The 224,909-nt window shown below is 72.0% G+C and carries 204 protein-coding genes, 3 pseudogenes and 1 CRISPR repeat array (2 of these 208 cut by a window edge); of the genes and pseudogenes, 82 read left to right on the forward strand and 125 right to left on the reverse strand.

Annotation, left to right across the window (positions count from 1 at the left end):
- Window positions 1-1,234, forward strand: partial view of a heavy metal translocating P-type ATPase gene (locus AC0VX0_RS10775; protein WP_069941383.1) — the end only. The gene continues 1,244 nt to the left of window position 1, outside the view; only the last 1,234 of its 2,478 coding nucleotides appear in the window; its start codon lies beyond the left edge, outside the window; the stop codon is at window positions 1,232-1,234.
- Window positions 1,235-1,283: 49 nt separating this feature from the next.
- Here the strand turns inward: AC0VX0_RS10775 and AC0VX0_RS10780 are convergent, their stop codons facing one another.
- Window positions 1,284-1,697 carry a DUF4259 domain-containing protein gene (locus AC0VX0_RS10780; RefSeq protein ID WP_036384294.1) on the reverse strand — a complete coding sequence of 138 codons (414 nt, stop codon included), beginning with the start codon at window positions 1,695-1,697 and terminating at the stop codon, window positions 1,284-1,286.
- Window positions 1,698-1,807: 110 nt separating this feature from the next.
- Here AC0VX0_RS10780 and AC0VX0_RS10785 point away from each other — a divergent pair, with 110 nt between their 5' ends.
- Window positions 1,808-2,362, forward strand: coding sequence for an SRPBCC family protein (locus AC0VX0_RS10785; RefSeq protein ID WP_036339559.1), 555 nt, complete (start codon window positions 1,808-1,810; stop codon window positions 2,360-2,362).
- Window positions 2,363-2,509: 147 nt separating this feature from the next.
- On the opposite strand, the gene AC0VX0_RS10790 is transcribed toward AC0VX0_RS10785, so the two are convergent.
- Both AC0VX0_RS10790 and AC0VX0_RS10795 read right to left on the reverse strand, forming a co-directional pair.
- Complete coding sequence (locus AC0VX0_RS10790; protein ID WP_044658543.1) at window positions 2,510-2,827, reverse strand: putative quinol monooxygenase; 318 nt, start codon at window positions 2,825-2,827, stop codon at window positions 2,510-2,512.
- Complete coding sequence (locus AC0VX0_RS10795; RefSeq protein ID WP_036316750.1) at window positions 2,824-3,264, reverse strand: hotdog fold thioesterase; 441 nt, start codon at window positions 3,262-3,264, stop codon at window positions 2,824-2,826. Before AC0VX0_RS10795 ends, AC0VX0_RS10790 begins: the two co-directional genes overlap by 4 nt.
- Window positions 3,265-3,312: 48 nt before the next feature.
- Here AC0VX0_RS10795 and AC0VX0_RS10800 point away from each other — a divergent pair, with 48 nt between their 5' ends.
- Window positions 3,313-4,218 (forward strand): alpha/beta hydrolase family protein, encoded by a 906-nt coding sequence (locus AC0VX0_RS10800; protein ID WP_002856792.1) that lies wholly within the window; start codon window positions 3,313-3,315, stop codon window positions 4,216-4,218.
- A 154-nt stretch (window positions 4,219-4,372) separates the two neighbouring features.
- On the opposite strand, the gene adhP is transcribed toward AC0VX0_RS10800, so the two are convergent.
- The 4 genes from adhP to AC0VX0_RS10820 all read right to left on the reverse strand — a co-directional run bounded on the left by adhP (window position 4,373) and on the right by AC0VX0_RS10820 (window position 8,958).
- The gene (gene adhP, locus AC0VX0_RS10805; protein WP_002856791.1) at window positions 4,373-5,404 is read right to left on the reverse strand and encodes an alcohol dehydrogenase AdhP; all 1,032 of its coding nucleotides are present in this window, start codon (window positions 5,402-5,404) and stop codon (window positions 4,373-4,375) included.
- A gap of 52 nt (window positions 5,405-5,456) precedes the next feature.
- Window positions 5,457-6,980, reverse strand: coding sequence for an acetaldehyde dehydrogenase ExaC (gene exaC, locus AC0VX0_RS10810; RefSeq protein ID WP_355504765.1), 1,524 nt, complete (start codon window positions 6,978-6,980; stop codon window positions 5,457-5,459).
- A gap of 122 nt (window positions 6,981-7,102) precedes the next feature.
- Window positions 7,103-8,530 carry a helix-turn-helix domain-containing protein gene (locus AC0VX0_RS10815; protein WP_095353840.1) on the reverse strand — a complete coding sequence of 476 codons (1,428 nt, stop codon included), beginning with the start codon at window positions 8,528-8,530 and terminating at the stop codon, window positions 7,103-7,105.
- Complete coding sequence (locus AC0VX0_RS10820; RefSeq protein WP_377636543.1) at window positions 8,527-8,958, reverse strand: DUF779 domain-containing protein; 432 nt, start codon at window positions 8,956-8,958, stop codon at window positions 8,527-8,529. Before AC0VX0_RS10820 ends, AC0VX0_RS10815 begins: the two co-directional genes overlap by 4 nt.
- 267 nt (window positions 8,959-9,225) lie before the next feature.
- Between AC0VX0_RS10820 and AC0VX0_RS10825 the strand changes: the two genes are divergently transcribed.
- Window positions 9,226-9,786 (forward strand): GNAT family N-acetyltransferase, encoded by a 561-nt coding sequence (locus AC0VX0_RS10825; protein WP_100058499.1) that lies wholly within the window; start codon window positions 9,226-9,228, stop codon window positions 9,784-9,786.
- 37 nt (window positions 9,787-9,823) lie between these two features.
- Here the strand turns inward: AC0VX0_RS10825 and AC0VX0_RS10830 are convergent, their stop codons facing one another.
- Entirely contained in the window at window positions 9,824-11,479 is a 1,656-nt protein-coding gene (locus tag AC0VX0_RS10830; protein ID WP_377636541.1) for a thiamine pyrophosphate-dependent enzyme, read from the reverse strand.
- Window positions 11,480-11,646: 167 nt separating this feature from the next.
- Between AC0VX0_RS10830 and AC0VX0_RS10835 the strand changes: the two genes are divergently transcribed.
- Entirely contained in the window at window positions 11,647-12,438 is a 792-nt protein-coding gene (locus AC0VX0_RS10835) for a CGNR zinc finger domain-containing protein (protein ID WP_135039766.1), read from the forward strand.
- A gap of 96 nt (window positions 12,439-12,534) precedes the next feature.
- Window positions 12,535-13,521, forward strand: a complete 987-nt coding sequence (locus AC0VX0_RS10840; protein ID WP_135039765.1) for an L-lactate dehydrogenase — start codon at window positions 12,535-12,537, stop codon at window positions 13,519-13,521.
- 10 nt (window positions 13,522-13,531) lie between these two features.
- Here AC0VX0_RS10840 and AC0VX0_RS10845 read toward each other — a convergent pair whose 3' ends face one another.
- The 5 genes from AC0VX0_RS10845 to AC0VX0_RS10865 form a co-directional block, all read right to left on the reverse strand.
- A complete protein-coding gene (locus AC0VX0_RS10845; protein ID WP_049144854.1) occupies window positions 13,532-13,933 on the reverse strand; it encodes a hypothetical protein in 402 nt (133 codons plus the stop codon).
- A 190-nt stretch (window positions 13,934-14,123) separates the two neighbouring features.
- Window positions 14,124-14,705: a hypothetical protein gene (locus tag AC0VX0_RS10850; protein WP_010079963.1), complete on the reverse strand. Its 582-nt coding sequence runs from the start codon at window positions 14,703-14,705 to the stop codon at window positions 14,124-14,126.
- 9 nt (window positions 14,706-14,714) lie between these two features.
- Window positions 14,715-15,722: an IS481 family transposase gene (locus AC0VX0_RS10855; RefSeq protein ID WP_336637562.1), complete on the reverse strand. Its 1,008-nt coding sequence runs from the start codon at window positions 15,720-15,722 to the stop codon at window positions 14,715-14,717.
- A 164-nt stretch (window positions 15,723-15,886) separates the two neighbouring features.
- Window positions 15,887-17,299, reverse strand: a complete 1,413-nt coding sequence (locus tag AC0VX0_RS10860; RefSeq protein WP_135040410.1) for an MATE family efflux transporter — start codon at window positions 17,297-17,299, stop codon at window positions 15,887-15,889.
- 1 nt (window position 17,300) lies between these two features.
- Window positions 17,301-18,254, reverse strand: coding sequence for a CPBP family intramembrane glutamic endopeptidase (locus AC0VX0_RS10865; protein ID WP_377636677.1), 954 nt, complete (start codon window positions 18,252-18,254; stop codon window positions 17,301-17,303).
- A gap of 143 nt (window positions 18,255-18,397) precedes the next feature.
- Here AC0VX0_RS10865 and AC0VX0_RS10870 point away from each other — a divergent pair, with 143 nt between their 5' ends.
- Complete coding sequence (locus AC0VX0_RS10870) at window positions 18,398-18,811, forward strand: VOC family protein (RefSeq protein WP_100058966.1); 414 nt, start codon at window positions 18,398-18,400, stop codon at window positions 18,809-18,811.
- 10 nt (window positions 18,812-18,821) lie between these two features.
- Here AC0VX0_RS10870 and AC0VX0_RS10875 read toward each other — a convergent pair whose 3' ends face one another.
- From AC0VX0_RS10875 to AC0VX0_RS10900, 6 genes are all read right to left on the reverse strand, one after another.
- Window positions 18,822-20,333, reverse strand: a complete 1,512-nt coding sequence (locus AC0VX0_RS10875; RefSeq protein ID WP_100058967.1) for a SulP family inorganic anion transporter — start codon at window positions 20,331-20,333, stop codon at window positions 18,822-18,824.
- Between the two features lie 63 nt (window positions 20,334-20,396).
- The gene (locus tag AC0VX0_RS10880; protein ID WP_020621738.1) at window positions 20,397-21,491 is read right to left on the reverse strand and encodes a permease; all 1,095 of its coding nucleotides are present in this window, start codon (window positions 21,489-21,491) and stop codon (window positions 20,397-20,399) included.
- 16 nt (window positions 21,492-21,507) lie between these two features.
- Window positions 21,508-22,194 carry an ABC transporter ATP-binding protein gene (locus AC0VX0_RS10885; RefSeq protein ID WP_020621739.1) on the reverse strand — a complete coding sequence of 229 codons (687 nt, stop codon included), beginning with the start codon at window positions 22,192-22,194 and terminating at the stop codon, window positions 21,508-21,510.
- Entirely contained in the window at window positions 22,191-23,246 is a 1,056-nt protein-coding gene (locus tag AC0VX0_RS10890) for a hypothetical protein (protein ID WP_100058898.1), read from the reverse strand. Before AC0VX0_RS10890 ends, AC0VX0_RS10885 begins: the two co-directional genes overlap by 4 nt.
- Window positions 23,243-23,953 (reverse strand): hypothetical protein, encoded by a 711-nt coding sequence (locus AC0VX0_RS10895; RefSeq protein ID WP_020621741.1) that lies wholly within the window; start codon window positions 23,951-23,953, stop codon window positions 23,243-23,245. The genes AC0VX0_RS10890 and AC0VX0_RS10895 overlap by 4 nt, the downstream gene beginning before the upstream one ends.
- 49 nt (window positions 23,954-24,002) lie before the next feature.
- Window positions 24,003-24,173, reverse strand: coding sequence for a hypothetical protein (locus AC0VX0_RS10900; RefSeq protein WP_020621742.1), 171 nt, complete (start codon window positions 24,171-24,173; stop codon window positions 24,003-24,005).
- A 279-nt stretch (window positions 24,174-24,452) separates the two neighbouring features.
- Between AC0VX0_RS10900 and AC0VX0_RS10905 the strand changes: the two genes are divergently transcribed.
- Window positions 24,453-25,347, forward strand: a protein-coding gene (locus AC0VX0_RS10905; protein WP_136940265.1) for an IS5 family transposase whose coding sequence is annotated in 2 segments (ribosomal slippage) — window positions 24,453-24,809 and window positions 24,811-25,347 — 894 coding nt in all. Because the reading frame shifts where the segments join, the coding sequence is not laid out codon by codon here.
- Between the two features lie 139 nt (window positions 25,348-25,486).
- Here AC0VX0_RS10905 and AC0VX0_RS10910 read toward each other — a convergent pair.
- From AC0VX0_RS10910 to AC0VX0_RS10945, 8 genes are all read right to left on the reverse strand, one after another.
- Window positions 25,487-27,592, reverse strand: a complete 2,106-nt coding sequence (locus AC0VX0_RS10910) for an ABC transporter ATP-binding protein (protein WP_020621743.1) — start codon at window positions 27,590-27,592, stop codon at window positions 25,487-25,489.
- Window positions 27,589-29,346, reverse strand: a complete 1,758-nt coding sequence (locus AC0VX0_RS10915) for an ABC transporter ATP-binding protein (protein WP_036384543.1) — start codon at window positions 29,344-29,346, stop codon at window positions 27,589-27,591. Before AC0VX0_RS10915 ends, AC0VX0_RS10910 begins: the two co-directional genes overlap by 4 nt.
- Before the next feature lie 522 nt (window positions 29,347-29,868).
- Window positions 29,869-30,144 (reverse strand): metal-sensitive transcriptional regulator, encoded by a 276-nt coding sequence (locus AC0VX0_RS10920; protein WP_036384544.1) that lies wholly within the window; start codon window positions 30,142-30,144, stop codon window positions 29,869-29,871.
- Window positions 30,145-30,216: 72 nt separating this feature from the next.
- Window positions 30,217-30,999 carry a sulfite exporter TauE/SafE family protein gene (locus AC0VX0_RS10925; RefSeq protein ID WP_081339249.1) on the reverse strand — a complete coding sequence of 261 codons (783 nt, stop codon included), beginning with the start codon at window positions 30,997-30,999 and terminating at the stop codon, window positions 30,217-30,219.
- A 6-nt stretch (window positions 31,000-31,005) separates the two neighbouring features.
- Complete coding sequence (locus AC0VX0_RS10930) at window positions 31,006-31,599, reverse strand: rhodanese-like domain-containing protein (RefSeq protein ID WP_052007121.1); 594 nt, start codon at window positions 31,597-31,599, stop codon at window positions 31,006-31,008.
- 34 nt (window positions 31,600-31,633) lie between these two features.
- Window positions 31,634-33,037: an MBL fold metallo-hydrolase gene (locus AC0VX0_RS10935; RefSeq protein ID WP_036384546.1), complete on the reverse strand. Its 1,404-nt coding sequence runs from the start codon at window positions 33,035-33,037 to the stop codon at window positions 31,634-31,636.
- A gap of 372 nt (window positions 33,038-33,409) precedes the next feature.
- Entirely contained in the window at window positions 33,410-34,678 is a 1,269-nt protein-coding gene (locus AC0VX0_RS10940; RefSeq protein ID WP_036316196.1) for a phospholipase D-like domain-containing protein, read from the reverse strand.
- A gap of 24 nt (window positions 34,679-34,702) precedes the next feature.
- Window positions 34,703-35,677, reverse strand: coding sequence for an acyl-CoA thioesterase (locus tag AC0VX0_RS10945; RefSeq protein ID WP_036316197.1), 975 nt, complete (start codon window positions 35,675-35,677; stop codon window positions 34,703-34,705).
- A 120-nt stretch (window positions 35,678-35,797) separates the two neighbouring features.
- Here AC0VX0_RS10945 and AC0VX0_RS10950 point away from each other — a divergent pair, with 120 nt between their 5' ends.
- On the forward strand, window positions 35,798-36,406 hold the full coding sequence (locus AC0VX0_RS10950) for a HEAT repeat domain-containing protein (protein ID WP_020628173.1): 609 nt from the start codon (window positions 35,798-35,800) through the stop codon (window positions 36,404-36,406).
- Window positions 36,407-36,416: 10 nt separating this feature from the next.
- Window positions 36,417-37,628: a 23S rRNA (uracil(747)-C(5))-methyltransferase RlmC gene (gene rlmC, locus AC0VX0_RS10955; RefSeq protein WP_144820122.1), complete on the forward strand. Its 1,212-nt coding sequence runs from the start codon at window positions 36,417-36,419 to the stop codon at window positions 37,626-37,628.
- 16 nt (window positions 37,629-37,644) lie between these two features.
- On the opposite strand, the gene AC0VX0_RS10960 is transcribed toward rlmC, so the two are convergent.
- Entirely contained in the window at window positions 37,645-38,214 is a 570-nt protein-coding gene (locus AC0VX0_RS10960; RefSeq protein WP_402638860.1) for a hypothetical protein, read from the reverse strand.
- A 307-nt stretch (window positions 38,215-38,521) separates the two neighbouring features.
- Between AC0VX0_RS10960 and AC0VX0_RS10965 the strand changes: the two genes are divergently transcribed.
- Entirely contained in the window at window positions 38,522-41,899 is a 3,378-nt protein-coding gene (locus AC0VX0_RS10965; RefSeq protein WP_355634186.1) for a beta-phosphoglucomutase family hydrolase, read from the forward strand.
- A 138-nt stretch (window positions 41,900-42,037) separates the two neighbouring features.
- Here AC0VX0_RS10965 and AC0VX0_RS10970 read toward each other — a convergent pair whose 3' ends face one another.
- The 4 genes from AC0VX0_RS10970 to AC0VX0_RS10985 all read right to left on the reverse strand — a co-directional run bounded on the left by AC0VX0_RS10970 (window position 42,038) and on the right by AC0VX0_RS10985 (window position 46,913).
- Window positions 42,038-43,387, reverse strand: coding sequence for a sensor histidine kinase (locus tag AC0VX0_RS10970; protein ID WP_475451676.1), 1,350 nt, complete (start codon window positions 43,385-43,387; stop codon window positions 42,038-42,040).
- Entirely contained in the window at window positions 43,384-44,049 is a 666-nt protein-coding gene (locus tag AC0VX0_RS10975) for a response regulator transcription factor (RefSeq protein ID WP_063189414.1), read from the reverse strand. Before AC0VX0_RS10975 ends, AC0VX0_RS10970 begins: the two co-directional genes overlap by 4 nt.
- 10 nt (window positions 44,050-44,059) lie before the next feature.
- Complete coding sequence (locus AC0VX0_RS10980; RefSeq protein ID WP_377635934.1) at window positions 44,060-45,067, reverse strand: IS481 family transposase; 1,008 nt, start codon at window positions 45,065-45,067, stop codon at window positions 44,060-44,062.
- A 391-nt stretch (window positions 45,068-45,458) separates the two neighbouring features.
- Window positions 45,459-46,913: an L-lactate permease gene (locus AC0VX0_RS10985; protein ID WP_144818894.1), complete on the reverse strand. Its 1,455-nt coding sequence runs from the start codon at window positions 46,911-46,913 to the stop codon at window positions 45,459-45,461.
- Window positions 46,914-46,994: 81 nt separating this feature from the next.
- Here AC0VX0_RS10985 and AC0VX0_RS10990 point away from each other — a divergent pair, with 81 nt between their 5' ends.
- The 4 genes from AC0VX0_RS10990 to AC0VX0_RS11005 all read left to right on the forward strand — a co-directional run bounded on the left by AC0VX0_RS10990 (window position 46,995) and on the right by AC0VX0_RS11005 (window position 50,941).
- Window positions 46,995-48,149, forward strand: coding sequence for a nitronate monooxygenase (locus AC0VX0_RS10990; RefSeq protein ID WP_144818892.1), 1,155 nt, complete (start codon window positions 46,995-46,997; stop codon window positions 48,147-48,149).
- A gap of 65 nt (window positions 48,150-48,214) precedes the next feature.
- Window positions 48,215-49,558 (forward strand): sensor histidine kinase, encoded by a 1,344-nt coding sequence (locus AC0VX0_RS10995; protein WP_063189408.1) that lies wholly within the window; start codon window positions 48,215-48,217, stop codon window positions 49,556-49,558.
- A 56-nt stretch (window positions 49,559-49,614) separates the two neighbouring features.
- On the forward strand, window positions 49,615-50,307 hold the full coding sequence (locus AC0VX0_RS11000) for a response regulator (RefSeq protein ID WP_036316208.1): 693 nt from the start codon (window positions 49,615-49,617) through the stop codon (window positions 50,305-50,307).
- Between the two features lie 370 nt (window positions 50,308-50,677).
- Window positions 50,678-50,941, forward strand: a complete 264-nt coding sequence (locus AC0VX0_RS11005) for a hypothetical protein (RefSeq protein WP_221845169.1) — start codon at window positions 50,678-50,680, stop codon at window positions 50,939-50,941.
- 13 nt (window positions 50,942-50,954) lie between these two features.
- On the opposite strand, the gene AC0VX0_RS11010 is transcribed toward AC0VX0_RS11005, so the two are convergent.
- Window positions 50,955-51,530 (reverse strand): TetR/AcrR family transcriptional regulator, encoded by a 576-nt coding sequence (locus AC0VX0_RS11010; protein WP_221845170.1) that lies wholly within the window; start codon window positions 51,528-51,530, stop codon window positions 50,955-50,957.
- A 165-nt stretch (window positions 51,531-51,695) separates the two neighbouring features.
- Between AC0VX0_RS11010 and AC0VX0_RS11015 the strand changes: the two genes are divergently transcribed.
- Both AC0VX0_RS11015 and AC0VX0_RS11020 read left to right on the forward strand, forming a co-directional pair.
- Window positions 51,696-52,538 (forward strand): ABC transporter ATP-binding protein, encoded by an 843-nt coding sequence (locus AC0VX0_RS11015; RefSeq protein WP_144825836.1) that lies wholly within the window; start codon window positions 51,696-51,698, stop codon window positions 52,536-52,538.
- A 2-nt stretch (window positions 52,539-52,540) separates the two neighbouring features.
- Window positions 52,541-55,075 carry an FtsX-like permease family protein gene (locus tag AC0VX0_RS11020; RefSeq protein WP_475451682.1) on the forward strand — a complete coding sequence of 845 codons (2,535 nt, stop codon included), beginning with the start codon at window positions 52,541-52,543 and terminating at the stop codon, window positions 55,073-55,075.
- A gap of 158 nt (window positions 55,076-55,233) precedes the next feature.
- Here AC0VX0_RS11020 and AC0VX0_RS11025 read toward each other — a convergent pair whose 3' ends face one another.
- From AC0VX0_RS11025 to AC0VX0_RS11045, 5 genes are all read right to left on the reverse strand, one after another.
- On the reverse strand, window positions 55,234-56,244 hold the full coding sequence (locus AC0VX0_RS11025) for a bile acid:sodium symporter family protein (RefSeq protein ID WP_020625623.1): 1,011 nt from the start codon (window positions 56,242-56,244) through the stop codon (window positions 55,234-55,236).
- Window positions 56,245-56,362: 118 nt separating this feature from the next.
- Window positions 56,363-57,358: a hypothetical protein gene (locus AC0VX0_RS11030; protein WP_036314481.1), complete on the reverse strand. Its 996-nt coding sequence runs from the start codon at window positions 57,356-57,358 to the stop codon at window positions 56,363-56,365.
- Window positions 57,359-57,536: 178 nt separating this feature from the next.
- Window positions 57,537-59,399, reverse strand: a complete 1,863-nt coding sequence (locus AC0VX0_RS11035) for an ABC transporter ATP-binding protein (protein ID WP_101965878.1) — start codon at window positions 59,397-59,399, stop codon at window positions 57,537-57,539.
- A 58-nt stretch (window positions 59,400-59,457) separates the two neighbouring features.
- Window positions 59,458-59,928: an NUDIX hydrolase gene (locus tag AC0VX0_RS11040; RefSeq protein WP_060775137.1), complete on the reverse strand. Its 471-nt coding sequence runs from the start codon at window positions 59,926-59,928 to the stop codon at window positions 59,458-59,460.
- 25 nt (window positions 59,929-59,953) lie between these two features.
- Window positions 59,954-60,790 carry a LysE/ArgO family amino acid transporter gene (locus tag AC0VX0_RS11045; protein WP_377651724.1) on the reverse strand — a complete coding sequence of 279 codons (837 nt, stop codon included), beginning with the start codon at window positions 60,788-60,790 and terminating at the stop codon, window positions 59,954-59,956.
- Between the two features lie 69 nt (window positions 60,791-60,859).
- Here AC0VX0_RS11045 and AC0VX0_RS11050 point away from each other — a divergent pair, with 69 nt between their 5' ends.
- Window positions 60,860-61,783: an ArgP/LysG family DNA-binding transcriptional regulator gene (locus AC0VX0_RS11050; protein ID WP_377651726.1), complete on the forward strand. Its 924-nt coding sequence runs from the start codon at window positions 60,860-60,862 to the stop codon at window positions 61,781-61,783.
- A gap of 94 nt (window positions 61,784-61,877) precedes the next feature.
- Here the strand turns inward: AC0VX0_RS11050 and AC0VX0_RS11055 are convergent, their stop codons facing one another.
- From AC0VX0_RS11055 to AC0VX0_RS11070, 4 genes are all read right to left on the reverse strand, one after another.
- Window positions 61,878-62,264, reverse strand: a complete 387-nt coding sequence (locus AC0VX0_RS11055) for a WGxxGxxG family protein (RefSeq protein WP_036314487.1) — start codon at window positions 62,262-62,264, stop codon at window positions 61,878-61,880.
- A gap of 140 nt (window positions 62,265-62,404) precedes the next feature.
- On the reverse strand, window positions 62,405-63,982 hold the full coding sequence (locus AC0VX0_RS11060; protein WP_230278033.1) for a HAMP domain-containing sensor histidine kinase: 1,578 nt from the start codon (window positions 63,980-63,982) through the stop codon (window positions 62,405-62,407).
- 94 nt (window positions 63,983-64,076) lie between these two features.
- Complete coding sequence (locus tag AC0VX0_RS11065; RefSeq protein WP_377651735.1) at window positions 64,077-64,805, reverse strand: response regulator transcription factor; 729 nt, start codon at window positions 64,803-64,805, stop codon at window positions 64,077-64,079.
- A 330-nt stretch (window positions 64,806-65,135) separates the two neighbouring features.
- The gene (locus tag AC0VX0_RS11070) at window positions 65,136-65,879 is read right to left on the reverse strand and encodes a ubiquinone/menaquinone biosynthesis methyltransferase (RefSeq protein WP_087113520.1); all 744 of its coding nucleotides are present in this window, start codon (window positions 65,877-65,879) and stop codon (window positions 65,136-65,138) included.
- 203 nt (window positions 65,880-66,082) lie between these two features.
- On the opposite strand from AC0VX0_RS11070, the gene AC0VX0_RS11075 reads away from it, so the two are divergent.
- From AC0VX0_RS11075 to AC0VX0_RS11100, 6 genes are all read left to right on the forward strand, one after another.
- Window positions 66,083-67,159 (forward strand): iron-siderophore ABC transporter substrate-binding protein, encoded by a 1,077-nt coding sequence (locus AC0VX0_RS11075; protein WP_101965883.1) that lies wholly within the window; start codon window positions 66,083-66,085, stop codon window positions 67,157-67,159.
- Between the two features lie 9 nt (window positions 67,160-67,168).
- A complete protein-coding gene (locus tag AC0VX0_RS11080; protein WP_434783867.1) occupies window positions 67,169-68,224 on the forward strand; it encodes a FecCD family ABC transporter permease in 1,056 nt (351 codons plus the stop codon).
- Window positions 68,221-69,291 (forward strand): FecCD family ABC transporter permease, encoded by a 1,071-nt coding sequence (locus AC0VX0_RS11085; protein WP_078025656.1) that lies wholly within the window; start codon window positions 68,221-68,223, stop codon window positions 69,289-69,291. Before AC0VX0_RS11080 ends, AC0VX0_RS11085 begins: the two co-directional genes overlap by 4 nt.
- Complete coding sequence (locus AC0VX0_RS11090; protein ID WP_101965884.1) at window positions 69,288-70,157, forward strand: ABC transporter ATP-binding protein; 870 nt, start codon at window positions 69,288-69,290, stop codon at window positions 70,155-70,157. The genes AC0VX0_RS11085 and AC0VX0_RS11090 overlap by 4 nt, the downstream gene beginning before the upstream one ends.
- Window positions 70,154-71,209 carry a siderophore-interacting protein gene (locus AC0VX0_RS11095; RefSeq protein ID WP_041104096.1) on the forward strand — a complete coding sequence of 352 codons (1,056 nt, stop codon included), beginning with the start codon at window positions 70,154-70,156 and terminating at the stop codon, window positions 71,207-71,209. The genes AC0VX0_RS11090 and AC0VX0_RS11095 overlap by 4 nt, the downstream gene beginning before the upstream one ends.
- A 98-nt stretch (window positions 71,210-71,307) precedes the next feature.
- A complete protein-coding gene (locus AC0VX0_RS11100; RefSeq protein ID WP_041104097.1) occupies window positions 71,308-71,973 on the forward strand; it encodes an SDR family oxidoreductase in 666 nt (221 codons plus the stop codon).
- Window positions 71,974-72,096: 123 nt separating this feature from the next.
- Here the strand turns inward: AC0VX0_RS11100 and AC0VX0_RS11105 are convergent, their stop codons facing one another.
- From AC0VX0_RS11105 to AC0VX0_RS11115, 3 genes are all read right to left on the reverse strand, one after another.
- Window positions 72,097-72,876, reverse strand: coding sequence for a Pr6Pr family membrane protein (locus AC0VX0_RS11105; RefSeq protein WP_100058928.1), 780 nt, complete (start codon window positions 72,874-72,876; stop codon window positions 72,097-72,099).
- A 125-nt stretch (window positions 72,877-73,001) separates the two neighbouring features.
- Window positions 73,002-74,372, reverse strand: a complete 1,371-nt coding sequence (gene glsA, locus AC0VX0_RS11110) for a glutaminase A (protein WP_020622111.1) — start codon at window positions 74,370-74,372, stop codon at window positions 73,002-73,004.
- A gap of 1 nt (window position 74,373) precedes the next feature.
- Window positions 74,374-75,036 carry a GNAT family N-acetyltransferase gene (locus AC0VX0_RS11115; protein ID WP_020622112.1) on the reverse strand — a complete coding sequence of 221 codons (663 nt, stop codon included), beginning with the start codon at window positions 75,034-75,036 and terminating at the stop codon, window positions 74,374-74,376.
- An 86-nt stretch (window positions 75,037-75,122) separates the two neighbouring features.
- On the opposite strand from AC0VX0_RS11115, the gene AC0VX0_RS11120 reads away from it, so the two are divergent.
- From AC0VX0_RS11120 to AC0VX0_RS11135, 4 genes are all read left to right on the forward strand, one after another.
- Complete coding sequence (locus tag AC0VX0_RS11120) at window positions 75,123-76,586, forward strand: FAD-binding oxidoreductase (protein WP_239074307.1); 1,464 nt, start codon at window positions 75,123-75,125, stop codon at window positions 76,584-76,586.
- Window positions 76,583-77,038 (forward strand): acyl-CoA thioesterase, encoded by a 456-nt coding sequence (locus AC0VX0_RS11125; RefSeq protein WP_060974353.1) that lies wholly within the window; start codon window positions 76,583-76,585, stop codon window positions 77,036-77,038. Before AC0VX0_RS11120 ends, AC0VX0_RS11125 begins: the two co-directional genes overlap by 4 nt.
- Before the next feature lie 65 nt (window positions 77,039-77,103).
- On the forward strand, window positions 77,104-77,961 hold the full coding sequence (locus AC0VX0_RS11130; RefSeq protein WP_119217684.1) for a GTP pyrophosphokinase: 858 nt from the start codon (window positions 77,104-77,106) through the stop codon (window positions 77,959-77,961).
- Window positions 77,962-78,133: 172 nt separating this feature from the next.
- Window positions 78,134-78,931, forward strand: a complete 798-nt coding sequence (locus tag AC0VX0_RS11135) for a TVP38/TMEM64 family protein (protein WP_216886137.1) — start codon at window positions 78,134-78,136, stop codon at window positions 78,929-78,931.
- Window positions 78,932-78,948: 17 nt separating this feature from the next.
- On the opposite strand, the gene AC0VX0_RS11140 is transcribed toward AC0VX0_RS11135, so the two are convergent.
- From AC0VX0_RS11140 to AC0VX0_RS11150, 3 genes are read right to left on the reverse strand one after another with little or no spacing between them, the layout of a single operon-like run.
- Window positions 78,949-79,257 carry a hypothetical protein gene (locus AC0VX0_RS11140; protein ID WP_036314546.1) on the reverse strand — a complete coding sequence of 103 codons (309 nt, stop codon included), beginning with the start codon at window positions 79,255-79,257 and terminating at the stop codon, window positions 78,949-78,951.
- A gap of 39 nt (window positions 79,258-79,296) precedes the next feature.
- Window positions 79,297-79,851: a TIGR03086 family metal-binding protein gene (locus AC0VX0_RS11145; RefSeq protein WP_020624721.1), complete on the reverse strand. Its 555-nt coding sequence runs from the start codon at window positions 79,849-79,851 to the stop codon at window positions 79,297-79,299.
- Between the two features lie 10 nt (window positions 79,852-79,861).
- Window positions 79,862-81,112, reverse strand: a complete 1,251-nt coding sequence (locus tag AC0VX0_RS11150) for a polysaccharide deacetylase family protein (protein WP_020624720.1) — start codon at window positions 81,110-81,112, stop codon at window positions 79,862-79,864.
- Between the two features lie 311 nt (window positions 81,113-81,423).
- Here AC0VX0_RS11150 and AC0VX0_RS11155 point away from each other — a divergent pair, with 311 nt between their 5' ends.
- On the forward strand, window positions 81,424-81,564 hold the full coding sequence (locus AC0VX0_RS11155; RefSeq protein WP_017488522.1) for a hypothetical protein: 141 nt from the start codon (window positions 81,424-81,426) through the stop codon (window positions 81,562-81,564).
- 29 nt (window positions 81,565-81,593) lie between these two features.
- Window positions 81,594-82,124 carry an SgcJ/EcaC family oxidoreductase gene (locus AC0VX0_RS11160; protein ID WP_020624719.1) on the forward strand — a complete coding sequence of 177 codons (531 nt, stop codon included), beginning with the start codon at window positions 81,594-81,596 and terminating at the stop codon, window positions 82,122-82,124.
- A gap of 12 nt (window positions 82,125-82,136) precedes the next feature.
- Here AC0VX0_RS11160 and AC0VX0_RS11165 read toward each other — a convergent pair whose 3' ends face one another.
- From AC0VX0_RS11165 to AC0VX0_RS11175, 3 genes are read right to left on the reverse strand one after another with little or no spacing between them, the layout of a single operon-like run.
- Window positions 82,137-82,697: a GNAT family N-acetyltransferase gene (locus AC0VX0_RS11165; RefSeq protein WP_020624718.1), complete on the reverse strand. Its 561-nt coding sequence runs from the start codon at window positions 82,695-82,697 to the stop codon at window positions 82,137-82,139.
- Window positions 82,698-82,703: 6 nt separating this feature from the next.
- The gene (locus AC0VX0_RS11170) at window positions 82,704-85,163 is read right to left on the reverse strand and encodes a YhgE/Pip family protein (protein ID WP_020624717.1); all 2,460 of its coding nucleotides are present in this window, start codon (window positions 85,161-85,163) and stop codon (window positions 82,704-82,706) included.
- On the reverse strand, window positions 85,163-85,948 hold the full coding sequence (locus tag AC0VX0_RS11175) for an ATP-binding cassette domain-containing protein (RefSeq protein ID WP_043279211.1): 786 nt from the start codon (window positions 85,946-85,948) through the stop codon (window positions 85,163-85,165). The genes AC0VX0_RS11170 and AC0VX0_RS11175 overlap by 1 nt, the downstream gene beginning before the upstream one ends.
- Before the next feature lie 72 nt (window positions 85,949-86,020).
- Between AC0VX0_RS11175 and AC0VX0_RS11180 the strand changes: the two genes are divergently transcribed.
- The gene (locus AC0VX0_RS11180; protein WP_020624715.1) at window positions 86,021-86,629 is read left to right on the forward strand and encodes a TetR/AcrR family transcriptional regulator; all 609 of its coding nucleotides are present in this window, start codon (window positions 86,021-86,023) and stop codon (window positions 86,627-86,629) included.
- 21 nt (window positions 86,630-86,650) lie between these two features.
- Here the strand turns inward: AC0VX0_RS11180 and AC0VX0_RS11185 are convergent, their stop codons facing one another.
- On the reverse strand, window positions 86,651-87,418 hold the full coding sequence (locus tag AC0VX0_RS11185; protein ID WP_020624714.1) for a sulfite exporter TauE/SafE family protein: 768 nt from the start codon (window positions 87,416-87,418) through the stop codon (window positions 86,651-86,653).
- Window positions 87,419-87,492: 74 nt separating this feature from the next.
- Here AC0VX0_RS11185 and AC0VX0_RS11190 point away from each other — a divergent pair, with 74 nt between their 5' ends.
- Window positions 87,493-88,755 carry an NAD(P)/FAD-dependent oxidoreductase gene (locus AC0VX0_RS11190; protein WP_020624713.1) on the forward strand — a complete coding sequence of 421 codons (1,263 nt, stop codon included), beginning with the start codon at window positions 87,493-87,495 and terminating at the stop codon, window positions 88,753-88,755.
- A gap of 12 nt (window positions 88,756-88,767) precedes the next feature.
- Complete coding sequence (locus tag AC0VX0_RS11195) at window positions 88,768-89,457, forward strand: M23 family metallopeptidase (RefSeq protein ID WP_144820119.1); 690 nt, start codon at window positions 88,768-88,770, stop codon at window positions 89,455-89,457.
- Here AC0VX0_RS11195 and AC0VX0_RS11200 read toward each other — a convergent pair.
- On the reverse strand, window positions 89,447-89,956 hold the full coding sequence (locus AC0VX0_RS11200; protein WP_044659331.1) for a GNAT family N-acetyltransferase: 510 nt from the start codon (window positions 89,954-89,956) through the stop codon (window positions 89,447-89,449). The two genes, AC0VX0_RS11195 and AC0VX0_RS11200, sit on opposite strands and share 11 nt — an antisense overlap.
- A 72-nt stretch (window positions 89,957-90,028) precedes the next feature.
- Here AC0VX0_RS11200 and AC0VX0_RS11205 point away from each other — a divergent pair, with 72 nt between their 5' ends.
- Complete coding sequence (locus tag AC0VX0_RS11205; protein ID WP_020624710.1) at window positions 90,029-90,574, forward strand: GNAT family N-acetyltransferase; 546 nt, start codon at window positions 90,029-90,031, stop codon at window positions 90,572-90,574.
- 35 nt (window positions 90,575-90,609) lie between these two features.
- Here the strand turns inward: AC0VX0_RS11205 and AC0VX0_RS11210 are convergent, their stop codons facing one another.
- From AC0VX0_RS11210 to AC0VX0_RS11225, 4 genes are all read right to left on the reverse strand, one after another.
- The gene (locus AC0VX0_RS11210) at window positions 90,610-90,822 is read right to left on the reverse strand and encodes a hypothetical protein (protein WP_010079881.1); all 213 of its coding nucleotides are present in this window, start codon (window positions 90,820-90,822) and stop codon (window positions 90,610-90,612) included.
- Between the two features lie 135 nt (window positions 90,823-90,957).
- Window positions 90,958-92,073, reverse strand: coding sequence for a type I restriction endonuclease (locus AC0VX0_RS11215; RefSeq protein WP_036314529.1), 1,116 nt, complete (start codon window positions 92,071-92,073; stop codon window positions 90,958-90,960).
- Between the two features lie 267 nt (window positions 92,074-92,340).
- The gene (locus AC0VX0_RS11220; protein ID WP_010079880.1) at window positions 92,341-92,685 is read right to left on the reverse strand and encodes a DUF8129 domain-containing protein; all 345 of its coding nucleotides are present in this window, start codon (window positions 92,683-92,685) and stop codon (window positions 92,341-92,343) included.
- A 99-nt stretch (window positions 92,686-92,784) separates the two neighbouring features.
- Window positions 92,785-94,014: a PucR family transcriptional regulator gene (locus AC0VX0_RS11225; protein ID WP_020624876.1), complete on the reverse strand. Its 1,230-nt coding sequence runs from the start codon at window positions 94,012-94,014 to the stop codon at window positions 92,785-92,787.
- A gap of 90 nt (window positions 94,015-94,104) precedes the next feature.
- Between AC0VX0_RS11225 and AC0VX0_RS11230 the strand changes: the two genes are divergently transcribed.
- Together AC0VX0_RS11230 and AC0VX0_RS11235 are read left to right on the forward strand one after the other, a co-directional pair.
- Entirely contained in the window at window positions 94,105-95,157 is a 1,053-nt protein-coding gene (locus AC0VX0_RS11230; protein WP_357013131.1) for a ferredoxin reductase, read from the forward strand.
- Between the two features lie 68 nt (window positions 95,158-95,225).
- Window positions 95,226-96,509 carry a fatty acid desaturase family protein gene (locus tag AC0VX0_RS11235; RefSeq protein ID WP_119217678.1) on the forward strand — a complete coding sequence of 428 codons (1,284 nt, stop codon included), beginning with the start codon at window positions 95,226-95,228 and terminating at the stop codon, window positions 96,507-96,509.
- A 40-nt stretch (window positions 96,510-96,549) separates the two neighbouring features.
- On the opposite strand, the gene AC0VX0_RS11240 is transcribed toward AC0VX0_RS11235, so the two are convergent.
- The 3 genes from AC0VX0_RS11240 to AC0VX0_RS11250 all read right to left on the reverse strand — a co-directional run bounded on the left by AC0VX0_RS11240 (window position 96,550) and on the right by AC0VX0_RS11250 (window position 100,611).
- Window positions 96,550-97,470: a sugar ABC transporter permease gene (locus AC0VX0_RS11240; protein ID WP_041104154.1), complete on the reverse strand. Its 921-nt coding sequence runs from the start codon at window positions 97,468-97,470 to the stop codon at window positions 96,550-96,552.
- Between the two features lie 62 nt (window positions 97,471-97,532).
- Window positions 97,533-99,170 carry an ABC transporter permease subunit gene (locus AC0VX0_RS11245; protein ID WP_020624872.1) on the reverse strand — a complete coding sequence of 546 codons (1,638 nt, stop codon included), beginning with the start codon at window positions 99,168-99,170 and terminating at the stop codon, window positions 97,533-97,535.
- Window positions 99,171-99,288: 118 nt separating this feature from the next.
- Window positions 99,289-100,611: a sugar ABC transporter substrate-binding protein gene (locus AC0VX0_RS11250; protein ID WP_044659341.1), complete on the reverse strand. Its 1,323-nt coding sequence runs from the start codon at window positions 100,609-100,611 to the stop codon at window positions 99,289-99,291.
- Between the two features lie 340 nt (window positions 100,612-100,951).
- Here AC0VX0_RS11250 and AC0VX0_RS11255 point away from each other — a divergent pair, with 340 nt between their 5' ends.
- Window positions 100,952-101,971: a LacI family DNA-binding transcriptional regulator gene (locus AC0VX0_RS11255; RefSeq protein ID WP_020624544.1), complete on the forward strand. Its 1,020-nt coding sequence runs from the start codon at window positions 100,952-100,954 to the stop codon at window positions 101,969-101,971.
- An 83-nt stretch (window positions 101,972-102,054) separates the two neighbouring features.
- A complete protein-coding gene (locus AC0VX0_RS11260; protein WP_020624545.1) occupies window positions 102,055-103,134 on the forward strand; it encodes an ABC transporter ATP-binding protein in 1,080 nt (359 codons plus the stop codon).
- A gap of 42 nt (window positions 103,135-103,176) precedes the next feature.
- On the opposite strand, the gene AC0VX0_RS11265 is transcribed toward AC0VX0_RS11260, so the two are convergent.
- Together AC0VX0_RS11265 and AC0VX0_RS11270 are read right to left on the reverse strand one after the other, a co-directional pair.
- Window positions 103,177-103,656: an SRPBCC family protein gene (locus AC0VX0_RS11265; RefSeq protein WP_060973835.1), complete on the reverse strand. Its 480-nt coding sequence runs from the start codon at window positions 103,654-103,656 to the stop codon at window positions 103,177-103,179.
- Between the two features lie 73 nt (window positions 103,657-103,729).
- Complete coding sequence (locus AC0VX0_RS11270) at window positions 103,730-103,984, reverse strand: glutaredoxin family protein (protein ID WP_020624868.1); 255 nt, start codon at window positions 103,982-103,984, stop codon at window positions 103,730-103,732.
- Window positions 103,985-104,019: 35 nt separating this feature from the next.
- Between AC0VX0_RS11270 and AC0VX0_RS11275 the strand changes: the two genes are divergently transcribed.
- Window positions 104,020-104,838 (forward strand): spermidine synthase, encoded by an 819-nt coding sequence (locus tag AC0VX0_RS11275; protein WP_041104135.1) that lies wholly within the window; start codon window positions 104,020-104,022, stop codon window positions 104,836-104,838.
- A gap of 15 nt (window positions 104,839-104,853) precedes the next feature.
- On the opposite strand, the gene AC0VX0_RS11280 is transcribed toward AC0VX0_RS11275, so the two are convergent.
- Window positions 104,854-105,363: a MarR family winged helix-turn-helix transcriptional regulator gene (locus AC0VX0_RS11280; protein ID WP_041104137.1), complete on the reverse strand. Its 510-nt coding sequence runs from the start codon at window positions 105,361-105,363 to the stop codon at window positions 104,854-104,856.
- Between the two features lie 24 nt (window positions 105,364-105,387).
- On the opposite strand from AC0VX0_RS11280, the gene AC0VX0_RS11285 reads away from it, so the two are divergent.
- Entirely contained in the window at window positions 105,388-106,623 is a 1,236-nt protein-coding gene (locus AC0VX0_RS11285) for an MFS transporter (protein ID WP_377635912.1), read from the forward strand.
- Between the two features lie 39 nt (window positions 106,624-106,662).
- Here AC0VX0_RS11285 and AC0VX0_RS11290 read toward each other — a convergent pair whose 3' ends face one another.
- The 3 genes from AC0VX0_RS11290 to AC0VX0_RS11300 form a co-directional block, all read right to left on the reverse strand.
- Entirely contained in the window at window positions 106,663-107,694 is a 1,032-nt protein-coding gene (locus AC0VX0_RS11290) for a DMT family transporter (protein WP_336647041.1), read from the reverse strand.
- Between the two features lie 17 nt (window positions 107,695-107,711).
- A complete protein-coding gene (locus tag AC0VX0_RS11295; RefSeq protein ID WP_002855483.1) occupies window positions 107,712-108,275 on the reverse strand; it encodes a GNAT family N-acetyltransferase in 564 nt (187 codons plus the stop codon).
- A gap of 92 nt (window positions 108,276-108,367) precedes the next feature.
- A complete protein-coding gene (locus tag AC0VX0_RS11300) occupies window positions 108,368-108,943 on the reverse strand; it encodes a hypothetical protein (protein ID WP_336647040.1) in 576 nt (191 codons plus the stop codon).
- Window positions 108,944-109,191: 248 nt separating this feature from the next.
- On the opposite strand from AC0VX0_RS11300, the gene trpB reads away from it, so the two are divergent.
- Window positions 109,192-110,493, forward strand: coding sequence for a tryptophan synthase subunit beta (gene trpB / locus AC0VX0_RS11305; RefSeq protein WP_210411800.1), 1,302 nt, complete (start codon window positions 109,192-109,194; stop codon window positions 110,491-110,493).
- Window positions 110,494-110,679: 186 nt separating this feature from the next.
- On the opposite strand, the gene AC0VX0_RS11310 is transcribed toward trpB, so the two are convergent.
- From AC0VX0_RS11310 to AC0VX0_RS11325, 4 genes are read right to left on the reverse strand one after another with little or no spacing between them, the layout of a single operon-like run.
- Window positions 110,680-112,263: a zinc-binding metallopeptidase family protein gene (locus AC0VX0_RS11310; RefSeq protein WP_144819765.1), complete on the reverse strand. Its 1,584-nt coding sequence runs from the start codon at window positions 112,261-112,263 to the stop codon at window positions 110,680-110,682.
- Window positions 112,260-113,927 (reverse strand): thiamine pyrophosphate-binding protein, encoded by a 1,668-nt coding sequence (locus AC0VX0_RS11315; protein WP_377635910.1) that lies wholly within the window; start codon window positions 113,925-113,927, stop codon window positions 112,260-112,262. Before AC0VX0_RS11315 ends, AC0VX0_RS11310 begins: the two co-directional genes overlap by 4 nt.
- Window positions 113,928-113,960: 33 nt before the next feature.
- On the reverse strand, window positions 113,961-115,649 hold the full coding sequence (locus tag AC0VX0_RS11320; protein WP_101967780.1) for an amidohydrolase: 1,689 nt from the start codon (window positions 115,647-115,649) through the stop codon (window positions 113,961-113,963).
- Window positions 115,650-115,667: 18 nt separating this feature from the next.
- Window positions 115,668-117,020 (reverse strand): MFS transporter, encoded by a 1,353-nt coding sequence (locus AC0VX0_RS11325; protein ID WP_144819767.1) that lies wholly within the window; start codon window positions 117,018-117,020, stop codon window positions 115,668-115,670.
- A gap of 248 nt (window positions 117,021-117,268) precedes the next feature.
- On the opposite strand from AC0VX0_RS11325, the gene AC0VX0_RS11330 reads away from it, so the two are divergent.
- The 3 genes from AC0VX0_RS11330 to AC0VX0_RS11340 all read left to right on the forward strand — a co-directional run bounded on the left by AC0VX0_RS11330 (window position 117,269) and on the right by AC0VX0_RS11340 (window position 120,244).
- The gene (locus tag AC0VX0_RS11330; RefSeq protein ID WP_144819768.1) at window positions 117,269-118,240 is read left to right on the forward strand and encodes an Lrp/AsnC family transcriptional regulator; all 972 of its coding nucleotides are present in this window, start codon (window positions 117,269-117,271) and stop codon (window positions 118,238-118,240) included.
- Between the two features lie 11 nt (window positions 118,241-118,251).
- On the forward strand, window positions 118,252-119,235 hold the full coding sequence (locus tag AC0VX0_RS11335; RefSeq protein ID WP_144819769.1) for a C-terminal binding protein: 984 nt from the start codon (window positions 118,252-118,254) through the stop codon (window positions 119,233-119,235).
- Window positions 119,236-119,542: 307 nt separating this feature from the next.
- Window positions 119,543-120,244, forward strand: a complete 702-nt coding sequence (locus tag AC0VX0_RS11340; protein ID WP_036334456.1) for a ZIP family metal transporter — start codon at window positions 119,543-119,545, stop codon at window positions 120,242-120,244.
- A 332-nt stretch (window positions 120,245-120,576) separates the two neighbouring features.
- On the opposite strand, the gene AC0VX0_RS11345 is transcribed toward AC0VX0_RS11340, so the two are convergent.
- The 5 genes from AC0VX0_RS11345 to cas1 form a co-directional block, all read right to left on the reverse strand.
- On the reverse strand, window positions 120,577-121,824 hold the full coding sequence (locus tag AC0VX0_RS11345) for an IS256 family transposase (RefSeq protein ID WP_020397262.1): 1,248 nt from the start codon (window positions 121,822-121,824) through the stop codon (window positions 120,577-120,579).
- Between the two features lie 336 nt (window positions 121,825-122,160).
- Window positions 122,161-122,946, reverse strand: coding sequence for an IS21-like element helper ATPase IstB (gene istB, locus AC0VX0_RS11350; RefSeq protein WP_010078636.1), 786 nt, complete (start codon window positions 122,944-122,946; stop codon window positions 122,161-122,163).
- Window positions 122,943-124,466, reverse strand: a complete 1,524-nt coding sequence (locus tag AC0VX0_RS11355) for an IS21-like element ISMlu14 family transposase (RefSeq protein WP_031943827.1) — start codon at window positions 124,464-124,466, stop codon at window positions 122,943-122,945. Before AC0VX0_RS11355 ends, istB begins: the two co-directional genes overlap by 4 nt.
- Window positions 124,467-124,808: 342 nt before the next feature.
- Window positions 124,809-126,433: a CRISPR direct-repeat array (repeat unit 36 nt; unit sequence GCCTCAACGAAGTCCGCTCCCCACAGGAGCGGAGAC).
- Window positions 126,434-126,626: 193 nt separating this feature from the next.
- Window positions 126,627-127,019, reverse strand: a complete 393-nt coding sequence (gene cas2 / locus AC0VX0_RS11360) for a CRISPR-associated endonuclease Cas2 (protein WP_230594528.1) — start codon at window positions 127,017-127,019, stop codon at window positions 126,627-126,629.
- Window positions 126,929-127,951, reverse strand: coding sequence for a CRISPR-associated endonuclease Cas1 (cas1, locus tag AC0VX0_RS11365; RefSeq protein ID WP_475451692.1), 1,023 nt, complete (start codon window positions 127,949-127,951; stop codon window positions 126,929-126,931). The genes cas2 and cas1 overlap by 91 nt, the downstream gene beginning before the upstream one ends.
- A 265-nt stretch (window positions 127,952-128,216) precedes the next feature.
- Between cas1 and AC0VX0_RS11370 the strand changes: the two genes are divergently transcribed.
- Complete coding sequence (locus AC0VX0_RS11370) at window positions 128,217-129,464, forward strand: IS256 family transposase (RefSeq protein WP_020397262.1); 1,248 nt, start codon at window positions 128,217-128,219, stop codon at window positions 129,462-129,464.
- 70 nt (window positions 129,465-129,534) lie between these two features.
- Here AC0VX0_RS11370 and AC0VX0_RS11375 read toward each other — a convergent pair.
- The 8 genes and pseudogenes from AC0VX0_RS11375 to AC0VX0_RS11410 form a co-directional block, all read right to left on the reverse strand.
- Window positions 129,535-129,987 (reverse strand): annotated as a pseudogene (locus tag AC0VX0_RS11375) (CRISPR-associated protein Cas4); the annotation flags it as partial.
- The gene (locus AC0VX0_RS11380; RefSeq protein WP_043282298.1) at window positions 129,984-130,997 is read right to left on the reverse strand and encodes a hypothetical protein; all 1,014 of its coding nucleotides are present in this window, start codon (window positions 130,995-130,997) and stop codon (window positions 129,984-129,986) included. The pseudogene AC0VX0_RS11375 and the gene AC0VX0_RS11380, both read right to left, overlap by 4 nt.
- A gap of 2 nt (window positions 130,998-130,999) precedes the next feature.
- On the reverse strand, window positions 131,000-133,816 hold the full coding sequence (gene cas3g / locus AC0VX0_RS11385; RefSeq protein ID WP_221846247.1) for a type I-G CRISPR-associated helicase/endonuclease Cas3g: 2,817 nt from the start codon (window positions 133,814-133,816) through the stop codon (window positions 131,000-131,002).
- A complete protein-coding gene (gene csb2 / locus AC0VX0_RS11390) occupies window positions 133,813-135,378 on the reverse strand; it encodes a type I-G CRISPR-associated protein Csb2 (RefSeq protein WP_221845080.1) in 1,566 nt (521 codons plus the stop codon). The genes cas3g and csb2 overlap by 4 nt, the downstream gene beginning before the upstream one ends.
- Window positions 135,379-135,380: 2 nt before the next feature.
- Window positions 135,381-136,625 carry a type I-G CRISPR-associated RAMP protein Csb1/Cas7g gene (gene cas7g / locus AC0VX0_RS11395; protein ID WP_070709798.1) on the reverse strand — a complete coding sequence of 415 codons (1,245 nt, stop codon included), beginning with the start codon at window positions 136,623-136,625 and terminating at the stop codon, window positions 135,381-135,383.
- A 556-nt stretch (window positions 136,626-137,181) separates the two neighbouring features.
- Entirely contained in the window at window positions 137,182-138,102 is a 921-nt protein-coding gene (locus tag AC0VX0_RS11400; RefSeq protein WP_060973477.1) for an SDR family oxidoreductase, read from the reverse strand.
- Window positions 138,103-138,335: 233 nt separating this feature from the next.
- Window positions 138,336-139,967: an amidohydrolase gene (locus tag AC0VX0_RS11405; protein ID WP_221844905.1), complete on the reverse strand. Its 1,632-nt coding sequence runs from the start codon at window positions 139,965-139,967 to the stop codon at window positions 138,336-138,338.
- A 189-nt stretch (window positions 139,968-140,156) separates the two neighbouring features.
- Window positions 140,157-141,335 (reverse strand): cystathionine gamma-lyase, encoded by a 1,179-nt coding sequence (locus AC0VX0_RS11410; protein WP_020627041.1) that lies wholly within the window; start codon window positions 141,333-141,335, stop codon window positions 140,157-140,159.
- A gap of 61 nt (window positions 141,336-141,396) precedes the next feature.
- On the opposite strand from AC0VX0_RS11410, the gene AC0VX0_RS11415 reads away from it, so the two are divergent.
- Complete coding sequence (locus AC0VX0_RS11415) at window positions 141,397-143,145, forward strand: ABC-F family ATP-binding cassette domain-containing protein (RefSeq protein WP_036315586.1); 1,749 nt, start codon at window positions 141,397-141,399, stop codon at window positions 143,143-143,145.
- 45 nt (window positions 143,146-143,190) lie between these two features.
- Here the strand turns inward: AC0VX0_RS11415 and AC0VX0_RS11420 are convergent, their stop codons facing one another.
- Window positions 143,191-143,640 (reverse strand): SRPBCC family protein, encoded by a 450-nt coding sequence (locus AC0VX0_RS11420; RefSeq protein WP_221844903.1) that lies wholly within the window; start codon window positions 143,638-143,640, stop codon window positions 143,191-143,193.
- A 104-nt stretch (window positions 143,641-143,744) separates the two neighbouring features.
- Here AC0VX0_RS11420 and AC0VX0_RS11425 point away from each other — a divergent pair, with 104 nt between their 5' ends.
- A complete protein-coding gene (locus AC0VX0_RS11425; protein WP_020627044.1) occupies window positions 143,745-144,482 on the forward strand; it encodes a Pr6Pr family membrane protein in 738 nt (245 codons plus the stop codon).
- A gap of 7 nt (window positions 144,483-144,489) precedes the next feature.
- Here AC0VX0_RS11425 and AC0VX0_RS11430 read toward each other — a convergent pair whose 3' ends face one another.
- From AC0VX0_RS11430 to AC0VX0_RS11450, 5 genes are all read right to left on the reverse strand, one after another.
- Window positions 144,490-145,320 (reverse strand): alpha/beta fold hydrolase, encoded by an 831-nt coding sequence (locus AC0VX0_RS11430; RefSeq protein WP_020627045.1) that lies wholly within the window; start codon window positions 145,318-145,320, stop codon window positions 144,490-144,492.
- Window positions 145,321-145,508: 188 nt separating this feature from the next.
- Complete coding sequence (locus tag AC0VX0_RS11435; protein WP_020627046.1) at window positions 145,509-146,036, reverse strand: hypothetical protein; 528 nt, start codon at window positions 146,034-146,036, stop codon at window positions 145,509-145,511.
- Between the two features lie 11 nt (window positions 146,037-146,047).
- Window positions 146,048-146,638, reverse strand: coding sequence for a DinB family protein (locus AC0VX0_RS11440; protein WP_010079843.1), 591 nt, complete (start codon window positions 146,636-146,638; stop codon window positions 146,048-146,050).
- 98 nt (window positions 146,639-146,736) lie between these two features.
- Entirely contained in the window at window positions 146,737-148,281 is a 1,545-nt protein-coding gene (locus AC0VX0_RS11445) for an alanine/glycine:cation symporter family protein (RefSeq protein ID WP_069941223.1), read from the reverse strand.
- 139 nt (window positions 148,282-148,420) lie between these two features.
- The gene (locus AC0VX0_RS11450) at window positions 148,421-149,317 is read right to left on the reverse strand and encodes a MerR family transcriptional regulator (RefSeq protein ID WP_036315578.1); all 897 of its coding nucleotides are present in this window, start codon (window positions 149,315-149,317) and stop codon (window positions 148,421-148,423) included.
- Window positions 149,318-149,484: 167 nt separating this feature from the next.
- On the opposite strand from AC0VX0_RS11450, the gene AC0VX0_RS11455 reads away from it, so the two are divergent.
- Together AC0VX0_RS11455 and AC0VX0_RS11460 are read left to right on the forward strand one after the other, a co-directional pair.
- Window positions 149,485-150,612, forward strand: coding sequence for a YeeE/YedE family protein (locus AC0VX0_RS11455; protein WP_036315575.1), 1,128 nt, complete (start codon window positions 149,485-149,487; stop codon window positions 150,610-150,612).
- A gap of 52 nt (window positions 150,613-150,664) precedes the next feature.
- The gene (locus AC0VX0_RS11460; protein ID WP_002855519.1) at window positions 150,665-150,892 is read left to right on the forward strand and encodes a sulfurtransferase TusA family protein; all 228 of its coding nucleotides are present in this window, start codon (window positions 150,665-150,667) and stop codon (window positions 150,890-150,892) included.
- Window positions 150,893-150,936: 44 nt separating this feature from the next.
- Here the strand turns inward: AC0VX0_RS11460 and AC0VX0_RS11465 are convergent, their stop codons facing one another.
- Entirely contained in the window at window positions 150,937-151,998 is a 1,062-nt protein-coding gene (locus AC0VX0_RS11465; protein ID WP_036315572.1) for a zinc-binding dehydrogenase, read from the reverse strand.
- Window positions 151,999-152,263: 265 nt separating this feature from the next.
- Here AC0VX0_RS11465 and AC0VX0_RS11470 point away from each other — a divergent pair, with 265 nt between their 5' ends.
- Both AC0VX0_RS11470 and AC0VX0_RS11475 read left to right on the forward strand, forming a co-directional pair.
- Entirely contained in the window at window positions 152,264-153,766 is a 1,503-nt protein-coding gene (locus AC0VX0_RS11470) for a long-chain-fatty-acid--CoA ligase (protein WP_036315566.1), read from the forward strand.
- A gap of 7 nt (window positions 153,767-153,773) precedes the next feature.
- Window positions 153,774-154,349, forward strand: a complete 576-nt coding sequence (locus tag AC0VX0_RS11475) for a DUF6226 family protein (protein ID WP_051995268.1) — start codon at window positions 153,774-153,776, stop codon at window positions 154,347-154,349.
- 28 nt (window positions 154,350-154,377) lie between these two features.
- Here the strand turns inward: AC0VX0_RS11475 and AC0VX0_RS11480 are convergent, their stop codons facing one another.
- The 11 genes and pseudogenes from AC0VX0_RS11480 to AC0VX0_RS11530 form a co-directional block, all read right to left on the reverse strand.
- Complete coding sequence (locus AC0VX0_RS11480) at window positions 154,378-155,130, reverse strand: metal-dependent hydrolase (RefSeq protein ID WP_036315551.1); 753 nt, start codon at window positions 155,128-155,130, stop codon at window positions 154,378-154,380.
- A gap of 177 nt (window positions 155,131-155,307) precedes the next feature.
- Complete coding sequence (locus tag AC0VX0_RS11485; protein ID WP_036315548.1) at window positions 155,308-156,042, reverse strand: LrgB family protein; 735 nt, start codon at window positions 156,040-156,042, stop codon at window positions 155,308-155,310.
- On the reverse strand, window positions 156,039-156,401 hold the full coding sequence (locus tag AC0VX0_RS11490) for a CidA/LrgA family protein (RefSeq protein ID WP_036315546.1): 363 nt from the start codon (window positions 156,399-156,401) through the stop codon (window positions 156,039-156,041). Before AC0VX0_RS11490 ends, AC0VX0_RS11485 begins: the two co-directional genes overlap by 4 nt.
- Window positions 156,398-157,105 (reverse strand): GntR family transcriptional regulator, encoded by a 708-nt coding sequence (locus tag AC0VX0_RS11495; protein ID WP_069941227.1) that lies wholly within the window; start codon window positions 157,103-157,105, stop codon window positions 156,398-156,400. The genes AC0VX0_RS11490 and AC0VX0_RS11495 overlap by 4 nt, the downstream gene beginning before the upstream one ends.
- 268 nt (window positions 157,106-157,373) lie before the next feature.
- Entirely contained in the window at window positions 157,374-158,381 is a 1,008-nt protein-coding gene (locus AC0VX0_RS11500; RefSeq protein WP_070708970.1) for a GIY-YIG nuclease family protein, read from the reverse strand.
- Window positions 158,382-158,483: 102 nt separating this feature from the next.
- Complete coding sequence (locus AC0VX0_RS11505; protein WP_216880094.1) at window positions 158,484-158,633, reverse strand: hypothetical protein; 150 nt, start codon at window positions 158,631-158,633, stop codon at window positions 158,484-158,486.
- A 39-nt stretch (window positions 158,634-158,672) separates the two neighbouring features.
- Window positions 158,673-159,539 carry an 8-oxoguanine DNA glycosylase OGG fold protein gene (locus AC0VX0_RS11510; protein ID WP_129866855.1) on the reverse strand — a complete coding sequence of 289 codons (867 nt, stop codon included), beginning with the start codon at window positions 159,537-159,539 and terminating at the stop codon, window positions 158,673-158,675.
- A 43-nt stretch (window positions 159,540-159,582) separates the two neighbouring features.
- Window positions 159,583-160,179 carry a DinB family protein gene (locus AC0VX0_RS11515; protein WP_020621621.1) on the reverse strand — a complete coding sequence of 199 codons (597 nt, stop codon included), beginning with the start codon at window positions 160,177-160,179 and terminating at the stop codon, window positions 159,583-159,585.
- A gap of 23 nt (window positions 160,180-160,202) precedes the next feature.
- A complete protein-coding gene (locus AC0VX0_RS11520; protein WP_063189451.1) occupies window positions 160,203-160,544 on the reverse strand; it encodes an alpha/beta fold hydrolase in 342 nt (113 codons plus the stop codon).
- Between the two features lie 248 nt (window positions 160,545-160,792).
- Window positions 160,793-162,013: a Fic family protein gene (locus tag AC0VX0_RS11525; protein ID WP_043275864.1), complete on the reverse strand. Its 1,221-nt coding sequence runs from the start codon at window positions 162,011-162,013 to the stop codon at window positions 160,793-160,795.
- Window positions 162,010-162,357 (reverse strand): annotated as a pseudogene (locus tag AC0VX0_RS11530) (GNAT family N-acetyltransferase); the annotation flags it as partial. The gene AC0VX0_RS11525 and the pseudogene AC0VX0_RS11530, both read right to left, overlap by 4 nt.
- A gap of 110 nt (window positions 162,358-162,467) precedes the next feature.
- Between AC0VX0_RS11530 and AC0VX0_RS11535 the strand changes: the two are divergent.
- On the forward strand, window positions 162,468-163,610 hold the full coding sequence (locus tag AC0VX0_RS11535) for a GNAT family N-acetyltransferase (RefSeq protein WP_020621625.1): 1,143 nt from the start codon (window positions 162,468-162,470) through the stop codon (window positions 163,608-163,610).
- 220 nt (window positions 163,611-163,830) lie between these two features.
- On the opposite strand, the gene AC0VX0_RS11540 is transcribed toward AC0VX0_RS11535, so the two are convergent.
- Window positions 163,831-164,280, reverse strand: a complete 450-nt coding sequence (locus AC0VX0_RS11540; protein ID WP_043275869.1) for a hypothetical protein — start codon at window positions 164,278-164,280, stop codon at window positions 163,831-163,833.
- Between the two features lie 292 nt (window positions 164,281-164,572).
- On the opposite strand from AC0VX0_RS11540, the gene AC0VX0_RS11545 reads away from it, so the two are divergent.
- The 3 genes from AC0VX0_RS11545 (at window position 164,573) to glpK (ending at window position 168,675) form a co-directional block, all read left to right on the forward strand.
- Window positions 164,573-166,348 (forward strand): glycerol-3-phosphate dehydrogenase/oxidase, encoded by a 1,776-nt coding sequence (locus AC0VX0_RS11545; RefSeq protein WP_069941230.1) that lies wholly within the window; start codon window positions 164,573-164,575, stop codon window positions 166,346-166,348.
- Window positions 166,326-167,048 carry an MIP/aquaporin family protein gene (locus AC0VX0_RS11550; protein ID WP_010079813.1) on the forward strand — a complete coding sequence of 241 codons (723 nt, stop codon included), beginning with the start codon at window positions 166,326-166,328 and terminating at the stop codon, window positions 167,046-167,048. Before AC0VX0_RS11545 ends, AC0VX0_RS11550 begins: the two co-directional genes overlap by 23 nt.
- 94 nt (window positions 167,049-167,142) lie before the next feature.
- A complete protein-coding gene (gene glpK / locus AC0VX0_RS11555) occupies window positions 167,143-168,675 on the forward strand; it encodes a glycerol kinase GlpK (protein WP_069941231.1) in 1,533 nt (510 codons plus the stop codon).
- Between the two features lie 195 nt (window positions 168,676-168,870).
- On the opposite strand, the gene AC0VX0_RS11560 is transcribed toward glpK, so the two are convergent.
- Both AC0VX0_RS11560 and AC0VX0_RS11565 read right to left on the reverse strand, forming a co-directional pair.
- Entirely contained in the window at window positions 168,871-169,332 is a 462-nt protein-coding gene (locus AC0VX0_RS11560) for a hypothetical protein (protein WP_230297424.1), read from the reverse strand.
- A gap of 130 nt (window positions 169,333-169,462) precedes the next feature.
- A complete protein-coding gene (locus AC0VX0_RS11565) occupies window positions 169,463-170,302 on the reverse strand; it encodes a GIY-YIG nuclease family protein (RefSeq protein WP_069941233.1) in 840 nt (279 codons plus the stop codon).
- 95 nt (window positions 170,303-170,397) lie between these two features.
- On the opposite strand from AC0VX0_RS11565, the gene AC0VX0_RS11570 reads away from it, so the two are divergent.
- Both AC0VX0_RS11570 and AC0VX0_RS11575 read left to right on the forward strand, forming a co-directional pair.
- Window positions 170,398-171,042 carry a DUF6308 family protein gene (locus AC0VX0_RS11570; protein ID WP_069941234.1) on the forward strand — a complete coding sequence of 215 codons (645 nt, stop codon included), beginning with the start codon at window positions 170,398-170,400 and terminating at the stop codon, window positions 171,040-171,042.
- A 68-nt stretch (window positions 171,043-171,110) separates the two neighbouring features.
- Window positions 171,111-171,230: pseudogene (locus tag AC0VX0_RS11575) on the forward strand (IS5/IS1182 family transposase); the annotation flags it as partial.
- A 138-nt stretch (window positions 171,231-171,368) separates the two neighbouring features.
- On the opposite strand, the gene AC0VX0_RS11580 reads toward AC0VX0_RS11575, so the two are convergent.
- On the reverse strand, window positions 171,369-172,418 hold the full coding sequence (locus AC0VX0_RS11580) for a restriction endonuclease (RefSeq protein ID WP_069941235.1): 1,050 nt from the start codon (window positions 172,416-172,418) through the stop codon (window positions 171,369-171,371).
- Between the two features lie 116 nt (window positions 172,419-172,534).
- Here AC0VX0_RS11580 and AC0VX0_RS11585 point away from each other — a divergent pair, with 116 nt between their 5' ends.
- Window positions 172,535-173,497, forward strand: coding sequence for a GIY-YIG nuclease family protein (locus AC0VX0_RS11585; RefSeq protein WP_144825861.1), 963 nt, complete (start codon window positions 172,535-172,537; stop codon window positions 173,495-173,497).
- Window positions 173,498-173,514: 17 nt separating this feature from the next.
- Here AC0VX0_RS11585 and AC0VX0_RS11590 read toward each other — a convergent pair whose 3' ends face one another.
- The 3 genes from AC0VX0_RS11590 to AC0VX0_RS11600 form a co-directional block, all read right to left on the reverse strand.
- The gene (locus tag AC0VX0_RS11590; protein WP_020624937.1) at window positions 173,515-173,883 is read right to left on the reverse strand and encodes a PH domain-containing protein; all 369 of its coding nucleotides are present in this window, start codon (window positions 173,881-173,883) and stop codon (window positions 173,515-173,517) included.
- Between the two features lie 80 nt (window positions 173,884-173,963).
- Window positions 173,964-174,671: a hypothetical protein gene (locus AC0VX0_RS11595; RefSeq protein WP_141724161.1), complete on the reverse strand. Its 708-nt coding sequence runs from the start codon at window positions 174,669-174,671 to the stop codon at window positions 173,964-173,966.
- Between the two features lie 820 nt (window positions 174,672-175,491).
- A complete protein-coding gene (locus AC0VX0_RS11600; RefSeq protein ID WP_020624936.1) occupies window positions 175,492-175,926 on the reverse strand; it encodes a hypothetical protein in 435 nt (144 codons plus the stop codon).
- Window positions 175,927-176,119: 193 nt separating this feature from the next.
- Here AC0VX0_RS11600 and AC0VX0_RS11605 point away from each other — a divergent pair, with 193 nt between their 5' ends.
- The 5 genes from AC0VX0_RS11605 (at window position 176,120) to AC0VX0_RS11625 (ending at window position 184,705) form a co-directional block, all read left to right on the forward strand.
- Entirely contained in the window at window positions 176,120-178,111 is a 1,992-nt protein-coding gene (locus AC0VX0_RS11605; RefSeq protein WP_396829673.1) for a hypothetical protein, read from the forward strand.
- A 71-nt stretch (window positions 178,112-178,182) separates the two neighbouring features.
- Window positions 178,183-179,805: a class I SAM-dependent DNA methyltransferase gene (locus tag AC0VX0_RS11610; RefSeq protein WP_063188572.1), complete on the forward strand. Its 1,623-nt coding sequence runs from the start codon at window positions 178,183-178,185 to the stop codon at window positions 179,803-179,805.
- Window positions 179,802-180,899, forward strand: a complete 1,098-nt coding sequence (locus AC0VX0_RS11615) for a restriction endonuclease subunit S (RefSeq protein ID WP_144868643.1) — start codon at window positions 179,802-179,804, stop codon at window positions 180,897-180,899. The genes AC0VX0_RS11610 and AC0VX0_RS11615 overlap by 4 nt, the downstream gene beginning before the upstream one ends.
- A gap of 17 nt (window positions 180,900-180,916) precedes the next feature.
- Window positions 180,917-184,099: a type I restriction endonuclease subunit R gene (locus AC0VX0_RS11620; protein ID WP_396829727.1), complete on the forward strand. Its 3,183-nt coding sequence runs from the start codon at window positions 180,917-180,919 to the stop codon at window positions 184,097-184,099.
- Between the two features lie 126 nt (window positions 184,100-184,225).
- Window positions 184,226-184,705, forward strand: a complete 480-nt coding sequence (locus AC0VX0_RS11625) for a hypothetical protein (RefSeq protein ID WP_144825863.1) — start codon at window positions 184,226-184,228, stop codon at window positions 184,703-184,705.
- 47 nt (window positions 184,706-184,752) lie between these two features.
- Here AC0VX0_RS11625 and dnaB read toward each other — a convergent pair whose 3' ends face one another.
- Window positions 184,753-186,138 (reverse strand): replicative DNA helicase, encoded by a 1,386-nt coding sequence (dnaB, locus tag AC0VX0_RS11630; RefSeq protein ID WP_020624931.1) that lies wholly within the window; start codon window positions 186,136-186,138, stop codon window positions 184,753-184,755.
- A gap of 751 nt (window positions 186,139-186,889) precedes the next feature.
- Here dnaB and AC0VX0_RS11635 point away from each other — a divergent pair.
- From AC0VX0_RS11635 to AC0VX0_RS11650, 4 genes are read left to right on the forward strand one after another with little or no spacing between them, the layout of a single operon-like run.
- Entirely contained in the window at window positions 186,890-188,071 is a 1,182-nt protein-coding gene (locus tag AC0VX0_RS11635) for a TAXI family TRAP transporter solute-binding subunit (protein ID WP_020624930.1), read from the forward strand.
- Window positions 188,068-190,197: a TRAP transporter permease gene (locus AC0VX0_RS11640; protein ID WP_020624929.1), complete on the forward strand. Its 2,130-nt coding sequence runs from the start codon at window positions 188,068-188,070 to the stop codon at window positions 190,195-190,197. Before AC0VX0_RS11635 ends, AC0VX0_RS11640 begins: the two co-directional genes overlap by 4 nt.
- Before the next feature lie 29 nt (window positions 190,198-190,226).
- A complete protein-coding gene (locus AC0VX0_RS11645) occupies window positions 190,227-191,024 on the forward strand; it encodes an enoyl-CoA hydratase/isomerase family protein (protein WP_020624928.1) in 798 nt (265 codons plus the stop codon).
- A gap of 34 nt (window positions 191,025-191,058) precedes the next feature.
- A complete protein-coding gene (locus tag AC0VX0_RS11650) occupies window positions 191,059-191,928 on the forward strand; it encodes a 3-hydroxyacyl-CoA dehydrogenase family protein (RefSeq protein ID WP_206450740.1) in 870 nt (289 codons plus the stop codon).
- 5 nt (window positions 191,929-191,933) lie between these two features.
- On the opposite strand, the gene AC0VX0_RS11655 is transcribed toward AC0VX0_RS11650, so the two are convergent.
- The 3 genes from AC0VX0_RS11655 to AC0VX0_RS11665 all read right to left on the reverse strand — a co-directional run bounded on the left by AC0VX0_RS11655 (window position 191,934) and on the right by AC0VX0_RS11665 (window position 193,964).
- The gene (locus AC0VX0_RS11655) at window positions 191,934-192,671 is read right to left on the reverse strand and encodes a LysR family substrate-binding domain-containing protein (RefSeq protein WP_221844899.1); all 738 of its coding nucleotides are present in this window, start codon (window positions 192,669-192,671) and stop codon (window positions 191,934-191,936) included.
- Window positions 192,563-193,573 (reverse strand): IS481 family transposase, encoded by a 1,011-nt coding sequence (locus tag AC0VX0_RS11660; protein WP_377636640.1) that lies wholly within the window; start codon window positions 193,571-193,573, stop codon window positions 192,563-192,565. Before AC0VX0_RS11660 ends, AC0VX0_RS11655 begins: the two co-directional genes overlap by 109 nt.
- 67 nt (window positions 193,574-193,640) lie before the next feature.
- A complete protein-coding gene (locus AC0VX0_RS11665; RefSeq protein ID WP_221845030.1) occupies window positions 193,641-193,964 on the reverse strand; it encodes a LysR family transcriptional regulator in 324 nt (107 codons plus the stop codon).
- A 147-nt stretch (window positions 193,965-194,111) separates the two neighbouring features.
- On the opposite strand from AC0VX0_RS11665, the gene AC0VX0_RS11670 reads away from it, so the two are divergent.
- Genes AC0VX0_RS11670 through AC0VX0_RS11685 form a run of 4 tightly spaced genes read left to right on the forward strand, consistent with a single transcriptional unit; the run spans window position 194,112 to window position 198,326 of the window.
- Entirely contained in the window at window positions 194,112-195,341 is a 1,230-nt protein-coding gene (locus tag AC0VX0_RS11670) for a CaiB/BaiF CoA transferase family protein (protein ID WP_206450742.1), read from the forward strand.
- Entirely contained in the window at window positions 195,338-195,802 is a 465-nt protein-coding gene (locus AC0VX0_RS11675) for an acyl-CoA thioesterase (protein WP_475451709.1), read from the forward strand. The genes AC0VX0_RS11670 and AC0VX0_RS11675 overlap by 4 nt, the downstream gene beginning before the upstream one ends.
- Before the next feature lie 38 nt (window positions 195,803-195,840).
- Window positions 195,841-197,052, forward strand: a complete 1,212-nt coding sequence (locus AC0VX0_RS11680) for an acyl-CoA dehydrogenase family protein (RefSeq protein ID WP_020621881.1) — start codon at window positions 195,841-195,843, stop codon at window positions 197,050-197,052.
- A 41-nt stretch (window positions 197,053-197,093) separates the two neighbouring features.
- Complete coding sequence (locus AC0VX0_RS11685; protein WP_206450743.1) at window positions 197,094-198,326, forward strand: acyl-CoA dehydrogenase family protein; 1,233 nt, start codon at window positions 197,094-197,096, stop codon at window positions 198,324-198,326.
- A gap of 111 nt (window positions 198,327-198,437) precedes the next feature.
- On the opposite strand, the gene AC0VX0_RS11690 is transcribed toward AC0VX0_RS11685, so the two are convergent.
- Both AC0VX0_RS11690 and AC0VX0_RS11695 read right to left on the reverse strand, forming a co-directional pair.
- Entirely contained in the window at window positions 198,438-199,520 is a 1,083-nt protein-coding gene (locus AC0VX0_RS11690) for an alcohol dehydrogenase catalytic domain-containing protein (protein ID WP_144820248.1), read from the reverse strand.
- A 59-nt stretch (window positions 199,521-199,579) separates the two neighbouring features.
- Complete coding sequence (locus AC0VX0_RS11695; RefSeq protein ID WP_342356898.1) at window positions 199,580-201,172, reverse strand: MFS transporter; 1,593 nt, start codon at window positions 201,170-201,172, stop codon at window positions 199,580-199,582.
- Between the two features lie 190 nt (window positions 201,173-201,362).
- Between AC0VX0_RS11695 and AC0VX0_RS11700 the strand changes: the two genes are divergently transcribed.
- A complete protein-coding gene (locus AC0VX0_RS11700; RefSeq protein ID WP_144819903.1) occupies window positions 201,363-202,751 on the forward strand; it encodes an NAD-dependent succinate-semialdehyde dehydrogenase in 1,389 nt (462 codons plus the stop codon).
- Between the two features lie 57 nt (window positions 202,752-202,808).
- Here AC0VX0_RS11700 and rimK read toward each other — a convergent pair whose 3' ends face one another.
- Window positions 202,809-204,044 carry a 30S ribosomal protein S6--L-glutamate ligase gene (gene rimK / locus AC0VX0_RS11705; RefSeq protein ID WP_036314384.1) on the reverse strand — a complete coding sequence of 412 codons (1,236 nt, stop codon included), beginning with the start codon at window positions 204,042-204,044 and terminating at the stop codon, window positions 202,809-202,811.
- Between the two features lie 27 nt (window positions 204,045-204,071).
- Between rimK and AC0VX0_RS11710 the strand changes: the two genes are divergently transcribed.
- Window positions 204,072-204,602: an ATP-dependent zinc protease family protein gene (locus tag AC0VX0_RS11710; protein WP_036314387.1), complete on the forward strand. Its 531-nt coding sequence runs from the start codon at window positions 204,072-204,074 to the stop codon at window positions 204,600-204,602.
- Window positions 204,599-205,714: a succinylglutamate desuccinylase/aspartoacylase domain-containing protein gene (locus AC0VX0_RS11715; RefSeq protein WP_144819904.1), complete on the forward strand. Its 1,116-nt coding sequence runs from the start codon at window positions 204,599-204,601 to the stop codon at window positions 205,712-205,714. Before AC0VX0_RS11710 ends, AC0VX0_RS11715 begins: the two co-directional genes overlap by 4 nt.
- A gap of 40 nt (window positions 205,715-205,754) precedes the next feature.
- Here the strand turns inward: AC0VX0_RS11715 and AC0VX0_RS11720 are convergent, their stop codons facing one another.
- The 5 genes from AC0VX0_RS11720 to rpsF all read right to left on the reverse strand — a co-directional run bounded on the left by AC0VX0_RS11720 (window position 205,755) and on the right by rpsF (window position 209,081).
- Window positions 205,755-206,978, reverse strand: a complete 1,224-nt coding sequence (locus AC0VX0_RS11720; RefSeq protein ID WP_260490918.1) for an MFS transporter — start codon at window positions 206,976-206,978, stop codon at window positions 205,755-205,757.
- A 103-nt stretch (window positions 206,979-207,081) separates the two neighbouring features.
- Window positions 207,082-207,543 carry a 50S ribosomal protein L9 gene (gene rplI / locus AC0VX0_RS11725; RefSeq protein ID WP_002857787.1) on the reverse strand — a complete coding sequence of 154 codons (462 nt, stop codon included), beginning with the start codon at window positions 207,541-207,543 and terminating at the stop codon, window positions 207,082-207,084.
- A 28-nt stretch (window positions 207,544-207,571) separates the two neighbouring features.
- A complete protein-coding gene (gene rpsR / locus AC0VX0_RS11730; RefSeq protein ID WP_002857788.1) occupies window positions 207,572-207,811 on the reverse strand; it encodes a 30S ribosomal protein S18 in 240 nt (79 codons plus the stop codon).
- Between the two features lie 232 nt (window positions 207,812-208,043).
- Window positions 208,044-208,643 carry a single-stranded DNA-binding protein gene (locus tag AC0VX0_RS11735; protein WP_036338481.1) on the reverse strand — a complete coding sequence of 200 codons (600 nt, stop codon included), beginning with the start codon at window positions 208,641-208,643 and terminating at the stop codon, window positions 208,044-208,046.
- A gap of 132 nt (window positions 208,644-208,775) precedes the next feature.
- Window positions 208,776-209,081 (reverse strand): 30S ribosomal protein S6, encoded by a 306-nt coding sequence (gene rpsF / locus AC0VX0_RS11740; RefSeq protein ID WP_002857790.1) that lies wholly within the window; start codon window positions 209,079-209,081, stop codon window positions 208,776-208,778.
- Window positions 209,082-209,424: 343 nt separating this feature from the next.
- On the opposite strand from rpsF, the gene AC0VX0_RS11745 reads away from it, so the two are divergent.
- Window positions 209,425-209,991, forward strand: coding sequence for a hypothetical protein (locus AC0VX0_RS11745; protein ID WP_134377481.1), 567 nt, complete (start codon window positions 209,425-209,427; stop codon window positions 209,989-209,991).
- A 69-nt stretch (window positions 209,992-210,060) separates the two neighbouring features.
- Here the strand turns inward: AC0VX0_RS11745 and AC0VX0_RS11750 are convergent, their stop codons facing one another.
- Window positions 210,061-211,548 carry a M18 family aminopeptidase gene (locus AC0VX0_RS11750; protein ID WP_129867166.1) on the reverse strand — a complete coding sequence of 496 codons (1,488 nt, stop codon included), beginning with the start codon at window positions 211,546-211,548 and terminating at the stop codon, window positions 210,061-210,063.
- Window positions 211,549-211,693: 145 nt separating this feature from the next.
- On the opposite strand from AC0VX0_RS11750, the gene AC0VX0_RS11755 reads away from it, so the two are divergent.
- Entirely contained in the window at window positions 211,694-211,996 is a 303-nt protein-coding gene (locus tag AC0VX0_RS11755; RefSeq protein ID WP_260490919.1) for a hypothetical protein, read from the forward strand.
- Here AC0VX0_RS11755 and AC0VX0_RS11760 read toward each other — a convergent pair.
- Window positions 211,987-213,510 (reverse strand): glycosyltransferase family 87 protein, encoded by a 1,524-nt coding sequence (locus tag AC0VX0_RS11760; RefSeq protein WP_134377482.1) that lies wholly within the window; start codon window positions 213,508-213,510, stop codon window positions 211,987-211,989. The two genes, AC0VX0_RS11755 and AC0VX0_RS11760, sit on opposite strands and share 10 nt — an antisense overlap.
- A 169-nt stretch (window positions 213,511-213,679) precedes the next feature.
- Between AC0VX0_RS11760 and AC0VX0_RS11765 the strand changes: the two genes are divergently transcribed.
- A complete protein-coding gene (locus AC0VX0_RS11765) occupies window positions 213,680-214,765 on the forward strand; it encodes an inositol-3-phosphate synthase (RefSeq protein WP_002857798.1) in 1,086 nt (361 codons plus the stop codon).
- 106 nt (window positions 214,766-214,871) lie between these two features.
- Here the strand turns inward: AC0VX0_RS11765 and AC0VX0_RS11770 are convergent, their stop codons facing one another.
- The 3 genes from AC0VX0_RS11770 to AC0VX0_RS11780 form a co-directional block, all read right to left on the reverse strand.
- Entirely contained in the window at window positions 214,872-217,010 is a 2,139-nt protein-coding gene (locus AC0VX0_RS11770; RefSeq protein WP_376173800.1) for an acyltransferase family protein, read from the reverse strand.
- Window positions 217,011-217,154: 144 nt separating this feature from the next.
- Complete coding sequence (locus AC0VX0_RS11775; protein ID WP_002857801.1) at window positions 217,155-217,454, reverse strand: DUF7218 family protein; 300 nt, start codon at window positions 217,452-217,454, stop codon at window positions 217,155-217,157.
- A gap of 52 nt (window positions 217,455-217,506) precedes the next feature.
- A complete protein-coding gene (locus AC0VX0_RS11780; protein ID WP_475451715.1) occupies window positions 217,507-218,958 on the reverse strand; it encodes a CCA tRNA nucleotidyltransferase in 1,452 nt (483 codons plus the stop codon).
- 65 nt (window positions 218,959-219,023) lie between these two features.
- Between AC0VX0_RS11780 and AC0VX0_RS11785 the strand changes: the two genes are divergently transcribed.
- The 5 genes from AC0VX0_RS11785 to trxA all read left to right on the forward strand — a co-directional run.
- Window positions 219,024-219,635 carry an NUDIX hydrolase gene (locus tag AC0VX0_RS11785; RefSeq protein ID WP_041102508.1) on the forward strand — a complete coding sequence of 204 codons (612 nt, stop codon included), beginning with the start codon at window positions 219,024-219,026 and terminating at the stop codon, window positions 219,633-219,635.
- Between the two features lie 46 nt (window positions 219,636-219,681).
- The gene (gene murJ / locus AC0VX0_RS11790) at window positions 219,682-221,526 is read left to right on the forward strand and encodes a murein biosynthesis integral membrane protein MurJ (RefSeq protein WP_144825580.1); all 1,845 of its coding nucleotides are present in this window, start codon (window positions 219,682-219,684) and stop codon (window positions 221,524-221,526) included.
- A 65-nt stretch (window positions 221,527-221,591) separates the two neighbouring features.
- Window positions 221,592-223,673 (forward strand): hypothetical protein, encoded by a 2,082-nt coding sequence (locus AC0VX0_RS11795; RefSeq protein WP_376173795.1) that lies wholly within the window; start codon window positions 221,592-221,594, stop codon window positions 223,671-223,673.
- Window positions 223,674-223,820: 147 nt separating this feature from the next.
- Window positions 223,821-224,822, forward strand: coding sequence for a thioredoxin-disulfide reductase (trxB, locus tag AC0VX0_RS11800; RefSeq protein WP_061867465.1), 1,002 nt, complete (start codon window positions 223,821-223,823; stop codon window positions 224,820-224,822).
- A 31-nt stretch (window positions 224,823-224,853) separates the two neighbouring features.
- Window positions 224,854-224,909, forward strand: partial view of a thioredoxin gene (gene trxA, locus AC0VX0_RS11805; protein ID WP_323662986.1) — the 5' portion only. It continues 334 nt past the right edge of the window; 56 of the gene's 390 nt are visible here — the first part of the coding sequence; it begins with the start codon at window positions 224,854-224,856; its stop codon lies beyond the right edge, outside the window.

Here is a 224,909-nt window from a genome sequence, read left to right on the forward strand (position 1 = left end):
GACCGGCGACCTGCCGTCCGCGCTGCGCGCCGGCGTGGCCGTGCTCGTGATCGCGTGCCCGTGCGCCCTCGGCCTGGCGACCCCGGTCGGCCTGCTGGCCGGCACCGGCCGCGCCGCGCAGCTGGGCATCCTCATCCGCGGCCCCGAGGTGCTCGAGGACTCGCGCACCGTGGACACGATCGTGCTGGACAAGACCGGCACCGTGACCGAGGGCCGCATGGCGCTGGCGGACGTGCTCGTCCTCGACCCCGCTTTCGTGGCCGAAACGGGCGCCTCCCGGAGCGCTTTCGTTGACGAAACGGCGCCGGACCAGGCCGCCGACGTCCTGCTGACCCTGGCGGCCGCCGTCGAGCGCGGGTCCGAGCACCCGATCGCCCGCGCGATCGTGGCCGGCGCCGAGGAGCGCGGCCTGACCGTGCCCGGCGTGGCGGACTTCGCCTCCACGGCCGGCGGCGGCGTGTCCGGGCTGGTGGCCCTCCCCCACGACGACGGTGCCCTCGGCTCCGGCGCGCACGGCGCCGCCGGCCCGGATCCGGTCCGCGTGGCCGTCGGCCGCGGCTCCGTCCTCGAGACCGCCCTCGACGGCGGCATCCCCGCCGAGCACCGTGCCGCGTTCGAGGCGGCGGAGCAGGCCGGCGCCACGGCCGTGTGGGTCGCGGTCGGCGGCCGCGTGGCGGGCGTCCTGTCCGTGCGGGACACCGTGAAGGAGACCTCGGCGGACGCCATCGCCCGGCTCAAGGAGCTCGGCCTGCGCCCGCTGCTGGTGACCGGGGACAACGCCGCCGTCGCCACCCAGGTGGCGGCCGCCGTCGGGATCCCGGCCGAGGACGTGGTGGCCGGCGTGCGCCCCGAGGACAAGGTGGACGTGGTCCGCCGGCTCCAGTCCGAGGGTCACGTGGTGGCCATGGTCGGCGACGGCGTCAACGACGCCCCGGCCCTGGCTGCCGCGGACATGGGCATCGCGATGGGCTCCGGCACGGACGTGGCCCGCGAGGCCGCGCAGATCACCGTGATGGGCGACGACCTGCACCAGGTGGTCCAGGCGCTCGACCTGAGCCGCCGCACGCTGGGGATCATCCGGATGAACCTGTTCTGGGCGTTCGCCTACAACGTGCTCGGCATCCCGGTCGCGGCCCTGGGCCTGCTCAACCCGATGATCGCCGGCGGCGCGATGGCGGCCTCGAGCGTGCTCGTGGTGCTGAACTCGCTGCGGCTCACCCGCTACGCGCGCTGAGCCGGGGCGGGGCTGGCCGGGCCGGGTCCACCCCGGACCGGCCGGCCGGTCAGGGCAGGCATTCGCGGGAGTACTCGAGCCACTGCTCGAGCTCGCCGGACTCCTCCCAGAGCTGGTAGAGCTCGGAGCAGGAGGGCTCGCGGATGACCACGCCGATCAGCTCGCGCAGGGTCTCGACGTCCTCGTCCGAGAACTGATCGATGAAGGCGGTGAGGTCCACCTCGTCCGTCTCCGCGTGCTCGAGCAGGGCCTCGAGGTCCGCGTGGTCCTCGTTCCGGGCGATCCGCACGAGCGCCCCGAGGGTGAGGAGTGCGGCGCCCTGGCTCGCGGTCAGGTGGCCCTCGTCCTCGTCGCGACGGAAGTTCCTGCGGAACTCGTCGAGGTCGAAGGTACCGTCGAGGACCTCGTCCACGATGTCCAGCGCCGTGTCGTTCTGGAAGACGTTTCTGCCCCATGCGCCCATGACCTGACCCTAGGCCCGGGGTGGGCCCCGGCAAGAGTGCTGTGGTGTCCCGCCGAGGGGTGCCGTCGCCTCCGCTTCCGGTGTCCGCGGCAGTTCCTAGACTGGGCGACATGAGCACCGAGCCGACCCCCTCGTCCGCCACCCCCGAGACCGAGTCCGCCGCGCCGTCGTCGTCCGGACTGCCGCAGGCCGCCCCGCAGGCGGCGTGGCCCGAGCGCGTGGAGACCGGCGAGCACCAGGTGTCCTACCGGGCCACCGTGGCCGCGCCGGCGCACGAGCTGTGGGCGATGCTCGCGGACCCGCACCGCCATCACGAGGCGGACGGGTCCGGGACCGTGCGGCCGAAGGTGAGCGGGCCGCACCGGCTGGCCGTGGGCGACCGGTTCCGCGTGGCCATGCGGAAGTACGGGGTGCCGTACACGATGACGCTGACCGCCACCGCCGTGGACGAGGACGAGCTCGTGGAGTGGGCCCACCCGGGCGGACACCGGTGGCGCTGGGCGTTCCAGGACAACGGGGACGGCACCACCGAGGTCACCGAGACCTTCGACTACTCGTGGGCCCGGCCGGCCGTGCGCCGCGCGTACGAGCTGCTGCGCGTGCCGGCGGACAACGGGCGGGGCATCCAGTCGAGCCTCACGCGGCTGGCGGGCCGCCACCTCTGAACCGACCGCGTCTCCGCACTTTCGTTCGGGAAACGGCGGCGTGTCGGCGCACTTTCGTGCGGGAAAAGGTCAGCCCTCGCGCCGTTTCCCGAACGAAAACGCGCTGACGACCGCCGTTTCCCGAACGAAAGCGGGGGGGTGCGGGGGTCAGACGGCGGACCAGTGGGTCGCGGCCGGCAGCTGCGCCAGGTGCGGGGTGACGAGCGCACGCCACGCGAGGAACGAGTCGGACTCGAGGAAGGCCACGGTGTGGTCCTCGAGCGTGCGCCAGCCGATCAGCAGCCGGTAGCGCGCCGGGTCCTCCACCTGCCGGGACAGCGCGAAGGACGTCGCGCCCCCGTCCCGGAACAGCGGCTCGGCCTCGGCGACGGCGGCCTCGAACGCCGCCTCCGCCCCCGCCGCCACGTGCAGCTCCACCGACTCGATGACCGGACCGGCCGTCGTCGCGCCCTGCCCGGCGCTCACGCGTGCACCCGCGGGCTCGTGGAGTGGCCGGTGAACCAGGCTGCGAGCTGGCCGTCCGCCTCGATGCCGACCTCGATCATGCGGTCGCGACCGAACTCCACCGACTGGCGGGCGGTCGCCACGAGGTGCGCGCCGAGCCTGGCGGGCGCCACGTAGGTGATCTCGGCGCGCCGGGTGACGGGGGCGGCGCCGAAGGTCGCCACGCAGTACGCCAGCGCCGAGTCCGCGAGGTGGAACAGGAAGCCGCCGTGGCAGATCTCGTGGGAGTTCACCATGTCCGCGGTGACGTCGCGGTGCAGCACCACGCGGCCCTCGGCCACCTCGCCGAGGGTGACGCCGTGCTCGCGCACCGCGGGGTCGTTCGCGTAGATCTCCTCGAGGCGGGCGAGGATCTCGTCCCGGCTCTGGCCGGACGAGCTCTGGGGGGTCTCAGTCATGGGCCCATTGTGTCGCAGGTCGCGCCGCCCCGCGCCTAGGGTGGCGGCGTGACGCAGACCACCTCCACCCCCGTGCGCCTCCGCGCCCGCGACGGCTTCGAGCTCGCGGCCCACCACTTCGTCCCCACGACGACGACGCCCCCGGCCCGGCCCGCCGGCGCGGTGGTGATCGCCTCGGCGACCGGGGTGAAGACCACGTACTACCGGCGCTACGCCGAGTTCCTCGCCGGCCACGGGTTCCACGCGGTCACGTTCGACTACCGGGGTGTCGGGGAGTCCCGCGAGCCGTTCGCCGTGGCCCGGCGGGCGCGGTGGGCGGACTGGGGCGCCCTCGACGCGGACGCCGTGCTCGGCTGGGCCCGGACGCACCTGCCCGGCCCCCTCCTGACGGTGGGCCACAGCTACGGCGGGTTCGGCATCGGGCTCGCGGACGAGGCGCGTCACGTGGCCCGGCACGTGGCCGTGGGCGGGCAGCACGCCTACTGGCGGGACTACCGGGCGCGGCCGGGGAGGGCGCGGATGTGGGCGCGCTGGCACGCGGTGATGCCGGCGATCACGCTGGCCCGCGGTCACTTCCCGGGGCGGCGGCTCGGCTGGCTCGAGGACCTTCCGCGCGGGGTCGCCCTGGACTGGGCGCGCAGTCGCCGCGACTTCACCGCGAGCGCCCGCACCGCCGCCGGCCGGGACGAGCTGCGCCGTCGTCTGGCCGCGTTCACGGCGGACGCGCTGATCGTGGCGCCTGTCGACGACGACTTCGGCACCGACGCCGCCCTCGACCGCGTGGACGCCTACTCGCCGGGTCGGCGGACGGTGCGCTGGCGGGTGCGGCCGGAGGAGCTCGGTGTCGCGGAGATCGGGCACTTCGGCCTGTTCCACGCGCGGTTCGCGCCGACCTTCTGGCCGGCCACGCTGGAGTGGCTGCGCGACGGGGTCGCCCCGGACGCGGCCCGCTGAGGCTCGGGCGTCGGGCGCGCTGCGGCCCGCCCCGTCCCCGCGACGACGACGGCGGCCGCCCCGGCCCGGATCTCCGGGTGGGACGACCGCCGTCGCACTGGTGCGCGTGATGTGTCGATACTACCCCGCGCCCAGACGACGCCCAGGCGACACGTCAGTCCTGCATCGCGTAGTCGATCACGACGCGGCCCTCGATCTTGCCGTGGCGCATCTCGTCGAACACGTCGTTGATCTCGGTGAGCGGACGGGTGTGGAACGTCGGGTGGATCTTCCCGGCCGCGTAGAACTCGAGTGCCTCGACCATGTCCTGCCGGGTGCCCACGATCGAGCCGCGGATGGTCAGGCCCTTGAGGACGATGTCGAAGATCGGCGCGGGGAAGTCGCCCGGGGGCAGGCCGTTGAACACGATGGTGCCGCCGCGGCGGGTCATCGCGATGGCCTGGCCGAACGCCTGCGGGTGCACGGCCGTGACGAGCACGCCGTGGGCCCCGCCGATCTTCTCCTGGATCTCCACGGAGGGGTCCGCGACGTTCGCGTTCACGGTCAGCTCCGCGCCGTGCCGGGAGGCGAGCGCCAGCTTGTCGTCCGCGACGTCCACGGCCACCACGCGCATGCCCATCGCCACGGCGTACTGCACCGCGATGTGCCCCAGGCCGCCGATGCCGGAGATCACGACCCACTGCCCGGGACGCACCTCGGTCTGCTTCAGCCCCTTGTACACCGTGACGCCGGCGCACAGGACCGGGCCGACCTCCATCGGGTCCGCGCCCTCGGGGATCACGGGGGCGTAGCGGGCGTCCACGAGCATGTACTCACCGAAGGATCCGTTCATGGAGTAGCCGCCGTTGATCTGCTCCTCGCACAGGGTCTCCCACCCGGTACGGCAGTACTGGCAGTGGCCGCACGCGCCCCACAGCCACGCGTTGCCGACCATGTCCCCGACCTTGAGGTTCTCGACGTCGGGTCCGACCTCCTCGACGATGCCCACACCCTCGTGGCCCGGGATGAACGGCGGGGTCGGCTTCACCGGCCAGTCGCCCTCCATCGCGTGCAGGTCGGTGTGACAGACGCCCGAGGAGATGAGCTTCACGAGCGCTTGGTGCTGGCCGGGCGTCGGACGCTCGACTTCCTGGACGTCGGCCTCTGTGCCGAACTGGGTGACGACGGCTGCCTTCATCGTGGTCATGGGGGATCACCTTTCGTGGAGTGGGGAGGGGGCGTGCAGTGCCGGCGTCGGCTCAGAAGAACCCGAGCTTGTCCTCGGAGTAGGAGACGAGCAGGTTCTTGGTCTGCTGGTAGTGGTCGAGCATCATCAGGTGGTTCTCACGGCCGATGCCGGAGGACTTGTACCCGCCGAACGCGGCGTGGGCCGGGTAGGCGTGGTAGTTGTTCACCCACACGCGGCCGGCCTGGATCGCCCGGCCCGCGCGGTAGGCGATGTTGCCGTTCCGGGACCACACGCCGGCGCCGAGCCCGTAGAGCGTGTCGTTGGCGATCCGCATGGCGTCGTCGAAGTCGGTGAACGTGGTCGTCGAGACCACCGGCCCGAAGATCTCCTCCTGGAAGATGCGCATCGAGTTGTCCCCGCGGAAGATCGTGGGCTGCACGTAGTAGCCGCCGGCCAGCTCGCCCTCCATCTCGGCGCGGGCGCCGCCGATCAGCACCTCGGCGCCCTCCTGACGGCCGATGTCCAGGTAGGAGGTGATCTTCTCGAGCTGGTCGTTGGAGGCCTGGGCGCCCATCATCACGTCCGTGTCCAGCGGGTTGCCGGTCACGATGCGCGAGGTCCGCTCCACGACGGCGTCGAGGAACTTCTCCGCGATCGACTCCTGCACGAGCGCACGCGACGGGCACGTGCAGACCTCACCCTGGTTCAGCGCGAACAGGGTGAAGCCCTCCTGTGCCTTGTCCCAGTAGGCGTCGTCGTTCGCCATGACGTCCTCGAAGAAGACGTTGGGCGACTTGCCGCCCAGCTCCAGGGTCACCGGGATGATGTTCTCCGAGGCGTACTGCATGATCAGCCGGCCCGTCGTCGTCTCGCCCGTGAACGCGATCTTGCGGATGCGCGGCGACTGCGCGAGCGGCTTGCCGGCCTCGAGGCCGAAGCCGTTGACCACGTTGACGACGCCGGCCGGCAGCAGGTCCGCGATCAGCTCGATGAACACCATGATCGAGGCCGGGGTCTGCTCGGCGGGCTTGATCACGACGGCGTTGCCCGCGGCCAGCGCGGGCGCCAGCTTCCACACCCCCATCAGCAGCGGGAAGTTCCACGGGATGATCTGGCCGACCACGCCGAGCGGCTCGTGGAAGTGGTAGGCGACGGTGTCCTCATCCACCTGGGACAGGCGGCCCTCCTGCGCGCGGATCGCGCCGGCGAAGTACCGGAAGTGGTCGATGGCCAGCGGGACGTCCGCGTTGAGGGTCTCCCGGACGGCCTTGCCGTTGTCCCACGTCTCCGCGACCGCCAGCATCTCGAGGTTCTCCTCCATGCGGTCCGCGATGCGGTGCAGCACGAGCGCCCGCTCGGCCGGCGAGGTGGCGCCCCAGGCCGGGGCGGCCTTCCAGGCGGCGTCGAGGGCGGCGTCGATGTCCTCGGCCGTGCCGCGGGCGACCTCGCAGAACACCTTGCCCGTCACGGGCGTGACGTTCTCGAAGTACTGGCCCTTGACCGGGGGTGTCCACTCTCCGCCGATGAAGTGCTCGTAGCGGGACTTGAACTCGACCTTGGCTCCCTCGGTGCCCGGGAATGCGTAGACGGTCATGGTGCTGGCTCCTTTGCCTGCGGTTGCCTCGGCGCCGGGTGGCGCCCTGCCGTGGCTGTGACCCTAGTCACAGGGAGGTTGCACGAAGGTTGCAGCCGGGCGCGGGTGAGGGGCGGGCCGGCTCAGGCCAGGTCCCGCTCGATCCGCTCGAGCGTGGCCACGGCGAGCGCGCGCCGCGGCGAGTCCGTCGGCAGCAGACGCAGGGCGGCGCCCCAGAGCTCGACGTCGTCGCGGGCCTCGGGGCGGCCCAGGTAAGCCCAGAGCTGGTCGACATCTGCGTCCTGGGCGACGGCCTCGCGCAGCGCCTCCCCCAGCTCCGCGCGGATCGAGGCGACACCGGGGGACGCCGACCGCGGCAGCACCGGCCCAACCGCCGCGTGCAGCGCACGGTCCAGATCCCCGGCGCGCAGCGCCTCCCGCGCGCACAGCAGGTCCGCGTGCACCTCCCCCACGAGCCGGTACGGCCGGGACAGCAGCTCCACCGGCGCCCCCACGTCCCGCAGCGCCCGGCGGAGTCGATGCACCTCGGCGCGCAGCGAGATGGCGCGGGCGGGGGCGTCGCCCGGCGCGGACCGGGGCCCGGCCGTCTCCTCCGGATACAGCGCGACCTCGAGCTCGGCGCCGGTCAGGCCCGGGCCGTGCCACGCGAGGAGGGTGAGGATCTCGGCGTGCCGGCCGGTGAGCTCGACCCCGTCCAGCGTGGGCGGCAGGTGGCCGGTGACGCGCAGCAGGCCCGCGGCCTCGTCGTGGCGGTGCGGCGCGCCGGCGGGGCTCGGCCCCGGCGAGGCGGACGGCGGAGCCGAGGGGCCCGGCGTCGGGACGGTGCCGCGGGGACGGCCCCGGGACGGGGCGGGCAGGTCCCGCCAGGCGGCGTGCACGGCGTCCACGGTGGCCTGGAGCAGCGGCAGGGCGAGGTGGCTGACGGCGTCCTCGCCGCCCGTGAGGTCCAGGACCCCGACGAGCCGCCCGGTGGCCGGGTCCGTGAGCGGGACGGCCGAACAGCTCCACGGGTGCACGCGCGGGCTCAGGTGCTCGCCGCGGCTGACCTGCGTGGGGGCGCCGGTCGCGAGGACGATGCCGGGGGCGGAGGTGCCCATGGACGCCTCGGACCAGTCGGCGCCGGCCACGAAGCCCATGGTCTCGGCGTGGCGCACCGCGGTCCGGTCGCCCTCGACCCACAGCAGGTGGCCGCGCGCGTTGCCGATCGCGGCGAGCATCCCGGCCTCGGCCGCGGGGTGGATGAGCATGCGTCGGACCACCGGCAGGGCCACGGCGAGGCGCTGGTCTCGGCGGGCGGCGGCGAGGTCGTCGTCGGAGAGGGTGGCCGGGTCGGTCTGGCCGGGTACCGCGGGGGTGAGGGCGCCGAGGGAGCGCAGCCAGGACTCACGGACCTCTCGCCGCAGCCCCTGCAGGGCGGCGCGCAGGCCCTGGTCTGCGCCGGCCGGAGCGGTGGGCGACGACGGCGCGAGCGACAGGCGGACCGCGGCGAGGGACTCGTGGGCCCGGTCCACGGCGCGTCGGTAGGCGCCGGTGGCGAGGGTCGAGCTCATCCCGAGCCTGCCATCAACCGCGAGCGGATCAGGAACCGCTTGCCCTCGGGGGCCTCGACGGAGAAGCCGGAGCCGCGCCCGTCCACCACGTCCAGGGTGAGGTGGGTGTGCTTCCAGTATTCGAACTGGGCGGCGGACATCCAGAACGGGATCTCCACGGCGGCCTGGTCCCCCTCGGCCGGCAGCGCGAAGGTGCCCAGCAGGACGTCGGCGGCGCCGGTCGTGAAGTCGCCGGCGGGATAGCACATGGGCGCGGACCCGTCGCAGCAGCCGCCGGACTGGTGGAACATGAGCGGGCCATGGATCGGGAGGAGTCGGCGGATCAGCTCGAGCGCCGCGGACGTCATGGCGACGCGGGACAGGGTCTCGCCCGGCAGCTCGGGGCGAGCGTCGAGCGCATGCTCCGCCGACGAGGACGGCACGGTCATCGCGACCTCCTGGGGATGGGCGATCGTCGGTCCCCACACCCTAGCCCCGAACGTGATCCACGTCACCCCGGTCGGCGTGATGGGGGCGCGGCAGCCCGGAGGGTGCACCGAGGGATGTGCCGCGAGCCAGACGTTTCAGCCGCAATCAGGGGCTGATCACGACCGAAACGTCTGGCTCACGGCGCGGGGGTGGGGAAAGCACGAGGGCGGGGGCGGCGGGTGGCTCACGCGGCCGCGCCCGGAGTCCACCCCCCCTACACTCGGCACATGCTCCCGGACCCCAGCCCCACCGTCACCGTGGACCGCCTCCTGCTGCGCCCGCTGCGCGCCGCGGACGAGATCGCGGCGCGCGAGGCGGACGCCGAACTGCATCGGGAGGGGTTCGACTTCCTGATGGCCGGCACCCGCTCCTTCCCCGCGATCCGCCGCGCGTTCGCCGCCGAGGCGCGCGGCGACGTCGAGCCCGGCCGCGTGCCCGCCTCCTTCTACGTGGGCGTGGACGAGAACGGCGAGCTGGTGGGCCGGGTGTCCGTGCGGTGGGAGCTGAACGAGGCGCTGCGGCACGTCAACGGGCACGTGGGCTACGCGGTGCGGCCCGCGTTCCGGCGGCGGGGGCACGCCGTGCGCCTGCTGCGCGGCGCCCTGATGCTGCTGGCCGCACGCGGAGTGTCCACCACCCTGCTCACGTGCGACGAGACGAACACCGCCTCCGTGGCCACGATCCGCGCGTGCGGGGGCGTGCTGCGGGACCGGGTCGAGACGGACCTCGACGGTGCACCCTTCCCCGTCCCGCAGCTGCGCTTCGACGTCCCCACGACGGCGGCCTGACCGGAGGAACGGCGACGACCGCGCCGCGCCGCCGGCCTCAGTAGGCCTTGACGCGCTGCTCCACGATCAGGTGGATGAGCGCGAACCGGCCCTCCTCCTGGACCGCCTTGAGCGCCGCGTCCACGGCCGCCGGCACGTCCGCGTCCTGCTCCACGCGCACCCCGAAGCCGCCGAACGCCTGGGCCATGGCGGCGAAGTCGGGGTTCTTCAGCTGGGTGCCGGAGACGCGCTCGGGGTACTCGCGCTCCTGATGGGTGCGGATGGTGCCGTACTCCTGGTTGTCCATGACGATCACGAGGGGCTTCGCGTCGTACTGCGCGGCGGTCGCCAGCTCCTGGCCGTTCATGAGGAACTCGCCGTCGCCGGCGATGGTCACCACGGTGCGGTCCGGGAAGTTCAGGGACGCGGCCACGGCACCCGGCACCGAGTAGCCCATGGAGCCGTTGCGGGCCGAGATCATGGCGCGGTAGCCCTCGGTCGGGAAGTACCGGTGCGCCCAGTTGGTGTGCTCGCCCGCGCCGAGGGAGATCATCGAGTCCTTCGGCAGCTTCGGCACCAGGTTGGCCATGAGGGTGGCCATCTTCGCCTGGCCCTCGGACGGCTCGGCCCGGGGCAGGGTGGCGAACTTCTCCTGCTCGCCGCGCATGCGGGAGGTCCACTCCTCCCACTCCGGCTTGACCTCGAGCTCCATGCGGACGAGGTCGCGGATGAACACGTCCGGCTTGGCCACGATCTGGTGGGACACGGGGCCGGAGCGGCCGCGCAGGGACGGGTCGATGGTGACCAGGAAGTTCTTCTTGTCCCAGTTCTGGCGGATGGTGAAGCCGTTGGTCACGACGTCGCCGGGCACGGTGCCGACGAACACGATGAGGTCGGTCTCCTCGAGCATGTCGTAGGTCGGCTTCGGGCGGCCGTAGCCGATCGGGCCCACGTAGGACGGCGAGGAGAACGGCACGGTGCCCTCGCAGCGCCACTCGGCGGCGGCGGGGATCTTGTGCTCCTCGAGCCACGTCGTCAGGGTCTGCGCACCCTCGTCCGTCCAGTCGTTGCCACCGGTGATGAACAGCGGCTTGTTGGACTCCTTGAGGGCGGCGTGCAGGGACTTCCAGTCCTCCACGGTCATGCCGCCCGGGGCCACGGGGATCTGCGGGTGCAGGTGCGCGTCGATCTCCTGGCGGATCACATCCTCCGGCAGGCCGACGACGACGGGCCCGGGCCGGCCCGAGCTCGCGGCGAACATGGCCTCGGCCACGATCTCGGAGGCGCGCTCCGGGTGGTCCAGGACCATCACGCGCTTCGCACCGGTGCCGAACCAGGCGTGCGGGTCGAACTCCTGGAAGGCCTCGCGGTCGCGGTGCTCGAACGGGATCAGGCCGACGAACAGCACGAGCGCCGTCGAGTCCTGCCACGCGGTGTGCAGGCCGACGTGGGCGTTCGCGGCGCCCGGGCCGCGCGTCACCATGGCGACGCCGGGGACCTCGTTCATCTTGCCGTCGGCCTCGGCCATGTACGTGGCGCCGCCCTCGTGGCGGCACACCACGTTCTCGATGTCCGAGTCGTGCAGGCCGTCCAGGACGTCCAGGTAGGACTCGCCCGGCACGGAGTAGACGCGCTTCACGCCGTGGGACTCGAGGGTCTTGACGATGACGTGCCCGGCGGAGAGGCGACCGGTCGCCTGGGAGGTCTGGGACATGGAGGTCTCCTGTGCTGGTTCGGGGGCCCCTCCGGCCCCGTGGGTGCACCCCGCCGCGCAGACGGGGTCCGTGGGGGTCAGGGTACTGGACGGGGCGGCGCCGGAGGCGACCCGATACGCGGCGTGAAGCCGGTGACGGGAGGGCGGGCCCGCCGTACGCTTTCCCCATGCTCTCCGCGCCGACGCTCTCCCGCCTCGCCTCCCTGGCCGCGTTCCTGAACACCGCCCCCGGACTGCGGGGCGGTCAGCCGGCGGACGAGCGGTTCACCGCCGCCACGCAGCTGCCCTCCCTCGTCCCTGAACTCCAGGAGGACGAGGTCCGCCTCCGCCTGGCCGCCGCCGCGGCCGTGCGCGGCCGCGAGCTCCGCGGCCGTCTGGCCGAGGTCTGGGCCCTCGCCGCCGGGGACGAGGCGACCGCCGTGGAGCGCGTGAACGCCCTCCTCGCCGCGGCCGGGCCGCTGCGGCTGACGGCCGGGGGCGACGTCGTCGGGCTGGCCCCGGCGCAGGTCCCCGCCGACGCGGTGGAGCGGCTGGCCGCGATGGCCGCCCTCGCGCTGGCGGAGACCGCGATGGACGGCGAGCTGACCCGCCTGCGCGTGTGCGAGGGCGAGGACTGCGAGAACGCGCTCGTGGACGCCAGCCGGAACCGGTCCAAGCGGTTCTGCGACGAGGCCAACTGCGCCAACCGCACCCACGTGCGCTCCTACCGGGCACGCCTGGCCGAGGCGGCGGAGGCCACGCCCGCGGCGGATCCGGCCGGGCCGGAGGAGGCGAAGGCGCCGGAGGCCGTCGTGGACTCCGAGGCCGCCGGGGGCGACGAGCCCCGCCAGGAGACCGAGAAGGAGAAGAAGGAGCGCAAGAAGGCGGAGAAGAAGGCGGAGAAGAAGGCGGAGAAGAAGGCCCGCAAGAAGGCCGAGAAGAAGTCCGGCAAGAAGAAGTCGGACAAGAAGAAGGACTGACCCGGCCCGGCCCGCCAGGTGACCCGGCGCTGAACATCGGGGGACGGGGCGGCCTCTGGTTCCGTCGGCCGGCCGGGCACCCCTAGCCTGCGAGGCATGAGCGAGAACACCCCCGTCCACTCCCCCGCGTCCCTCGGACCCGCCCACCGCAAGGTCGGCGTGGTGGGGGCCGGCGGCGTCGGCACGGCGATCTGCTATGCGGCGCTGATCCGCGGCGTCGCCCGCGAGGTCGCCCTGTACGACATCGACGAGCCCAAGGTCCGCGCCGAGGTCCTCGACCTGGCCCACGGCACCCCGTTCACCTCCGCGTCGGCGATGACCGGCGGCGCGGACCCGGACGTCCTGGCCGGCTGCGAGGTCGTGGTGATCACGGCCGGCGCCAAGCAGAAGCCGGGGCAGACCCGCCTCGACCTCGGCGCGCACAACGTGGAGATCCTGCGCGGCCTGCTGCCCCAGGTGCAGGCGCACGCGCCGGAGGCGCTGATCGTGCTCGTCACCAATCCCGTGGACGTCCTCACGCTGGTGGCCCAGCGCCTCACCGGTCTGCCTGCCGGCCGGGTGATCGGCTCGGGCACCCTCCTGGACACGTCCCGCCTGCGGTGGCTGCTGGCGTCGCGGGCGCAGGTCCACCCGTCGTCGGTGCACGCGGCCATCCTCGGCGAGCACGGGGACACGGAGTTCCCCGCGTGGAGCTCGGCGCGCATCGGCCCGACGCCCATCCTGGAGTGGCCGACGCCGGTCGACCCGCTGTTCACCCGCGCCGACCTGGACGAGGTGGCGGACACCGTGGTGCACGCCGCGTACGAGGTGATCCAGGGCAAGGGCGCCACCACGTACGCGGTCGGCGTGGCCACGACCCGCCTGCTCGAGGCGATCCTGCGCGACCAGCACGCCATTCTGCCGGTCTCCACCGTGCTCGACGGCGTCCACGGGCTCTCGGACGTCGCCCTGTCCATGCCGTCCGTGGTGGGGCGCGACGGCGTCACCCGCGTGATCCAGCCCGAGCTGGACGACGCGGAGATGCGGGCGCTGCACGCCTCGGCGGACGCGCTGCGGCGGGAGGCACGCAGCCTCGGGTTCTGAGGCGCCGGGCTCAGGCGCGGGGGGCGTCGCCTCCGGTGCCGCCCTGCTCGCGGCGCTCGGCGGCGGCCTGGGCGCGGCGGTCGGCGGCGGCCTTGCGGAACATCTCCTCGGAGGAGCGGTTCACACCGGAGCCCTGGGAGAGGTGGTCCGGGTTCTCGCGCGCGGCGAGCTGCAGCATGGCCACCACCACGAGCGAGGTCATGAAGAAGACGCCGAAGGCGATCAGCGCGATGTCGACGCGCAGTGGATTCTGGGTGCCGCCGGAGGCGGTGATGCCGGCGATCACCCCGCCGATCAGGCCGAGCACGGCGGAGAAGACGAGCGGGCCCTTGACCGTGGTGCGCAGACCGCCGCGTGCCGGGCGGCCGGATCCGGCGCGATCGGCGGACGGGCGGGGGGACGGTGCGCTCACGGCGGGACTCCTGACGGCTGGGGGCGGCTGGGGCGACACGGCCCGCGCAGGCGCCCGGGGCTGAGGCCCTCGGGGCGCGGCGGACCGGAGCCAGTCTACGCGTCCGGCCGACGGGTGGCCCCTCGGGGCCCCGAGGTCCTCCCCCGGCGAACGTCCGCCCCGCGGGTCAGGACGACGACGTTGGCCCGGTTCAGAGGCCCCTGGCCGTGCCCCGGTCCCGGCGCACCTCGTGGTGGAAGCCGAGCCCGGAGACCATCAGGAGCACGCCGATCAGGATCGCCCCGCCGCCGGCGATGCCGAGCAGGGCGTGCGGGCCGAAGCCCTGCAGGGCGGCTACGACCACGCCGCCCCCGGAGAGCAGGCCCACGAGTCCGGTCCACAGCTGGTCCCGCGCGGGGATGAACTCGCGGCGGTGGCGGGCCCACGCCACGAGCTCGGCGACGCCGCCGAGCACGAGGGCGGCGCCGGCCGCCACGCCCACCGCCGCCGGGGACCCCAGGAACAGCAGCACGATCACGCCGAGCATCCACGCGGCCGCCGCCAGGGACAGCGGGGAGCGCATGGCCACGGGCACCGGGTCGCGGCGCAGGTACTCCCACATCGCCGAACCGGAGAACGCCAGGTACAGCGCGAACATGACCTTCATCCACGTCAGGCCCGGCTCGGCGACGAACACGGTGGTCAGACCGAACGCCAGCGCCACCACGGCGCGGATCAGGATCGGCTTGAACACCACGGACGAGATCTCGAGGGGGGTCTGCACGGTAGCCACCGCCCCAGTCTAGGTGTAGGAGGGCATGACGTTGTTGACTCGGGTCGGTGCCAGTGAGGCCGGAGGAGCGTCTCCGCAGGAGGTATGAGGCCGATGGTAGTTGTAGTGGTTCACCCACACCGCCAGGGCCTCACGCCGAGCCTGCTCTGAGGAGTACGGGCGGGCGTAGATGACCTCGTCCACCATCAGCCGGTTGTACCTCTCCACCTTCCCGTTATGGCGCGGGGTGTAGGGCCGGATCCGGTGATGCCGGCCCCCGAGCGAGACCACCTTCGCGGTGAAGTCCGCAGCCCGATAGTTGTTCCCGTTGTCCGTGATCACCCGGTCCACGGTGATGCCGTGGGCGGCGAAGAACGCCCTCGCCCGGCAGAAGAACCCGATCGTGGTCACCGTCCGCTCGTCCTCCAACGCCTCGGTGTAGGCCAGCCGGGTGAACCCGTCGATCGCCGAGTGCAGGTAGGTGTAGCCGACCCGCCGGCCAGGCCCGCGCTTGGAAGCACGGCCTGCTTCACTGTCACGTCCGTGGGTGCGCCAACCGCCCCCGTCTGGGATCTTCCCGATCTTCTTCACATCCAGGTGCACCATGTGCCCCGGCCCTCTCGCGGTGATCTTCTGGGGTCGTTGGCGCAGGTCTTCTCCGGCCGGGGTCAGGTCCCGTAGGCGGGAGATCCCGAGTCGGTGCAGCCACCGTCCCACGGTACGAAGACACACCCGGTGGCCCTCGGAGACGAGGTGGTGATGGATGCGCCGTGCGGACCACTTGCGCTCCCGCCGCAGGGCGTGGATCTGGGCGACCAGGACCGGATCGAGCTGGGCAGGTGAACGGTGCGGCCGGCTGGGCAGGTCCTGAAGGCCGGCTTCTCCCTGGGCGCGGTAGCGGGCCACCCAGGTGGCCACCGTGGGCCGGCTCACCCGGAACTCGGCGGCCACGTGTGCCTGCGGGATCCCGTCGTGCAGGTGGCGGTGGACCATCCTGAGTCGGCCGGTGGGGGTCAGGGGTGCGTTAGCGTGAGTCATGAGTGGGTCTTCTCGGGCAGGTCGGTGGTGTAGGAACTTCCATCCTGCGGGAGAGGCCCACTCGTCTCATCTCAGCCGGCGCCTCGTGGCAAGAACCTCATGACCCACAACATCTAGGAGCCGTGCGGCCGCGGTCCGGCCCGCGCGTCACCGCCCGGACGCGCTCACCCGACGCCGAGCCGCATCCATTCGTCGCGCCGGGCCCGCCAGCCGAGGGTGAGCGCCCGCATCCCCATGTAGACCCCCGCGAAGCCGAGCCAGAGCAGGCCCAGCTGCACACCGGCGTCGGGCACGGCGGCGTTCGGTCCGGGCCAGGCCGCGGTCCAGCCGAACCCGCCCGTGGCGAGCTGCGCGAGCACCCAGAGCGCCGGCGCGTAGACCACGAGGTTCACGAGGCCGGCGAGGGCGAGGTAGCGGGCATCGCCGGCGCCGATCAGCACGCCGTCCAGCACGAACACGTACCCGGCCACCGGCTGCCCGGCGGCCAGCACCCACAGACCCACGGTGGCGGCGGCCTGCACGGTGGGGTCCGTGGTGAACAGCCCCGGCAGCACCGGTGCCGCCAGGGCCAGCACGGCCCCGGTCACGACGCCGAAGCCCAGCCCCCAGCGCACCATCGTCCGGGTGAGGCGACGGGCCGCATCCGGCCGGGCGGCCCCGAGCTCGGCGCCGATCAGGGCCTGTGCGGCGATCGCGAGGGCGTCGAGGGCGAACGCCAGCGTGGAGAACAGCGTGAAGACGAGCTGGTGCGCGGCGAGGGTGAGGTCGCCCGCGCCGGCAGCGGCCATGACGGTGAGGAGGATGGCCGCCCGCAGGCTCGCGGTGCGCAGCAGCAGCCACGAGCCCACCTGGGCCGTGGCCCGCATGCCCGACGCGCGGGGCGCCCACGCCGTGCCCGAGCGGCGGAAGCGCGGGGCCAGCACGAACAGGTACGTCACGAGCATCGCCCACTGCACCACGGACGTGCCGACGGCCGAGCCGGCCACGCCCCAGCCCAGCCCGTACACCAGGGCCACGTTCAGCCCGATGTTCGCGCCGAAGCCCACACCCGCCACCACGAGCGGCGTCACGGTGTCCTGGAGGCCGCGGAGCACCCCGGTGGCCGCGAGCACAGCCAGCAGGGCCGGCAGCCCCGGCATGGACCAGCGCAGGTAGGCGACGGCGTGGGCCTGCACCTCGCCCGTCGCGCCGAGGGCCGCCGTCAGCGCGGGGGCCGCGAGCCAGCCGAGGACGGCCAGCACCGCGCCGAGCAGCAGGCCCAGCCAGATGCCGTCGCGGCCGCGGTCCATCGCGGCGGCCGGGTTCCCCGCCCCGATCAGCCGGGCCACCGCCGGGGTGGTGGCGTAGGCCAGGAAGATCATGAGGCCGGTGAGCGTGTGCAGGATGGTGGTGCCGATCCCGACGCCGGCCAGCTGGGCCGTGCCCAGGTGCCCGATGATCGCGGTGTCGGCCAGCAGGAACAGCGGCTCCGCGATGAGCGCGCCGAACGCGGGGACCGCGAGCGCGAGGATGCGCCGCGTGAGGGCGCGCGCGTCCTGCGGGGCGGGCGCCGCCGTCGAGCCGGAGGGTCCTGCCATCTCAGCCCAGCAGGGCCAGCAGCGGGGCCAGCGCCGTGGTCGGGGCAGTGGGGCCGGGCAGCGTGTCCGGCAGCAGGGGGGCCACGAGGTAGAGCATCGCGATGGCGATGCCGTTGTTCACCATGTGCAGCAGCACCGCGTACCCGAACGAGCGGCCCATCAGGATGTAGGACACCGTGATCGCCACCGCGAGGGTCAGGTACGGGACGGTCTCCACGAGCCGGAAGTCGCCGCCGGTGCCGAGGAAGTGCAGGAGTGTGAACGCGAGCACGGAGACCACGGCGCACACCCACACGTTGATCCAGCGGGAGAGCTTGCCGATCAGCAGGTGGCGGAACAGGTACTCCTCCACGAGCGGGGCGGCCACCACGGTCATGAGGATCATGAGCACGGGCGGGGCCTGCGTGGTCATCTCCTCGAGCGCGGCCTGGTTGGCGCTGGTCTGCGCCTCCCCGATGAGGCTCAGCACGATCACGTTCACGACGATGCACGCCAGCCACGTGGCGGGCAGCAGCAACAGCTTCCACCACGTGCCCGTGCGGAACACCCGCAGCGACGTCACGAGGGGTCGCCAGGCCACGGCCAGCACGAGCACCACGAGGATCGTGTAGCTGACGATGTTCACCGTGAACCCGTCGCGGACCAGGTCGAACGCCTCGAGGTCACCGGGGACCAGGCCGAGCGACACCGCCAGCCACAGCCCCAGCCCGAGCACCATGAGCGCCACGTACACGAGCACCACGACGGCGTCGCCCCAGTGGAACCGGCCCGGGGTCCAGTCCGGCGCAGGGCGGGCCGCGGGCCGGCGGCCGGGCCAGCCGGCGGGGATGCCACCGGGGGCGCCGGGGTGCCCGTATGGGCTCGGGGCGACGGCGGCGCGGCGGTCGGACGGCCGGCCCGACGGCGGCCAGCCGGCGGGCGGACCGGCCGGCGGGCCGGAGGGAGGAACGCTCATGGCGGCCACGCTACCAACGGGGGCGGACGCGCCAGGCCGCGGGCGCCGTCGTCGGAAGCCGCTCCGTGGCCCACGCCACGCCCGCGCGCCCGCGACACGCGCGCGGTGGCGGTGGCCCGAACGCCTCGTCTACGGTGCTCCCCATGGCCTTGTTCTCCCAGCCGGTGTTCATCAACCTCCCGACGACGGACACCGAGCGGATCCGTGAGTTCTGGACGACCCTGGGCGCCACCGCGATGGACGACTACTCGGACGAGCACTCGGTGTGCATCGAGCTCACCGAGTCGACGTACGCGATGTACCTCAGCCCCGGCTACTACACCGACTTCATCGGCAACCGTGAGATCGCCGACTGCCTCACCACCAACTCCGCCCTCATGGCACTGAGCGTCGGCGACGCCGCGGCGGTGGACGCCCTGGCGGACCGGGCGGTCGAGCTCGGCGCCGCCGAGGTGCCCCTGCCCGTGGACCTGCGCGAGGAGATGGCCGACTCCGGCATGCACTCCCGCGAGATCGTCGACCCGGACGGCCACCAGTGGGAGTTCATCACCGCCTGAGCCCGCCGGCTCAGGTGCCGAGCCGCCCGGTGAGGCGCGCGTGCATCGCCGTGGAGGCCTCGTTCAGCCCCGTCACCTCGGCGTGGATCCCGTGCTGGGCGTACTTGGTCAGCACCGAGTCGAGCGCGGCCACAGTGGAGGCGTCCCACACGTGCGCGGCGCTCATGTCGATCACGACGCACGGCGGATCGAGGGCGTACTCGAACTGCGAGTAGAGGTCGTTCGAGGACGCGAAGAACAGGGCGCCGTGCACGCGATACGTGACGGCGTCGCCGTCGTCGTGGACCTCGCGGGCCACCGTGACCAGACGCGAGACGCGCTGGGCGAAGAGCACCAGCGCAGTGAGCACACCCACACCCACGCCGATCGCGAGGTTGTGAGTGAGCACCGTGGCCGCCACGGTCACGACCATGACGACGGTCTCCGAGCGCGGCATCGCGCGCAGGGTGGCGGGGCGCACCGAATGCCAATCGAAGGTCGCGGCGGCCACGAACATCATCACGCCCACGAGCGCGGCCATGGGGATCTGCGCCACGAAGCCGCCGAAGGCCACCACGAGCACCAGCAGGAACACGCCCGCGAGGAACGTGGAGATCCGGGTGCGGGCGCCGTTCGCCTTGACGTTCATCATGGTCTGCCCCACCACGGCGCAGCCGCCCATGCCGCCGAACAACCCCGAGACCACGTTCGCGACACCCTGCCCCCAGGACTCGCGCGTCTTGTCCGAGCGGGTGTCGGTGATGTCGTCCACGAGCTTCGCGGTGAGCAGGGACTCGAGCAACCCCACGAACGCGATGCCGACGCTGAACGGCAGGATCAACCGGAGGGTCTCCCACGTCAGCGGGACGTCCGGCAGGCCGAGCACGGGCAGCGCATCCGGCAGCGCGCCCCGGTCCCCCACGCGCGGCACGGCCAGGCCGGCGGCCATCACCAGGGCGGTGACCACGACGACGGCCACGAGCGTCGCAGGCACCGCAGTGGTGAGCCGCGGCAACAGCACCACGATCGCCAGGGCCAACGCCGTGAGCGGGTACACGAGCCACGGGACGCCGATCAGCTCGGGCAGCTGCGAGGTGAACACGAGGATGGCCAACGCGTTGACGAACCCCACCATCACCGAGCGCGGGACGAACCGCATGAGCCGGGCCACACCGAACACGCCGAGCAGGATCTGGATGACGCCGCCGAGGATGATCGCGGCAAGCAGGTGCCCCACCCCGTACGCGTGGGACAGCGGTGCGACGACGAGCGCCACCGCCCCCGTGGCCGCGGAGATCATGGCGGGCCGGCCGCCCACGATCGCCGTGGTCACCGCCATGGTGAAGGACGCGAACAGCCCGACGCGCGGATCCACGCCCGCGATGATCGAGAACGCGATGGCCTCCGGGATCAGCGCGAGCGCCACCACGACGGCGGCCAGCACCTCCGTGCCCAGCAGCCGAGGGCTGCGCAGGGTGCGCAGCACCGACTGCCGCTGGAGCGGCGTGAGGGCAGGCGGGGGCGCGGCGGGTAAGGCGGGCATGCTCCCGAGGGTAGCGGTGCGCGGGCGGGGTGCCCGCCGGTGAGCGGGTCCGCCCGCCACCCCTCACGCCGTCCGCATCACCCGCACGGGGTCGCGGAACGCGGCGAACGCCGCCGGGGCGAGGCTGGCCAGCAGCGCGGTGAGGGCGGCCAGCACGGCCACCGCCGCCACGAAGTCCACCCCCAGCGTCCCGCCCTGGCCGGCGACGACGGCGTACCCGGCTCCGGAGCCCAGCACGGCGCCCAGCAGCGCAGGCACGGCGGTGCGCACGGCCACGAGCAGGATCAGGTCTCCGCGGCCGATGCCGAGGGTGCGGCGGCGGCCGAGGTCGCGGCGGCGGATGAGGACGTCGGCGAGCACCACGATGGACACGAAGAACGCGCCGGCTCCGAGGATCAGCAGCAGCAGGGAGCGTCCGAGCCCGGCGAGCTCGCCGGTGATCACCTGGTTGCCGGCGGAGAGGGCACGGGCGGTCTGGATGGAGGAGGCGCGCGGGTCGGGGTCGATCACGGCGAGCGCGGCCTCCTGCATGGCGCGGGTGCCGGCGGTGTCGGCGGCGAGGACGCGGACCTGCTGCATCACGAGGGCGTCCGGGGCGGCGGGGACGGTGAGGGCGTAGCCGTCGAGGTCCTGGAAGGGGTCCTGGGCCTGAAACGCCCCGACGACGGCCCACTGTCGGCCGTCCGTGGCCTCGATCGCTCCGGAGGGCTGGGCGAGGCCGAGCTCGGCGAGCTTGGCCTCGGGGACCACCACCTCGCCGGGGGCGGGCAGGCGGCCGCGGGTCAGCTCGATGCCACGGTCCAGGGTGCCGACCACGTTCGTCACGGCCACGCGGGCGCCGCCCCGGCCGATCCCGGTGTTCACGGCGTCCATGGGCGAGTCCCGGGCGAGGGCGGCCTCGGCGGTGTCGAGTCCGGCGAGGGTGGCCGCGGTGGCGCCGGTGAGGAAACCGGTGCCGCCGGTGTCGGTGACGGTGAGCACGCGGGCGCCGGGGCCGGAGAGCTCTGCGGCGACGGCCGCCTCGGTGGCGGCCTGCCTGCCCACGGTGGCCACGGCGGCGAAGCACATGGCGGCCACCACGAGCAGCACGAGGGCGGAGGGCACGGGAGAGGTGCGTGCGGCGGTGACGGCTTCACGCAGCAGGGTGCGCAGGTTCATGGGCGGTCCTCCCGGTTCACAGCCGCACCACCTCGTCGGCGCGGGCGACGACGGCGGGGTCGTGGGTGGCGACCACCACGGTGCGCCCCTCGGCGGCGGCATCGGCGAGGGCGTCCATGACGAGGCCGGCGTTGTCCGGGTCGAGGTTGCCCGTGGGCTCGTCCGCGAGGACGACGACGGGCGCGTTCACGAGGGCGCGGCACACGGCCACCCGCTGCGCCTGCCCGCCGGAGACCTGCCCGGGCCGGTGGTCGGCGCGGTGGGCGAGGCCGAAGCGCTCGAGCAGCGCCCGTGCCCGGTCCTCGAGCGTCTGGCGCTCCAACCCGGCGTAGAGGCCGGGCTCCACCACGGAGTCCAGGATGGGGCGGGACGGGTCCAGCTCCGAGTCCTGGAACACGAATCCCACGGAGGTGGCGCGCAGGCGGGAGCGCTCCCGGTCCGGGCGGGTGGAGGCGTCGACGTCGCCGAGGCGCACCACTCCGGAGGTGGGCGTGAGCATGAGCCCGAGCACGTACAGGAGGGTGGACTTGCCGCGCCCGGAGGGCCCGGTGAGGGCGGTGACGGCGCCCGGCGTGAACGCGTGGGTGAGGCCGTCGAACAGCTCCTCGGCGGCGCGGGTGTAGGCGAAGCGCAGGTCCTCGACGGCGAGGGCGGCGGGGACGACGGGGGCGGCGGGCGTGCCCGGGGTGGCGGGCCCCGTCATCGGGTGCCGTTCAGCACGCGCACCTGCTCGCCGGCGTCCACGCCGTCCACGACGGCGAGGCCGTCGGCGGAGCCGAGGACGGTGACGGTGCGGTCCTCCGCGGCGCCGTCCCGGACCACCGTGACCGTCGCGGCGCCGTCTGGCTGGGTGCGCAGGGCGGACACGGGGACCACGGGCCCGGAGACGGGCGGGACCACGCTGACCTGGGAGAGCAGGGAGGTGGTGGCGTCGGCGGGCAGGGTGTCGCAGTCCTCGCCGCAGACCACGCCGCCGTCCGGGGCGGTGAGGGTGATGCGGATCAGGCCCTGCTCGTCGGAGGTGGACTCGCCGGCGACGGCCTTCCATTCGTGTTCGCCGTGGGGCACGGTGACCTGGGTGCCGGCCGGGATGAGGGCGGCCTGCTCCTGGTTGACCTCGAGGGCGAAGTCCGGTTGGTCGCCGGGGCGGGCCACCACGTTCTCGCCGCCGGCGAGGGTGGTGCCGACGGCGGTGGTCTTCGCGTCCACGCTGAGGGGCGCGGGGAGGGCGTCGAGGACCACGAGCTGGCCGAGCTCCACGGTGTCCGCGGCGGGGTAGCCGCGTTCGGTGAGCCAGTCGTCCCAGGCGTCCGCGGTGGCCTCGTCCCACGTGCCGGTGGCCTCCACCTTCGCGCCGGTGGCGGCGAGCATGCGCTGGAACGCGGCGACGTCGTCGCCGGAAGTGCCCTCCCCGAGAGGGCGCCACTGGGGAAGCTCGCCCTGGAGGACGAGCACGGGCTTCTGGGCGACGGCGTACAGCACCTCCCCGGCAGCCACTTCGCCGGACTCTCCGGCCCGGGTGACGACGCCGGTCAGCGCGTTCACCGCCGCCGGCGTCTGCTCGCGCGACACGGAGACGCCGAGGGTGATGACGCGGCCGAGCTCCTGCTCGGCGACGGTGACGAGGGCGCTCGCGGCCGGACGCTGCTCGGCCTGAACCGGAGGGGTGAGCGTGACCCGGCCGGCCCAGAAGGCGAGCGCGGCGACGGCCACGAGCGCAAGGACGAGGGCGGCCCAGCGGGCGGGGCGATTCATCCGGATGACCCCCAGAAGACATCCTGCGGCGGAAGCTCCGGGCATGTCTGCGCGACCTCGGCCTGGCGTTCTGCCGACACGCCCCTCATGCTGTCCGCGAAGGGCCACCACTGGTGGCGGCCTGGAGTGTAGAACGCGGAGACGAATGCCTCTTTGGAGGGGCGCGCGGAGGTGTCGACCGTGTAGCCGTAGGCCTCGAGACACGGGATGAGGTATTGGTCCCAGTAGTCATAGACGAGGCGGAGCTGCGGATCGGTCCAGTCCTGGGTGTAGCTCGGATCCACCGGGTGCTGTGCGTAGCAGGTCACGTAGGCCGCCTCGAAAGCAGACCTCTGGGACTCAGGTGGGGTGTCGATCTGAATTCCCCCGGTCGGACCGACCGAGTTCGGCCACCCGGCCTCGGCCAGGCATGTGGACACCATGCGGTCCGACTCGAGGGACGTGGCGTACCACCCGGAGCGCTCCACCTGAGGCGGCGCGGGCATTCCCGCCCCCTGAGCGTGCCGCGCGACTTGCTCACGGTAGGCGCGCTCCTTCTCCGCCTCCGTCGTCAGGAGGGGTTCGATCCTCTCGGTGGGAACCCACTGCGAGGCGTCCCAGGTCTTCTCGGCCGTCGCGGTGGGGGGAGCGGCGACCGTGGATGAACCGCCGAGGCCCGCAGACTCCCGACCGACGCAGCCGGTGAGGGTCAGGGCGACGGCCGCCACCAGGGCGGCCGTCGCAGGAATGCGTAATGAAGTCATCGGTGCCGGCGAGTCAGTACGGGTAGTAGCAGTAGCCGTAGGTGCCCGACAGGAGGAGTCCTGCGCTGCAGTCCTGCCGACCGGAGTCCGTCAGCGCCTGCGCTGGCACCGCACCGGAGACGGCCAACGGTCCAGCGACGGCCACGCCGGCACCGACCTTAGAAATCCGCTGCTTCATACCCATGTCGCTCCTCCTTATGGTTCACGCTCAGTCGTGATCTGCGTCACACTCTATGAAGGTGCTCGCCCTGTGTCCAGAGAATTCTCGGTCGGTCCACAGACGTGCCCCACCAGGGAGTCAAGAGGGTCCTGCGCGTGACGGATGCGCAATCTCAGGGGACGAATGAGCGCGGCCACACCGGCAGGGGTGGCCCGACGATCGGGTTTCGATACTCCCGTCACCGCCGCGCGCCCTAGGGCGTGTCTGAGAATAGATGCACGAGTCAGCTGAGACCCTGGGGACATGTCCCGGTTCCAGATGCTCTCCGACGCCCAATGGGAGTTGATCGCCCCGATGCTCCCGACCCGGACCGGCCGCGCCGGCAGGCCGTTCGCCGACGCCCGCACCATGGTGGAGGCGATCATCTACCGATACAGGTGCGGAATCGCTTGGAGGGATCTGCCCGAGGTCTACGGGCCCTGGCAGACCGTGTGGACCTGGCATCGGCGCTTGGCCGAAGAAGGCACATGGGACACGGTGCTGGCCACGCTGACCGCCGCCGCTGACGCCGAAGGCCTGATCGATTGGTCGGTCTCGGTGGACTCCACGATCGCCCGCGCGCATCAGCACGCGACGAACATCACCCGCCTCACAGGGGGATGGGTCGAACTACAAGAATCCGCGTGAGGAGCCGGCCGATCACGGCATCGGGCGCTCCCGTGGCGGGCTGAGCACGAAGATCCATCAGCTCGTGGACGGGACCGGGCTGCCGCTGGTCAGCCTGATCACCCCCGGCCAGGCAGGGGACTCCCCGATGCTGCTTCCTCTTCTGGAGCAGCTGCGCGTGACCCGGCCAGTAGGGCGGCCCCGGACCCGCCCTGCGGCGGTGCTGGGCGATAAGGCGTACTCCTCCCGGGCGATCCGCACTCACCTACGTGCCCGTGGGATCAAAGCGGTCATCCCCGAACCGGCCGACCAGCAGGGCCACCGCAGACGGCGCGGTGCCCGCGGCGGGCGCCCCGTCAGCCTCGACGCGGACGCCTACAAGGGCCGCAACGTCATCGAGCGTCAGTACGCTCACCTGAAGCAGTGGCGGGGTCTGGCGACCCGGTATGACAAGTACGCGATCATCTACAGGGCCGCTGTGGTCCTGAATGCTGTGCTCGCATGGTCAAAACGATTGTCAGACATGCCCTAGCCCCGTACACCTCCGGCTCCGGAGAGGTGCGGGCTCGTGAAACTCACCGGCACCTGGATCGAGAAGGTCATCGGGTGGTCCCGTGTCGCAGCGACGCCAGCGGCCAGTGGCTGGGCGCCGGCGCCATCCAGCCCCGGCCTCAGCGGGCGTCCTCGCGCGCGGCGGGCGCGCCGTCGTCGTCCTGCTCCTCCGCCTGTTCCCCGCCCTGGAACTGGCTCCTGTACAGCCGGAAGTACGCGCCGCGAGCGGCCAGCAGCTGATCGTGCGAGCCCTGCTCCACGATGTCGCCGTCCTCCATCACGAGGATGACGTCCGCGTCCCGGATGGTGGAGAGGCGGTGGGCGATCACGAAGCTCGTGCGGTCCGAGCGCAGCGCCGCCATCGCGCCCTGGACCAGCACCTCGGTGCGGGTGTCCACGGAGGAGGTGGCCTCGTCCAGGATCAGGAGCGAGGGCTGGGCCAGGAACGCACGGGCGATGGTGATGAGCTGCCGCTCGCCCGCGGACACGTTGGCGGCGTCCTGCTCGATCACGGTGTCGTAGCCGTCGGGCAGGGTGTGCACGAAACGGTCCACGTAGGTGGCCTTCGCCGCCGCGACGACCTCCTCGTCCGTGGCGTCGAGTCGGCCGTAGCGGATGTTCTCCCGGATGGTCCCGCCGAAGAGCACGGCGTCCTGGAGCACCATGCCGGTGGCGGCGCGCAGCTCGCCGCGGCTGACCGTGCGGGTGTCCACGCCGTCCAGCAGGATCCGCCCGCCGTCCACCTCGTAGAACCGCATGATCAGGTTGACCAGGGTGGTCTTGCCGGCACCGGTCGGCCCGACGATCGCGACCGTCTGCCCCGGCTCCGCCACGAAGTTCAGGTCCGTGATGAGCGGCTTCTCCGGCGTGTAGGAGAAGCGCACATGCTCGAACTCCACGCGACCGCGCAGCGGGCGCGGGAGGTGGGCGACGCCGTCGGGCCCGGGGATGGCGGAGGGCGCCGTTTCCCGAACGAAAGCGCTCTCGGAGGGCGCCGTTTCCCAAACGAAAGTGCCGTCGGGGGTGCGGGCGGGGGTGCCGTCGGGGGTCTCCTCCGGCTCGTCGAGGAGCTCGAAGATGCGCTCGGCCGACGCCACGCCGGAGATCAGCATGTTGGACATGCCGGCGATCTGCCCAAGCGGCTGGTTGAACTCGCGCGAGTACTGGATGAACGCGGTCACGGCGCCGAGGGTCATCTGCCCGTTGGCCACGCGCAGGCCGCCGACCACCGCGATGCCCACGTAGCCCAGCCAGTTCACCCACTGCATGATCGGCATGATCATCCCCGAGTAGAACTGCGCCGTGAACGCGGCCTCGTACAGCTCCTCGTTGCGCTCGTCGAAGCGCGCGGCCATGTCCCGCTGACGGCCGAACACGGTCACCAGCTCGTGCCCCGTGAACGACTCCTCGATGTGCCCGTTGAGCCGGCCCGTCTCCCGCCACTGCGCGGAGAAGAGCGCCTGGGACTTCTTGCCGATCACGCCCACCACCACACCGGCCACCGGCAGGGCGATCAGGGCGATGAGCGCGAGCTGCCAGGACAGCCAGAACATCATGCCGACGATGCCGATCACGGTCAGCGCCGAGTACACGAGCGAGGCGAACGCCTGCTGGAGGGCCTGCTGGACGTTGTCCACGTCGTTGGTGGTGCGGGAGAGCAGGTCGCCACGCTGCCCGCGGTCGAAGTGGCTCAGCGGCAGCCGGTTGATCTTGGCCTCGATGTCCTCGCGCAGGCGGAACACGAGGCGCATCACGAGGTCGTTGAGCACGCGGCCCTGCAGCCACATGAACAGCTGGGCCACGAGGTACATGGCCAGCACGATCAGGATCAGCCGGCCCAGCTCGGTGAAGTCGATCCCCTCGCCCGGTGTGAACGCCATGCCGGAGAGCATCTCCGCGGCCTGGTCCTCGCCCTGGGCGCGCAGCCCGTCGATGACCTGCTCGCGGCTCAGCCCGCCGGGCATCTGCGCGGAGACCACGCCGCCGAAGATCACGTCCATCGCCCGGCCCAGGACGTGCGGGGCCCACACGTTGAGCACGACGGCGACCAGCACCATCAGCGCGACCACCACCAGGCCCAGCTTCTCCGTGCGGAACAGGCTCATGAGCCGCTTCGCGGACGGCCAGAACGCCTTGGCCTTGCGGGCCGGCCCGCCGCCCCAGTCGTCGGTGGCGCCCTGCTCCTGGATCTCGAGGATCTCCTCGTCCGTCAGGTGCTCGCTCATGCCACGTCCTCCGCGGTCAGCTGGGAGTCCACGATCTCCCGGTAGGTCTGGTTGTCCGCCAGCAGCTCGGCGTGGGTGCCGCGGCCGACCACGCGGCCCTCGTCCAGCACGATGATCTGGTCGGCGTCGGTGATGGTGGCCACCCGCTGGGCGACGACGATCCGAGTCACCCCGGCCGCCGCGCGGTCGAGCGCCGCCCGCAGCCGCGCGTCGGTGGTGACGTCCAGCGCGGAGAACGAGTCGTCGAACACGAGGATCCGCGGCTCGGCCACGAGGGCACGCGCGATGGACAGGCGCTGGCGCTGGCCACCGGAGACGTCCGTGCCGCCCTGGGAGAGGCGCGAGTCCAGACCGGAGGCCGCCGTCTCTGCCTTGCCGGTGGTGCGGGCGCGCACGAAGTCGGCGGCCTGGGCCGTCTCGAGGGCCGCCCAGATGCGCTCGTCCGAGGCGTCCGGGGCCCCGAACTGCATGTTTTCCCGCACGGTGCCCGAGAACAGGTACGGCTTCTGCGGCACGAGGGCCACGGCCTCGGTCAGCTCGGCCCGGGCCAGGTCGGTCACCGGCACACCGTCCACGAGCACCTCGCCGGACGTCGCGTCGTACAGCCGCGGCAGCAGGCTGATCAGCGTGGACTTGCCGGAGCCGGTCGAGCCGATGATCGCCGTCGTGGTGCCGGGGGCGACGGCGAAGCTGACGTCGTCGAGCACCGGCGCCTCGGCGCCGGGGTACTGGAAGGTGACGTGGCGCAGCTCCACGGCGCCGTCGCGACGCGCGGGGGTCACCGGGCGGACCGGCTCAGCGAGCGTGGGGACGGTGTCCAGGACCTCGCCGATGCGGCGGGCGGAGATCACGGCGCGCGGGAGCATCATCATCATGAAGGTGCCCATCATCACCGCCATGAGGATCTGCAGCAGGTACTGCATGAACGCGGTGAGCGCGCCGACCTGCACGAGCCCCGCGTCCACGCGCTCGCCGCCGAACCACAGGACGGCGGCGGTGGCGAGGTGGAGGATCATCGTGATGACCGGGCCGAGCAGCACGAACAGCCGGCCGATCCGCACGGACGTCTCCGTCAGGGCGGCGTTGGCGTCCGTGAACCGGCGTGTCTCGTGGCGCTCGCGCACGAACGCGCGGACCACGCGGATGCCCTGGATCTGCTCGCGCATCACGCCGTTGACGTCGTCGATGTTGTCCTGCATCCGCTGGAACAGCGGCATGAGACGGGCGACGATCCACGCCACGATCACCAGCAGCACCGGCACGGAGACCCACACGAGCCAGGACAGGCCCGGGTCCTCGCGGATGGCCATGATGATGCCGCCGACCGCCATGATCGGCACGGCCACCATGAAGTTCAGGGCCATGAGGGTGAGCATCTGGACCTGGTTGACGTCGTTGGTGCCGCGCGTGATGAGGGTCGCGGCGCCGAAGCGGCCGAGCTCCTCCGCGGAGAACGCGTCCACGCGGGTGTAGACGGCGCGGCGCAGGTCCCGGCCGACGCCCATCGAGGCCTTCGCCCCGAACCACACGGCGGCGATCGCGGCGACCACCTGCACCAGCGCGACGCCGAGCATCACGAGGCCGATGTCCCAGATGCGGGCGGTGTCACCGCGGGCTACGCCCTCGTCGATGATGCGGGCGTTGAGGCTGGGCAGGTACAGCATGGCCAGCGTGCTGATCAGCTGCAGCACGACGACGGCCGCGACGGCGCCGCGATAGCGCCGGCCGTGACGGCGGAGCAGGGTCCAGAGCATGGGGCTCCCAGGGAGTCGGGATGGGCGCGCGGCCGCGTGGGGCCGCAGTGAGGTGGGCCGACGTGGGCCGGGTTCATTGTGCCCCAGCCGCGGGCGAGGAGGTCGGGCAGCAGCCGTCGTCGTCGGACGCCGCGGGCGCACCCCGGACAGCCGGCTGCCGAACCACCCGCTGGCGGACCCGCACGAGGACTGAGCGACGCCAGACGGGGGGCGTGAGCCAGACGTTTCCGCTGCTGAGGGTCCCTCAGAACAGCACGAACATCTGGCTCACGCCCCCGGAACGCCTGGCTCAGCGCCCGAAGAGCCTCGCGAAGAACCCTGCGGCCCCGGCACGGCCCGCGCGGGCTGCGTCGCGCTCGGCATCAGAGTGACGGCCATCGCACCACTGCGCCGCGGGGACGACGGCCTTGACGGACTCGACGTGCCGGCCGCATCCGGCCCAGGTGGCCCTGCGGCAGACGCGGCAGCGCGCAGGACGGCACATGAGGGATCCTTTCGGCGAGGGGGCTTCGGGGTGGCCGGTCAGGCCAGGGTCATGAAGAGCTTCTCGAGCTCGGCGACGGTGAGCTTCTCCTCGTCCTCCGCCTTCTCGGGGTCGGCGAGGCAATACTGCATGGCCGCAGAGACGATCGCGAAGCCGGCGCGATCCAGCGCGGTGGAGACGGCGGAGAGCTGCGTGACCACGTCCTTGCAGCGACCCTCGCCCTCGACCTCGCGGATCACGGCGTCCAGCTGGCCGCGGGCCCGCTTGAGGCGGTTGAGGATCTTGCGCTGGGTCTCGGCGTCGGCGGTGCGCACGGCGACCTCCTTTGTCACGGTGGCGGGGAGGGGAATCATATCCCCAGGGGTATCCGGCGACGTCGCCGGAGGTCACACGAGGAGACCGATGAGTTCCCGGACGAGGATCACCAGGCCCATGGCCAGCACGAACCAGCCGAAGCCCTTCTTCAGCGCCTTCTCCGGGACCCGCTTCACGAGCGGAACGCCGATCAGCCCGCCGACCACGGCCACACCGGTGACCCACAGCAGCAGGTCCCACGGCAGCGTCACGCTGGTCAGGTAGCCGCCGAGGCCCGCGAAGGACTTCATGGCGATCACCAGCAGGGACGTGCCCACCGCGGCGGACATCGGCAGGCCGCCGAGCAGCACGAGCGCGGGGACCACGAGGAACCCGCCGCCGGCGCCGATGATGCCCGTGACGAAGCCGACGACGACGCCCTCCAGCAGGATCTTCCCGAGCGGGTGGCGGCGGGGCTCGACGTCAGCCGAGGCCTCCACTGAGGGGGCGGCCGCCGGCTGCGTCTTCTTGGGCCGGATCATGGCCCACGCCGTGAAGAGCATCATCACCGCGAAGGCGATCAGCAGCAGGGTCCCCGGCAGGAAGCCGCCGACGACGCCGCCCAGGAGGGCACCCACCATCGAGGCCGCGCCGAAGATCAGGCCGGTGCGCCACCGGACGGTGCCGTGCCGCGAGTGCAGCAGCACTGAGACCAGCGAGGTCACACCCACCACGAACAGGGAGCCCGCGATGGCCTGCTTCGGCTCGAGGCCGGCCACGTACGTCAGCAGGGGCACCATCAGGATCGACCCGCCGCCACCCATGAGGCCGAGCAGCAGGCCGACCACGAGGGCCAGGGCGAGGACGATCCACATCACGGGTCAGCTCCGCTTCCCCGCGCCGGTGGGGATGCGGCCGATCACGTCGCCCGCGGAGCGCTCCTGCGCGGGGCGGTTCCACGGCATCTTGGCCAGCACGGACGCCATGGCGCACGTGTTGGACACGGCGGAGAAGGACAGGCCCGCGCCGATCGCGGCGGGGATGAGGCCGAACCGCTTCGAGCCGACCTGGGAGGCCACGGCCCCGACCAGCGCGATGGACCCGGCGGTCATGCGGACCTGACGGTCCATGGACCAGCGGTTGCCGCTGCGGACGACCTCGCCGCCGGCCTCGGCGTAGGCGGAGATGCCGCCCTGCAGGACGCGCGCGGAGGTGAAGCCGGCCTGGGCCAGACGGTCCTGGGCGGTGCCGGCCCGGCTGCCGGACTGGCAGACGAGCACCGCGGTGCCGTCCAGGCGGGCGGCGACCTCGTCCGCGTGCTCCTGGAGCAGGTCCAGCGGCACGTTGTAGGAGCCGGCGATGTGCTCGGTCTCGAACTCGCCGGGGGTGCGCACGTCCAGCACGACGGCGTCGGGGCGGGCGGCCAGCTCGGCCTTCAGGTCGCGCGGGGCGACGGGGGACAGGGTGACGCTCATGGGAGGGGCTCCTCGGGGTTGGTCTGGGGGTGTGTCAGGACTGCTGCCAGGCGGCGTAGCTGCCCTCGAGCTCGATCACGTCGAACCCGGCGCGGCGCAGCGCCTGGGCGGCCACGATGTTGCGCAGGCCGGACTGGCAGAAGGTCACCAGGGTCTTGTCCTTCGGCAGCTCCTCCTGGTGGAAGAGCACCTTGCCGGCGTTCAGCTGCCGGGCGTCCGCCACGGTGCCGTGGGAGAACTCGGTCTTGTTGCGCACGTCCACCAGCACGGTGTCCTGCTCCGCGCCGACCTCGCCGGCCTCGATGCGGGACCGCAGCTCGTCGGCCTGCACGGTGGGCACCGGCTCCAACGTGAGGCCGTCCACGGAGGTGGTGAACGCGGCGGCGGCGTCGACGCCCACGCGGATCATGTGGTCGCGCATCGTGTGCGCGTCCTCGCGGTCCTCGGCGAGCAGGACGAGGGCGGCGTCGTCGCTCTCCGGGTCGTAGGCCCAGCCGGCGTGCGTGGCGACCTTGCCGCGGGACGGAAAGGCCAGCGCGCCCGGCACGGTGCCGGCGAGGATCTCGTCCACACCGCGGGTGTCCGCGAACACGGCGCCCTCGGCGAGCGTCGCCTGCACGCCCCCGGCGTCCAGCTCCTCGAGCTCGGGCAGCTCGCCCAGGATGGCTGGCCCCTGCTTGTTCTGGCGCTTCATGCGGGCGAAGTAGGCGTGGGCGTCGGGCTGGCCGTCGAGCAGCTCGTCGATGAAGCCCTGCTCGTCGTCGTTCTTCAGGTAGTCGGACCACCACGCGTACTTGCGCTCGTAGCCGACCGTGGTGGAGGGCAGCGCGCCGAGTGCCTTGCCGCAGGCGGAGCCGGCGCCGTGGGCCGGGAACACCTGCACGTGGTCCGGGAGGGTCAGGAACTTCGCCTTGAGGGAGGCGAAGAGCTGCTGGGCGCCCTCAAAGCGGGTGTCGACGCCGCCGGCGGCCTCGTCCAGCAGGTCCGGGCGGCCGAGGTCGCCGGAGAACACGAAGTCGCCGGTGAGCATGTAGCCCGGGGCGTCCGCGAAGGCGCCGTCGGTGACGAGGAAGGACAGGTGCTCGGGGGTGTGGCCCGGGGTGTGCACGGCCTCGACGGTGATGTTGCCGAGCGTCACCGTGTCGCCGTCCTTGAGGAGGTTGCCCTCGAAGCCGTAGGCCCAGTCCTCGCCGCCCTCGCCGGACAGGTGGATCTGGGCGCCGGTGGCGTGGGCCAGCTCGCGGGTGCCGGAGAGGTAGTCCGCGTGGATGTGGGTCTCGGTCACGTGGGTGATGGTCATGCCGTTCTTGGCGGCCAGGTCCAGGTACACCTGGATGTCGCGGCGGGGGTCCACCACCATCGCCTCGTTCTTCGCCTGGCAGCCGATCACGTAGCTGGCCTGGGCGAGGTCCTCGTCGTAGATGCGCTCGAGCAGCATGGTTCTCCTCCGGGTCGGGGGGTCTCGATGTCCATCCGATACCCCCTGGGGTATGTCGAGAACGAGCGTAAGGTATACCCCCAGGGGTATGCAAGAGAGAGGGTGAGCCCGGGCGGCGACGGGGAGGGACGGCACGATCAGGAGACGTCGGCAGGGGGCGTGAGCCAGATGATTCCGCTGCGAATCGAGCGTCAGAACGACAGAAACGTCTGGCTCACGCGGCAGGGGGCGTGAGCCAGATGATTCCGCTGCGAATCGAGCGTCAGAACGACAGAAACGTCTGGCTCGCGCGGCGGGGAGCGTGAGCCAGATGATTCCGCTGCGGATCGGGCGTCAGAACTGCAGAAACGTCTGGCTCAGCGCCCGGGGTCCTCAGAGCAGGGGACGCAGTGGTACCAGCAGGGCCTCGACCACGCGGGCGAGGCCGTGACGGTCCTCCCAGCGCGGGGTGTCGATCCGGACGGCCCGCTGGGCGTCGAGAGCGAAGATCTCCTCCATCCGGGCGGCGAAGTCGCGGTCCACGACCACCACGTTGGACTCGTAGTTGAAGCCCAGGGAGAGGCGGTCGACGTTGGCCGAGCCCACGGTGGACCAGATGCCGTCCACGGTGGCGGTCTTCGCGTGGATCATGCTGGCCCTGTACAGCAGGATCGTGATGCCGGCCTCGAGCATCTTCCCGAAGAAGCCGCGCGAGGCCCAGTCCGCCACGATGTGGTTGGAGTCCTCCGGCACCATCACCTGCACGTCCACCCCGCGCCGGGCCGCGTGCAGCAGCGCCTCGAGGACCTGCTGGTCCGGGATGAAGTACGGCGTGTTGATGAGGATGCGGTGCTGCGCCCGCTGGATGGCGTCGAGGTAGCTCAGCCGGATCGGGTAAACCAGGAGCGGCGGCTGGTTCGCGGCCACGGTGACGCGCGGGTCCCACGTGTCCGGGGGGCGCCAGGACATCTGCTCGCCCGCGCGGTGGTGGGCGTTCCACTTGATGGAGATCGACTGGCCCAGCGCCCACACCGCCGGGCCGCGCTCACGCACGTGGGTGTCCCGCCACAGGCGGGCGTAGTCGTCGCCGATGTTGAAGCCGCCGGCGAAGCCGACCTCGTCGTCCACCACCATGATCTTCGAGTGGTTGAACCCGCTGTGCCGGACCACGCCTCGCCAGATCGGGCGGGCGAAGGCCGGCAGCCGGAACACGTGGATGCGCGGGTCCAGCTGACGGTAGAAGCGGGGCGGGACCACGAGGTTCCCGAACCCGTCGTAGGAGACGTAGACCTCCACGCCGCGCGCGGCCGCCCGGTTGAAGGCGTCCATGAACCGCTGGCCCGTGGGGTCGCCCTTCCAGATGAAGGTCTCGAACTTGATGATCCGCTGCGCTCCGTCGATCGCGGCGATCATCTCCTTGTAGAGGTCCTCACCCGAGGTGAAGATGCGCAGCTCGGAGCCCTCCACGTGGGCGTCGAACACGCCGGGGTTCGGCGCGGGTCGGCGCACTCGGCCGCCGCGCTTGACCATGTCCACGCCGGTGAGCCCGGCGGCGACCGTCAGCGGCAGTCCCACGAGACCGACGCCCGCGGCCACGGCCGCTCCCCGGAGGAGACGACGGACCGGCAGGCGGGACAGGGACGGCAGGGACGGTCGACGCATTCGCTCAGTCTACTCAGGGCCCCGTCAGCGCGGATCGGTCGAGCGGCGCATCTCGGTCCAGGCCGCGCTCACCTCGGAGCGCATGCGCACGAGTTCGATCGCCGTCTCCTGCAGCCTCCGGGCGCTCTCGCTCTCGGGGATGTACTGCCGCACCCGCTGGGCCTGGTCCTCCGCGGAGACGTCCACCATGACGGCGATCGAGTGCGCCACCAGGCGGGACTCCGCCCCGGTGCGTCGGCTCGCGTAGACGCGCAGCGCCACATGCATGGACCGCTCCGTGGTGTTCACCAGGAGGGCCTCCACGCGCACGAGGTCGCCCACGTGGATGTTCCGCACGAAGCGCACACCGCCGCCGAACACCGCGACCACGGATTCATGTCCGGTCCAGCGGGCGGCGCAGACGGCGGCCGCCTCGTCCACCCAGCGCAGGATCGCGCCCGCGTTGATGGTGCCGCCCACGGTGGCCTCCGCGTTGGGGGCCAGGAACGCGAGGGTGCTCATCTCCTCGGGGGCCTCCCCGGGCGCGGGGAACGGCAGTCGGGCCATGCCGCGCTCGACGGCGCGGCGGGCCACGGTGGAGCGGCGGGCCTGTTCGTCGCGCTCGATCTGGCCGGGGGTCGAGGGCTCCCAGACCGGCACGGTCACGGGCACCCCGCCCTCCTCCGCGGCGTAGACCACGAGGGACGAGGTGGCGACCACGGGGTCGCCGTCGTCGTCGCGGATCTCCGGCAGCAGCAGGCGGGTCTGGACGTGCACCTCGGCGCCGTCCGTGTGGACCACGCGCGCCTGCACCACGGCACGGCGGTCCACCGGCACGGGGTGCCGGAACTGGGTGTGCCCCATGTAGCGGGCACGCACGAACGTCCCGGCCCAACTCGCCGCGACGGCGTAGCCGGCCTTCTCGATCCAGGAGATGACGGTGCCGGCGTCCACCAGGCCGGTGGGATGATCGAAGCTGTCCGCCCGGAATTCGAGGGCGAGGGCTCCGGGGGGTCTCATGCCGTCGAACGTATCACCCGAGTCCGGGCCCTGTGCGGCCGGTCACGCCCCGTCCAGGAGTCTGCGGGGAACCTCCCGGCCGCGCCCCAGGCGGGTCCGCGCACGGGGGACAATGGACCCATGACCGCCTTCGACCGTCTCCCCCTGCCCGCGGAGCCCCAGACTCCGCACGACCGCCTGCGCCGCCGCACCGAGGCCGCCGTCGCCGAGCGCGGGGAGGCCGCCGTCGCCGGGCTGGCGGTGCGCCTGATGACCGGCGCGGCCACTCCCGATGACGTCACCTCGGGCGCCGCCCGCGCCCTCACCGGCGACGACGGCGACCTCAGCCCCGCCGCGACCGGCGCCCTGGCCCTGATGCACGCGTGGCACCGCAGCGCGCTGCCCGCCCTGACCGGGGCGCTCACCGCCCCCGAGGCGGACGTCCGCTCGGCGGCCCACCTCGTGCTCGCCTCCCGCGCCGGCTCGCTGCGCCGCGATGCCGCCGTCGACCGCACCCTCGTGGACGCGGTGCGGGCCGGCTGTGCCGACCCGGACCCGGAGGTCCGCGCGTCGGCCGCGTCCGCACTGGGTGCCCTCGCCCGCCCCGAGGACCTCGAGTCCGCCCTGCCCGTGCTCACCGGCATGGTGATGGACGTGGACGCGGACCTGGCCGCGGCCGCCGAGCTGGCCCTCGAGCAGCTCGCGATCCGCCTGGACCGGCCCGGCCTGCGGGTCAGCCTCGAGGGCTGAGGCGACGCCCGTGCAGTGCCCCCACTTCGATGTCGGCGAGTGCCGTTCCTGCCCGCTGATGGGCGTGCCGTACGCCCGGCAGCTCGCGGACAAGCAGGCCGCGGTCCTGGCCGCGCTGGCGGACGCGCTCGATGCGGACACGGTCGTGGCCGAGCCGTTCGCCTCCGCGGAGGCCGGGTTCCGGAACAAGGCGAAGCTCGTGGTCACGGGGTCGGCGGCAGCGCCGCGGCTGGGCATCCTGGACCCGCGGCAGCACCCCCGCCATCACGACGGCGCCGGCGTGGACCTGCGCGACTGCGGCCTGTACGAGGCCGGCATGGAGGGCGTGTTCGAGGCGTGCGCGGCGGCGGTGACGGCGGCCGGGCTGGAGCCCTACGACGTCGCCGCCCGCACGGGCGAGCTGAAGAACGTGATCGTGACGCTCTCCCCCGACCGGGAGGCGATGGTCCGGTTCGTGCTGCGCTCCGCCGACCGGCTGGACGCGCTGCGCGCGGCGGTGCCGGGGCTGCTGGATGACCTCGCGGCGCGCGGGACACCCGCCGCCGTGGTGAGCGCGAACCTGCTGCCCGAGCACGTGGCCCTGCCCGAGGGCGACGAGGAGATCGTGCTCGCCGGCGGGCCGACCCTGCGGATGGAACTGAACGGGATCGGCCTGCGGCTGCGCCCGCAGGGGTTCTTCCAGACGAACACCGCGGTGACCGAGGGGCTGTACGCGACGGCGGCGGCGTGGGTCGCCGAGGGCGGTGTGCCGGCGTCGGCGTGGGACCTGTACTGCGGGGTGGGCGGGTTCGCGTTCCACCTGGCCCGGGCCGGCGTGCGCGACGTGTGGGGCATGGAGTCCTCCGCCGAGGCGGTGGCCGCGGCCCGGGAGACGGCCGCGGAGCTCGGCCTGGCCGACCGGGCGCGCTTCTCCGCCGGCGACGCCACCTCCGCGCTTTCGTTCGAGAAACGGCGGGCTCCGGAGGCGCTTTCGTTCAAGAAACGGCGGCCCCGCCCGGACGCCGTCGTCGTGAATCCGCCGCGGCGGGGCATCGGCGCCGAGCTGGCCGACGCGCTGGAGGACTCGGGCGTGCCCACCGTCCTGTACTCCAGCTGCAACCCGGCGACGCTCGCGCAGGACCTGGCCCGGATGCCGAGCTATCGGGTGACGCGGGTGCAGGTGTTCGACATGTTCCCGCAGACCCGGCACGCGGAGGTGCTCACGCTGCTGACCCGGCGGTGACGGAAGCCGGGACGCGTCACCGCGGGCTCCCCGCCCGGCGGTTCCGCTTCTTCAACTCGTCGAACACGTCGAACAGCGTGTTCATCGAGGGCGCCAGAGCCGCCTGCGTCCGCACGCAGGGCTGCGGGTTCGTGAGGCCACCGGCCTGGAGGGGCCGCCCCGAGTCCCACCGGTTGGCCTTCCGCAGACCCCCCTCATTCCACAGCTTCTTGCCGACGAACAGACACAGCTGGAAGGTGTGCTCCGCCTGCGCCCCGGCACCACCCACCTCCTGCACGTCGACCCAGTCCACCGACCAATCCCGCGTCCACACCCGCCGCTCATCGAACGTGACATGCCGAGGCCGGAACAGACCCATCGTCGCGGCGGGAAGCACCGCCAACGCCAGCGCCAACCCGATGAACGACGCCACACGCCACACCCCGAACCCGACCGAGACATCCTCCGGCGGCCGGAAGATCACCCACACGAACACCGCGATGCACACCACGACGATCAGCCACAGGAACAGCCACCGCGCCGGACGCACCCGCGCCTGCACCGGCAGACTCGCCAGGATCTCCTCCCGCGTCGCCTTCTTCCGCAACCGCGTCGGCTTCGCATCTATCACTTGCTCCTCATCCAGTTCATGAGCCCTCCGCCCCCCGGCCATCTCCGCCGAGTGTGTCCTGCTCGTTCCCGGGCCACGCTTCCGGCGCGCGGGGGCACATGTCCGCCCCGTCGGCACGACCCTATTCCCGGAACCCACCGCGCCGCAGCGACATCACCGCAGCTGAGAACCGCTGTGATGTCGCTGCGGTGCGGTCGGCCGGAACGACGGCGCGCTCGCTGCGGTGAACATCGCCGCGGCACTCCCCGTGCGGCCCCACTTCCCCGCCCGTAGGCTGGTTCCCATGTCGCAGACGCTCACCCCCGCCGCTCCGCAGGACCTGAACGCCCGCCGCCACCGGCTCCGCCGCTACCGCGCCGTCATCTTCGACATGGACGGGGTCATCACGGACACCGCCGGCGTGCACGCGCAGGCGTGGAAGGAGCTCTTCGACGGGGCGCTGCCCGCCGTGGGCGCGCTGCCCGCCAACGCCGCCGTCGTCGCCGCGGACCCGGACGTGCTGCGCCCCTTCGACGCCGCCGCCGACTACCTGCACCACGTGGACGGGCGTCCCCGCGAGGACGGGGTCCGCACGTTCTTCGCCTCCCGCGGCCTGCAGGTGCCCGAGGCCGACTCCCCCGAAGCGGACACGGCCCCGGAGCTGACGGTCCTCGCCCTCGCCGAGCGCAAGCAGGGCTACTTCGAGCAGGTGCTCGAGCGCGACGGCGTCCGCGTGTTCCCGGAGGCCCAGGACCTCCTCGAGCGGCTGCGGGCCAAGGGCGTGCCGGTCGCACTGGTCACCAGCTCCAAGAACTCCCGCGCCGTGCTCACGGCCGGCGGCGTGCTGGACTTCTTCCCCGTGATCGTGGACGGGAACACCGCCCTCGAGCGCGGGCTGCCGGGCAAGCCGGACCCGGCGATGTTCTGGGAGGCCGCCCGGGAGCTGGGCGTCGACGTCGCGGACGCGATGGTCCTCGAGGACGCCGTCTCCGGTGTGAAGGCCGCCGCGGACGGCCGCTTCGGCCTCGTGATCGGCGTGGACCGCGAGCCCGATCTCGGCAAGGGCCGGCTCAAGGAGGCCGGCGCCCACCTGGTGGTCCAGGACTACGGGACCCTGCATCTGGAGGACCGCACCACCACCCCGTTCGACCCCGCGTGGGTGCTGCGCTGGGACCGCTTCGACCCGGCCTCCGAGGGCACACGCGAGGTGCTGTGCACCCTGGCCAACGGGTACTGGGGCACCCGCGGCGCCGTGCCCGGCACGCGCATCTCCTCCGTCCACTACCCCGGCACCTACATGGCCGGGGTGTTCAACCGGCTGACCTCGATGGTCCAGGGCCGGGTCGTGGAGACCGAGCACATGGTCAACATCCAGGACTGGACCCCGCTCGTGGTGACCCCGCGCCACGGCCGCCCGCTGCTGCCGGGTGAGGAGAACCTCGTGGAGTACGGCCAGGAGATGGACCTGCGCCGCGGCGTGCTCTCCCGCACCATGACCTTCGAGGACGAGCAGGGCCGGCGCACCACGGTCCACACCCGGCAGTTCACCTCGCTGGCCAATCGGCACCTCGCCGCGATCGAGCTGACCGTGGTGGCGGAGAACTGGTCCGGGGACCTCACGGTGCGCTCGAAGATCGAGGGCCGCGTGGCCAACCTCAACGTCTCCGACGACCGCACCCTCGCCAACCAGCACCTCGAGCCGGTCCAGGCCCGGGAGATCGACGGCGAGACCGTCCTGCTCGAGACCGCCACCAACCAGTCCGGCATCCACGTGGCCATGGCCACCCGCACCCGCCAGGTGGCGCCGGTGGGCCACCACGAGCCCATCCGCCGCCCCGTGGACGGCTCGGACCTGGTGGTCGGCCAGGACATCCTCCTCCACGTGGACGAGGGCGTGCCGCTCGTGCTGGAGAAGGTCGCCGCCGTCGCCACGAGCCACGACCACGCCAACGCCTCCGTGTGGGAGTCGGCGGTGAAGGACGTCCAGCGCGCCCAGAACTTCCGCAACCTGCTGACCCTGCACGAGCAGCGCTGGGGCACCAACTGGGACCGGTTCTCCGTGCGCATCGACCTGGCCGAGCCGTACCGGCATCAGCGCCGCTCCACGGCGGCGGAGGCCGGCGGCGAATACGCGCCGCCCGTCGTCGACGCCGGCCACTCGGCCCCGGTGGGGTCCGCGGTCCCGATGGGCAAGGACGGCGCGTCGCTGCGCCAGCAGCTCGCCCTGAACCTGCACACGTTCCACGTGCTCCAGACGGCCTACGGCCGCCGCCGGGACCTGGACGCCTCCGTGGGGGCACGCGGCCTGCACGGCGAGGGCTACCGCGGCCACATCTTCTGGGACGAGATCTACGTCTACCCGATGCTCACGCTGCGCCGCCCCGAGATCACCCGGGGCCTGCTGATGTACCGCTACCGGCGTCTCAACGAGGCCCGCGCCAACGCCCAGGCCGAGGGCTGGGCCGGTGCCATGTACCCGTGGCAGTCCGGGGCGGACGGCTCCGAGGAGACGCCCACCGAGCTGTGGAACCCGCGCTCGCGCATGTGGATGCCGGACAACTCCCACAACCAGCGGCACGTCTCCCTGGACATCGCCTACTCGGTGCTGCGGTACATCGAGATCACGAAGGACACGTCCTTCATCTCGGACTACGGCGCGGAGATGCTCGTGGAGATCTCCCGGTTCTTCATGTCCATGACCCTGCACAACGCCGTCACGGACCGCTACGAGATCCACGGCGTCATGGGCCCGGACGAGTTCCACGACGGCTATCCCGAGACCCCCGGCTCCGGCCTGCGCAACAACGCGTACACGAACGTGCTGACCTCGTGGGTGCTCGCGGAGACCGCCCGCCTGGTCCGCTGGCTGGACACGATCGACGACGGCCTGCCCGAGCTCATGGAGATCTCCGAGGAGGAGATCGAGCGCTGGGAGGAGGTCAGCACCCGCCTGACCGTGCCGTTCTTCGAGGAGGGCGAGGAGGCCGGCATCCTCGCCCAGTTCGAGGGCTACCAGGACCTGCTCGAGTTCGACTGGGAGGCCTACCGCGCCAAGTACGGGAACATCGGCCGCATGGACCTGATCCTGCAGGCCGAGGGCGACGCCACCAACCGGTACAAGCTCTCCAAGCAGGCCGACACCCTCATGCTCGGCTACCTGTTCTCCTCCGAGGAGCTGGACCGGATCCTGCGCCGCATGGGCTACGAGCTGCCGCAGGAGGCGTTCGAGCGGATGGTCACGTACTACGAGGCCCGCTCGACGCACGGTTCCACGCTCTCCCGCCTGGTGCACGCGTGGGTGGCGGCCCGCACGGACCCGGACCGGTCCTGGGACCTGTTCACGGAGGCCCTCGAGTCGGACCTCTCGGACACGCAGGGCGGCACCACCAAGGAGGGCATCCACCTGGGCCTGATGGCGGGCACCGTGGACACGGTGATCCGCTGCTACGCGGGCCTCGAGACGCGCGACGACGTCGTCCGGCTGCACCCCCGCATGCCCGCCCAGCTGCCCGGCGCCCGCTTCACCATCCGGTTCCGCCAGCAGCCCGTGGTCATCCACATGACCCAGCGGGAGGTGACGGTGGCCGCGGGCGAGGGCATGTGGCACGACGTGCCGATGATCATCGCCGGCCGCGAGCACACCCTCTCCCCCGGCGAGAAGCTGACGGTCCCGCTGGACTGAGGGCCGCCGTCGTCGGCCACCCCACCCCGTCCCTTTGGGGGCGAAAGTGGGCGGTATCCCGCGCGGATACCGCCCACTTTCGCCCCCGGACGCGGGAGGACGCGGGAGGACGCGGGAGGACGCGGCTGCCGCCCCGGCTCAGCGCAGCGGCAGCTCGGCGCGGACCACCCAGCAGCCGCCCAGCGGGCCGGCCGTGAGGGTGCCGCCGAACACGGCCACGCGCTCGCGCATGCCGGCCAGGCCGAAGCCGCTGGCCATCGCGACCACCACGCGGTCGCGGCGGGGCTCGCCCTCATCCATCGGGCTGGCGATGCGCAGCACGAGGCGGTCCGCGCCCTCGAGCTCCGAGGCCAGGTGCACGGTGCCGCGGCGCGGGGCGTGCTTGAGGATGTTCGTCACCGACTCCTGCACCACGCGCAGCACGGTCAGCTCCAGGGAGCGCGGCAGCTCGTCCAGCTCGGTCAGCGAGCGCTCCACCGCGAACCCGGCCGCGTGCAGGCGGGCCTCGAACTCGTCGAGGCGGGCCGGCAGGTCCACGACGGCGTCCCCCTCCGCCGTCTGCGCGTTGCGGGAGGAGCCGCGTAGCGCGGTGAGCATGCGGCGCAGGTCCACGAGGGACTGTCGGGCGGCCTGCTCGATGGCCTTCTCCGCGGCGGCCCGTTTGTCCGGGTCCCTCTGGGTGGGCAGCATGGCGGCCTGCATCGAGATCACGGTGAGCCCGTGCGCGACGACGTCGTGCAGCTCCGCCGCGATCCGCTGCCGCTCGGCCTCCGCGGCGCAGGCGGCGGCCTCCTCGGCCCGGCGCAGGGCCGCCTCGCGGTCCCGGGCCCGATGCCGGGATCGGCGGATCATGAAGGCCGGCACCGCCACGCACAGCGCGACGATGAGCGTGATGACCATGACGCCCTTGAGGCTGTCCTCGTCCGCCCACGTGCCGTCGGTGAGGACCTCGCCCGCGACGGTGAGCAGGATGAGGGCGCCCAGGGCGAACCAGACGAACACCCGGTGCGAGTACCGCGTCACCATGGCCGCGCCCAGGACGACCCCGCCACTGAACGCCTGCGGGGTGAGGTGCGCGTGGTCCGCCTCCACGAGGCCCACCAGACCGAACGTGCACCCGAGCAGCACGAACACCGCCGCGAGGGTGGGCTGCCACCCGAACAGCAGCGTGACCAGCACGCTCGCCAGGAACAGGACCCAGCGCAGGAGCGGCTCCCGCCCCTCACCCGTCAGCCCGCCGTCCTTCTCGAGGATGCCCGCGAGTTCGGGGTCGGCGCTCAGCCCGGCGGCCACCGTGGGCCCCAGCATCAGGGTGAGGATCTCCCCCAGCACCATGAGCCCGACGATCACATAGAGGACGATCCGCGTGTGCCGGGAGACGGGTTCCGTGCGCAGGATCGCCGGCAGGCGGGAGCCCAGGGGAGACTCGGCAGGCGGGGGCGACGTCGCCGTCGTCGTCCGAGCCGGGGCGGGCGCCGCGATGCTCATCCGATGTCCACGAGGCCCGCGCGGGCGGCGCGGATGAGGATCTGCACGCGGTCACGGACCTGCCACTTGTCCAGGACCTTGCCGATGTGGGACTTCACCGTGGCCTCCGCGAGGAACAGGGCGCCGGCGATCTCCGCGTTGGAGGCGCCCTTGGCGAGCTCGCGGACCACGTCCAGCTCGCGCTCGGTGAGGCGCTCGTGCGGGGCGAGGGGCTCGGCCGGGCACGGGGCGGCGTGTTCGGGGGCCGCGGTGACGGCCTCCACCAGGTCCGCGGCCACGCGGGCGGAGAACACGGCGTCCCCGGCGTGGACGCGGCGGATGGCGTCCACGACCTCGGCCGGCGGTGCGTCCTTCACGAGGTAGCCTGCGGCGCCGGCGCGCAGGGCGGGCACGAGGTACTGCTCGGAGGAGAAGGTGGTGATCGCCAGGACGCGCACGCCCGGGGCCTCGGCGGAGATGCGCGCGGTGGCCTCGACGCCGTCCATGCGGGGCATCTGCATGTCCATCAGCACGACGTCGGGGGCCAGCGTGCGGGCCGCCTCGAGGGCCTGGACCCCGTCCTCGGCGGAGCCGACCACCTCGAGGTCCTCGGCCTGGGCCACGAAGTGCTCGAGGGCGGTGCGCATCAACGCCTGGTCGTCGGCCACGACTACTCGGATCATGGCGTCCAGCCTAGGTGTAGGAGGGCATGACGTTGTTGACTCGGGTCGGTGCCAACGAGGCCGGAGGGGCGTCCCCGCAGGAGGTATGAGGCCGATGGTAGTTGTAGTGGTTCACCCACACTGCCAACGCCTCACGCCGGGCCGTCTCTGAGGAGTACGGGCGGGCGTAGAGGACCTCATCGACCATCAGACGGTTGTAGCGTTCGACCTTCCCGTTATGGCGGGGTGTGTAGGGCCGGATCCGGTGGTGCCGGCCCCCGAGCGAGACCACCTTGGCGGTGAAGTCCACGGCCCGGTAGTTGTTCCCGTTGTCCGTGACCACCCGGTCCACGGTGATGCCGTGCGCGGCGAAGAACGCCCGCGCCCGGCAGTAGAAGCTCACGGTCGTGGCCGCCTTCTCGTCCTCCAACGCCTCGGTGTACGCCAGGCGGGTGTACCCGTCGATCGCCGAGTGCAGGTAGGTGTACCCGACCCGTCGGCCAGGCCCGCGTTTGGCCGCTCGCGCGTTCTCGGAGTCCCGGCCGTGAGCACGCCAGCCTCCCCCCTCGGGGATGCGCCCGATTTTCTTCACGTCCAGGTGCACCATGTGCCCCGGGCCGCGGGCGGTGATCTTCTGGGGTCGTTGGCGCAGGTCCTCACCCGTGGGCGCGAGGTCTGGCAACCGGGAGATGCCCAGCCGGTGCAGCCACCTGCCCACCGTTCGGAGGCACACCCGGTGGCCTTCAGAGACGAGGTGGTGATGGATGCGGCGGGCTGACCACTTCTCCCTGCGACGCAGGGTCTGGATCTGGGCCACCACCTCGGGGTCGAGCTGGGCGGGAGAGCGTCGTGGCCGGCAGGAGCGGTCTTGCAGTCCTGCCTCGCCCTCGGCGCGGTAGCGGGCCACCCAGGTGGCCACCGTGGGGCGGCTGACGCGGAACTCGGCGGCGACATGGGCTTGTGGGATCCCGTCGTGCAGGTGGCGTTGGACCATGCGCAGCCGGCCGGTCGGGGTCAGGGGTGCGTTAGCGTGAGTCATGAGCGGGTCTCTTCTGGCAGGTGGGTTGTTGAGGAACTTCCATCCTGCCGGGCGGGGCCCGCTCGTCTCATCTCAGCCCGTACCCCGTGGCAAGAACCTCATGACCCACAACACCTAGGAGGCGCACAGGCCGCCGCGCGTCCACCGAAGGTCGACGTCGGCCCCCGCCTCGGGGCGGACCGGGCCGGCTCCCGCGCCCGGCCGGCCACCGCAGTCCCGGCGCCTCCGTGGGCAGAACCCACAACCCCGTCGCCTCCGTGGGCAGAACCCACAACCCCGTCGCCTCCGTGGGCAGAAGAGAGGGCACTTCTGCCCACGGAACGCTCTGGCCTGCCGCTTCCGCCCACGGAACCGGGCCGCCCCACCCGGGCCCCGCTCCACCCCCCGCGCGTCACCGCGGCAGCAGGAACCAGCCCATCACGGCCATGCCGAGGATCCCGGCGAGCATGGCCGGCAGCAGCACCACGAACAGGTTCCGCCGCGTCACGGCCCAGCCGGGCATCTGCGGCGACTGCGCCCCCGCGGCCATGCCGTGGGCCACCTGGATGCGAGCGGGCCCGGCGACGATGCCCCAGCCCGCGGCCGCGTTGTGCAGGCCGTTGGACCAGGGCGGGGGGACGCCCAGGGCGGCGCCTGTGTCCATCTGCAGGGGGCCGATCAGGGCCATGGCCCCGGTGTTCGAGGCCGTGATGAAGCCGGCGAACGCGCCGAGGAACGGCATCGCCACCAGGTAGGACTCCCCCATCCCGCTGAGTGCGCCCGCGAGCGCCTGCGAGACCCCGCCGGCGGAGAGGATGAGCCCGAACGCCACGTAGAGCGCGTTGGGGATGGCGGTGCCCACCCACAGCTTCCCGGCCTCGCGGGGGACTCGGCGGCGGGCGGCGGCGTCAAGGTGGAGGAGCCACACGCCCACGCCCACCGCCACGAACGCCCACAGCGCCGGCGTCCCCACGAGGGCCGCCGCCCCCTCGAGCCCGAACGCGCCCTTCACGGTGGTGCCCAGCACGGTGCCGGCCATGAGCGTCAGGTACGGCACCACGTCCCGCCCCGGCCCGGGCAGCAGCCGGCCGCCGCGGATCACGAGCAGCCAGGCCACGGTGAGCACGAACGTGGCGACGGCGCCCGCCGGCGCGGTGCCGACCACGAGGTTCGCCCCCAGGATCAGCGCCCACTGGGCGACCCCGGAGAGCACGGCGACGCCGAGCCAGGGCAGTGTCCGGGCCGGGCCGACGTCGACTCGCATGCCGCGCGCCCCGCGCAGCAGCAGCACCGTGGCCACGCCCGCCACCAGGCAGGCCGGCAGGTTGAACACCGCGGCGGTGACCCCGATCTCCCGGAAGTCCAGGCCGAACAGGCGGGCGCCCATGAGCGTGCCCGGCGCCATGGACCCCCACGGGCCGATGGTGAGCGCGAGGACGGAGATCAGCGCGGACCGGAACGCCGTGTAGCCCAGACCCAGCAGCAGCGGCACACCCACGATCAGGGAGACGCCGAACCCGGTCACGGTCTCGAGGAACGGGATGACGCCGTGCACCATGAGCAGCGCGGTCGCGATCGTGGGGCCGTTGCCCGCCGACAGCCACGCGGCCAGGCGCGCGTGCCCGCCCGAGTACTCCATGACGCGGGACAGGGTGATGCCGCCCGCGATGATCGCCAGGATCTCGAGCAGCGTGGGCACGCCGGCGCCGATCGCGCCGCCCAGGTCGCCCGGGGCCACGCCGAAGGCCGTGAGGGCCAGCAGCACGGCCACGGCCGTCCCGGCGGCCGGGGCCACCCACGCGGGCAGTCGGGTGAGCAGCAGCACGAGGGTGAGCAGGATGGGTGAGAGCGCGAGCAGCACCTCCACGGCGCACCCCCTTCCCTCGTGTACTGCGCCCCACTGTAGGCGCGGGGTGGGGCCGACACCCCTCCCCTTACTCTGGGGGTCATGACGCAGCCATCCCACCCCGACGACGTCACCCGCGCCCGCCTGATCCCGCCCGTGCCCGTGGCGGTGGCCCCGATGGCCGGCGGCCCCTCGACCCCGGAGCTGGTCGCCGCCGTCGTGGGCGCAGGCGGCGGCGGGTTCCTCGCCGGCGGCATGCGGACGGCCGCGCAGATGCGCGCGCAGGTGGACGCGCTGCGCGCGCTGCTGGGCGCGGAGGGGCCGGACCGCTGGGGCGTGAACCTGTTCGTGCCGGACGCGGTGAACACGGCCATCCCGGACGCGGCGCGCACGGAGGCGGCACGGTCGGCGCGGACGGCGGCCGTCGCCGCGTACCGGGCGGGCCTGACGGCCGACGGCGCCGCCGGCCTGCCCACCGCCGCGGACGTCGTCCCGGACCCGGACGCCGAACGGGCCGACTTCGACGCCCTGCTCACCGCCGCCGAGGAGCAGGCGTGGCCGCTGGTCTCCTTCACGTTCGGCCTGCCGGCCGCCGACGTGTTCGCCCGGCTGGCCGCCGCGGGTATCCCGGCCGGAGCCACCGTGACGGACGCGACCGAGGCGCGGGCCGCCCTCGACCACGGGGCCGCGTTCCTCGTGGTGCAGGGCCACCGCGCCGGCGGGCACCGGGGCACGTCGGACCCGGCCGCGGAGCCGACCCGCGCCGAGATGCCGACGGTGCTGGCGGCGGTGCGCGACGTCGTCGGGACGGGGGCCGCGAGCGCCGCGCCCGTGGTGGCCGCCGGCGGCGTGGGCACCGCCGAGGACGTGCGCGCCCTGCTGACCGCCGGCGCGGACGCCGTCTCGGCCGGCACCGCGTTCCTCCTCACCCCGGAGGCGGGCACCTCGGCGGCGCACCGGGCCGCCGTCGCGGCGTGTGCGGCCGGGACACGCTTCTCCGCCGACGACGGCCGGGCCCGCACCGGCCTGACCCGCGCCTACACGGGGCGGTGGGCGCGGTCGCTGGCCACCGCGTTCATGGCGGAGCACCCGGACGCCCCCGCCGCGTACCCCGAGGTCAACGTCCTGACGAAGGGGCTGCGCGCCGCCGCCGCGGCCGCCGGCGACCTCGAACGCGTCCACCTGTGGGCCGGCACCGAGGCGCACCGGGTCCGTGAGGCGCCGGCCGCCGACGTCCTCGCCTCCCTCGCGCCCTGAGGACCGTCCCGGATCATCCCGCGGACTGACGCCGGCCCCTCGGCCTGCGGCCTAGGCTGGCCCGCGTGAACCCCCTGCGCCGCCTCGACCAGTGGACGCGCCTGCACCCCGTGCGCACCGACGTGATGGCCGCCGCGGCACTGTTCACCGTGCTCGTGGCGCTGCCGTGGATCGCGCTCGGGCCGATGGTCGCCCCGGACCCCCAGGGCCGGCAGACGGCCGTCTCCCTCCTGGCCGGGGCCGGCATGGTCCTGCCGTGGGCCGTGCGTCGGGTGCGCCCGGTGGCCTCGGCCGCCGTCGTGACGGCCGCGGCCGTCCTGCACCTGCTCGCCGGGCCCGAGTTCAGCCTGTCCCTGCTGATGGTGCCGCTCACCGTCTACAACCTCGCTGCAAACGCGCCCCGGAGCGTCTCCGTGGCCGGGCTCCTCCTGGGGCTGGTCGGCGGCGTGGCCAACGGGGTGAAGGTGTGGCTGTTCCCGGCGCAGTTCGTCACCCCCGACGGCCTCACCGTCCGCTCCCCCGCGGAGCCGCTGGCCATGGTCATCATGGCGATCGGCTGCGGGCTCGTGGTGCTCACCGCGTGGGCGTTCGGCGACGTCGTGCGCAACCGCCGCCTCGCCGTGCGCGCCCTCGAGGACCGCGCCCACCGCCTCGAGGTGCAGTCCCGGCAGGAGCGCGAGCTCGCCGCCGCCGACGAGCGCAGCCACATCGCCCGGGAGATGCACGACATCGTCGCCCACTCCCTGCAGGTGATCATCTCCCAGGCCGACGGCGCCCGGTACGCCGCCGCCGCCAAGCCCGCGCTCGCGGTCACCGCGCTCGAGACCATCGGCCAGACCGGCCGTTCCGCGCTCGCGGACATGCGCCAGCTGCTCGGCGTGCTCCGCGAGACCGGCGAGACCGTGGCCGGGGTGCCCGGCGTGACCGACGACGACGCCCGGCGACCCGCCGCCGACGTCGTCGCCTCCCCCGACGGCCGCGGCACCCGCCTGCCCCCGGGCCGCCGGCCCCAGCCGCGACTCGCGGACCTGCCCGCCCTCGTGGAGACGATGCGCCTGTCCGGGCTCGAGGTGTCCCTGCTGGAGACCGGCACACCCCGCCGCACGCTGCCGGCGGGTGGGGAGCTGGCGGCGTACCGGATCGTGCAGGAGGCGCTCACCAACACGCTGCGCCACGGCGGGCCGGACGCGGACGCCTTCGTCACGCTCGCCTGGACGGCGCACGGCCTGGACCTGCAGATCGACGACGACGGCTGCGGCGCCGCCGCCGACCCCGCCACCCGGGGCAGCGGCCAGGGTCTGCGGGGGGCCGCCGAGCGGACGGCCCTGTTCGGCGGGACGCTCGAGACGGGGCCGCGCGTCGGGGCCGGGTACCGCGTGTCCGCCCACCTGCCGTACTCGGCGGTGTGAGGGGTGGCCGCCCCCGTCTCGCCCGCTCACCCCGCCCGACTTGAGAGGATGACCCCATGAGCTCTGAGGAGACCGTCCCCGTCCGCGTGGCCCTGGTGGACGACCAGGCACTGATCCGCTCCGGGCTGGCCATGCTCGTGGACTCGCAGCCGGACCTGACGGTCGTGGCGGAGGCGGGCAGCGGGCGCGAGGCGGTGGCGTCGGTGTCCGTGGCGGGCGCCGACGTCGTGCTGATGGACGTGCGCATGCCGGAGATGGACGGCATCGAGGCCACCCGCGCGCTGCTGCGCCGGCCGGACGCCCCGCGCGTCGTGGTGCTGACCACCTTCGACCTGGACGAGTACGCCTTCGACGCGATCGAGGCGGGCGCCAGCGGCTTCCTGCTCAAGGACGCCCCGCCCGAGGAGCTGCTCGCCGCGATCCGCACGGTGCACCGGGGCGACGCCGTGATCGCCCCGTCCACGACGCGCCGGCTCCTGACGCACATGGCCCCGCGTCTGCGCTCGGACCAGGTCCGCAGCGCCGAGTGCGAGGAGCAGCAGGCGGCCGTGGCGTCGCTGACCCCGCGCGAGCACGAGGTGCTGGTGCTCATGGCGCAGGGCGCCGCGAATCTGGAGATCGCCGCCGAGCTCGTGCTCTCCGAGGCCACGGTGAAGACGCACGTCGGCCGGGTGCTGGCCAAGCTAGGCGCCCGCGACCGCGTGCAGGCCGTGCTCATCGCCCACCGCGCGGGCCTCGTGCAGTTCTGACCCGCCGTTCCGGCACGCCCTGCAGCCCCCGCCCTAGCCCCTGCCCCACCCCTCGTCGAGGCCCGCAGACACGCCGCTACGCCGTCGTCGTAGCGGCGTGTCTGCGGGCCTCAACGGCCGGCCTCGACGGTCGGCCGGGGCGGTCGGCCGGGGCGGCGGGGCCCTTCCCTGAGCCACTCCCCAGGCGCCTGCCAGCACAATCACAGGTCATACCTGGGTATGAGTCGGACGCCCCGAGGTTCATCCTCATGGCCCTGCCGGTGCGCCCACCCCCTCCGCGATGCTGGACGCAGGCCCCGCAGCGGGTCCGCCGCCGGGGTGCACGCGCCGACGGCCGCCCCGGCCCGACGCGCACTGGAGGAGAGGCACCATGACCGGCAGCATCCTGGACCACCCCACCCCGACGACGTCCCGCGCCTCCGACGCAGCCACCGAGCAGGCACAGCGGGACAGCGAATGCGTGGCCTTCTTCGTCGCGCTGGTGACGGCCGCCGTCGTGATGCTGGGCCTGAGCCTGTTGACGGGGGTCGAGGGGCTGCTCCGCCTGGCACTCACCGCGGGCGCCGGCCTGCTCGCCGGCGCCGTCGCGTGGGCCACCGCCCGCCCCGTCCAGGAGGACGCCCCGGGCGACTGACCCGGCCGCGCCCTCAGGGCCGCAGGCCGCGCAGGTACGTGTCCAGCAGCCAGCCCCGCTGGTCCGGGCCGTGGCCCAGCAGCGCGCACTCCGGCGACCGGGTGACCATGAGCAGGCCGAACAGGTAGTCCGCCCCGGTCACGTCCGGGCCCACGAGCCCGGCCCGCCGCGCCTCGGCCACCACCTGGTCCGCGAGCTCGAGGATCACACGCTCGGCCTCGGCGATGAGGGCCTCGGGCGGCCGGTCGGCGGGGTCGAAGTCGTCCCGGGCCGCCGCGAGCGAGGCCAGGTTCACGGCCCCCAGGTCCTCGGCGAGCTGCCGCCACCGCGCCTCGGCCCCGCCGCCGTGCTCGTCCCCGCCCGCCCCGTCGAGGAAGGCCTGCAGGATCCCCCCGGTGCGGGCCACGACGTCCTCGAGCACGGCGTCCAGCAGATCCCGACGCGTGGGGAAGTGCCGGTACAGCGTGCCCACGCCGACCCCGGCCTCCTGCGCCACCCCGCGCAGGCACATCGCCGCCCCCTGGGTGGCGATGAGACGGCCGGCGGCCGCCAGCAGGTCCTGGCGGTTGGCGCGGGCGTCGGCTCTCATGTCCCCATCATCCCACTCCGCCCCGCACCGCCCGGCGGCGGGGACCTGACGCCCTCGGGTCCACGCCTCGCCGGCCCGCCTCATCCCCGGGCATGACCCGCCGCCCGCAGAGGTGGTCCCCTCCTCCGATCCGCCCCGCCGCGTCCGCGCGGAAGAGTGGGTTCCATGGACACCCCACGCACCTCGCACCCCGCCTCTCCCACGACCCCCGGCCCCGTCGCGCCGGGGCCGGGCACGCCGTCGTCGTCCGCCACCACGACGACGGCGCCCGCCGTCTGCGCCCGCGGCCTCACCCGCGCCTACGGGCGCGGTGACGCGCAGGTGCACGCCCTGCGCGGGGTGGACGTGGACTTCGCCTCGGGCGCGTTCACCGCGATCATGGGGCCCTCGGGCTCGGGCAAGTCGACGCTCATGCACTGCCTGGCCGGGCTGGACGCGCCGACCTCGGGCTCCGTGCGGATCGGCGGCACCGAGATCACCGGGCTGGACGACACCGCCCTGACCCGCCTGCGCCGCGACCGCGTGGGCTTCGTGTTCCAGGCCTTCAACCTCGTGCCCACGCTCACGGCCGAGCAGAACATCGTGCTGCCCCTCGAGCTGGCCGGCCGCGCCCCGGACCGCGCGTGGCTGGAGGAGATCACCCGGACCCTGGGCCTCGCGGACCGGCTGGGCCACCGCCCGCACGAGCTCTCGGGCGGTCAGCAGCAGCGCGTCGCCGTCGCCCGCGCCCTGCTCACCCGACCGGACGTCGTGTTCGGGGATGAGCCCACCGGCAACCTGGACACCGCCACCTCCGCCGAGGTGCTCGGCCTGCTGCGCCGGTCCGCGCGGGAGATGGGCCAGACCGTCATCATGGTCACCCACGACCCCGTGGCCGCCTCCGCCGCCGACCGCGTCGTGCTGCTCGCGGACGGCCACCTGGCCGGCGAGCTCGTGGACCCCACGGTCGAGTCCGTCACCGCGGCCCTGACCGCCCTGTCCGCCCCGGCCGAGGGCGGGGTGCGCTGACCATGTGGACCGTCGCCCTCTCCCAGCTGCGCACCCAGCCGCGCCGCTACGTCTCCCTGGTGCTGGCCATCCTGATCGGCACCCTGTTCCTCGCGGCCTCCTTCCTCGTCTCCTCGACGGCGCAGGCCACCCTGCGCGCCACGCTCGGCAGCACCTACGCCGGCGCCAACCTCGTGGTCCTGCCGGGCGGGTCCGAGGACGTCTCCGACCTCGCCGGCACCGGTGCCGAGCCCGGCCCGCTGGCCCGCCTGGACGGCGTCGAGGAGGCGTACGCCCTGCGGATGGCGTGGGCGGCGGCCCGCGCCGCGGACGCCGAGTTCGGCGCCGCGGTGATGCCCCTGCCCCGCGACCCGGCCCTGGCGGGCCTGACCGTGACCGCCGGCGCCCTGCCCGCCGCCGACGACGCCCGCGGCGTCACCCTCGACGCGCAGACCGCGGACCGGCACGGGGTGGCCGTGGGCGACGTCGTCGCGCTGGCGAGCGAGTCCGGGCCCGCCCCTGCCACCACGCCGGTCGACGCGGTGGTCACGGGCCTGACCCAGCCCTCCCCGGACCCGATGCTCTCCGGGCAGGCGCAGGTGTGGGCCTCGCCCGCGGCGCTGACCGCGGTGCAGGGCCAGGACGGGGAGGCCGGGTTCACCCCCCACCTGCTGCTGCGCCTGGCCGACGGGGCGGACGTCCCCGCCGTCGCCGAGGCCGCCCGCGCCGAGGCCGCCGCGGCCGGGGCGGACGTCGACGTCGCGACCCCGGACGAGGCCGTGCGCTCGGCGGTGACGCAGCTGAGCGGCGGCACCGACCTGCTGGGCTGGGTGCTCGGCGGCTTCGCGGCGCTGGCCCTGCTGGTGACCGCGCTGGTCATTGCGAACACCTTCCAGGTGCTCGTGGCCCAGCGCACCCGTGACCTCGCGCTGCTGCGCACCATCGGCTCGACGACGGCCCAGGTGCGGGCGTCCGTGCTGACCGAGGCCGCCGTCGTGGGCGTGGTGGGCTCCGTGCTGGGCGCCGGGCTCGCCGTGGCGATCGTGGCCGGCGTGGCCGCGGCCGCCCGCGCGATGCTGGACCTGCCGTTCCTCACGTTCGGGCTGCACCCGGCAGGGCTCGCCGTCTCGGTGGCCGTGGGCGTGGCGGTGACGGTCCTGGCCGCGCTGGCCCCCGCGGTGGCCGCGACGCGCGTCGCCCCGCTCGAGGCCCTGCGGCCCAGGGACGAGGTGACCGCCGGATCGCGCGGCGGCCGGGTCCGCACGGCGATCGGGCTGATGCTGGCCCTCGGCGGCACCGCTCTCATGCTGTGGGGCGTGTCCACGCGGGAGCCGGTCTCGGCGATCGGCGGCGGCGCGCTGTCCTTCGTGGGCGTGCTGCTGCTGGCGCGGCTGTTCGTGCCCGCCGCGGTGCGGGGGGCGGCGGTGCTGGCCCGTCCGGCCGGCGTCCCCGGTCGCCTGGCCGGGCTGAACGCGGTGCGCCACCGGTCCCGGACCGCCGCCACCGCCGCGGCCCTGCTCGTGGGCACCACCCTCGTGGCGCTGTTGCTCACCGGCGGGCGCACCGCCCAGGAGCAGACGGCCCTCGCCCTGGACACCGCCTACCCGGTGGACCTCGTGGTGCAGCTGCCCGCCGACGCGGACCCGGCCCGTGCGGCCGAGGCCGTCGCCGCGACGGCGGACGTGCAGGCGGTGGCCCTGGCCACCTCGGTGGGCGCCACGGAGGACGGGACCCCCGTGCTGGCGACGTCGGCCGCGGACCTGCGCGCCGTCGTCGCGCGCCTGCCAGAGGGCGTGACCGGCCTCGGCGACCCCGGCACGGCGCTCGTGCCCGACTGGGTCGACGCGGATCAGGTCCGCGCTGAGGTGGCGGGAGCCGAGCGGACGTTCGTCCCGGTGCGCGCGGGCTCGCTGAGCTCCGGCGTGTACGTGGCGGCCGAGCCGCTGCGCGAGACCGGGTGGGACGGGGCCGCGGGCGCCGCCGTGCCGGGCCAGCTGCTCGTCGCGCTCGACCCCGGTGTCCCCGTCGACCGCCTGCAGGGCCTGAGCGAGGACGTGACCCGGGCCGCGGGCGCCGGGGCGGCCGTGATCGACGGCGGGGCCGGCGAGCGCGCGCTCTACGCCCGGATCATCGACGCGATGCTCGGGATCGTGGTGGCGCTGCTGGCGGTGTCCGTGCTGATCGCGCTGATCGGCGTGGCGAACACGCTGAGCCTGTCCGTGATCGAGCGGACGCGCGAGAACGCGCTGCTGCGGGCCCTCGGCCTGACGCGAGGCGGACTGCGCGGGGCGATCGCGATCGAGGCCGTGCTGATCGCGGTCGTGGCCGCCGTGCTGGGCTGCGCCCTCGGGGTGTGCTACGGCTGGGCGGGGGCGCAGCTGGTCCTCGCCGACCTCTCCGCGACCGCGGGCGCCGGGACCGCGGTGCGCCCGGCCGTGCCGTGGCTCGAGCTCGGGCTGGTGGTGGCCGTGGCGGCGCTGGCCGGCCTGGCGGCGTCGCTGCTGCCCGCGCGTCGGGCGGCCCGGCTGAGCCCCGTGGCGGGCCTGGCCGCGGTGTGAGCGAGCGGGGCGCGGTGTGAGCGGGCGGGCCACGGTGTGAGCCGGGCCACGCCACGGCCCTCACTCGCGCGCTGCCCGGCGGCCGGCGTCGTCGTCGACCGTCCGGAATCGTCTGCGGAACTGACCCTTCTGGGGGGTCTGATCCCGCCTCAGAAGGGTCAGTTCCGCAGACGATTCGCCGGGGCCGAGCCGGGGGCGCCCGCGGCCCTGCGGCCGTCGGAACGGCGGTAGGCCATCGCGAGCACGGCCCCGGAGAGGTTGTGCCAGATCGAGAACACGGCGCCCGGCAGGGCTGCCGCCGGCGAGATGTACTGCGCGGCGAGGCCCGCGGCCAGGCCCGAGTTCTGCATGCCGACCTCGATCGAGACCGTGCGCGCCACGGGCGTGGGCAGCCGGAACAGCTTCGCCGCGCCGTAGCCGAGCAGGTAGCCGAGCCCGTTGTGCAGCACCACCGCTGCGAACACCAGCAGGCCCGCCGACAGCACGCGGGAGGCGCTGTTGCCGACGACGGCGGCCACCACCAGCGCGATGAACACCACCGAGACCCACGGCAGGGCGGGCAGCACGCGGTCGACGACGCGGCGCAGCAGCAGGCGCACGACGAGTCCGCCTAGGACCGGCAGGAGCACGATGTTCACGATGGACTTGGCCATGGCGCCGCCGTCGACGGCCATGTACTGGCCGGCCAGCCACAGGGTGAGCAGCGGCGTGAGCAGCGGGGCCAGGAGCGTGGACACGGAGGTCATGGCCACGGAGAGGGCGGTGTCGGCGCGGGCGAGGTAGCTGACCACGTTCGAGGACGTGCCGCCCGGGGCCGAGCCCACGAGGATCACGCCCGCCGCGAGCTCGGGCGGCAGCTGGAGCACGACGGCGACGCCGAGCCCCAGCAGCGGCATGATCGCGTACTGCGCCACCACGCCCAGCAGCACGGGCAGCGGCCGGCGGGCGACGAGGCCGAAGTCCGGAAGGGTCAGCGTCAGGCCCATGCCGAACATGATGATCCCGAGGAACAGGTTGACCTGGGGCAGCAGCGTCTTCGCGGCGGTCGGGGCGAGGAAGCCCACGAGCGCGGCGGCGAGCACCAGCAGCGGGAAGACGGTGACGGCGATGCGTGCGGAGCGGTCTTCCGCGCGGCGGGCGTCGGTGGGGGCGGGATCCGGTGCGGTCATCCCGTCATGGTAGGAGCGCGACCGCGGTGCGTCGTCGCGTGACGCGGCGCCGTCGTCGGCCTTCCGGAATCTTCTGCGCCCCTGACCCTTCTGGACGTCCGCTCCCGCCCCAGAAGGGTCAGTTCCGCAGACGATCCTCCGCGCCACCGGCGTCGAGACCGCCACGCTCCGCGATCGCGGCCCGCACCAGCCCCGCCGTCTCGACGAATCCCCGCCACCGGTCCGTCCCCGCCACCCGGATGTTGAGCCAGCCCTGACGCAGGAACACCGCGTCCCGGCGGGTGTCCTTGCCGACCTGCGCGGCGCCGTCGTGGGTCTTGCCCTCGTAGTGGATCGCGATCCGCCACCGCCGGTAGCCGAGGTCCGCGCTGGCGGGGTGCCACAGCGAGTAGTCCGGGTCCCAGAGCTCGATCTGCAGGTCCGGCTCGGGCAGCCCCGCGGCCATCAGCGCCAGGCGCAGTTCGGTCTCGGCCGGGGAGTCGGAACCGGTGCGCACGAGCGCGAGCGCCTCCCGCGCCCGCACGATCCCGGCCTCGCCGGTGTGCCGCTCGAGCGCGGCGCCGAGCTCCCGGCGGGTGGCCAGCGCGACCTTCCCCCGCCGTTCGTCCTCCCGTGCCAGCCGATCTCCGACCGCCACGAGCGCGTCTCGGTCCAGGACGGTGGCCAGGTGGAACCAGGTGTCGGCGTGCGAGGTCCATCGCAGCCCGTGCAGCCGGTCCCTCCGCACGAGGACGCGGTCCAGGTCCACGAGCCGGGTGCGCACGCCGGGCTCCCGTAGCACCCGGCGGGTGCGGGACCGCAGGACGGTAGGACGCACCCGGGCCTTCACGTCGTCCGGGAGGGGCCAGCCCAGCAACCGGGCCACGGACTCTCCGGTCACCACGACGTCGGGACGCATCGCCGCCAGGTCCTGCAGCCGGGACAGCTCGGTGGCGAGGGGACGCGCGGGCGGCGTCGCCCCGGTGACGGGGCCGATCCAGCGGTAGTGGCCGTGCGCGACGCGTTCGACGTCCCGGCTGCGCAGCCGCGACCCGGACACCCCGGCGGCCAGCGCCTGCGCCCGCGTGAACGGGGCGTCCTGGAGGTGGGCGGGGAAGGGTCCGGGCACGCGCATGGCCCCGATCCTGCTCGCTCCCGACGTCGGCGGGCCCGGTTGTCCACAGGCCCTGCGGAGGCGTCGGGCCGACGTCGTCGTGGACGTCCTGCCGCGCGCTGGGAATCCGTTGCACATCTGACCCTTCTGGGCCGCCGCGCAGCGCTCGGAAGGGTCGGATCCGCAGAAGATTCCGGGATCACCCGCTCAGCCCGTACTCCTTCAGCATCTTCCGGGCCTCCTGGGTGCCGGCCCTCTGCAGCTCGAGCAGCTGCGCGTAGATCCCGCCGGACGCGGCCAGCTCGGCCGGGGTCCCGATCTCCTGCACCTGCCCGCCGCGCAGCGTGACGATCCGGTCCACGGACGCGATCGTGCTCAGCCGGTGCGCCACGATCAGGCTCGACCGCCCCACCATCAGGTCCTCGAGGGCCGCCTGCACGAGCCGTTCTGACTTCGTGTCCAGTGCGGAGGTGGCCTCGTCCAGCACAAGGATCGGCGCGTCCTTCAGCACGGCCCGCGCCACCGCGATCCGCTGCTTCTGCCCGCCGGACAGCCGCAGCCCGCGCTCGCCGATCACCTGTTCGTAGCCGTCGTCGAACGCCGCCACGAACCGGTGCGCGTACGCGGCCTTGGCGGCGGCCCGGACGCGCTCGTCGGAGGCGTCGGGGTCCGCGTAGGCGATGTTCTCGCGCACCGTCCCGGAGAACAGGCTCGGCTCCTGGAACACGGTGGCGATCCGCCCGCGCAGCGCGGCCAGGTCCAGCCCGGCGACGTCCTGTCCGAACACCTCGATGCGTCCGCTCGTCACCGGGTACAGACCCAGCAGCAGGTGCGCGATGGTCGACTTCCCGCCGCCCGACTCGCCCACGAGCGCCACCCTGGCACCCCGCGGGATGTCGAAGGACACGCGGTCCAGCACGGGGCGGGAGGCGTCGGCGTCGTAGGCGAAGGAGACCTCGTCGAAGCGCACGGCCGGCACGTCCGCGGGGACGTCCGGCGCACCCGGCACGACGTCGGCCCGCGGCTCCGCCGGCGCGCGGGGCTCCTCCGCGCTCGCCGCCGCGAGCGCCGCCCCGCCGGCCCGCTCGCGCTCCTCGGCGAGCACCTCGAAGTAGTCCTTCGACCCGGCGACGGCGCGCTGGGCGGAGTCCACGAGGAAGCTCATGGAGAAGATCGGCTGCCGGGCCATGTTCATCAGCTGCAGGAGGATCACCATGTCGCCCACGGAGAACAGGCCCTGCGCGGTGCGGACGAACACGATCAGGTACATCGCGCCGAAGGCCACGTTCAGGGCGAGCCGGCGCCCGGCGTCCATGCCGTGCCAGAACCGGGACTGCTGCCGGGTGATCTCCACGGTCCGCAGGAACCGGTCGCGGAACCCGGTGAGCTCGTGGTCCTGCCGGTTGTAGGCCCGCACCACGGACATCTGGGAGACCACCTCGGCGAACCGCCCCGAGGCGACGTCCACCTCCGTGTTCTTCTCCCCCTCCCACACCTGCCACTTCGCGGACGTCCGCGCGGTGAGCCACATGTACACGGGGAAGACGACGGCCAGCAGGATCGCCAGCGGCCACCAGTAGAACGCCGTGATCACGAGCACCGCGGCGGTGGTGACGAGCATGGTGAACGCGTTGTTCGCGAAGAACTGCAGGAACTGGGTGATCTCGTTGATGGTGCGGTTCAACCGGTTGACGACCCGCCCGGTGATCGCGGTGTCGAAGTACCGCTGGGGCAGGTGCAGCAGCTGCTCGAAGTACCGCGTGGAGAGGATGGTGCGCATGCGCGCGGCCATCACGTCGCCCCAGTAGCCGCCCACGCTCACCACCAGGGTGGTCGCCACCTCGACGGCGAGGAACGCGACCGCCAGCCAGGTCACCGCGGTGACGGCCTCGGCCACGTCGGTCTCCCCCGCGACGGCGGCGACGATCCGGTCCGTGGCCGCACCGATCAGGAACGGGGTGGCCAGGGCCAGCACCGCGGCCAGCACGGAGCTGACGGCGATGCCGAGGTAGAGGCGGTGGAGCTGGGGCGCGAAGCGCAGGATGCGGAGCAGCGACGTCACCCGGCCAGGCTAGTGGCCGGTGCGGACGTCAGCGCGGGCCGGTCGGCCCGCCTGGAGGTCAGAACGGGGGCGCTGCCGCGACGGCGGCCAGCACGGGGTGCAGCAGCGGGGCCACGCCGTGCCCGCCCGGTGCGGCCGGGGCGGCGGGGTCCATCCAGTGCAGCTCGACGATCTCGTCCGTCGGCTCGGGGACCTCGTGCCGGGCGACGGGCCGCCACAGCGCGAACACCTCCGAGTGCAGGGCGGCGCCGGGCTCGTTGGCGGCGGCGGTGTCCCACGCGCCGAGGCGGGTCAGCTCGTCCGGGCGCAGGCGCAGCCCGGTCTCCTCGGCCACCTCGCGGACGGCGGTGTCCACGGGGGCCTCGCCGGGCAGGTGCTTGCCGCCGGGGAACATGAACATGGCGGTGCCGGCCTTGCGGACGGTCAGCACGCGGCGGTCCGGGCGGGCCAGCACGACGGCGGAGACGCGGATGACCTCCCCGGCCGCGACGGTCGGCGTGCGGGCGGAGTCGGAAGGGGAAGGACTCATGCCCCCATCATCCTCTCCGCGCGGCTCAGAGGAGCGTGAGCCCCACCTTCACGGCGATTCCCAGCATGAGCACGCCCACCACGGCGTCCACGATCCGCCACGTCCGCGCCGAGTCCATGGACGGGGCGAGCTTGGTGCCGCCCCAGCCGAGCGCGGTGAACCACACGAGGGAGGCCGCCACCGCGCCGCCCACGTACGTCCACTTCGCCGCCCCGAACGTCTGCGCGAAGGTGCCCATCATGACCACGGTGTCGAGGATGGCGTGCGGGTTCACCAGGGAGACGGACAGCGCCAGCAGGATGATCCGCGGCAGCGGCGTCTGCGGACGGTCCAGCGCCATGCGGCGCGGCTGCACGCGCTGCCGCACCGTCACCGACCCGCCGCCCGAGGGGGCGCCGAAGCCGGGCGCGCCGTCGTCGTGCTGCCCGACGCCGGCCCTGGCCGGTTCGCGGTCGCGCTCGGCCAGGCGGCCGGTCGCCGGGTCGATCAGGGGCAGCTCGCCGGTGAGGACCGCGAGGTCGATGCGGTCGGGGCCGTGCCCGGTCCCCTCGACGTCCGCGGCCGCGGTGGTGAGGGTCCGGTCCCCGCGCCAGGCGGAGCGCAGCGCGCCCACGGCGAACGCGAGGAGGTAGACCACGCCGGCCACGGTCAGCGCGGGCACGAGCCACGGCCAGCGTTCGGCCACCACGCCCACGCCGCCGGCGCCGAGCACGAGCAGCGCCACATCGGCCACGAAGCACACGGTCAGGACGGTCCACACGCGGTCGCGTCGGACGATCTGGCGCAACAGGAACAGGGTCTGCGCGCCGATGGCGACGATGAGGGCGAGGTAGGTCAGGAATCCGGTGGCGAAGATGGTCACCGAGCGAGGATAGGAGTCGCCCCACGTCCGTGCCATCGCGATCTTCTTCAGGATCTGAAGACATCCTTCATGGCCACCCCTACCCTGGACCGCATGAACTCCGACCACCTGCGCGCCCTCGTCGCGGCCGTCGACCACGGCACCTTCGACGCCGCCGCGGACTCCCTGCGGATCTCCGGCTCGGCCTTCTCGCAGCGGATCAAGGCCCTGGAGCGGCAGGTGGGCCAGGTGCTCCTGGCCCGCACCGTCCCCGTCCGGCCGACCGCGGCCGGAGAGCGCATGCTCCGTCTCGCCCGGCAGACCCTCGTGCTCGAGGACGAGACGCTCGCCGCGCTCGGCCGGGGCGACGGCGGCCGCGTGCCGCTGCGCGTGGCCCTCAACGCGGACTCCCTCGACACGTGGTGGGAGCCCGTGCTGCGCGAGGCGGCGACGTGGGACGACGTCGTCCTGCAGATGCAGTCCGAGGACCAGGAGCACACCGCCGTCCTGCTGCGGGACGGCGCGGTCGTGGCGGCCGTGACGGACGACCCCACGCCCGTGGCCGGGTGCACCTCCACCCCGCTGGGCACGATGCGCTATCACGCGGTGTGCGCGTCCTTCCTGCTGGAGCTGCACCGCGACGCGCGGGGCCGGGTGGACTTCGGCTCGCTGCCGATCGTGGACTACGGCCCCCGCGACGGCCTGCAGCGCACGGTGCTGCGCCGCGTCACCCGGGGCCGCCCCGCGATCGTCCCGCCGACCCACCTGGTGCCGTCCGTGCACGCGTATCTGCGGGCGGTGGAGCTCGGGCTGGGCTGGGGCATGCTCCCCTCGGTGCAGATCCCGCCGGGCGTGCTCGAGGGCCGGCACCCCGACCTCGAGCCGATCCCGGCCCTCGGCGCGGCCGACGTGCACCTGCACTGGCAGCGCTGGACGGCCGGGACCGCGGCCCTGGACCGCCTCACGGACGCGGTGCTGCGCGCCGCGCCCTCGGCGGGGGACACCGCGGACTGACGGGCGCATTCGAGACCCGCCCCGGACGCGCCGCGACCCCCGCCGGAGGGGCGGGGGTCGCGGTCACGGGCCGCTCGGGGCGGCCGGGGTCGGGTCAGCGGGCGTCGCCGGTGCCCGGGCGGCGGGTGTCCGCGCCCTCGGCGCGCACGTCGCCGGCGCGGTCGTCCACGCGGTGCACGTCATGGTCGCGGTGCGCGCCGCCCACGTGGTGGTCGCGGCGCACGGGCTCGGCGTGCACCTCACGCTTGCGGCGGCCGGCCAGGCCCGCCAGGCCCAGCAGGCCGGCCAGGCCCCACAGGCCCCAGTTGCCGTTGTCGTCCTTCTCCTCCTCCTGGGGGGCGGGCGACTCGGAGGCCGGTGCCGTCGTGGCGGCCTCGGTGGCCGGGGCCGTGGTCTGCGCGACGGCGGCGGGGGCACCGAGGCCGGTGACGACGGCGGCGGCGAGGGTCAGGGCAGTGGCGGTTCGGCGGATGTCAGTCATGTTCGTGCTCCTCTCACCGGCGGCCTTCGCCGACCGGCGTCGGGGTGGATCGGCCGGAAGTCCCGGACGACCCTTTCGGTCATACACAGGCACCGTACGTACAGGGGGGTGGGGGTCCGTCAACGGTTGCCGACCCGGGGTCAGGGCCGGCCGCCCCGGGCGGAGCCGCAGCAGGAGCCCGCAGCCCCCGGCCCGGCGCGCCCCGGGGTGCAGGGCACGACGACGTCGAAGCGCGTCCACCCGTCCTCGGACGCCACGGTCACGTCCCCGCCGTGGCTGCGCGCGATCGAGCGCACGATGGCCAGACCCAGACCCGTGGACGGCTCCGTGCCCGGGGGGTCCGTCCGGCCCTTCCCGGGGCCGCGGACGAAGCGGTGGAAGAGGGTGGCGTGTCGGTCGGCCGGGATGCCGCCGCCGTCGTCGTGGACGCTGACGAGCATGAGGCCGGGCCGGGGCCGGTCCTCCCGCACGGAGGCCGTGACGGTGGTCCCGACGGGGGTGTGCTTGGCCGCGTTGGAGAGCAGGTTGCCGACCACGCGGGCCAGCTGCGACCGGTCGCCGGTGACGGACCGCTGGGTGCCCGGCTCCGCCCCCTCGGGCAGGTCCACCACCCACGTGTGGTCCGGCCACGCAGCGCGGGCGTCCATCACGCCCTCGAGGACCACCTCGGACAGGTCCACCTGTTCGGCCAGCGCCACCTCCTCGGAGGGCTCCAGACCCATGGCCCGGCCGCGCGAGACGGACTCGAGCCGTTCGAGCAGGAGCATGTCGTCCACGAGGGCCGCCATCCGGTCGGCCTGGAACAGCACCCGGCCGAGCGACCGCCGGCCGGTCGCGGAGAGCTCCTCCGTCATCGCGATCATCTCGGCGTAGCCGCGCACCGAGGCGAGCGGCGTGCGCAGCTCGTGGGAGGCGTCCGCCATGAACCGGCGCATCTGCTGCTCCTGCACGCGTCGCTGCTCCAGGGCCGCCTCGACCGAGCCGGTGAACCGTTCGAGCGCCTGGGCGACGACGGCCACCTCGTCCGGCCCTTGCAGGAGCCGAGGCGGCATGCGTGAGTCCTCCGGATCGAGCCCGGCGCGGGCCATGTCCACCTGGGCGACCCGCTCGGCGACGGCGGCGACCTCGCGCAGCGGGGCCAGTCCCCGACGCAGCCACAGGGTCACCAGGATCGCGGTGGTGAGGACGGTGACGGACAGTCCGACGGCGACCGCGACCAGCGCCTGGCGCGCGACGTCGGACATGGCGCCGGTCGGCGCCCCCACCACGAGTCCCTGGTCCGCGGCCACCCAGGGGCCCGGCGCGGTCAGGGTCTGGGCCTGGACGCGATAGGAGACGTCACCGACGACGGCGTCCAGCATCGGCCCACCCGGCCGGTCCCGGACGGCGCGCAGAAGGTCGTGGGCCTCCCGCGCCGTGAGCGGCACGGACTGCCCGGCGTCACCGACCCGGTGCCCGGTGAGGGCGTCCTGCCGATGCTCCTCCAGACCGGAGAGCGGGACGAGCGCGACCACCGTGCCCTCGGGCTGGCCGAGGGTGCCTGGCGCGCGCAGGTACCCCTCCCCGGGGCCGACGTCGTCCCCTCCGCCCGGCGAGGGGACCGTCAGCTGCTCCGAGGCGCGGATCCATGCTTCGGAGGCGTCCCGGGAGGCGGATTCGGTCAGCAGGGCCTTCGTGATGCCGGCCGCGAAGAACGAGTAGGCCGTGATGGTGGCCACCAGGATCAGAAGGACGCCGGCGCCGACGCGGCGGGCCAGCGACGTGGGCCGCCTGCGGCGGGTGCTGCCGTGCCCCGACGGGACCGCGCCGGTCTCAGGCAGGCCGGATGACATACCCGGCGCCGCGGATGGTGTGGATCATCGGATCCCGATCCGCGTCGATCTTCTTCCGCAGGTAGGAGATGTACAGCTCGACGATGTTCGCGCGGCCGCCGAAGTCGTAGCCCCAGACGTCCTGCAGGATGCGCTCCTTGGAGAGCACCGTGCGGACGTTGGCCATGAGGAACTGCAGCAGGTTGTACTGCGTGGCGGTCAGCTCGATCTCGTCGCCGCCGCGGGTCACCTCGTGAGTGCGGGTGTTCATCACCAGGTCGCCGACCACGAGCACCTCGGAGCCGCCCGAGACCACGCCGGAGCGCTGCACGAGCCGGTGCGCGCGGATGAGCACCTCCTCCATGGAGAAGGGCTTGGTCACGTAGTCGTCGCCGCCGGCGGCCAGGCCCGCCACGCGGTCCTCCGTCGCGTCCTTGGCGGTGAGGAACATGGCGGGCATCTCCGACCAGTGGGCGCGCAGGCGCTCCAGGACGTCCAGGCCGTCCATGTCCGGCAGCATGACGTCCAGGATCGCCAGGTCCGGACGGCCGGCGGTGCCCAGCTCGACGGCGGTCGCGCCGTCGTGGGCCACGATCACCTCCCAGCCGCAGAGGGTGAAGCCCATGGAGAGCAGGTCGGCGATCATCGGCTCGTCGTCCACGACGAGCACCCGCACCGGTGCGCCGTCCGGATGCGAGAGCTCGGGCAGGACCTTCTTCAGCTCCGCCATGGATGACGGGCCGGTGGTGCTCTGGATGGGACTCACAAGGTTCCTCTACGTTCTGGAGACGGTTCACGGTGCCCACGCGGACGTCGCGGACTGCGGGGACGAGCGCCTCGCGACGGAGGGCGACGCCGTTCCGGGGGATGATGGACGGGCGGCGACCGGAGGCCGGGGGTGCGCGGATCCCCCTCGACGGGGCCCCATGCTACGCGGACCAGCCGGGTCGGCCCAGAGTCTTCTCGGAACGCGGACATCAGCGTGACTCGTCACAGCCCTGACACATCCGGCGGCGCCACCGGGGCCGCCTCACGCCCACGCCGCGCCGCGTGGCCGGCGTCAGTCGACCGGCTTCATGGCCCAGTGCGTGGCCAGGGTGCCGAACATGTGGGTCTCGTGCCCGATGTTCACGAAGCCGGCGTCCGCGAAGAGGTCCGCGACCTCGTCCGGCGTGTGGAACGCCTTCGTCGAGGAGGACAGGTACGCGTAGGCCTCCGGCCGGTCGGCCATCAGCTTCGCCAGCTGTGGCATCACCCGGTGGATGTAGAAGGAGGAGAAGGGCTTGAGCACGTTGTCCGGCGCCGGCGACGTCTCGAGGGCCGCGACCCAGCCGCCGGGGCGCAGCACGCGGAACTGCTCGGCGAGGGTCGCCGGGATGTCCGCGACGTTGCGCAGCAGGTAGCCGTGGGTCACGGCGTCGAACGAGCCGGCCTCGAACGGCAGGTCCGTCGCGTCCGCGACGACCCACTCGATGCGGTCCCCGCCCGCGCGGGCACGGCCGACCTCCATCATCTCGGCGGCGATGTCCGCGCCCACCACCTGCGCGTCGGGGTGCTGCTTGAGCACCTCGAACGCGAGGTCGCCGGTGCCGGTGGCCAGGTCGAGCACGCGGGCCTGCGCCGGGATGTTGGCACGCGCCACCGTGTGGCGCACCAGGCGCGGCTCCTGACCCCATGTCATGACGGCGTTCATCAGGTCGTAGCGGCCGGCGATGGCGTCGAACATCGCGGAGACCCGGTCGTGGTGGTCGGCGGCGCCGCGCTGCGCGTCGCCGCGTGGGGCGGGGAGGGGGTTCTGGCTCACCAGGCCACCGTATCCCGCCCACCTCCCCCCGACGACGGCCCTCCCCGGGATTGCACAGAGGCGTTAGGTTGCCCTAACCTTCAGGAGTTACCTCACGTCAGTGTTTGCTAATGCCGGCCCGGCAGGGCCGACGCATCCTCCGACCGCAGACCCGACCCCCTCCGCCCGGCGCCCGCGCGTCGCGACCGTGAAAGGCCACCACCATGGCACCGTCCCCCCTGTCCCGCCGCTCCCTCCTCGCCAGCGGGGGAGTCGGGCTCACCCTCCTGCTCGCCGCGTGCTCCACCGGCCCGGCCGGAGGCTCGGCCTCGTCCTCGTCGGCCGGTGCGTCGTCGTCGGACGCCGCGGGCGGGGACGCCGCGTTCCCCCGCAGCATCGAGCACGTCTACGGCACCACCGAGATCCCGCAGCGCCCGACCCGCGTGGCCACCGTGTCCTGGGTGAACCAGGACGTGGCCCTCGCCCTCGGGGTGGTGCCGGTGGGCATGGCCGCCGTGGAGTTCGGGGGGAACGCGGAGAAGTCCACCGACTGGTTCGACGCGAAGCTCGCCGAGACCGAGGGCGCCCAGAAGCCCGTGCAGTGGTCCGAGGCCTCCGGCATCGACGCCGAGGCGATCGCCGCCGTGAAGCCGGACGTCATCCTCGCCGTCTACTCCGGCATCACGCAGGAGGACTACGACCGCCTCTCGAAGATCGCCCCCACAGTGGCCTACCCGAAGGACGTCCCCGCCTACGGCACCTCGTGGCAGCAGTCCACGGAGGTCATCGGCCGCGTGCTCGGCAAGGAGCAGGAGGCGGAGGAGCTCATCGCGGACCTCGAGCAGCAGATCAAGGACGCCGGCGAGAAGCACGCGGGCCTCCAGGGCGCGTCCTTCGTCTACGGCACCATCGACCCCGCCGCCGCGGACCAGATCAGCATCTACACGGACGTGGACAACCGCCCGAAGTTCCTCGAGCTGCTCGGCATGGAGCAGGCGCCGGTGGTGACGGAGAACTCCCCGGAGGACCAGGCGTTCTTCTTCACGTGGTCGCCCGAGCGCGCGGACGAGCTGGAGTCGGACGTGTTCGTCTCCTGGGCCGCCCAGGACTCGGTCCGCGAGGCCATCGAGTCCGACCCCCTGCTGGGCTCGATCCCGGCCGTGAAGGCCGGCGCCCTCGTCCTGCAGACGGACGAGCAGGAGGTCCTCTCCGTCTCCGCGATCTCCCCGCTGTCCATCCCGTTCGCGCTCGAGAAGGTCGTCCCGCCGATCGCCGAGGCCGCGAAGACCGCGCAGGGCTGATCCCTCCCCATGCCGTCCACGGCCCTGGCCTCCCCGGCCCGCGTCCGCGCGGGCGTGCTGATGGGCGCCCTGCCCGCGGCGCTGCTGCTGGCGGCGCTCGTGGCCGGCGTCGCCCTCGGCGCGCGCACCGTGCCGGCGACGACGGCGCTCGACACCCTGGGCGCGGTCCTCACCGGGCACCCCGTGCCGGAGGGCATCGAGGCGGCGGCCGTGGCCTCCCGCGTGCCCCGCGTGGTGACGGGGGCGCTGGTGGGGGCGGCGCTGGCCGTGGCCGGCGCCGCCCTGCAGGGGGCCACCCGCAACCCGCTCGGCGACCCGGGGCTGCTCGGGCTCTCCGCCGGCGCGGGGCTGGCCGTGGCGGCGGGCATGGCGCTCGGCGTCGCCGGGTCCACGTTCGGAGTGCTGGCGCTGGCCGCCGTCGGGACGCTGGTCGCGGCCGCGCTCGGCTACGCGGTGGCGGCGGCCGCCACACGGAGTGGCCGGACGCCCGGCGCCCCCTCCCCCATGGCGCTCGTGCTGGCCGGCGCGGCGCTCACCGCCGGCGCCACCGCCGGCACCACGGCCCTGCTCGTGCTCTCCCCCACGGTCCAGGACCGACTGCGGTTCTGGGCCGTGGGCACGGTGGCCCGCGCCGACCTCGGCGAGGCGCTCGCCCTGGCACCCGTCATCGCCGTCGGGCTGCTCGCCGCCGTCGCCGTGGCCCCCGGGCTCGACGCCCTCGCCCTCGGCGACGACCTCGCGCACGGCCTGGGCGGGCGCCCGGAGCGGGTGCGCGCGGTGCTGCTGGGCGCGGTCGTGCTGCTCACGGCCGCGGCGGTGGCGCTGGCCGGGCCGGTCGGGTTCGTGGGACTGCTCGTGCCCCACGCGCTGCGCCGTCTGCGGCCGCCGAGCACGCGGGCCCTGATGGTCGGCTGCGCCCTGTGGGGCGCCGTCCTCGTGATCCTCGCGGACCTCGCCGGGCGGCTCGTCGTGGCGCCCGGGGAGATCCACCTCGGGGTGACCACCGTCCTGCTCGGCGTGCCCGTGCTGCTGGCGCTGCTGCGCCGCCCGGGGGTGGCCGCATGAGCCTCCAGTGCACCGCCCCGGACGACGTCGTCGCCCGCCTGCGCCGCGCCGACCGGCGCCGCCTCGGAGGGGCCTGCGCGGGCCTCGCCGTGGCCGTGCTGGTCCTCGCCCTGCTGCGCGTGGTGTGGGGCACGTACCAGGTGACCGTCCCGGACCTCGTGCGGATCCTGGGCGGGGAGACGATCCCGGGAGCGAGCTTCATCGTGCTGGAGGAGAAGCTGCCCCGCGCCGTGGCCGCAGTGCTCACCGGCGCCGCCCTGGGCGCGGCCGGCGCGCTCTACCGGCGCACGCTGCGCAACCCCCTGGCCTCGCCGGACATCCTGGGCGTCACCCAGGGCGCCGCGGCGGCGGTCGTGCTGGGGATGCTGGCGACCGCCGGGCAGACCGGCGGAGGATCGGACCTGATGCGCGCCGCCACGGCACTGATCGGTGGCCTCGCGGCGGTGGTCGCCGTGTTCGCCACGGCCCGCTCGGTGGGGGGCGAGCGGTTCGTCGTGGCCGGCATCGCGGTGGCGGCGGCGGGCCAGGCCGTGGTGGCCGGGGCCATGCTCTCGCTGGCCCAGCACGACCTGCAGTCGGCCACCGTCTGGATCGCCGGCTCGCTCAACGGGGTCACGTGGGGCCGCATCGCGCTGCTCGCGGGCGTGCTCGTGGTCGCCCTGCCGCTGGCGGGGGTGCTCCACGCGCGGCTGGCCCCCGCCGACGTCGGCCCGGACCTCGCGCACGCCCTCGGCGCCCGGCCGCGTCCCACCTCGGCCGCGGCGCTGGGGCTCGGCGCGGTGCTGGCCGCCGTGGCGACCGCCGTCGTGGGGCCGCTGGCGTTCGTGGCGCTGCTGGCCACCCCGGTGGCGCGCGGGCTCACCCGTGGCCTGCCCTCCCTGCCCGCGGCGGCGCTCACGGGCGCCGCGCTCGTGCTGCTCGCGGACCTCGTGGCCGGTGAGGCCGTCCCCCTGCTCACCGGCGCCGCCCTGCCCACCGGTGTGCTCACCGGCGCCGCCGGCGCCCCGCTCATGCTCTGGCTGCTGCTGTGCCAGGGCCGGACCCCAGGAGGCGTGCGCTCCGCATGACCGCTCCCCCGCTCACCGTCCCGTCCCCCGCCGCACCGCGCGCCGGGGCCGCCGACGACGTCGCGATCCGCCTGCGCGGCCTGACGCTCGGCTACGGCCCGGCCTCGGCGCCGCCGATCGTCGCGGACCTCGACCTGGACGTGCCCGCCGGGCGCGTCACCGCGATCATCGGCGCCAACGGCTGCGGCAAGTCCACGCTGCTGCGCGGCCTGACCCGCCAGCTCGCCCCGCGCGCCGGGAGCATCGAGGTGCTCGGTCGGGACGCCGCCCGCGTGTCCGCGCGCGACTACGCCCGCACCGTGGCGCTGCTGCCCCAGCATCCCGTGGCGCCCGAGGGCATGACGGTGGCGCAGCTCGTGGCGCGCGGCCGTCACCCGCACCGCGGGCTCCTGGGCGGCCGGGCCGCCGGCGACGACGCCGCGGTCGCCGCGGCGCTCGAGAGCACCGACCTCGTGGAGCTCGCCGAGCGCGAGGCCGGCACGCTCTCCGGCGGGCAGCGGCAGCGGGCGTGGCTCGCCCTCGTGCTCGCCCAGCAGACCCCGGTGGTGCTCCTCGACGAGCCCACGAGCTACCTCGACCTCAGCCATCAGGTGGAGGTGCTCGACCTGGTGCGCACGCTCCCGGACCCGCGTGGCGAGGGCCGGGCGACCGTCGTCGCGGTGCTGCACGAGCTGAACCTGGCGGCGCGCAGTGCGGACCACATCGTGGCGATGGCCGCGGGCCGGGTGGTGGCGCAGGGCACGCCGGGCGAGGTGATCGTGCCGGAGGTGCTGGCCGAGGTGTTCGGCCTGGACGCGGACGTGGTGGCCGACCCGCTGCTGGGCCACCCCGTGGTGCTGCCGCGGGGGGACGGGGACCGCCGATGAGCGCCGACGGCATGATCGTGGCGCACACGCGCGTGGTGTCCGTGGAGCAGCCGTGCCGCGGGTTCCGGCGGATCGTGCTGGCGGGCCCGGACCTGGAGGCCGCCAGCGGGGACCTGCTGGGACTGCTGCCGCCCGGCGTCGCCGACCTGCACGCCCTGTACCGGGGCGCGCGGCCGCGCCGGGACGCCTATGTGAAGCTGCTGATCCCCCCGCCGGGCGGGACGTCGGCGGACCCGGACCTGTCCGCCGGGTTCCGCGCCGGGTTCCTGGCCATCCCCGAGGAGGAGCGCGGCTGGATGCGCACGTACACGGTGCGCTCGGCCGGGCTCGTGCGGCTCGACGGGCGGCAGGTGCCCTCGCTGACCGTGGACGTGGTGCTGCACGGCGACCCGGACGACCCCGCCGACCCGCATCAGGGGCCGGGCCTGCGCTGGGCGCGCGCCGTCCAGGCGGGGGACGCGGTGAACGTGCTGGTGCCCTCGGCGGAGGCGCCGGCGTGGTCCGGCTGGCGGCAGACGGGGGCGCACCGTGTGCTGGCCGTGGGCGACGAGACCGCCGTCCCCGCCCTGGTGTCCGTGGCGGAGGAGCTCGCGGACCCGTTCGGCGGGTTCGACGGCGAGGCGGACCTCGTGCTCGAGCTGCCCCACGACGGGCAGGCCGCCGACCTCATCGCCGAGCGCCTGGCCGTCCCCGAGCCGTGGGACTGGCGGGCCGTGACGGAGCTGACGGACCGGGGCCGCGTGCGCCTGCACGTGGGCCGCCGGGCGCCGGGGGCGCCGTCGGGGTCCTGGGCGCACGCCCGCCTCGCCGCCCTGCTGGGCGTGGACCCCGACGACGCCGGCGGGCCGGTCGCGCCGCCCGCGGCCTCCGTCGAGCGCGAGTGGACCGTCGCCGCCCTCGAGGCCGACGAACGGCCCGAGGCCTACGTGTTCCTCGCCGGGGAGTCCGCGATGGTGCGCGCCCTGCGCCGGCTCAGCGTGGGCCCCGGCGGCGTGCCGAAGAAGCACGTCTCCTTCATGGGCTACTGGCGGGAGGGCCAGGCGGAGAGCTGAGGAGTGGGGTGGTGGAGCGCCGCTCCGCCCTCGCACCGGCGTCGGGCTCTCCCTACTGTGGGAGTTCAGCACCCGATCGAACCGAAGGAGAGATTCCCATGACCCGCACCGTGATCATCGGCGGCCACGGCAAGGTGGCCCTGCTCGCCGCACCTCTGCTGGCGGAGGCCGGCCACGACGTCGTCTCGATCATCCGCAACCCCGATCACGCCGAGGACGTCCGCGCCGCCGGCGCCGAACCGCTCGTCCTGGACATCGAGAAGGCGGACCAGGAGGAGCTGCTCCACGCGCTGCGCGACGCGGACAACGTCGTGTTCTCCGCGGGCGCGGGCGGCGGGGACGCCCAGCGCACCCGGGCCGTGGACCACGACGCCGCCGTCGCCAGCATGCGCGCCGCCGAGGCCGCGGGCGTGCGGCGCTACGTGATGGTGTCCTACCTCGGCGCGTCCCTGCACCACGACGTGCCCGAGGACGACCCCTTCTACACCTACGCGCAGGCCAAGGCCGAGGCGGACGAGGCGCTGCGGGACTCCGGGCTGGCCTGGACCATCCTCGGTCCCGGCGCCCTGACCGACGAGGAGCCGTCCGGCCGCATCACCGTGGACCCGGACCTCTCCGACTCCGATGCCCCGCAGCGTGGGGCCAGCCGCGGCAACGTCGCCCGGGCGATCGTGGCCGTGCTCAGCGAGCCGGGCACGGTGGGCCGGAAGATCGACTTCGTGGACGGCGACGTGCCCGTGGCCGAGGCCGTCCGCGGCGACTGACGCGCCGCCGCCGTCGTCGGCCCCTCCCACCCGCGCTTTCGAACGTGAAAGGGGGCGAATGGGGGCTTTCGAACGTGAGATAGGCCCTCTCTCACGTTCGAAAGCGCCGGGGACCGCCCTCGCTCAGGCCGGGCCGAGGCGGCGGTCCACGGTGCCGAGCACGCCCATGAGCCCGGTGAAGCCGGCCAGGATCCCGGCGAGCACGACGCCCACGCTGCGTCGGCCGAGCCGCGGCACGTCCAGGAACGGGTACGGGTACCAGTCGATGCGGGGCCCGCGCGCCATGGTCGCCGCCGCCCACATCAGCGGGATGACCGAGGCCAGCCCGGCGCGCCGCGGCGTGATCTGCCCGCGGGGGTCGCACAGCGCCCACACCGCCGGGGCGAGCACGGGGTTGACGATGTGCTGCAGCGCGTCGTTGAACCGGTAGAGGAAGGTGTCCTGCTCGCGGCCGCGCAGCACCGCGTTGTAGACGATCCCCGTGACCATCACCGAGCCGAGTCCGGCGGTGCGCACGGCCCAGAACGCGTCCGACGTGGGCGCCTCACGACGCGCGGCCAGCGTCAGCGACGTGCCCGCGACCAGCGCGTTGGACAGCCACGTGAAGTACGCCGGCTGGTTGAGGGCGTGGGACCAGCCCGCGGGGAACCCGCCCTGATAGCCGACGCCCGGGATCACCATGGAGTCCTTGGACATCCCGATGGGGAACGAGGTCAGGCACCCGATCAGCGGCAGTGCCCCCGAGACCTGCCACGCCAGGCGGGTCCGACGGTCCACCGGCGGCACGGGACGCGGCTGCAGCCGGGACACGACGGCGTGCGCGATCCGCCCACGGACCCCCTGCGGGGCGGGGCGGGTGCGGCGGAGGGAGGGCAGGCTGACGCGGAGGGTGGAAAGGGGCATGGGGGTCGTCCTCGAACAGCGGGGTCAAGGGATGAGACCGCCCATTGTCACATGAACAGCAGTTGAACGAAAGGGAGCGAGACGGAGAGCACCGCCACGCCCCCCCTCCTGCCCGCCCCGCCGCCTCAGTGGGCGCCGGCCTCCTCCAGCGGCAGGATGCGCTCCGGATCCTCGACCTCCACGCGCACGCCGTCCGCCTGCAGCCGGCGCACGCCCTCGGCGATCAGCCGCCGGCCGACGTCGTCGATCCGGTCCACCCGCGTGAGGTTGAGCACCACGGTGCGGATGGGCCCGTCGTTCTCATCTCGGGCGGCCACGGCGGCGGCCTCGTACACCGCCCCGCCGCCGGTCGCGGCCGCGAGCGCCGCGCTGTCCGCCGCGGCCTCCTGCCACCGCGGGTAGACGGCGGCGTCCCAGCCGGTGCCGGGCTTCTCCGCACCGGTGCGCAGGTCCGTGAGCGCGTCCAGCACCGCCTCGGCGCCGCCGAACCGGATCACGCCCTGCAGGTGCAGGAACACGCGGTCACCCTCGCGTTCCACGAAGCGCACGGCGGTTCCGCCCAGGCTGTCGCCGTCCATGAGGTGCAGCCGGAAGTCCTCGGAGAGGCGGCGGCACGCCAGCACGCCGCGCGCCGAGTTGCCCACCTCGTCCAGGCGCGGCGAGAACACGCCGATCCCCACGCGGCCCGGCAGCGCGCCGAGCACACCGCCGGCCACCCCGGACTTGGCCGGGATCCCGACGTCGGCGAGCCACTGCCCGGCGGCGTCGTACATGCCGGAGGAGGTCATCACGGACACCACGCGCCGCGCCACGATGGACGGCAGCACGCGCTCACCCGTCATCGGATGGATGCCCCCGGTGGCCAGACACGCGCCCATCACGGCGAGGTCCTTGGCGGTGACGAGCACGGCGCACTGCGCCACGTACCCGGCCACGATCTCCTCGGCCGAGTCCTGCAGCACCCCGTAGCTGCGGAGCATGTGCCCCAGGGAGAGGTTGCGGTCCGAGACCGCCATCTCGGACTCGTACGTCTCCCGGTCCACCGCGAGCCGACGCCCGGCGAGCAGGGACATGATCTCCACGGCCCGGTCCAGCCGCTCCTTCCGGCTCGCCTCCGGCCCCACCAGCAGCTGGTGCACCGCGAGCGCGCCCGCGTTGATCATGGCGTTGTCCGGGCGGTGCGACTCCGCCTCGAGGGAGAGCTCGTTGAAGGCCTCGCCCGAGGGGTTCAGCCCCACCTGTCGGTCCACGGCGGCGAAGCCCCGGTCCACGAGCGCGGCCGCGTACGTGAACGGCTTGGACGCGGACTGGATGGTGAACTCCACGTCCGCGTCCCCCGCGGAGTGCAGCCGCCCGGTGGGGGTGGCCAGCGCGATGCCGAGGCGGTCCGGGTCCGCCTCCGCGAGCACGGGGATGTACTGGGCCGTCTCTCCCGGGTTCACGGCGCCGAGCTCGGTGATCAGGCTCGCCAGGTAGTCGGGGATCGGGTGTCTCATCTCAGGCCTCCCAGCGCAGGCAGGTCAGGGGCTCGCCCCCGGGCACGGGCACGTGGCCGGTCGCACGGAAGCCGAGCCGCTCATAGAACGGGACGGTGGCGGGCACGGACGCCTCGAGGTGCACGGGCAGACCCGACGCGCGGCGCTGGCCGTGGCGCACCAGCGCACTCGCCGCCCCGCGCCCGCGGGCGGACGGGACGGTGCCGACCTCCTCAAGGTACCAGTGCCGGCCTGCCGGGCGGGCACGCTCGCAGGCGGCCTGGATCCGCTTCAGGGCGAGGGTGTGGCGGCCGTGGACGGCGACCGCGGTGGGCAGCCCCGCCAGCAGGCCCGGCACGTCGACCCCGCGGGGGGCGGCGGGGGAGGTCCACACGGCGGCGCCGAGCAGCGTGCCATCGTCGGCGTCCACGGCGACGTCCACGGCGCCGAGCGGGGCGCCGTCGGCCCCCGCGCGCAGCCCGTGGCGCACGGCGGCGGTGAACTTGCGCTCGAGGCGGGCCTCGCGCCGGTCCTCGGGCACGAGCCCGAGCGTGTACGGGTCCGTGGCGAAGGCCTCGGCGAGGACGGCGCCCACGCGGCGGGCGGTGTCCTCGCGGGCTCCACCCGGGCGCAGGGTGAGCACGTGGACGCGGGGGCGCGGCGCAGCGGGGTCCGGGGAGGTCATGGTCGCCAGTCTAGGGACGGGGCCGGGCGCGTCATCGGACCGGCCGACGCACGTTCCACCCCGTGTGATCGGCGACACTGGTGGACATGGACTCCTCCGCACCCCTCGACCCGACCCGCGCCGCCCCGCCTGCCGCGGACGCCCCGCCCGCCGACGTCGTCGCCCGCCTGCAGGCGGAGCTGCCCGGCCGCGTGGACGTCTCCGCCGCCGCACTCGAGGCCGCCCGGGCGGACCGCTCGGGGCATCGCTCCCCCGCCGCGCCGCTGGCCGTGGTCCGCGCGCGGACGGTGGAGGACGTGCAGGCCGCGTGCCGGATCGCGCACGGGACCCGCACCCCGCTGGTCACCCGCGGAGCGGGCACGGGGTTGGCCGGCGGCGCCGTCGCGGGGGCGGGCGAGATCGTCCTGGACATGACCGCGATGGACCGGATCCTGGAGGTCTCCCCCGCGGACCGCGTGGCCGTCGTCGAGCCGGGGATCCTCAACGGGGCGCTGAACGCCGCGCTCGCCGAGCACGGGCTGTGGTGGGCCCCGGATCCCGCGTCGAAGGACATCTCCACGGTGGGCGGCAACATCGCGATGAACGCCGGCGGGCTGCTGTGCGCCAAGTACGGCGTCACGCGCGAGGCGGTGCTGGGCCTGGACGTGGTGCTCGCGGACGGCACCCTGCTGCGGCTGGGCCACCGCACCGTCAAGGGGGTGACCGGCTACGACCTGGTCGCGCTGATGATCGGCTCGGAGGGCACGCTCGGCGTGATCGTGGGCGCGACGCTGGCGCTGCGGCCGGCCGTGCGCGGCGTGCCCGTGACGCTCGGCGGGTTCTTCCCGGACGTCGTCGCGGGCGCCGCCGCGGCCGAGGCGATCACCGGGGCCGGTCACGTGCCCGCCCTGATGGAGCTGATGGACGAGGCGACGCTCGCCGCGGTGCGCGCGCACGCGGGGCCCGAGCGCGGGGCCGCCCTGCCCGAATCCGGCGCGTTCCTGCTGGTGCAGGCCGACGGCGCCGGCGCCGAGGCGGACGGGGAGGCCATGGCCGCCCTCATGCGCGCCCACGGCGGGGACGTCACCGTGACCGTGGACCCCGCCGAGGGGGAGGCCCTCATGGCCCTGCGCCGCACCGCGTTCCCCGCGCTCGAGCGCCTCGGCACCCCGCTCGTGGAGGACGTGGCCGTCCCGCGCAGCCGCATGGCCGAGATGTTCGCGCGGATCCGTGAGATCGAGGCACGCACCGGCGTCGCCATCCCCACCACGGCCCACGCCGGGGACGGCAACCTGCACCCGATCCTGCTGTTCGGCGCGGCGGCGCAGGTGGGCGGCGCGGCCGAGGACGCCGCGTCGATCCCGGCGGACGTGTGGGAGGCCGCCGGCGAGCTGTTCCGCGCGGGCCTGGAACTCGGCGGCACGCTCACCGGCGAACACGGCGTGGGCCTGCTCAAGCGCGCGTTCCTGCGAGACGAGCTCGGCGACGCCCAGCACGACCTCCAGCAGCGCATCAAGGCCGTGTTCGACCCGCACGGCATCCTCAACCCAGGAAAGGTGTTCACCCCGTGACGCAGCCGACCACCCCCGAGACCCCCGCCGACGCCGGCACGCCGACCCCGTTCGAGGTCGGGCTGCAGCTGCGCTGGTCCGACGAAGACCGCTACGGCCACGTCAACAACGCCCGCCTGCTCACCCTCGCCGAGGAGGCGCGCGTGCGCGCCCTGGCCGCGTGGGCCACGACGACGGCGTCCCCGGACGTCCAGCGCGTCGTGCGGTCCATGGAGGTCCAGTACGAGGCGCCCGTGGTCTACGCCGGGCCCGAGGTGACGGCGCGGGTGTGGATCCTGCGGATCGGCCGGACGTCCTTCACGCTGCGCCACGAGCTGTGGCAGGACGGGCGGCGCTGCGTGCTGTGCGACGCCGTGTTCGTGCAGGTGGACCCGGCGGCCGGGCGGCCCGTGGCCGTCTCCGACGAGGAGCGCGCCGCCTTCGAGCGCGTGCTGATCCCCGCCGAGGACTGACGGGCCGCCGTCGGGCCTGTGGACGGCCTGCCGTCTCGCAGGATCCCGCCGTAGGCTCTGAGGCCATGGAGCAGGACCCTTCCCCGGACGCGCCCGCGCCCTCGGCGGACGTCGAGGCGCTGCGCGGCACCCCCGTGTCCGAGTTGACGCAGCTCACCCCCGCGGCGTCAGGGGCGCTGGAGCGGCTGCGCCGAGACGTCGAGCGCTTCGACCTCGAGTACCGCTCGGCCCTGCTCCAGGTGGAGGCGCGGCTCGAGGTGCTGCGGGACGAGTTCACGCACCTGCACGACTACAACCCCATCGAGCACATCGTCACGCGGGTGAAGTCGCCGGAGTCGATCCTGCGCAAGGCCTCCGCCCGCGGGCTGTCCCTGGACCTGGACGCGCTGCGCACCAACGTCACGGACATCGCCGGGGCGCGCGTGATCGTCAGCTTCGCCCGGGACGTGTACCGCGTGTTCCGCCAGTTCACGCAGCAGCCGGACATCCGGGTGCTCGAGGTGGAGGACTACATCTCCCGGCCCAAGCCCTCGGGCTACCGCAGCCTGCACTGCCTCGTGCAGGTGCCGATCCACCTGTCCACCGGCACGATCCCGGTGACCGTGGAGATGCAGTTCCGCACGAGCGCCATGGACTTCTGGGCCACGCTCGAGCACAAGATCAACTACAAGTTCGACGGCGGCGTGCCCCCGGACATCGCGACCGAGCTCGTGGCCGCCGCCCGCGTGGCCGCGGATCTGGACACCCGCATGGAGCGGCTGCATGACCAGGTGCAGGAGACCGACAGGGACGACGACGCCGCCGCGGCCTGGGAGGACGACGGCGGTCCCGCCTTCGAGGACGAGCCGGCGGCGGGGCCGGATGGCGCGGGTCCGGGTGAGGCGCGGCCGGGTGACGACGCGCCCGGCGCGTCCACCGTCTGAGCCCCTCCGTCCACACCCGGCGGGCCGCGTGCACAGGGTTCTCCACAGAGTTGTCCACAGGTGTGGATGAGTCACACGCGTGTGATCCACCGAAGCAGCGCGGGGCGTGGCCGCAGACCGGGGAGGACATGCTGACGGAACGGGGCGGGGCGACTCCCGGTAGCCTGAGCCGATGCCCTCCACCGCCGTGCCGCCGCGCGACTCCGGCGCCGCCTCCACCCTGCCCGCCCGCACCGGGCACCGCGGGGTGTCGATCCTGCGCACCGCCGCCCTCGTCCTCGTGGTGGCGGCGTTCGTGTGGCTGGCACTCACCGTGCGCCTGCCCGGTGTGGACGAGCTGCGCGCCCAACTGGACGGCTTCGGCTGGTGGAGCTGGCTGGCGTTCACCGTGCTGTACGCGGCCGTGGCGCTCACCCCCATCCCCGTGACGATCATGGCGGTCACCGCCGGTGTGCTCTTCGGCGCGATCGAGGGGACGGTGCTGTCCGTCGTCGGAGCCCTGCTGGGCTCGCTCGGGGCGTACGGCATCGCGCGCGCGGTCGGGCGCGAGGTGGCCCTGCGCTGGCTCGGCCGCCACGCCGAGACCGTGGAGCGGCGGCTCGAGGACACCGGGTTCCTCGCCCTGCTGACCCTGCGCGTCGCCCCGGGGCTGCCGTACTGGCCCGTGAACTACGGGGCGGGCGCGCTCGCCGTGCCGCTGGGGATCTTCGCCGGCTCCACCGCGGTCGGCGTGATCCCCGGGCAGCTCTCCCTCGTGGCGATGGGGGCGTTCGCGGTGCGCCCGGGCGTCGTGAACGGCGTGCTGCTCGGGGTGGGCTGGCTCGCCGTGGGCGGTCTGACCCTGTGGGCGGTGCGGCGCTGGCGACGGGCAGCCCGGGCCGCGGAGGGGCCGGCGGGCTCGGAGGGGCCGGAAAGCCCGCGGAGTGGTCAGGACACGCCGTCTCCGCGTGCGCGACGCGGCGTGTCGTGACCACTCTGCGCCGGACGTCAGCCGAGGGTTGTGTACCGCACGCCGAACTTGCTGCTGACCTGCAGGAACACGAGCACGTCCGTGCCGCGCGCGTAGGCGGGCATGCCGTACCAGGTGCGGGGTTCGAGCTCCGGGGCCGCCTCCGTGACGATCCGGTGCACCCCCACCGCCATGGCGCGGTCCTGCTCGGGCATCTCCTCGATCTTCACCAGCAGGTCCTGCAGGGCGTCGGCCTTCTTCCTGCCGCCGCGCTGGGCGCGCAGCTCCTGCGCGCGCTCGGCGATCGCGGCCTGCTCCGCGGCGCTGAAACCGGTGGACTCGCTCACGGTGCCTCCTGGGGTGCGGGGACGGGTCCTGCCCTGGTCTCAGCCCCGACGGCCCAGGCGACCGAGCAGGCGGGTCTGCCGGTCGGCGTCGTCGGCCACGGGGACGGGCTCGCCCAGGATGCCGGGCGTGTAGGCGGCGTCGCCGAACAGTTCCAGCGACTCCTCCACGCAGTCGATCTCCGCGTCCGTGAACCGCGCGTCCACGCCCTGCGAGCGGGCCAGGTCCCAACGGTGCACGATCACGTCGAACGCGTGGAAGCGGATCAACGCCTCACCCACGGGCATCTCCCCGAGCGCGGTCTTCATGGGCCGCAGGATGAACTCCTCGTCACCGGCGAGGGCGGACATGGCGGCGGCGTGCTTGGCCCACTGGGTGGCCATCTGCTGGCGGGAGCCGTCGAAGAGGGGCACCTCACGGCCCTGGCGGGCGGCGAAGTCGCGCTGGCCGGCGATCACGTGGTCCAGCAGGTCCAGCGCGTCCCAGCCCTCGCACGGGGTGGCGGCGTCCCAGTCCCGCACCTCCCGGACGACGGCGGTGAACGGCTCGGCGGCCGCGTTCCAGCGGGCCTCGACCTCGGTGGCGGGGATGGACATGGTGCTCTCCTCAGGGTCGCGGGGTTCTCGGGGCCGCGGCGGGCGACGACGGCGCCGGGCTCGGCTTCTTCGGGCCGCGGATGGACTCGGGGCGGGCCGGGTCCAGGACGGACCGGGGGTCGAAGAACTCCTCCAGCACGGGCCGCTCGCCCGAGACGGCCGCGGCGAGGCTGATGCCGTCCACGTTGATGCGCGAGCCGCGGTAGTAGCCGGGCTCGAGCTGGCCCCACGCCTTGGAGGTGCCGTCCACGAGGAAGAAGGAGCGGTAGCCGAGCTCGCGGAAGTAGCGGTACCGCTCGTTGTCCTCCGTGTACGTGCCGGGGCCGGTGACGTCCGCGCCGAACGGGTAGATGAGCATGTCCGTGGGGCCGAGGATCGGCTCGACCTCCTCGTGCCAGTGCCCCATGTCGAACTCGAGCTCCTCCATGGTCAGCTTCGGCACCGTCCGGTGGCCCCACGTGTGGGAGGCGAACTCCCAGCCGCTGTCCTTGAGCGCGTCGGCGACCTCGGTGGCGGCCGCGACGTCGGCGTCGAACGTGGGGCTGTCCCCGAACTCGCGGGCCGAGGTGCGGTAGCCGAACACGCCGTCGTAGCCGGTCATGGCCAGCACGCCGCGGGCGCCGTTGAGGCTGAAGTCCGGGTGCTCGGCGAGGAAGTCGTCCAGGCGCGGGACGACGTCGAACGCCCCGACGTGCGTGGTGCCCTCGGCGTCCGTGTACTCGTTGCGGACGCGGCCGTCCTCGGCCACGATCAGGCGGTCCGCGAAGCCGTCGCCGTCCATGTAGAGGTAGTACGAGCAGTCGTCCAGGGAGAGGATCAGCGGGGTCCGGCCCTCGGGGACCATGAGGGTCTTCGGGCGCACGACGTCGTCCTCCCCCACCTCGTACAGCTCGTGCGGGGAGACCAGCACGTAACCGCGCTCGTAGACCTGCCGGATGACGGCGTCGAACTCGTCCACCGTGACCATGAAGTCCAGATAGCCGCCGGCCTTGTCGTCGCCGTCGAAGGCGCGGGCCGGGTCCACCACGAGGGAGTGGAAGAACAGGTGCGGAACCCGGGCCACGTCCGACCAGGCCACCGGTTCGCCGGCGGGCGGCGGACCAGCGGGGGCGGCGGAGGTGGGCGCGGACGAGGTCGGCACGGACGACGACGCCGCGTCCTCCCCGTCCTGCCCGCAGGCGGCCAGCAGTCCCGATCCGAGCAGGGCGGAACCGGCCAGGAGCATCTGTCGGCGGGTCGGCTGCGGCACGGGCGGGGGCATCGGGCACCTTTCTCCGGGGGCACCCATCATCCCAAGGCCGCCCGGCCCGGGACCACCCCTGCCGGGCGGGCGGGCGGAGGTGGGAACCGGCCGGGCATGGGAGGCCGGCCGGCGGCGGGGCTCGATCCGCCGTAGACGGCCCAGAGTGGTCACGCGGACGACCCGAGCTCGGCGCGGACCGTGTTCGACCGCTTCGTGTTCAGCAACCACATCCGCAGCTTCAGCGTCGACTGAGCCCCGGCTGGGAGGCGCCTTCGACGCGCGCCGACGCACGCGCCCCTCGCGCCGTGCCGCGTGCCACACTGGCGAGCGTGACCCGACGTCCGGATGCACCGCCCCCGGCCGACCCGCGCACGCGTGCGGCCCTGCGCGCCGTGCTCACGGTCCTGGCCGTGATGGCGGTGCTGTTCGCCGCCGTCGTGCTGACGCTGGCCTACGGACCCGCCCGCTGAACCCGCCCTTCCCCGATCCAGGAGCAGCCATGTCCCCCGCGGACCCCACCGCCGACGTCGCGGCCCGACCGACCGGCCCCGCCGCGGTGGCCGAAGCCTTCGCGGCCGCCTGGAACGCCGCCGACGCCGACGCGCTCGCCGAGCTGTTCGCCGAGGACGCGGACTTCGTGAACGTGGTGGGCGTGTGGTGGAGGCGGCGTCGGCAGATCCGGGTGAACCACGCGCTCGGCTTCCGCTGGATGTTCCCGCACTCGCGGCTCGAGCTCGGGCGCGTGCGGGTGCGGGAGCTCGGGGACGTGGCAGTGGTGCACGCGCCGTGGACCATGACGGGGCAGACCGCGCCCGACGGCGACGAGGCCGGCGAGCGCACCGGCGTCCTGTTGCTCGTGGTGCGCCGCACCGAGACCGGGGCGTGGGAGGCGGTGGCCGGGCAGAACACGGATTCCGTGCCCGGGGCCCAGACCCACCTGGCCGACGACGAGGGGCTCGCCGCGGTGCACTATCACCCGTCCGCGTGGTTCGACCCCGACGAGGACCCGGACGGCCCGGAGGCCTGCTGAGCGGCGACCGGCTCACGCCACCGTCAGCAGCCGCACCCAGTCGTCCTCGACCCGCTCCCCGCCGACCACGAACTGCCGCGCCCCGACCGTCTCGAAGCCGAGGCGCTCGTAGAACCGGTTGGCCCGTGCGTTCTGCGCGTTCGTGCCGAGCCACACGTGCCGGAACCCCAGCCGCCGCAGCCGCTCGACGCCGTCGTGCACGAGGGCCTCGGCCAGCCCGGTGCCGCGCCCCTCGGCGAGCACGTACAGCTTCGAGAGGTGGCCGGCCGGCACGTCGCCGAGCCGCTCCGTGACGGGTGCCTCGGGGGCCGCGGCGGTCTCGTACATGGCGTAGCCGAGCAGGGTCTCCGGGGCGTCGGCCGCGGCGCCCACGAGCACGATCCGCTCCGGGTCCGCGATCCACGCGGCCACGGCGGCCTCACTCAGGTGCAACGCGATGTGCGCCTCCACCGCGGCACGCGGCAGCGAGGCCGGGGAGGCGTCCGGGAAGGTGGCCGCGGCGATCGCGGCGATCGCGGGCGCGTCCTCGGGGCGGGCCGGACGGACGACGGCGGCGCGGGGTGCGGAAGTCATCCCCGCTCAGGCCTGCAGCGCGGGGTGCAGGTCCTTCATGCGGAACCGACGCCGGCGCCGCACCACGAGCACGTCCAGGGCGAGCGCCGCCGCCCCGATGCCCATCAGCACGACCACCGGCACCCAGAAGCGCTGGTCCGGACCGCCGGAGATCGCGTTGCGGAACGCCTCGATGGAGTAGCTCATCGGCATGAACGGGTGCAGCGCCTGGAAGAAGCCGGGCAGCACCTCGGCCGGGTAGGTGCCGCCGGTGGAGGCCAGCTGCAGGACCAGCAGGACCAGCAGCAGCGCCGAACCGGGGGTGCCGAGCGCCGTCTGCATCAGGTGCGCGATGAGGGAGAACACCACGGCCACGAGCACCGTCAGGGCCACGGCCCGCACCGGGTGCACGGGGGCCAGGCCCAGCGGCAGCGTGGCGGCCAGCATGAGCAGGCCGCCGCCCACGGCCACGATGCCCACGGGCAGCCACGCGGCCAGCGCGATCGCCACCGGGTTGCGGCGCCCGGCCAGCAGCCGCCCGCTGATGGGCCGCATGATGTTGAACGCGGCGATGCCGAACACCCACAGCGCGATGGAGAAGAACATCGGCGCCATGCCGCGGCCGTAGACCTCCGCGGAGTTGTCCACCTGCATCACGGCCTCCACCGGCCGGGACATCACCAGGGCGGCCTCGTCCCGCTCGTCCTCGGTCAGGGCGGGGACGCGGTCGACGCCGTCGGAGAGCCCGGAGGCGAGCTCGTGGGCGCCGTCGTCGAGGGTGCCGAGGCCGGCGCGCAGCTCCCCGGCGCCGTCCTGGAGCTGGGCCAGGCCGCCGTCGAGCTCGGTGGCGCCGGACTCCAGCTGCCCCGCACCGTCCTGCAGGGTCAGCGCCCCGTCGTGGAGCGCGGCGTTGCCCTCGGCGAGGGTGGTCGCCCCGTCCGTCAGCTCGCCGAGGCCGGACTGCAGCTCCCCGGCGCCGTCCTGGAGCTGGGCCAGGCCGCCGTCGAGCTCGGTCGCGCCGGAGCCCAGCTGCTCGAGGCCGTCCGCGAACTTCCCGGCGCCGTCGGCGAGGGAGTCGGCCCCGTCCTTCGCCTCACCGATCCCGCCCTGCAGCTTCTCCGCGCCCGCGGCCACGGCGTGGGCGCCGTCGTTGAGGTCCGTCAGATCCGCCTTGGCGGAGGCGGCGACGTCGTCCTCGACGAAGCCCTGGACGCGCTCGTTGGCGGCCGCGGAGGTCGCGGCGGCCTCCTCGGCGCGGCCGGCGACGGCGGTCACCCGCTCGTCCGCGCCGGTGAGCGCCTCCTGGAGCGCGGCGTACTGCTCGGACTCGGCGAGCGTCGGGTCCTCTTCGGCGAGCTCGGCCAGGGCGGCCTGCGCGTCGGCGATGCGGGCGCCCGCGCCGTCCTCGGCCGTGCCGGCCACCTCGGCGACCCGCTGGACGTCCTCGTCCACCGCGGCGACGTCGGCGGCCACCGCGTCCTGCCGCTCGATCACCTGGTCCAGGCCGGGGATCACCGTGTCGTAGAGCTGCTGGGTGCCGTCGGCCACCTGCGTGGCGCCGTCGGTGAGCTCGGCCGATCCGGTCTGCAGTTGGGCCAGCCCGTCGGAGAGGTCCGTGGCGCCCTGACGCAGGGCGGGGGCGTTCTCGGCGAGCTGCCCGGCTCCGTCGGCGAGGGCCTGGGATCCCTCGCGCGCCTGGTCGAGCCCGTCGGCCAGGCGGCCGGCCCCGTCCTGCGCGGATGCGGCGCCCTCGGCGAGTCGCTGGGCGCCGTCGTCGGCCTGGGCGGCGCCGTCCGCGAGGTCACCCGCACCCGTGGCGAGCTGGCCCGCGCCCTCGGCCAGCTTGCCCGAGCCGTCGTGGGCCTGGACGATCCCGTCCTCCAGCTGGCTCGCGCCGTCCTCCGCGGAGGCCGTGCCGTCGGCCAGCTGCGCGGCGCCGTCGGCGGCGTCCACCATGCCCGACCGCAGCTCGCCGAGGCTGGAGAAGACGGCCTCGAAGTACGCCTCGATCGCGGACCGGTTCACGGCGGCCTCGACCTTGGCCTGGCTCGCGTTCGTGACGGAGCCGATCACGAAGCCGTTGGCGTCGTCTCGGCGCAGGGTGATCTGCGCCTGCCGCGGTGTCCCGCCGCCCTCGGGGCTGACGAGGTCACGACTGAGCTCGGCGGGGATCTCCAGGACGAGGTAGTACCGGCCCTCCCGCAGTCCCTCCTCGGCCTCCTCGCGCGTGGTCTCGCGCCAGTCGAAGGCGCGGTCGTCCTTGAGGCGTTCGGTCATGTCCGCGCCGGTGCGCAGCGTGGTGTCGCCGCGCTGGACGGGTTCGTCCTCGTTGACGATCGCCACCGGCAGACGGTCCATGGCCCCGTAGGGGTCCCAGTTCGCGGACAGGTAGAGGGCGCCGTAGATGGCGGGGACGAGGAAGATGAACAGCAGGGCGAGCAGGGGCAGGCCACGGCGGAAGCGTCGCAGCTCGTAGCGGAACAGCATCAGTTCTCCCGGACGGGGGGCAGGGTGAGGACGACGGCGTCGCGCGGCACGGGCGCGGAGGCCACGGCGCTCACCGCGAACGGGTGGCCGTGGTCCTTGAGGACGTCCAGGGCCGCGTGGAGCGCGACCAGCTGATCGAGGGTCAGGGTGGCGTCCACGTCGTCGAAGGTGACGAGGCGGGCCGGGCGCAGGCAGGCGACGACGGCGGCCAGCAGCGCGCGATCGGGCGCGGACAGCTCCCCGACGACGGCCTCCGGCGCCACGGTCAGCCTCACCGCGTCGGCGAGGAGGGCGAAGCGTGCGCGGCCGGCGCGGCGGCGCACGCCGTCGGTGAGACAGCGCTCGTCCACGACCTCGGCCGCGGTCAGCGCCGGCTCGAGCTCCACCACGTCGGTGGTGTGGGCGACGGCGGTGCGGGCGCGCAGGGCGTGCGGGTGGCGCGCGGCGTCGATCGGGGGCCGGTACGCGCGGGCGGCGGGCCGCTCCGGCCCGTCCAGTGCGACGTCCACGGGGCCGCCGGTGAGCACGAGCTCGCCCCGCACGCCCTGCAGGCGCCCCGTGAGGGCGAGCAGCAGGGCCGAGCGGCCCGAGCCCTGGGTTCCGAGCACGGCCAGGTGGGTCTGCGGGGGCAGCACGAGGTCGAGGGAGCCGAACACCGGCCCGCGACTGCCGCGCAGGGTCAGACCGCGCGCCACGAGGGTGGCGGGCGGGAGGTCGTCGAGGTGCGCCGGGTCGGGGGCGGGCCCGGGGCCATGGTGATCGGCGTCGGTGGGAGTGGAAGACATGGGCCCTCTTTGCCGAGTCGAGGCGGATTCAATACCATCGGTATTCAATACCATCGGCATCGAGAGGGCAACATGGCGACCCGACCCCGCCGCGAGGATGTCCGCGCGGCCATCCTCGACCACGCGGCTCGGGTGTTCGGACGGGAGGGTTACGCGCGCTCCTCCCTCGCCCGCATCGCGGCGGAGGCCGGCTACACGAAGGGCGCCGTCTATTCCGGTTTCGCGGGGAAGCCGGACCTCTTCGCCGCCGCCTGCACCGTCCAGTTCGAGCGGGCGACCACCCGAGCCATGGACGGCGTCGCCGACGCCCTGGACGACCCCGACCTGCCGCGCGAGGACCTGGTGGCCCGCGTGGCGGAGGCCCTGGCCGACGTCGTGCTCGAGACCACGGGCTCCTGGCCCCTGCTCCTCCACGAGTTCCAGGCCGTGGGCCTGCGCGAGCCCGCCGTGGGGAGAGCCTACCGGACGCTGACCGTCCGGCGGCGGGACTTCCTGGCCGGCCTGCTGCGCGAGCACCGCGTGCTGGCCGACGTCCCGGACGAGCAGGTCACACACACTGCGGCCATGCTCCTGATGCTCGTGCACACGCTGTCGGTCGAGCGGCACCTGGCCCCGGAGGACCTGACGGTGGACGACGTGCGGGACACGCTGGCCGCGGCCGTGCGCTCCCTCCTGCCCTGACGCCTGCGCGCCGGCCCCGCCTCAGCCCAGGGTGCCGGCCACACCGCGCACCAGCGCCAGCGTGCCCCCGACGCCGGCCAGGCAGATCGCGAGGACGCGCGCCTTCGCGGGGTCCACCCGGCGGGCCACCACCGAACCGGGCAGGACACCCAGCGGGCCGCCCACCACCACGGCGACCCACACCGGCCACGGCACGTGCAGCCCCGCGGGCACGGCCGCGCCGAACAGCGACTTGGTGACCAGCGAGGTGAGATTGGCCAGCAGGAACACGGGCTGGAGGGTGGCCGCCCACGAGCGCTGGTCCCACCGGCTCGCCACCGCGTAGACCGCGAGCGCCGGCCCGGCGATGCCCGCGGTGGTGTTCATGAACCCGGCGACGGCGCCGGAGGCGAACACGGCCCCGTCCCCCTGGGCGGTGAAGCGCTGCTGCAGGCCCAGGACGGCGGCCACGGCCACCAGCACGGAGGACCCCAGGAGGATCTCGAGTGCGTGGGCGTCCAGGACCCGCACGGCCCACGCCCCCGCGAACGAGCCGGTCACGAGCAACGGCGCGAGGCGGACGAAGCGCGGCCAGTCCACATGCCGGTGCAGCATCGCGAACAGCAGCACCGCGGACACCGAGGCGGCCACGTTGGACAGCGTCACCCCCGCCACCGGGCCCAGGAGCAGGGACAGCGTGGGTGCGGCGATCATGCCCACACCCATTCCGCTCACCCGCTGGAGCGTGCCGCCCAGGGTGATCGCGGCCAGCGCGACGACGGCCGGCAGCCACACCAGGGAGGGGTCCATGCGGGCAGTATGCCGGAGCCGGGGGTGCCCGTCGGCCCTGGCGCCCGCCCGTGACGGGTGCGCATGCTGGCCGTATGGCCCAGCACAGCTCCACCCCGTACCCGCTCGTGATCGTGGGCAGCGGCCCCGCCGGCGCCAGCGCCGCCCGCGCCTACCTCGACGCCGGGGGACCCGGCCCCGTCCTCATGCTCACCTCGGACGTGGACCACCCCTATGAGCGTCCGCCGCTGTCCAAGGAGCTGCTGCGCGGCATGGCGGCCCCCGAGGGCACGCCGATCGCCGGGGAGGAGCTGCCGGACGGCGTCGAGCTGCGCCGCGGCACCACCGTCACCGGCGCGGACCTCGCCGCGCGGACGCTGCGGGTCGGCGAGGAGCCGGTCCGCTTCGAGCGCCTGATCCTCGCCCTCGGCGCGCACCCGAAGCCCCTGCCCGTCGCGGACGACGACGCCGAGGTGCACCTGCTGCGCTCTCTCGACCACGCCCGCCGCCTGGTGGCCTCCGCCGGGCACGCGCGCTCCGCCGTCGTGATCGGCTCGGGGTTCATCGGCTGCGAGGCGGCCGCCTCCCTGGCCCTGCGCGGGGTGGCCACCACGCTGGTCACCCCGGACGAGGTGCCGCAGCAGAAGCGGCTCGGCCGCGAGGCGGGCGATCGGATCGCGCAGTGGCTGATCGGCGCCGGCGTCGAGCTGCGCACCGGCGTGCGGGTGGGGCAGGTGCGCGCCCCGCGCACCGTCCACCTCGACGACGGCGCCACGCTCGCCCCGGACCTGATCCTCGCCGCGGTGGGGGTCGAGCCGGGGGGCGGGTGGCTCGAGGACTCCGAGCTGACCATGCACGAGGGGCGGATCGTGGCGGACGAGCACCTGGCGGCGGCGCCGGGCGTGTGGGTGGCCGGGGACGTGGCCCGCGCCCACCACGCCGTGGCCGGCCGGCCGATCCCCGTGGAGCACTGGGGCGACGCCCTCGGCATGGGCGAGGTCGCCGGGCACAACGCGGCCCGCACCGAGGTCGGCGTGCCGGGCGGCGCCGGCCAGGCCTCCGTGCTGGCCCACGCGGCGACGGCGGACCCGGAGTCCCTGCGGCGGTGGGAGGCCGTGCCCGGGTTCTGGAGCACCATCGGCGAGCACACGCTCAAGCACGCCGCGTGGGGCGACGGCCACGAGCAGGCCCGCATGGTGGAGCGCACCGGCGGGTTCACTCTCTGGTACACGGACGCGCAGGACCGCGTGGTGGGCGTGCTGACCTACAACGCGGACGAGGACTACGAGCGCGGGCGGGAGCTGGTGGCGGGCCGGGATGCCGTGGGCGAAGGCCGGGGCCGTCCCGACCCTGCATGACAGACTGAGGGGATGACCACCCCGACCCCCGGCGCCGGCTCCCCGGGCAGCGGTGTGGCCGGGGGCGTGCTGGCCGCAGTGGGGGCGCTGGCCCTGATCGCGTCCGTCCTGGCGCTGGTCCTCGCGTTCGGTCCGGCCGGCCGGGACGACGCCGGCGCGGGCGCCGAGCGGCGGCGCTGGAACGGCGGCTTCACCCCCGCCCCGCCCACGGTGAACACGCAGGGGTACGCCGAGCCCGTGCAGGGCCGCGTGACCTCCCGCTTCGGGCCCCGCCCCAACCCGTTCGGCGAGGGCGTGGTGCCCTCGGGGGTGTCCGAGGAGGCCCTGACCCGCCACGACGGCGTGGACCTCGGCGGGGTGCCGGAGGGCACGCCCTTCCACTCGGTGTCCGACGGCCGAGTCCTATTCGTGGAGGCCGGCGGGGACGCGGGCGGCAACCTGCTCGCCGTGGACGCCGGGGACGGCCACGTGTGGCGCTACCTGCACGCCGCCCCGGACTCCACCGTGGTGGACGCGGGCCAGCGCGTCTCCGCCGGGGACCACCTGGCCGGCGTCGGGCAGACCGGCGCCGCCACCGGCGTGCACCTGCACCTGGAGCTGCGCGTGGACGGCGAGCCGGTGGACCCGGAGGCCTACCTGGCCGAGCGGGGCGTGGAGCTCGGCGGCTCCTACCCGGAGCGGCGCCGCGGCCTCAGCCGGTGACCGGGCCGCCGCCGTCGTCCACGGACCCGGCCCAGCGGACCTCCCCGTCCACGACCTCGTCCGTCGGCGCCAGGCCGATCGCCTGGGCGACCCGCTGGGAGGCCGTGTGCTCGGGGTGGACATCCGCCACGAGGCGCCGCACCCCCCGGTCCCGCAGCTCGCCCTTGAGGAGGCCGGCGGCCTCCTTCGCCAGCCCGCGGCCCTGCCACGGCGTGCCGATCAGCCAGGCGATCTGCGTGGGTCCCCCGTCCACGGGGATGGTGGCCTGGACGTAGCCGACCGGCCGGCCCTCCGGCTCCAGCACCACGATCCAGTTGGCCCAGTCCTCCGCGCCGTCCTCGGAGCGACCGCGCGCGAGGATCGCGTACCGCTGCCGCAGCTCCTCCTCGCCCGGCGGCGTCCCGCCGGTGTACGTGTACAGGTCCGGGTCGGCGAGGACCGCGGCCATGGCCTCGGCGTCATCCACCCGCAACGGGCGCAGGGAGAGGGAATGCGGCATGGGCACAGTCGACCAGCCCGGCCCCGCGCAGACAAGAGGCGGGGCGCATCCGCCCGCCGCTAGCCTGGGCGCATGCCGCCCGCCCCCACCGCCCGTCTGCGCTTCCGCGAGATGGCCGACGCCGACCTCGACCACCTGGCCGGCCTCCTCGCCGATCCCGTGGTGATGCGCTTCTACCCCGCCCCGCGCACGCGCGCGGAGGCGGCGGCGTGGATCGCGGGCAACCGGCGCCGGTACGCGCAGGACGGGCACGGGCTGTGGATCATCGAGACCCACGACGACGGCGGGCCCGGCTTCGTGGGCGACTGCGGCCTGACGTGGCAGGAGGTCAACGGGGAGCCTCGCCTGGAGGTCGGCTACCACGTGCGGGCCGACCTGTGGGGGCGCGGCTACGCCACCGAAGCGGCCGCCGCCTGCCGGGACCACGCCCGGGACGTGCTGGGGCACCACGAGCTCGTGGCGATCATCCACCCGGAGAACACGGCCTCGCGCCGGGTGGCCGAGCGGATCGGGATGACCGTGGTGGGCGAGGACCGCACCGGGGCGCCCGAGGCCCGCGCGGCTCTGGGGCTCGAGGCGCGCACCGTGCTGGGGATGAGGCTCCGGCCGGGCGCGTGAGGCGCGGCCCGGCCGGACGTCTCAGCCCCGGTCGCTCACTTGGCGTGGCGGGCGAGCAGCTCGCGGGCGGCGTCCAGGCCGCCGGCCTCGACGTCGTAGGAGCCGGTGGACGCGTGGTGGGCCTCGACCGCGTCCGTGATCCGGTAGTGGTCCGGGTTGCCGGGCGGGTCGGAGGTCTCCAGCACGTGGATCAGGTAGGTCTCGCCGGCGGCCAGGGCCTGGCGGTCGTCGCGCTCGTGATGGGTCATGACGTCCTCTCGGGTCGGCGCCCGGCGGGTCTGTCCCACCGGGGCGTGCGCACCAGGGTGGCGCATCGACGGCGGCGGGGCACAGTCCTGCCCGCCCGCGGGCCGGATCCGGTCAGTAGGCGGGTCAGAGTCCGCTCAGGCCCCGACGTAGGAGCTGACGACGCTCCGCAGTGCCTCGGCGGATTCGTAGATGTCCTCCAAGTTCTCGAGGTCGGCCCGCGTCCTGTTCTTGTCCGCATCGAACAGCACCAGATATTTCACCTTCCCGTCGAAGTGAAGGCGCGCGATCGGCTTCCGATTGTTGTCGTCCAGGATGACGCTGCAGTACGAGGCTGCGTCGCGCATGTAGACGCGGTTCATCGGCACGATTCCGGCGAGAATCGCCTTGATGATGCGGAAACCCTCGATCTCCTCTTCGGTCGTCACCACGCCCGGCTTGAGCTGGCCCTCCTGACCGTTCTCCTCGTCGGACAGGACCGTCTGATCGCCGGTGGCCACGGGCTCAGCGGGAGCCGCCAGTACCGGAGCGACCTGGTCGCCCAGGGCAGTCTTCAGCCGCGCGTTGACGCGATCGTTGATGTACTGGCGCGCAGCCTCCTCGGTGAGCCGGGTGAAGGTCTCCACCGCCTTGGCGTTCATGTACCCGGAGTACACGCGCTTGGCGAGGACCTTCACCAACTCATCGCTCGGCGCAGCCATCTCGGCAGAAATCTCGCGCTTGATGGCCGATACGTACTTCAGCTCCTCGGCTGCGGCGATGACCGAGTCGAGATCGAAGGATCCCTTCGCCAGCTGCTCGAGCTTCGGCACGGTGACCGGGTCGATGTCCAGAAGATCGAGGACGAGGAACGGACGCTCGTCGAGGATGTTGGCCTTGTCGAGGTCCGTGTAGAAGTTCCACACCCGCCCGTTGGTGAGCACGCCGATCCGCGCTTCACTGGTGTGGAAGTAGCGCACCAGCTGGCTCGCGTGCGCCAGGGACAGCTCCGAGCCGACCTTCTTGGCCTCCACGAGGATGTTGACCTTCCCCTCCCGCATGATGGCGTAGTCGATCTTCTCCCCCTTCTTCAGGCCCAGATCTGCGACGAACTCCGGGACGACCTCCTGGGGATCGAACACGTCGTAGCCCAACACCTGCGAGATGAATGGCATGACGAGCGCGTTCTTCGTCGCCTCTTCCGTGTCCAGGGAGCTTGCGTAGTCGCGGGCTCGCCGAGCCACTTGCGCAAGCTTGTCCTCGAATTCAGTCATGCCGTTTCACCCATCCGTGAGTAGGAGCCGGACAGCCGGGAATCCGGCAGCCTCGCACGTCAGCGCCCGAAGGCCCGCCGCAGCTGTGTCGAAATATAACCCAGCTCACAAACACGCTACGGGGACCCTCGCAGGCGCTCCGTGGCCGGACCGCGGGATCGCCCGGAACGCGAGGCGGCCACGACGCGTCGCCTCTCACAGGAAGGAGACGGGGCGTCGTGGCCGCGTTCCGCGGGGGGCCGCCCTGTCAGGCGACGCCCGGCCGGCTCAGCGGTTGCCGGGGTGCTGCGGGTCGGCCGGGATGCCGCGGCTCAGGGGCTCCACGGGCGGGCCGCTCGTCTCCGGGGTCACGGGCGAGCCGGTGCGGGAGCCGCCGACCTCCGGGGTGTCCGGCACCTGATCGCCGGAGGGCTGGGCGCCGGAGCGCAGCGCCTCGAGCCGCGTCTCGAGGACCTGCACCACGGGCAGGCGGTCGCCGTGGGCGCGCTCGTAGGCGAGCAGCTGCTCCACCTGCGACTCGTCGAGGCCGGTGATCCGGGTCGGCAGCGTGCCGTTGGGGATGTGGTCGTAGTCCGGCAGGGGGAGCTCGTCGCGGTTCGGGGCGTTCGTCATGGCACTGTCCCTCTTCTCTCGTCGGGGTCCCTCGTCGGGATGCGTGGTCCACCCACGCTAGTGAAGGCCCCCGTCAGACGGCACCCCCTGCCGCCCCGCTCACCCGACCCCGTCCCGCCGCGCCCGCAGCACGATCTCCAGGTCGAACCGCGCGTCGGGGTCCTCGAGGGCCTCCCCGAACAGCTCGCGCAGCCGGCCCACCCGGTACCCCACGGTCTGGGGGTGCACGCCGAGCTCCGCGGCGATCGGCGCCCGCTGGCCCCAGTGCGTGAGCCAGGCGAGCAGGGTCTCCTCCAGCACCGCCCGCTTCGCCTCGCTCACCTCGTCCAGGGGCGCCAGCACGCGTTCGGCCAGCTGCGTCACGACGCGCGGCTCGGCCCCCAGCACCACGCGCGCCAGGTGGTCCGCGGCGAGGATCGGGGACGGGGCGCCGTCGTCGTCCTCCCCCTGCGCGGGCTCCGCCGTCCGGCCCGCCGCCTCCTGGACGGCCAGCGTGCGGGCCACCCGGTAGGAGTGGGGCACGAGCGGCCAGTCCACGGCCGGCCCGACGACGGCGGCCGTCCCCGCCAGCAGGCGCAGCATGCGCTCGCGGCGGCCCTGGGAGGGCGTCGCGTCGATCACGGCGACCACCTCCGAGTCCCGCTCCACCACGAGCCCGGCCCGGCCCAGCCTCTCCCGGACGGCGACGCCGGCGTCCGCGGGCAGCACCACCACCGCCAGCCGGCGCGGCAGCCGCCAGTCCGCGAGCGCGGCCAGCCGTTGCACCTCCTTCTCCTCGGTCCCGCCCCGGACCAGGGCGGTGGCGAGGGCGGCGCGGTGCAGCTCGAGCACGCCCGCCTGGGCGGACTGCGCCTCCGCGTACGCCTGGGCGCTGACGGAGGAGAGCTCGTCGATGTACGCCCAGATGGACTCGCCCAGCTCGATCACCACGGACATCTCCAGGCCCAGGCGCGCGCACTCGGCGGAGAGCTCGCGGAACACGATCCGCGCGGAGGTGCGGTACGCGCCGAGCAGGGCGTCCATGGAGCGCCCCTCGCGGAACTCGCCGGCCCCCAGGCGGGCCATGAGGACGCGGGACTCGCTGTTCAGGGCCGGGCGGGTGGTGCCGGGCAGGCTCATCAGCTGCTCGAGGGCGGTGGTCACGCCGGCGGTGAGGTTCTTGCCGTAGTGGCCGTCGCGCGCCGCCGCGTAGGCGGGGATCTGGTCCGGGACCGTCTCGATGATGCGCTCCATGATCCCGGGGATCGCCGGGGCCAGGCGCTCCGCGAGGTCGTCGGGGAGGGACTGCCAGGGCGGGCGCCAGTCGGGGGCGGGGGTGGTCTGCGTCACACTCAATCTTGTCTCCTCGCGATGAAGTGATGGCCCAGATCGTACGCTGAAGACGAAGAACTGCGGCATGCCGAGCCATAGACTGGAGCCATGGTCGGCCCGTCTCTGTTCTCCCGTCTGGCGTCGACGCTCCTGCACCCGCTCACGCCGCAGGATGTCCTCGGCCTGCTCGACCCCGTGCACTCCTCCCGCCAACTGCGCGGGGTGGTCACCTCCGTCACCCGCGCGACGCCCGGCGCCGCCACCATCGCGTTCCGCCCCGGACCGGGTTGGCGGGCCCACGACGCCGGCCAGTGGGCACGCGTCGGCGTCGACGTGGACGGGGTGCGGCAGTGGCGCTCCTACTCGCTCTCCGCACCCGCGGGCGCGGACCCGGAGATCACGGTGTCCGACATCGGCCTCGTCTCCGGCACGCTCGTGCGCCGCACGAAGCCCGGCGACGTCCTCTTCCTCGACATCCCCGAGGGCGACTTCACCCTGCCGGATGAGCCGCGCCCGCTGCTCATGCTCACCGCCGGCTCGGGCCTGACCCCGGTGATGTCCATGATCCGCACGCTCGTGCCGGCGCGCCGGGATGCCGACGTCGTGCTCATCCACTCCTCCCGCACCCCCGAGGACGCCCTGTTCCGCGAGGAGCTCGCCGAGCTGGCCGACCAGTTCCCGGGCCTGCGCGTGGTGCACCGCCACACCGCGGACGAGGGCCGCCTGGACCTGTCCTCCCCCGCCGAGCTCGAGGACCTGTGCCCCGACTGGCGCGACCGGGCCGCCTACGCGTGCGGGCCGTCCGGGTTCCTCGACGACGCCGAGGCCCTGTGGCGGCGCGAGGCGGCCGCAGACCTCACCATCGAACGGTTCCAGGCCGACTTCGCCCCGGGCGTGGCGGGGGCCGGCGGCCGCGTGGTGTTCGAGCACGCCGACGTCGAAGTGGACGCTCCCGGCGACGTGCCGCTGCTCGTGGTGGCCGAGGAGGCCGGCGTCGCCGCGCCCGCCGGCTGCCGCATGGGCATCTGCCACGCGTGCCTCACGCCGCTGCGCTCGGGCCAGGTCACGGACCTGCGGACCGGGCAGGTGCACGGCGAGCCCGGCGAGCTGGTCCAGACCTGCGTGAGCGCCGCCGCCGGCCCGCTGAGCCTCGACCTCTGAACCTGACGCCCGGCCCGCGACCCGGGCCTCCCCGACCATCCCCCGCCTCCCGTCCCCAGGAGCACCGCATGACCCAGACCCCCACCACCCCCAGCCGCACCGGCGCCACCGCCCCGGACGATCTGGCCCTGGCCATCCCCGGCACCACCGTGCGCGGCCGCGCCGCCCGGGTCCTGCCACAGGACCGCCCCGACACCACGAGCTGGGCTCCGCACACCCCCGAGTCCCGCCCCACCACCGCCACCGCGACGCCGGGGCTGCCGGGCGTCGTCGGGAGCCCGGCTGTGCGCCCGCCCGGCGCCGCCCACCTGACGGACGCGCAGGTGGCCGAGCTGGGCCGGGAGCTGGACGCGATCCGCGACGACGTGCTCTCCCGCCGCGGCGCCTCCGATGCGGCCTACATCCGCCGCGTCATCCGCTGGCAGCGCCGGCTCGAGCTCGGCGGCCGCGCCCTCCTGCTCAACGCACGCCACCCCGCCGCGTTCGTGGCGGGAACAGCCATGCTCACGGTCGCGAAGATCGTGGAGAACATGGAGATCGGGCACAACGTGCTCCACGGCCAGTGGGACTGGATGCGCGACCCGGACATCCACTCCACCACGTGGGAGTGGGACTTCGTGACGCCGTCGCGGGCCTGGCAGAACACCCACAACGACCTGCACCACCGCTGGACCAACGTCGTCGGCAAGGACCGGGACGTGGGCTACAACGTGCTGCGCATGGACGAGTCCGAGCCGTGGCAGCCGCGGCACCTGCTCAACCCCGTGATCAACGCGGGGCTGGCCCCGATCTTCGAGTGGGGCATCGCCCTCTACGACCTCGAGCTGGACCGCGTGCAGAGCGGGGAGAAGTCCCGCGAGGAGCTGATGACGGATCTGCGCTCCGTGGGCGTCAAGGCGGCCCGGCAGTTCGCGAAGGACTACGTGGCCACGCCAGCCGTCGCCGAGGTGCTGACCGGCTCGGGCAAGGCCACGCTCGCGGGCACGCTGCTGGCCAACGGCCTGCGCAACATCTGGGCGCACTCGGTCATCTTCTGCGGGCACTTCCCGGAGGGGGCGGAGACGTTCTCCGAGGAGATGGTGGACGGTGAGACCCGCGGCGACTGGTACGTGCGGCAGATGATCGGCTCCGCGAACATCTCCGGTTCGAAGCTGATGCACTTCATGACCGGCAACCTCTCCCACCAGGTGGAGCACCACCTGTTCCCGGACCTGCCGTCCAGCCGGTACGCCGAGGTGGCGCCCCAGGTCCGTGAGATCTGCGCCCGCTACGGCCTGCCGTACACGACCGGCCCGCTGCTGCGGCAGGTGGGCTCCGCGTGGAAGAAGGTGTTCCGGCTGGCGCTGCCGTGAGGCGGGAGGGGCGGGCGCCCCTCCCACCGCCGCCCTCGGCTCAGCCCTTCACGCCGCCGGCCGTGAGGCCGGAGACGATGTACCGCTGCAGGAACAGGAACAGCGCCATCACGGGCAGGGCTGCCAGCACGGCGCCGGCCGCGAACACACCCCAGTTCTCGGAGCGGGTCTCCGAGACGTAGCCGTAGAGGCCCACCGCGAGCGTCTGCGCGGACGGGTCCGTGAGCACCACGGAGGCGATCACGAACTCCGAGACCGTGGTGATGAAGGACAGCAGGGCCACCACCGCGAGGATGGGGGTCACCAGGCGCAGGATGATCGAGAAGAAGATCCGCGCGTGCGAGGCGCCGTCGAGCTTGGCAGCCTCGTCCAGCGACGGCGGGATGGTGTTGAAGAACCCGTACATCAGGTACGTGTTCACCCCGAGCGCGCCGCCCAGGTACACGAGGATGAGGCCGAGCTGCGAGCCGATGCCCAGGACGGGCACCAGGTTGCCGATGTAGGTCAGCAGCAGGAAGATCGCCACCACCGCGAGCAGCTGCGGGAACATCTGCACCAGCAGCAGCGTCAGCAGCCCCACGCGGCGGCCCGTGAACCGCATCCGGGAGAACGCGTAGGCGGCCAGGGCGCCGAGGAACACCGTCATCACGGACGTGATGACGCCGATCACCATCGTGTTGAGGAACCAGCGGCCGAAGGGCCGGTTCGGGTCGCTGAACAGGTCCACGTAGTTCTGCCCGCTGAACGAGGAGAACAGCCGGTTCGAGCTCGCCATCGTGCCAGTCGGGTCGAGCGACGCGGACAGCACGTACAGCAGCGGGAACAGTGCGAACGCGCTGGCCAGCACGCCCACCGCGTGACGCCAGCCCAGCTCCCGCATCCAGCGGCCGAACGAGCGGCGGCGTCGTGGCGGGGCCGGGTCCTCCTCCCAGCGCAGCGGGTCCGTCTCCTGCTGCGCCAGGGCGGCGGCGAGGGGCGAGGTCGGGGCGTCCGGCCGGGGCCGTCCGGAATCCTGGGGGATGCTCACTTGTCGATCTCCTCGAGCGCCTTGGTCTGCCGGAAGCTGATCGCCGAGATGGTCGCCACGATCAGGAAGATCACGATGGACAGGGCGGAGGCCAGGCCGTAGTCGCGCCCCACCCCGCTGAACGCCGTCTTGTAGACGACCGTGATCAGCAGGTCTGTGGCGCCGATGTTCGAGCCCGCGTCGGGGAACCGCGGTCCGCCGCCGGTCAGCATGTAGATGATGTTGAAGTTGTTGAAGTTGAACGCGAACGAGGAGATCAGCAGCGGCGCCACCGAGACCAGCAGCAGGGGCAGCTTGATGGAGCGGAAGATGCGCCACGGGCCGGCGCCGTCCATGCGGGCGGCCTCGTCCACGTCCTCGGGCAGGGACTGCAGGGCGCCCGTGGTCACCAGGAACATGTAGGGGAAGCCCAGCCACAGGTTCACCACGAGCACCGACAGCCGGGCCAGCCACGGGTCGGTGAGCCACGGGATGTCCGCGCCGCCGAAGAACACGGTGTTGACGAAGCCGAACTCCGGGTTGAGCAGGCCGGCCCACACGAGGCCGGACAGGAACGCCGGGAACGCGTACGGCAGGATCATCATCACCCGGTAGACCTTCTTGCCGCGCATGTCCGAACGGTTGAAGGCGATCGCCAGCAGCAGCCCGACGGCGAACGTCGTGGCCACGCTCAGGAACGCGAAGGCGAAGGTCCACACGGTGACCCGCAGGAGCGGGTCGCGCAGCTCGGGGTCGGTGAACGCGCGCGTGAAGTTGTCCAGGCCGACGAACACCCGCCAGCCGGTCTGCAGCGTGCTGCCGTCGTCCGCCTGGAACTGGCCCTCGCCGTTGTCCCGGTACTCCACGCCGCTCTCGAGGTCCGTGAAGGTGTCCCGGGCCTCGTCGTACTCCAGACGCGGCGCGTACACGTACCCGCGGGAGCCGTCGCGCGTCTCCAGGGTGCCGTCCGCGGCGTCGTCGCTCAGCGGGACCTTCAGGCGGGCGACCTGGTCCTGACGCTGCAGCAGGTCGCCGAACCGCAGGGTGGTGTACCCCTCCACCCCCACCGGCTCCCCGTCCTGCATCTGGGCCTCGACCGGCTCCAGCGCCTGGTCCGCGCCGCCGAGGACGGGCTCCCCGTCCCGCAGGGTCAGCAGGTAGAGGTCGCCGCCCTCCTCCAGCACCGTGATGTCGTACACCGGGGAGTCCGGCACGCGGATGGAGGAGGAGCGCTGGATGATCTCGATCGCCGCGGCCTTGTCCGAGTTGTGCCCGGCGCCGTAGTTCGTGAAGGCGACGTAGGAGGAGTAGACCACCACGAACACCTGGAACAGCATCAGGAAGAACAGGCCGGGGGCGAGGTACTTGGCCGGCAGGCCGCCGCGGCGCAGGTAGATCCAGTTGATGCCGATCGTGACCGCCAGGGTCAGCGCGAACACCACCCAGTCCCCCGCGGCCGCGAGCTGGAACAGCAGGAACGCCGCGAAGGCGTCCACGAGGCCCAGCAGGACGATCTTGGCCAGCGTGCCGCCGAGGCCCTCGGTACCCCGGGCGTCCGCACGACGACGGCGGCCCGGGCCGGTGCGGCGCGCGGCGTCGTCGAGGGCGGCGGTGGCGGCGTCGGACCGGTCCGACGCGGTGGAAGACGGGCTCATGGTTCCTCATCCGGCCCGAGGGCCTGCCGTGGAAGGGGGGGATGCGCGCCCCGAGGGCGCAGGGCCACGGTCCGCCTCCGGCGTCCCCGCGGGGACGCCGGAGGTGGACCGCGCCGGATCACTGGCCGATGCGGCCCTCGATGTCGGAGATCATCTTCTGCCAGGTCTGGACCGGGTCGCCCTCGCCCTTGATGATGCTCATCTCGGCGCCGCCCCAGAACTCGAACACCGCGCCCATCTCGGGGGCCGCCGGCATGGGGACGCCGTTCTCGCCGATCTCGCCGAACGCCTTCACGGTCTCGTCCGAGGCCGCCTTGTCGAAGGAGGCGGTCAGCGCCGGGGGACGCTTGCCCTCGGCGAAGAGCGCGTCCTGGGCCGCCTCGGTGGAGAGGTAGTTGACCACGAACTCATTCGCGGCCAGCTGGTTCTCGGACTCTGAGGAGACGAAGAAGGCGTTGACGCCCACGAACGGCTGCGCCGGCTGGTCGCCCATGGACGGGATGGCCTCGACCTCGAAGTCGACGCCGGCCGCCTCGGCCTCCTCGATGTTCCACGGGCCGGTGATGAAGTAGGCCGCGTTGCCGGAGTTGAACTGCTCCTTGGCGATGTCCGCGGTCATGTTCGGGTTCAGCACCCCGGACTCGCCGTACTCGGCCAGCTTCTCGGCGAAGGCCTCACCCTCGGGCCCGCCCATGGCCAGCGAGCCGGTGTCGTACGAGCCGTCCTCGGCCTGCTTGAACACGGGGGCGCCCATGGAGGTCTGGAACGGGTACAAGTGGTACGGGTCGCCGTTGACGGCGTCCAGGCCCACCACGAACGGGTACTCGGCCTCGCCGGCGTCGACGGCCTTCCGGCCCTCCGCGATCATCTCGTCGAAGGAGGCCGGGGTGGACTCGGCCAGCTCGGTGTTGCGCAGGATGGCGATGTTCTCCACGGAGTACGGCACGCCCCAGGTCTGACCCTCATAGGTGACGGCCTGCACGGAGGACTCCACGAAGTCGCCGGCTCTCTCGCCCAGCTCAAGGGGCTCGATGGTGCCGTTCTGCACGAGCGAGCCGATCCAGTCGTGGGCGCCGACGATCACGTCCGGGCCCTCGCCCGTGGGGTTCTGGGTGATGAAGTCGTCCTTCATCGTGGAGTTGTCCTTGACCACGAGCTCCACCGTGATCCCGGTGTCCTCCTTGAAGTCCTCCGCCACGGCCTGCAGCGGCTCCTGGCGGTTCTGGTCCACCCACATGGTGATGGTGCTGGCGCCGGCCTCGGAGAGGTCCTGGCTCGGGGACGCGGTGGCCGTGCCCTGCTCGGTGGCGCCGGCCGGGGAGGAGGACGCCGGGGCGGAGGAGCCGCCGCCGCACGCGGTGAGCGCGAGGGCGGAGAACGCCGCGGTGAGGGTCAGGCTGAGCGGGCGGCGGAAGAGGCCGCCGGTCGTCGTCGACTGCATGATGTGCCTTTCACGAGGGGTGGCCCGCGGCATGCGCCGGCCGTTGCGTCGCCGACGTGGGCCCCGCGGTGAGACGGCGCCTGCCCCCGGCGGCTGAAGGAGTCAGTCCCCAGGAGTGTAAACGCTTCCACTGTGATATGCCACACAGAGGTGCGCTCCCGCATGAACACGGGCATGCGGGAGTGGGGGCGGAGGTCAAGACCGGCTGAAACCGGAATGGAAGCGCTTCCACCACCGCGCCTGCCGTGCCGTACTCTGGTGCCACGCATCGACCCCCGGCCCGCCGCCGTCGTGCACCCGCCCCGCCGCAGAACCCCATGAACCGGGAGGAGGACCGCCGATGGTCGGCATCAAGGACGTCGCCCGCATGGCCGGGGTCTCCACCGCCACCGCCTCCCGCGCCCTCACCGGCTCCGGCCCCGTGGCGGCCGCCACGCGCACCCGAGTCCAGGAGGCCGTCGCCACGCTCGGCTACGTGGCGGACTCCGCCGCTTCTTCGCTCGCCTCGGGCCGCACCCGCAACATCGGGCTGGTGACCCCCTCCGTCCACCGGTGGTTCTTCGCCGCCGTGCTCGAGGGCGCCGCGGACGAGCTCGTGCGGCACGGGTACGACCTGACGCTCTACGACGTCGGCCAGGACCCGGAGCGTCGGTCCACGGTCATCTCAGACCTGCTGCCCCGACGGCGGCTGGACGCCCTGATCACCCTCTCGTTCCGGCTGAGCATGTTCGAGCTCGCCGGACTCGAACGCCTCGGCCTGCCCGTGATCGCCGTCGGCGGCCGCCTGCCGGCGGGTGAGACCCTGCCGGACTGGTTCACCGCCGTCCAGGTGGACCACGCCCGCGCCGCACGGATGGCCACCGAGCACCTGCTGGAGCTCGGACACCGGGACATCGCCTACGTGGGCCGCGTAGACGAGGACATCGAGTTCCAGGTCAGCACCGAGCGCACCCGCGGGTTCCTGCACGCCCTCGCCGCCACCGGGGTGCGCACGCCGGCCGACTGGATGGTGCCCGCGGACTTCACCATCGGCGGCACCTACCACCAGGCGCGCGCCCTCCTCGCCGACCCGCGGCGCCGGCCGACGGCGGTCATGTGCATCTCGGACGAGATGGCCATGGGCACGTGGATGGCAGCCCACTCCCTGGGGCTGCGCGTGCCCGAGGACGTGTCCGTGATGGGCCTGGACGGCCACCCCGAGGCCGCCCGCCTGGGCATCAGCACCGTGGACCAGAACCCGCTCGAGCAGGGCCGCCGCGCCGTCCGCCTGGCGCTCGGCGCCCTCGACGGCGCCGCCCACCCCCACCGGATCATGCACCACCTGGCCCTGCGGCCGAGGGCGAGCACCGCGCCGCCGTAGACCGTCAGCCCCGACCCCCCACCCACCCCTCTCCTTCACCTTGGATCGTCGGGCACGTACCTGCCCGTGAAAGGAACCCCACCATGGCCTCCGTGACCTTCCGCTCCGCCAGCCGCCAGTACCCCGGCTCCCCCCGCCCCGCCGTCGACTCCCTCGACCTGGAGATCGCCGACGGCGAGTTCCTCGTGCTCGTGGGCCCCTCCGGCTGCGGCAAGTCCACCTCCCTGCGCATGCTCGCCGGCCTCGAGGAGCTCTCCCACGGCAGCATCCTGATCGGCGACCGGGACGTCACCGATGTGGACCCCAAGGACCGGGACATCGCGATGGTGTTCCAGAACTACGCCCTGTACCCGCACATGACCGTGGCGGACAACATGGGCTTCGCCCTGAAGATCGCCGGCGTCCCCGCGGACGAGCGGCGCCGCCGCGTCGAGGACGCCGCGAAGCTGCTGGACCTGACCGAGTACCTGGACCGCAAGCCGAAGGCCCTCTCCGGGGGCCAGCGTCAGCGCGTGGCCATGGGCCGGGCGATCGTGCGCGACCCGCAGGTGTTCCTCATGGACGAGCCGCTCTCCAACCTGGACGCGAAGCTGCGCGTGCAGACCCGCGCCCAGATCGCCAACCTGACCCGCCGTCTGGGCACCACCACCGTGTACGTGACCCATGACCAGACCGAGGCCATGACCATGGGCGACCGGGTGGCGGTCCTCAAGGAGGGCCGCCTACAGCAGGTGGACACGCCGCGCAACCTCTACGAGCGCCCGATGAACGTGTTCGTCGCCGGGTTCATCGGCTCCCCCGCCATGAACATCTTCCGCATGCCCGCCACGCACGAGGGCGTGCACTGGGGCGAGACGGTCATCCCCGTGCCGCGGGAGGATCTGGCCGACGCCGGCACGGCGGTGGACCTCGGCGTGCGCCCCGAGAACCTGGTGGTCAGCGACGACGCCGCCGGCCTGCCCGTGGAGGTGGACACCGTGGAGGAGCTCGGCGCGGACGCATACGTGTACGGTCACGCGACGATCGGCGGCGAGGAGCGGCTCATCACCCTGCGGACGGTGGGCTACACAGCGCCGGAGAAGGGGTCCGTGGTGCACGTGGTCCCGGACCCGGAGCGCGTGCACCTGTTCCACGCCGAGACCGGCGAGCGACTCAACCGCTGACGGCGGCGCGGGGGGCGCGACGGCGGCGGGCGTCGCCTGCCCTCAGCCCTGGCGCTCGGCGAGGTCCGCGAGCCGGTCGATCGACGCGCGCAGCTGCTCTTCGCCGGTCCGCAGCGCCTTCTGGATGCGCTTCGGGTCGGTGAGGGCGGTCCAGTCATAGGTGTGGGTGACGCGGCAGCCGCCCTCGTCGTCGCCCTCGACCTCCCACCGCCACAGCTGGCCGAACGGCTCCCCGCCGACCTCGGAGGGCTTCCAGGCGATGCGGCGGCCCTCCTCGAACTCGACCACGTGGTTCGCGCGGTCCACGCCCTTCTGCAGGGTCATGACGAACACGTCCCCGACGGCGGTCACCCGCTGCCCGGGGGCGGCCTCGGCCAGGTTGTCGTTGCCGTCCCACTCGGGCTGGCGGGAGGGGTCCGCGATCAGCTCGAAGACGACGCCGGCCGGCGCGTCGACGTGACGGGTCGCGGACACGACGCGGTCCTCGGGGGCGGGCAGGGCGGTCTCGTCGAAGTGCTCCATGGGGAGAGCGTAGACCCCGATGCGCACCCGCCGAGAGCGCCGGCGGGGCTCGCGCCGGGAGCGGCCCCCGACCTCAGATCAGGCCCAGCGCGGTGAGCTTGGCCGCGGTCTCCTCGTTGGTCGGCTCCACCTGGTGGTCGCCGTCGGGGAACACGACCACGGGGATGTTCTTCCGGCCGGAGATCCGCTCGGCGGCATCGGCCTGGGCCGGGTCGGCGACGAGGTCCACATAGTCGTAGGCGACGCCGAGCTCATCGAGCTGGCGCTTGGTGCGCAGGCAGTCTCGGCACCAGTCGGCGCCGTAGACGGTGAGGACGTTCTGACTCATCCGTCCAGCGTACTGAGGGGTGGGATGCTGGGGGCATGCCCGCCCAGCCCTCCCCCTCCGGCCGCACCGTCCACCTGTCCACGTCGGGCGTGGACGCCCGCATCGCCCCCGACGAGTTCGGCGGGTTCGTCCTGGAGATCGGCGGGGCCGTCCAGTCCCACGTGGACCTGGCCGACCCCGCTCGCATCCGCTACGAGTACCTGCGCCGCATGGCCCACGTGCTCGACGGCGTCGCCCCGGCGGGTGCGCCGGTGCGGGTCCTGCACCTCGGCGCGGGCGCGCTGACCCTGCCGCGCTACCTCCAGGCGACCCGGCCCGGCTCGGAGCAGACGGTGGTCGACCTGGACCGGGAGCTCGTGTCCTTCGTGCTCGCCGAGCTGCCCCTGCCGGCGGGCACGGACCTCGTCTCCGTGGTCGCGGACGCGCGCCTGGCCGCCGTCGACCTCGCGATGGACGGGGAGCGGTTCGACGCCGTCGTGCTGGACATCGGCACCGGCGAGGAGGGCGCCGAGCACCTGCGCGGCGCCGTGTTCTACGGGGAGCTGCTCGAGCTGCTGACGGCGGGCGGGGTGCTGCTGGTGAACATCGGCGACGACGCCGGCCTGCGCTTCCTGGGCGCCGAGCTAGGCGCCCTCGAGAAGGCGGCCGCCGAGGCCGGGGTGCCCGGCCCGTGGACGCTCGCGGACCAGGGGATGCTGGAGCGACTGGACTGGGGCAACGTCGTCCTGGCCGCGGGGGCGCCGCTGGGAGAGGCCGGCTGCACGGAGCGCCTCGCCGCGGCGGGGCCGCATCCGGCGGCCGTGCTGGACCCGGCGGAATCGGCCGCGCTGGCCGCCCGCATCCGTCGCGCCTGAGGGCGGGCGCGGTGCTCAGAGCCGGGGGTCCTCCGCACCGGGGCCCGTCTGCGGCCGGGGCCACGGGTGGCCCCGGCGCGCCTCCGCCCCCTCGTTGAAACGACGCAGGAGCCTGCTGAACTCGACGACGTCCTCGGCGGGCCAGGAGGAGACGATCTGCGCCACGTTGTCCGCGCGGGAGCTCAGCTCCGCGGCGAGGCGGGCGCGTCCCTCCTCCGTGGGACGGTGCAGCCGGGCGGAGCCGCCGTCGGGGTCCGCCACCCGCTCGACGAGGCCGGCCTTCATGGCGGCGGCCACCTGCCGGTGGACGGTGGAGACGTCGAGGTCGAAGGCCTCGGCCAGCTCGGCGATGCTCATGGCCCCGCCCGCCTCCAGGCGGGCGAGCAGCACGGTGGCGCTGCGCTCCAGCGCGCTCGACCGGCCGTAGGGGGCCACCCCCTGCGTGGCCACCCGCAGCAGGAGCATGTGCTCGTACATGATCCCTTCGACCGGGTCGACCCACGCCCCCTCAGATGATTGCATCATGCAAACGATGCTACCTTTTGCATCATGCAAATCGCCGAGCAGGAACGCATCGCCTCCCCCACCTTCGTCCTCGCCTGGGTGGTCTCCTTCCTCCAGTTCCTCGCGTTCTACGCCCTCGTCACCACCATGGCCGTGTACGCGGTCCGGCAGTTCGCCGCCTCGGACGCCGGGGCGGGGCTGGCCTCGAGCGCCTTCGTCATCGGCGCCACCGTCAGCCGCGTGGTCACCGGCCACGTGGTGGACCGCTTCGGCAAGCGCCGCGTCCTGGTGGTGGCCCTGGTCGCCGTCGCGCTGTCCTGCACGCTCTACCTCGTCGCCTCCTCGCTGCCGGCCCTGGTGGCGGTGCGCATGCTCCACGGCGCCAGCTACGCCTTCGCCAGCACCGCCGTCATGGCCCTGGCCCAGGCGGCCATCCCCGACGGGCGACGCGCGGAGGCCACCGGCCACCTCGCGCTGGGCACCACCCTGGCCACCGCGATCGGCCCCGCCCTGGGGCTCTTCCTCGCCGGCTCCATCGGCTACGTGTGGCTGTTCCGGGCGACTCTGGGGATCACGGTGGTCAGCCTCGTGCTGGGCCTGCTGGTGCGCGAGGCGCCCGCCGCGGCGGGCGTCGACGGCGAGCGCGCCGCCGGCGAGGTCCCCCTGGAGCACCCCGCCCCCGCGGTGGGCTTCCGCCTGCGCTCCGTGCTGCACCCGGCGGTGCTGCCGATCAGCGGCTTCATGCTGCTGGTGGGCCTGAGCTACGCCGGGATCCTCACCTACCTGAACGCCTACTCGGTGGAGCGTGGGCTCACGGCCGGCGCCGGCCTCTTCTTCCTGGCCTACGCCGCGGCGATGCTCGTCATGCGCCTCACCCTGGGCACCCTGCAGGACCGCCGGGGGGACGACGCCGTCGTCTACCCCGCCCTCCTCTGCTTCACGGCCGCGCTCCTGGTGCTGGCCTTCGCCACGCGCGACTGGCAGGTGGTGCTGGCCGGGGCACTGAGCGGCCTCGGCTACGGCACGCTCATGCCCGCGGCCCAGGCGATCGCCGTGAACGCGGTGCCCTCCCACCAGCTCGGCGCCGGCATCTCCACCCTCATGCTGTTCGCGGACGTAGGGCTGGGCCTGGGCCCCGTGATCCTCGGCGGGCTCGTGGCCTCCGCCGGCTACGGCGCCATGTACGCGGCCCTGGCGGGTGTGCTGGTGATCACCGCCGGGTACTACTTCGTGATGCACGGACGCCGGCATGGGCGGCGAGGGACCGTGGCCCGCGCCTGAGTCCCGCGCGGTGACGGCGGCTTGACGCCGCGGGCGACGCTACCGGCGCCGCGCAGGCCAGGACGCGAGCGCGACGGCGGCGAGGGCGCCCAGGGTGCCCAGCACCGTCGTCGTGGTGACCGTGGATCCGTCGGTGGGGGCCACCAGGTCCACCACGAGGGAGCCCAGGAGGTTGCCCGAGACCAGGCCGAGGGTGGCGGCGAAGACGCCCAGGCGCGGGACGACCATGGCGCCCACCCCGATGAACACGCACCCCAGCGGGCCGCCGAGGTAGAGCCGCCAGTCGTGCGGCAGCGCGGGCATGCCGTGGCCGGAGGCCAGGACGATCCCGCCCCACACGACCCCGAGGAAGAGGACGCCGGCGGTGAAGTTGACCAGGGTCGCCGGGATGGCGGTGCCGTAGGCCGTGGTCTGACGGGCGTTGAACACCTGCTGCCCGGCGGTGGCCAGGCCGGCCAGCAGGGGCAGCAGGGCCAGCAGCGCCCAGCCGGGCCCGCCGCCGGCCTCGCCGAGCTTGGGCCACACCACGAGGGCGACCGCGGCCAGGGCGAGCACCGCCCCCGTGAGGCGCCGCGGCGTCAGGCGCTGCACCCCGGCGGGGCTGAGCCCGAGCCGGTCCACGACCATCCCGCCGACCACCTGCCCGGTGACCACGGCGACCGTGAACACGGCCACGCCGAGGGGACCGATCGTCGCGGACTGGGTGAGCACGAGGAGCCCGCCGATCACGCCCGCCACCGCGTACCACGGGCGCACGGACCCCGCGGCCAGGGCCGGGCGGATGCGGGCCAGGCCCCGGCGGCCCCGCGGCGTCAGCACGCTCACGAGCACCATGACGACCAGGCCCACCGCGAAGGAGCACAGGGCGGCGAGGACGGGGTCGCCCGTCAGGTGGGCGAGGCGGGAGTTGATGCGGCCCTGCAGCGGCATCACGGAGCCGGCGGCCACCGCGAGCGTGAACAGCAGGGCGGTCGCCCGCGGGGAAGGGGCGTCCGGGCGGGCGGCGACGTCGGCCGGGCGGGGGCGGGCGGGTCCGCGCTCGGCGGACGGGGCAGAGGGTTCGGGTGGCATCCCCCCGTTGTACACCTCTAGGCGGCCAGGCGCGCCTCGAGCCCGCCGCGCACCGTGGGCCACTCCTCGCGCACCACGCTGAAGTAGTCGACGTCGGCGATCGTGCCGTCCGCCGCCGGGCGGAAGCGGCGCAGAGTGCCCTCGAACGTCGCCCCCAGGCGGGCGATGGCGGCGTGTGAACGGGCGTTGCGGTGGTCGCAGCGCAGGGCCACCCGCTCCAGCGCCCATTTCTCGAACGCGTGCCCGAACAGCAGCAGCTTGCAGCCGGGGTTCACGGAGGTGCCCCACACCCGACGGGCGTAGACCGTGTGCCCCACCTCCACCCGCAGCCCCGGTACCAGGTCATAGAGGCTCGTGCGCCCCACCAGCTCCCCGCCCTGCTCGACGGCGAACGCGAAGGTGCCCTCCCGCTCGATCAGCTCGGCGAGGTGTGCGGACATGGCCGCGCCGTCCACCGGCAGGGGCGCGCTGTTCCCCGCCCACATGGCCGCGTCGACGAGCTCACGCAGGGCGGGGCCGTCCTCGGGGGCGAGGGGGCGCAGGGTGAGGTCCCCGCGGGTGAGGACGATCTCGTGCTTCATGCACCCATCCTGTCAGCGGACTCGGGGTGATCTCCCGGCGCGACGAGACCGAGCGCCACGGACGAGGGCGTCGCCTCCGGCGCCCGGCCGGCTCAGAGCGTGGCGGAACGGCGGGCGGAGGCCCTCATGGCCGCGACCCGCTGCGCCACGGGGGCCGCCAGGGCGCCCGGCTGCAGGGCCGGGGCGAGATCGGCGGCCACCTCTCGGGCGACCCCCTCGAGGGCGGAGGCGTCCTGGGCGACCCAGGCGCGCAGCGTCAGGTGCTCCCGCATCCACGCCGTGAGCGTCTCCTCGGACTCCGGAGTCAGGGCGAAACCCTCCCCCGCCGCACCCGGGCTGGTGCGCTCCACATCCAGGGCGAGCACGTCCCTGAGCAGCGCGGCCAGGCCCTGGCGCAGCGGTGAGACACCGGTACGACCGGACTGGAAGGCGGCGCGCACCTCGCGGCACTGCAGGCTCTCGTCGGCCACGTCGACGGCGAGGACGTCACCGGCGGCGGGGGTGAGGCCCAGGGCGGCACGGGCTGACTCCTCGGCCACCACGGCCACGATGCCGGGCACTGCGGGGGCGGCGGTGAGGAACTCGGCGTACCGCATGCCCGGCGTGGCGGCGAGCACGGCAGTGGCCTCGGCGGTCAGGGACGGGGTGTCGACGGTGGTGACGGTCATGGATCCAGGGTGAATCGCGATTCACTGAGATGGGGAGCCGCGTCCACATTATGAGATTTGTAGCCACATGGTGAGACTCACGCCTGCCCCGACGTGCAGTACGCTGGCCCCATGCAGATGCACGCGCAGCAGTGGTGGACCGCCTGAGGGCGGCCCCGGTCATGCGCATCTGACACGACGAGCCGCTCGCCTGCCGGGCGGCTCCGTCATGAGCGGCTCCGGCGGGCCCCATCCCAGGAGGACCCCCGATGACCCACCGCAACCCCGAGGACAACGCCCTGAGAGGCGCCCCCGAGCCCCGCACCCTCGCCGAGGCCTGCGACCTCGTCACCACCCCGGACCTGGACGTCTCCGCGGACGGCATGTTCGGCCAGTATGGCGGCGCCCACCTGCCCCCGCAGCTGGCCGGCCCCATGGCCGAGGTCGCCCGCGCGTACGCCGAGGCGCGCCAGGACCCCGAGTTCTACGCCGAATACCGACGCCTGCTGCGCGACGCCGTCGGGCGCCCCTCCCCCCTGACCCCGCTGGACCGCCTCTCCGACGAGCTCGGCGGCGCACGGATCGTGCTCAAGCGCGAGGACCTGAACCACACGGGCGCCCACAAGATCAACCACACGATCGGCGAGGCGCTGCTCGCCAAGCGCATGGGCAAGCGCAGCCTGATCGCGGAGACCGGCGCCGGCCAGCACGGCGTGGCCCTGGCGACGGCGGCCGCGATGGTCGGCCTCGACTGCGAGATCCACATGGGTGCGATCGACGTGGCCAAGCAGCACCCCAACGTGGTGCGCATGCGCCTGCTCGGCACGAAGGTGGTCTCGGTGGAGCGCGAGGGCCGCTCCCTGAAGGAGGCCGTGGACTCGGCGTTCGAGGTGTACGCGGCGGACCCGGAGAAGTACCTGTTCGCGATCGGCTCCGTGGTGGGCCCGCACCCGTTCCCCACGATGATCCGCGACTTCCAGTCCGTGGTCGGCCGCGAGGCCCGCGCCCAATTCCAGGAGCGGTTCGGGGCGCTGCCGAGCGCCGTCGTCGCCGCGGTGGGCGGCGGCTCCAACGCGATGGGCGCGTTCACCGCGTTCCTCGACGACGCCGACGTCGCGCTCGTGGGCGTCGAGCCCGGCGGCCGCTCCGCGACCAAGGGCGAGCACGCGATGACCATGACCCAGGGCCGCGACGGCGTCCTCCACGGCATGGCCACCCTTGTCCTCGCCGACGACGACGGCACCCCGGACCCCGTGCACTCGATCGCCTCGGGTCTGGACTACCCGGGCGTCGGCCCGCAGCACGCCCACTTCGCGCGCCTGGGCCGTGTCCGGTACGTGGCCGAGGACGACGCGGCCGTGCTCGACGCGTTCCAGCGACTCACGAGGCTCGAGGGCGTCATCCCCGCGCTCGAGTCCGCGCACGCCGTGGCGCACGCGATCCGCCTCGCCCCGCAGATGGGCCGGGACGAGCGGATCCTGGTCAACCTCTCCGGCCGCGGGGACAAGGACGTGGACTACGTGGCCGAGAAGCTCGGGCTCACGGGCGAGGCGGACGAGGTCGTGCGGTGAGCTGGGGCGGCGGCGTCATGGCTAGCCTGGCGCCATGACGCCGCCGCCCGCGAGGTGCCAACGAGACGCTGGTGCATGTCTCGGCGACAGCCAGCCTCACGCGGCATGCGCCGTCGCGTGGTCTAGACATGGTGACCCTCTAGTCGACGGGTCAGCCCGGACTGCACGACGGGTACGGGTGGAAGCTCACACGTCCGCAGTGCCAAGCCACCGACGCTGCCCCTCCCGGTCCCGGACGTACTCGGGCCACAGGACATTGATGGGCGGTTCGAAGCTGGCCGGCAGTAGCGGTGCGCAACCTCGCCCTGCCTTGCGGCGGGCGAACTCCTCGGCGGCGTCACTCAACAGAGAAGGGTCGGTCAGCAGATCGATGAAGGTCCCGCTGATGGTCTTGCCCGCCACGTCGATGGTCGGATCGATGGTGGCCGGGATGCCGCCCAGGGCGTTCATCACCCAAGCCGGGTAGGGAGCTTCCCCCTGGGCCTGCTTCAGGGCCGGACGCGAGATGTAGAAGCGCACGGTCGGGGCATAGTGGGTCATCTCCACGTAGTCGTCGCTGGTCCAGTTCAACTGCCAGGGTGCCAGGTGCTCGCGCAGGCCCCGTTCGGCGTCCTGCGGGGTGATGAGCGATTGGCATTCCTCCAGGAAGGGCCGGTCCATCGGCGCCAGGCCCAGTTCGCGCTGGATGGACTGCGCAACGGCAACCGCATCCGGACCGTACTGGGGGGCACCGACTTCTTCGAGATTGGCGTACAGGGCCTGGGCGAGCGCGTGATTGGTCAGCCCGGGCCGAGACCGGGCCACCCACGTCTCGTCGACCCGGCAGTGTGCCATCGCGGCGGCATGCTCGGCGTTGCGGTCGAGCACCTGCAGGATGTGCTCGGCCATGTCGATGTCCGGTGTGCGCCATGAGTATTGGATGCGGGCCACACGGGCGGGCAGGTTGTCGGCGGTGGCCTGGCCTGAGGCCAGGATGGCGTCCGAGAGACTCCAGCCGCCGAAGCTGGGCAGCATGGCGTCCTGCATGATCCGGGAGGCCGAATACATCTGCATCAGGGCAACGTTGGCCCCGGGGGCACGGGCGGCCGAGTGCGAGGCGGGGATGGGGGACTCCGGGCTACCACTCGTCTGCCAGGTCTCGGGCTCCTCGCAGACGAACTCGTATACCTTCGAGTAATACGCACCGCACTGGGTGTCCCAGCGGGCCGTGTTGCACAGAGGCAGCATGTAGAAGGGATGGAAGCTGACGATCGCGTCCACGTTTTCGTAGTAGCCGCGCAGCCCGTGAACGACCTTGGACCCGTGCATCTTCTCGGCCGGTTCACCTGTGTACCGCAGCGTGCCGGGGATGTCGTGCTGGCGCATGGCGTGCTGGGTGGCCAAGAGCCCGGCGAGGGTAGAGATCCCAAGCACCGAATGCGGGTCCGTGTGCCCAGGCGCATGTGTGTCCAGCCCCTCCCGGGCGGCGGCCCGGGTGTCGGGTGCTTGGCAGTTCCCCGGGACCGCGTCGTACTCGGCATAGGTCAACAGCGTGGGCCCCTCGCCGTGGGTCCATTCCGCGCAGAACGCGGTGGGCATACCCGCCGAGCCGGACTCCACGGTGAACCCGTAAGAGGTCAACAGGTCCACATACCAGGCGGCGGATTCGAACTCACGCCAAGCTGGCTCGGCCAGGTTCCAGATGTGCTGATGCCAGGTGGAGAGCTCGGTGAAGTGATCGTCGATCCACTGCCGGGCGGTCTGCTTGGCCTGGAATGTGAGGATGCTCATCGGGTGGCCTCCTCAGAGAACAGGGCCAGCGGCACGTGCACGAGCTGAACGCCGCCAGCGGAGACCGCCGCGGCCACGGCTGGTTCGAGTTCCCCGGGACTCGCGATACGACGACCCGTGGCCCCGAATGCCTGAGCTAGCGCGGCCCAATCGGGCTGGGTGAGGCGGACCCCGATCGGGGCGATGCCGACGGAAGCCTCGTTCTCCTCGATCTCCTTATATCCGCCGTTGTCTACCACGACGACAACGAGGTCAAGCCGCTGTTCGACAGCGGTGACGAGCTCCTGAATGGAGAACATGAGCGCGCCGTCTCCGACGACGCAAACGACCGGGCGGGAATCGTCGGCGATGCCCGCCCCTATCGAGGCCGGCAGCCCATACCCCAGCGTGGCGTAGGTTGCCATGTACAGGTAGGAGTTCCGCCGAGCCAGCGGAATATGGTTCGCCGTGCCGTAGTAGCAGATCTGTGATGAGTCCGCCCCGAGGATGACATCATCCGGCAGTGCCGCAGCGATGGCTTCGGAGACTGCGACCACGGCCGGACTCCAGTCCCTGGACTCGGCCTCAATGGCCGTGCGCACCTCGGCGGCGCGCCGGGCGCCACTAACTCTCCGCTCCTTTCGATCAAGCGGCGTCAACGCCTCTATGAGTTGGTCGACAACAGCCTCGGCGTCTGCGGCAATGCCCACTTGGGCTGGAAGATTCTTGTGCAGCTGGGACTGCAGGCGGTCGATGCGCACCGCCACGCCCGAGGGCGACAGGGGCCCCCACCACAGTTCCGCCTCGCCGACCTTGGACCCGACCACGATCAGCACGTCCGCGGCATTCACCACGGCCTGGGCTGTCTTCAACCTGAGCGCGGCGCCCAGGGACAACGGGTGCGTCTCAGGGATGGCAGCGCGCCCGTTGAGCGTGGTCACCACGGGGGCGTCGGCCAGTTCCGCAAGCGTGACCAATCGGTGTCCGGCGCCCAGGGACCCGCCGCCGTAGACGATCACAGGGCTGGTGGCCGAGCTGAGCAGGCGCGCCGCCTCCTGGACCTGGTCCTCAGGTGCGCGCCGGGCAGCGGGCAATGGACGCGCCCCCAAGTCGAGCTGGCCGAGGTCAATGGGGGCCTCGAGGACATCGAGGGGGATCTCGATGACCACCGGACGGGGCCGACCAGTGCGGAACAGCTCGAAGGCCTCGTGCACGGCCCGCACCGCCTCCGGAGCGCTGGACACCCGGCGGGACCACTCGGCGACGGCCTCAGCTGCGGCTTGAGAGTCCTTGGTCTCATGCAGGGCACCCATGTCCGCGAACTCTTCCCCGAGCGAGGGTCCGGGGGTGAGCACGATCATCGGTCGGGACTCAGCATATGCGGTGGCCACAGAAGACAACGCGTTCAGCAAACCCGGCCCTGAGGTCGTGATCACCACACCGGGAAGGCCGGTCTGCAGTGACCAGCCGTCAGCTCCGTACCCACTGCCTTGCTCATGACGGTTCGTCACCGCGCGAATGCCCAGCCGGGGCAGGGCCCGGTACAGCTCCAGATTGTGCGTTCCGGGGATGCCGAAGACAGTGTCGATTCCGTAGTTGCGCAGGGTGGTCAGTACGGCGAGGGCCACATTGTTCTGGCACGTGGTCTCTGTCATGGCACTGTCGGTCGTGGCGGAGTTAATCATGATGTTCCTTGGTTCCTTGGGCGCTCTACTTGCTCAGGCGTTGTCCGCGATGTAGACGGAAACCCCGCCCACCCACGTCGACAACACCGGGATGTCCTGGATGGTCGCGGCGTCCACGGCCAGTGGGTCAGCGCCGAGCACCACGAAGTCAGCGCGCTTGCCCGGGGTGAGGCTGCCCAGATCACTTTCCCGCCCCAGGACGCGCGCACCGGCGAGGGTGTGGGCCTGCAGGGCGCGCTCGGCGCTGATTCGTAACGTGTCCGGACCGAGCCGGTCGCCACGGGCAGTAGTTCGGGTGACCGCAGTTTGGACGGCCTGCAGTGGCAACGGATCGGCAACGGGGGCGTCTGAGCTGAGCGTGACCGGGACACCGGCGTCGACGAATTCCCCGAGCGGGTTGAACCTCTCCCCTGGGGTGCCAATCGCGTCGGTGACACCGGATCCCCAGTTGTAATAGTGCTGAGGTTGGTTCACCGGCAGGATGCCGGCGGCGGCCATCCGGGTGATTTGCTCGGGGGTGGGCAGTCCACAGTGTTCGATGCGGTGCCGACAGTCCTCGCGCGGGTGATCCCTCTGAACCTGCTCGATCGTGCTGATCACCATCTCGATCGCATCGGGCGACTGTGCATGAGTGGCGGTTTGCAGCCCGGCGCGATGGGCTCTGCCGACGAGCTCGGCGTACTCGGCCGGCTCGTGGTAGAGCATGCCGGTGCGGCAAGGGTCGCCCACGTACCCGTCCGGGAAGTAGGCGGTCCACCCACCCAGGGTGCCGTCTGCGTAGAACTTGAACCCCGCGAAGGAGAGCATGCTGTTGCCGAAGGCCCCGCGCATGCCGATCTCGAGTCCCTCCTCCAGGAGGGAGGACAGCAGGTACATGGCGTAGCGGATTTTCAGTTCCCCCCGCTCGGCCAGGTGCAGGTACATGTCGAACTCACGACGTGTGACCTGAGCGTCGCCGACAGTGGTCACGCCTCCGGCAGCGAAGGACTGCTGGGCCAGCGCCAGTTGTTGGATGTGGTCTTCGAGACTGTCGCCCAGGTGCAGGTTAGGACCGTGGTTGCCGACCTTGACGCCCTCCACTCCGGTGAGGATGTTGCAGGCGGCATCGGAGAGCTCGCCGGTCAGCTCCCCGGCCTCGTCGCGGAAGAACTCCCCGCCCGGGGGATTGGGGGTGTCCCGGGTGATGCCGTACTTGTTCAGGGTGAAGGTGTTGACCACGCCGCCATGGCCGGAGGCGTTCATCAGATACACCTCACGGTCCGTGGCAACCTGGTCCAGTTCATGCCGAGTGGGGTGGCGCCGCTCGACGAGGTTGCGGTGTTCATAGCCGTAGCCGCGGATCGGCCCGTTGCCGGCGGCCTGATCAGCGCGCCGGCGCAGCTGCTGGACGATCTCCGGTATCGATGCCGCTTGGGCGGGCCCGCAGTCTACCCAGGTCTTCATCTGCCCGTGCATCAAAGGATGAGCATGGGGATCGATGAAACCCGGAATCAGCGTGCTCGCGCCGAAATCCAGGACTCGGGGGGCGGGCAGCCCCTTGCCCTCATTGACCTCGCGGCAGTGCTGTTCAGTACCCACTGCCACGATGCGATCGCCGGCCAGCAACAACGCGGTCGGCCGCGTGTCGGCGAACGCAGGGTCGACAGCGTGGATAGTAGAGGCGGTGACCAGGGTGGGGCGGTAGTCGGTGGGGGGAGCGTCCAAGGTGTTGATCTTGCGCAAGCCGTGTCCTTTCGTGTCTCAGCGCGCGACGGTCGCAGCGGCCGGGGTCTCGTGGTCGACGTCGAAGACGTTGTCGCGGATCTGGGGGGCGAGCACCAGGCACACCATGCTCAGCGTGGCCATGCCCATGTACAGCAGGATCACCGACCAGATGGTCCCAGTCGCTGCGAACAGGGCCGTGGCCACGACGGGTGACAGACCAGCCCAAATCGCGTTGCCCAAGCCGTAGGAGACGGAAAGCGCACTCTGCCGCGATTCGGCGTCAAACATCTGGGACATGATCGACGCCAGGGGAGCCCAAGTGCCGTTCATCGCGATCCGGAAGGCCGTGAACAGTACGAACATCAGCAGCGGATTCTCCGGGGACATGCTGAGGAACATCGGCATCACCAGCACGGAGGTCAGCACCAGTGCAGCGACCATCGTCTTCTTGCGGCCAATACGGTCGGCCATGACTCCGATGAACAACGTCGAGACGAGCTCGCCCAGGGCTGCCACGGACAGGATGTTGAGCATCAAGTGCTCGGAGATGCCGATGCCGAAGGCTGGCTCGGTGCCGTACGAGGTGGCGAAGGTGGTGACGATGTAGTACCCGCCGGTGGACACCGGGATCAAGCCCATGCCCAGCAGCATTGCCTTCCAATTGCGCCGGATGGCCAGCTTCAGCGGCAGTTCACGATGGGCGGCCGGATCGACAGCGGCCTCCTCCTGGAAGACCGGTGTTTCCTCCACGCGGTAACGGACCCAGAACCCGATGCCGATCAGCACCACCGAGAGCAAGAACGGGATCCGCCAACCACCGTTCAGCAGGAACTCATTGCCATTGACGGTCAGCGCCGAGAAGATCAGCGAGGCCAGCAGGGCCCCCATCGGGTTGCCGAGCTGGGGAAAGGCCCCATAGAAGCCCTTGAACTTCTCCGGGGCGCTCTCCGTGGACATCAGCACGGCCCCGCCCCATTCCCCACCGACCGCCAGGCCCTGCATGGCGCGCAGGATGATCAGCAACACCGGGGCGAGGGCGCCCGCCGTTTCATACGTCGGCAGCAGCCCAACCAGGGTGGTGGCCACCCCCATCAGCACGAGGGTCAGCACCAGCGAGACCCGGCGACCATGACGGTCACCGATGTGGCCAAAGAGGACGGCTCCCAGGGGGCGGAAGAAGAATCCGACGGCATAAGTAGCGAAGGAGTAGAGCACCCCGAGGATGGGATCGGCGTCCGGGAAGAACAAGGGACCGAAGACAATGGCAGCGGCCGTGGCGTAGACATAAAAGTCGTAGAACTCAATGGTCGTCCCCATGAACGAGGCCATCCCGGCGCGTACCGCCTTCTTGTGGGTGAACTGCTGCCTGGGGTTCGGTGAGGTGCTCATGCGTAGACCGCCTGACTTCTGAGCCGCACGGGCGCCCACCGCCTGGGGTAGGCACTTGCGTTGGGGATGTGAGGTGACCGACAGCGTATAGTGAGATTCATCACTTGGCGAACCAGATCTACTGCAGACTCGAACCGATTCCACTGTTCTGTTGGCCCTTGAATGCACTGCGACGACGGTTCAGTGGGAGATGTGGGGGTTTAGCATCAGCTCTGATCGAAGCCCGTACCGATTGTTCTGAGGATGTCATGGACCCGTTCGACAAGCTCGACGAGCAGCTCATCAGTGCCCTCCGGGAGGATCCACGCGCCAGCGCGGTCAAGCTGGCAGACCGACTGCTCATGCCACGCTCCGTGGTGGCGCAACGACTGCGGCGGTTGCTGGCCTCCCAGGTGGTGCGGGTAGTCGCGACGGTGCATCCGGCATTCATGGGGTTGGACTTCATCGGCCACCTTTCGGTGTCCACCAGCGGGCCCGTGCAGGACATCGCTGCCATGGTTGCGGCCTGGGAGGAGTGCGTTCTGGTCTCGGTCACGGCCGGCGAGTTCGACTTCATCGCCGAAGTACGAGTACACGACCAGGTAGAGATGCAGCACCTACTGACGCGGTTACGTGGTAACCCCCAGGTCATCCGCGTTAACACCGCGATTTATACCGACATTGTCAAGGGCAACATCGAGCACCGCTCCTTCGAGACCATGGATATCGATGACATCGACCGTCAACTCCTGGCCCATCTGGAACAAAACGGGCGGTTGAGTTGGAAAGAGCTCTCTGAGCGAGTGGATAGATCACCCTCGGTGGTGCGTAACCGGGCCCATCGCATACTGGAGGCTGGCATCGCTCAAATCTTCGTGGTTCAACAGCGTGGATACAGCGGAGGAATCGTCACCGCCGGTGTCGGGCTGAGTTTGCGAGGGGACACCCTGGACACATTGCACCGCATTGCTGAGTCCACGGACGTGGAGTTCGCCGCGGCCACCGTGGGCCGCTTCGACGCCCTCGTCACCGTGCGCGGGTCCACGCCGCGGGACATCGACCGAGCCCTGGACTCGATCAGGGAACTCAGGGGCGTTGCGGAACTCCACTCCTGGTTTCACCTGCGCTCCGTCAAGGAGGACTACGCACGGCGGACCTATTTCACCTCCGGCGTCAATGCGGAATCTCACCCTCCGCTGCCGAGCGGGAAACCAGCCGCGGCGAATCACCCAACCCGTTGAAAGGATCACGCATGAAGGCATCACCCATTGCCGTGTACACCGATTACGACGAACTCGATATCACCCCCGGACGTCAACTGCTGGAAAGCCATGGCTGGACCGTGCGCGTGCTGGGGACCAGAGACAGCCGAGAGATACTCGAGGGCGCTCAGGACGCCGACGCCCTGATGGTCGGTTACGCACGCATCGACGCAGATCTCATCCGCGCGCTGCCCAGGCTCAAGATCATCGCCTTGCTGTCGATGGGCGTAGACAACGTCGATGTCGACGCCGCCACTGACTCGCGAGTCTGGGTGGCCAACGTCCCCGGTGTCGCCACTCGAGAGGTAGCGGCCCACGCCTTGGCCCTGGCGTTGAACCTCTGTCGGCAGGTTTCCTCCTTCGGATCGGGCGTGCGCCAGGGTCAGTGGAGCCTGCTGTCCTCGGCCCTTCCCAAGGGCCTGCACGAAACCCGTGTGGGTGTACTGGGTTACGGCAAGATTGGCAGGGCGTTCGGTGCACTGGCTGCCGCAGTGTTCGACAAAGTTCTGGCCTACGATCCCTTAGTCACAGAGCTGACGGACAAGGAGAGAGCGGCCGGCATTGAACTTGCTGGTGTGGAAGAGGTTCTCGCCCAAGCAGACGTGCTCTCGTTGCACATGCCACTGACCCAAGACACCCGCCACTTCCTCGACGAAGCCATGCTGGATCTGCTCCCGGACCAGGCCGTCGTGGTCAATGTCTCCAGGGGGGAATTGATTGATGAAGACGCCCTGCTGCGCAGTCTGAGATCAGGTCGCGTGCGCGGTGCCGCCCTCGACGTGCTCTCGGAGGAGCCTGCCGGACCGGACCACCCGTTGGTGCGTCACCCCCGGGTCGTCGTCACTCCACACATCGGCTTTCTCTCCGATCGCACGTTCGTCGAGTACCCCATGATCCAGGCCCGCAATGTGCTGGCCTGGAGCAAGACCGGCCGCCCCGAAACACCCGTCAGGGAACTCTCCCCCCTCACCTGAGAACCTCATGGATATTGCGTCTCCGCAGGCGGGGACGGGCGATACCGGATCCTGAGCCGCTCTGGGCGTGGTGAAGGCACTCGTCATGTGATTTAAACCAGGGCCTGGTTGTCGTGCTGGGTAGCGCAGCACCTCGCTTCGAACTCGGGACGAGCGGATCCTCGTCAACCTCTCCGGCCGCGGGGACAAGGACGTGGACTACGTGGCCGAGAAGCTCGGTCTCACGGGCGAGGCGGACGAGGTCGTGCGCTGAGCTGAGGCGGCGGCCCGGCGTCGTCCCCGGTCAGCGCGTAGCCTGGCTGCCGTGATGACCCTGATGTGGGGCGCAGTCGCCGCGTCCTCCCTGCTCGTGGGCGCCGTCCTGGCGACCCTGCGCCGCTGGCACATGGGCACGATCGGACTCGTGCTCGCCTTCGGCGCCGGCGCCCTGATCGCGTCCGTGTCCTTCGAGCTCGCGGAGGCGGGCGTGCAGGCGGCCGGACCTGCCGCCGTCGGCATCGGGCTGACGCTCGGCGCGGCCGCCTACTTCCTCGGAGATCGTGCAGTGGAGCGCTCCGCCGCGAGGTCCGGCGGCTCGTCCTCGGGCGCGGCGCTGACCGTGGGCGCGCTGCTGGACGGCATCCCGGAACAGATCGTGCTGGGCATCGGGCTGGCCGCGGGCGAGGGCGTGTCCCTCGCGCTGCTCGTGGCGATCTTCATGTCCAACCTGCCCGAGTCCATCGCCGCCACGGCCGACTCCCTCGACGGCGGCAAGACGCGGCGCCACCTGCTGATCCAGTGGTCGCTCGTGGCGGTGGTCTGCGCTCTGGCGACGTGGGGCGGCGGGCTGATCGCCGACGTCGCCTCCCCCGCCCTGACCGGCGGCATCCAGGGCTTCGCGGCCGGCGCCCTGCTGGTCATGCTGATCGACACGATGATCCCCGAGGCCCGCGAGAAGGGCGGGGAGAGGGCCGGGCTCCTCACCGTGGTCGGCTTCGCGCTCGGCGCGTTCCTGTCCCTGGTGGTGTGAGGGGGCGAGACGGGGCCGACTGCTTCCCGCGGGCTAGACGGCCGCGTTGATATAGACCGCGCTCGTCGCCGAAATTTTGCTGCAGCTGGCTGCGCGCCGGTCGCGCATGCGGGTAGGGGAGATGCCGGATGAACTTCAACGCGGGACAGCACGTGACGCCATGCGCCGGGCATTGGCCCAGGGCATGGCCTTTCCCCGACTCGCCTTCAGCCTTGGCTGCGAGCCAACAGATTCGCTACTGATGCTCACTCCATGGAGCCACGCCCAAGACCTCGGGTCAAGTCCCTGGAAGTGGTGTAACCGTCTTCGAGGTTGTAGGGGGCTTGTACCTGTCAGGTCTGCAGGGTCGGCATCACCTCCGTGCTCATCACGGTCTCTTGCTCCGTGGTCAGGGGCTCACGGCACCGGGCGAGCAGTTCCAGGCCGAGATACCGGCGGCCTTCGGCCCATTCATCTGTCTGCTCGGCCAGCACGGCCCCGACCAGGCGCACCACGGCATCCCGGTTCGGGAAGATCCCTACCGCGTCCGTGCGTCGCCGGATCTCCCGGTTCAGCCGCTCGGCGGGGTTGTTCGACCAGATCTGGCACCACACGTCCCTCGGGAACGAGGTGAACGCGAGGATGTCCTGTCGAGCGGCGTCTAAGTGGGCGGCCACCGCGGGCAACCTGTCCTGCACGTAGTCCAACAGGCGCTCGAACTGGGCGTGCACGGCCGGCCCGTCGGGCTGGTCATACACGCTGTGCAGCATGGCCTTCACCGCCGGCCACATGCTCTTCGGGGTCACGGCCATCAGATTCGCCGCGTAATGGGTGCGGCAGCGTTGCCACACGGCCCCGGGCAGGTTCGCCGCCACTGCTTCCACGAGGCCGCGATGGGAGTCCGAGGTCACCAGTGCCACCCCGGCCAGCCCCCGGGCCACCAGGTCCGCGAAGAACTCGTTCCACCCCGCCCCGGACTCCGTGGTGGCCACCCTCAGCCCGAGGACCTCGCGGCGCCCGTCCGCGTTGACCCCGGTGGCGACCATGGCCACCGCGTTGACCACACGCCCGCCCTCACGCACCTTCATGGTCAGGGCGTCGGCGGCGAGGAACACGAACGGGCCGGCCTCGCCCAGCGGCCGGTGACGGAAAGCCTCGATGTGCTCGTCCAACTCCTGTGCCATCCGGCTGACCTGGGACTTCGAGAGCGAGTCGATGCCGAGCTGACGTACGAGCTTGTCCATGCGCCGGGTCGAGACCCCGGCCAGGTAGCAGTCCGCGACCACGGTGATCAGTGCGGACTCGGCCCGTTTGCGGCGCTCGAGGAGCCATTCGGGGAAGTACGTGCCGGCCCGGAGTTTGGGGATGGCCACATCGATCGTGCCGGCGCGGGTGTCCAGGGGTCGGTGCCGGTAGCCGTTGCGCTGTGCGGTACGGCTCTGGGAGGCCTGGCCGTACTCGGCGCCGCAGACCGCGTCCGCGTCGGCGGAGAGCAGTGCGTTGATCACGGTCTGCAGCAGGTGGCGCAACAGGTCTGGGGAGGCCTCCCCGAGAGCTTCGCGCAGCAGGCGTTCAGGGTCGACAATGTGTGGAGCGGTCATCGTGGTGATGTCCTTTCGAGAGTGCTGTGGAAGGTTCGCTCGAAGGCTCCCACGGTGACCGCGTCCGTGAAGGGGACGGTGTTGGCGACCGGGGAGGGTTACACCACTATCAGGGACTCAACTAGACCTCGCGAACGCGTGACGACGGGCGCGGACGTCACGTGCGTGATTCGACCCCGTCGAGGCGCCTCGCCCTCGACAGAGTCGAGTGTCAAGGGCCATTGAGTTCTGCCCATAGGCGGCCAGTGTTTCTTCCCGCTGGTGGCCATCAGAACTGCCCACTGGTGGCCAGCTGGTTTGCCCGTTTGGGTGGTGGTGCTGGCCACCGTGATGGGATCAGTTCAGTGGCATGACTCCCTTCCCGGCCATTGCCTGGGTCATCCGTACGGAGTCTCCGGTGGTCTGGCACACGTGGGCGTGGTGCAGGAGCCGGTCCACGGTGGCGGTGGCCAGGGTCTTGGGCATCAGCTCGTCGAAGCCGGCCGGGTGCAGGTTCGAGCTGATCGCTACGGAGCGTTTCTCGTAGGCGGCGTCCACGATGCGGTAGAGGCCCTCGGCGGCATCGTCGGCGACCGGCAGCAGGCCGATGTCGTCGATGACGATCAGGTCGGCGCGCAGGATTCGGGCGACGGCTTTGGTGATGGTGTCATCGGGCCGGTGGGCCCGGATCATCGCCCCGAGGTCCTCCAGGGTGAACCAGGCCACCCGCTTGCCCTCCTCCACGGCCTGCTGGCCCAGGGCCTCGAGGAAGAAGGTCTTGCCGGTGCCGGAGGGCCCGCAGACCACGAGGTTCTCTCTGCGCGAGAGCCATTCCAGGGTGCGCAGGGACTGCTGGGTCGGGGCCGGGATCGAGGAGGCGCCCGGATCCCAGGTCGTGAAGGTCTTGCCGGTGGGGAACCCGGCGGCCTTGCGCCGGGCGGCGAGCATGGATCGGGCCCGACCGGTGGTCTCCTCGACCAGCAGGGCCTTGAGGACCTCGGCCGGCTCCCAGCGTTGGGCCCGGGCGGTGGCCAGTACCTCGGCGGCGATACCGCGGGCGTGGGGCATCTTCAGCTGCCGCAACAGCGCCTCCAAATCGGCCGGCAGCGCCGGTGCGGCGGTGTTCGGGGTGTGGATGCTCACCGGGCTGCCCCCTCGGTGTTGGAGGTACCGAGGCCGGCCCAGCCGGCGGTGCCCTGGGTCAGGGACCGTTCCTCGGTGGCGGTGTGCATCCCGGTGCGGTGGCCGGCGGCGGTGAGCAGGGAGGCCAGGTCGCCGTGGGCGAAGCGCTGGTGCACCGCGGCCACCCCGAGGGCGCGGTCGACCTGGTCGGTGCCGGCGAGCTTGGCCAGGGTGACGGCCTCGGCCATCTTCTGACCGATCCGGCTGGTGCCGGCCGCGGCGGCCTCCACCAGCCAGGTCCTCGCTCCGGCCCCGATGGCCAGGAACTCGGCCTCCGCCGCCGAACGGGGCACCGGGGTGTAGTCCCCGGGCACCTTGTCCGTCTCGTGGCCGGGGAAGTGCGCGTCGTCGATGGCCGGGGACCCGGGCCGGGCCACCCGGTGCCGGGCGACCTCCACCGGCCCCTGCGCACCGGCGTGCATGATCACCACCATCGAGTCCGGTCCGGTGCCGTGATGGCGCACGAACACCTCGGCCCCGAGCAGGTGCGCGGGCACCGAGTACTGGGCGTTTTCGAAGGAGACCATCGGCGTGTTCTCCGGCACCTTCCGTCCCACCCCGTAGGCCACGGTGTGCGCCGTGGCGGGGATCCGATGCAACGCGCTGGTCTCCTCGGCGAGCATGTGGTCCGGGCGGCGCCGGGTCACCCGGTGCTCCCGGGAGTTCACCATGGCCATGAACCCCGCGCAGGCGGCCTCGAGCTCAGCGAACGAGGCGTACTGGTCCCGCAGGTTGGTGTCCTTCGGGACCAGGTCGGCCTTGGCCAGCTTCACCGCGTTCTCCACCCCGCCCTTGGCGGCCGGATCCGCTGGCTGGCAGGTCAGCACCTCCACGCCGTAATGCCGAGCGAACGCCACGGTGGCCTGGTTACGCACCGGCACCCCGGCCACATGAGAGACCGTCACTGTCTTCTCGTTATCCGTCAGCACATAGGTCGGCGCGCCCCCGATCAGCCGGAAGCACCGGTCCAGGGCGGCGAACACACTCGGAGCCGTCCTATCACGCAGGGCGATGACGATCCGGTAGCGGGACCAGGCCAGCCAGGCCACGAACAGCACCGTCTTGGCCCCGTCGATCGCCGGCCCATCGCCGAAGTCGTACTGCAGCCATGCGCCCGGCTCGGTGATCCAGGGCCGGTGCACCCGGCGCTTCCCGGCCCGCCAGGCGGCCTTCACCTCGGCCACCGCCCGCCGGGTGGAGCGCTCAGAGCCGGTGTAGCCCATTGCGGTGAGCTTGGCGTGCACGACATCGGCGCGGATCCTGCCCGTGGAGGCCTCGACCCATTCCTCGATCTTGGGCAGCCAGACATCGGTGACCTTCGGGCGGCTGGCTCCGGATCCAGGGGTCTGGCCGGCGTCGCGGGCCCGCACCAGCCGGGCCACGGTGTGATGGGAGCAACCGGCCAGCTCGGCGGCGCCCCGCAATGACTTGGTCAGGTCATAGGCACTGAGTATTTTCATGGTTTCTGCGGCATCCTTCATTCAGGGCCTCTTCCTCGCTGGATTCGATTCGACACCGATATCCAACCCGGGGAGGAGGCCCCCGCCGGCTCACGACGCGGCGGGCAACGAGCAACGCGGGCAAACCAGATGGCCAGCACCGGGCAGTTCCCGTGGCCATCACTGGGCAGTCCTCATGGCCGTCAGCGGGTCATTCCCTGGCCACCTATGGGCAGCTTTTCATGGCCGCTTACAGTCGAGCGAATTGACCAGGGAGGAACACGGTCTGAGCCCTACCCCGCCTCGGACCTGGATCGCTAACGAAGTCCGTTCCCGAAGGAGCGGAGACGGCAAGCAGGATGACGACCCCGGCTACATCCTCACGCCTCAACGAAGTCCGCTCCCCAAAGGAGCGGAGACCGGGGCCCACGAGGTGGGCGAGGGGACGGACCGGCTGCCTCAACGAAGTCCGCTCCCCAAAGGAGCGGAGACGCGGCGCAGGTACCGCTCGCCGTGGTACTCGTGCCAGCCTCAACGAAGTCCGCTCCCCAAAGGAGCGGAGACCGGATGAATCCGAGCCAGTCCTGCTCGATGTTCGAGCCTCAACGAAGTCCGCTCCCCACAGGAGCGGAGACCCACGTCCTCGCCGAGGATGCGGCCCGCCTCGAGGCCTCAACGAAGTCCGCTCCCCACAGGAGCGGAGACCCAGACCGCGGGCTGCCAGTCGATGCCGCCGTTGCCGCCTCAACGAAGTCCGCTCCCCACAGGAGCGGAGACCAGGAAGAGGCAATGCCTGGGGCCGCGCCTGCGGGCCTCAACGAAGTCCGCTCCCCACAGGAGCGGAGACCTGCGCGCGTGGTCTCGAGGTCCTCGCGGCAGTCGTCGCCTCAACGAAGTCCGCTCCCCACAGGAGCGGAGACTCTTCAATCCGTGACATCCGGTATCCGTCTGACTACGGCCTCAACGAAGTCCGCTCCCCACAGGAGCGGAGACGTCCTCGGCGTAGCGCAGCGGGCCGGTGCCGGCGAGGCCTCAACGAAGTCCGCTCCCCACAGGAGCAGAGACCGCCGGACACGCAGTCACGCCAGCCGTAGGGGCTGGTGAAGCCTCAACGAAGTCCGCTCCCCACAGGAGCGGAGACGACGTCCCGGAGATTCAGCAGCTGGACCTGCTGGAGCCTCAACGAAGTCCGCTCCCCACAGGAGCGGAGACGCCGCACCCCGCCGCCGTCCTCGTTCGCGGTGAAGCCTCAACGAAGTCCGCTCCCCACAGGAGCGGAGACATGACCTCCGGCAGCGACGTGACGCCCGGCCCCAGGCCTCAACGAAGTCCGCTCCCCACAGGAGCGGAGACCTGAACAGCACACCCGCCCGCGGCCCCGCCGCTGAGCCTCAACGAAGTCCGCTCCCCACAGGAGCGGAGACTCCCTGCCCACGACGATCGGGGCCAACGCCGCTTCGGGCCTCAACGAAGTCCGCTCCCCACAGGAGCGGAGACCGTGGTGGCGGGGGTCCGGGGCCTCGTGCTTGCCCTGGCCTCAACGAAGTCCGCTCCCCACAGGAGCGGAGACCCAGCGCGTCTACGACGCCATGAAGGGCTCGGCGTCGCCTCAACGAAGTCCGCTCCCCACAGGAGCGGAGACCCGGCGGTCGCGTCATCGACCTCGGTGCGGTCCGCGGCGCCTCAACGAAGTCCGCTCCCCACAGGAGCGGAGACACCGGTTCACGGGTGGGCCAGACGCTCCCGGCTGGCTGGCCTCAACGAAGTCCGCTCCCCACAGGAGCGGAGACCGGCACGTACCCGCCGAGCCTGTCCCATGACGGGCTGCAGCCTCAACGAAGTCCGCTCCCCACAGGAGCGGAGACTGCCCGGTCGCGAGGAGGGAGGACACGGTGCGGATGCCGCCTCAACGAAGTCCGCTCCCCACAGGAGCGGAGACGTCCGCCAGATCGCATACATGGTCCCGCCACGGAGCCTCAACGAAGTCCGCTCCCCACAGGAGCGGAGACAGCACCTCAGATTACAGCCCTTTGACATGGGCAAACGCGACCGTCGGCGAGCCCTGGGCTCAAGAGGCGTCCGTGGAGCGCCATGCTTATCGGCCTCGACCCATGAACCGTGGGCTGACAAGCCCTTTTCTGATGCGACGGCTCGCCGGATTCCGGACATCGACGGAGCCTTCGCGAAGGTCCCTGGCTCGCTTCAGATGATGATGGGCCCATCCACAGAGATCTCGCGTGATCGACCCAGAAAGCTGAACTGCTCTGCGCCAAGCGTGGCCGTCAGGCCGAGGTCGCAGACCAGCACGCTGTCCTCGCCCGGATCCAGCACCGCTTCGAGGGCTGCTTGCAGGGAGACGAACTGGGCGGGCAAGGCATCCACCACGAAGACTGAATATTGGACTCGATCTCCGAACCCTTCGAGGACGCGGGCCGCCCGGGATCTGCGGCGGTCGTCAGGAATGTCATAGGCGATGAGCCTCCTCCGGAGACGATCCCGGGCACTCAACGGACTCGCACCCCCTTGTAGACCTCCTGCGAGCCGTCCAGGACGCCGAGGAACATCCTCGCCTGGACCTCTATCGCGCGGCGCCACGTCACTCTGTATCCGAAGACGGGGTGCTTGAACTCCGTCCCGAGGCGCCGTTCCACCGCCGCAATCACTTTGCGCCGGCCGGTCTGGGTGAGCCGCGCGCCACCGAGCACATGAGTGAAAGACAGCCGCCCCAACTCGCCATTGTTGAACGCGGCCAAGATGGCGGAATCGACCACGGGCGGACGGAACTCCTCCATCAGGTCCAGCGCCAGGGCCGGCTTGTTCCGTCCGCTGGAGTGCAGCACCCCGGCATGCGGGTCCAGGCCGCAGGCCAGGACCGCACGGATCACCTCGGATAGGAGCATCCCATACCCGTAGTTCAAGGCGATGTTCAACGGGTCGGTGGCCCCTCGCCCGACCCGACCGGGGAAGGACTCAGCCACGCCCGCGTCCACACCTGGCGCCAGTAACCCCGGGAATCCTGCGAAATACTCTGCGGCAGCCCGGCCCTCGATTCCGAACAACTGGCCGGTGGACGTCGCCGTGCTCGCCAGTCGCGTCGCCGATCGAAGACGCTTGACCACAGCTGGCATGCCTCCGAAACGCCGGAGGATCGTGGCCTGGTTCGCGACCTTGGCCACCACGAACTCGCGAGCGATGTCCACTCGGCCTTCGGCCGATGCCGCGAACTGACAGAAGCGTGCGCCGCCATTCGGCGGCTTGACTCCATTGGTCCACCCGACGACGCGCCCCGCCCCCGTGCACCAGACACAGGGGAGGCCTCGCCACATCAGCTCCCGCAGCAACGCTCCTGAGAGGTCGACGTTGCCGTGCACCACGACGGCCGACACCCGCTCCAAAGGGATGCTGGCCAGCCGCTCATCGCCCTTCACCACCGTGATCCGCCCGGCCGACATGCTCGCTCGACTCCCCGGCACAGTGAGGTGCAGGGTCTCACCGGCAGGGTCCGGCGGGACGATTCGGGACAGCACTTCTGCTTCCTGCCGTTCCTCAGGGAGGCAGACGGAGGCATGGGAGCACCGCATGCACCTCGGGTCGTCCAGTAACGGTGCCGGAGCGGTCTTCCCGTTGACCACGGACCGAGCCGATGCCACCGCATCACGGGCGGCCTTTAGTTGAGTCCCTGATAGTGGTGTAACCCTCCCCGGTCGCCAACACCGTCCCCTTCACGGACGCGGTCACCGTGGGAGCCTTCGAGCGAACCTTCCACAGCACTCTCGAAAGGACATCACCACGATGACCGCTCCACACATTGTCGACCCTGAACGCCTGCTGCGCGAAGCTCTCGGGGAGGCCTCCCCAGACCTGTTGCGCCACCTGCTGCAGACCGTGATCAACGCACTGCTCTCCGCCGACGCGGACGCGGTCTGCGGCGCCGAGTACGGCCAGGCCTCCCAGAGCCGTACCGCACAGCGCAACGGCTACCGGCACCGACCCCTGGACACCCGCGCCGGCACGATCGATGTGGCCATCCCCAAACTCCGGGCCGGCACGTACTTCCCCGAATGGCTCCTCGAGCGCCGCAAACGGGCCGAGTCCGCACTGATCACCGTGGTCGCGGACTGCTACCTGGCCGGGGTCTCGACCCGGCGCATGGACAAGCTCGTACGTCAGCTCGGCATCGACTCGCTCTCGAAGTCCCAGGTCAGCCGGATGGCACAGGAGTTGGACGAGCACATCGAGGCTTTCCGTCACCGGCCGCTGGGCGAGGCCGGCCCGTTCGTGTTCCTCGCCGCCGACGCCCTGACCATGAAGGTGCGTGAGGGCGGGCGTGTGGTCAACGCGGTGGCCATGGTCGCCACCGGGGTCAACGCGGACGGGCGCCGCGAGGTCCTCGGGCTGAGGGTGGCCACCACGGAGTCCGGGGCGGGGTGGAACGAGTTCTTCGCGGACCTGGTGGCCCGGGGGCTGGCCGGGGTGGCACTGGTGACCTCGGACTCCCATCGCGGCCTCGTGGAAGCAGTGGCGGCGAACCTGCCCGGGGCCGTGTGGCAACGCTGCCGCACCCATTACGCGGCGAATCTGATGGCCGTGACCCCGAAGAGCATGTGGCCGGCGGTGAAGGCCATGCTGCACAGCGTGTATGACCAGCCCGACGGGCCGGCCGTGCACGCCCAGTTCGAGCGCCTGTTGGACTACGTGCAGGACAGGTTGCCCGCGGTGGCCGCCCACTTAGACGCCGCTCGACAGGACATCCTCGCGTTCACCTCGTTCCCGAGGGACGTGTGGTGCCAGATCTGGTCGAACAACCCCGCCGAGCGGCTGAACCGGGAGATCCGGCGACGCACGGACGCGGTAGGGATCTTCCCGAACCGGGATGCCGTGGTGCGCCTGGTCGGGGCCGTGCTGGCCGAGCAGACAGATGAATGGGCCGAAGGCCGCCGGTATCTCGGCCTGGAACTGCTCGCCCGGTGCCGTGAGCCCCTGACCACGGAGCAAGAGACCGTGATGAGCACGGAGGTGATGCCGACCCTGCAGACCTGACAGGTACAAGCCCCCTACAACCTCGAAGACGGTTACACCACTTCCAGGGACTTGACCAGGTCTTTCGGTCCGCAGCCGAGATCTCGATCGGGACCCGCCGATGATGGGTGGTGAAGTACACCTCGGCGTCCTCCACCGTGTTCCCCTGGGATTCGAGCGCCATCGTCTGCAGTACCAGCTGCAGACGATTGGTGTCGCTGATTCGGGCAGCTCGCTTCACTGGGGTGGCTTTGTGCTCGACGACGCGTAGACGCCCCGACGGGAGTCGCTCGACCCGGTCGACTCGCCCGTGGACGCCGAGAGACGGGTCGCGCACGTCGATGCCGCGCATCGTCTGAGCCTCACGTGTGGTGGGCACGTCCACCCGCGCATGGTCCGCCACTCCCTGCTGGATCTGCGCCACCTTCGGCGCTTTCTCGTCCATGGCCTCGAGCCATGCCCGACGCGGGCAGAAACTCCAGTGCGCGACCAGACTGAATGGCAGCGAGTCAGCATACGGCTCCCCCGTGTCGTGCTCAGTCATCTCAGCGCCCTCGCCGCGAGAGTGCGCCGCTCCGGGGCCGACGCACTGCCGGTGACGTTCACGGGGAAGCTCAGGATCTGAGCGAACCCCCACTCCTCCAGGATCGCCTGAGCCGCCGTCGTCTCGGCTGAGCCCAAGCTGGGCCCTGTCGCGTCTTCCCCCGCCACGAGCAGGTATCGCGAGCGCAAGGCGGCCTGCATCCGCGCCACCGTCACCCAGGATGTCGGCACCGGCATCAATAGCCGCGCCAACGACTCCCTGCGGGCTGGGATATGAGCGGACGAAACGGACCGCCCGCGGCTGTCCGCCCAGACGGGCAAGGCCGCGAGCGCCCACAGCCCCACCCAGGCACGCGCGGCATCCACCGGCCCCAGGGGGGCCATGCCCGTCGCCGTGCGGGAATCCGGCTTGTTCTTGCCCGGTTCGTCCTCCACCGTGGTCCCGAGAAGGCCCGAGGTCACTGCCTCCACCGCTCGGCCAGCCACGGCCCTTCCCGTGGGGAGGAGTGAATGCGCGATGAACTCCATGCCCTTGTTCCTGGTGCGCATCTCCCAGGCGGCCGCGCCATGGTCGGGCCGGAACGATTTGCTCGTCCTGTGCCACCAGGCCCGCTCCCCCAAGCCCACCACGAGAGCCGAGTCGAGCCCGCGCAATGGCCGCGCCGCCTCTGTGCGATCGTGCAGCAGGTCGACCCACGCGTGCTCGGACGCCGGCATCTTGGTCCGGGCCGAGAACAACGATCCGGCCACTGCGTCCGTGGAGTACAGCCAGCCCCTCGGGTCTTGGACATGCCGGGTCGCATGCCGGTGGATGAGGCCGCCAAGGGCCGCGGCATCAAGCCCTGCCCCACACAACTGCGGTCGAGAGTCCGGCTCGTCGGTCCACCGCAGCCGCACGGCACCGGCTCCCAGTTCCTCCTCCACGACCATCGCGGCGCCGAGCAGCGCCGTATGGGACAGCAGCACGTCCCACGTGCCTGTCAGCGTCACGGGCTCAGTCGTGCGGGCCATGTTCATCGTCCTTCCTTGGAGATCGTCACGTCGGCGGCCCGCAGTACCGCCTCGAGCCAGGCCACAGCCCATAGCCCCCACGTCTGCTCCACGGACAGGACCAGTGCGTCCCAGACTCCGACGTCGAACAGTTCCTCCGCGGCCATGCGGACGTGAGGGGCTGCCTCCGGGTGGACAAGACTCTCCGCCCCCATCAGGAACGTGCCGCGCCCATGCCCGTGGCTCGTTCCCACCAGACGCACGGCCAGGGCATCCGCCCCGTCCGCATGCGCGCGGAGCATCGCGGCGGACAGTTGCTCGTGCCGCCAGCCAGCGGGGAGGAACCGTGACTGACGGAAAGGCAGGGCGCTCAGCAGACTCTTCGCCATCGGCTCGTCCGCGCCAGCCACACCCTGGGTCAGCCAGGCTTGGTAACGCTCGTCGCTCTTGCCGTCGTCGTGGTGTGCCCCCGCCACGGTCAACGTCCGCTTCAGACTCTCAGGCAGGCCGAGAACCTGGGCGAACTCGCCGGCCCGGTCTGCCACGTCCCTCTGGTGATCGGCGAGGGACACAGGGCTGCGCCCGGTTGTCGCAGACAGCTGGGCGTCGTCAGGATCGGCCGCGTCCAGCAGCTCGAACACCACCCATGCCGCCTGCTGCGGCGAGTCGGGAGCCCGGCCACCCACGTGGACCTTCACGTCGAATCGTGCGGCCAGGTCCGGGTCCGCCCACTGGCCGAGATAAGCGGTGAGCCACGCGGACTGTCCCCGGTCATCCAGCGCATCCAGCACGCTGGGGAGGGTCAGCGGAACGTCCGCCTCCTGCAGGCCCGCGCAGACCTCCAACAGGGAACATCGAAGGTAGTCCTGCACGCCAGGCGAGGCGACGCCGGTCATGAACACCACCCTGCGCCGACTGGCCTTCACCGGCTCGAGCGAGAGCATCGTTCCGTCCGGAGACCGCGGGTCGAGGACGTCGCCGACAGGCTCCCGGCCATCCTCGACCAGGACGTGATGATGTGTGGCAGCCCAGTCGTGGGGGACGCAGACGACATCTCCCGGGACGATCCCGTGACCCGAGGCATCCGGATCCACGAGCGTCCACTGGCGTCCACGACGGACGAACGCGGGCGTCGCCCGCCCGCGGCGGCCCCCGGCGAGCAGCAGGCGCAGCCGGGAGAGCGTGACCGGATAGGCCTCATGCGGCTGAGGTGGGGCAGTCGTCAGCAACGCCGCGGACTCCGCCTGGTCCAACCCTGACCAGTCCTCTCCAGCGTCTTCGCCGAGACGGGGAAGCCGGCGGCCCACGACGGCGACGTCCGTTTCCGCGTCTAGTGAGTCCCTCAGCCACAGCGTCAAGTCCGGTTCGACGGCCAGTGCCTCGGACGTGCGGCTGAACAGGGCCGCGCGCGCGGCTTCGATCTCACTGAGGACGGGCCTGGCCGGGGCGGTGGACGGGGCCGGGTGCTCCAGGAGAGCAGCGGGACTCACCCCCTTCGGATCCTCTGCGCGGTCCCGGAGCCACTCGAGCGCGTCGGTGATGTCCTGCACTTCGTAAGGAGCCGCCGTCTTGGCCGTGGGATCGGCGGACGGGCAGAGCACATGCACGGGCGCGGACTCCCGGGCCCCGGTGCGGTTGAGTCGCCCTGCCCGCTGCGCGAGCGCCGATCCCGACGCGATGTCCGTGATGAGGAACCCGAAGTCCAGGTCGAGGCCGACTTCGATCGCCTGGGTCGCCACGTAGACATCCGGGGTCCGGGATCGTTCGAGGGCCTGCTCCCAGCGGCGGCGCGGCCCCACGACGAGCGCGACATCCAGGCCGCCATTGAGACCGAGGAGGGCACGGTGCACGGCCAGGGCCGACGCGACGCGGTTCATGACGACCCCCACGGGGGTGTGTCCCGCCTGCACGGCGTCCGCCGCCATGCGGGCGATCTCCTGTGCTCCCTGCGTCGTTTCACGCGCTGTGCCCCCAACGAGCCAGGGGCCGTCCAGGTGCAGATGGACTGGCTTCGGACGGTCCAGACGGCGCAGGAGCGCCTCCCCCACGGCACCCGTGCGGATGTCCGAAAGCTCGATGCCAATAGAAGTCTGGGCCGGCGCGAGTCCCGCCGGAGTGGCCGTCGTCTCGACGACCTGCAGTACTGGCACGTGAGCGGCGAGAGGTGACTCACCGGCGAGCGACGCGACACGACGAGCCGTGGTGAGCAGCTGCCGGTTGAGATGGGCCTCGTCCAGGATCAGCACGGAGTCGTATGCGATCAGCCCCGCCTCGCGGGGACGCATTCCTGCGGTGGAGCCATAGCCCCGGAACAGGAGCCGGCTGCCGGCCATGTCCGGCGTCGCACAGATCACCTGGCAGGAGACCGGGTCGTCCTGCCATCCGCGCTCCGGTGCGATCCCGCCGCGGAGCGTTGTCACCGAGCCCGGTTGCCCGGCCGGCGAGATGCGCCTCAGGGCAGCTGCGACTCGGCTCAATGGCGCCTCACCCGGGACGTCCGTGATCTCGGCGAGCTGGTCGAACACACCCTCGGCCCGGGAGGCCATGTCGTCAACGAGCGCTCGGCGCCCCACCACGTGCCAGAGGCGACGAGGGGCCCGGGCCCCTTCCCACCCGGGTGCGTGGGTCATGGCCACCGCGAAGACGTGCACCTCCAAGACGCTCGATTTGCCAGCGCCCGTGGGCGCAACGACGGCGTCAGGCCAGCGTCCCGTCGTCACGACCTGCCTCAGCAGAGCACGCTGCCAGGCGTAGGGCTCACGGCCATGGTTCACGGCGGCGAAGAACTCGTCGAACTCATCGATGGCGACGGTCAAGGCCGCCTTGTCATTGACGTTCATGACCGCTCCTGGGGCGATCCGGGAATGTCCGTGGGCACCAGCAGTCCGCAGCCCAGATGACGGCTCTGACCGAGCGCGAGGATGGCCCGATCAGGCACGACGGTACTGAGAGTGAGCGTGAGGCGGAACGGCTCGATGGGGCTACGGCGGTCCGTACGGTGGACGTACGCCGTCGGCGTGAGCGTGCGGAACGCCCTGCCCCGAAGCTGCGCTCCGCTCTCCACGACCGCTGCGTGTCGAGCAACAGGGTCCTTCGTCGTGAACGCCGGTTCGAGGTCGCGGAGCACATTGCCCAGAGACCATGCGGCAGCCAGGTCGACGTCCCGGATCGGGGGCTTCGACTTGAGCCGTCGTTCTACGACCACGGCCGGCTGGGCGTCCCACGTCCGCACCGCACCCTCGGGCGGGGCCTTCCAGAATTGCGCCCCGTCATACACCTCGATCTCCTCGGGGGCGACGGTCAGCTGGTGCTCTGAGGTGACGACACGGCGGACGCCGGCCACGGCTGATGCCAGCATCCCCAGGGCGGGCCCGGGCATCCCTCGCGGCACGAGGACGAGGAATCGATCCCGTCCGTCCGAGAACGGCAGGGCCGGAAGGTCCCCCGGCACCAGGTGGAGTGCGACACGGTTGGCCGGTGGGGCGACGGACGGCGCATAACGGCCGGTGATCTCCGGCGGGGCGTCGGGTCCCAGGCGCGACACGAGCGCGCGGTGCAGGGCGACGCAGACACTCACGTACCGCTCTTCAGGGACAGTGGAGTTGGCCCCGATGACGGGGACCGCCAGCACCTGGGTCCAGGGAACGTCAGGTTCGTGTTGCTCGACCGACGCGAAGATCCCGCTCCGGAGGTGGTCGCGCGGCGGCAGGGCGGCATGCGGCACCGCCGACGTCGTGTGCTTGTCGCCGCTGGCCGAGGGCTTCCGCCCCAGCGTCGTTGCCGCGTGGGCACGGTCGAGCTCTGCCCTCCGTCCGGGATTCGGCATCGCCTGCCGCACCGCACCGGGGACCGCACGCAGACTTGCATTCCGGTCACGTCGATGCGTGGGCGCCGGAAGGCCCTCCCCCTCGTGCACCGTCAGACGTACGGGCGACGACGCCTCTCCGAGATGGGGCACGTCCGCGCAGAGTTGTTCCAGAGTTGAGCAGACCTGTGTGTCCGTCCCGCTGGGCCCGTCATCCCAGACCCACTGCACGGGGCCGCCGAGCGCAGTTCCGTCCGAGACAGGCCGGCCGGTCACTTTGTAGTTGGTCTTGCCGACCTCCTTGAGGAAGACCCCCTCCTTCCGGTACGCGAAGCGTCGCACGCCAGGTGCCACGGGCGTGTGACCAGGCAGGACCAACGCATCCGGCGGATGCTCCTCGAGCCAGTCCAGGGCGGCCAACGACTCTGCCGTGAACGGAGCCTCAGGATCCCCCGTCGAAAGAGTCCCCGCAGCGGCCGCCTGCACGAGGGCCGAGAAGAGCCTCGCGACATCAGGGAATCGCTCTGCGCCGCCGTCCGGCCCGTGGCCCGTGTAGACGCCCAGCGGGAAGTCCGCGCTGATGACGAGTCCGCCCACGGTCACACCTCGACGTCGTCGGTGCTGGCGGCGCCCAGGATCGCCGGGTCGCCCACCAGTTGGATGGTCTGCCCGTTCCACTCGACACCGGCGACCGACTTCGCATGCGCCAGCGCCGCTTCGAACACCTGGACGGCCACCTCGTCCGTGATGGGGGCGAGCGCCCGGGACTTGCCGTACCGGAGGTCGAGGGTCACGGTCGGCTCATCGGATTCGACCAGATGGCAGTTCGCACGCAGATGCAGCTCGCGGTCCGAGAGGGCCATGCCGAGCAGGGCGTAGGCCGCGAGCAGGGCGCGGCACGCCACGTCCTGCTCCGTCGTGCCGCCGAAGCGGAGCTGACGGAGCGCGGAAAAGGATAGGAGGCGTCGTCGCATGATGGAACGGCACGCGACACCGCCCAGTTCGCCGAGGACCGGCGGGATGTGGCCCAGGCCGAGCGTGGACATGGACGATCCGGTCTCCCCCTTCTTCTTGGCCTCGGCGAGCACCTTGTCCTGCAGTTTGGCGCTCAGTTCACCCGCCTGCGCCTTGACCAGTGCCTCGACGTCCTTGGCCGATGGCTTGACGCTCGCCGCGACGGGGTCCACACGGCCAGCTGCGCGCCGATTGGTCCGCGGCGCCCCGCCCTCCTGGTCCTGGTCGGCCAGAACGCCGATGGTCTCACCCGTCATGCAGGACTGGTAGCGGCCCTGATGCGACTTCCGAGTGGAGTCCCATGCGCCGAGGACCAAGGCCGTCGGTGCGGCGTCCAGCAGAGCCCGGGCGTCGAGCTTCGTGGCGTCCCGCAGTGCACGGTAGGCCTCGGTCTGCGTCACGGGAGCACCGTCAAGGGTGGCCGCCCGGATGTGTCCGTCGAACGCACGATGAGGCAGGGAGAGATCCGACTCGACAGCCTCTCCGTAACGCACCTCGATGGTCGGCACCTTGCGCAGCGCCTCTCCCTCCGGTGTCCCCTGATCCCGCCGAGCGGAGATGATGGCGTCCTCGTCCCGGTTGGAGACCGACTGCTTGCTGTCCACGACGACGGTCCACACCGGTCGCGGCTGACCGGCCTCGTCGAGTTCCATCCGACGCTCGTAGGCGTAGGTGGTCTCACCCCGGCCCTCGATCACCTTGGCCGGCGCGATCACCGCCCCGGGGCCGCCGGCGGGCCGGAGCGGGGTCTCCGACAAGAGTGAGGTGCTCCCCCCGGGAGCACACGCGGCGAGGAGGTCCTCGAGGGACAGGGTGTCGAAGTCAGACATGACGCGGCCTTTCGTCCTGGTCTCGGGGCCGCCCCATTCGCTCGGGCGCTGCCCCCGCTTAACGTGTCCGCCTCCCGCGCGAAGATCGAGTGGTCGGAAGCCTCGGTGAGGCATGACACAGATGCTGACAGAGCGGGCGCACAGGGTCAATAATGGAACCCTCTTAGCAAGTTCTCACTCGCATACTTACTATCAGCTAGTAGGGGTACATCCCCTGGCCCGCCTGCCCCGCGCGCCATGGGGACGCCTCCCCAGCACGCGCGTCCTCACGTAGGGTCGTCTTCGTCGCGCGGAGTCACCCACCCCCTTCGTTGAGGCTAGGTCTGTGCCTGAGAACTGCGCCCAGACGCACACCACGCGGGATCTCCGCGTCTTCGCTGAGCCGGCTCCGCGCGACACCGCCGGGCTCCATCAGGTGATTCCGCACAAGGCTGTGGAGCCTGCAGCCCCACCCCACAGACAAGGTGACGGTCGTGGTCGCTTCCGGTGTCCGGAGGCGACCACGACCGTCACCTTGTCTATCGCGGGGTACACGCCCCGCCTGACAGGCCTCACCTCACGGGGTGGGCATGCCGCCGGTCACCGGGATGGTCGCGCCCACCACATAGGAGGACTCCGGCGAGGCCAGGAACACGTAGGCCGGGGCCAGCTCGGTGGGCTGCCCGGCGCGGCCCAGCGGGGTGGACTGGCCGAACTCCGGCAGGTCCTCCGACTTCTGGCCGCCGGAGGGCTGCAGCGGGGTCCAGATCGGACCGGGCGCCACGGCGTTCACGCGGATGCCCTTCGGGGCCAGCTGCTGGCCCAGGGCCTTCGTGAAGGTGTTGATGGCGGCCTTCGTGGCGGAGTAGTCCACCAGCTGCTCCGGGGCCATGTAGGCGACCACGGAGGTGGTGTTGATGATCGTGGAGCCCGGCTTCAGGTGCGGCAGGGCGGCCTTGACCAGGCGGAACTGGGCCAGGATGTTGATGTCGAAGGTGGCCTCGAGCTGCTCGTCGTCGATGTCCTCGATCGAGTCCTGCGCCACCTGCTTGCCGCCGTTGTTCACCAGCACGTCCAGCCCGCCGAGCTTCTCGACCGCCTGGGCCACGAGGTCGGCGCAGAACGTCTTGTCGCGCAGGTCGCCGGGGATCCCAGCGGCGGTGCGCCCCTCCGCCTGCAGGACCTCGAGGACGTGCTGGGCGTCCTTCTCCTCCTCGGGCAGGTAGCTGATGACGACGTCGGCGCCCTCGCGCGCGAACGCGATCGCGGTGGCCGCGCCGATGCCGGAGTCACCGCCGGTGATGAGCGCCTTGCGGCCCTCGAGACGGCCGGTGCCGCGGTAGGACTTCTCACCCAGGTCGGCCTTCGGCGTCATCTCCGCGTCCAGGCCGGTGCCGGGCAACGACTGCTCCGGCGGGCTGATCACGGGGTAGCGCTTCGTGGGGTCCTGCAGGGTGAGCTGGTCGGTGGTGGTGGTGTTCGCGTCGTCGTGCGCCACGGGGTGCTCCTCATGGTCTCGGGGCGGCGCGCGGTCTGCGCGCCGTCCTCCGAGCGTAGGGAGCAGCCCCCCAGCAGAGCCACGGCTGACCGCCGGGTCACCGGACGTGCCCCACCCGCTCCCCTGGACGACGAGCCCTGCGATATGGCCCCTAAACCGGGCGGGTAGGGGCCATATCGCAGGGCTCGTCGCGGGGGGCGGGTGTCGCGGGGCGTCGGGGCCGGGGCCGGGCGTCACAGCCCGCCGTGCACGAACTCCCCACCCACGGCGGTGGCGACGACGTCGATCGCCGCGATCTGATCGCTCGGCACCGCGCGCGGGTCCTCGCTGAGCACCGTGAAGTCCGCGAGCTGGCCCGCGACGAGCCGTCCCTTGCGGCCGCCCCAGCCGGTCGCCTCCGCGGAGCCGACCGTGTAGGCGTGCAGGGCCTCGGCCACCGTGAGCCGCTCCGCGTCCGGGCCGTACTGCTCGCCGGTCTCGGTGCGGCGCAGCACGAAGTCCTGGATGACCTCCAGCGGGCGGCCGCCGGCCACGGGACGGTCCGAGCTGCCGGGCAGCACCAGGCCCGCGCGCAGCAGCCGCCCGGCCGGGTACGAGAGCGCGGCCCGCTCCGGCCCGATCCGCTCCCGCACCGACCCGCCGAACGCGCTGATGAAGTTCGGCTGGGTGGCCATCACGACCTCCAGCTCGGCCATGCGGGCCACCTGATCGTCGCGGACTACCCCGCCGTGCTCCACGCGGTGCGGCATCACGGGGCGCCCGAACCGGCCCCGCGCCTCGGCGATCACGTCGAGGGCGAAGTCAAGGGCGGCGTCGCCGATCGCGTGCAGGGCCAGCGCCCAGCCGGCGGCCGCCGCACCGAGGCACGCCCGGCGCATCTCCCCCGCGTCCTGCTGCAGGTAGCCGCGGCCGTGGCCGTGCCCGCAGTAGTCCTCGGTCATCGCGGCGGTCTGCCCGAGCATCGACCCGTCTGTGAACACCTTCGCCGGCCCGATCTGCAGCCACTCATCGCCCACCCCCGTGCGCACGCCGGCGTCGAGGGTGAGGTGCGTGCCGTCGTCGGGATGGCCGTCCACCGGGTGCAGCGCATCCAGGGTGACCATCGTCTGGAAGCGGGTGCGCAGCAGCCCCGCGTCCCGGGCGCGCTGATACGCGCCGAACTCGAGCGGGCTGTGCCCGATCCACCCACCGGCCACCCCCGCATCCGTCACCGAGGTGATGCCCTCGGCCGCGTACTCCTGCGAGGCCCGCGCCAGGCACGCGCCGATGTGCTCGTGGGACTCCGGCTGCAACAGCCGGGTCGCCAGGCTCATGGCGGTCTCCTCCAACAGACCGGTGGGCCGGCCCTCGGCGTCCGTGAGGATCCGCCCGCCCTCGGGCTGCTGCAGCACCTGCTCCCCCACACCGGCCAGGACCAGCACCGCCCCGGACACCGTGACGGCGTGGCCCGTGTTGTGGCGGATGAGCACAGGGCGCCCGGAGGCGGCGGCATCGAGGCTGTCGCGGTCCGGCTGGGGTCCGGTGAGGTGGCCGGGGTCGAAGCCGGTGCACGTCACCCAGGCGCCGGGGTCGAGCTCGGCGGCGCGGGCGCGGACCCGGCGGTGGACCTCCTCCGCGGTGCGCGCGCCCTCGAGGTCCACGTCCAGCCGGGACTGGCCGAACCAGACGCTGTGCGCGTGGGCGTCGTTGAACCCGGCGAGGACGGTGCGCCCCCGCGCGTCGAGGCGTTCGCGCGCCGTCAAGCCGTCCAGCTCCTCGTCCACCCCGACGACGACGCCCCGCCACACCCCCAGCCGCGAGGCCGACGGGCGGGCGGGGTCGCCGGTGATGAGGCGGGCGTTCTCCACGATCAGGTCGAGCTGCATGGGGGCGGGTCTCCTGGGGCGGGGCGGGCGGGCGAGGCGCGGGTGGGCGGCCTCGTCCGCGAGCGTAGCCGGGACGCGGGTCAGGGTGAGGTCTCGGCGGCGCTCACTTTCAGGGCCGAATACGACTCTCCCGGGCCCCAGAGCCCCCGGGAGAGTCGTATTCGGCCCACAAAGTGCGGAGGGCGCGGGTCAGGCGGTCGGCCCGCCGCCCGCGGCGGTCATCGCGCGTTCCAGGTCGGCCAGCAGCTCGGCGGTGGGCTCCACGCCCACGGACAGACGCACGAAACCGTCCGGGACGTCGTCGCCCCAGCGGGCGCGGCGCTCGGCCGCCGTGTGCGTGCCGCCGAAGCTGGTCTGCGGCACCACGTACTGCGCCGCGGCGATGAACCGCTCGGCCGCCGCCGCGTCCGCGAACCGCAGCCCGACGAGGCCGCCCGCCGCCGTCATCTGACGCGCCACGACCTCCGCGTCCGGGTGGTCCGCCAGCCCCGGGTAGACCACGGCGCGCACCGCCGGGTGGCCCGCGGCCAGCTCCGCGACCGCCTGCGCCGAGGCGCACATCCGGGCGAAGCGGACCTCGAGGGTCTCGAGACCGCGGTGGATGAGCCAGGCCTCGTGGGTGCCCAGGATCCCGCCGGCCAGGGTCCGCCAGCCGCGCACCCGCGCCATCACCTGCGGGTCCCGGCTGGCCACGTGCCCGCCGAGGGCGTCCGTGTGCCCGTTGACGGCCTTCGTGTCCGAGGCCACGACCACGTCCGCCCCCAGCTCCAGCGGGCGCTGCCCCAGGGGGGTCAGCAGCGTGTTGTCCACCACCACGAGGGCCCCCGCGCCGTCCCGGCGGCCGTTCGCGTGGGCGCGGGCGGCGACGTCCGCCAGGTCCGCCACGCGCAGCCCCGGGTTGGAGGGGGTCTCCACGAGCACCAGGTCGTAGCCGCTCAGGTCCGCATGGGCGAGCCCCTGGGTGGCGACCAGGTCCACGTGCACGCCTCGGGGCGTGAGGTGCTCGGCGGCGAGGGCGCGGGTGGGCCCGTAGCCGTCCGCGGGCAGGAGGGCGCGGTCCCCCGGGTGCAGCAGGGGCAGCAGGACGGCGGCGATCGCGGCCATGCCGGAGGGGACCACGGCGACGTCGGCGTCCTCCAGCGCGCCCAGGGCGGCCTCGAGCGCGGACCAGGTGGGCGTGGCCCAGCGCGCGTACTGGAAAGGCACGTCCGCGCCGGGGGCGGTGGGGGCGCCGTCCGGGTCCGCGCCGGGCAGGTGGAACGCGCTCGCGTGGACCAGCGGCGGGGAGATGGACTCCCCCGGGGCCATCCCGTGGGCGCGGTGGTGCAGGACGGTGCCGAAGGCGGGCGGCGGCGGGGCGGCGGACATGGCCCCGAGCGTAGTCCCGACCCCGGACGCGGCAGCGCGCCCCCTCCCTAGACTGGCGGACATGACCTCCGGCCCTCCCTCCCCCGCCCTGCCCGCCGGGCCCGCCGCCCACCTGCGCGGCGAGCACCTGACCGTCTCGCTCGGCGGGCACCGCGTGCTCACGGACGCCACGGTGCGGATCAACGCCGGCTCGCGGCTCGGGATCGTGGGTGAGAACGGGCGCGGCAAGACCACGCTGCTCCACGTGCTCACGGGCCGGATCACGCCCGACGTCGGCCGCGTGACGCGGGCGGGCACGCTCGCGTTCGTCCCGCAGGCGCTGCGGGCGCGGGCCGACGGGCGCTCCCGCACGGTGGGCGACCTGGTCCGCGACGCCCTCACGGGCCCGCACGCCGCACTCGAGGCCCTGGACGCCGCCGCGGCCGCCCTGGCCGAGGCCCCCGACGACGCCGGCGCCGGACACCGGTACTCCACCGCGCTGGAGCGGGCCCACCTCTACGACGCCTGGGACGCCGGCCGGCGCGTGGACATGGACCTCGAGGGGCTGCACGCGTGCACGGACCGCGAGCGCCCCCTCACATCGCTCTCGGTCGGCCAGCGCCACCGGGTGCGCCTGGCCGTCACCCTCGGCTCCCGGCCGGACCTGCTGCTGCTGGACGAGCCGACCAACCACCTGGACGACGTCGCCCTGGACTTCCTCACCCGCCGGCTGGTGGAGCACCCGGGCGGGGTCGCCGTCGTCAGCCACGACCGCGCCCTGCTGCGCGCCGTGTGCACCGACATCGTGGACCTGGATCCCAGCCAGGACGGGCGGCCGCGGCGGTACTCCGGCGGGTACGCCGGCTGGGCGAAGGGGCGCCGCCGCGCCCGGGCCGCCTGGGAGCAGGAGTACGCCGAGCAGAACGCCGAGCGCGAGCGGCTGGAGCTGGCCGTGGAGGACGCGCGGGAGCAGATGCAGGGCTCGTGGCGGCCCCCGAAGGGCACCGGCAAGCACCAGCGCTCGAGCCGGTCGGCGGGGATCGTGCAGATGTTCAACCGGCGCTTCGACGAGCTGGAGGCGCACCGGATCACCGTGCCCGAGCCGCCCCTGCGCCTGGACTGGCCGTTCGCGGACATGCCCGACGGCGACCCGCGGGACGGCGCGGACGCGGCGGCGGGCACGGCGGGCGGGCCGGGCACGGCGGGCGACGACGTCCTGCTCACCGCGGACGCCGTGCGCGTGGCCGGGCGGCTCGAGCAGCCGATGGGCGCGGCCCTCGTGCCGGGCGGCCGCGTGCTGGTGACGGGCCCGAACGGGGCCGGGAAGTCCACGCTGCTGCGCGTGCTCGCCGGGGACCTGGAGCCCACGAGCGGCTTGGTGACCGTGGGCGCCGACGTGCGCGTGCGCCTCGTGGCGCAGGAGACCCCCGCGTGGGACGAGGAGCGCACCGCCGCCGCCGTGTTCGAGGAGCACGTGCGCCGCGTCGGCGCGGACGAGGCCGGCGTCGACGACCTGGGCCGTCCCCTGCCGGCCCCCACGCTGCCCTCGCTCGGGCTGCTCACCGCCGAGGCCGCGGACACCCCGGTCGGACGCCTGTCCCAGGGGCAGCAGGCCCGTCTGCACCTGGCGATGGTGCTCATCGAGCGCCCCCACGTGCTGCTGCTGGACGAGCCGACGAACCACCTCTCCCCCGCGCTCGTGGACGAGATGACCGAGGCCCTGCAGGTCACGGAGCAGGCCGTCGTCGTGGTGACCCACGACCGGCAGATGCTCGCCGACCTCGCCGACTGGCCGCGCGTCGAGCTGCGGACCGACGCCGCGGCGGTGTGAGGCGGGCGGGGCCCCTGGCCACAGGCCCGGCCCGGCGGTCCGCCCTCAGAGGTGCGCCCGGCACAGCCGCCGCAGCGCCACGCGGGCCGGCAGTCGGTAGGCCAGGGCGACGACGGCGGGCCCGTGGACCGTCAGCCCCGCCCGGGTGCCGCGGGGGGTGGCGGTGAGGTCGTGCGTCATGGAGACCGCCGTCCCGGCCACCCGCACCGTCCACCGCCAGGTGCGGGCGTCGTCGTCGACCTCCTCGACCACGAACGGGACGCGCAGCCCCAGGGGCGCGTGGACCACGCCGCGAAGCCCGGCCCGCAGCCGGCGCTGTGGCGCCTCCACGGCGCGGATCTGCGGAGCCCACCGCGGCCACAGGCGCAGGTCGGCGTAGCGGGCCCAGGCCACGTCCACGGCGGCGGGCCCGGTCGTCGTCACGCGGCGGAACTGTCGGGGGCGGCGCGCGCGCCTCGCGCCGGCGGGGGTGCGGGTCCAGGGGGTCCGGATCATGGTGCCGAGCGTAGGGTCCGGACCGCCGGCCGGGACACGCCCGCCGGCCCGAGCGGCTCGGCCAGTGCACCGGGGGCGGCGTCGCGCTCCGGCAGGATGGGCGCATGACCCTCCCCACCCCCTCCGGCCGCTGGACGACGACGGCGCGGCCTGCCTTCGCCGTCGCCGCGGCCCTGTCCCTGGGCGGCAACCTGCTCTCACTGTGGATCGGCTCGTGGAAGTCCTCGGACCTGCCGGCCGACGCGGGCTACGCGGGCGTGCTCGAGGGCGGCTGGGAGCACATGCTCAACCAGCCCACGTACTTCACGTTCCTCTCGAACTTCCTGGTGGGGCTGACGTCCCTGCTGCTGGCGCTGCGCCTGCACCGGCCGGGCACGCTGTTCCGGGTGCTGCGGGTGACGGGGGTGGTGTGCATCGTGATCACGGGCGTGGTGTTCAACGTGCTGCTGCGGGACGCCGACCCGATGACCGCCGTCGAGCGGTTCAACGACACCCTGCAGCACATCGTCACGCCGATCCTCACCCCGGTGCTGTGGGCGGTCTTCGGGCCGCGGCGGCAGATCACGTGGCGGGTGGTGTGGTTGTCCACGCTCATCCCGCTCGCCTGGCTGGCGTTCACGCTGCTGCGCGGGCCGTGGCTGGACTGGTACCCGTACACGATCCTGGACGTCCCGCGGCTGGGCTACGACGGCGTCGCCGTCTACGTGGTGGCGATCCTCGTGTTCTTCGTGGCGGTCGCCGCCCTGCTGCGGGTGGCCGACGGCCTGCTGGCGCGGGCCGGCGTCGGGGTGGGGGCGGGCGCCGAGGCGGAGGCCCGGGTGGAGGCCCGTCCCTCCCCCTGACCCCGCCTCAGTCCGACGCCGCGCGGCCCACCTGCACCGCCCACGCGCGGACGAGCGCCTCGGCGACCTCCGGCTGGTCCAGGTGCACGTTGTGGCCGGCGGCGTCGAGCGCCGCGTAGGTGGCGCGCGGGTAATGCTCCAGGAGCGCGGCCTGGTCCCGGTAGCCGACGAGGTGGTCCTCCCGGCCGGTGAGGATCAGGGCGGGCCCCTCGAACGGCGGCGCGGCCTCCTCCGGCACGGCGTCCAGGACGTAGCGCGCGGACAGGCGCTTCAGCGCCTCCTCGTCCACGGCGCGGACGCCCGGCAGCGCGTGCTCGCGGAACCGCTCCCACGTGTCCCGCGTCAGCCGCGGGGACATCTCGAGGAACGGGGCGGCGTCGTCGGGGTCGAGGGTAGACATGAAGGCGTCGTCGCGCTCGCGCACCACCAGGTCGGTGCGGGTGCGCCGGTCCTCGTCCGGGTCGACGACGGGCGCGAGCAGCCCCAGCCCCAACACCTGCGCGCCGAACTCGGCCGCCACGTGCCGGGCGAGCAGGCCGCCGAGGGAGTTGCCGAGCACCGCGAACGGCCGCTCGCCGACCTCCGCGCGGATCCAGTCCACGAGCCAGGCGGCGAGCTCGGGGAGGCCGCCGTCGTCCTGGAGGGCCGAGGTCCGGCCGAAGCCCGGCAGGTCCACGTAGATCCGCTCGACCTCCCCGGCCTCGGCGAGGGCGTCGTCGAGCGGCAGCAGCAGCCGGTGGTCCACGCTGTTGCCGTGCACCGCGATCAGCGGGACGCCGGAGCCGCGGCGGACGACGTGGGGGTTCTCGGGGGTGTGCTCGGATGTGTGCTCGGTCATGGGTCCGAGCGTAGGGCTGAGCGCGCGGTGCCGCCCTCTCCCCGCCGCCCTCTCCTCGCCACCCTCTCCCCGCTGCCCCCTCCCCACCGCTTTGCGGGCCGAATGCGACGCTCCCGTGCCCGATTCAGGGGCTCATCCGTCGGATTCGGCCCACAAAGTGCTCGGCCGGGCCGCCCGGTGCCGGCCGGTCACCAGAGCAGCTGGTCCCCGCGGATCTGCGTCTGGAGTCCGTCGATGCGCCCGAGCACGGAGACCTGCAGCAGGGCCGGCCAGGCGTGCACCACGAGCCCCAGGGCCACCGCGACCACGCCCCAGACCAAATGCCCGACGGCCGCCAGCGCCACGCCCGCCACCGCGTGCAGACCCGCGGAGGCGGCGTGGCTGACGAGGGAGCCCACGGCGGCGGTGCGGATGCGCCGCAGGTCGGCCCGGCCGGTGATGCGGCGGCTGATGGCCGCGTTCCAGCCGACGGCGCCCAGCTGCCGGGAGAGCCAGTCGGTGCGGACCCGGCGGGCGAGATCGCGCCAGCGCGTGTCCCGCCTCCACGGCCGGTCCACGAGCTGCCGCGAGGGCTCCCCGTAGAACGGGCCGAACCCGAAGGTCCCCACCGTGAGCACGCCGACGAACAGCCCCGGCGCCGTCGGCGCCATCAGCACGAAGGCGGACATCAGGGCGGCGACGGTGAGGGCCAGACCGGCGAGCGAGCGGGGAGTCATCACCGCGGACGCTAGCGCACCGGGCCCGCACCCCGGGCGATCCCCTCGAGCCGCCGCACGTGCGCGGCCCACCGCTCGGCGTCCCAGCCGGGCAGGTTGTCCCCGGGGCCGCGCAGGCCGGCCTGCCCGTCGATCCCCTCGCGCAGGATGTCGGCGTGGCCGGCATGGCGGGCCGCGTCGAGGGCCACGTGGGAGAGGATCTGCGCCAGAGTCACCTCGGCCAGGTGCGCGGGCCACCAGGGGACCCGCCCCCGCGCGTCGAGGACGAGGGCCTCGATGGTCGCGTCCGCGTGCGCGAAGCATCGCCGCGCGTAGTCGAGGACGTCCTCGAGGGTCTCGTCCTCGGCGGCGAACAGGTCCGCGCCGTCCTCCTCGCCCACCCCCGGCGCGTCCCAGGGCAGGGGGATGCCGGCGGGGCGGCCGAAGACCTCGCCGAAGTACTCGAGCTCGCACGTGGCCGCGTGCTTGAGCAGGCCCAGCAGGTTGGTGCCGGTGGGGGTGCGGGGCAGGCGGACCTCCCGCTCGGGCAGGCCGTCCAGCTTCGCGAAGAGGGCGTCGCGCTGCCGGCGCAGCCCCTGATGGAGGATCTCCTTGTGGTCCATGGGGTGAGCCTGCCGGGATTCAGGCCGCGCGGACGGCCCTGGCCCGTGGCCCGACGTCGTCGCGGACGTCCGGCGCCCCGGGCCGCCGTCGTCGGTCCTCAGCCCTCCCGGCGCGGGACCACGGTGATGGCCCGGGTGTCCGGGGCGGTGTCCGCGACGTGGTCCATGGCCTCGTCCACGTCCCCGGTGCGCTCGTAGGCGGCGTGGATCTGTTCCCACAGGTGGGCGTTGCGGACGCCGATGGCGGCCGGGTCCAGGACGGGGTCCTGGCCGGCGCGGCGCTGGCGGTCGTAGTCCTTGAGCAGGCGGATGGCCACGGGGCTCAGGAGCACGAGCGCGAGGATGTTCACCCACGTGTAGAGGCCGACGCCGAAGTCGGCGAACGCCCACACGAGGGCCGAGCTCTGCACGGACCCGAACACCATGGAGCCGGCCAGCATCAGCCGGGCGATCGCGATGACCGCGCGCTGCGCCGTCTTGTTCGGGATGAGGTAGGCGACATTCGTCTCCGCGTAGAACGCGAAGGAGAGCAGGGTGGTGAAGGAGAACAGGAAGACGGCGATCGCCACGAAGGACGGTCCGAAGGCGGGCAGTGCCTCGTCGATGGCGATCTGGACCCATGCCGGGCCCTCCTCGACGCCGGGCACGTGCTCCGCGAGGAGGCTCTCCTCGTCCGGGCCCAGCACGTTGAAGCTGTTCGTGGCGAGGATCATCAGGCCGGTCATGGTGCAGACGAACAGGGTGTCCACGTAGGCGGAGAACGCCTGGGCCAGGCCCTGCTTCACGGGGTGGGAGACGTGGGCGGCCGCCGAGGCCTGGGCGCCCGAACCGGTGCCGATCTCGGTGGAGTACACGGCACGGCGCACGCCCCACGCGACGGCGGCGCCGAGGATGCCGCCGTAGACCGAGTGCAGGCCCAGCGCGCTGGAGAAGATCAGCCCGAACATCGCGGGGACCTGCTGCCACATGAGTCCGACGACGAGCAGCCCCACCAGGATGTACGCGCCGGCCATGAACGGGACCACGAGGCCCACCGTGCGGCCCAGGCGGTGCATGCCACCGAACACGATCGCGCAGAACAGCACGGCCATCCCGAGACCCACCCACAGCGGGTTCCAGCCCCACGCCTCGGTCGTGGCGGCGGTGACGGCGTTGGCCTGGATCTGCGGGCCGGTGAAGACCGTCGCGAACACGGTGGCCGCGGCGTACGCGACCGCCAGCCACCGCCAGTTCCGGCCGAGCCCCTCGAGGATGTAGTACGCGGGCCCGCCGCGGTACTCGCCGCGGACCTTGTGCTTGTAGAGCTGCGCCAGCGAGCTCTCCACGAGCGCCACGGGGGCGCCGAGGATCGCCGTCACCCACATCCAGAACAGCGCGCCCGGGCCGCCCAGGTAGATCGCGGCCGCGACGCCCGCGATGTTGCCGACACCGATGCGCCCGCCCAGGGCCATGGCGAACGACTGGAACGAGCTGATCCCCGCCGACGACGATCCTCCCCTGACCAGCTGGCCCACCATGTCCCTGAGCAGCCGCACCTGGGGAGCCGCCATGCGGATCGTGAAGTACAGGCCTAGGGCGAGGAGCCCGACGACCATGGGCAGGCTCCACATGATCGAGTTGGCGGCGGTGACGAACTGCTCCATGGCTTCTTCCCAGGTCGCAGACAGGATCCGTGCACTCCATCACATTCGGGCCACCCCGGGCACCCCTGAGCCCCCGGGGGGTCTGTGTGAGACCGGCAGGGTCGGCCGGCCAGACACGCCGTGCCGCCCCCGCACCGGCTCACCCCTGCCCCGCTCCCGCCTCCTCCCGCACCGTCACCGCCAACTCGACGTGTCCGGCCTCCGGGTCCACGAGGATCTGGCGGATCTCCGGCGCGGCGCCGGCGTCGTCCACGTCGAACGCGTCCATGAGTCCCAGCAGATCCGGATGGGGCAGCGCGCCGCCGGGGGCGTCGTCGAGGAGGTCGACGTCGCCCGCATCGGCCCGCACGTCCACGTACCGCTCCACACGGCGTGGCAGTGTCCCGGTCACCACCTCGTGCCCGTCGACCCTGAGGCCCGCGGGAGCCGGACCGCTCAGCGGGACCGCCAGGACGGTCTCCACGACGTCGGCGGCGCCCGGCACCGGACGCAGCGCCGTCCACAGCGGCCCGGCCGGTGCCGGCCCCGCCTCCGCGAGCGCCTGGAACAGCATCGCGAAGGCGGCGTTCGCGCGCTCGGTGGTCCCCTCCTCACCGGCCTCGTCCAGGGCCACCCGCTGCACGACGCCGGCCCACGGCGTCGGCCCGACCGTGCGTTCCGCCACGGGGCCGGGACGGGCGGGGCCGCCGTCGTCGTCGGGATCCGGGGCCGCGTAGACACCGGCGGCCGCGAGCGCGAGCGCGCGGTCCTCGAGGTCGCGGCGGCGTCGCAGCTCGGCCGCGTGTGTCTCGAGCCGCGCCGGCAGGGAGGCGGGGTCCGCGAGGACGGACCGGACGTCGTCGACCGTGAGGCCGGCCGCCCGCAGGACGCGGATCTGTGCGGCCGTCCGGATCTGGGCGGGCGCGTAGCGGCGGTAGCCGGAGTGGGCGTCGACGTCGGCGGGGGCGAGGAGGCCGCGCTCGTCGTAGAAGCGCAGCGCCTTCGCGCTCAGTCCGGTGGCGAGGGCGAACTCGCCGACGGTCATCAAGGGGCTCATGGGGCGACCTTTCTCTCAGGTGATCCCAGCGTGGGCGTTCCCCCAAGGGGAGGGTCAAGCGTCGCCCACGGCGCCCCCGCGCGTCGTCCCCGGCACAGTCCTCCGACTGTTACCCCGCACGTCCTGCCCGGCGCGCGGGCCCGGCCGCACCCTGTCTCATGGCAGGCATGATCATCACCGGACTCCTCCTCGGCCTCGTCCTGGGCTTCGTGTTCCAGCGTGGACGCTTCTGCGTCACGGGCGCCTTCCGTGACCTGTTCACCATCCGGTCCACCCGATGGCTCACCGCGTTCATGGTGATCGTGGCCGTCCAGTCGGTGGGCGTGTTCGCCCTCGACGCCCTGGGCGTGATCACCCTGGAGGCGGAGACGTTCCCGTGGCTGGGCACGATCATCGGCGGCCTGATCTTCGGCTTCTCGATCGTGCTCGCGGGCGGCTGCGCCACCGGCACGTACTACCGCGCGGGCGAGGGCCTCGTGGGCTCGTGGTTCGCACTGATCTTCTACATCGTGGGCGCCACCGCGTTCCGCAAGGGACCGCTGGCCGGCACCACCGAGGCCGTCCGCTCCGTGGAGACGCAGACGGGCTCGTTCCAGCAGCTCACGGGACTGTCCCCGTGGGTGTTCGTGGCGCTGCTCGTGGCCGGCGTCGGCCTGGCCGTGCGTCATCACCTGCGTCGCGAGGCGGCCATGACCCGCTTCCGCCTGCCCGCTGCCAAGACCGGCCTCGCGCACGTGCTCACCGAGAAGGCGTGGCACCCGTTCGTCACCGCGGCGATCATCGGCGTGCTGGCGATCCTCGCGTGGCCGCTCTCCTGGGCGACCGGCCGTGAGTCCGGCCTGGGCATCACCGGCCCGTCCGCGAACATCGGCGCGTTCCTCGGCACGGGCGAACTCGAGCTCGTGGACTGGGGCGTGCTGATGGTGACGGGCCTGCTGATCGGCTCGTTCATCGCCGCGAAGGCCTCCGGCGAGTTCCGCGTCCGCGTGCCCGACGCGCAGACCACCGTCCGCTCGATCATCGGCGGCCTCGGCATGGGCTGGGGCGCGGCGTGGGCCGGCGGCTGCACCATCGGCAACGCGATGGTGAACACCGCGACCTTCAGCTTCCAGGGCTGGACCGCGCTCGTGTTCATGGTGCTCGGCACCGGCCTGGCGGCCAAGCTCTTCATCCTCAACCACCGCGGCAAGGGCACGACGCCGGTCCCCGCCCCCGGCTCCGGCCTCGCCTCGGCCGAGGGCGCGGCGGCGAACGCCGGGACGGCCCGCCCCGTGAAGCTCACGCCGATCGGCTGAGCCGGCCCGCCCGCGCACGACCTCTGACCACCGACACCAAGGAGAGAACACCATGGCGAAGCACCTGCTCGAGACCGACGGCCAGGTCTGCCCCTTCCCGCTCGTGGAGGCCAACCAGGCGATGCAGCAGATCCCCTCCGGGGACGAGCTCGTGATCGACTTCGACTGCACCCAGGCCACCGACTCCCTGCCCCGCTGGGCCGCGGAGAACGGCCACGAGGTCACCGACTTCGTGAAGCGCGGCGCCGCAGAGTGGACGATCACCGTGAAGAAGGGCTGAGGGGCGGCGGAGCCTCTCGGCACCTCCGCCCGCCGCGGAGGGCCTCAGACCTCCAGCAGCACCTTGATCTCGCGGCGCTCGTCCATGGCCCGATACGCCTCGGCGGCGTCGTCGAGCGGCATGCGCGCGGTGAACACGCGGCCGGGCTGGATCTCCCCGGACTGGATGCGCTCGATCAGCTCGGGCAGGAAGCGGCGGACGGGCGCGGGCCCGCCCTCGAGGTGGATCTCACGGCCGAAGAGATCGGAGCCGTCGAGGGTCTGGTCGTGGGAGACGCCCACAAACCCGACGTACCCGCCGGGGCGCACCGAGGCCAGGGCCTGGTCCATGGAGCCCTGCGTGCCGACGGCCTCGCACACCCCGTGCGCTCCGTAGCCGCCGGTGAGCTCGCGCACCTGGGCGGCGCCCTCCTCGCCACGCTCGGCGATCACGACGTCCGCGCCGAACTCCCGGGCGAGCGCGGCCCGATCCTCATGGCGGGAGAACACGATGACCTTCTCCGCGCCGAGGGTCTTGGCGGCCAGGACGGCGCACAGGCCGACGGCGCCGTCGCCGACCACGGCGATGGTCTTGCCGGGGCCGGCCTGCGCGGCGACGGCGGCGTACCAGCCGGTGCCGAGCACATCCGAGGCGGCGAGGTAGTCGGCCAGGCGGTCCGGGTCCGAGGGCTCACCCCCGGGCACCTTCACGAGGGAGCCGTCCGCGAGCTCGACACGCATGTACTGCGCCTGGCTGCCCGTGTACTCGCCGGCGTTGACGCAGCGGGACTGGTAGCCGGCCTGGCAGATCTCGCACGTGTTGTCCGAGAGCATGAACGAGCCGATCACGAAGTCGCCGACCTCGAGGGTGGCGACGTCCTCGCCCTTCTCCACGATCGTGCCGACGTACTCGTGGCCCATGCGCCGGTGGTCGACGTCGTTGTGACCGCGGTAGGGCCACAGGTCCGAGCCGCACACGCACGCGGCGGCCAGCTTCAGGACGACGTCCGTGGGCTGAGCGACGCGCGGGGTGTCCACCTCCTCCACGACGACGTCGCCCGGCGCGCGCATGACGACGGCCTTCATCGTCTCGGGGATGGCAGGGGTGGCGGGGGTCTGTGCGGTCATGGTCTGTCCTCCGGTCTGGCCCGGCGGTCCGGGCGGCGGTGTGCGGGGACCAGTCTTGCGCCCCTGAGCCGTGGAGACGACACATCGACGTCGCAGGCGGGGCCGGTGGATGACCGCGCGCCAGCGACATCACCGCCGGGCAGAACCGCGGTGATGTCGCTGGCGTGAGGTCCGCCGACACACCCCGCTCGGCTCACAGCGAACGAGCACCGCCGGGCGTTACACTGTGGTTCCCATCACATCCGACTCCCCTCGGAGGCCCGTCGTGACCCTCACCCTGTCCGCCCGCCTCGAGCGCACCGCCGCCGAGCATCCGCACTCCACCGCCCTGATCCTCGGCGAGAACCGCATGACGTATGCGGAGCTCCAGGACCAGTCCCAGCGCCTGGCCGGGCTCATGCGGCAGGAGGGCATCGGCCCCGGGGACCGCGTGGCGCTCATGGTGCCGAACATCCCGGCGTTCCCGGTGGTGTTCTTCGCGGCCCTGCAGCTGGGCGCCGTCGTCGTCCCGATGAACCCGCTGTTCAAGCGCCGCGAGATCGAGTACTACCTGGAGGACTCGGGCGCGTCGATGCTGTGGTCCGTGCCGTCCGAGGAAGCCGTGGAGGGCGCCCGCGAGCGCGGTGTGCCGCTGCGCACCCTCGGCGAGGACGGCCTCGCCCCGCACCTCGCGGAGAGCCCCGGCCCGGTGACCGAGACCGTCGAGCGGGACCTCGAGGACGACGCCGTCATCCTCTACACCTCCGGCACCACCGGCCGCCCCAAGGGCGCCCAGCTGACCCACCGGAACATGGGCACCAACGCGGACACCGCGGCGGAGACGCTGATCCAGCTCCAGCACGGGGAGACCGTGCTCGGCTGCCTGCCGCTGTTCCACGTCTTCGGCCTCACGTGCGCGCTCATGGCGCCCGTGACGACGGGCGCCAGCCTGGCGTTGATCCCCCGCTTCGATCCCGCCGTGGCCGCGCAGACCGTCCGGGAGTGCGCGGTGGACGTGTTCATCGGCGTGCCCACCATGTACGGGGCCGTGCTGGCCGCGGCCAAGGACCATCCGGAGGACCTGGCCAGCCTGCGCCTGGGCGTCTCCGGCGGATCCGCCATGCCCGTGGAGCTGCTGCGCCGCTTCGAGGCCACCTTCGACTGCGAGATCCTGGAGGGCTACGGCCTGTCCGAGACCTCCCCGGTGGCGTGCTTCAACCACCCGGGCGAGGAGCACCATCCGGGCTCGATCGGACGCGCCGTCCGAGGGTGCGAGATGCAGCTGGTGACGCCGGACGGGGCCGTCGTGCCCGAGGGCGATGAGGAGACCCTGGGCGAGGTGTGGATCCGCGGGGAGAACGTGATGAAGGGCTACTGGGGCAAGCCGGAGGCCACCGCCCAGGCCATCACCGAGGACGGCTCGTTCCGCTCCGGCGACCTCGCCCGGCGCGATGCCGCGGGCAACTACTACATCGTGGACCGCACGAAGGACATGATCCTGCGCGGCGGGCTCAACGTGTACCCGCGCGAGATCGAGGAGGTGCTCTACGAGCACCCGGCCGTCGCGGAGGCCGCCGTGGTGGGGGTGCCCCACCCGGAGCTCGGCCAGGAGGTCGCCGCGCACGTGGTGCTCGCCCCCGGTGCGCACGCCACGGAGGAGGAGCTGATCCAGCACGTGAAGTCCCAGGTGGCGCCCTACAAGTACCCGCGCACCGTGACCGTGCGGGACGGGCTGCCCAAGACCGCCACCGGCAAGATCCTCAAGCGGGAACTGACGCCGACGGAGTGATCTCGGGATGACCGCCCGGGCCCTCGTGTGGGCCGAGGTGCTTGCGGAGGCGGGCGCCGCGGTCGCCCCGGACCCGGTGCGTGGCATCCCGTTCGACGAGGCCGGGCGCGCAGACCTGGCGGTCCCCGTGGACCGGGCGCTGCGGGTGGCGCCGCCGGCCGACGTCGACGGCGCCTCCCCCTGGTGGCTGCTGGAGACGGACGTGCCCCAGGACGACGACGGCGGCGTCCTGCCGGTGATCCGGGTGGCGGTCGGGGCCCCGGGGCAGGTGCACGCGGTGCTCCCGGACTGCGGATGCGACGCCTGCGACCCCGGGTCGGATGAGCTGCTCGAGGCCGTGGACCAGGCGGTCGTGCGCGCGGTCGGGACGGGGGTGAGCCTGCGGGGCCGTCATGGGCTGCGGCGCCGGGACTGGCACGTGCACTGGCGCGAGGACGGCACGGCCGAGGGGCTGGGCCGGGTCCCGGGATGGCCGTTCGAGGCGCTCACGGACGCCTGCCGGGACCTGGCCGCCGGCGGCCGTCCGAGGCTGCCGCGTGGGACCGAGGCGACCGTGCGGGCGGGGTGGCTCCCGGAGGCGTGAGGGGGCGGCGGTGGCCGGGTGCCGCCGCTCAGAACAGTGCCGCCACCCCCCGAGCGGCGAGCGGGATGAGCCGCACGGCCCGCACCACGGTGAACGCAGTGACCACCGAGACGAGCGCCCACTCCCGCCAGGACCCGGTCCGGCCGAGCAGGGGGAGCCGGAACCGTCCGGAGGACTGCCACCACCACAGGCGCGCGGGGGGCTCCGGGCTGAGCGGCCAGAGCAGGGCCACCCCGTTGTTGGTGAGGGCGTCGCCGAGGATGTGCACGCTCACGCCGACGGCCACGGAGGCGGGGATCCACCACAGCCCGTCGCTGAGGACGGTCGCCGACACCGCGACCAGGATGCCGAGCGCCCACGCGGCCCTCCATCCCCGGTTCGGGAGCAGTCGGAGGGCCTTGGCAGCCACGGCCGCCAGGAACGCGGCGATGACCCCCTGCCCCGGCGTGTAGACGTGCCCCGCGATCGGCACCTGGATGGAGGCGGCCGCCGTCGCGATGGCGGTGAACGCCGCGACCCCCACCAGCGAGTGTGTGCCGCGCCGATGCCCGCCGGCCACGTGGCGGATGCCGCGGCTCATCCACTCGGTCAGGGGCGGCAGGGCGTGGACGACGGTGGCGCGGGGGTGGTCCCAGTCGCTGATCATGGCCGCGCCGGCGGTGGTCACGGCGCCGAGCAGCTGGAGTTCGGCGGGCAGGTGCAGCACGGCGATCGGCGACTGCCAGTGCGTGAGCGCCAGCCAGGCCGCGGCGCCGGTGGCCGCGTGGGACGGGCCCATCATGGGTGGGGTCCTCTCGTTCGCAGGACCGGGCCGCGTCACCGCGCCAGCGAGGGCCGGCGGGCGGCCCGCGGGGAAGGAAGAGGACCAGGGTGGCAGGCGGGGCGGACACGGTAAGGACGCCGCCGCGGCTGGAGCGGGTCGAGGCGGCTGCCCGGCCGGGGGCGGCCGCCCGGCCCCTCACCCCGTCATCGCCAGCACCAGCGGGGCCAGCAGGGCGGTGAGCACACCGGAGCAGGCCATGGCGAGGGCGGAGAACGCACCGGTCTTCGGGCCTTCGGCGAGGGCGCGGGCGGTGCCGATGCCGTGGGAGCTCACGCCGATGGCCAGGCCGCGCACGCGGGGGTCGCGCACGCGCAGCCGGTCGAGCACCCAGGGGGCCAGCACGGCGCCGAGCACGCCGGTGAGCACGGGGAGCACGGCGGCGAGGGAGACGATCCCGCCGCCGGCGTCGGCCACCGCCATGGCGATCGGCGTCGTCGCGGACTTGGGGGCGAACGTGGCGGCCAGCGCGGCGTCCCCGCCCATTGCCCGCACGATCAGCACGGCGCTCACCATGGCGGTCAGCGAGCCGACGGTGACCCCGACGGCGACCGGCAGCAGCAGCTTCCGGATGTCAGGGCCGGCCCGGTACAGGGGGACGGCGAGGGCCACGGTGGCGGGGCCCAGCAGGAAGGTGAGGTAGCTGCCGCCGATCATGTAGGTCTCGTAGTCGATGCCGGTCAGGGCCAGGAACGCGGCCACCAGCACGATCGTCACGAGCACGGGCGTGAGCAGGGCGGTCTGCCGGGCGGCGAGCCACAGGCGGCGGGAGAGCACAGCAACGGCGAGGGTCAGCGCGATGCCGAACAGCGGTGTGTGCAGGAGCGCGTCCCAGGCCTCGGCGAGGGAGTCGGTCAGTTCGGCGGCGTTCACTGTGCGTCCTCCTTGTCCGTGAGGCGGCGGGCGAGCGGGGCGGCGACGCCGGCGGTGACCACCAGCCCCAGCAGCCAGGGCACCACGAAGCCGACCAGCATCAGCGCCCGGTGTTCCTCGATGAGGCCCAGCACCGCGACGACGCCGACGCCCGCCGGGACGAACAGCAGCGGCAGGTGCTGGAGCAGGTGATGGCTCGCCGTCATCACCGGCGCGTCCTCGGCCGGCCGGCGCCACGCGAGCAGGCCGAGCAGCAGGAGCATGCCCAGCACGGCCCCGGGGATCGGCAGGTGCAGCGTGTCGGCCACGAGCGTGCCCGCCAGCTGGCAGAGCAGCAGGATCAGCAGGCCCTCGATCATCGGGGTTCACCTGCCTCGGACGGGCCCACGGGCGGCAGGCCGGGGACGACGCCGCTCCCCGCGGCGTCGAGGTGCGCCTGCAGGGCGCGCTGGGCGTCTGCGGCGCGCCCGGCGGCCAGCTGGGCGCAGATCTCGGCGTGCCCATCGAGGAGGCGGCGGGCGGCGTCGACGGATCCGCCGGTGGCGGCGTGGATCAGGCGTGCCAGGCGGGGGGCGAAGGTGCGCACGACCTCGTCGAAGGCGGCGTTGCCGCACGTGGCGATCACGTCCCGGTGGAACCGCACGTCCAGCGCGGAGAACGCCGCGAGGTCGCCGGCGTCCAGGGCGGCGCGCTGCTGCTCCAGGTTGGCGGTGAGCGTGGCGACGAGGGGCCCGACGGCGTCGGGCCGCGCGACGACCGTGGCGAGGGCGGTGGACTCGAGGAGGCCGCGCAGGGCCGTGAGGTCGGCCACGGTCTGCGGCGTGAGGGCCTGCACGGCCGCGCCCTTCTTGGGGAGGAGCCGCACCAGGCCCCAGCGCTCGAGCTGGAGGAGGGCCTCCCGGGCCGGCGTCCGGGAGATGCCGGCCTCCGTGGAGAGCTGGACCTCGGTGAGCATCTCCCCCGCGGCGATCTCACCGCGGACGATGCGCCAGGCGACGTCGTGGGCCAGGCGGCCGGCAGCCGTGGCACGACTGCCCCATAAGGGGTCGGAGAGTGGAGACATGCGGGCCAGAATAATCGGATGCATGCATGGATGTATGCATTGTGTCGGACTCGGAAGGGGTCCGGGTGGGGAGGCGCCCATGATGCCGGCGCCCACCCTCGCCCCATGACCGTCGCCATCACCCGTCTCGACCCCGCCGGCGCGGACCGCGCGGAGCTCATTGCGCTGCTCACCGGCAACGCGTGGCCCTTCCCTGTGCGCCCCACGTCACCCGGCCGGTGGCGAAGGAGGCCATCGAGGACGGCGGCAGGCACCACACACTGTCGGGTCACCAGCTCCCGATGTAGTCCTCCGGGCCGAGGAGACCCTGGGTGTCCGCCCAGGCTCCCCAGCGGTCGAGGAGGAGGGGGATGGCCTGGTCCTCCCACCAGGGCAGATGGACGAGGCCCTGACTCATGCCTCCGCGGTTGAACCGCTCCACGTTGACCTTGTCCTCGTCGTAAGGCTCGGCCCCCTCAAGGGAGCGATTGAGCGCATCGCGCAGGAGCCGGCCGAGTTCATACTCACTGGTGGGCATGGGGGTGTCGTCGAGCCGTTCAGCGAGCTCCTCCCAGAGACCGACGCTTCCCCGCAGCCCGTACTGGCTGGGGCGGCGGCGGAACAAGTAGCCGACGGTCGCGCGCGCCGACGAATGGACTTCCACCACGTCCACACCGCGCTTCGCCTGCTCCGCCAGGCCCGTGCGGGCCTTCCGGATGCGCTGGCGGAGCAGCTGTGCTTCGGGGCTGGTGCCGCCGTAGGTGAGGTTCAACGGCGGGGTGTGCGCGTCGATCACAGGCTTCTCAATGCCCCCGAGCGGTGTCACTTCCGCGAACCCGGCGGGTGTCTGCCACACGCGGACGGCGAGGTGACGGCGCATCCAGGTGGTCAGCTGCTCGCCGCTCTCCGGGGTGAGGGAGAATCGACCCGCGGAAGCGACGGCGACCGGCTCCAGGTCCAGCCGATCCACCAGGAGTGCGGCCAGAGTGCGGCGCAGAGTGGAGTGCGCGGTGCCGCCGCCCGCGAAATGCTTGCGTTCCAGGCGGGCCCGCAGGCTGCCCTCGGCCTTGCCGATGTAAAGCACATCGCTTCGACTGACAGACGTGTCCAATCGCAGCTCGGCTCGCACCGCGTCTGGATCCTGCGCGACAACCGCGTACAGCCCGGTCGAATCCGGCACGACCTCGCCGCCACCCCCGCCGATGACCACACCGCCGTCCTCGACGCGTGCGAACAGCTGGGGACCGTTCTGCAGAGCATGGGAAGCGGCCTCGATGAACCCCACCTTGGTGGTCATGCCAATGTCCTCTCTTCGTCCGGGACATCCACCCCGGCTACGCCTCGAGCCTACGGAGGGCCTTGGACACGGTAGGCGCCCTGGCGATAGATCGCTGACCCCTCACCGCGCCAGGATCCACCGGTCCTCGGGGTCGAAGACGTGGAGGTCGTCGCATGCGAAGCCGCGCAGCCACGGGACGTGGTCCACGACACGCAGGTACAGGCCGCGGTGCACACCGGACTCGTCGCCGATCAGCTGCTCAGCGGACACGTTCATCCCGACGCCAACCGCGCACAGGCGGGCGGGGCTTCATGCCTCGTCGGGCGCCCGGTCCTCCGCGTCGGCGATGACGTCCTCCAGAGCCTGCAGGTGGGGCTCGGCGTCGTCCCCGGCGCCCAGGTCGGCCAGCGCGAGGCGGAGGGCCTCGAGCAGCTCGCCGGCCTCCGGGTCCGCGGCGGCGGAACTCCAGCTCTCCCGCCAGGGCTCCTGGGTGGCGTCCTGCTGCTGGAGGAAGATGAGCCGCTCGACGTCGTCGGCCGGGATCTTGAGTTCCTCACCCCACGCCTGCATGGTCTCCACGTACGTGGCGTACTTGCGGGGGTAGGTCCAACCGCCGCCGATCCGGACGTCGACGTCCTTCGCATGCTCGGCGAACCAAGCGCGCACCACGGAGTCGAGGACGGGGGCGATGTCGGACTCCCGGTGGGCCTTGGTGAGGAAGTAGAGGTACTTGGTGCCGAAGGCCGCGCCGAGGTGCTTGAGGCAGCCGACCCCGCTCTTGCGCTGCTGCCGGATGTGCTCGAAGGCCGCGGGCCCGCCCTGCTCGAGGGTGATGCGGGTGACGTCGGCGAGCTGCTCCTCAAACCCGGGCTGCGCCATGATGCGCTCCACCCGGGAGGGGCCGTAGCCGACCCGTCCGTATCCCCACACCATCGCGGCGATGAAGGCGTCCCGCTGCACGGCGCGGTCCTCGGCGGTCACCTTCGCGGCGTAACCGGTGACGACGGCGCGGGTCAGCGGCTCGCGCTCGAGGCAGGCGGGCAGGTCGGGCACGTGGGCCGTCCAGTGATCGAAGGACCAACGCGTGGGCTCGTCGGCGGGCCTGCCGGCGGCAGCCCACGCATCGAATGAGCGCTGGAGGGCAGGGGGTACGGCGGCAGCGGGGATACTCGTCATGGCCACAGCGTAGGCCCAGCGGCGGAACGGGAGGCATGTGCCTTCAGTTCCGGCCCGGCCCGCCGCTCCCCTCCGCGATGGCGGTCAGACGGTCCACGTGGGCGGCCCAGCGGTCGGCGCCCCACACGGGCAGGTTGTTCCCCGGGGCGCGCAGGCCGGCCTGCCCGTCGATCTGCTCCCGCAGGATGTCCGCGTGGCCGGCGTGCCGGGCCTCGTCCAGGGCGACGTGCGCGATGATCTGCGCGAGCGTGACCTCCGCCTTGTCGTCGGGCCACCACGCCACCCGCCCGTGGGCGTCGGCGCCGAGGGCCGTGATGGTCGCGTCCGCGTGTGCGAAGCAGCGGCGGGCGAACTCGAGGACGTCCTCGAGGGACTCCCCCTCGGCGGCGAACATGTCCACGTTGTCCTCCTCCGACTGCCCCGCCGCCGCCCAGGGCAGCTGCACCTCCGCGGGGCGGTCGAACGTCTCGCCGAAGTACTCCAGCTCGACGACGGCGGCGTGCTTGACCAGTCCCAGCAGGTTGGTGCCGGTGGGAGTGCGCGGCAGGCGGGCGTCGCGCTCGCTGAGGCCCTCGAGCTTCTGCAGGAGGGCCGCACGCTGGCGGCGCAGCCCGTCGTGGAGGATCTGCTTGTGGTCCATGAGGTGATCCTGCCCCAGAGCAATCAGGCCGCGAACCCCCGCACGAGCTCCGCCACCCGCTCCGGCGCGTCCAGGTGCACGTCGTGCCCCGCGCCGGGCACCTGCACGTGCCGCACATCCGGGCGCCGACGCCGCATCTCGTCCAGCTCTCCGGCGGGCACGTACCCGTTCTCCCCGGTGATCAGCAGGGTTGGCGCGGCGATCTGCCCCCATTCCTCCCACCGGGGCCGCTCGTGGACGGGCCGCAGGGCGGCCTCCAGCACGTCGACGTCGAAGCGTGGCACCCAGCCGACGTCGACGTCCCGGGTGGAGCGCGGGGAGGGCGCGGTTGCGGGCGGCCCCGCCCCTGACTGGCCGTTGCGCACCGCGCGCCTGTGACTGGCCGTTGCGCACCGCGCGCCTGACGCTGCGCCCACACCGGGAGGACGACCTCGGCTGGCCCTGGCGGATCGGTGTCTCTGGTGGTGGGGAACGTGGGCATGCCCGTGGGGACGTGATCCTGTGGCTGACGGACCGCGAGTCATCCCGCGGGCCTCACCTCGTGTGTTCGCCTGACCATGGCCGGGGCACTCCATACGGCACTGAGGCTGGTCAACCCTGTAGACCGCCCCCGTCAACCCCGCCGGCCCGCACGCGCGGCGAACTCGTCCAGACAGGCGAGCACCTCGGTGGCCAGCCACACCCGGTTCCGACGCTGGCTGGAGACCGGCTGCAGCACACCGGCCTCGACAAGCTGGTCCACGGCCCGCTGGGTGGCCGGGCGCGAGACACCCAGCACCTGGGCCAGGTGGTCCACGGTCACGGCGGGTTGCGCGATGATCACCGCGAGCGCCCGCCAGACCGCCGCGTCCCGCCGGGCGGTGAGCCGCTCGCGCCAGCCGGTCAGGGCCTCGTCCAGGTCCGCGACGAGCTCTCGGCCGTTGCCGACGGCGGCCAGGGCGGCCTGCGCGAAGCGGCGCACGATGGGCGCGGGGTCGCCGTCGCGGTAGGCGGTGAGGGCGTCGAAGTATCCGGCCGTGTCCGTGAGGAGTCCCGCGGAGAGGGGCACCCCCATACGGGTGATCGCGCCGGCCCGATGCAACACGGCGTGCACGAGGACGCGCCCGGTGCGGCCGTTGCCGTCCGCGAACGGGTGGATGGTCTCGAACTGGGCGTGCGCGATGGCGGCCTGCACGAGGGCGGGTACGTCCGTGCGGCGCAGATAGGCGAAGAGATCGTCCATCCCGGCACGCAGGCGCTCCGGATGGGGCGGGACGAACTGCGCCGTGTGCGGCGTGGGCGCCCCGCCCCCGATCCACCCCTGCGCATCGCGGTAGGCACCCGGCCGGGCATGCTCCTGACCGTCCATGAGGGCACGATGGGCGGCCAGCAGGGCGGGCTCGTCGAGGTCGGCGGCCAGCCGGGAAGCAGCGCCCATGGCCCTCACGTTCGCCGCCACGAGCGTTGCGTTCGGGCGGGTGCGTTCGCCGAGAGTCGCCAGGGCGAGGGCTCGCGCGCCCGCGGTGATGTGCTCGATCTGCGAGGAGGACGCGGACTCAGTGCGCAGGAGCACCGCGTCGATCGGGGCGATCTCTCCCGTGAGCCCCGGGAGGGCGTGGCTGATCTCAGCATCGAAGCGCACGACGGCGGCCGTCGCCTCCTCGACCTCGGTCGCCAGATCAGAGGGCAGGTCGAGCCCGAGTCGGGCGATGCGGGCTGGGAGCGCGGCTCGATATGGGCCTGCTGCACGCACGCGAGCGCGCCGAGTGAGGACGCCGGCGTCATCCGGGCCCGCGGCCCAGGGGCGCTCTTCCCAGCCGACGGCCCACGGGGTCGGGCGCGGATCGTTGCTCATGCCGCCACCTTACGCAACGTTATGTCTAGAGAGTTGCGTACTTCTGGGCGTCGTGAGGTGGAAAGCCGTCTGCCCCGGGCCCGATGCTCCGAGGCGAGCATCGCGTAAGTGACGCCGTCCACCCAGCCGCGGGTGCGGTGCAGTGACTCCTCCTTGAAGGTGCCCTCGTGGCGCAGGCCGACCTTCTCCATCACGCGCAGGATGGGCGCGTTGTCCGCGAAGGCGTGAGCCTCCACGGGTCGGACGCCGAGGCCTGCGAAGGCGAGGTCCAACAGGGCACAGGCCAGCTCGGTGGCGCGGCCCCGGCCGGCGTGGGCCTGGGCTATGGTCCAACCGATCTCGGCCTGCGCGTCCCGGGCTTCCTCGCGCGGTGCGCCGCGAGGTCGAGGAGGGGCGTGGCCATGGGGTCACGGCAACGGGCGGCGGTGACGTCCCCTCCCCTACTCTCGGCCCCATGGACGTCACCTTCACTCCACTCGACCCGGCAGGCGCCGACCGGGACGCGCTCGTCGCCCTGCTCACCGAGAACGCGTGGCCGTTCCACACGCGCCCGCGCGTCACCCGGCCGGAGGCGGAGAAGGCCGTCGATGGCGGCGCCTGGGAGGATGAGGACCACCGCACCTTCTGGATCGAGCATCCCGAGCACGGCCGCGTCGGCGTGGTGCGCCTGGAGGACCTCACGGACCCCACCCCCTTGTTCGACCTGCGCGTGGCGGAGCGGTTCCGCGGGCGCGGGCTCGGCGCGCAGATCCTCACCGCGCTCACCCGGCGCGTCTTCGAGACGATGCCCGCGGTGGACCGCTTCGAGGGCCAGACCCGCGAGGACAACGTCCCCATGCTGCGCACCTTCCGCCGGGCCGGCTGGGTCAAGGAGGCGCACTACCGGCGCGGCTGGCCCGTGGACGGCGGCGAGCCGTTCGCGTCGGTGGCCTACGCAATGTTGCGCCAGGACTGGGCGTCCGGCACGACGACGCCGGTCCCCGCCGACGTCGACGCCCCGCCTCCGGCGGGGCGCAAGGAGGGCGCGGCTGCGGGCGGCCGCGCCCCTGACTGGCCGTTGCCCACCGCGCGGCTGACGCTGCGGCCGCACCGGGAGGACGACTTCGGCTGGTTGCAGGAGATGTACACGCAGCCCGAGGTGGTGCGCCACCTGCTGGACGAGCCCTGGGACGAGGCGACCGCGCGGGCGAAGCTGGCCAAGCGGATCACGTGGGACGACCTCGGCGGCCCGTCCGGGGCGGCGTCCCTGGTGGTGGAGCACGCGGGCGTCCCCGTGGGTGACGTGATCCTGTGGCTGACGGACCGCGAGCGCGGTGTCGCGGAGATCGGCTGGGCACTGGATCCGCGACATGCCGGTCAAGGCTTCGCCCGGGAGGCCGCGGCTGCGCTGCTGGACCTGGGGTTCGAGACGTCTGGCCTGCACCGGGTAGTGGCACAGATGGATGCCCGCAACACGGCGTCCGCCCGACTGGCCGAGATGCTCGGGATGCGTCGAGAGGCACACCACCGGCAGGACCTGTGGAGCAAGGGCGAGTGGACGGACACCCTCGTCTACGCGATGCTCGCGAGCGACCGGGGGGTGAGGGGCCATCTATGACGGCGAAGGCAACGTCAGCTCCGGAAGAACCGCCTAGGACCCCGTGGCGAAAGAGAAATCCCCCACGTGCGCATCGTGGAGAGGCGTGGGGATGCGGTGATGTGAACGTTCGCATCCATGCGCACCGAGGTCGGCGTGTCGGGCGCAATCCGTGCCGCCGAACGGACTTCTACGCTCACCCCATGCAGCTCGAGACCGTGAGGGGGTGGACTCGCGAGGCTCACCAGGTGTGCGGACCGAGGTCCTCGAGGATCTCCAGGTCGAGAAGCCACTCGTCAGGGCGGGGAGTCTCGGGGAGCACCGGCTCGTAGGCGCCGACGTAGACGACCTCCCCCAAGCCGAGGCCGGTGGCCTCCTCTGGCTCAAGGATCGTCAGGTCAGCGTGGCCGGGGACGCGGTCGATCTCGGCGAGCCGCCCCGAGGGCCACACCTCGTGTGCCGCCCTCACCACGGCCCGCACACGACGCAACGGGATCGACCCGGCGGGGCTGCCGTCGTCGTGATGGGTGACGACCCAGCCTGCAGAGGCCAGGGGCCCAGCCTGACTCACTCCCCGGGAGGGCAGCAGGATCAGCTCGTGGACTTCCCCCACGGCGATCGAGTCACCGCAGCATTCCTGCTCCCAGTCCGAGAGCGAGGCGCGGCCGACGGCGCCGACGGTGATGTCCATGGTCGGAGTGTAGGGGCGGGGCCTCACCCGAGGGCACGCGTCACCCGAGGCGCTCCGCCCTCGTTCCAGCGGAACAGGGTGAGGTGCCACAGTCCGGGGACCGTGCGAGACGGGCCACCTCCACGCGCGCCGACGTGCCGCTGTTCGAGCGGCTCGGGTTCCGCGAGACCGTACCCGACGCGTGCATACCCGCGGCCCGGGAGTGACATCATGGACCTCGGCTCGTGCTGATACTGGGTATCGTGAGCCACGCCACTACACTGTGCTTCCACTGATAAAGGAGCAACCCCCCATGCCGACCCTGCGAACCGTCCCCCTCTCCGCCGCCACGCGGGAGGACCACCTCGCCCGCCTCCGGGCCACCAGCCCGGAGGCCCCCCTCGACATCCTGGTCGTGGGCGGCGGCTCCACCGGCGTGGGCGCCGCGTTCGACGCGGCCACCCGCGGCCTCGACGTGGGCATCGTCGAGGCCCGCGACTGGGCCTCCGGGACCTCGTCCCGCTCCTCCCGCCTCATGCACGGTGGCCTGCGCTACCTCGAGATGCTGGACGTCAAGCTGGTGTACGAGGCGCTGCGGGAGCGCGACCTGCTGCTCACCCAGACCGCGCCCCACCTGGTGCGTCCCCTGCGCTTCGTCTTCCCGTTCTTCCACAAGGTGATCGACCGCGGCTTCATCGGCGCCGGCGTCACCATGTACGACGCCATGCAGTCGCTCGGCCGCCGCCGCGCGATGGGCGCGCACCGCCATCTCAGCCGCCGCTCCATGGCCGCGACCTTCCCCTCCCTCGACGACGAGAAGATCGTCGGCGCGGTGGAGTACGCCGACGCCCAGTTCGACGACGCCCGCCTGGCCATGATGCTCGTGCGATCCGCCGTGGACCACGGCGCCGTGGCCGCCAACTACACCGCCGTCACCGGCTACCTGCGCGGCGACGACGGCCGTGTGCAGGGCGTGCGTGTCCGCGAGGAGACCTCCGGCGAGGAGTTCGACGTGCACGCGCGCGCCGTCATCCTGGCCGGGGGCGTGTGGACCCAGGAGCAGCAGGAGCTGGCCGGGGCCGACGGCGGCCTCGAGGTGCTCGCCTCCAAGGGCGCCCACATCACCGTCCCGCGCGACCGCATCCGCGCCGACGCCGCCACCGGCGTGATCACCAAGACGGAGAAGTCCGTGCTGTTCCTCATCCCGTGGGACGAGTACTGGGTGATCGGCACCACGGACACCCCGTGGGCGGAGGACGTGGCCCATCCGGCCACCACCGCGGACGACATCGACTACATCCTCGAGCACGCCAACGCGGTGCTGAAGGAGGACCTCACGCGTGACGACGTGATCGCCACGTACGCCGGCCTGCGCCCGCTCCTGCAGCCGGTCACCGGATCCGACGGCGGCTCCACCAAGATCTCCCGTGAGCACACCGTCACCGAGGTGGCCCCCGGCCTCACCGCCGTGGCCGGCGGCAAGTGGACCACGTACCGGGCCATGGCCGAGGACGTCGTGGACTTCGTGGTGCGCGAGACCCACCCGACCCGTCCCAGCCTCACCGAGCGCATCCCCGTGCTCGGCGGCCTCGGCTACTCGGAGATCGAGGCGGAGGCGGACCGCATCGCCGCCGACTACGGCCTGGACGAGGCCCGCGTGGACCGGCTCCTGTTCCGTTACGGCACCGTCCTGCGCCATGTGCTCGACCTGATCGACGGCGACCCGTCCCTGAGCGTCCCTCTCGCCGAGGCGCCGCGCTACCTGCGCGCCGAGATCGTCTACGCGGCCCGAGCCGAGGGCGTCGTCCACCTGGACGACGTCATCGAGCGCCGCACGCGCCTGTCCACCGAGGTCCGCGACCGCGGCGTCGCGGCAGCCGAGGAGATCGCGTCCCTCGTGGCCCCCGAGCTGGGCTGGGATGAAGAGCGCATCGCCGGTGAGATCCGGGCGTACAAGAACCTCGTCGCCGCACGCCTCCGCGGCGAGACCGCCCACGACGACGTCACCGCCGCCGCCGCGCTCGCAGCCGCCGACGCCGCCCCCGTCCACGGAAAGGAGCCCGTCCATGGGCACGATCTTCCTGCATGAGATCGCCGGCACGGCGATCCTCCTCCTGCTCGGCGTCGGCGTCGTCGCCAACGTCGTCCTGACGAAGACCAAGGGCAACGGCGGAGGCTGGCTGCTCATCAGCTTCGGCTGGGGGCTGGGCGTCTTCGCGGGCGTCTACGTCGCTGCCGCGACCGGTGCGCACCTGAACCCCGCCGTGACCGTCGGCCTGCTCGTCAGCGGCGCCGAGGAGTACGCCCCCGGCATCGCCGTGACCCTCGGCACCACGCTCGCGTACTTCGCGGCGCAGCTGATCGGCGCCTTCCTCGGCGCGGCCCTGGCCTGGCTGGCCTACCGCGACCACTACCAGGCGGAGACGGACCAGGGGGCGATCCTGGGCACCTTCGCCACAGGCCCCGAGATCCGCAACCCGCTGTGGAACATGGTCACCGAGGTGATCGCCACGTTCGTCCTGGTGTTCGTGATCCTGCTCTTCGGCTCCACCCCCTCCGGGCTCGGCCCGCTCGCGGTGGCCCTGCTCGTCGTCGCGATCGGCGCGAGCCTGGGCGGCCCCACGGGGTACGCCATCAACCCGGCGCGCGACCTGGGCCCCCGCCTGTTCCACGCCGTCGCGCCGATCCGGCACAAGGGCGGCTCGGACTGGGGCTACGCCTGGGTGCCGATCGTCGGCCCGCTCGTCGGCGCCGTCCTGGCCGGCCTCGCCGCGCCTCTGTTCGTCTGAGCGGTCTGCCCGTCCAACCCCGGCGGGCACGTTCCCCTGCGGGAACGTGCCCGCCACCCCCACACCCCCGTGACCACCTCCGAAGGAGTAGGACATGACCACCCCCCGCTACGTGATGGCCATCGACCAGGGCACCACGTCCACGCGCGCGATCCTCTTCGACCACAGTGGGGCCATCGTGTCCACTGGTCAGCGCGAACACGAGCAGATCTTCCCGCGCGCCGGCTGGGTGGAGCACGACCCAGTGGAGATCTGGACGAACACCCGCGAGGTCATCGGCGAGGCCCTGGCCCGCGCCGAGGTGACCCGACACGACGTCGCCGCCGTGGGCATCACGAACCAGCGTGAGACCACCGTGGTGTGGGACCGCAACACCGGCAAGCCGGTCTACAACGCCATCGTGTGGCAGGACACCCGCACCGACCACCTCTGCGAGCGCCTCGCCGGCGACGTCGGCGCGGACCGCTACAAGGAGCGCGTCGGGCTGCCCCTGGCCACGTACTTCTCCGGCCCCAAGGTGGCCTGGATTCTGGAGAACGTGGACGGTGCCCGGGAGGCCGCCGAGAACGGCGACCTCATCTTCGGCACCACGGACTCGTGGCTCGTGTGGAATCTCACCGGCGGCGGCGAGGGCGGCCGGCACGTCACCGACGTCACCAACGCCTCCCGCACCATGCTGATGAACCTGGACACCCTCGACTGGAACGAGGAGATCTGCGCGGACATGGGCATCCCGATGTCCATGCTTCCGGAGATCGTCAGCTCCTCCGCCGAGGTGGGCACCGTATCCGGCCAGCAGCTGCTGCGCGAGACGCCGATCACCGGCATCCTGGGCGACCAGCACGCGGCGACCTTCGGCCAGGCGTGCTTCGAGGTCGGCCAGGCCAAGAACACGTACGGCACCGGCAACTTCATGCTGATCAACACCGGCGAGGAGCCGGTGCACTCGGACAACGGCCTGCTCACCACGGTGGCGTACCGCATTGGCGACCAGAAGCCGGTGTACGCGCTGGAGGGCTCGATCGCCGTCACCGGCTCGCTGATCCAGTGGCTGCGGGACAACCTCGGGATGATCGGCAGCGCCCCGGAGGTCGAGACCCTGGCCGCCGGCGTGGAGGACAACGGCGGCGTGTACTTCGTCCCCGCGTTCTCCGGCCTCTTCGCCCCGCACTGGGACGCCGCGGCCCGCGGCGTCATGGTGGGCATGACCCGTTACGTCAACAAGGGGCACATCGCCCGCGCGGCGCTCGAGGCCACCGCCTTCCAGAGCCGCGAGGTCCTGGACGCCATGAACGCGGACTCCGGCGTGGACCTCACCGAACTGAAGGTCGACGGTGGCATGGTCGCCAACGAGCTGCTCATGCAGTTCCAGGCGGACCTGCTGCGCGTGCCCGTCGTGCGCCCCAAGGTCATCGAGACCACCGCTCTCGGCGCCGCCTACGCCGCAGGCCTGGCGGTGGGGTTCTGGGCGTCCCAGGACGAGCTCGTGGCCAACTGGGAAGAGGACAAGCGCTGGGAGCCCACCATGGACGAGGAGGAGGCTGAGCGCGCCCTGCGGCTGTGGAAGAAGGCCGTGGAACGCTCCCGCGACTGGGTCGACGAGGACGTCGAGTCGGCCCAGGGCTGAGCCGTCCGGTCCGTAGGTCGGTCCGGCCGGCCCCGTGCGCCCCGGGCCGGTCCGGGCCGACCCGGCCCCTCCAGAAGGACCCCGAGCAGCACCACCCCCTCGTCGGCCGCCTGCGCGCGGAGCGGGGTCGGTGCCGTTGCCATCGGTGCAGTGGCCAGGCCCGAGGTGCCCGGCTGCTCCGACGTCAAGCTGTCCTCACCCAGGGCGTCCTCTTCCCCCGCCGCTTCCGCCCACGGCGGCGGTGGCCAGGCAGGCGAAGTAGTCCGCATCCACGTGTCGGCCGTCCTTGATGGCGCTCCGATGTGGAATCTCCTCGGAGATGCTCTCCCCGGCCGCGTTGTTCGCCGAGGCCACCACCATTTCGAAGCCGGCCACCTCAGGCCGGAGCTCGCGCGCCCGTCGTCGCATCCTGCCCTCGCCGGTCCACTCATGGGTGCGTTCGGTGAGGGCGTCGAATGGGTTCTCACTCGCCGACATTCGGTGTGCTCGTTCGACGACGTTGGACGCCAGGATGTCCCGGAGCGTCGTCGTCTTGCCGGTTCCGGGGAGGCCGTTCACACCCATCAGACCTGGCCCGCCCGCCTCGACGACGTCGGCCCGCGCGGCGACATCAATGCGGGCGGCTTGCGGATGCCCCGTGTGCTCGTGGGCAGTCATATTCGAGGAACTCAGCGATGGCTGCTGTGCCTGGAGGGCGCACTTGCCCTCCTCCCCGAGGCTCGGCGGGGGCAATCCATCCCCCCTCCCGTCTGCCCTTCGCTCTCTCCCCCCGGAGAACGACGTCCGTTCAGTTCCGGTTCAGCCCGAACCGGCGCGTCATCAGAGAGTCCTTGTAGTGCTTCTCCGCGGCGTCGATCTGGGCCTGCGGAGTATTGGAGCCGAACACGCGCAACAAGCTGAACATGTACCGCTCCGGCTGGTCGGGGTCGAGCTCCACGGCATCCCGGAGGGCGACGTTCCCACCATGCCCGTCACGGGCGTAGGCCTCCCACCGTCCGAGCACACCACGCTCACCGTCGGCCTTGCCGACGTAGCACTGGCCCGCGGTCTCGTCGGCGATCAGGTAGATCCCGCGTACGGCCTCCAGGGCGGTGCGCCAGCCTGCGTAGCGAGTCTCGGTCACCATTGACTGCAGGTCCCCGTAGCTGAGCAGCACGTGGTCGAAGCCGGGGAACGCCTCGGTGGTGGGATCGGCGATCTCCAGGACGGGGAACCGCGCCGCGAGGGGCCCGCGCTTGGCCCAGTTCACGGGGTCGGCGGACCACTCCACCACCAGGCGCTCCTCGAGAGAGGCCAGCAGCGGCACCGGCGCAACGTCGTAGTACCGGTACCGCTCCGTGCGCTCAGCCACGGCCTCCCCGCGGTTCTCGTACACGGCGGTGAGGCGAGAACGACGCCCGCCCTCCCCCATGAAGATCAGCCAGTGGCGGGCAGGCTCCTTCGGGAACTTCCCCACGTGGTGCTGCTCCCGCGTGTAGGCGAGCACCCGCTCCGGCGTGGCCGCCGCCCGCGATGGCAGCCCCGACGCCTTGTAGGTGTGGCGGATGGCCAGGACGTCGTGCGGGTCGAGGCCGGCGGCGGCGAGGACCGCACCGAGGGAGAGGACGAAGGGCTGGGTGGACTCCATGGGACCCCATTCTGCCGAGGACCCCTGATCTCCCTTCCGCTGCGATGAGCCCACAGCCACAATCACCGTGACGCCTTCTATTGGAAAAGGAAGCCATGACCGCGCCCCAGCTGCACCTGCCCCGCACGGTTGCCTCGGATCAAACGGAGCGCGCCGTTGACCTGCTCCAGCTCTATTTCAAGTCCCGGAAGTTCATCGGAAGCCAGTGGGACGGGTTCGATCCGAGCGGGAGGCGCGCCGCGTCTGCGAACGTGTTCACCGCCGACGACGTCGCCTCCACCGCCCTGCTGAACACGCCGACGTCAGGCCATGCGGTCGTGCATCTGCTCATCACCCAGAGGGAGCGCTTCGCTGGGCTGTTGGAGGCCGTCGGCCCGGACCGGGACTTCATCGACGTCGACCCGGACCCGTCCGGCAAGGACATGGCACCGGTGTATGCGCTCTACGAAGCGCTGGAGGCCCTGCCGAAGATCGGCCCGACAATCGCCTCCAAGCTGGTCGCCCGCAAGCGGCCGCGACTCTTCCCGATCATCGACGCCGAGCTGCGCCAGACCGTCTTCCAGGAGACCCGAAAGGACGGTTACGTGGGCCGGGCACTGCTCCATGCGGAGTTCTCCGCCCAGGAGCGGACTATGTGGCAGCGCCTCGAGTCCTACCGATGCGCGGCGGCCCTGCCCGCCGAGGTGACCACCCTCCGCGTCTTCGATGTGCTCGCCTGGATGGAGGCCAAGGCGTACTGAGGCCTAGGGCATGTCTGAAAACGAAGCAAGGGTCGGCTTGCACCCTCGAAGACACGTCCCGGTTCCAGATGCTCTCCGACGCCCAGTGGGAGTTGATCGCCCCGATGCTCCCCGCGCGCACAGGCCGGCAGGGCTGGCCATTCGCCGATGCCTGCACGACGGCGTCACCCTCGGGGGTCTCATACAGACCCGCCCCTTCGGAAACTCCACACCGTCCGCTATGACGGCCTTGACGCCACCAGGCGCGGCCTCAGCCCGCTCCGCCCGGAACACCGACCCGTTCAGCAGCGCCTCCCGCGCCTCGGCCACCAGCACCTCCGGCGCCGTCACCCCTCGTCCTCCAGCACCCACACCTGCTGCAGCGGGATCCGCGCCCGCGTGGAGGCCGGCAGCCGGTCGTAGGTGAGGAAGAGCTGATCGAGCAGCGCGTCGGCGTCCCAGATCCGCATGGTCGTGCGGTCTCGTTTGAACTCCAGCTCGGCGGGCCGAGTCACCCCACCCCAGGCCACGAGGAGTGCCTGATCCGCCCGGTGCTGTGTCATCGCAGAGTGCAGCCCCCGCAGCACCCGGGAACCGATCGGGGTCGGCTCGGACTTCACCTCCACGATCAACGTCGGCGCGTCCAGCCCCAGGGGTCCGGTGCCCGCGATGATGTCCACGCCGCCGTCGGGCCCGGGTGGCGAGACTTCACACCGGAAGCCGAGCACCGTGAGGATCTCCGAGACCAGGTGGGTCAGCTCGTGCTCGCGGAACTCCCCGGCCACATGGGCGCGGATACGGTCCCGGATGGCGACGACGGTCGGTGCCGTCTCGGGGTCCGTCACCTCGGTGGTGGCGTGGTCGGCGGGGGTCGCCACCGGACGGGGCAGCCCCTCTGTGAACCCGGGGTCGGGCTTTCCACGAGCGATGCTCTCGAGTCGGCGTTCGGCGTCGTTCCGGCTCGGTTGGAACACGGTGAGGCTGCCATTGAGGGTGTGGACGAGGTCCTGACCCACCACGGTCTTGGAGACCGGCTCCCCCAGCCAGTCCACCAGCAGGGAGTGGCTGCGGTGCCAGCCAGCCTCGGCCGCGTCGTGGGCGTATGCGCCGGTGACGCGTCCGAACTGCACGTAGCCGGGCTTGGTCTTCAGCGGCAGGATGACGAGGTCACCCTGGCGGATGGAGTCCCGGAATGCCCAGAGCTGGCCGGTGTAGTTGGCCCAGCGGGCGGCGCCGTCGCCGGGGTAGGCCTCCTCCACGCGACGGCGGACGTCCTCCCGGGATGTGGCGGGTGAGAGGTCACCGACCTCGGGCCAGCCCACGCTCATGCGCCCGTGCTCGATGTTCCAGTGCTCGTTCTCCCCCCGCTGTCCCGCGCGGACCACCCATGCGCTCATCGCCACTCCCTCGCTTGCGTCCGGCCGATCATCTCAGACCACGGCATGATGAGCCGATGCGCTCCTCCTCACGGATCTTCCGCCGGTGGGACATGCCGGCCGGTCTGGCCCCCTCCGTGATGTTCGGTTCCGACCCCGGACCGGGCGTCTACGTGCTCGAGTTCGCGGACGGTTCGGAGTACGTGGGCCAGAGCGTCCACCCGATCAGCCGCCTGGCGACCCACCGGCGTCGCTACAAGGACATCGTGGCCGTGCGCTTCACCTCCGTGGACCGGGCCGACCTGGACCGAGTAGAGCAGGAGATCATCACGGGCCTGCGGAATGAGGGCGTCCTGCTTCGGAACCGCACATTGCTGTCCCAGCCGCTGGGCAAGTCCGCCCTGGATGCGATCGTGAGCCAGGAGGAGCAGGCGGCCTGGATTTCGGCAGACTTCCAAGACGCGGACGTCGTCGTCGCGCCGGAACGGATCGAACTGGCCCGGGCACGGATCCTTGCGGATCCCGACCGCCTGCCGACACCGATGCGCATGCACCCGCAACTCATGGAGGCGCTGAAGTCGATCGCGACCTACCTGTACAGCGTCATCCCGTTCCCGCATGAGACGGAAGGGCGCGGCTGGGTACTCAGTGCGTGGCCGTCCACCAACCGGACGCGGAACCACCGCCGCCTGTGCACGCTGAGCATTCAGAACGTGGAGCTGCTCTTCCTGTTCGAGGACCGGAGCGAGAACGGCGCATGGGAACAGGTGATGGTGCTGAACGTGGCACCGACTTTGCCCGACACCAGCGAACTTGGGAACCTGTTCGACGACGGCGCCTACCGCACGGCCGGGCCCGTGAAGACGGCTTACCTGGCAGGGTGGCACGACCTCGATGACGTCCTGTCGGACCCTGACGTCCTCCTTGCCGCCCGCGAGCTCGCCCTAGGCCAGCTCCGCAAGGGCCGAGCCATGTTCTCCCGCTTCCACAGCCAGGCCCTGGCGGACGAGGTGTTCGCATGCGCCGCCGAATCGATCGCATCGTCCGCGTTGGGGGGCGCTCCTCCACACGCGGGCCTTCAGATGCCTCGCCAGTACTGAGGAGCGCCCCTGCCGCCTCAGCCGCCGAGGACCGCGTGGGCGATCAGTGCATCGAGCCTCCGGACGTCGACGCCGCGCTGCAGGTTGATCTTGACCATGCCGGCGCGTGTCCAGAGCTGGATCTCCGCGTTGAAGTCGAAGGTGCCAGCGTTCTCAGACGACCACATGTTCACGGCCGAGTACGGCAGCGAGTAGACCTCCACCTTCTTACCCGTCAAACCCTGCGCATCGCGGACGATGAGCCGCTTGGTGGTAAAGATCGCCTGGTCGCGGATCGTCTTGTAGGCGGCGATAGCCTCCTCTCCTGGGACGAGCATCTGCGCCACGTCCTTCGGGATCGACGTCTCACTGACGAACGTCCAGGCGGCGATGTGGTTGAACTCCATGGTTTTTCTCCTTTTCAATGGCGTTCGGGTTGCAATACTAAAATGCCATGTTCTGGCAGGAACAATATATTGACCCCAGGTCACGGATGGTAAGAGCAGGCCCCTGACGCATCCATTACAAGGTCACTTGAAGCCACGGGAACGAACTTGCCTCCAGGAAATTTCACAGGCATCTCGCCTGGATTCACGCCATCCGCCCGCCACCCATGGAGCCTGTCCTCGTTACCTCGAATTACAGAAATATGAGTCGTTCCCTCATTATGGGACAACACAACATCATCGTCCGAGACAGACACACAAACTCGGTCGACGAGCCCAAGATCGAAGATCAGCCCCTCCCCTTCCGTCAGCTGAACGGGGATCCCACTGAGCAGCCGCGCGCCAAAATTGAGAACAAAGAGAACAGCAAGAACGACAACCATTGGCCAGGTGGCCATCCACATCAGATCAGAGACGGCCCCTTTCGAAAACCACAGCCGGTAATATTCTGCCCAGCCCCGAATCGCTCCAGTTAGGACAACGAGAGTGAGAGCGAAGAGTCCAGCACCGAGAGCCGCGAGGACCGCCACCATCTGCCAATCCCGAAGGTCCTCGGCCCTCAAGTCGAAAGCACGCAGCAGGGCCCACACGGCAACTGATCCCGAGGCAGCCGATGCAAAGATGAGGAAGGACATCGCTCCGAACGACCACAGACTCCTCACCTCCGGCCTAAGGATGTGGAGATGCTTCCACCCTCGGATCAGCAAGAACCCAGCCAATACCGCTACCCCGGCCCTGAGAAGGGCCACCAGCCATCCATCCGTCGGAGCGGGGGGCCTCTGCTGCCAGGCGAGGGAGCAAACCCAAGCCAGGTACATGAACATGCCGATGCCTACTACAGGCCCAAGCCACCGACGTGGATGCCCCGCATGGGACCCAGTCGTCCACCATCCCAGCCACGCCGCCAGTGACAACCCGGCCAAATAGGCCGCGAAAATCCATCCAGACTGAATAGTCGGAGAGCCGACGAACACAGCAGAGGCCAAAACAAGGAGAGCAGGCAGAAAAACTTTAGAAGAATTCAGCAGCCGGCCCACCAGGCTCATGTTCTCTCCCTGAATCTGAGCCGGCTCCATTGCCAGACGAGCCCTCACCGGACACAGTTGTCGCGGGCCTCCGAGCCGCGTCCGAGCAAGAAGGCGCGATGCTCGTGCTTCCTCGTCCTTCAATCGCTCCTTCGGGTTCGCCCCCACCGCCCGTTCAACGGCGACCTCCCATTGCGCACCCCCTCGGAGCCACTGCCACAGGGCGTCGCCCCTACGCTCCATCGAGGGATGCGCCTGGGCCACACGCCGTCGGTCCCGTGTCACCGAGTCACGAAGACGGATTTCATCGACCCACAGGGGAACAACCGTCTGAGAAAAGTCAGCCAGCTCCTCCCGGCACGCGCGAGCCGATACCCTCCGAGCGCAGTACAACGGAATTGCAAGTTTGTACCTATCCCGACCGATCGCTTCTGGCATCCACCCTCGTGCCTCCGCACCACGCTCCAGTCGGTAGCTGTCATCCGGCGATCTCGGTCGGACCATGACCTCGACGACACGGTTCTGGTTGGTTTGCTGAGTCATCTCACACCCCCGCCCGCTTCACCACGGGCACCAGCGTGCCGTCGTAACGCTCCTCCACGGGCGTCACGATGGCCAATGCGTCGACGGGGATCGGCAGCGAGTAACCCACCGGCATGCCCTCAGGCATCGTGAGCTGCTGGGGCAGCGGCTCGAGCGACTGGAGCAGGTGGCTCAGGAACTGCGCCTCCCCCACACCGCCGGCCTGGAACGCACCCGGCACCTGCCGTCCGTCAGGCCCTGCCAGCACGTAGTGCTGCGGCACCGGCACGCGCGGCACGGTGTAGAAGTCGGTCGGTGCCAGCCGCTGCAGAAGGTCTTTGCACTCCTGCTCCGTCCCATGGAGTGCGTAGGCCTTGGCTGCCCCGGTCTGCACGACCCCTGACAGGGGATCCACGAAGAGCCAGAGGTTGAAGCAGGGCTCCAAGGTCGCGTTCATCGCGTTCCTTCCGTCGTGAGTGGGTGCCAGCGGCGACCTGTGCGACCGCTCTTCGACCGTAGCCATACATCTCATACATTGGGAAGTACTTGTTCCGATAAGCCCCCTTATCGCAGCTGCGCGCATGTCCAACTACGCTCTCGCTGTAGACTCGCCGCATCGTTTCACCTCACCTCGGAAGGAGCCGCACAGCATGCCGATGAACATGACCGACATCGCCCGCCTCGCAGGCGTGCGGCGCCCGGTGGTCTCCATGTGGCGCGCCCGCCACACCTCAGGTCCTCACCCCTTCCCCGCCCCACTCCCCCAGGCCGGCGCACACGGCGGCATCCTCTTCGACGAGCGCGAAGTCACCGCGTGGCTCGGAGCCACCGGCTTGGGCAACAACCCCGACTCGCGCGCAGAGCAGCCTCTCCACACGGACACCCTCACCACCTTGGCTGCCCACGCGGACGCCGCATCCGCCCTCCTCCTGCTCCACCACGCGGCCCAGGCCCCGCTGACCACCCTCACGCCCGAAGAAATCGACGAGGCCCTCCTCCTCTCGCAGTTCCCCGCCGAACTGCTCCCCCCAGACCTCGACCTCACCGACCCGCCCCTTGCCGACCTCATCCCCCGCATCGACGACGTCGCGGAGGCCGCCTTCACAGCGGAGGATGCGCTGGCGCGCCTCGTCGAGAGCCTTCCCTCCGATCCTGCCGAGGGCAGCGGCGCGGCCCTGACGTCCCCGGCCCGCGCACTCCTCGCTTCCGTCCTCACGGAGATCCACGCTGAGACGGACTTGCCCCTCGTCCCGACGAACCTGGCGTCCCTCACCCTGCTCACCCACACGCTGCCCCACGCCGAAACGGCCGCGCCGCGCTCCGTCGTCGCACTGCCCCGCCTTCTCCGCACGCCGCACGCCCGCGCCGCCTGGCGCCTGCTGGCGGCACGTGGGCATCACATCACTGTCCTGAGCACCGTGGACTTCATCGCTGATGATGCCCCCCTCGTGCTCCCCGCGAGCTGCCTCGCCATCGCCGTCCTGTCACCCGCTGCAGGCCCCTCCACTGCCGCCGAGGAGTTGGACGACGTCCTGCTCGCGCTGGGTCCGACGGACCGGGCGATGGTGCTCGGACCGGCGTCGCTGCTGGTTGCCTCGACGGGCCAGGCCGCGCGGCGGCGTCTGCTCACGGACGCCACAGCGTCTGGCACCACGCTGCGCTACGCGGCACCCCTGCCCAAGGGGATGCTCACGCGGTCGGCCCGGCGCCGGCTGGCCTTGTGGGTCCTGGCGGGCCGGGATTCCGTGGCGACGTCGGCCATGACAGTGACCGCAGACCACGGCGACGCGTCGCTCAGCGAGGGCGTCACGCAGGCGATCGCGGCAGACCTGGCCGTCGTGATGTCCGGCGACACGGCCACCATCCGTGACCACGCCTTCCGGTCAGGCGGTCCCCTCGATGCGGGCGCGGTCCACGCCGCCGCGGACATCACGGCGCCGCGCACCGCGGCGAGCGAGCAGCGACTCGGGGCGGACCTGCTGGCCGAAGCCCTCCACGCCGACGAGGAGCTGCTCGCAGCCGTGTCCGCAACGGGCTCCCGCGACGCTCGCCCGGAGGAGCGCGTCGGTTGGGCCACGCTCACGGGCCGGTACGGCTCGGACCGTCCGGGGGTCCGGCTCCCGTCAGATGAGCTGGCTGCGTCGGGGTCTGGCACCGGGGCCGCGATCGGGGCGGACGAACTGCGTGGGGCACGGCCCTGGGGTGCTCGTCGGATCGACCGCCTCCGCCTCGAGGAGATCGCACCGCGAGCGCGGTTCACGGAGGCCGGCGACGTCGTCTACGTGTCAGCGGGCGGGCCGGCCGCAATGGTGGACGACGTCGGCGGTCACCTGGTTCTGGCACCGGCCCGGGTCTTCCGGGCGGAGCCGCCGCAACCCGCCGTGGAGGACCCGTGGTGCGCTGCGCCGGGCCTGGTGGCGGCGGACATCGCGGCCCAGCGGGTCCCCGACAGGGACGCATGGCGCATCCGACTCGCCCCCCGAGACCGCCTCGAGGACGTCGAACGGCTGCGCCGTGAGGTGGCGGGCCGTCGCAAGGCCCTGCTGGACCGCCTCGACCGCCTGGACCGGGCCGAGGTCGCGCTCCTGCAGGGACTCGCGGCGGGGACGGTGCGCCTGGACCCGAACGGTGGCCCACAATGACGGCAAAAGCAGACATCCACAGGACATCCAGACCGCATGCGGCGGCCACGACGGCAGGGAAAGGAGCGGTGATGGTCAAGACCACCACAGTGACGCAGGAGAAGGAGGCGGCGCGGACGGCGTCGACCTCCAAGGAGCTGAAGGACACGCTCTGGAAGGCCGCGGACAAGCTGCGCGGGTCCATGGACGCCAGCCAGTACAAGGACGTGGTGCTGGGCCTGGTGTTCCTGAAGTACGTCTCGGACGCGTTCGACGAGCGCCGCGAGCAGATCCGCGAGGAGCTCAAGGACGAGTCAGCGGCCTTCATCGAGGAGTCACTCGAGGACGCGGACGAGTACACCGGCTCCGGTGTGTTCTGGGTGCCGGCGCGGGCCCGCTGGCAGTTCATCGCGGACCACGCCAAGGGTCTCTCCGCGGCGGAGGGACGCGAGTCGCAGACGGTCGGCGAGCTGATCGACGCCGCCATGCGCCTGCTCTCGGAGCACAACGAGTCTCTCAAGGGCACGCTGCCCACCATCTACGGCCGGGACAACGTGGACCAGCGCCGGCTGGGCGAGCTGCTGGACCTGCTGAACTCGGCGCGCTTCACCGGCCAGGGCGCCACGAAGGCCCGGGACCTGCTGGGCGAGGTGTACGAGTACTTCCTGGACAAGTTCGCGCGGGCCGAGGGCAAGCGCGGCGGTGAGTTCTACACGCCCCCGGTGCTGGTGCGGACGCTCGTGGAGATCCTGGAGCCGCACGAGGGCCGCGTGTACGACCCGTGCTGCGGCTCGGGCGGCATGTTCGTGCAGGCGGAGAAGTTCCTGGCCCGCCACCATGAGGACACGCAGTCCATCGCGGTGTATGGGCAGGAGCTGAACGAGCGCACGTGGCGCATGGCGAAGATGAACCTGGCCATCCACGGCATCGACTCGTCCGGCCTGGGGCCCCGCTGGGGCGACACTCTGGCCCGGGACATCCACCCGAGCCTGTCCGCGGACTTCGTGCTGGCCAACCCACCGTTCAACATCAAGGACTGGGCGCGTTCCGAGGAGGACGCCCGCTGGCGGTACGGCGTGCCGCCGGTGAAGAACGCGAACTACGCGTGGATGCAGCACATCCTGAGCAAGCTGGCCCCGCACGGCGAGGGCGCCGTGGTGATGGCGAACGGCACCATGGCATCCAACACCGGCGGAGAGGGCAAGATCCGCGAGGGGATGCTGAAGGACGACGTCGTCTCCTGCGTGATCGCGATGCCCCCGAACCTCTTCCGCTCTGTGGCGATCCCGGTGTGCGTGTGGTTCTTCACGAAAGACAAGAAGGCCGGCCCGCGGGGTTCGGTGGACCGCTCCGGTGAGGTGCTGTTCATCGACGCGCGGGAGATGGGCCACATGGTGGACCGCGTCGAGCGCACGTTCAGCGACGAGGACATCCACACCATCGCGAACACGTTCCGCACCTGGCGGGGCCGGGAGTCCGCGGAGGGCGAGTACGAAGACGTGCCCGGGTTCTGCAAGTCCGCGACCCTGCAGGAGATCGAGGAGGCGGGCTGGGCCGTGACGCCGGGCCGTTTCGTCGGCATGCCGGAGGCGCCGGAGGATGACGAGCCCGTGGAGGAGAAGATCGCCCGCCTGACGAAGGAGCTCACGGCGGCGCTGGACGAGTCCGCCCGGCTGGACGCCGTGGTGCGTGAGCAGCTCGGGAGGCTGGCGTGAACTGGACGACGACCACTCTAGGAACAATCGCCCCTCTCGCTTACGGGCGTGCTCTGACCGCCTCACAGCGAGACGAAACTGGCTCCGTCCCGGTCGTCGCCTCAGGAGGCATTGTCGGACGCCACACCTCCGCGTGTGCGACTGGTCCTGTTGTTGTCCTGGGGCGTAAGGGGTCGGTCGGCACCGTGCAATATCTCGAAGAGGATTGCTGGCCCATTGATACTGTGTTCTACACACACGGAGTGGAGAGAACCGACATCAGGTTCCTTTCTTATCTCTTTAGCTGGCTCAATCTAGGGACTCGAGTAGGCGACAGTGCCGTGCCGGGGCTCAACCGCGCTGATCTCGAATCGGTACAGGTGGTGGTCCCTCCTCTCCACCATCAGAAGTCCATCACCGAGGTCCTTGGCGCCCTGGACGACAAGATCGCCGCGAACCACCGGCTGCAGAACCTTGCGATTGACCAGATAAGTGCACTCGCGAGGGCAGCCGCCAGCACTGTGCGCTTAAGTGAGGTGGCGAGTCTCCACCGCAACTCACTCGCGCCAGGCTCATTCGGTGCAGAGAACGTGTGGCATTACAGCCTCCCTTCCTTCGACGAGGGAACGGTCCGGCTTGAAGCCAGCTCCGGCATCATGAGCGCGAAGCATCGACTCGACCGCCCGGTGGTGCTGGTGTCCAAGCTCAACCCCCGCATCCCTCGCGTGTGGCCGGTTATGCGGCTGAAGGAGGGTGTGTCCGTGACCTCACCCGAGTTCATGGCCATGGCGCCGACCCAAGGATTCTCAGTTGCGTCTCTCACGGCCGCGCTGCGAAGCGAGCAGTTCACCACAAGCCTGCTGTCCCTTGTCGCAGGGACCACGGGAAGCCACCAACGCGTGAAGCCCATGGAAGTCATGGAGCTGGGCATCCCTGACATGCGCACGCTCTCCCGCGCCGCGCTGGAAACGATCGAAGCCCTTGAGCTCATGAGTGTGTCCAGCAGTGAGGAGAACACCACCCTCGCCCGCACCCGCGACGAGCTGCTCCCCCAGCTCATGAGCGGGCGCATCACCGTCAAGGACGCGGAGAAGCGCGTCGAGGAGGAGGTCTGACCATGGCCGGCATCGGCATGCACGAGCAGGACTGGGAGGAACACGCCCTGGAGGTCCTGGCCGAGTACGGCTGGGAGACGCTCCGCGGGCCCGCCGTCGCGCCCGGCTCCGGTCAGCGCGCCTCCTGGGAGGACCCGGTCCTCCACGGCACGCTCTCCGCCGCCCTGCGCACCCTCAACCCCACCGTCCCGCCGGAGTACCTGGACCAGGCCGCAGCGGAGGTGCTCACCCCGGCGTCACAGGACGCGATCGCGGAGAATCACCGCCTCCACCAGGTCCTCGTGCACGGCTACACGGGCATCACCTACGTGGACCGGGACGGTGAGCAGCAGACCCCCACCATCCGGTTCCTCTCCTCGGACGCCTCCCGCAATACGTACCACGCCGTCAACCAGCTCACCCTCCGCAGCCGGCAGGCGGAGCGGCGCTTCGACGTCGTGCTCTACGTCAACGGCCTGCCCCTGGCCGTCATCGAGCTGAAGAATGCAGGCACCAAGCACACCACCGCCGAGGCCGCCTTCCACCAGCTCCAGACCTACGTGAAGGAGTTTCCCCACGCCTTCCAGACCGTCGCCCTCGTGATCGCGAGCGACGGCCTCACCGCCCGCTACGGCACCCCTTTCACCCCGTGGCACCATTTCGCGCCGTGGAACGTGGACGACGATGGTGCCCTCGTGCCCACCGGCGCCCCGGACCTCGACGGCGAGCCCGCCACCGAGCTCAGTCTCACCCTCCAGGGCCTGTTCAACATCGACCGGTTCGGCCAGCTCCTGCGCGACTACATCGCGTTCGACTCCACCGATGCCGGTCTGGTCAAGCGCATCGCCAAGCCGCACCAGTACTTCGCGGTGTCCAAGGCGGTGGCCAACACGGTCCACGCCGTGGAATCGGACGGGCGCATCGGCGTCGTCTGGCACACCCAGGGCTCCGGCAAATCCATGGAGATGGAGCTCTACGCCGCCAAGGTGATGCGTCACGAGCGCCTCGCCAACCCCACCGTGGTGGTCATCACCGACCGCACCGAGCTGGACACCCAGCTCTTCGACGGCTTCCGCGCCAGCACCCTGCTGCCCGAGGACCCCGTCCAGGTGAAGGACCGCAGCCATCTGCGGGATCTGCTCACGCAGTCCAACTCCGGCGGCATCTACTTCACCACCCTGCAGAAGTTCGGCCTCACCCAGGCCGAGCGGGACGCCGGCGCCGACCACCCGGTGCTCTCCGACCGCCGGAACATCATCGTGATGGCGGACGAGGCCCACCGCAGCCACTACGACACCCTCGACGGCTACGCCGCCCACCTGAAGAACGCACTGCCGAATGCCTCGCTCATCGCGTTCACCGGCACCCCCATCGCCGAGGGAGAGCGGGACACCCGGCGGGTGTTCGGCGACGACATCGACGTCTACGACCTGCACCGCGCCGTCGAGGACGGTGCCACCGTGCCGGTCTCCTTCGAGCCGCGCCTCATCACACTGGCTCGGGTCGAAGGAGTCGACGACGAGAGCCTCGACGCAGCCGCCGACGAGCTCACGGCCGGCCTGGACGAGGCCGACCGGGACCGCATCCAACGTGGCGTGGCCACCCTCGAAGCCGTCTACGGTGCGCCCCACCGGCTGCAGACCCTCGCCGAGGACTTCGTTCGCCACTGGGAGGACCGCCGTGACGCGGTGCAGCCGACTATGGGCGTTCCTGGCAAGGCGATGATCGTGTGTGCTACCCGCAGCATCGCGGCTCGCCTCTACGAGCAGATCGTGGCCCTGCGCCCCGAGTGGCACGACGACGCCGACGACAAGGGCCGCCTCAAGGTGGTCTACGACGCGAACCCCTCCGACACGGGCGAGATCAAGAAGCACATGCGGCGCCCCAGCGCGCTGGCCGCCGTGAAGAAGCGCCTGAAAAACCCGGCCGACGAACTCGAGATCGTAATCGTCAAGGACATGCTCCTCACCGGCTTCGACGCCCCGGCCCTGCACACCCTCTATGTGGACCGGCCGCTCAAGGGCGCCCTGCTCATGCAGACCCTCGCCCGCGTGAACCGCACCTTCCGCGGCAAGGAGGACGGACTGCTCGTGGCCTACGCCCCACTCGCGGAGAACCTCCAGCAGGCGCTGGCCGAATTCACCCGGGACACGCGAACAGCCGGGACGAAGACCCTGGCCCAGAACACCGAGGAGGCCGCCGACATCATCGAGACGATGGTGGGGATGCTGGCCGACACCGTGGGCGTGGACTGGAAGGCGACCTACCAGTCCGACCCGAAGAACGGCTGGCGCAAGGCCCTGCTCGAGGTCACCTCCCGGCTCCGCTCCCCCGGTACGCCCGGCAACACGGATCCCGAGGACCCCACCGTCCGGCCCGTGGCGGACACGTTCCGTTCCCAGGCTTCCCGGCTGCACCGGGCCTGGGCCCTGGCCGGCCGCGTAGCCGCCGTCGAGCGCTTCCGCTTGGACGTCAAGTTTTACGAGGAGGTCCGCACCTGGCTGGCCAAGCTCGACGCGCAGGACCGGATCGCCCGAGGGGAACCCATCCCCGAAGAGATCGCCCGCCTGCTCGGCGAGATGGTGGTCGACTCCACCGAGGCGACCGGCGTCATGGACATCTACGCGGCGGCCGGCCTCGAACGGCCCCGGCTCGACGCCCTGACCCCGGCCTGGATGGAGGAGGCGGCCGCGCCGTCGAAGGCAGAACTGGCCATCGAGGGCCTCCGCACGGACCTTCTCAAGGAGGCCACGCGCGTCACCGGAGGCAACGAGATCCGCCGAGCGCAGTTCTCCGAGCGCATCAACGCCGTCATGGCCAAGTACACCAACCAGCAGCTGACGGCCGCCGAGGTGATCGCCGAACTCGTGGAGATGGCCAAGGAAGTGGTGGCCGAAGCCGACCGTGGCCGGCGGTTCACTCCCCCGCTCCACGACCACGAGCTGATGTTCTACGACGTGGTGGCCCAGAACGAAGCCGCCCTGGATGTGATGGGCGACGACGTTCTCGCCCAGATCGCCCGCGACCTCGTGGCCACCATGCGCCGGGACATCAAGACCGACTGGACCGTGCGCGAGGATGTGAAGGCCAAGCTCCGCGCCAGCATCAAGCGGCTGCTCCGCAAGTACGGGTATCCGCCGGACCAGCAGCCCGAAGCAATCGTGGCGGTGATGCGGCAGATGGAGGCCGTGGCGCCGCGGATAGTCGACGGTCTGCGCTAAATTGAGAGCCATGAGTCAAGGGGGACTCTGGCGGCGAGATGATAGGCCCCCAGGCCCACAACTTCGCAACTGACAGGATTTTATCCCAACAGGCAAGAGAGGCATAGAGTGCGAGACAATTACGGGATGAATATTCAGAACTCCGGAGATAATCCGCAATTCACATTTATTCAGACACCTATTAGCAATTTTGCTAATCTACCTCCGGCAGACCTAGCCAGCCAGCACGCCATGGCACGCAAGGCCGAGAAGAACGAAATGAAACATCGAGGGCTCATGGGAAGCATTCTGGCACTTGTTACCCTGTTGTGCTTCGCTGGAGCATACCTATTCTTTCTCAATAGGGGCGACCTCAAAATTGCCGACATAATGAACAACTTCATGTCCAGCCTAAGCATCCCTCTGGCTGGGATGGTACTGCTTCCGATCATTGGCGTCCTCACGAGCCGCGAAGCGTACGATAGATTCGCCAAGAAGACTGAAGTCGAGATTGAGAATAAACAGCGTCAAATCCAGGCCGATAAAGCCGCCAAGAGTCGATTGTTTAACCTCAAAGAGTGGCGGTTATTAAAATCGCAGGCGTATCAAGAGCTTAGAAAAAAGTAATAAGTGTCAAAAAACATTAGATTCTTAATTTTATTGCCGCCTCAGGCTCAGAACCCCCCGGCCCCACCATCCTGCGCCAGGTTCGAGAACCGCGAGTAGTGCCCCTGGAACCCCACCACAATGGTCTTCGTCGGGCCGTTGCGGTGCTTGGCCACGATCAGGTCCGCCTCGCCGGCGCGCGGGGACTCCTTGTCGTACACGTCCTCGCGGTGCAGCAGGATCACCATGTCCGCGTCCTGCTCGATCGAGCCGGACTCGCGCAGGTCGGACACCTGCGGCCGCTTGTCCGTCCTCTGCTCGGACCCACGGTTCAGCTGGCTCAACGCGATCACCGGCACGTCGAGCTCCTTGGCCAGCAGCTTCAACGCCCTAGAGAACTCGGCGACCTCCTGCTGACGGGACTCGACCTTCTTGCCCGAGCTCATGAGCTGCAGGTAGTCGAGCACCACCATCTTGAGGTTGTTCTTCTGCTTGAGCCGCCGGCACTTGGCGCGGATCTCCATCATGGTCATGTTCGGGGAGTCGTCGATGAAGAACGGCGCCTCGTTCAACCGCCCCACGGTCGCGGCGATCTTGGACCACTGGTCGTCCCGGATGGTGCCCTTGCGCAGGTCCTGCAGCGCGATCGTCGCCTCGGCGCTCAGGAGCCTCATGGCGATCTCGTTCTTGCCCATCTCGAGGCTGAAGAACACGGTGGCCATGTTGTGGTGGATGGCCGCGGCCCGCGCGAAGTCCAGCGCGAGCGTGGACTTACCGACGGCGGGGCGCGCCGCGATCACGATCATCTGCCCGCCGTGCAGGCCCTGCGTCAGCTCGTCGAAGTCGTAGAAGTCGGTGGGGACACCCGTCAGGCCCTCCCCCTGGTTGCCGGCCGCCTCGATCTCGTCGACGGCGTGCTCCATGATCTCCGCGAGGCGCACGTAGTCCTCGGACTGGCGGTTCTCCGCCACCTTGTAGATCTCGGACTGCGCCTCGTTGACGATCTCCTCGACCTCGCCGTCGCCCTGATACCCTAGCTGGGTGATCTTGGTGCCGGCGGTCACGAGGCGGCGCAGGACGGCCTTCTCCGCCACGATCTCCGCGTAGAAGCTCGCGTTGGCGGCGGTGGGCACGGACTGGATCAGCTCGTGCAGCACGGCGGGGCCGCCCACGCGGCTCAGCTCCTGGCGCTTGTTCAGCAGGTCCGCCACCGTGACGGCGTCCGCGGGTTCGCCGCGGCCGTAGAGGTCGATGATCGCCTCGTAGATCATCTCGTGGCTGGGCCGGTAGAAGTCGTGGCCGCGCAGCAGCTCCACCACGTCCGCGATCGCGTCCTTGGAGAGCATCATGCCGCCCAGCACCGAGCGCTCCGCCTCCAGGTCCTGGGGCGGCAGGAAGCGTTCAGAGGAACGGCCGCCGTCGTAGGAGCCCGAGTCTCCGTAGTTCTCAGTCAACGTCCGGAGACTCCCTTCCCACAGCCCGCACGACGGCGGCCCTCGCCGGTCTTCCCGGCCCTGATTCCTCTGTTCTCACCGCCCGTGCCGCCACACCCTCCTGCAGGCGGACGGTGCGACGGTCCCCGGGGCGACGGTCCGAGCGGATGCGCGCCTGTCAGTGGTCACCTGCGGCCAATACCCGCCCTCGCGTTGGGGATACCACGCGACACTACGCGCGCCGTGGAGGCTGGGCAACCGTGTTTTCCACAGGCCTTGTGGACAACGTGTGGATTCGGCGGCGTGTCGTGTGGATCGCCTGGGGACCACGCTGGGGACAACCGCGCGACCACTCCCAGAATCCGGCTCTGACCTGGGACGATGCGATCCCCAGGCCTGTGGAGGAAGATTCTCCACCCCCCTTCGGCCCCATCGATCCAACTTGACAGCACCCCCGTTTGCGCCCTCATCACACCGCCTGGTACACGCCTATCCACACCGTCGTCCACACCCTCCACATCTGTGGACAACTCCTGTGGACAAGGTGCCCGGATCTGGGGACGGCGAAGTTGACAGCCTCTGCCCGCGGCCCCTGGGGGGGTCAGTGTGATGGCCCCATCCACCGGGACAACGCCCCCGCCCCGCGGGCGATGCGCCCAGACCCCGGCAGTCATTCTCATTCCACATCAATCTCGGTTGAATGTGGCGCGCCTCACGTCTTCTGTGCATGAATGGCACCCATCCCAACTCCCGCAGTGAACGGATCATCCGCATGCCCCTGTCTCGACGTGGTTTCCTCCTCGGCACCAGCGCCACGGCGACGCTGGGCGCCCTCACCGGCTGCGCGCCGACCGACGGCAGCCAGCAGTCCGTATGGTCGACGTACGGCGTCGGCACCGGCACCTACAACGACCTCGCCGCCGTGGCCAACACGCTCACCCAGGTCAACCGCCGCCAGGTCCGCCTTATGACCTCGTCCACCGGCATGGGCCGTATGGCCCCCCTCATCAACGGCACCGCGGACCTCGCCCGCTCCGGCGACGAGTACTTCTACGCGTTCGAGGGGGACGACGAGTTCTGCTCCCCGCAGTGGGGACCCCAGTCGGTGCGCCAGGTGTGGAGCCCGCAGGGCAACTATGGGGTGCTGGTGCGCAAGGACAGCGGGATCGAGACCGTCGAGGACCTCCGGGGCCGCAACTATCCAAACCTGGTGGGTGCCACCTCCATCAACCGCAAGCTCGAGGCCTTCCTCAACTACGGCGGCCTCACCCGCAGCGACACGAACCTGGTGAACGTGAGCTACGCGGGCCAGGTGGAGGCCATGAAGACGGGCCAGCTGGACGCGCTCTACCAGAACGTGGTCGGCTCGAACGTCGAGGAGCTCGCCTCCCAGTACCCCATCCGTTGGCTCGATCTCAGCAGTGACAACCCGGCCCGCTTCGCCTCCTGGAAGCGGCTCGCCCCCATCGCCCGCCCGGGCCGCTTCAGCGGTGGGGCCGGCATGGCCGAGGGCGAGTCCGCCGTGAACATGCAGTACTCAATCCCCCTGACGGCCCTCTCCACCCGGTCCTCCGACGAGGTGCAGGAGTTGGTGACGCAGATCCACGACAACTTCGACCGTTACAAATCCGCCACCCGCGACACCAAGCTGTTCGCCCTGGACAAGATCATGCTCACCCCGATGGTCGTCCCCTTTCACGACGGGGCGGTCGCGTTCTTCAAGGAGAAGGGGGTGTGGACGCCCGGGCTCCAGGCCCGTCATGAGGCCCTACTGGACCGCGAGGGTCGACTCAAGGAGGCCTGGCCCGGCTTCCGGGAGGCCCATGGGAAGGAGGACGGTGCTCCGAAGCACTGGTTCGACTGGAAGCAGGAGAACCTCCCCGAGCTCCCCCCGATCAACGACCTCCCCGAGACGGACGCCGCCCCCACCGACACCCAGGAGACGGACGCATGAGCCACCTCGCCCCCACCGCAGCCCCCCGAACCGGGGCCTCAGACGGCGCCCCGGTCGCGTCGCTCGCCGCGGACATCAACGCCGTCACAACCCACAATCCCCGCCTCACCCCGTTCTGGACCACGGTCACGGTGGTCCTCACCGCCCTGGGGGTCCTGGTGACGATGAACCAGGTCTTCTTCTGGCGTTTGGGCGGGATTACGCTCCTCCAGAACACTTTCCTCTACCTGCTCCTGGCGTGCTTCCTCCCGATCGTCTTTATCGTCACGCCAGCCCTCAGCCGCAGGGCCCACAAGTCTCCCGGCGCCGCCGGCGGGCCTCCGCCCGGCACGAGCACCCTCCAGATCATCGAGGCCGAGGGGATGCGGACCGCTCGGCAGGGCGTCCCCCTGTACGACGTGCTCCTCATGGTCCTGACAGTCATCTCCTGCCTGTACTTCGCCTTCCACGGCGTGGACATCCAGGAGTATGGCTGGGAGTGGAACGCCCCCGCCGTGGCCACCGTCCTCTCCCTCGTCTTCTGGGCCCTCGTCGTGGAGATCCTGCGACGGGCCGCGGGGTGGATCGTCGCCGTGCTGGGCCTCGCCTTCTCCCTCTACCCGATCATCGCGGGCGGCATCCCCATCGGGATCCTCCAGGGCATCGACTACGACCTCCTCACCATCGGCCAGGTCCACTCAATGGGGACCGAGTCCATCCTGGGCATGCCCCTCCAGACGGCGGGGGCCATCCTGGTGGGCTTCCTCCTCTTCGGCACCGTGCTGCAGCACACCGGCGGAGCCGATTTCTTCCACAACCTGTCGATGGCCGTCTTCGGGCGCTACCGCGGCGGTTCGGCGAAGGTGGCCGTGGCATCCTCCGCCACCATGGGCATGATGTCCGGCTCCGCCGTGTCCAATGTGCTCACCACGGGACCGATGACGATCCCCGCCATGATCCGCTCCGGCTTCACCCCCCGCGTCGCCGGCGCCGTGGAGGCTACGGCTTCCTCCGGCGGCTCCATCACGCCGCCCATCATGGGCACCGCCGCCTTTCTCATGGTCTCGTTCGTCGGTGTCCCGTACACCACGATCCTCGTGGCGGCCACGATCCCGGCCTTCCTGTACTTCCTGGGCGTCTTCCTCCAGATCGACGCCTACGCGGCGGTCCACGACCTCAAGGGCACGCCCCGCCACCTCCTGCCGCGCCTTGGCCTCGCCCTCAAAGAGGGCTGGCCCTACCTCGGCGCCCTCGCGGTGCTCACGGGCCTCCTCTTCGTCCTCGACTCCGAGGCCCAGGTGCCGTTCTGGGTCGTGGGGCTGCTCATCCTCATCGCCGCCGTCAGTCCCCGCGTGCAGATGTCCCGCCGCCAGTGGTTGGACATGGCCGTTGACTGCGGGCGTACCCTCGCCCAGATCATCGGCATCATCGCCGGCGTCGGGCTCATCCTGGGCGGCCTCACCGCCACGGGTGTGGCCCTGTCCCTCTCCCGGGACCTCGTGGCGCTCGTGGGGGACAACACGATCCTCCTGCTCCTCACCGGCGCGGCCGTGTGCTTCGTCCTCGGCATGGGCCTGACCATCTCTGCGGCCTACGTCTTCCTGGCCATCGTCATGGTCCCCGCCGTCATCTCGCTGGGCATCGACCCGCTGGCCGCCCACCTCTTCGTCATCTACTGGGCGTCGGTGTCCTACATCACCCCGCCGGTCGGCCTCGCGGCATTCGCCGCCGCGGGCATCTCCAAGGCGTCCCCGATGGCTACGTGCGTCGAGGCCATGCGCCTCGGGGCCGTCAAGTACATCGTCCCGTTCGGCTTCGCCCTCAACCCGGCCCTCGTCGCCCAGGCGAGCGGCGGGGAAATCCTCTTGGCCTTCCTCTTCAGTGTCGTGGCCGTCTACGCCGTGGCGGGCGCCCTCGGCGGCTACCTTGCGGTCGTCGAGCGCCGCCTGCCCGTCTGGGCCCGGGTCGCCCTGGCCGTCAGCGGGTTCATGATGTTCCTCCCCCAGCTCTGGGTCACCCTTCTTGGCCTGGCCTTCACCGCCGCCGTCGTCGCCGTCGTCCGGCTTGCAGTGCCTGGGGACCTGCCCCCCGAGCCCGTGGAGGACTCCGGAGAGGCCCCCCGTCTCCCCACCCACGCAGCATCCTGACCCCCACCCACGTCCCGAGGAGGACCCCGATGATCACCCCCACCCAGGACACCGCCGGCAAGGAACGCCTGGTCCTACTCACCGCCGAAGACGGCATCGGCGTCCTCACCATCAATCGCCCCGCCGCCCGCAATGCCATGAACCAGGCCGTCCAGGCGGCCGTCCGAGAGGCGCTCGACGAGGTCGAGCGGCGCGAGGACATCCACGTGCTGGTGGTCACGGGAGCCGGGGACAAGGCCTTCGTCGCCGGCGCGGACATCCGGGAGATCGCGGCGCGCGGGCCCCTCGACGGCCTGGCGGGGAGGATGCAGGGGCTCTACGCCCGGCTCTCCGCCATGGAGACGCCCACCGTGGCCGCCGTCAACGGCTACGCCTTCGGCGGGGGCTGCGAACTCGCCCTGGCCTGCGACGTGCGCATCGCCTCCGACCGCGCCCAGTTCGCCCTGCCGGAGACCGGGCTGGGCATCCTCCCTGCCGCCGGCGGCACGCAGCGCCTCGCGCGCCTCGTTGGGGTCGGCAACGCCACGGAGATGATCCTGACCGGCCGACGGGTGCCCGCCGAGGACGCCCTGCGCATGGGGCTGGTGACGGCCGTGACGACCCCGGAGGAGCTCATGGACCGCGCCAAGGAGACCGCACGGTCCATCGCGGCCCGGGGCCCCCTCGCCAACCGCCTGGCCAAGACGGTCCTCGAACGGGCCTTCGACTCCGATCGGGAGACCGGCCTTCTCCTCGAGCGGCTCGCAGTCGGGATCCTCTACGCATACACCGAGCGGGATGAGGGCACCACCGCGTTCTTCGAGAAGCGGGCCCCGCACTACCGCTGACACCCCCCGCACGACATCGAAGGAAGGCACCACCATGACCGAAGAGATCCGCAGCGTCGTCGTCCTCGGAGCTGGCACCATGGGCTCGCAGATCGCGGCCGTCTCGGCCCTGGCCGGCTACACCACGTCCCTCGTGGACATCCAGCAGAAGCAGCTCGACCGGGCGCGCGAGCAGCTCCGGCAGCGGCTGGACCGGGATGTCGAGAAGGGCCGGCGCGACCGCGGCGCGGTCGACGAGGCCTGGGGCAGGCTCGCCCTCACAACGGACCGCGACAGAGTGGCCGCGAGCGCGGACCTCGTGATCGAGGCCGCCGTGGAGGACCTCTCCGTCAAGCGGTCCATCTTCGCCGACCTCGACCGGGTGTGCCCTCCACACACCCTGCTCGTGACTAATTCCTCCAACATCGTCTCCTCCCGCGTCGCCGACGCCACGGGCCGGCCGGGGAAGGTGTGCAACCTCCACTTCTTCAACCCAGCCCTGGTGATGGCGTGCGTGGAGATCGTCCCCCACGAGGGCACGGACCCGGAGACGGTAGAGGCGGCCAGCGCCTTCGTCAGATCGCTCGGCAAGACGCCGGTCAAGCTCAAGCGGGAGGTCCCCGGCTTCCTGGCCAATCGCCTCCTGAACGCGCTGCGTCGCGAGGCACTGGACCTCTACGAGGGCGGGGTCGCCGACTTCGAGGACATCGACCTCGCGGCGAAGACGGCGCTGGGGCACCCCATGGGCCCCTTCGAGCTGATGGACCTGGTGGGGATCGACGTCGTCTACCTGATCCGCCTGGCCGAGTACGAGCAGACGGGCGACCCCGCTTCGCTGCCGGCCGATTCGATCAAGGCCAAATACGAAGCGGGCGACTACGGCCGAAAGACAGGACGCGGTTGGTACGACTACTCGAAGGCCTGACCGAATCAGACCGAAGGAAGACGCGGCGGGAACAGTGCGGCCGCGATCTTGGTCACCCGCTCCACGGCGCGATTGTCGTCACGCTCCCGCCAGATCAACCGAACCTCGAGGGGCGTACCAGCTGGGTTGAGCGGGAGCCAGACGACGCCTTCGGCTCCGATGTTGTCCCTGACCGAATCCAGTGTCAACGCGATGCCGACGCCAGCGTCTACGAGAAGGGTCTGCGTCCAAGAGTCCGGCGCGTGTTCTCGGACACGGGGAACGAATCCAGCGGAGCGGGCCAGGCTCTGCAGGCGGTTGCTCAGCGCGGACATGGACCCTCCGGGCAGGGCGATCCATTCCTCTTCGGCGAGGTCAGACATGGCCACAGCCGGGAGCGAAGCTAGCCGGTGACCGCGAGGCATTGCGACGAGCAGTTTTTCCCGGCCCACCAGATACGAACCGACCTCCGCTGGCAGGAAGTCCCACCGGCCCAATGACAGATCGAGGTCACCGCTGATCACTCGCTCTAAGCCTTGCGGCGAGAACTGGGAGCTGTGCAACTCGAGCCGGACCCCTGGGCACCGGGCCCGCACTTCCCGGGCCAACCGGGCCACACTCCGGTTGATTGATGCCCCAGCGAACCCCAGACGTACTAGATGTAAGAGGTCATGACGTTGTTGACTCGGGCCGGGGCCAACGAGGCCGGTGGAGCATCTCCGCAGGAGGTATGCGGCCGATGGTAGTTGTAGTGGTTCACCCACACTGCCAACGCCTCACGCCGGGCCGTCTCTGAGGTATACGGGCGGGCGTAGAGGACCTCATCGACCATCAGCCGGTTGTAGCGTTCGACCTTCCCGTTATGGCGGGGCGTGTAGGGCCGGATCCGGTGGTGCCGGCCCCCGAGCGAGACCACCTTCGCGGTGAAGTCCACGGCCCGGTAGTTGTTGCCGTTGTCCGTGATCACCCTGTCGATCCGGATGCCGTGGGCGGCGAAGAACGCCCGCGCCCGGCAGAAGAAGCTCACGGTCGTAGCTGCCCGCTCATCGGGCAAGGCTTCGGTGTAGGCCAGGCGGGTGAACCCGTCGATCGCCGAGTGCAGGTAGGTGTAGCCGACCCGTCGGCCAGGCCCGCGCTTGGCTGCTCGCGCGTTCTCGGAGTCCCGTCCGTGCGCACGCCAGCCGCCCCCGTCAGGGATGCGCCCGATCTTCTTCACGTCCAGGTGCACCATGTGCCCTGGCCCTCTCGCGGTGATCCTCCGGGCCGGCTGCCGGCGGAGGTCTTCTCCGGCTGGGGTCAGGTCCCGTAGGCGGGAGATCCCGGCCCGGTGCAGCCACCGTCCCACGGTGCGCAGGCACAGCTGGTGGCCCTCGGAGACGAGGTGGTGATGGATGCGCCGTGCGGACCACTTGCGCTCCCGCCGCAGGGCGTGGATCTGGGCGACCAGGACCGGATCGAGCTGGGCAGGTGAACGGTGCGGCCGGCTGGGCAGGTCCTGAAGGCCGGCTTCTCCCTGGGCGCGGTAGCGGGCGACCCAGGTGGCCACCGTGGGCCGGCTGACGCGGAACTCGGCGGCCACGTGTGCCTGCGGGATCCCGTCGTGCAGGTGGCGGTGGACCATCCTGAGTCGGCCAGTCGGGGTCAGGGGTGCGTTAGCGTGAGTCATGAGTGGGTCTTTTCGGGCAGGTGGGTTGTTGAGGAACTTCCATCCTGCGGGGCGGGGCCCACTCGTCTCATCTCAGCCGGCGCCTCGTGGCAAGAACCTCATGACCCACAACAACTAGACCGGTCTCCCCCGTCACGGCGCCTCGCACGGTGTCCTGCGCCCTTTCGGCCACCGCCACCAGCTCTCGGGCGATCTCCACCAGGGCCGTGCCTGCGGGCGTGAGTGCGACGTGCCGCGTGTTCCTGTCGAAGACCGACGCGCCCAGGTCTTTCTCCAGGGTCTTGATGAGACGACTGAGGGCCGGCTGCGCCATCCGTAACCGCGCAGCGGCACGACCGAAGTGCAACTCTTCAGCGACAGCGAGGAACGCCCTGGCCTGGTGGATCTCCATGTCTCCCTTCCTTCGATCGCTTGGCGGAGCAAACTTCGATACCCCGGATGCATCACCGAAATCCGAAATATGTATTGGACAGGATGAAACCACCCTGGTTTCGTGGTGTCCACATCGTGTCATGGATCACAAAGAGGAGGCGCTTCGATGACCACGCCAGGATCCCTGGAACCGACGGCACGGCGACCGCTGGATGGCATCGTCATCGCCGATTTCTCCCGCGTCCTCGCCGGGCCGTACGCGACCATGCTGCTGGCGGACATGGGCGCCACTGTCATCAAGGTTGAGTCGCCGAACGGGGACGACACCCGCCTGTGGATGCCCCCGGAGCGGGACGGGATCGGCACTTACTACCTCTCCGTGAATCGCAACAAGAGTTCCATCGCCCTCGACCTCGCAGATGAGGACGACCTCCAGACGGCGTACGCGATTCTGGACCGCGCAGACGTCTTCGTCGAGAACTTCAAGCCCGGTGGCCTGGCCCGGTTCGGCCTCGACGCCGAGTCCGTCCATGAACGGTGGCCGCATCTCATTCACGCGAGCATCACCGGATTCGGCACAGAAGGGGGCGCCTCCATGCCGGGGTACGACCTGCTCGTGCAGGGAATGTCCGGTTTCATGCACGTGACCGGCCACCCGGAAGGGGACCCTCAGCGCGCAGGCGTGGCGATCTTCGACGTGGTCACCGGTCTGCACGCAGCCGTGGGGATCCTCGCTGCCCTGTTGGAACGTCAGGGAAGCGAAAGTGGCCGGGGCCAGCACGTCGCCATGAACTTGCTCTCTTCAGCTCTGTCTGGGCTCGTGAATCAGACCACCGGCTATGCGGCCGCGGGGAACAACCCGCAGCGACTCGGCAACGACCATCCCAGCCTGTACCCCTATGGGCCGTTCCCCACTGCAGATCAGAACCTCATCATCTGCGTGGGCAACGACAGCCAGTTCACCCGGCTGGTCCAGACCCTGGGCATGCCAGAGCTGGCCGCCGATCCCCGGTTCGACTCGGTGCTTTTGCGCAACCAGAACCGAGACGCGCTGCGGGTCCTCATGGCAGACGCTCTGGCAAAGAGGACAGCCGACGAATGGTTTGAACAGCTCCAGACCGTGGGGGTGCCGTGCGCGCCGATCCTGGACGTAGCCCAGGGCGTCGAACGTGCTGGTGCGTTGGGACTCGAGCCGGTCGTCCAGGTGGGCGAGCCGGGATCTCGACAGGTTCCGCTCATCCGGAACCCCGTCACTTTCAGCCGCACGCCAGTGGCTTACCCCAAGGCGCCGCCGCACCTCGACGAGGACAAAACGGATGTGCAGGCATGGCTTGCGTCCACGCCGCCCCTCCACAACGACACCGACCTCTCCGCCTCAATGGTGACCACGCCATGAGCGGCGACGTCTTCGAATGCCCTGTTCCAATCCGTTGGTCGGACCAAGATGCAAACGGGCATGTCAACAATGCACGCATCGTGACGCTGCTCGAAGAGATCCGCATCGCGGCCTATCTGGACTGGCTCGACTCCACCCCCGACTCTGGGTTCCCCCGGGTGGTGCGCACGCTGTCCGTCGACTATCTACGGCCCGTCCACCACCGCGGCATCCTCACCGGCAGGTTGTGGGTATCCCGGATCGGCCACTCCTCATTCGACATGCAACACGCCCTAGTCCAGGCAGGGGCCTCCGTGGCCACGGGCGAGGCCACGGTAGTCCAACTGGAGGCGGACCACTCGTCTTCCCGACCGTTGGAGGCCGACCTGCGGCAGGCCCTGGAGGCCGTTCACCGACCGGGCGTCACCGCGGCCGCCGAAGCCGCCCGGGAAATCCAGCTGGCCGCGCCTCGCGCCGACTGAAGACCACGCGCATACACCCGCCGACAGGAGACTCTGACATGACAACTTCCACCCCCGTCATCGAGCACCCGGACTTCCTCCTCCTGGATGAGGAGCTTGACGCCGACACCCTCGCACTGCGCGACCGGGTACGATCCTTTGCGCTGCACCACGTCGAACCCGTGATCAACGACCACTGGGAGCGGGCTGAGTTCCCCTACGGGATCCTGCCCGCGCTGCGCGAGACTGGTGTCGTCGGCACGTACATCCAGGGCTACGGCTGCCCGGGGATGTCCCGGTTGCAGGCCGGGATCGTGGCCCGGGAGATGGGCCGCGTGGACGGCTCCGTCAACACGTTCCTGGGTGTCCACGCCAACCTCGGCATGGGCTCGATCTACATCCTCGGAAACGAGGAACAACGCCAGCGATGGCTCCCGCAGATGGCGCGCCTTGAAAAGACCGGCGCTTTTGCCCTCACGGAACCCGCCCACGGTTCCGATTCGGTGTCGCTCGAGACCTCGGCACGTCGCGATGGCGACTCGTGGATCATCGACGGCCACAAGCGCTGGATCGGCAACGGAGCCGCAGGCGACGTCATCGTCCTCTATGCGCGTGACGAATCCGATGGCCAGGTCAAAGCTTTCGTGGTGGAGAAAAGCGACGACGGCAGGTACCCGGAGGGCTACGAACCGGCAGTCATCACTGGCAAGGTCGCGAAGCGTGCCATCCATCAGGCTGACATTCGCATCGAGAATTTGCGTGTCCCCGAGGAGAATCGTCTGGCGAACTGCGAGTCCTTCGCCGGCGTCAACCGGGTGCTCAAGGCCACGCGTGGCGGCGCATCCTGGGAAGCCCTCGGCCATGGCATGGCCGCCTTCGAGATCGCCGCCCGCTACTCGCTCGAACGCGAGCAGTTCTCCGCCCCGATCGCGTCCTACCAGCTGGTGCAGGAGAAGCTCGCCACGATGCTGTCCGATCTGGTTTCCATGCAACTGATGTGCCGCCGCATGGCGGAGCTGGCCGAGCAGGACCGGCTCACTGACGCCATGGCCTCCCTGGTGAAGATGACCACGTCGCGTAAGGCTCTTGCCATGTGCCGCGAGGCCCGCGACATGCTGGCCGGTCAGGGCCTCCTGCTGGAGAACCACGTCGCTCGACACATGACCGACATGGAGGTCGTCTCCACTTACGAAGGCACAGATTCCATGCAGGCTCTCATCGTGGGTCGAGAGATCACCGGCATCTCCGCGTTCACCCGCAAGCAGCGCTGACCCGCCGTCCGCCAACCCCTACTCCCGAGAGGACCCCCGCCATGACCACCCCGTTCCACGCCGAGGCCGACTCGTTCCTCGGCCGTGCCGACGTCGTCGGCCTGGACTCCCTGTTCTCCGCCGAGGAAAAGGCCGTCGCACTAAAGGTGCGCGGCTTCGTGGACGAGCACATCCGCCCGCACATCGCCCGCTGGTACGACGACGCCGTGTTCCCGCGCGAGATCGTCCCCGAGCTGGGCCGCCTCGGCGTGCTCGGCATGCCCTACGAGGGCCACGGCATGCCTGGCCGCTCGGCGGTGGAGTACGGCCTCGCCGCCCAGGAGCTCGAGGCCGGTGACTCCGGCCTGCGCACCTTCGTGTCCGTGCAGGGCTCGCTCGCGATGGGCGCGATCCACAAGCACGGCTCCGAGGAGCAGAAGGCGCAGTGGCTGCCGCGCATGACCACCGGCGAGGCGGTCGGCTGCTTCGGCCTCACCGAGCCGGGCGCCGGCTCGGACCCGGCCTCCATGACGACGACGGCCCGCCAGGAGCCCGGCGGCGACTGGGTGCTCGACGGGGCCAAGCGGTGGATCGGGCTGGCCACCCTGGCCGACGTCGCGATCATCTGGGCGCAGACCGGCGAGCCCGGCGACGGGCGCGGGGTGCGCGGCTTCGTGGTCCCCACGGACACCCCCGGCTTCCGCGCCGAGGCGATCACCCAGAAGCTGTCCATGCGGGCGTCGGTGCAGTGCGAGATCCACCTCGACGGCGTGCGTCTGCCCGCCTCCGCGATGCTGCCGGCCGGCTCCGCCGTCGGACTCAAGGGCCCCTTCCAGTGCCTCAACGAGGCCCGCTACGGGATCATCTGGGGCGCGATGGGCGCCGCCCGCGACTCCTTCGACGCCGTCCTCGACTACGCGATGCAGCGGCAGCAGTTCGGGGTGCCACTGGCCTCCCACCAGCTGACGCAGGCCAAGCTCGCGGACATGGCCGTGGCCATCGGCAAGGGCTACCTCTTGGCGCACCAGATCGGCCGCGCCAAGGACGCCGGCCCGCTCACCCCCGCCATGATCTCCGCCGGCAAGTTGGACAACTGCCGCGTGGCCATCGGCATCGCCCGGGAGGCCCGCGAGATGCTCGGCGGCAACGGCATCACACTGGAGCACTCGCCGCTGCGGCACGCGAACAACCTCGAGTCCGTGCGCACCTACGAGGGAACCGATGAGGTCCACCAGCTCACGCTCGGCCGGCACCTCACGGGCATCGGCGCGTTCGCCCCTAAGACCGCCCGCTGAGCATGGACGAGGGGGCGCGCCGTGGTCCTCCACAGCGCGCCCCCTGGTGGCGGAAGGCGGGCGACGGCCCGTTCCCCCGCGTAGAGGGGGGGGACAGCACTCTCAATATGCCTATGCGCTCGTGAGTACTGTGCGCCCTCGGGACAACCCCTGCTGGAGGTCGTCCAGTGTCCTCTGGATGCTCTCCGCCGATCTCTCAACAGTGGTGATAGGAATCCGAGGGAGGTGACCGTCCCGCGCGAGTGCCAACGCCTCGTGCAGATGTCCCAGGCTACCAACATAGTTACCGACGATGGACTTCTGCGTCAAGGTCACCGTCGCGGTCGGGAGGAGCATTTCCCCGCCGAACAAGCCGACGGTAACTAGGCACCCGCCCTTCCTCAAACTGTCGTAGGCCAGCTTCATAGTGGCCCCCGAGTTGACGACGTCGACGACCGCCACCGGGGGAGCACCCATGGCCTCAATGAGGTCGGCGGCCGACGTGTCCTCATCGATCACGACGCACCGTGCGGCACCCAGGCTCCGTGCCTGCTCGAAGTTCACGTCCGACCGGTCGACGACGGTGACGTCGGACATTCCCTTGGCTGCCAGGGCCGCCAGGCACATGAGACCCACGCCTCCGGCGCCGATGACGGCAACCGGCGACGTCTCCTGGGTTATCTTCGAGGCAGCCACCTGCTCTGCTGCGGACACCGCGGTGAGTCCGGAGCAGGCCAGGGTGGCGGCCCACTCGGGGTCCACGCCGGCCAAAGGCACCGCGTACTTCTCATGGGGGACAGACACGAGGTCCGCGTATCCGCCTGGCCGCATGATCCCCAGGATCCGACTACCCTCCACGCACAGGTTCTCGGCCCCCTCCTCGCACGTCGCGCACTCCCCGCAACCGAGCCATGGGTAGACCACGACGGCCTCCCCCACCGAGCGGTTGTGCACGTCTGGCCCTGTGGCGATGATCTCCCCAGCGATCTCGTGACCCATGATGAGGGGGTAGGCGACCCCGCGCTCTACCATGGACATGCGGCCTGCGCTGCCAAGATCGTAGCCACCCTCCCGCACGTGGATGTCTGTATGGCACACACCGGCGTGCGTCACCCGGACGACCACCTCCGAGGCTGCCGGGTCCGCCAGGTCCAATTCGATCTCTGCGATCTCCGGCTCGCCCACCGCGAACTGCGCATACGCCTTGTTCTTCATGATTCGCCTTTCCTCATGGAGGGTCTCCTCACGAGCCCCTCCGACTAGCTAACGAGATGTCACACCGAGGGTGCGGGTATCGGCAGGGCGACTGAGTGGCCAGGGACAGTCCCATCCGGACCCTTGCCGGGGAGGCCGCGACCCAGCGTCTCTCGGTAGGCAAAGAGCACGACGCAGAAGGAAATCCCTGTCATGCCGATCAGGAAGAAGGCAGGGGCCTCAGCGATCCCCGTCTGGCGGATCAGCCACTGCGAGACATAGGGGGCAGGACCGCCGGCGATGATGGACGAGATGTTGTAGCCAAGGGCGATCCCGGACACGCGCAGCGCCGGCGTGAAGAGCTCTGTATAGGCGGACAGGTACACACCCAGGTAGGCGCCCTCGAGAAGACCGAAGATAAGCTGCCCGCCGATCGCGAACCCCGTGCCCTGCTTCATCATCAAAAACAGCGGATAGGCCAGGAGGGTAAGTGACCCTGTGGCGATGAGGAAGACGGGCTTGCGTCCCACCTTGTCCGCCCACCGGCCCCAGAAAGGCAGGGAAAGACCGGCGAATAGCAAGGCCGACACGGTGGACCATGAGGCCTGGGACGCCGTCAGGATGCCCTGCGTCTGGAAGTACGTGGACATGTAGGTGAAGACGATGTAGTAGGCCGCGAAAGAACCCAAATTCAACCCCGTCACCAGTAGTACCTGCCGGGGCGCCTGCGTCAGTGCCTCGCGGATGGGGGACTTCTTCACCGCGTCCGCCTGGTCGATGCGGTCGAACTCCTCGGACTCCTCCATGTGCCGCCGGATGAACACCGCCACCAGGCCCATGGGCACTGAGAGAAGGAAGGGGACCCGCCATCCCCACTCCAACATTTGCTGGTCGGTAAGAGTGGCGTAGAGCACGGCGGTGACCACCGCACCCAGGGCTGTGCCGGTCACGAGCCCCAGATTAACGAATGAGGTATCGAACGCTCGGGTCCGGTCCGAGGACGCCTCAGCGGTGTAGGTTGCGGCGGAGGCCATCTCCCCGCCTGCGGCGACCCCCTGTACAGCCCGGAGCGTCACCAGGAGGATGGGTGCGAGCAGCCCCACGGACGCATAGACGGGCAGGACGCCCATCAGCGCGGAGGTCCCGGCCATGCCGATGACTGAGATGGTCAGAGCCGGTCGACGACCGAACCGGTCAGCGATGTGGCCGAATAGCATCCCCCCGAGCGGCCGAAACAAGAAAGAGACCCCGAATACAGCCAGCGCTGACAAGACGGCGACGGCCGGGTCCCCACTGGGGAAGAAGACCTTTGCGATCGTGACCGCCACGAAAGCGTAGACCATGTAGTCGTACCACTCGATCACAGTGCCCACACTGGAGGCAGTAATGGCCACACGCCGCCTCCGGTCCTTGCTCAAAGGCAGTCCTGGACGCAAGGTCTCCGGCAGGTGCATTCCGTGACCCCCTGAGGGGGTTCCGGGCGAGGCATTCATGTCAATCCCTTCAGGTCCAGGTGCAGGTGAGGAACGAGCGTCCACGGCATGAGCAGGGCGATCCCCAGGATCAGATTGCGAGTGATCTGAATCACTTTTTTGATCTGCGAGAATCTTAGCCCCTACAGAACGCCTGACAAGGAAGAGGCCGCATTTTTCCCCGATTGGGAACACTGGCATTCTGTAATCGCATCAATGTGAGGCCGAGCACAGCGCAGGCTACACCGCGCCCCACATGACGCCTTCTTGGCAGGCTGGATTGATGCCGCAGATGGGCTCACCGATGTTCCCTAGGCATTGGACGGGCCTTCGTAAGGTCGCAGAGTATGAGACCTACGACACCAAGGCCCCCGCATCGAGAGGACCCCTCATGACCCGCTACGTCACCCAGAACCCCGCCACCGGTGAGCTCCTGGAGGAATTCGCGGAGCTACCCGTCGGTGAGACTGAGGCGGTGATTGCTAACGCTGAGGCCGGCTACCGCGCATGGCGCGACGTCGACGTCGCGGAGCGGGCTCGCCTTCTCCACCGCATCGCCGACCTCTATGAGGAACGACTGGAGGAGCTCGCCCGGGACGTCACCACGGAGATGGGCAAGCCCGTCACCGCGGCCCGCGCCGAGATGTACACGGTGATTGGCATCTTCCGCTACTACGCTGAGCAGGGCCCGGCGATGCTGGCTCACGAACCCATCGCCGTCCAGGGTGAAGGCACGGCCTACATCCGTCGCGATCCCATCGGGGTGCTCCTGGCCGTCATGCCTTGGAACTTCCCCCACTACCAGGTTGCCCGGCTCGCCGCGCCGAACCTCCTACTGGGGAACTCCTTGATCCTCAAGCACGCAGGGATCTGTGCCCGTTCCGCACTCAATGTGCAGCGGCTCTTCACTGACGCAGGCCTGCCGCAGGGAGTCTTCACCTCGGCGTTCATCGGCCACGAGGCCGTGGCGACCATCCTCGAGGATGACCGCGTGCAGGGTGTCTCCCTCACCGGCTCAGACGCCGCGGGCGCGATCATCAGCGAGCTGGCGGGACGGAACGTGAAGAAGGCTGTCCTGGAGCTCGGCGGCTCTGATCCGTTCATCGTCGCCCCCGACGCCGATGTCGCCCGCGCCGCCGAGGACGCGGTGACTGGCCGGTGCACGAATTCCGGGCAGACCTGCACCTCGTCCAAGCGGTTCATCGTGGTTCAGGAGCACTTCGACGCGTTCGTCGATGCCTTCACTGCGGGTATGAGGTCGGTCCCATTCGGGGACCCCCGTGAGGCACGGACCGTCGTGGGTCCGCTCTCCTCGCAGGATGCCGTGGAGGAAATCCACGGGATCGTGACCGACGCCGTCGCGCACGGTGCACGGGTGCTGGTCGGCGGCGAGCCGATGCCGGGGCCAGGGTGCTACTATCCCCCGACGGTCCTCGTGGATGTGGATGAGTCCGCCCGCGCCTATCGTGAGGAGATCTTCGGCCCGGTTGCCGTGGTCCACTGCGTGAAGGACTTGAACGCGGCGATCCGGTTGGCCAACGACTCTCCCTACGGACTCTCCAGCTCCGTCTACACCACCTCGTCCGCCGTGGCGGACGAGGTTTCAGCCCGCTTGGAAACGGGCATGGTGTGGATTAACTCCATTTCAAAGTCCTCTGCTGAGCTCCCCTTCGGCGGTGTCAAGCGCTCAGGCATCGGCCGTGAACTTGGCACACTGGGAATCGAGGAGTTCGCGAACCACAAGCTGGTCCGTTCCCCAGAAGGGCTTGTCGGCGCCTGATTCCCACCCCATGATGACGCCGCCCTCGACGCCTCCGGAGGGGCCCCGCGCCCGGGCTCAGGCGTCGTCGGCGGGCGCCTCGGGCGCCGGGGCCTCCTCGGCGACGGACGCGAGGATCGGGGTGGCCGGCAGCTTCCGCACGCGCTTGGGGCGGCGGGCGCGGGCGGGGATGAGGGCGCGCATGTTCTCGGTCTTGCCGAAGCAGAGCAGCCGGTCGCCCTCCTCGAGGACCTTGGTGTCCGCGGGGTTGGGGAACACGGAGGTGCCGCGGTGCAGGGTGAGCACCTGCAGGTCCTTCGCGAGCAGCCCGGAGTCCTCGATGGACTGGCCCACCCAGCCGGAGCCGGCGTGCACGGTGATCTCACCGACCCCGTACCCGGTGGAGACGGCCAGGCGCTGGCGCACGTCGATGTCCGGGAAGCCGGCCTGGTCCGCCACGTAGTCGATGATCGCGCCGGCCACGTCCAGGTCCGTGGCGGCCTCGATGCCCTGCAGCCCCGGGGAGGAGTTCACCTCCATGACCAGCGGGCCGTGCTCGCCCTCGAGCATGTCCACGCCGGCCACGCGCAGGCCCATGATGTGGGCCGCCCGCACGGCGGTCTCCGCGTACTCGGGCGAGAGCTCGACGCGCTCCACGGTGCCGCCGCGGTGCACGTTGGAGCGGAACTCGTCCCCCTGGGCCCGGCGGCGCATCGCGGCCACCACACGGTCCCCCACCACGAGTGCGCGGATGTCCGTGCCCTTGGACTCCTCCACGAACCGCTGGATGAGCACCTGCTGGTTGGTGCCGTGCAGCGTCTCGATGATCGCCTCGGCCACCTTCTTGGTCGGCGCCAGGATCACGCCGATGCCCTGGGTGCCCTCGAGCAGCTTGATCACCACGGGTGCCCCGCCCACCATGTCGATCGCCGTGGAGACCTCGCCGCGGTTGCGCACGAACACGGTGGCGGGCATGTCGATCTCGTGCCGGGAGAGGATCTGGGTGGCCCGCAGCTTGTCCCGCGAGTTCATGATCCCGGCGGCCGTGTTGGGCGTGTAGACGTCCATCTGCTCGAACTGGCGTACCACGGCGGTGCCGAAGTAGGTCACCGAGTTGCCGATGCGCGGCAGCACGGCGTCATAGCCGGAGAGGGGGCGGCCGCGGAACATCAGATCGGGCTCGTCCGAGCTGAGGTCGATGCCGAAGCGCAGGGTGTCCAGGACCTTCACCTGGTGGCCGCGCTCGAGCGCCGCGGTCTTGAGGCGCTGCGTCGAGTAGGCGCGCAGGGAACGGGAGAGGATGGCGAGCTTCATGACCGCTTTCCTGGGAGGATGAGGGGCGTGTCTGAATCTAAGCACACGGCCCCGGCCCCCCACGGCGTGCCCCCCACCGACGACGGCGCCGCTCGCCCGGGGCTGGTGGGCTGGCGCGAATGGGTCGGCCTGCCCGCCGCCCACACCCCCTGGATCAAGGCCAAGATCGACACCGGTGCCCGCACCTCGGCGCTCCACGCCTTCGGCATCGAGCGGTTCACCCGCGACGGCGCCGCATGGGTCCGGTTCGAGGTGCACCCGTGGCAGACCTCGGCCGCGGACGCCCGGACGGCCGAGCTGCCGGTGGCCGACCTGCGCACGGTCCGCTCCTCGAACGGCGAGGCGCAGGAGCGCGTCGTCGTCGTGATGCCGCTGACCCTGGCCGGCCGCACGATCGAGGCGGAGGTGACCCTGACCCACCGGGACGAGATGGGCTTCCGCATGCTCGTGGGCCGCACCGCGCTGGCCGCCGGCGGCCTCCTCGTGGACCCCGCCGCCTCGTACGTGGGCGGGCAGCCGCCGCGCGGCGTGCGCCGCCGGAACCGGGGACGCGCGTGAGCCGTCGCCCCGCCCGCGCCCCCTTCGCGTTCGGCGGGGTCGAGGTGGCGGCAGGCCGCCGCCACGAGCTGTCCCTGCCGATCTCCCAGCTCGTCACCGGCGCGGACGTCACCCTGCCCGTGCACGTGCTGCACGGCCGCGAGGACGGGCCCACCGTGTGGGTCTCCGCCGCGATCCACGGGGACGAGGTGGCCGGCGTCGAGATCGTCCGCCGCGTCCTGGAGCGGCTGCAGCCCAAAAACCTGCGCGGCACCCTGCTGGCCGTGCCCATCGTCAACGTGCTCGGCGTGATGGCCGGAGACCGCTACCTGCCGGACCGCCGCGACCTGAACCGCTCCTTCCCCGGCTCCGCCCGGGGCTCGCTCGCCTCGCGCATCGCGCACCTGATGATGACCGAGGTGATCGGCCGCTGCACCGTGGGCATCGATCTGCACACCGGCGCGGACCGCCGCTCCAACCTGCCGCAGATCCGGTGCGACCTGGAGGACCCCCAGACCCGCGCGCTCGCCGAGGCGTTCGGCGCCCCCGTGCTCTTCCACGCCCGCCTGCGGGACGGCTCCCTGCGCGCCGCGGCCCGCGAGACCGGCGCGCGCGTGCTGCTCTACGAGGCCGGTGAGGCCTGGCGGTTCGACGAGTACGCGATCGCCCCCGGCGTGGACGGGGTCCTGCGCGTGCTCGCGGCCCTGGACATGGTGGATCCCGCGGACGTCGGGCTCACCGAGCCCGGGCCGGACGCCGTCGTCGACGCCCCCGGTCCGCTGCCCGGCGAGGTCCCCGAGGAGCGGACCACGGACGTGCCCGAGGCGACCGATGCCACCGGCGAGGACACCGCCGCCGTGCACCCCGACGTCGTCGACGGCGAGCAGGACTCCCCGTACCTGGTGTGGCAGTCCACCTGGGTGCGCGCCCGCGCGGACGGCCTCGTGCACCTGGACGTCTCCCTCGGCGAACGCGTGAGCGCCGGGGACCGGATCGGGGCGCTCTACAACTCGTTCGGCCGCCGCCTCGCGCACGTGAAGGCCGAGCTGACCGGCGTGGTCATCGGCCGCACCGAGGCACCCCTGGTGCACCGCGGCGACGCCCTCGTGCACATCGGGGGATGGGACGCATGAGCAGCGGCGGGGCGCCGTCCGCGCGTCGGAGCCGCCCGGCTCAGGCCGGGGACGGGCGCCGGGCGATGGCCCGGCCGCCGTGCACGAGCCGGTAGTAGAGCAGCAGCGCCACCCCGACGCCGCCGGAGAGCAGGTACATCACCGGGATCCCGACGGCGGCCACCACCGCGCCGAGCACCATGGGGCCGAGGCCGGTGCCGAGGTCCAGGAGCAGGAAGAACGTGCCCGTGGCGACGCCGATCTCGGTGGGCCGGACCACCTTGATCGCGATGGTCTGGAACACGCTCACCACGGGCCCGTAGGTCAGCCCCAGCAGGGCGCCGGCCACGAGCATGCCCGCCGGCTCCCGCCACAGCGCCAGCACCGCGTAGGAGACGGCCATGCCCGCGAGGATCGGGTAGACGACGGCGTTGTCCCCGTGCCGGTCGTGCAGCACGCCCAGGACGGCACGGCCCACGATGGTGCCCGCGGCGAAGAGCAGGAAGAACAGGCTCGGCACCATCGCCGGGTAGCCCTGCTGCTGCGCGAACGTGGCCATGAACGCGAGGATGCCGCCGTACATGAACCCGGAGGCCAGGGCCACGCCCGCCGCCGGCGCCACCTCTGCGGAGAACACGTCCGCCCGGTGCAGCCGGAACCGGCCCGTCAGCGGCGGCTCGGGCACGCGCAGGAACAGGGCGATCAGCAGGGCCATGCCCGTGAAGCCGATGCACGCCCAGAACAGGGCGTCGTAGCCGAGGGCGGTGCTCAGCTGCAGGGCCACCATCGGCCCGACGGCGCCCGCGAGCGTCATGGACGTGGAGAACCAGCCGGTGCCCTCGGAGCGGCGCACCGGCGGGACGATCCGCTGCACGGCCGTGGCCAGCACGGTGCCGGCCGCGCCGAAGCACATGCCGTTGAGCAGCCGCACCGCGGTCAGCGTGGCCAGGGAGTCCGCCCAGAGGTACGCCGCCGTCGTGAGGACGTAGCAGGCCAAGGCGACGAGCAGGACCCGCCGCCGCCCCCACGCGAAGGTGGCGGGTGTCGTCGTCATGCGGGTGAGGACCGCGCCCAGCACGAACGCCCCCACCACGACGCCGGCCTCCGCGTCCGACGCGCCGAAGGACGTGACGGCGTAGAGCGCCATCGCGGTCATGAGCGTGTAGAAGATCATCGCCACGAACAGGTAGGTGGCGCTGACGAGGATGAACGGGCGCGTCCACAGGGGCGGGCGCGGGGCCGCCGTCGAGCCGGCAGGGTCGGAGGGCGGTGGGGCGGAGGGCATGATCTCCATGTTCCCCCACGGCACGAGGCCCCGGCCCGCTCGTGAAGAGCGGACCGGGGCCTCGGGTGCGCGTCGCCGGCGCGACGGGCTCAGAAGCGGATGATCACTTCTTGGCCTTGGCGGCCACGACCTGCAGCTGGACGGTCGCGATGACGTCCTCGTGCAGGCGGACCTGGGCCTCGTGGTTGCCCACGGACTTGATGTGCGCCGGCAGGGTGATCGAGCGCTTGTCCACGGAGCCGAGGCCGGCGGCCTCGATCGCCTCGGCGACGTCGGCGGTCTGGACGGCGCCGAACAGGCGACCCTCCGCACCGGCGGTGCGCTCGAGCTTCACGGTGGCGGACTGGAGCTGCGCGGCCTGGGCCTGCGCGTCCTCCAGGTTCGCCACGGCGCGGGCCGCGCGGGCCTTCTGCAGGGACTCGACCTGCTTCTCCCCGCCCTTGGTCCACACGGTGGCGAAACCGCGCGGGAGCAGGTAGTTGCGGGCGTACCCGTTCTTGACCTCGACCACGTCACCGGAGGTGCCGAGACCGGCCACTTCCTGGGTCAGGATGAGCTTTGCCATCTGGGTGTTCCTTCCTTCGCTCGCTCGATCAGCCGCGGCCGGCGCCGGCGTAGGGCAGCAGGGCCACCTCGCGGGCGTTCTTGACGGCCTGGGCGATCTTGCGCTGCTCCTGGACGGTCACGCCGGTCACGCGACGGGCACGGATCTTCCCGCGGTCGGAGATGAACTTGCGCAGCAGGGCCACGTCCTTGTAGTCGATCTCGGTGATCTTGGCGGCCTTGAGCGGGTTGGACTTCGGTTTGGGCTTGCGGAGTTCAGCCTTCGCCATCGTGGTGCTCCTTCAGAGTTCTCTGGAGCCCGCAGAACGGTTCTGCGGGATGGGATCACGCGGCGTCCCGTACGGGGCACGGGGCCGTGTGCAGTGCGGCCCGGCGGTACCGGGTCGCGGGTGGGATGGGCCACCGGGGGGCGGCCCTCCGGGCGAGATGCGCCCGGACGGAGAGGTCCGTGGTGTTCCGTGTCCGTCGCGGCCGTGGGGGCCGCGCCCGGTCAATGCAGGATCAGAACGGGGGCTCGTTGGAGGACGGGGTGTCCCATCCGCCGCCACCGCCGCCGGACCAGGGGTCCTGCGGTGCGGCCTGGCCGCCGCCCTGCTGCTGGCCGCCCCAGCCGCCGCCCTGCTGGGCGCCGCCGAAGCCGCCGTCGTTGTTCCCCCCGAAGCCGCCGCCGGCCGGGGCGCCGCCGACGCCGCCCCCCTGCTGGCCGCCGCCGAAGCCACCGCCGCCACCACCGCCGCGCTGGGCGCGGGTGACCTTGGCCGTGGCGAACCGCAGCGCCGGGCCGACCTCGTCCACGTCCAGCTCCCAGCTGGTGCGACGGTTGCCGTCCCGGTCGTCGTAGGAGCGCGCCCTGAGGCGGCCCTGCACGATCACGCGCATGCCCTTGGTCAGCGACTCCGCCACGTTCTCCGCGGCCTCGCGCCAGACCGAGCAGCGCAGGAACAGCGCTTCGCCGTCCTTCCACTCGTTGGTCTGGCGGTCGAACGTGCGGGGCGTGGACGCGACGGTGAAGTTCGCGACGGCCGCGCCGTTCGGGGTGAAGCGCAGCTCCGGGTCGGCGGTGAGGTTGCCGACCACGGTGATGACGGTCTCGCCTGCCATGGTCACTCCTGTCTTCGGGGGTTCTGCCGGTCAGTGACCGGATCCGGGGATCCGGGACTGCTCAGCGGGGTTCCGGTGGGGGCGTCGGGGACTGATCCGATGCTCTCAGACCCTCCGGACACGGTACGAGGATCACTCAGCGGTGATCTTCTGCTCCTCCGGACGGATGATCTTGGTGCGCAGGATCGTCTCGTTGAGGTTCAGCAGACGGTCCAGCTCCTGGGTGGCGGCCGGCTCCGACTGGAAGTTGACGACCACGTAGATGGCCTCGGACTTCTTCTGGATCTCGTAGGCGGTCTTGCGGCGACCCCACACGTCGATGTTGTCGACGGTGCCGCCGGCGTTCGTGACGACCTCGAGGTACTTCTTCAGGGTCGGCTCCACGGTGCGCTCGTCGACCTCAGGGTCGATCAGCACCATCAGCTCATAAGCACGCATGCGAACCCACCTCCTCTGGGCTTGCGGCCGCGGTCTCTCCGCGGCAGGAGGTTCTGCGTTCTCCCCTTACGCATGCATCCGCACTCTTCGGCGGCACGCAGGGGATCCCGTCAAGAATACCAGCATTGCGCCTCCGCAGATGAGGTGCCACCCCTAGGGGGCCGTGGGGTGGCCGGGGCTTGCCCTCGGTCGACGACGACGTACCTTGGAAGGAGGACACACATCCTGTGTCAAACCCCTCTCACGTTTCGGAGCATCCATGTCAGAGTCCACGTCGGCAGCGCCCCAGCCGTCCCAGTCCGTCCCCTCCCGCCGCCGAGTCGCCAGCAGCCTCGCGTGGGCGGTGCCGACCGTCGTCGCCGCCGCCGCTGCCCCCGCCGAGGCGGCCAGCCCTCTCCCGCGGATCGACCGCGTGTTCAGTATCCGCCGCGCCACCACAGCAGCCGTGCCCGGCGCGTCGGTGTCGGCCTGCGGCTCGGGTTCGACCCGCTTGAGCGTCACCACGGACGACGTCAATACCTACTACCGGATCGCCAATGTGCGCACCGGCTCCACGGTGACGGATGTGACCGCCTCCGTCCTGGTGCAGAAGGACATGGTGGATGCGATGGGGTCTCGGAACCCCCTCACCTGGACGAGCGCCACGACGGACTGGAGCACCCCCGTCCGTGAGGTCTCCGGGACCGGCAGTCCGGTCCTGTACACCAACAACGGCACCCGGTACTACCGCTACGTCAGCAAGCTCTCCACCCCGGTACCCGCCCCCGTCTCAGGCACCATCACCCTGCCGCGCATCGGGTGGTACAGCAACTGCAGCACGACCCTCGCCGGCGTGTCGGTCAGCGGCCGCGGCAGTGCCGTCGTGAACGGCATGACCTTGGACAATGTCGGCGACTTTCGGACGCTGTGACCCCGGGCCCCGCCGGCTGACGCAGCCCCGCGCACGCCGCACGTGGCAGCCGTCATCCCCCGCCGCGCCTCACACCCCGCGGAAGAACTCCCGCACGGCCGCCGTCAGGTGCTCCACGTCCCGCACGCCGCACATCTCGCGCGCCGAGTGCATGGACAGCAGGCCCAGGCCCACGTCCACGGTCCGGATGCCCAGGCGGGTCGCCGAGATCGGGCCGATGGTGGAGCCGCAGGGGACGTCGTTGTGGGAGACGAACTCCTGGAACGGCACCCCCGCCACGCCGCAGCAGCGGGCGAACGCGGCCTCTCCCCCCGCGTCGGTGGCGTAGCGCTGGTTGGCATTGATCTTCAGCAGCGGGCCGTGGTTCACGCGCGGGTGGTTCACGGGGTCATGCCGCTCGGCGTAGTTCGGGTGCACCAGGTGGCCGGCGTCCGCGGAGAGCAGCCAGGACCCCGCGATCGCCCGCGCGCGGCCCTGCCCGGCCACGCCGAGCACCTCGAGCACGCGCCCCATGACCTCCTCGAGCAGCGGACCGGCCGCCCCGGACCGCGACGCCGACCCCAGCTCCTCGTGGTCGAACGCGGCGAGCAGCGGGATCACCGGGGCGCCGGCCGCCTCACCGGCCACCCCGCCCGCGACGGTCCCCTCGTACGCGATCGCCCCCTCGGCGCCACCGTGTTCGCGCGCCAGCTCCTCGAGCGCCACGAGGCCCGCGTGCACCGAGCTCAGGTTGTCCAGCCGGCCCGACGCGAAGAACTCGCCCGCCAGCCCGAAGAGTCCGGGCGCCTGGGCGTCGGCCACCACGACGTCGTGCCCGCGCACCGCGGCCGGGTCCACGCCGGCGGCGGCCGCGAGCGCGGTCAGCACGTCACCGGGCACGCGGGCGGCCAGACCGTCGGCCTCCGCCTCGCCGGCGCCCTCGCCGCGCGGGGCGAGCGCCCCCACGACGGGGTTCGTGTGCCGCTGCCGCTTCAGCGTCAGCCCCTCGTTGACCTCGCGGTCCAGGTGGATGGCCAGCTGCGGGATGCGCCCCACGGGCCCGGTCGCGGCGAGCACCTGCGTGCCGTCGTCGAGGGCGAGACGCCCGGCGAACCGCAGCTCACGGTCCAGCCACGAGTTCAGCAGCGGGCCGCCGTACACCTCGACGCCGGCCTGCACCCAGCCGTCGGCCGTCACGGTGGCCGGGTTCGGCTTGAGCTTGAACCCCGGCGAGTCCGTGTGCGCCCCGAGCACGCGGAACACCGGCACGACGTCGGCGCTCGGCCCCGCCTCGTCCGGCCCGGCCACGCGCGGCTCAGCGCCCGCGGCCCGGCCCAGCGCCCCGGCGCCCGTCGGCACGATCCAGGCCACCGCCGCGCCGTCGCGCACCACCACATAGCCGCCCGGGGCCGACGGGAAGTCGACCGTCTCGTCCAGCCGGGTGAAGCCGACGGCCTCCAGACGGCGTGCGACCTCCTCCGCGGCGTGGTAGCTGGAGGGCGAGGCGGTCACGAACTCGGCCAGGTCCCGCAGGTGGGCGGGCATCTCGGCGACGGTGTCACGGGTCACGGGGGTCATGCCCCGACCGTACCGCGCCCCGTCACCCCGTCCGGCTACCCTGGCCCGGAGGCGGGCCCGCTGCATCGCCCGCCCCGTCAGCGCAGGAGGAGCCCGCCGTGGACATCATGATCGCCGTCGCCGTGGGGGTCTTCCTCCTGGTGGCGTGGACCGTGGGCGGCTGGGCCATCGTGCGGATGGCTTCACCCGGGACGGGGACGCGGCCCGCGCCCCCGCCCACGACGCACACGACGACGGCGCCGCGCGTCCGGTGCACCCCGGCGCGGCCGCGGACCCGGCCACCGACCCCCACGTGATGTGGCGCGAGCAGATGAAGGCGGCCACGGCCGCCTCCGGGGCGCAGTGCGTCTGCCCGCCGCCGCCCCGCGAGGACGGCGCCGCCGCGGCGGGGACGACCGCGCCGCCGTCGTCCCCGGACTGCCCGATCCACCGCTGGGACTACGCCTGAACCGCGGCCGGTCGGCCTGAGCGCCCCTGGGCCGGTCCGGCGTACGCGCCGGCGAGCGGGTCGGTGTCCGGGTGGCCGCCGTGGTCGCGCTTCACGAGGTCCTCGGCCGGGTGCAGCATCTCCCACACGACGCGCCCGCACAGCCACAGCACCGCGAGCATGTGCGCGAGGATCGCGGCCACGTAGACGGAGTCGTCCATGGAGTGCTGCGGCGGGGTCTCGGCCACCCCCTTGGCCAAGTACATCCACACGGCGAAGAAGTGCAGCGCCTCCACCGTCTGCCACACCCAGAAGTCCCGCCACCGCGGCAGGGCGAGCGCCAGGAGCGGGATCAGCCAGACCACGAACTGCGGTGAGTACACCTTGTTGGTGAGCACGAACGCCGCCACCACCAGGAACGTCAGCTGGGCCAGCCGCGGGGTGTGCCGCACCCGCACGCCGAGCACGAAGATCCCCAGGCAGCACACCGCGAAGGTCCCGTAGGCCAGCAGGGTCAGGGAGTCCTCCGGAACGAACGCCCACCCGGCCTGCGCGGCGGTCACGTCCCACGCGTGCCACACGCTGGACAGGCCCGGCCCGCGCTCGCCGGAGAAGGTGAAGAACACGGACCACGCCTGGACGTTCACGACCATGAGCGGCACGTTGACCGCCGCCCACGCCGCCACCGTGCCCCCGGCCGCGAGCAGGAACGGCCGCCACCGCCGCGAGCGCACCGCCAGGATCAGCAGCGGCCCCAGGATCAGCAGCGGATACAGCTTCATGGCCGCGCCGAGGCCGAACAGCACCCCCGCCGTCAGGGACCGGCCGCGCGACCACGCGTACATGCCGCACGCCAGCAGGGCCACGGCCCACAGGTCCCAGTTGATGGTGCCGGCCAGCACGATCCCCGGGGCCACGGCCACCATGAGCCCGTCCGTCCACCGGCGCCCCGCCATCCGGACGGTCAGCACCGCGACGACGGCCCACAGCACCACCACGAACCCGAAGTTCACGAGCCAGAACACCACCGTGCCCTGCTCCGGCGAGAACGGCAGCGCCTGCGTGATCCAGGCCGCCACCGAGCCCACGACGGACATCAGCACGGGGTACTCGAACGTGGAGCCCGCCCGGAACGGCGCCCACGGGTCCGCCGCGAACCCGCGCCCGCCGTAGAGCGCGGCCCAGTCCGAGTAGCAGCCCGCGTAGTAGACGTCCGGGGCGCCCCAGCCGTGCAGCAGGCACGGCGACTTCTGCAGCACGGTCACGACGGCGGCCAGAGCCACCAGCAGCGCCGTCAGCGCCACGGGCCCGGCCCAGGAGCCGGTCCCCCGTCCGGGGCCGTTCGCCGCGAGGCCGCCGGCGAGCTGGAAGCGGCCGCCGCGCTCACCGGGGGCGGGCAGGGCCCCGGACGGTGCGCTGTCAGCGGAACGCCCGGCGGGGGCGCCCGGGGCGGTCACGGCGTCGCTCGGGGCGCCGTCCGCGGCGTGAGTGGGCGGCTCGCTGGGGGTCGCGGCGTGCGCGGGGGCCGGTCTCATGCCCCCATCCTAGGAAGCCGCCCGGACACCGGACGGGCGGGGCCGCCGTCGTCGGTCGTAGACTGGCGGGGTTGATCCCCGGGTGAGCGCCCCGCCGAACGGCGTGGGCCCCCTGCGCGCGCTCCGCGTGCCCGCACCCGTTCCGGACAGTCGAGGAGAGAACCAGACCGTGGCCACCAATCCCATCCGCGTCGCCATCGCCGGCGTGGGCAACTGCGCAACATCCCTCATCCAGGGTGTGGAGTACTACCGCGAGGCGAAGGCCACGGACACGGTCCCAGGCCTGATGCACGTGCAGTTCGGCGACTACCACGTGTCCGACCTCGAGTTCGTGGCCGCGTTCGACGTGGACGCGAAGAAGGTCGGCCTCGACCTGTCCGAGGCCATCACCGCCTCCGAGAACAACACCATCAAGATCGCGGACGTGCCCCACGCGGACGTCACCGTCCAGCGCGGCCCCACCCTGGACGGCCTCGGCAAGTACTACGCCGAGACCATCGAGGAGTCGGAGGCCGAGCCCGTGGACGTGGCCCAGGCCCTCCGCGACGCGGAGGTGGACGTGCTGGTCTGCTACCTGCCCGTCGGCTCGCAGCTGGCCACCGAGCACTACGCCCAGGCCGCGATCGACGCCGGCGTCGCGTTCGTGAACGCCCTGCCCGTGTTCATCGCCGGCACCCCGGAGTGGGCCGAGAAGTTCACCGCCGCGGGTGTGCCGATCGTGGGCGACGACATCAAGTCCCAGATCGGCGCCACCATCACCCACCGCGTGATGGCCAAGCTGTTCGAGGACCGCGGCGTCACCCTGGACCGCACCTACCAGCTCAACGTGGGCGGCAACATGGACTTCAAGAACATGCTCGAGCGTGAGCGCCTGGAGTCCAAGAAGATCTCCAAGACGCAGGCCGTCACCTCCAACACCTCCGCGCAGCTGGGCGAGAAGGACGTGCACATCGGCCCGTCCGACTACGTGGCCTGGCTCGACGACCGCAAGTGGGCGTTCGTGCGCCTCGAGGGCCGCAACTTCGGCGACGCCCCGGTCTCGCTCGAGTACAAGCTCGAGGTGTGGGACTCCCCCAACTCGGCCGGCGTGATCATCGACGCCGTGCGTGCCGCGAAGATCGCCCTGGACCGCGGCATCGGCGGCCCGATCCTCTCGGCCTCGTCCTACTTCATGAAGTCCCCGCCCGTGCAGCACAACGACGACGCGGCGCACGAGCTCGTGGAGGCCTTCATCCGCGGCGACATCGAGCGCTGACCCGCCCGGTCCCCGCGGACCGCGCACGACGCCGGCCCGTCGCCTTCCCCGTGGAGGTGACGGGCCGGCGTCGTCGTGGGGGCGCGTGCCGCCCCGGCCACCGCGCTCAGCGCCGCGTGCCGAGCCGGTCCTCGATGGTGAGCCGGACGAGCTGGGCATACATGGCCTGGCCGTCGGCGCGGGGGTGCACGCCGTCGGCGGAGAAGTCCGTGACGTGCTGCTTCGCCGCGGCGTCCCAGTCCGCCAGGACGATCCGGTCCGGGTGGGCCTTGGCCTGCGCCTCCATCTGCACCTGCACGTCCGCGATCCAGTCCATCGGGCCGTGCGGCACCACGAGCACGAGCAGCCGGTCCTCGCCGACGGCCGCCAGGATCTTCTCCCAGTCGCCCCGATGGGTGGTGCCGTTGGCGCCCAGGGCCACCACGACGACGTCGCTCAGCTGGCCGTCCGCCTTGAGCTTCTCGAGCTCGTCCGCGGCGTCCCAGATCTGGTAGCCCACCTCCGCCTCGAGCAGCATCCCCGGCAGCTGCTCCATGAGCTTGGGCGCGGCCGAGAGCGAGACGGAGTCGCCGATCAGGGTGACGTCCGGGCCGAGCTCGGACGGCGGCAGGGCCGCGGTGAGCTGCTCCTTGGAGTACGTGGGGCGCGTGACGGCCGGGTCGCCGAGCCCGAGCCCGGACGGCTCGGCGGACGACCCGGGCGAGGACGTCGCACCGGCGGAGCCCTCCGCGTCCCCGGGGGCGGCCGAGCCGGGCGAGGCCGAGGCCGACGCCTCGGCCCGCTTCGACTGCTCCGCCGCGCGGGACTCGCGGGCCGCCTGCTGCGCCGCCTCGGCGGCCTTGAGGGACTCCTCCGCCTGGGCGATGTCCTGCTCCAGCTGGGTCTGCGCGGGCGAGTGCACCACGGCGGCCACGGCCGCCGCGGGCACGGCCACGAGCCCCAGGGCCGTGGCGGCGGCCGCGAACCGGCCGATCGGCCCGGCCCCGCCCGTGAACGCCCGCCGAGCGGCTGCGCCCCAGCGACCGAAGGCACCCCTGAACCCCTCGTGGAGGATGGGCTCCTCGATCAGCCGGGTGCTCAGGTCGGCGATCAGGGCGGTCAGCAGCAGGATCGCGCCGGCGGCCACGGGCTCGACCCACCCGGGGGCGTCCACGGGCACCATCACGCGCATGATCACGAGCAGCGGCCAGTGCCACAGGTACGCGGCGTAGGAGCGGCGCCCCCACCAGCGCAGGAACCCGTTGCCCAGCGCGCGAGAGAGCGAGTCGCGCCGGTCGCCCTGCACCACGTGCCAGACGATGAACGCGACGACGGCGGACAGGCCCGCCAGCACTCCGCGGTACGTGCTCGCGTGGCCGCCGTCGACCAGGGCGAAGCCCGCCGCGAGCACCGCGACGGCGCCCCACGCGACAGCCACCCGCGTGGCCGAGGTCCGCGGCTCGGGACCGCCGTGCTCGGGCCGGGGCACGTGGGCCAGGCCGATCGCCACGCACGCGCCGAACAGCAGGCCGAAAGCGTGGGTGTCCGTGCCGAAGTAGAGGCGGGCCTGCTCGAACCCGTGCCACGAGCCCCAGGCCATCCACGCCGCGGAGGCCACGGCCGCGACCGCGACCGCGAGGATACGACGTCGGTCCGCCACCCGCCCCGAGTTCACCGTGCTGCGCGGCGGCCAGGTGAGCAGGAGCAGCCCCCAGAGGAGCAGGGGCCAGAGGATGTAGAACTGCTCCTCGATCGCCAGGGACCACAGGTGCTCGAACAGAGGCGGCGAGGCGCGGTTGAAGTAGTCCCCGCCCTGCAGGATCATCACCCAGTTGCTGGTGTAGGTCAGGGCGCCGAACCATTGGCGACCCAGGCCCGCGGGGAACTCGTCCACCGCCAGCCACGCGAGCGCGGTGGTGCCCACGAGCGCCATCAGCATGGCCGGGATGAGGCGTCGGACGCGCTTCATCCAGAAGGTGCCCAGCGCCACGCCCCGGCCCGCGTCCACACCGCGGACCAGGCCGGTGGTGATGAGGAAGCCGGAGAGCACGAAGAACATGTCCACGCCCACGAACCCGCCGCGCAGGAAGGTGGGCCAGGCGTGGAAGACGAGCACGGCGAGCACCGCGATCCCCCGCAGCCCGTCGAGGGCGGTCACCCGGCCGGGGCCGCGGCTGACCCGTGTGCCGACCTTGACGGCGGGCGCGCCGTCCTGGGGCGACAGGGCATGGCGGGGCACGGGCGCGGTGCGCTGGTCGGAACTCACAGCGGTCGATCATCCCATCCGGACCTGGATGGGCCAAAGCCTCCGGCTATCCCCACCCGCCCCACCGCGTTGGGGGCGGTTTCCGGTGGTATTCCACTCCCAAAGCACCGATTTCCGCCCCCGGAAGCGGGGGGCGGGCGCCGGTCAGTGGTTGCGCAGCGCCTCGATGAGCTCGTCCTTGGTCATGGTGGAGCGGCCCTCGATGTCGAGCTCGCGGGCCCGCTTCGCGAGCTCGTCCTTGGTCCAGTCCTCGTAGGAGCCGGCCTCGCCGCCGCGCTCGGCGACCTCGTCCCGGCCGTCCCGGGCGGAGGCGTTGGCGATCCGCGCGGCCTTCTCCTCGCTCGCGCCCTCGCGGCGCAGCGCCTCGTAGACCTCGGGGTCCTTGATGTTGGAGGTGCCGGGGCCCATGGGGGCGCCGTTCTTCTCGGTCTTCTTCTCAGCCATGCGGCCAGTGTGGTCCCGGCCCGACGACGGGTGGAAGGTCCGCCGCGCCGCCTCAGTCCTGCTGGGCCTCCGGCTGCTCGGCCCACCAGCGCCGCAGCTCCGCCTCGGCCTCGGCCGGCTCGTGCGGCCCCTCGTCCAGGCGCCACTCGAGCAGGTGGGTGTACGCCCGGCCCACCACCGGGCCCGGGCGGATCCCCAGCAGCGCCATGATCTGCTGCCCGTCCAGATCCGGCCGCACGGCGGCGAGCTCCTCGGCCTCGGCGATCTCGGCGATGCGCCGCTCGAGGTCGTCGTACGCATGGGCCAGCCGCTCGGCCTTGCGCCGGTTGCGGGTGGTCACATCCGAGCGGGTCAGCGCGTGCAGGCGGGGCAGCAGGTCGCCGGCGTCGTGGGCGTACCGGCGGACGGCGGAGTTGGTCCAGCCGGCGTCGCCGTAGCCGTAGAACCGCATGTGCAGCTCCACCAGGCGAGCCACCGCCTTGATCGTGTCGTTGTCGAACTTCAGGGCACGCAGCCGCTTGCGGACGAGCTTGGCCCCCACGGTCTCGTGGTGCCGGAAGGTGACGGCCCCGCCCTTCTCGAAGCGGCGCGTGGCCGGCTTGCCGACGTCGTGGAGCAGCGCCGCCAGACGCAGCACGGGGTCGGGGGTCGACGGCGCGTACTCACCCTCCAGCTCCATGGCCTGCTCCAGCACGGTCAGGGAGTGGGCGTAGACGTCCTTGTGGCGGTGGTGCTCGTCCGACTCGAGCTGCAGGGCGGGCAGCTCGGGCAGGACGTGGTCGGCCAGGCCGGTGCGCACGAGCAGGTCGAGGCCGGCGCGCGGGTGCGCCCCGCACACGAGCTTGACGAGCTCCTCGCGGACGCGTTCGGCGGAGATGATCGTGATCCGCTCGGCCATCGCGGTCATGGCCTGCTCCACCTCGGGGGCCACGGCGAAGCCGAGCTGGGAGGCGAACCGGGCGGCGCGCATCATGCGCAGCGGATCGTCGGAGAAGGAGTCCTCGGGGGTGCCGGGGGTGCGCAGCACGCCGGCGTGCAGGTCCCGCATGCCGCCGAAGGGGTCCACGAGCTCGAGGGCGGGCAGGCGCAGGGCCATGGCGTTGACGGTGAAGTCGCGGCGCAGCAGGTCGTCCTCGAGGCTGTCGCCGAAGGCCACCTGCGGCTTGCGGCTGGCCGGGTCGTACTGCTCGGCCCGGTAGGTGGTCACCTCGAGCTGCCAGCCGGCCTTGCGGAAGCCGATGGTCCCGAACCGCCGCCCCACGTCCCACGTGGCGTCCGCCCAGCCGGCGCCCACGGCCTCGGACGCGTCCGGGTCGGCGTCCGTGGTGAAGTCCAGGTCCGGCGATGTCCGCCCCAGGAAGAGGTCGCGGACCGGGCCGCCCACCAGGGAGAGCTCGTGGCCGGCGGCCTCGAACCTCCGCCCCAGCTCCACGACGACGGCGGGCAGGGTGGCGTCCGCGGGGAAGCCGGGGGGCAGCGCGTGGGTGGCGGTGGTCAGATCCATGATGCCTACAAGGGTGCCAGACGGTCCCGGCACGGGCCCGCGCGGGCCGGGCTAGAGTTGACGGCATGACCCGCCCCGATCCCTCCGCGCACCGGGGCGCCCCCCTGCCCTCCGCGCTGGGGGCGTGGCGTCGCCGGCCGCAGCCGCCTCTGCGCCCCGTCACCCCGGCCCCCGCGGGACCCCGTTCCGCCGCAGCCGCCTCCCTGCCCACGGTGGAGGAGGTCTCCGCCGGCGGCGTCATCGTCCGCGAGCATGACGGCGGCCTCGAGGTGGCCGTGATCGCCCGCTACAACCGCGGTGGCCGGCTCGAGTGGTGCCTGCCCAAGGGCCATCCCGAGGGCGAGGAGGACCACCGGCAGGCGGCCGTGCGCGAGGTGGAGGAGGAGACCGGGATCGCCGGCCACATCCTCGAGCCGCTCGGCGCGATCGACTACTGGTTCACAGTCGCCCGGCACCGCGTCCACAAGACCGTGCACCACTTCCTGCTGCGCGCCACGGGCGGCGAGCTGACCACGGAGAACGACCCGGACCACGAGGCCGTGGACGTCGCGTGGGTGCGCCTCGAGGACGTCGCGCGCCGCCTCTCCTTCGCCAACGAGCGCCGGATCGTCGACCTGGCCCGCCAGGTGGTCGACCAGCACTTCCCCCCGGGCGGTGCCCGGGGCCCCCGCCCCTGATCCACCGCCCCCGGCACGGGGCCTTCCGACCACGATTGGGTGACCCTTGAGCAGCAGACCCGCCCCGCGCCGAGCGCAGGACCCCGCCCACGCCGGCGTCGCCGACGAGGAGCCGACGACGACGGACCCCGCCCCCGCCACGGATCCGGCCGCCGTGGACCCCGCGGACGAGACCCCCGAGGGCGAGCGCCGCGCCGGCCGGTCCACCGCGATCATGGCCTCCGGCACGCTCCTCTCCCGCGTGCTGGGCCTTGTCCGTGCGACGCTGGTGACGGTGGCGATCGGCCTGTCCACGGACATGGCCGACATCTTCGAGATCGCCAACTCCCTGCCGAACGTGATCTACCTGCTCCTGGTGGGCGGCGTGTTCAACGTCGTGCTCGTGCCGCAGCTGATCAAGCACGCCCGCGACGCCGACCGGGGCGCGGACTACACCTCCCGCCTGATGACGCTCGGCACGCTCGTGATGCTCGCCGGCACGGTGGTGGTCATGCTGGCGGCGGCCCCGCTCATGACGGCCCTGACCCGCGGCTGGTCGCCGGAGAAGCTCGAGATGGCCACCGTGTTCGCCCTGTGGTGTCTGCCCCAGGTGTTCTTCTACGGCATGTACGCGTTGGTGGGGCAGGTGCTCAACGCCAACGGGCGCTTCGGCGCCTACATGTGGGCGCCGGTGCTGAACAACGTCGTCGCGATCGGCGCGATCGTGCTGTACCTGGGCATGTTCGGGGCGTACCGGGCCGGGGACGACCTCGCCGGGTGGACGAGCGCACAGACGGTCGTGCTGGCCGGCGGCCACACCCTGGGCGTCGTGCTGCAGGCCGTGATCCTCTTCCTGCCGCTGCGCGGGCTCGGCCTGGGCCTGCGCCCGAGGTTCGGCTGGAAGGGCATCGGCCTGCGGGACACCGGCCGGATCGCCGGGTACACCCTGGTCACGATGGTCGCCACGAACGTGGTGCTCCTGCTGTGCCAGCGGTACGTCACCTCCGCCACGGAGGCCCGCGACCGCGGCGAGCTGCGCATCCCCGGCACGGAGACCTGGAGCGCCGAGATGGCGCAGGCGGCCATCCCCGGTGTGGCCGCGTACAACATGGCGATGCTGATGGCCGTGCTGCCCCATTCGGTGTTCGTGCTCTCCCTGGCCACCGTGCTCTTCAATCGGTTGGCCCGCGCCATGGGCCGCCAGGACATGTCCGCGGTGCGGCGCACGACGGCGCAGGGTCTGCGCGCGTTCACCGTGCCGCTGATGTTCTGCCTCGCCGGCGTGGTGGTCCTGGCGGGCCCCCTGGGCCGCGTCTTCGGCTCGACGGCCGAGACGGCGATGGTGGCCGGCGTCGCGGTGGGCTCGGTCCTGCTCGCGCTGGCGCTGTCCATCCCGTTCCGCTCGGGCTCCTTCTACCTGCTGCGCGTGTTCTACGCCGCCGAGGACGCCAAGGTGCCGATGGTGGTCCAGGTCAGCGGCTCGCTCCTGATGCTGCTGCTCTCGTGGGCGGGCGCGATGCTGCTGCCGCTGTGGTCCATGGCCCTGTGGGTCGCGGTCGCCTCGTCCGTCTCGTACGTGTACCAGTTCGTCCTGACCCATGTGCTCACCGTGCGCCGGTTCGGGGACTACGGCCTCGCATCCGTGCTGCGTGCCCACGTCCAGACCGGCCTGGCCGCGCTGGCCGCGGCGGCCGCGGGCGTCGTCGTCGTGTGGCTGCTGGGCGGGTACACCGGCGGTTTCGCGTGGAACTCCATCGGGACGGCGCTGCTCACGTGCGCGGTGGCGGCCGTGGCGATGGGTCCGGTGTACCTGATGGTGCTGCGGGCCATGCGGTTCCCCGAGCTGGACGACGCCCTCCGGCCGCTCGTCGCCCGCGTGCCGGCGCTGGGTCGTCTGCTGCGCGTCGGCTGATCTCTGGCCGCGACGGCCACGCCACGTATCATCGGATTCCGACCCCGTCGTCAGGAGAAGAGCCCGTGCCCCAGCCCATCGCCGTCGGCGCCGTCCTGGGCGGCCGCTATCGCATCACCCAGCACGTGGTGACGTCCGCGGACCAGGACATGGTGTTCCTGGGCACGGACCAGGTGCTCAACCGCCGCGTCACCGTGCTCGTGGCCTCACGTGAGAACGCCACGCAGGTGGCCTCGTCCGCGCGGGAGCTGGCCACGGGCGAGCGCACCGACGACGTGCAGGTGCTCGACCTGGGCCTGTCCGAGGGCCGCACGTACCTGATCGCCGGCGGGGACCCCGACCCGGACGTCCTGCTGGGTCTGGCGTACCCGCAGGAGCTGTACGTGGAGCCGTTCCAGACGGACAGCCTCGGCTCCGAGCTGTTCGGCGAGTCGCGGACCGGAGACCCCCACGCCTACGACGACGACGAGGCGTACTACACCGACCTCGACCGCCGGCTCCGCGCGGACGAGGACGAGGCCCAGCGTCGTCCCGGGTTCCTGAACCGCCTCTCCGAGCGCCTCGCCGAGCGGGTCCGTCCCTCCGACGGCACCGCGGCGAAGGCGGCCGCCGGGGCGTCGGCCCTGGCCGCGGCGGACGCCGCCACCCGGAAGCAGCAGGAGGAGCGCGAGCGCGCGGAGCGGGAGGCCGCCGAGCGTGCAGAACGCGAGCGCAAGGAGGCCGAGGAGAAGGCACGCGCCGAACGGGAGGCCGCGGAGCGGGCCGAGCGGGAGCGCAAGGAGGCCGCCGAGCGTGCAGAACGCGAGCGTCGGGAGGCGGAGGAGCGTGCCGAGGAGGAGCGCCGCGCCGAGGCCGAGCGCGCCCGTCGCCAGGCGGAGCAGGAGGCTGAGGAGCGGGCCGCGCGCGAGCGGGAGGCCGAGCAGGCCCGGCTGGCCGCGGAGCGGGAGGAGGCCGAGCGCCGCGAGCTCGAGCGCCGGGCCGAGGCCCGCCGTCGTGCCGAGGAGGAGCGCGCCCGGGAGGCCGCGGAGCGCGAGGCTGAGAAGCGCGAGGCCCAGGCGGGCACCGCCGCACTCCCGGCTGTCGCGGCGGGGGCCGCCGCCGCGCAGGCCACCGACGCCGATGCCGACGGGGCCACGCCGCCCACCGAGCCCGTCGAGCCCGTCGAGCCCGTGGCGGCCGAGAAGACCGACGCGCCGGAGCCGGTCGCCCCGGACACCGAGGCGATCCCCGTGCGGCGCCAGCGACCCGTCCCCCGCCGAACGGTCGCGGCCGAGTCCGCGCCGCCCGTCCACGAGGAGTCCCGCGGCACGGCGGCGCCGGTGGCTGCCGGGGCCGCAACGGGGGCCACCGCGGCGGCTGCCGGTTCGACGTCCGCCGCCGCGGCTCCGGATGTCCTGGCCGCCCCGGCCACCACCGGGAGTGGTGACGGCGCCACGGTGGCCGACCCGGGCGACGGCAACGGCCGCACGCGCGGCGGCGGTCCGCTGGCTCTGGTCCTCGTGGTCGGCCTGCTCGCCGCACTCGTCGTGGGCGGGGTGCTGCTGGCCCAGAACCTGCGCGGCGGGCCGGCCCCGCAGGCCGCGTCGTCCGAGTCTGAGTCTGCGTCGTCCGAGTCCGCATCGGACACCCCGTCGCCGTCGGAGAGCACCAGCCCCTCCCCCACCCCGTCCAGCGAGAGCGCCGCGGCCGCCCCGCAGCCCGTCCAGGCCCTGCGCTCGGTGCCGGACCTGCCGGAGCACGAGGCCGAGCACGACGCGGACCTGAGCAACCTCATCGACGGCGACCCCACCACCGTGTGGCGCACCTTCGCCTACGCACGGCCGAACTTCGGCGGCTATGTGGAGAGCATGAACCTCGTGGTCCAGCTTGAGGACCGCACCGAGGTGAACGAGGTGACCCTGCAGAGCACGGGGGCCACCGGTGGCGCCTGGTTCGCCTACATCGCCGACTCCCCCGAAGGCGCGAACGCCCAGGAGATCGGCAACGGCACCTTCGACCAGGACACCGTCTCCATCCCCGTGCCGTTCGAGGGCACCGAGGCCGAGGCCGAGTACGTGATCGTCAGCCTCACCTCGCTGCCCCAGCTGGAGGGCACGACGTCGGACCTCCCGTTCGGCCTGCGGCTCGGCGAGATCGCCGTCCGCTGACCCCGCGCCCAGGCGACGGCGCGCCGGACCTTCCGGCCGCCGTCGCCGGACGTCGCTGCACCGCGGCCCGACACCGCGGAATACCCGCCCGTGGCTCCGCCGTTGTCCTGGAGGAGCGTCCACCACCCCGATCCCCTGGAGGAACCCGTGGCCCCCACCGCCCAGGACCCGAGCGTCCACAACGTCGTGATCGTCGGATCCGGCCCCGCCGGATACACCGCGGCGATCTACACCGCCCGCGCCGACCTCTCCCCGGTCCTGGTGGCCGGGGCGGTGACCGCGGGCGGCGAGCTGATGAACACCACCGAGGTGGAGAACTTCCCGGGCTTCCCGGAGGGTGTGCAGGGGCCCGAGCTGATGGCGAACCTCGAGGCCCAGGCCCGCCGGTTCGACACGGAGGTGGTCTACGACGACGTCGTGCAGGCCGACCTGACGTCGAACCCCAAGGTGCTCACGCTCGGCGACGGCACCCAGCTGCGCACCCACGCGGTCATCCTCACGACCGGCTCCGCCTACCGGAAGCTCGGCGTTCCCGGCGAGGAGCGCCTCTCCGGCCACGGCGTCAGCTGGTGCGCCACGTGCGACGGCTTCTTCTTCCGCGAGCAGGAGATCGCGGTCGTGGGCGGCGGCGACTCCGCCATGGAGGAGGCCCTGTTCCTCACGAAGTTCGCGTCCAAGGTGACCGTGCTGGTCCGCAAGGACGAGCTGCGCGCCTCCAAGGTGATGGCCCACCGCGCCATGGAGAACGAGAAGATCGAGTTCCGCTGGAACACCGAGGTCACGGAGGTGACCGGTGACGACAAGGTCAACACCCTCCGCCTGCGGGACACCCGCACCGGCGAGGCGTCCACGCTGGACGTGACCGGCCTGTTCGTGGCCATCGGCCAGGACCCGCGCACGGACCTGGTGCAGGGCCAGGTGGAGCTCACGGAGCACGGCACGATCCGCATCGACCATCCGTCCTCCCGGACCTCCCAGCCGGGCGTCTTCGCCGCCGGCGACGTCACGGACCACACCTACCGCCAGGCCGTCACCGCCGCCGGCTCGGGCTGCGTGGCCGCCCAGGACGTGGAGCACTACCTCGCGACCGTGGCCGATGTGGAGGAGGCCGCGCCGGCCGGCCCGGAGTCGGACGCGAACCCGGCATGAGCCACTGACTCATGACCCCTGACGGAGCGTCATGAATCATGTCGATAACACCCCTGTCCACCCTCGTCAGACACAGAACAAACCCCA

Source organism: Micrococcus sp. iso_26 (genome assembly GCF_056172975.1).

Excerpts from the sequence above, each read along its gene's own strand:
- AC0VX0_RS11115 (WP_020622112.1), bottom strand. The coding sequence starts at position 75,036 with ATGACCTCCCCGGACCCCGCTGCGCCGCGCCCCCGCGTCCACGTGCTC.
- AC0VX0_RS11610 (WP_063188572.1), top strand. The coding sequence starts at position 178,183 with ATGGTCAAGACCACCACAGTGACGCAGGAGAAGGAGGCGGCGCGGACG.
- AC0VX0_RS11080 (WP_434783867.1), top strand. The coding sequence starts at position 67,169 with ATGCCGTCCACGGCCCTGGCCTCCCCGGCCCGCGTCCGCGCGGGCGTG.
- AC0VX0_RS11025 (WP_020625623.1), bottom strand. The coding sequence starts at position 56,244 with ATGACCGCACCGGATCCCGCCCCCACCGACGCCCGCCGCGCGGAAGAC.
- AC0VX0_RS11250 (WP_044659341.1), bottom strand. The coding sequence starts at position 100,611 with ATGCAGTCGACGACGACCGGCGGCCTCTTCCGCCGCCCGCTCAGCCTG.
- rpsF (WP_002857790.1), bottom strand. The coding sequence starts at position 209,081 with ATGCGTGCTTATGAGCTGATGGTGCTGATCGACCCTGAGGTCGACGAG.
- AC0VX0_RS11335 (WP_144819769.1), top strand. The coding sequence starts at position 118,252 with ATGAAGGCATCACCCATTGCCGTGTACACCGATTACGACGAACTCGAT.
- AC0VX0_RS11635 (WP_020624930.1), top strand. The coding sequence starts at position 186,890 with ATGCCCCTGTCTCGACGTGGTTTCCTCCTCGGCACCAGCGCCACGGCG.
- AC0VX0_RS10865 (WP_377636677.1), bottom strand. The coding sequence starts at position 18,254 with ATGAGCGTTCCTCCCTCCGGCCCGCCGGCCGGTCCGCCCGCCGGCTGG.
- AC0VX0_RS11650 (WP_206450740.1), top strand. The coding sequence starts at position 191,059 with ATGACCGAAGAGATCCGCAGCGTCGTCGTCCTCGGAGCTGGCACCATG.
- AC0VX0_RS11590 (WP_020624937.1), bottom strand. The coding sequence starts at position 173,883 with ATGGAGTTCAACCACATCGCCGCCTGGACGTTCGTCAGTGAGACGTCG.
- AC0VX0_RS11750 (WP_129867166.1), bottom strand. The coding sequence starts at position 211,548 with ATGACCCCCGTGACCCGTGACACCGTCGCCGAGATGCCCGCCCACCTG.
- AC0VX0_RS11175 (WP_043279211.1), bottom strand. The coding sequence starts at position 85,948 with ATGTCTTCCACTCCCACCGACGCCGATCACCATGGCCCCGGGCCCGCC.
- AC0VX0_RS10915 (WP_036384543.1), bottom strand. The coding sequence starts at position 29,346 with ATGCTCTGGACCCTGCTCCGCCGTCACGGCCGGCGCTATCGCGGCGCC.
- AC0VX0_RS11525 (WP_043275864.1), bottom strand. The coding sequence starts at position 162,013 with ATGAGCAACGATCCGCGCCCGACCCCGTGGGCCGTCGGCTGGGAAGAG.
- AC0VX0_RS11490 (WP_036315546.1), bottom strand. The coding sequence starts at position 156,401 with ATGATCGAGGGCCTGCTGATCCTGCTGCTCTGCCAGCTGGCGGGCACG.
- AC0VX0_RS11005 (WP_221845169.1), top strand. The coding sequence starts at position 50,678 with ATGACCGGCAGCATCCTGGACCACCCCACCCCGACGACGTCCCGCGCC.
- AC0VX0_RS11450 (WP_036315578.1), bottom strand. The coding sequence starts at position 149,317 with ATGAGCCCCTTGATGACCGTCGGCGAGTTCGCCCTCGCCACCGGACTG.
- AC0VX0_RS11145 (WP_020624721.1), bottom strand. The coding sequence starts at position 79,851 with ATGTCCATCCCCGCCACCGAGGTCGAGGCCCGCTGGAACGCGGCCGCC.
- AC0VX0_RS10880 (WP_020621738.1), bottom strand. The coding sequence starts at position 21,491 with ATGAACCTGCGCACCCTGCTGCGTGAAGCCGTCACCGCCGCACGCACC.
- AC0VX0_RS11760 (WP_134377482.1), bottom strand. The coding sequence starts at position 213,510 with ATGAGACCGGCCCCCGCGCACGCCGCGACCCCCAGCGAGCCGCCCACT.
- AC0VX0_RS10785 (WP_036339559.1), top strand. The coding sequence starts at position 1,808 with ATGAGCACCGAGCCGACCCCCTCGTCCGCCACCCCCGAGACCGAGTCC.
- AC0VX0_RS10825 (WP_100058499.1), top strand. The coding sequence starts at position 9,226 with ATGCTCCCGGACCCCAGCCCCACCGTCACCGTGGACCGCCTCCTGCTG.
- AC0VX0_RS11680 (WP_020621881.1), top strand. The coding sequence starts at position 195,841 with ATGACAACTTCCACCCCCGTCATCGAGCACCCGGACTTCCTCCTCCTG.
- AC0VX0_RS11260 (WP_020624545.1), top strand. The coding sequence starts at position 102,055 with ATGGCCTCCGTGACCTTCCGCTCCGCCAGCCGCCAGTACCCCGGCTCC.
- AC0VX0_RS11300 (WP_336647040.1), bottom strand. The coding sequence starts at position 108,943 with ATGACCGTCACCACCGTCGACACCCCGTCCCTGACCGCCGAGGCCACT.
- AC0VX0_RS10940 (WP_036316196.1), bottom strand. The coding sequence starts at position 34,678 with ATGCGTCGACCGTCCCTGCCGTCCCTGTCCCGCCTGCCGGTCCGTCGT.
- AC0VX0_RS11325 (WP_144819767.1), bottom strand. The coding sequence starts at position 117,020 with ATGAGCACCTCACCGAACCCCAGGCAGCAGTTCACCCACAAGAAGGCG.
- AC0VX0_RS11160 (WP_020624719.1), top strand. The coding sequence starts at position 81,594 with ATGTCCCCCGCGGACCCCACCGCCGACGTCGCGGCCCGACCGACCGGC.
- AC0VX0_RS11315 (WP_377635910.1), bottom strand. The coding sequence starts at position 113,927 with ATGATTAACTCCGCCACGACCGACAGTGCCATGACAGAGACCACGTGC.
- AC0VX0_RS11435 (WP_020627046.1), bottom strand. The coding sequence starts at position 146,036 with ATGACTCCCCGCTCGCTCGCCGGTCTGGCCCTCACCGTCGCCGCCCTG.
- AC0VX0_RS11235 (WP_119217678.1), top strand. The coding sequence starts at position 95,226 with ATGACCCAGACCCCCACCACCCCCAGCCGCACCGGCGCCACCGCCCCG.
- AC0VX0_RS10860 (WP_135040410.1), bottom strand. The coding sequence starts at position 17,299 with ATGGCAGGACCCTCCGGCTCGACGGCGGCGCCCGCCCCGCAGGACGCG.
- AC0VX0_RS11465 (WP_036315572.1), bottom strand. The coding sequence starts at position 151,998 with ATGACCGCACAGACCCCCGCCACCCCTGCCATCCCCGAGACGATGAAG.
- AC0VX0_RS11460 (WP_002855519.1), top strand. The coding sequence starts at position 150,665 with ATGGCGAAGCACCTGCTCGAGACCGACGGCCAGGTCTGCCCCTTCCCG.
- AC0VX0_RS11190 (WP_020624713.1), top strand. The coding sequence starts at position 87,493 with ATGGCCCAGCACAGCTCCACCCCGTACCCGCTCGTGATCGTGGGCAGC.
- AC0VX0_RS10820 (WP_377636543.1), bottom strand. The coding sequence starts at position 8,958 with ATGACCGTGCCGTCCTCGTCGGCGGAGCATGCGCTCGACGCTCGCCCC.
- AC0VX0_RS10795 (WP_036316750.1), bottom strand. The coding sequence starts at position 3,264 with ATGACTGAGACCCCCCAGAGCTCGTCCGGCCAGAGCCGGGACGAGATC.
- AC0VX0_RS11310 (WP_144819765.1), bottom strand. The coding sequence starts at position 112,263 with ATGAGCATCCTCACATTCCAGGCCAAGCAGACCGCCCGGCAGTGGATC.
- AC0VX0_RS11570 (WP_069941234.1), top strand. The coding sequence starts at position 170,398 with ATGACCGCGCCCCAGCTGCACCTGCCCCGCACGGTTGCCTCGGATCAA.
- AC0VX0_RS11050 (WP_377651726.1), top strand. The coding sequence starts at position 60,860 with ATGGCCACCCCTACCCTGGACCGCATGAACTCCGACCACCTGCGCGCC.
- AC0VX0_RS11230 (WP_357013131.1), top strand. The coding sequence starts at position 94,105 with ATGGTCGGCCCGTCTCTGTTCTCCCGTCTGGCGTCGACGCTCCTGCAC.
- AC0VX0_RS10970 (WP_475451676.1), bottom strand. The coding sequence starts at position 43,387 with ATGAGCATCGCGGCGCCCGCCCCGGCTCGGACGACGACGGCGACGTCG.
- AC0VX0_RS10875 (WP_100058967.1), bottom strand. The coding sequence starts at position 20,333 with ATGCCCGCCTTACCCGCCGCGCCCCCGCCTGCCCTCACGCCGCTCCAG.
- AC0VX0_RS11685 (WP_206450743.1), top strand. The coding sequence starts at position 197,094 with ATGACCACCCCGTTCCACGCCGAGGCCGACTCGTTCCTCGGCCGTGCC.
- AC0VX0_RS11135 (WP_216886137.1), top strand. The coding sequence starts at position 78,134 with ATGCCCTCCACCGCCGTGCCGCCGCGCGACTCCGGCGCCGCCTCCACC.
- rimK (WP_036314384.1), bottom strand. The coding sequence starts at position 204,044 with ATGAAGCTCGCCATCCTCTCCCGTTCCCTGCGCGCCTACTCGACGCAG.
- AC0VX0_RS11510 (WP_129866855.1), bottom strand. The coding sequence starts at position 159,539 with ATGACGAGTATCCCCGCTGCCGCCGTACCCCCTGCCCTCCAGCGCTCA.
- AC0VX0_RS11410 (WP_020627041.1), bottom strand. The coding sequence starts at position 141,335 with ATGTCCGCCGCCCCGCCGCCGCCCGCCTTCGGCACCGTCCTGCACCAC.
- AC0VX0_RS11270 (WP_020624868.1), bottom strand. The coding sequence starts at position 103,984 with ATGAGTCAGAACGTCCTCACCGTCTACGGCGCCGACTGGTGCCGAGAC.
- AC0VX0_RS10990 (WP_144818892.1), top strand. The coding sequence starts at position 46,995 with ATGACGCAGCCATCCCACCCCGACGACGTCACCCGCGCCCGCCTGATC.
- AC0VX0_RS11620 (WP_396829727.1), top strand. The coding sequence starts at position 180,917 with ATGCACGAGCAGGACTGGGAGGAACACGCCCTGGAGGTCCTGGCCGAG.
- AC0VX0_RS11090 (WP_101965884.1), top strand. The coding sequence starts at position 69,288 with ATGACCGCTCCCCCGCTCACCGTCCCGTCCCCCGCCGCACCGCGCGCC.
- AC0VX0_RS11380 (WP_043282298.1), bottom strand. The coding sequence starts at position 130,997 with ATGGCCCGCACGACTGAGCCCGTGACGCTGACAGGCACGTGGGACGTG.
- AC0VX0_RS11605 (WP_396829673.1), top strand. The coding sequence starts at position 176,120 with ATGCCGATGAACATGACCGACATCGCCCGCCTCGCAGGCGTGCGGCGC.
- AC0VX0_RS11480 (WP_036315551.1), bottom strand. The coding sequence starts at position 155,130 with ATGATGGGCCCGTCCCACGCGGCCACCGGCGCCGCGGCCTGGCTGGCG.
- AC0VX0_RS11540 (WP_043275869.1), bottom strand. The coding sequence starts at position 164,280 with ATGGACATCACCGTCGGCGCCGTCGGCCGCGCCTCGCTCTCGGACTGG.
- AC0VX0_RS11000 (WP_036316208.1), top strand. The coding sequence starts at position 49,615 with ATGAGCTCTGAGGAGACCGTCCCCGTCCGCGTGGCCCTGGTGGACGAC.
- AC0VX0_RS10780 (WP_036384294.1), bottom strand. The coding sequence starts at position 1,697 with ATGGGCGCATGGGGCAGAAACGTCTTCCAGAACGACACGGCGCTGGAC.
- glsA (WP_020622111.1), bottom strand. The coding sequence starts at position 74,372 with ATGAGACACCCGATCCCCGACTACCTGGCGAGCCTGATCACCGAGCTC.
- AC0VX0_RS11065 (WP_377651735.1), bottom strand. The coding sequence starts at position 64,805 with ATGGCGGAGCTGAAGAAGGTCCTGCCCGAGCTCTCGCATCCGGACGGC.
- AC0VX0_RS11690 (WP_144820248.1), bottom strand. The coding sequence starts at position 199,520 with ATGAAGAACAAGGCGTATGCGCAGTTCGCGGTGGGCGAGCCGGAGATC.
- AC0VX0_RS11665 (WP_221845030.1), bottom strand. The coding sequence starts at position 193,964 with ATGGAGATCCACCAGGCCAGGGCGTTCCTCGCTGTCGCTGAAGAGTTG.
- AC0VX0_RS11075 (WP_101965883.1), top strand. The coding sequence starts at position 66,083 with ATGGCACCGTCCCCCCTGTCCCGCCGCTCCCTCCTCGCCAGCGGGGGA.
- cas3g (WP_221846247.1), bottom strand. The coding sequence starts at position 133,816 with ATGAACGTCAATGACAAGGCGGCCTTGACCGTCGCCATCGATGAGTTC.
- AC0VX0_RS10945 (WP_036316197.1), bottom strand. The coding sequence starts at position 35,677 with ATGAGACCCCCCGGAGCCCTCGCCCTCGAATTCCGGGCGGACAGCTTC.
- AC0VX0_RS11120 (WP_239074307.1), top strand. The coding sequence starts at position 75,123 with ATGGACTCCTCCGCACCCCTCGACCCGACCCGCGCCGCCCCGCCTGCC.
- AC0VX0_RS11720 (WP_260490918.1), bottom strand. The coding sequence starts at position 206,978 with ATGCCCTCCGCCCCACCGCCCTCCGACCCTGCCGGCTCGACGGCGGCC.
- AC0VX0_RS11370 (WP_020397262.1), top strand. The coding sequence starts at position 128,217 with ATGACCGCTCCACACATTGTCGACCCTGAACGCCTGCTGCGCGAAGCT.
- AC0VX0_RS11010 (WP_221845170.1), bottom strand. The coding sequence starts at position 51,530 with ATGAGAGCCGACGCCCGCGCCAACCGCCAGGACCTGCTGGCGGCCGCC.
- AC0VX0_RS11040 (WP_060775137.1), bottom strand. The coding sequence starts at position 59,928 with ATGAGTCCTTCCCCTTCCGACTCCGCCCGCACGCCGACCGTCGCGGCC.
- AC0VX0_RS11780 (WP_475451715.1), bottom strand. The coding sequence starts at position 218,958 with ATGGATCTGACCACCGCCACCCACGCGCTGCCCCCCGGCTTCCCCGCG.
- AC0VX0_RS11200 (WP_044659331.1), bottom strand. The coding sequence starts at position 89,956 with ATGCCGCATTCCCTCTCCCTGCGCCCGTTGCGGGTGGATGACGCCGAG.
- AC0VX0_RS10890 (WP_100058898.1), bottom strand. The coding sequence starts at position 23,246 with ATGAATCGCCCCGCCCGCTGGGCCGCCCTCGTCCTTGCGCTCGTGGCC.
- AC0VX0_RS11245 (WP_020624872.1), bottom strand. The coding sequence starts at position 99,170 with ATGAGCCCGTCTTCCACCGCGTCGGACCGGTCCGACGCCGCCACCGCC.
- AC0VX0_RS11645 (WP_020624928.1), top strand. The coding sequence starts at position 190,227 with ATGATCACCCCCACCCAGGACACCGCCGGCAAGGAACGCCTGGTCCTA.
- AC0VX0_RS11660 (WP_377636640.1), bottom strand. The coding sequence starts at position 193,573 with ATGACTCACGCTAACGCACCCCTGACCCCGACTGGCCGACTCAGGATG.
- AC0VX0_RS11340 (WP_036334456.1), top strand. The coding sequence starts at position 119,543 with ATGACCCTGATGTGGGGCGCAGTCGCCGCGTCCTCCCTGCTCGTGGGC.
- AC0VX0_RS11675 (WP_475451709.1), top strand. The coding sequence starts at position 195,338 with ATGAGCGGCGACGTCTTCGAATGCCCTGTTCCAATCCGTTGGTCGGAC.
- AC0VX0_RS11345 (WP_020397262.1), bottom strand. The coding sequence starts at position 121,824 with ATGACCGCTCCACACATTGTCGACCCTGAACGCCTGCTGCGCGAAGCT.
- AC0VX0_RS11500 (WP_070708970.1), bottom strand. The coding sequence starts at position 158,381 with ATGACCACCAAGGTGGGGTTCATCGAGGCCGCTTCCCATGCTCTGCAG.
- AC0VX0_RS11440 (WP_010079843.1), bottom strand. The coding sequence starts at position 146,638 with ATGGACCACAAGGAGATCCTCCATCAGGGGCTGCGCCGGCAGCGCGAC.
- AC0VX0_RS10840 (WP_135039765.1), top strand. The coding sequence starts at position 12,535 with ATGAGCGAGAACACCCCCGTCCACTCCCCCGCGTCCCTCGGACCCGCC.
- AC0VX0_RS11545 (WP_069941230.1), top strand. The coding sequence starts at position 164,573 with ATGCCGACCCTGCGAACCGTCCCCCTCTCCGCCGCCACGCGGGAGGAC.
- AC0VX0_RS11445 (WP_069941223.1), bottom strand. The coding sequence starts at position 148,281 with ATGGAGCAGTTCGTCACCGCCGCCAACTCGATCATGTGGAGCCTGCCC.
- AC0VX0_RS10950 (WP_020628173.1), top strand. The coding sequence starts at position 35,798 with ATGACCGCCTTCGACCGTCTCCCCCTGCCCGCGGAGCCCCAGACTCCG.
- AC0VX0_RS11420 (WP_221844903.1), bottom strand. The coding sequence starts at position 143,640 with ATGATCCGGACCCCCTGGACCCGCACCCCCGCCGGCGCGAGGCGCGCG.
- AC0VX0_RS11290 (WP_336647041.1), bottom strand. The coding sequence starts at position 107,694 with ATGCCACCCGAACCCTCTGCCCCGTCCGCCGAGCGCGGACCCGCCCGC.
- AC0VX0_RS10885 (WP_020621739.1), bottom strand. The coding sequence starts at position 22,194 with ATGACGGGGCCCGCCACCCCGGGCACGCCCGCCGCCCCCGTCGTCCCC.
- AC0VX0_RS11085 (WP_078025656.1), top strand. The coding sequence starts at position 68,221 with ATGAGCCTCCAGTGCACCGCCCCGGACGACGTCGTCGCCCGCCTGCGC.
- AC0VX0_RS11515 (WP_020621621.1), bottom strand. The coding sequence starts at position 160,179 with ATGGACCACAAGCAGATCCTCCACGACGGGCTGCGCCGCCAGCGTGCG.
- AC0VX0_RS10935 (WP_036384546.1), bottom strand. The coding sequence starts at position 33,037 with ATGCTGCTCGAGCGCATCTACGACGAGGACCTCGCCCAGGCCAGCTAC.
- AC0VX0_RS11205 (WP_020624710.1), top strand. The coding sequence starts at position 90,029 with ATGCCGCCCGCCCCCACCGCCCGTCTGCGCTTCCGCGAGATGGCCGAC.
- exaC (WP_355504765.1), bottom strand. The coding sequence starts at position 6,980 with ATGACCGTCTACGCATTCCCGGGCACCGAGGGAGCCAAGGTCGAGTTC.
- AC0VX0_RS10835 (WP_135039766.1), top strand. The coding sequence starts at position 11,647 with ATGCTCTCCGCGCCGACGCTCTCCCGCCTCGCCTCCCTGGCCGCGTTC.
- AC0VX0_RS11415 (WP_036315586.1), top strand. The coding sequence starts at position 141,397 with ATGACCTCCGGCCCTCCCTCCCCCGCCCTGCCCGCCGGGCCCGCCGCC.
- AC0VX0_RS11565 (WP_069941233.1), bottom strand. The coding sequence starts at position 170,302 with ATGGAGTCCACCCAGCCCTTCGTCCTCTCCCTCGGTGCGGTCCTCGCC.
- AC0VX0_RS11265 (WP_060973835.1), bottom strand. The coding sequence starts at position 103,656 with ATGGAGCACTTCGACGAGACCGCCCTGCCCGCCCCCGAGGACCGCGTC.
- AC0VX0_RS11210 (WP_010079881.1), bottom strand. The coding sequence starts at position 90,822 with ATGACCCATCACGAGCGCGACGACCGCCAGGCCCTGGCCGCCGGCGAG.
- AC0VX0_RS10815 (WP_095353840.1), bottom strand. The coding sequence starts at position 8,530 with ATGAGCTCGACCCTCGCCACCGGCGCCTACCGACGCGCCGTGGACCGG.
- AC0VX0_RS10900 (WP_020621742.1), bottom strand. The coding sequence starts at position 24,173 with ATGGGTATGAAGCAGCGGATTTCTAAGGTCGGTGCCGGCGTGGCCGTC.
- rplI (WP_002857787.1), bottom strand. The coding sequence starts at position 207,543 with ATGGCAAAGCTCATCCTGACCCAGGAAGTGGCCGGTCTCGGCACCTCC.
- AC0VX0_RS10870 (WP_100058966.1), top strand. The coding sequence starts at position 18,398 with ATGGCCTTGTTCTCCCAGCCGGTGTTCATCAACCTCCCGACGACGGAC.
- AC0VX0_RS11130 (WP_119217684.1), top strand. The coding sequence starts at position 77,104 with ATGGAGCAGGACCCTTCCCCGGACGCGCCCGCGCCCTCGGCGGACGTC.
- AC0VX0_RS11455 (WP_036315575.1), top strand. The coding sequence starts at position 149,485 with ATGATCATCACCGGACTCCTCCTCGGCCTCGTCCTGGGCTTCGTGTTC.
- AC0VX0_RS11550 (WP_010079813.1), top strand. The coding sequence starts at position 166,326 with ATGGGCACGATCTTCCTGCATGAGATCGCCGGCACGGCGATCCTCCTC.
- AC0VX0_RS11475 (WP_051995268.1), top strand. The coding sequence starts at position 153,774 with ATGACCGCCCGGGCCCTCGTGTGGGCCGAGGTGCTTGCGGAGGCGGGC.
- AC0VX0_RS11180 (WP_020624715.1), top strand. The coding sequence starts at position 86,021 with ATGGCGACCCGACCCCGCCGCGAGGATGTCCGCGCGGCCATCCTCGAC.
- glpK (WP_069941231.1), top strand. The coding sequence starts at position 167,143 with ATGACCACCCCCCGCTACGTGATGGCCATCGACCAGGGCACCACGTCC.
- AC0VX0_RS11695 (WP_342356898.1), bottom strand. The coding sequence starts at position 201,172 with ATGCCAGTGTTCCCAATCGGGGAAAAATGCGGCCTCTTCCTTGTCAGG.
- AC0VX0_RS11150 (WP_020624720.1), bottom strand. The coding sequence starts at position 81,112 with ATGCCCCCGCCCGTGCCGCAGCCGACCCGCCGACAGATGCTCCTGGCC.
- AC0VX0_RS10965 (WP_355634186.1), top strand. The coding sequence starts at position 38,522 with ATGTCGCAGACGCTCACCCCCGCCGCTCCGCAGGACCTGAACGCCCGC.
- AC0VX0_RS11640 (WP_020624929.1), top strand. The coding sequence starts at position 188,068 with ATGAGCCACCTCGCCCCCACCGCAGCCCCCCGAACCGGGGCCTCAGAC.
- AC0VX0_RS11185 (WP_020624714.1), bottom strand. The coding sequence starts at position 87,418 with ATGGACCCCTCCCTGGTGTGGCTGCCGGCCGTCGTCGCGCTGGCCGCG.
- AC0VX0_RS11330 (WP_144819768.1), top strand. The coding sequence starts at position 117,269 with ATGGACCCGTTCGACAAGCTCGACGAGCAGCTCATCAGTGCCCTCCGG.
- AC0VX0_RS11295 (WP_002855483.1), bottom strand. The coding sequence starts at position 108,275 with ATGAAGCACGAGATCGTCCTCACCCGCGGGGACCTCACCCTGCGCCCC.
- trpB (WP_210411800.1), top strand. The coding sequence starts at position 109,192 with ATGACCCACCGCAACCCCGAGGACAACGCCCTGAGAGGCGCCCCCGAG.
- AC0VX0_RS11215 (WP_036314529.1), bottom strand. The coding sequence starts at position 92,073 with ATGACTGAATTCGAGGACAAGCTTGCGCAAGTGGCTCGGCGAGCCCGC.
- AC0VX0_RS10930 (WP_052007121.1), bottom strand. The coding sequence starts at position 31,599 with ATGAGCGTCACCCTGTCCCCCGTCGCCCCGCGCGACCTGAAGGCCGAG.
- AC0VX0_RS11495 (WP_069941227.1), bottom strand. The coding sequence starts at position 157,105 with ATGTCTCCACTCTCCGACCCCTTATGGGGCAGTCGTGCCACGGCTGCC.
- AC0VX0_RS11600 (WP_020624936.1), bottom strand. The coding sequence starts at position 175,926 with ATGAACGCGACCTTGGAGCCCTGCTTCAACCTCTGGCTCTTCGTGGAT.
- AC0VX0_RS11100 (WP_041104097.1), top strand. The coding sequence starts at position 71,308 with ATGACCCGCACCGTGATCATCGGCGGCCACGGCAAGGTGGCCCTGCTC.
- AC0VX0_RS11015 (WP_144825836.1), top strand. The coding sequence starts at position 51,696 with ATGGACACCCCACGCACCTCGCACCCCGCCTCTCCCACGACCCCCGGC.
- AC0VX0_RS11670 (WP_206450742.1), top strand. The coding sequence starts at position 194,112 with ATGACCACGCCAGGATCCCTGGAACCGACGGCACGGCGACCGCTGGAT.
- AC0VX0_RS11285 (WP_377635912.1), top strand. The coding sequence starts at position 105,388 with ATGCAAATCGCCGAGCAGGAACGCATCGCCTCCCCCACCTTCGTCCTC.
- AC0VX0_RS10830 (WP_377636541.1), bottom strand. The coding sequence starts at position 11,479 with ATGTCCCAGACCTCCCAGGCGACCGGTCGCCTCTCCGCCGGGCACGTC.
- AC0VX0_RS11195 (WP_144820119.1), top strand. The coding sequence starts at position 88,768 with ATGACCACCCCGACCCCCGGCGCCGGCTCCCCGGGCAGCGGTGTGGCC.
- AC0VX0_RS11280 (WP_041104137.1), bottom strand. The coding sequence starts at position 105,363 with ATGATGCAATCATCTGAGGGGGCGTGGGTCGACCCGGTCGAAGGGATC.
- AC0VX0_RS11560 (WP_230297424.1), bottom strand. The coding sequence starts at position 169,332 with ATGACTGCCCACGAGCACACGGGGCATCCGCAAGCCGCCCGCATTGAT.
- cas7g (WP_070709798.1), bottom strand. The coding sequence starts at position 136,625 with ATGTCTGACTTCGACACCCTGTCCCTCGAGGACCTCCTCGCCGCGTGT.
- AC0VX0_RS10855 (WP_336637562.1), bottom strand. The coding sequence starts at position 15,722 with ATGACTCACGCTAACGCACCCCTGACCCCCACCGGCCGACTCAGGATG.
- AC0VX0_RS11165 (WP_020624718.1), bottom strand. The coding sequence starts at position 82,697 with ATGACTTCCGCACCCCGCGCCGCCGTCGTCCGTCCGGCCCGCCCCGAG.
- AC0VX0_RS11625 (WP_144825863.1), top strand. The coding sequence starts at position 184,226 with ATGAATATTCAGAACTCCGGAGATAATCCGCAATTCACATTTATTCAG.
- adhP (WP_002856791.1), bottom strand. The coding sequence starts at position 5,404 with ATGACCACGATGAAGGCAGCCGTCGTCACCCAGTTCGGCACAGAGGCC.
- AC0VX0_RS10910 (WP_020621743.1), bottom strand. The coding sequence starts at position 27,592 with ATGAGCGAGCACCTGACGGACGAGGAGATCCTCGAGATCCAGGAGCAG.
- AC0VX0_RS11425 (WP_020627044.1), top strand. The coding sequence starts at position 143,745 with ATGACCCTCCCCACCCCCTCCGGCCGCTGGACGACGACGGCGCGGCCT.
- AC0VX0_RS11255 (WP_020624544.1), top strand. The coding sequence starts at position 100,952 with ATGGTCGGCATCAAGGACGTCGCCCGCATGGCCGGGGTCTCCACCGCC.
- AC0VX0_RS11170 (WP_020624717.1), bottom strand. The coding sequence starts at position 85,163 with ATGCTGTTCCGCTACGAGCTGCGACGCTTCCGCCGTGGCCTGCCCCTG.
- rpsR (WP_002857788.1), bottom strand. The coding sequence starts at position 207,811 with ATGGCGAAGGCTGAACTCCGCAAGCCCAAACCGAAGTCCAACCCGCTC.
- AC0VX0_RS10980 (WP_377635934.1), bottom strand. The coding sequence starts at position 45,067 with ATGACTCACGCTAACGCACCCCTGACCCCGACCGGCCGGCTGCGCATG.
- AC0VX0_RS10925 (WP_081339249.1), bottom strand. The coding sequence starts at position 30,999 with ATGTGGATCGTCCTCGCCCTGGCCCTCGTGGTCGGCCTGCTGCTCGGC.
- AC0VX0_RS11220 (WP_010079880.1), bottom strand. The coding sequence starts at position 92,685 with ATGACGAACGCCCCGAACCGCGACGAGCTCCCCCTGCCGGACTACGAC.
- AC0VX0_RS11405 (WP_221844905.1), bottom strand. The coding sequence starts at position 139,967 with ATGCAGCTCGACCTGATCGTGGAGAACGCCCGCCTCATCACCGGCGAC.
- AC0VX0_RS11535 (WP_020621625.1), top strand. The coding sequence starts at position 162,468 with ATGGACGTCACCTTCACTCCACTCGACCCGGCAGGCGCCGACCGGGAC.
- AC0VX0_RS11775 (WP_002857801.1), bottom strand. The coding sequence starts at position 217,454 with ATGGCTGAGAAGAAGACCGAGAAGAACGGCGCCCCCATGGGCCCCGGC.
- AC0VX0_RS11105 (WP_100058928.1), bottom strand. The coding sequence starts at position 72,876 with ATGCCCCTTTCCACCCTCCGCGTCAGCCTGCCCTCCCTCCGCCGCACC.
- AC0VX0_RS11430 (WP_020627045.1), bottom strand. The coding sequence starts at position 145,320 with ATGACCGAGCACACATCCGAGCACACCCCCGAGAACCCCCACGTCGTC.
- AC0VX0_RS11275 (WP_041104135.1), top strand. The coding sequence starts at position 104,020 with ATGCCCGCCCAGCCCTCCCCCTCCGGCCGCACCGTCCACCTGTCCACG.
- AC0VX0_RS11700 (WP_144819903.1), top strand. The coding sequence starts at position 201,363 with ATGACCCGCTACGTCACCCAGAACCCCGCCACCGGTGAGCTCCTGGAG.
- AC0VX0_RS11055 (WP_036314487.1), bottom strand. The coding sequence starts at position 62,264 with ATGACTGACATCCGCCGAACCGCCACTGCCCTGACCCTCGCCGCCGCC.
- AC0VX0_RS11785 (WP_041102508.1), top strand. The coding sequence starts at position 219,024 with ATGACCCGCCCCGATCCCTCCGCGCACCGGGGCGCCCCCCTGCCCTCC.
- AC0VX0_RS11020 (WP_475451682.1), top strand. The coding sequence starts at position 52,541 with ATGTGGACCGTCGCCCTCTCCCAGCTGCGCACCCAGCCGCGCCGCTAC.
- AC0VX0_RS11030 (WP_036314481.1), bottom strand. The coding sequence starts at position 57,358 with ATGCGCGTGCCCGGACCCTTCCCCGCCCACCTCCAGGACGCCCCGTTC.
- AC0VX0_RS11095 (WP_041104096.1), top strand. The coding sequence starts at position 70,154 with ATGAGCGCCGACGGCATGATCGTGGCGCACACGCGCGTGGTGTCCGTG.
- AC0VX0_RS11355 (WP_031943827.1), bottom strand. The coding sequence starts at position 124,466 with ATGAAGGATGCCGCAGAAACCATGAAAATACTCAGTGCCTATGACCTG.
- AC0VX0_RS10975 (WP_063189414.1), bottom strand. The coding sequence starts at position 44,049 with ATGATCCGAGTAGTCGTGGCCGACGACCAGGCGTTGATGCGCACCGCC.
- AC0VX0_RS11735 (WP_036338481.1), bottom strand. The coding sequence starts at position 208,643 with ATGGCAGGCGAGACCGTCATCACCGTGGTCGGCAACCTCACCGCCGAC.
- AC0VX0_RS11580 (WP_069941235.1), bottom strand. The coding sequence starts at position 172,418 with ATGAGCGCATGGGTGGTCCGCGCGGGACAGCGGGGGGAGAACGAGCAC.